Raw genomic sequence first — 230,686 nt, 5'->3', positions numbered from 1 at the left:
ACTGCCAGCAGCAAAAGCTCCTGATCTTGACGAAAAAGAACAAATCATTTGGGATGCTGTAGTAGCTTATTTCCCACCAGAGAAGAACAACATAATCGCTCCAGCAGATCTTCTTGCACTAGTTGAAGAGAATCCTGATGCAATAACAGTTCTTGATATCAGGTCAGCAGAGGACTATGCCAAGGGTCATATTGAAACATCCAAGAATATTCCTTTCAAGACTGTTGGTGCAAATACTGATCAAATACCAATGAACAGACCTGTTTACGTTACCTGCTATACAGGACAAACAGCTGGCATAACCATAGCTCCACTTAGGATCATGGGCTACAACGCAATCAGTCTTAACAGGGGTATGACAGGCTGGGATGGAGAAGCGCTACCTACAGTAACTGAGTAATAACTGACACAAACTATTACACAATAATCTATTAGTTGGACAGGAGGTGAAGTCTATGTCCAAGCCCAAGGTTTTTAATAATTGGATAACAAGCCTTGTGGTAGTGGCAGTACTGGGAGTGGCGGCATTGGGTGTATACCAGTTCGTAATAGCTCCAACACTGCCCGAAGAGCAGTATACTGAAGTAGGGGGCGGAGAGGACAAACCCTTTGAATTCCCGTCTATCGATAGTTCAAGCTGTGTGGCTTGCCATACAAGTGAGGCTGTCATTGCAGCATCAGACTGGGGCAAAGACAAGCCTGTTGCTGAAAACACCGGTGGCTGAGGCGCTGCTGGTCCACAGTTGGAAACTGTGCAAATGTTTTTGGTATCAGAGGAGTTCGTTGCGTCAACTCATGGAAGCCTGGGCTGCATTACCTGTCATGGTGGTGAAAATGTACCGGACAAAGCCGTTGCCCATACTGACATGAATCCTTATCCGTCAAGAGATTATGAATCGACTTGCAGCGCATGCCACTCAAATGTGACAGGAGATTTCGACACGGCTATTCACTTTAACCTAAATGGAATGGCTAATGGTTTGACGGAGTATGCTGGTGTGACTTCCTTATCTGAGTCACCCCATCACGAAGAGGTATTCGGCAATGACTGCTACAAATGTCATGCTACCTGTGGAGATTGCCACGTAAGCAGACCAAAGAATTTTTCCAACGGTCTTGTTGAACAGCATACTTTCCAAGGGACACCTTCAATGGAGAACAACTGCTACGCATGTCATAATGCAAGAAATGCAGGAGAGTTTATGGGACTGGTCGGCTTTGGCAGTGACGTCCACTTTGATGCAGGCATGACCTGTATGGATTGTCATCCAGTGAACAATTTCCATGGAACTGGTGAGGTTCCTTATGATATGTGGGAGGTTGACCTTCCACAGTGTATAGACTGTCACGCTGACAAGGACCCGGCAGTTGCAACTGACGTAGAGCACAAGGTCCATGGAGATGCGCTTTCATGCCAGGTATGTCATGCTCAGGCAAACAACAACTGCTTTGAATGCCATCTGGACGAGAAGGCAGACGGATCAGGACTTGCCAGCTCATCAGAAATGAAGATAATGTTTAGAGTAGGATATAATCCAGAGCCTACTGAGGAAAGGCCTTACAAGTACGTAGTACTTAGACACGTTCCTGGACAGGAATCTATGCTTGAGGTAGTAGGAGAGAATATGATGCCAAACTTTGACCAAAAGGTCAACTGGAATTACTCGCCTACCCACAATGTACAGAAGAGCACCTTCCAGAACGAAAGCTGCGATGCATGCCATACAAACACCAGGATATGGCTGAGCGAGAAGGACTTTAGAGAAACTGACAGCGAAGCTAATAAAGCGCTTATACCTGCATTGCCGCCATCATTGGAGCATTAAAAAAAGGGGGAGCCCAGCTCCCCTTTTTCTGCATTGATTTTTCACTAGGAGGTAGATGACAATCAAAAAGTTCATCAGATATCTTACAAGTCTTGGGCTTGCGATCAGTCTCTTTATACTGATTGCAGCTTATTCCATAATCGGGACCGTTCTACCTCAGGGGTTGCAAAGGGAATTCTACATAGAAAGCTATAACAGTTTTGGAAATCTTATACTTGCAATGCAGTTTGACAAGGTTTACAGCTCATGGATATTCAGGGTACTTCTGGGAGTATTCCTAATCAATCTGGTGGGTTGTACCTTAAAGATACTCCCATCTCAGCTATCAAGGCTTAAAGCGGAGTACTTTCCTATGCCAAAGGCAGAAGGAGACTCATACGGGCTTCAGCAAGGAGAAGATGAAGCTTTTAAGGAGCACCTTAAGAAACAAAGATATAGTATAACGGATACAGGTTCCGGCTTTAGAGCATCAAAAAGTAGGATCGGAAGTATTGGCTCTTCAGTAACTCACCTTGGTATAATCATAATCATCCTAGGAAGCTTTCTAGGTAATATGTTTGCTGAGGAAGGTTTTTTCAACTTAGTTCCAGGGGATATCAAACCCTTCCCGGAATATGGTTTCTCCTTAAGACTGGACGATTTCTATCTGGGCTTTAGAGAAAACAATACGGTGGAGCAGTATTACAGCGAGGTTTCAGTCCTAACTCCAGAGGGAGAGGAACAGAAGGAAAAGCTATGGGTCAATAAACCGTTAAAGGTTCAGTCTCTTAATTTTTACCAGACAAGCTATGGCTGGGCAAGCAGGCTTTATATCAAGAACTCAACAGGGGAGGTACTTGAAAGCAGACTGCTCAGGAGCGGGGAATCACATTTTTATCAGCCAAGTCATATTACAGTTTATCTCTACGGCTATTATCCAGACTTCACAATAACAAGCCAGGGAGAGCCCCTCACCATGTCAGAGAGGGAGAATGATCCTCACTATGCTGTCGTGCTTTACCAGTTCAACAATCACATAGGTTCCTACATACTTGAACCGGGACAGACGATAGATATGCAGGAATACACGATTTCCTTTAATGACTCTGTTCTCTACACGGGTCTTACTTATAGGAAGGATTTTGGGTACTTCTTTGTTTTGGCAGGAAGCCTTGCTATGCTTCTAGGATTGATACTTTCCTTCTATTTTTATCCAAGGTTTATCCTCGTTGAAAATGGAAAGGTCTCTCCAATAACAAGACAGAACAGCTGGGGCTTCAACTACCAGGTAAGAAGGATGCTCAAGCAGATAACGGGACGGGAGGTAAGCTGATATGGATATACTATTTTATGAAGAATTGTTCTTTACCTTGGGATTTATCGCATATACATTGTCTGCAGTAGGATTTTTTATATATGTGGCACTTAAAAAGGATTCCATAGGAAAGGCAGCTGTAATACTTGCAACAATTGGGTTTGTGATCCATACTCTGGCAATAATCCTAAGGATCATAGAGTCAGGCAGACTCCCATTTAGCAATCAGTTTGAATTTGCTACAAGCTTCACCTGGGGTATAGTAATGTGTTACCTCGTGCTTCATTATGCTTATAAGTTCACTGCCGTCGGAGCGTTTGTAATGCCTATAGCATTTCTGGTCATGGGCTATGCATCCATGCTTCCAAAGAACATAAAGCCCTTAATGCCTGCACTTCAAAGCGGCTGGCTGCCGCTTCACGTGGGAACGGCTGTAATAAGCTACGGAGCCTTTGCAGTAGCTGCAGGGCTGTCAACAATGTATCTGCTGAATCTTAGGAAAGGGACTACCTCCTCAGGGAAGGGGTCTCTTCCCGATGCTGAGGTATGTGACTACTTAAGCTACAGGGTAATAGCATTTGGATTCCTTATGTTGACACTGGTCATCATTACAGGTGCAATCTGGGCGAAGGCAGCCTGGTCAAGATATTGGGGATGGGATCCAAAGGAGACCTGGTCGCTGATAACATGGCTGATTTACTCTGTGTACCTTCACCTGAGATTCAACAGAGGGTGGAAGGGAAAGCCTGCGGCGCTGTTTTCAGTAATAGGATTTGTTTGCGTAATATTCACTTTTATTGGAGTCAATACTCTCTTGCCCGGGATACATAGCTATAGATGACAATTGGCAGTGAATAGTGAACAGCTAAAAAAGCAGTTGTTAGCAGTAAGTAGGTAGCTGTTTACGATTTGATGAGATCCCTCGACTATACTCGGGATGACAGTAAATGAGTCATCGGAATGGTCAGGGATCTTTGATATTTATTGTGATTTGTGAATTGAAACTTGTGAATTATAAATAATTGGGTAAAAATACCTTGAGGTGAGTTATCATGGACAATTTTACTAAGAAACGTTTTAAGAAACCAATGGAATTCATTGAAGGGATAACCAAGGGGGATCTTTCTCTTAGAAAAAGAGAGTTTGACCTTAACAAATCTAGGAGGACCATTAAGGAGCTTTCGGAAGACGGTAGGCTTCTAAAATCCAAGGTCGAGGAGCTGAAGGAGGCTCATGAAAGACTTTTACATCCGGATCCTGAGGAGAAAAAAGATTTCATTGACAGACAAAAAGGCAAGAAAAGGAAATAGATCAACCTTCGTTGGTCTTTTTTTACGAGGAGGCATCGACATGAGGGTGGAGAGGATAACTTTAAAGGACCTGGATGGCCGAACTGAAAGCCGCAAACAAGCTGTACTGATCGAAGGGCTGGGCATAGAAGGCGATCTCAAGGCAAATGGAGGCGATAGACAAATTTCGTTACTGCCTCGCTGGGTCAGGGAAAGGATCGAGCAGGGCAGAGTGGAAGGTCTTTGCATCTCCAGGTTCAGGGAGAATATTACCTGGTCAGGAGAGGGTGATCTAGTTAAGGGAGAAAGGTATAAAATAGGCGAAGTATTGCTGGAGATTTCAGAATTGAACAAAAAATGCTTCGATGAATGTTACAACATTGTCAAAAACACCCCCTGTCCGCTGGCATTTACTGTCAGTTATGCAATTATTTTAAGGGGTGGAATCATAAACTTAAATGATGAAATTCAGCCATTACAGCCGTGACAACGATTTCTCAATGATTCGAATAATAAGAATTAATTGATAATTTATTCTCAAATTATTGATTTATGGTTGCACATAATATAAAATCAATTAATATAGGCGTAGTGTTATTATTTTTTAAATAACCATATACTGGGGGTGAAGCGATGGCAATGGATGCTATTCAGATTGTTAAGGAAGCAGAGGAGAAAGCGAGGGAAATCCTCGAATCAACTACTGCAGCAGCTAAGAAAGCCGCTGAGGAAGCCGTTAAGAAGGCTGATGAGGAGTACCACAGAATAATAACTCAAGCGGAATCAGAGGCTGAGATGATTAAAAATAGAGCAATTGAAGAAGGAGAAGCCATAGCAAAACCGATTCTGGAAAAGGGCCAGTCAGAGGCTGAAGCATTAAGAGGCATGGACACCGTAAAGTTGGACAGAATCGTTGATATTATAATCGAGAGGATCGTGAAGACTGATGGCAATAGTTAAAATGAGCCAATTCAGCCTGTTTGCCTTCGACGATCACAAGGAGGAGCTTCTCAAGCACCTTCAAAGGTTCGAGTACGTCCATTTCAGTAATCTTGAGGAAGACAGAGACCTTACAAGCCTCGGGCTCAAGGGTGTCAGGACGCCTGAGGGTCTTACTGAGGTTGAAGAGCAGCTGACGAGGATAAACAGCTGTATTGAGACTCTGTCTAAGTATTTCGCCAAGGAAACCGGACTAAAGGCAATGAAAAAGGGTCAGGATACCTATACATTCGCCGAGTTGGAGGAGAAATCCCATCAAATCGACAGCAACAGTGTTTGCAGTCAGGTCAGGGATCTGTGGAAGGAACGTGAAGGCCATAAGCAGACTATAGATAAGCTCATGGTTCAAATAGGTGAGCTTAAGCCATGGAAGGGTCTGTCATCTCCACTTAAAGACCTGAGCTACATAAGGGAGACGGAGCTGTTCATTGGAACTGTCCCCAGGAAGCTTAAGGACAAGGTCATTACAGATCTTTCAGAGGCCGAGGGCGTATACTACGAGGTTGTGGATGAGGACAAGGAGAGCCTTTATTTACTTGTTATGTCCTACGGCCAGGAGGCTGAAAAAACTAAAGAATCACTTAGAAATTCAAGCTTTACAAAAGCGATCCTCCATGGAGAGGGAACTCCATCGGAAGAGATCAATATACTTGAAGGAAAGATCGCTTCACAGCAGGAACAAATTTCGGGAATAGACGAAAGGCTCAAGGAGCTAGCGCCGTCATTGGGTGAGCTCAAGTTAATGTATGATTATCTCAGTAATAAAAAACTGAGGCTTGCATCAACAGAGAACTTTGTAATGACAGAGAAGGTCAACGTGATCAAGGGCTTCATACCTACAGACAAAACAGGCGATTTTGAAGAAAGAATAAAGGAGGCTCTCGGCAGTATTTATTACCTTGAACTTGACGATGTGGACAAGGATGATCCAAACGTCCCTATACTCCTTAAAAATTCGGGCTTTGCGAGCACCTTTGAATCATTGACGAGCATGTATGCTCTTCCTCAATACAATGAGGTCGATCCAACTCCTCTGCTGGCACCATTCTATCTTATATTCTTTGGAATGATGGCTGCAGACATTGGATATGGAGTTATCATGCTGGCAGCGACCCTGTTTCTGTTGAAGAATTTCAACCTTAAAGAAAACACAAAGACTTTTTTGAAGTTCTTTTATTATTTGAGTTTCTCTGTAATTATATGGGGATTTATTTATGGTTCATTATTCGGAGGGATAATAAAGCTCCCTGCGCTTCTTGATCCTGCCAAAGACTACAATACGCTTTTGATCCTTTCCATAGCATTTGGATTGATCCATATCTATTTTGCGCTTGGAATAAAGGCTTACAAGCTGATAAAAAGCGGAAAGCCCATGGATGCATTATACGATGTAGGCTTTTGGTATATGGCACTCACTGGTTCGATAGTGTATCTGCTGAATATGGTGATGACCATGCCGCCAATAGTTAAGACTATAAGCCTGGCAGTTATGGTGCTGGGTATGCTTGGGATAGTTGCAACAGGCGGAAGAGAAGCAAAGGGCGTCGTGGGAAGAGTCGGTGGTGGAGTGTATGCCCTTTACGGGATATCAGGATATGTAGGCGATTTTGTTTCATATTCCAGACTTATGGCTCTGGGATTGGCCGGAGGCTTCATTGCCGGTGCCGTAAACATGATGGCCGGGATGGTAGCACAGTCTGGACCAATAGGCTTCGTATTCGCTATAATAATCTTCATCTTTGGGCAGACCTTCAACCTTGGGCTAAGCCTGCTAGGTGCGTATGTCCACACAATAAGACTTACCTTCGTCGAGTTCTTCGGAAAGTTCTACGAAGGCGGAGGTCAGAGCTTCAATACATTTAAAAGCAAACCAAAATATATAAACTTAAAATAGGTTAGGGGGAAATGTCAATGTCTTTTACTGAATTTATAGTATCACAAGGTGGAGTTATCTTTGGAGGCTTAGGAGTGGCCGTGGCTGTATTTCTATCAGGTATCGGATCTGCAATAGGTATCGGTATCGTAGGTCAAGCGGCATCAGGTCTTGTTATAGAAGAACCTGAGAAATTTGGTCGTTCATTGGTTCTTCAGCTGCTTCCGGGTACACAGGGACTTTACGGCTTTGTAATAGGACTATTGGTAATGGGTCAGCTTGATATTGGAATGAGTCTTGCAAACGGTATGTATCTTCTGGCTGCCTGTTTGCCAGTAGGGTTTGTAGGCTGGCTTTCTGCAATAGCTCAGGGCAAGACCGCAGCTGCAGGTATCTCGATCCTTGCCAAGAATGAAGAACATTCAACAAAGGGTATCATCTATGCGGTAATGGTTGAGACCTATGCACTTTTGGCATTCGTTATCTCCCTTATTCTTGTCAACGCCGTTAGTTTCTAGAAAAAGTAAGGATGTGAAGCCATGTCAAAGCTAGAGAGCCTAACCCAAAGGATAATGGAGGACGCCAAAGCTAAGGCTGACTCTATTCTTGCGGAGGCGGATAGAAAGAGCAATAGCCTTTTGAACACAAAGATCAAGGAAGCCCAGGACAAAAGCGAAAAGCTCCTTGAGAAAGCACATTCAGAGGCTGCCATGGCCAAGGACAGGGTAGTATCAAGCGCTGAGCTGAAGGTAAGGGATGAGAAGTTGTCGGCCAAGCAAGAGATACTGGATACAGTGTTCGGTATGGCAAAAAATAAGCTTGAGAAATTGGATGACTCCCATTATGGTGAGCTTCTTAAGAAAACACTGGAAAACATTAAAATAAAAGGCAAGGGTACCTTGGTAGTTCCGCCATCAAGAAGGAGTATTGCGGAGAAAGTATCAGGGGAGCTTGCAGTAATGATAGACGAAAATATGCTGCAGGGCTTTATGATAAAGGATGAAGATATAGTGTACAACTACACCTTTGAATCCTTGGTGGATGAAGCAAGAGAGCAGTTGGAGGGCGATATAGCCTTAGAACTCTTCAAAGAATTGGAGTGATTTCATGGATAGAATGGATTTTATCCAAGGGGTAACCCGAATAAGAGTCCTTGAAAACAAGCTCCTTGACCGGGCTGCTATCGAAAAGATGGTAGAAGCCAGGGATCTTGAAGAGGTATTCAGAACCCTTGGAGACACTGAATATGCAAATGCAGTTACTCAGGCAGGAAAACCCGAAGAGTATGAAATAATCCTGCATTCGGAGCTTGAAAGGGTCTACAGGCTAGTCAGAGAGATTTCGCCGGATCGCCTAGTGGTGGACCTGATGGGTCTTAAGTATGATTTTCACAACCTCAAAGTCATGATCAAGGAAAGACTGATGGGTAAGGACCTTTCAGCCCTCTATTCTCATGCAGGGACGATAGATTTCGAAAGGTTCAAAGCACAGTTCACCGCCGGTGAATACAGAGATATGGAGCCTGTGACCTATAAGGAGGCTGTCCTTTCTGTGATGAAGGACTTTGAGGAAAAGAAGGACCCCCAGCGAATAGATATACTTATGGACAGATATTACTTTGAGCACCTTCACAAAATGGCAAAGGATTCAGGCATAGGTCTGTTCCAGGACCACGTGAAGGATCTGATAGATTTTACAAATGTATCCTCTGCGATCCGCTTAAAAAAGCAGGAGAAGGAACTGAAGTTCTTTGAGGAAGTCCTCCTTGAAAATGGACATATTGAGAAGGATACAATGCTTTCTACAGTCAACGATTCAGTGGAGACGATGATAAACAGGTTCAGAAATTCCAGGATCCGTAAGGAGCTCGCACGAGGTCTCGAGGATTACTTGGAGACAGGCAGGCTTTCTTCCTTTGAGAAGCATATGGACAACTACCTGATGAACCTGAACAAGAGCTCCAAGTCGGTGACCTTCGGACCGGAGCCCCTTTTCTCGTATCTGGTGGCAAAGGAAATGGAAATCAAGATCCTGAGGATCATTATGGTGTCTAAGATCAACAATATTTCACCGGATGCCATAAGGGAAAGGCTGCGTGATTTGTATGTATAAGGTAGGAGTTGTTGGAGACAAGGATTCTGTACTGGCCTTCAAAGCCCTGGGAGTGGACGTAAACACAGTGACTGACAGGGAAGAGGCACGAAAGATAGTGGATACTATGGCGAGAAGCAATTACGGCGTCATATTCATCACTGAGCAGATTGCAAGCCTGATACCAGATACTATCGAGAGATATGACAAAGAGATAATCCCTGCGGTAATACTCATCCCCAGTAATCAAGGTTCGCTGAGCATTGGGATGAACCGTATAAACGAGAATGTCGAAAAAGCCGTAGGATCAAATATTTTATAGAAAGAGAGGGCTTATCTTGAAAGTAGGAAAGATTATTAAGGTATCTGGACCCTTGGTAGTTGCCGAGGGTATGGATGAAGCCAATGTATATGACGTAGTTCAAGTATCCGACAACAGGCTTGTCGGTGAAATAATAGAAATGAGAGGCGATAGAGCATCTATCCAGGTATACGAGGAAACAACTGGAATAGGGCCTGGAGACCCGGTTTACACCACTGGAGAGCCTTTAAGCGTCGAGCTTGGACCTGGCCTATTGGAGGCCATGTTCGACGGCATCCAAAGACCTCTTGAGGAATTCAGACAGCTTTCTGGCGATTTTCTTACAAGAGGAACAAAGGTCGACAACCTGAACAGAGAGAAGAAGTGGCACTTCGTTCCAACCGCCAAGGTTGGGGACAAGGTAGTTGGTGGAGACATAATAGGAACGGTACAGGAGACCCCGCTTATACTTCACAAAATAATGATTCCCATAGGAATGAGTGGAGAAATAACCTCCATCACCGAAGGCATGTTTACAATAATCGAGGATATTTGCGTACTTGACGGCATGCAAAAAATCCAGATGCTTCAGAAATGGCCTGTCAGAAAGGGGAGACCCTTCAAGAAAAAACTTAATCCCGACGTGCCTCTGTTGACTGGTCAAAGAGTAATAGATACCTTCTTCCCTGTTGCAAAGGGTGGAACTGCTGCAATTCCGGGGCCCTTCGGCTCAGGAAAGACGGTAGTACAGCATCAGCTGGCTAAATGGGCTGATACTGAGATCGTAGTCTATGTAGGCTGCGGTGAGCGTGGAAACGAGATGACAGACGTACTGATGGAGTTCCCGGAGATCATCGACCCTGCAACAGGTGAATCGCTGATGAAGAGGACCGTTCTTATAGCCAACACATCGAACATGCCGGTAGCTGCCCGTGAGGCATCCATATATACTGGGATCACTCTTGCAGAGTACTTCAGGGACATGGGCTATTCAGTCGCTATAATGGCTGACTCCACATCCAGATGGGCAGAGGCCCTCAGAGAGATGAGCGGCCGTCTGGAGGAGATGCCTGGTGACGAGGGGTACCCGGCTTACCTTGCATCAAGAGCAGCAGCATTCTATGAGAGAGCCGGAAAGGTAATCTGCAACGGAAGCGACGACAGAGAGGGAGCAATAACCGTAATCGGTGCCGTATCACCTCCAGGAGGAGACATATCGGAGCCTGTATCACAGGCTACCCTTAGAATAGTAAAGGTATTCTGGGGCCTTGACCATGCTCTGTCCTACAAGAGACACTTCCCGGCCATCAACTGGCTGAATTCATACACTCTTTACCAGACTAAGATGGACCACTGGATGGCAGCAAATATAGACCCTGAGTTTGCAAAGAACAGAGCAAAGGCAATGACGCTGCTCCAGGAGGAAGCATCACTTCAGGAAATAGTAAGACTTGTAGGCAGAGATTCACTGTCCTACGAAGATCAGCTCAAGCTTGAGGCTACTAAATCAATAAGAGAAGATTATTTACAGCAAAATGCATTCCACGAGATAGATACCTTCTGCTCACTGCAAAAACAGAACAAGATGCTTAAGCTTATACTGAAATTTTACGACCTTGGCATGAAGGCTCTTGAAAAGGGAGTATACCTTAAGAGTATTGAGAGAATGCCGGTAAGAGAAAAGATTGCCAGATCAAAATATATCGAAGAAACGCATCTCGAGCAGATAGATGACATCGCACAACAGCTTGAGGCTGATATGAATAAGCTTATTGAGGAAGGAGGTATTCTCGATGCGTAAGGAGTACAATACAGTTAGAGAAGTCGTTGGACCGCTGATGATAGTTGACGGAGTAGAGGGCGTCAAGTACGAAGAGCTAGTCGATATCGAGCTTGGCACCGGTGAAAAGAGAAGAGGAAGAGTTCTTGAAGTCAACGGAGACAGAGCAATGATCCAGCTGTTTGAAAGCTCAACCGGGATCAACCTCAATTCCACAAGAGTAAAGTTCCTTGGAAAGCCCCTTGAACTGGGAGTATCCGAGGATATGATAGGCAGGATTTTCGACGGTCTTGGAAGACCAAAGGACAACGGTCCGAAGATAATCCCCGAGAAAAAGGTAGACATAAATGGCGTTCCAATAAATCCTGTATCCAGAGACTACCCTGAGGAATTTATCCAGACGGGAATATCATGTATCGACGGGCTGAACACCCTTGTAAGAGGGCAGAAGCTCCCCATATTCTCAGGCTCAGGTCTTCCACACGGGGAGGTTGCTGCTCAGATAGCAAGACAGGCAAGAGTACTGGGATCAGGAGAAAAGTTTGCGGTAGTATTCGCAGCGATGGGTATAACCTTTGAGGAAGCCCAGTTCTTTATTGAAGACTTTACAAGGACAGGCGCGATCGACAGGGCGGTGTTGTTCATAAACCTTGCAAACGACCCGGCGATAGAGAGAATCGCAACTCCGCGGATGGCACTTACCTGCGCAGAGTATCTGGCATACGAGAAGGACATGCACGTTCTGGTAATACTTACAGATATGACCAACTACGCAGAAGCGCTTCGTGAGACCTCTGCAGCTAGAAAAGAGGTTCCTGGAAGAAGAGGCTATCCTGGATATCTTTACACTGACCTTTCGACGATTTACGAGAGAGCAGGAAGAATCAGGGGAAGAAAGGGCTCAATAACTCAGATCCCTATCCTTACGATGCCGGAGGACGACATTACTCACCCAATACCCGACCTAACAGGATATATTACTGAGGGACAGATCATACTTTCCCGTCAGCTATACAAGAGAGGCATCGAACCTCCAATAAACGTAGTTCCATCTCTTTCCCGTCTAAAGGACAAGGGTATTGGTAAAGGCAAGACCAGAGAAGACCATGCTGATACCATGAACCAGATATATGCAGCCTATACCTCGGGAATCGAGGCACGTGAGCTTGCAACTATCCTTGGAGAATCTGCGCTGTCTGATTCCGACAAGGCCTTCGCAAAATTTGCTGAAGCCTTTGACAACAGATATGTCAACCAAGGCTATGAGAACAACAGGACCATTGAGGATACCCTTGAGCTTGGCTGGGATCTGATGAAAATCATTCCAAGAGGAGAGCTGAAGAGAATTCGTACAGAGTACCTGGATAAGTACCTTCCTCTGGAAGAAAAAGGGGATGAGTAGATGGCGGTTTTAAACGTAAATCCTACTCGTATGGAGCTTACAAGGCTTAAGGCGAGGCTTAAGACCGCTACAAGAGGCCACAAGCTCCTAAAGGACAAGCAGGACGAGCTGATGAGACGATTCATTGAGCTTATCAAGCAGAACAAAAAGCTTAGAACACAGGTGGAGAAGGAGCTTAAGGAGGCATTCGACGAGTTTCTGCTTGCCAGTGCCGTAATGAGCCCTGAGCTTTTGGAGGAGGCGGTTGCCTTCCCCAAGGAAAACATCTCAGTAGATATAAAGAAGAAAAACGTAATGAGCGTTCATGTTCCTGTAATGAGCTTCATAAGAAAGCTCGAAGGAGACGAGGGCAGTATTTACCCATACGGTTTTGCAACCACCTCCTCAGAGCTGGACGACGCCATTAGAAAGCTCTACACCATAATGCCTATGCTTCTTGAGCTTGCAGAGGTTGAAAAGGCATGTCAATTGATGGCTGATGAGATAGAAAAGACCAGAAGAAGAGTAAATGCCCTTGAGTACAGGACGATTCCAGAGCTTCAGGAGACAATTAGATTCATCAGGATGAAGCTTGATGAAAATGAGCGAAGCACCATAACAAGGTTGATGAAGGTCAAGGACATGATCAATAAGTAAAGGCAATGGACAAAGAAAAGCGTTAAGCGTTAGGCGAAAGTAGGGGCGACCATTGGTCGCCAGAAGAAAGATCCTTCACTTGCGTTCAGGATGACAAAAGTGTTGTCATCCTGAGCGAAGTCGAGGGATCTCGGTTTTTGCTAACAACTACCTACTACCTACTAACAACTGTTTTTTGCTTTTAGCTTTTCAGTTATTCACTATTCACTATTCACTAATAAAAAATCCCCAGACTTAAGTCTGAGGATTTTTATTTATGGTGAGCGATATTGGACTCGAACCAACGACCTCCACGATGTCAACGTGGCGTTCTACCAGCTGAACTAACCGCTCATGTATTCCTATAGTAGCACATAAGGTCTTTTTTTTCAACAGGAATTTAAGTCGCACTAATGGTGAAATATCTGTGAAAGTGTTTACATCGTCCCTCATAAATATTAAACTTAGGGTAAGGTAAATAAAGGGGAGGCGATGTGGATGCTAAAGCTCTTGGAAGCTGCCGGTTTTTTCTTGTATCTTATCCTGTTGCTGTATATGGGTGCATACATATCCAGAAACAAGCTGGGGAACAAATCCCATACCGTGTTCGGGTATTTAGCATTTATTTTGGCCATGGCAGACTCTGTGTACTTTATCCCCAGACTTTACAGCCTCCTTACAGACGGCCTGGAGGAGAACCTCAGGATCCTTGGGTGGGGAAGAATAGGTCAAATGCTCATTATGACATTGTTTTTCCTGGTCCTTTCCGACCTTTCGAAGACAAGATTTTCAATAAAACGTAAGCTTCCAATGGACAAGCTGTTGTACGGTCTTATGATATTCAGGGCAGTTATCGGAGTGTTTCCGCAAAATGGATGGTTCCTGATGGAGCCTGACGGCACCTTTGCATTCCTTAGATATATACCTCTTGTAATATATGTACTGTTACTTGCAATGATCTTAATGGCACACAGCATGAAAAAGGGAGATGGCAATATAATAGTATTTTCGACATTAATGATCCTCCAGCTCCTGTTGGTCGAATATCCAATATGGGGAGCTGAGAAGCTTTGGATCACATATATGATGGCTGCGGGAAGAGGGCTTATCTTTATATCGATGATATTCATAGGCTATATGGAAGTAAGAAAGGAAAATGAATTGAGCAGATATTAGTGTCATAGATCATTAAGAACATAAGGAAGGATTGGTTTGATGAAGAAAGCTTCGATCATTTTAATGATCATATTCTTTATAGGTCTTCTCTCGCCGGCAGGTTATGCAATTGAGCCTGAGTACGAGGAGGATACGGAATTTGTAAACCTGACTGAAAGAGGGACAGTCCTTGATGCTGGTGAAGTAGAGCAGGTTGAAGGACAATTCTTTAGGGTCCAGTATGTGACCGTTAGGATAGATTCTGGCAATAGGAAAGGTGAGATAGTTGAGGTCGAGAACTCGCTTTCCGACCATCAATACTACGATATAATAGTGGAAAAGGGACAAAAGGTAGTCCTTATGCTTGAGGAGTATGAGGATGGGACATATAAAACATATATATCTGATTATTACAGAGCTAACTACCTTGGCTACCTACTGATTTTATTCGCTCTTCTGGTCATAGCAATAGCTAGAATGAAGGGAGTTAAAGCGCTCATATCCCTTGCAATTACAGTTGCAGCTGTACTATTTGTCATGCTGCCCCTGATGCTTAAGGGCTGGAACCCGATCCTTGTAAGCGTCATTACGGCAGTTGTAGTCACCATAATAACAATGGTCCTTGTAGCAGGTTTTAATCACAAGACAATATCAGCAATTTTAGGGACCTCCTTCGGCGTCATAATAGCAGGGGTAATAGCCTTCTATGTTGGGAATAAAGCCAGTCTATCCGGACTTTCGGCTGAAGAAGCCACAATGCTTATGTATATTCCCCAGGGGGTAGAGTTCAATTTCAGACAGCTGTTGTTTGCAGGCATTATTATGGGCTCTCTTGGTGCAGCAATGGACATAGGGATATCTATAGCATCAAGTATAGAGGAGATCCACAAGGCTAATCCAAGACTTTCAAGGGGAAGGCTATTCCGATCAGGCATGAATGTAGGTAAGGACGTTATGGGAACGATGGTAAACACACTGATCTTAGCATATACAGGAACCTCCATCCCAATGCTTCTGTTGTTCATGGCATATGAGACAGAGCTTAGCAAGGTCTTTAATCTTGACGTAATAGCAACAGAGGTTGTAAGATCCCTTTCGGGAAGTATAGGTCTTATACTGACGATCCCAATAACGGCTGTTTTTGCAAGCTACTACTCCAAGGAGCAGGGCAGAAAACGCATGATGGCTGCAAAGGCAGAAGTGGATACGATAATAGAAAATGAGGTGATTGAATGATTACAATAGCTTTGACAAATGAGGCAAAGGAACATATCCTGGAAAGCTGCAACGATAAACCATCAGTAATGGTTGGCATCATACAGCAAAGGTCCGGGTGATGCAATTACAATGAACTGTCAGTTCAGACAGGCGAACCTAATGAGAAAAGTGCATTTGACATCTACGAAATAGATGGGATCACAGTTTATCTACAGAAGCAAATGAGGATACCTAAGGATAGAGTCGAAATATATATGAAAAACCTGGTATTTAAAAAGCAGATTTTTGCTAAGGGAATAAAATATACAGGTCTGTAACATTTATCAAAGTCTGAGAGGAGTTGTGATATGAGAGTAACGGTTTCCATGGAAGCAGCAGAGCACATAAAGAAAAAATCAAGCGGAGAACCTGCTGTAAGAATAGCAGTCATACAGGTCAAGGGAGGGTGATGCTCCTCAAGCCAACTATCCGTTGAGATAGGACACCCTGGGGACACTAAGCGTTTTTATGAGTATGAGGATAATGGAGTCAAGGTATTCATACAGAAAGGACTCAGCACACCCGACGATCAGGTGGATGTAAACCTGAGCAAGGTGCTGTTTGCCAAGTCTCTTTCTGTAAGAGGTATAAGGTATTAACTAAATAATCGTTTATCGGGTGCCCTGAAGGGTAGTAATGTATTGTACAAAATAAGAATTAGGAGGTATCCGAGAATGATTGACAAGAGCCTAAAGGCAATATTAAGAGGAGACATCGGATCGAACAAGGTAAAGAAGCTTAGAAAGGAAGCAATGGTACCAGGGATAGTCTACAGAAAAGGAGAACCGACAAAGAGCTTTGCGGTTGATGAGCTTGAATTTACAAAGCTCTTCAGACAGGTTGGAACCTCAGCACTGTTTGAGCTTGATATGGAGGGTGAAAAGATCCCAACGATCGTAAAGTCCGTGCAAAGAGATCCGGTCAAGGGAAATGTTATCCATATAGATCTTCAGAAGCTCGATATGGAACAGAGGATAAAGCTCCACGTTCCAATAACACTCTTGAACAGAGACAATATTGCGCTGCAGCCATCTGTTCTTATGCAGATGATGGATGCCGTAGAGATAGAGTGCCTTCCGGGAGATATTCCCGAGTCGGTAGGGATAGACGTATCTGGAATGGACTTCGATACTCCGATATTAGTGAAGGATCTTGAGATAATGAAGGATGACAGGCTCATAGTCTTAACTGACCCAGAGCAGCTGATCTGTTCATTGAATCCGCCGTCAGTATCTGCTGAAACTGAGGCTGAAGAGGAGGCACCATCTCCGGAAGTGGCTCCTGAAGAATAGGAATAACCAGAAAAAATAAAGGCATGGGACAGACTGGAGAGTCTGTCCTTATTTTATAATCAAGGAGGATAGTTATGGGAAGGATCCTTTCAGCATACCTTACACCTCACCCACCGATAATAATACCCCAGATAGGTCAGGGAGAGGAGCAAAAGGCCATAAAAACCATAGAGGGCATGGAAGAGATAGGAAGAGATATCGCTAAGAGAAAGCCTCAGACGATACTCGTCATCACTCCCCATGGCCCTGTATTCTCAGATGCAAATGCAATATCAATGGAAAACAAACTAAGGGGTGATTTTGGTGCATTTGGTCACGGTCAGCTTTCTTACTCCTATGACACTGATCAAGAGCTGATCTATCAGATAGTTAAAAATTGCCTGACCAACAATATCTCTATAGCACAGATGACAAAGGAGATGTATAAAAGATATAAGCTGGACGGTAAGCTCGACCATGGGGCTCTGGTGCCTCTGCATTTTGTGGATAAATATTACTCCAGTTTTCAGATCGTCCACATAACCTATGGCATCTTATCCCCAAAGGAGCTATATCTCTTTGGAAGGCAAATTGAAAGTGCGATCCTTCAGCAGAAAAACGATGTGGTCATCATAGCCAGCGGTGACCTGTCCCATAAGCTCAAGGACGGCGGACCATACAGCTACAGCCCTGAGGGACCTGAATTCGACAGTCTTATAATAGAAATAATTAAAAAGGCAGATTTAGGAGCCGTTTCATCCTTCGACATTGAGCTTGCCCACAAAGCCGGTGAATGCGGGCTACGATCACTTATGATACTTGCCGGGATACTAAGTCCCTATGAACTCGAAACCGAGGTACTTTCCTATGAGGGGCCATACGGGGTAGGCTATGGAACAGCAAAGCTCATACCGGGAGAAAGGACAGGAACTGATTTTATTGATACCATTGAAAGGTCTCAGAAGAACAAGCAGACAGCAAGAAGACAGTCGGAGAGTCCTCATGCTGCCCTTGCAAGGAGGAGCCTGGAGCATTACGTTCTGTCAGGAGAATATCTTCCAGTTCCGGAGGATTTGGCAGAGGAGCTACTTGAGTCTGCGCGACCAGTATTCGTAACCATAAAGAAACACGGAAGCCTGAGAGGCTGCATAGGCTCCACCGCTTCATCCAGGGGAAGTCTTGCAAGCGAGATCATCCATTATGCGGTAGAGGCAGGAACCAGAGATCCCAGGTTTCCATCTGTAACCGAAGATGAGCTGGAGGAACTTGTTTATTCGGTGGACGTACTCTATCCTTCAGAGCCAATTCGTTCAACTGCAGAGTTAGACCCGGGAATCTATGGGGTAATAGTTGAGAAAGGACACAGGCGAGGTCTTCTTTTACCGATGCTTGAAGGAGTTGATACTCCTAATGACCAGGTGAGGATAGCACTTCAAAAAGCAGGGATATCTGAGGATGAGGAATACAAAATGGAACGCTTCAGGGTCGAGAGATACCAATAGGAGATGATTGCCTTGAAGGAAGCGATGTTCTACACCGTTGAAGGTGAAAATGTACGCTGCACTCTTTGTCCGCACTTTTGCAATCTGAGGGATGAGCAGGTAGGCAGATGCGGAGTAAGACAGAATATCGGGGGTAAGCTGTATTCGCTGAACTATGAGAGGGTAACGGCATATAACTATGACCCTATCGAAAAAAAACCACTATATCATTTCTACCCGGGAAATACCATATTTTCCTTCGGGAGCTATGGCTGCAACCTGGGGTGCGACTTCTGTCAGAACTGGCAGATAGTTACCGATCATAACAGCTTCGTAAAAGCAACCACCGACGATATTATTTCACTTGCAAAGGTGAAGGGGTCCATCGGGATCGCCTACACCTACAATGAGCCGACTGTATTCTATGAGTTCGTTTTGGATACTGCTAAGAGAGCGAAAGAGGAAGGGCTGCTAAATGTTCTTGTGACCAACGGCTATATGAACAGAGAGCCGCTGGAGCAGCTATTGCAGTATATAGACGCAATGAATATAGACCTGAAGTCGTTTACGAACGAGTTCTATCGGACTATCTGCAAAGGGACGTTAGAGCCTGTTCTTGAAACCATAATGCTAGCGGCAAAGAAAACCCATGTGGAAATAACTACTCTTGTAATAGACTCAAGGAACAGCTCCAGTAAGGAGATGGAGGAGCTGTCAGGATTTATTGCCTCGGTTGATCCGGGGATACCACTTCACCTTAGCAGATATTACCCGAACTACAGGATGAAGGATCCACCGACGTCCATCGATACTTTGACTGAGCTAAAAAAGGTGGCAGAAAAGAAACTGAGGCACGTCTACATTGGGAATGTGTTGGGAGCTGACAACGATACCTACTGTCCAAACTGCAGAAAACGATTGATTTCCAGATATTCAAAGACACAGATTGAAGGGATGGAGGAAGGGCATTGCAGTCAGTGCGGCTACAAGGTTCCAGGAAGATTTTAATTTTCGTGATTTTGAGTTTCTCCAAAAAAAGTTTACAAATGCTAAAATAATAGTTTATTTATATTAAAGGATGCGTTATAATTATACCGTTATTAATACTGAAAAATTAGGAGGCTGATCGTGGGAGATGAAAACACCCGTATTTGATGCATTGAAGAACCTGATGGAGGAAAACTCAGTATCCTTCCATATGCCCGGACACAAGGGAAAGAACACACTTATTAATTGGGGAGACTATATACCGTATATAGATACTACCGAGGTTGAGGGCATGGACAATTTGCTTGAACCCAGGGGCATAATCCAGGATTCCCAGGACTATGCAGCTGAGGTTTTTGGTTCAAAGGCTACCTATTATGCCGTAAATGGATCCACAGGAAGCATTTACATCGCTCTAGCTACAATAACTAAGCCGGGAGACAAGGTTCTCATTCAGAGGAATTGCCACAAGGCCGTTTATAACGCCCTTATACTAAACAGGATCCAGCCTGTATACATTTATCCAAACTACAACGAGAATCATAATGTCCTTACGGGTCTATACCCAGAGGATATCGATGAAGCTCTTGAAGCTGATCCTGAAATCAAGGCAGTGGTCATTACCTATCCAAACTACTACGGTGTTTGCTCAGACCTTAAGTCTATAGCTGATATAGTGCACAAGCACAACAAGGTTTTGATGGTGGATGAGGCTCATGGTCCTCATTTCACATTTAATGACAAGCTTCCCGTTCCGGCTCTTAAGGCGGGCGCAGATATAGTGATCCACAGTACCCACAAGACTCTGCCAAGCTTCACCCAGACATCCATGATCCATGTAGGTACTGACAGGATCGATTTGAACAAGCTGAGAGACAGATATCAGCTTTATACCACAACAAGCCCATCATATCTGTTTACTCTTTCAAATGAACTGGCAGTATCCTACATGGACAGCCAGGAAGGGAGAGAAAGACTTGAGTGGAGCATAAAGAAGGTTGACGAAGTAATCGAAAGACTCAATAAGATACCAAGGGTAGAGGTATTTACGGGAGATCCCGAGGATCCGACCATATATTCAAAGGACAACACCAAGATACTCATAACTATAGACGGTATAAGAGGCTCAATGGTAAAGAAAAAGCTAAGGACTGACTACAACATCAGACTGGAGATGGCTGACTTTTACTATGCTCTTATCCTGACCAGCCTTATGAATGACGACGATGATTACGAGAAGGTCATTGCGGCAATCGAAGACCTTGCTAAGAATGCTCCCTACGAGGAGATCAACTGGGTAAACGTCAAGATGCCTACTCCGAAGATAATAATGAGACCTGCGGATGCATATTATGGAAAGAAAGAACTGATCAAGCTCAAGGATGCAATTGGGAGAGTATCAGCGGCACCGATAATACCTTATCCACCGGGAATACCATTGATAGTTCCTGGAGAAGAGATTACACAAGAGATATACGAGCACGTTTTGTTCCTTATGGACAACGGAATTGAGATAGTAGGCCTTATGGGCAAGGAAAAGGACAACGTAGTAGTGGTTGAGTGAGGAGCTGCATAGGATGAGAGGATTATTCATAACTCTGGAAGGGCCCGACGGGTCCGGTAAATCAACGATGGCAGGCCTTATAGGCGAGTACCTTAAGGATCAGGGCGTTGACCATGTCATTACCCGAGAGCCTGGGGGCACAGCCATTGGAGAGAAAATCAGAGGGATAATAATAGACAGAGAAAATATTAACATGGGACCAGAGACAGAGGCACTTCTCTTTGCAGCATCAAGGGCCCAGCACGTCCATGAAAAAATGCTTCCCTCCGTAGAGGAAGGCAAGGTAGTAGTATGCGACAGATTCCTTCTTTCAAGTCTGGCATATCAGGGAGTTGGAAGAGGTCTGGGCATACAGGAGGTAAAATCAATAAACGAATTTGGATTGAGGGGGATGACCCCAGACCTGATTCTTTTCTTCCATGTCGATCCTGAGGTTACACTTCTAAGGAAAACAAAAGAAGGCGGGGATAGACTTGAGGAGGAGGGCGGGGCCTTCCACAGAGAGGTCTACGAGGGCTATATGACCCTCCTGAAGATGTATCCGGATAATGTAGTTATAATAGATGCGGAAAAATCAGTAGAAGAGGTATACGCCCAAACTATAGCAGCACTGGCAGAGGTGCTGAAGTCGAAGGAGGAAACGCTATGAAGCTTATAGTTGCAATCGTTCAGGATCAGGATGCTCCTGGAGTTATAGAGGAGCTGATGGAGAAGGAATTCAGGGTGACGAAGCTGGCATCCACAGGCGGCTTTCTGAAGGCAGGAAACACAACACTTCTAAGCGGTGTCGAGGACGACCAGGTAGATGAGGTCATCAAGGTGATCGAGGATAACTGCAGAACCAGAGAGATAACAACTTCACTTCTTACTGTTTCCATGCCTGGCGATACCTATATCCCCTACCCTCTTGAGGTCAAGGTGGGAGGAGCAACCGTATTTGTCCTTGACGTAGAGAAACATGTAAGGATATAGGGGGGCATTCGTATGAAGCTGATTGTAGCCATCATAGACGATGAGTTTTCAGGCAGGGTGGTTAAGGCGCTGATGGCTGAAAAAATACGAACCACAAAGCTTTCATCAACGGGAGGCTTTCTAAGCTCTGGGAATACAACTCTTCTTATAGGCGTTGAAGACGACAGGGTAGAGGAAATCACAGAACTGATAAACAAACAGTGCAAAAGTAAAAAGATAAAAAATGGCTCAGAAGAGGTTACAGTGGGAGTAAATCTGTTTGTAATGCCGGTTTCAGGATACGAAAGGATCTAACTATGGATTACACTAATATAACAGGCCATAAGATCGCAGTCGAGGGATTGAAGAGAGCTGTTAAAAATGGAAATATCAGCCACTTCTATATACTTGAAGGAGAGGAAGGCCTTGGAAAAATGACTATCGGAAGGGTTTTTGCTAAAACCCTTCTTTGCTTGCAAAAGGGAGAGGAGCCCTGCGGGGTATGTAGCAGCTGTCGCAGATTTGAAACAGGCTCTCACCCCGACTACCTGGAGATCAGGCCTGAGAAGGGCATGATACGGAAGGGGGAGGTCGAGGGAATAATTCACACGATGACTATGTCTCCCTTCGAGTCGGATAGAAAGGTCATATTGATGGATGAGGCTCACCTTATGAATAAGGAAGCTCAAAACGCGCTCCTTAAGACCCTTGAGGAGCCGCCAGCCTATGCTCATCTTATCCTTGTGACCTCAAGCCCGAAGGACCTGCTGCCTACTATAAGGTCAAGGGGTCAGAACATAAGATTTTATCCTTTGGACAGAGCTGCCGTCAAAAAGGTTCTGTTGGATGAATGCGGAGCAGACCAGTATAATGCTGATTTTCTTGCCGATTACTCCAAGGGTTCTATAGGAAGGGCAATTAGACTGCTTCGGGATGAGGAATTTTTTAGTGACAGAGAATGGGCGATAGCACTCATCGATTCGCTTCTTAAGGGAGAGAAGCAGAGGATATTCAGTTCTTCCGAGGAATTTGCAGAAAGGAAGGACCGCATACTCCAGATCCTTGACATTTATTTGCTGTGGTTCAGAGACCTGCTGCTATACAAAGCCTCTGCAGACAGCAGCCTTATCGTCAACAGGGACAGACTTAAATTGATATCAGAACAATCCACTCTGGATTTTGAAAGAATTAATGGTATAATAGAGAAGATACAGGACACCATATACAATATCCAGATGAATGTGAATTATCAATTGTCCATAGAGACGATGCTGCTTAAAATACAGGAGGAGTTTTAATGGTTCGAGTAGTTGGAGTAAGGTTTAAAAAGGCGGGTAAGATATATTATTTCGATCCCGATGTCATAGAGGTTGCACATAACGATTTCGTCATTGTTGAAACTGCAAGAGGAATCGAGTTCGGTCACGTGGTAATAGGACCAAGAGAGGTCCCTGAGGAAGAAATAGTCCTGCCGCTGAAGAAAGTACTAAGGCTTGCAACTGACGAGGATTTTGAGGTACATAGAAGCAATAAGGCCAAGGTGAAGGAAGCTATCGAGGCCTGTCAGAAGAAGGTTGAGGAACACGGTCTTGATATGAAGCTGGTTGATGTAGAGTACACCTTCGACAACAACAAGGTCATCTTCTACTTTACGGCAGACGGCAGAGTCGATTTCAGGGAACTGGTAAAGGACCTTGCAGCTATATTCAAGACCAGAATAGAATTGAGGCAAATTGGAGTTAGAGATGAAGCAAAAATGGTTGGTGGAGTTGGTCCATGTGGACAGGTTGTCTGCTGCGCCAAGTTCCTTGGTGAATTTGCGCCCGTATCAATCAAAATGGCCAAGGAGCAAAGCCTGTCACTGAATCCTACCAAGATATCAGGCCTTTGTGGTAGACTTATGTGCTGCCTGAAATATGAACAGGATACGTATGAAGAGCTTCTTAAGACAATGCCTGCTGTCGGCGCTATTGTAACGACGCCCCAGGGTAAAGGAGTAATAATAGACACTTATACCCTACTTCAGAGGGTAAAGGCCAAGGTAAAGCTAAAGGACGGTACAGAGGACATATTCCAGTTCCAGGCAGATGAGATAAAGGCGACAGGTAAGTTTGACCCTGCGTATCAAAGATACGGCGACAAGCACGACGACGAGCTTCTGGAGGATTTCAGGAGCCTGGAATAGGGACTATTTTTCTATTTGAATTTACTGTAAATCGTGTTAGAATATAGTCAGGCATAGTTTTTCTGGAGGAGGTGAAAAGAATGGCATATCATATTACTGATGATTGTATCGCTTGCGGAGCATGTCAACCAGAATGCCCAACTGAAGCTATATCAGCTGGCGATATCTACGTAATCGATCCAGATAAATGCATTGACTGTGGCGCATGTGCAAGTGTTTGTCCAGTGGACGCACCTCAGCCAGAGTAGTACTTATTTGAGACAATGTTAAAAAGACCCGAATCAGGGTCTTTTTTCATATATATTTCGGAGGAATGATACAGATGGAAAGATTGGACAAGGTACCGGGGACCCCATATGAAATAGTACAGGATAAAAAACTGTTTTCCTATGGCGTAGACGCCATACTCCTGTCATATTTTGCAAGGCCCAAGGGAATCGTAATGGACCTTGGAACCGGGACAGGAGTAATACCATTAAGGATTGCGGATGATCCCAAAATCAAAAAGATATATGGGGTGGAGCTTCAGGTAAATGTGGCAGAAATGGCTGAAAAAAGTGTATACTTAAATAAACTGGAGGATAGGATCCAGATATTGAACGAGGATATCAGGGAACTCCCGAGGAAATTCCCGAAGGCATCGATAGATACCATAATCACAAATCCTCCTTATATGAAGCCTGGTGCAGCTCTTGTCAATCCGGAGGAAAACCACGCTCTTTCAAGACATGAGCTGACCTGTACTCTCGAGGATATTATGAGAGTTTCCGGCTGGCTTTTAAAACCCCTTGGGAAGCTATACATGGTACACAGACCCAACAGACTTGTCGATGTGCTTTATGAGATGAGGTCCCATGGGATCGAACCAAAGCTGATGACCTGGGTATACCCAAAGCCGGGGAAGCCTGCAAACCTGTTCCTTGTAGAGGGAGTAAAGGGAGGCAGGATGGACTTTAAGTATGGGGAGCCCATAACGGTGTATGGAGAAGACGGCGAATACACTGACCAGATCTACACAATATACGGAAGAAGGTGATCGATATGGAACAGGGAATACTATATGTTTGTCCGACCCCTATCGGGAACCTTGACGATATTACCCTTAGAGTGCTTGAAGCCTTAAGGTCTGTGGATATTATTGCCGCTGAAGACACCAGGCACACATTGAAGCTGTTAAATCATTTTGATATAAAGAAGCAGATGACAAGCTACCACGAGCATAATATCCGCGAAAAGGGCCCCTTGATAGTAGACATGCTCCTGAATGGTAAATCAGTGGCTCTGGTTTCCGATGCAGGGATGCCAGGGATATCGGATCCGGGGGAGGATATCATAAAACTATGCATAGAGGTGGACATCCAGGTGGTCGGACTTCCAGGTCCATCAGCAGCTCTATTGGCTCTTGTTATCTCAGGGCTTACCACTGATAAATTCGCATTTGAAGGCTTTCTTCCTTCAAAATCGACAGATAGGAAAAAAGCCCTTGAAGGCCTTAAAATGGAGGAAAGAACCATAATATTCTATGAAAGCCCCCACAGGCTAAATGACAGCCTGGTGGATATGCTGGCAGTGCTTGGAAACAGAAGAGCATCTCTTTCAAGAGAGCTTACCAAAAAATTCGAGGAGACCATAAGGGGCACCCTGGAGGAGATTCTTTCGGTGGTAAGGGAGAGACAGCTTAAGGGAGAAATGGTGATCGTGATACAGGGTGCTGAAAAAGCTGAGCAGGAGGAGTTTGATATAGCCGGGATGCTTCTCCAGCTGCTTGAGGACGGCTATTCAAAGAAGGATGCAATAAGGCTTGTCTGTGAGAAGACTGGAGTTCCGAAGAACCAGGTGTATTCTGAAAGTTTGAAGCTTAAAAAATAATAAAGCACTCAGGATGACCTAAGTGCTTTACTATGCGATTATTTTTTTGTCAGCTCCTTAATACAGCCCGGGCATACGTTCTTGCCCTTGAAATCTTTGATCCCCTTAGCCTCTCCGCAGAAAATGCATGACGGAGAAAACTTTCTAAGGATGACCTTATCCTCGTCAACAAAGATCTCCAATGGATCCTTGACCTGGATATCCAGAGTTCTTCTAAGCTCTATGGGTATAACCACTCTACCCAATTCGTCGACCTTCCTAACAATACCTGTGGATTTCATCGAAGCCACCTCCCAATTAGGTTTGGTAAAAACCATGGAATTATGCTACCATAGATGTCAAAAAAAGTCAATACACTGTCAAGCGATAGCTTGCTAAAGCGAGGGTTGAAAATGGATTCTATCAACAAGGAATTAAGCAATTTACTTGAAAAAGTCAATAGTGAAATCCAAAAAAAACAAAAACTAGTCATGGGTGGTGACAAAAATAGACTGAAAAGCTTTATGGATTCTGAGATCGGAAAGATCAAGAGGATAGAAAAGCTCAGCAGTCCAGAGCTTCATGATATCCACTCCAGGGGCGGTATATCGGGAGTAGATGGATCCGTAAACAGAGCCGGCGGAAGCTATCCACACTTTATAGAGCTTTACCAGGGATTGGCAAAGTCTACAGTATTCAGAGAAAACCCTGTTTTTATGACGCAAGTATATACTCCTATCCTCAGCGAAGAAAGGGAAGACCCACTTACCGGTGAAATGGAGGTACGGGAGGAGCAGAGGAACATCCGACTTGCAACGATCGAGGTAGAGGCAGCCTTAAGAAGCGTAAAGGAACACAAGCCCTATGCACTTATGATGGATGGCGGGCTCATACGCTACAACATTTATGCAGGTGAGGCATGGTCAAGGCTTGTGGAGCTTTGTGAAGCCACGGGTACGATCCTGATGGGAGTCATAAAGGACATAAAGACCTCAGCAGTCGGCGAAAGGCTGAAGGAGCTTGATAGAAGGATAGAAGGCGTTCTCTACGACAGAGAGCTTCTTTTCGGGCTTTTTGAATACGGGGAGTTTATCCATATAAATGAGGACATAAATCGCAAGGAACCAAAGGGCTACAGCTCAGGATTTTTAAGGAGCTCACTGTACCCGATGGTCATTGGGATAGATATAATCGAAAGTCAGTCTCAAAAGCTTGAAGAAATGGCCAGGCTGGTGCTGACCCTTACCCCTGAGAACAGCAGAGGAGTGCCCTTGTGGCTTGACATCGTGGACAAGGAGGTAAAAATTTCCGACGATATGATGAGAGCATTGATGGAGCGCTACTTGGACAGGGGGATATATGAGAGGTACTTCGTGTCGGAGAGGGATAAGAGGAATTGACAATTGACAATGGACAATTACGAGCGTTAAGCGATAGGAGTTAAGGAAAGTGAATAGTTGTTAGTAGGTAGTTGTTAGCAAAACTCTAGAAAATAGGGGCTAGGGGTCAGGGGTTAGGCTACTGTCATTCCGACCGTAGTGGAGGGATCTAATACTGCAACTACTGTCATCCCGACCTTCTCCTAGCTGTCATCCCGACCGTAGTGGAGGGATCTCATCATTTAAGGAGAGTAGTCATGTACTGGATATACATTCTGGCTAATAAATACAACAATGTTCTTTACATAGGCGTTACAAATGACTTGCAAAGAAGAGTATTTGAACATAAAAATAAGCTCGTTGAGGGATTTACACAAAAATATAACGTCGATAGACTAGTTTATTATGAATCAACAGAAGATGTAGAAGCAGCGATACTTAGAGAAAAGCAACTGAAGAACTGGAGAAAGGAAAAGAAGCTAGTTCTTATTGAGCGTATGAATCCAAAATGGTTGGATTTGTCGGAGGATATTTATTGAGATCCCTCGACTGCGCTCGGGATGACAAAAGGGGCAGATCCCTCGCTATCATCCCGACCTTTTCCTAGCTGTCATCCCGACCGTAGTGGAGGGATCTAAGTTTTTCACTATTCACTATTCACTATTCACTATTCACTATTCACTGAAATAAGGGGAGGTCCAAACATTGAAAGTCGTAGGAATCACTACTCAGCAGGAATTTTATATCGGCTCAAAGGAGCGTAACTTCAGGATCAACGAATTTCTAATAATCCAGGACCCCTTCCAGGGCGACCTGATGGGAGAGGTCGTTGAGGCCAGAACCTTCAACAGATACATCCCTTTGAACATCTATGGGGATTTCGTCGACGCAGCCGTCCTTGAAAGCCTGAAAGCCTTAGGCTACGACGTGGATGAGGACACCATATATATAGCCAAGGTCCGGCTTCTCAATGAAGCACTCTATCCTGTGCAAACAGGCGCTGACGCCCGAATCCCAAGGTTCGAGGAAGTGCGTGATTTAATGCTTAAAACACCACCTGAAAAAGGTCTTGTTGTAGGCGTCATAAGAAATACTGACGATGTAGCTGTTGATATGGACGAAGAATTTTGTGACCTTCTATATACCTTTGAGGAAAAAGGGCTCCAGTCACAAAGAGAGCTGCCTTTTATCATGGATATCCGCTCTATGCACCACTACCCCCATATAGGAGTATTCGGAGGTTCAGGCTCAGGCAAGTCCTTTGGACTGAGGGTGCTTCTTGAGGAGATAATGCTTAAGGGTGTACCAACCCTAGTTCTCGATCCCCACTACGAGATGGATTTTTCTGAGCTCCCGGGCTATTTTACAGAAAGGTACCGTGATTTTGAGGAGTCTTTCCGCTGCTATCAGGTCGGTACTCATACTGGGGTAAAGTTCGAGGACCTTACTGCTGGAGACCTTAAGAATCTACTTGATGCAGCAAGCACGCTTACAGATGCCATGAATAACGTAGTTGACGTATTATTCGGGCGCAGGGAATCCTACACCAGCTTTTCTCAGAAGCTGCAAATGCTGTCAGAGGCTCAGGAGGAAGGTTCTCTTGAAAAGCTTGAAGCCAGGATCAGAGAGACTGATGGTGAGGAAAGGAAGGCATGGACTGAACGCAGAAACCTATTTAATACCTATGACAAATCCTGTCCTTATTCCTCAGTGCGAGGTGTTCTATGGAGACTGAGAAGGCTCCATAACGAGGGCATATTCTCAAAGGACAGCCGCGCCATTGAGGAGGGCCTCCAGGATGGAAAGCTTGTGGTGATCCAGGGAAGCACAAGGATCCTTCAGGTATACGGGACCTATCTTTTGAACAACCTTTATCATAAGAGAAGGGATTATAAGGATGCACTGTACAAAAAGCTTCCAACGGATTTCTTCCCTCCATTTATACTTGTTACCGATGAAGCCCACAACTTCGCACCTAAAGGCTATGAGTCCCCATCGAAATCCATAATCAAGGAGATCGCTCAGGAGGGAAGAAAGTATGGAGTTTTTCTGGTGCTTGCTACCCAGAGACCTACCCTGCTGGATGAAACGGTCACTGCCCAGCTAAATACAAAGCTTATATTCAGAACAGTAAGAGCCTCAGATATAGACACGATAAAAGAGGAGACGGACCTTACCCCGGAGGAGGCAAAGAGGCTTCCATATCTTAGGACCGGTGATGTATTCATCTCCTCGGCAATGCTCGGAAGGACTACCTTTGCAAGGATCAGGGCAGCATACAGCGCCAGTCCCCATACCCTTAACCCATTTGATGAGCTACTCCAAAGGACCAGGGAGGACGATGACAAATATCTAGATATGCTTATAAACAAGCTGCCTATAAGCGAAACTGACATGCTCAATGTTATCCTGGAGCTGGAAAGGGAAACCGGGATGACGATGACCCGTGACAGACTGGAAGAAAAGTTGAAGCTACTGGCAAAAAAGAACTATATCCGAAAAGAAGAGACATTTTTGGGGTATAGATATATAAAATCAGAGAAAAGCAAAGACGAGCTCTAATGCAGAAGGTTTTATCCGAATATCTGGAAGGCGGTAGATCTACCGCCTTTGTTGCAATAATTTTGATTTAACGATGTGTCGCAGGGAAGAAGGGGGACAATAGCCTTGGCAGAAAATGATTATTTCTACATAGAAGACGGAGAGATGGATGCATATCTGTTCCATGAGGGCACCTTTTACAAGGCCTATGAGTTCATGGGAGCACATCCATATAAAAAGGGCAGAAAAAAAGGACACCGCTTCACTGTTTGGGCTCCCAGAGCTAGAGAGGTCTTTCTTGTGGGAGACTTCAACCAGTGGAATAGTACTAGCCTTCCCATGAAAAGGATCGGGACAAGCGGCTTATGGCAGATCGTAATAACCATCGCCAATGAGTACGACAAATATAAATACAGGATAATCTCAGAGGACGGAGAGGTTCGCATGAAGGCAGACCCCTTCGGCTTTCACATGGATACAAGGCCTCTTACTGACTCAAAGATATATGACATAAAAGGCTATCAATGGAACGATAAGGACTGGATGAAAAAGAGGGGTAAAGGGCTTTATACAAGGCCGATATCCATATACGAGGTAAATCTTCTTTCCTGGAAGCAAAAAGAAGGAAATATCCAGTACTCATATGCTGAGCTTGCCAAGGAGCTCGTAAAGTATGTAAAGAAAATGGGTTATACCCATATCGAATTCATGCCTCTGTCGGAATACCCCTTAGATGCATCCTGGGGCTATCAGATTACCGGTTACTTTGCTCCAACCAGCCGGTTTGGGACTCCCAAGGATCTAATGTACCTGATCGACCAATGCCACCAGAACGACATAGGTGTTATCATGGACTGGGTGCCAGCCCACTTCTGTAAGGACGACTATGGCCTGGCAAGGTTTGACGGCACATATCTATTTGAGTCCCTGGACAAGATCAAGGCTGAGAATGAGCAGTGGGGTACCCTTAACTTTGACTATACAAAGCCTGAGGTATTTTCATTCCTTATTTCAAACGCGATGTATTGGCACGACTACTACCACATTGACGGCTTGAGGATGGATGCTGTAGCATATATGCTATACCTGGACTTCGGGGGAAAGGATATTAGGAACAGCCTGGGAGGCAGAGAGAACCTTGAGGCTATCCAGTTCATAAAACGACTTAATTCGGTTATTTTCAAGCACTACCCCGATACCATGATGATCGCGGAGGAGTCGACGGCCTGGCCAAAGGTAAGCCACCCCATTGACGAGGGAGGGCTGGGTTTCAACTTCAAATGGAATATGGGATGGATGAACGATATCCTTAAATACATGGAACTTGACCCTATCTATAGAAAGGATCACCATGGAGCGCTAACCTTCTCAATGATGTACGCATTCTCCGAAAACTTCATTCTCCCCTTCAGCCATGACGAGGTGGTCCATGGCAAAAAGTCTATGGTGGACAAGATGCCTGGAAGCTATGAGCAGAAGTTTACGAACCTTAGACTGCTCTATCAATATATGTTTGCCCACCCCGGGAAAAAACTGCTCTTTATGGGAAATGAGATCGCTCAATTCCTGGAGTGGAGAGAGTACGAATCCATAGAATGGCAGCTTCTTGACCTGGAGCCTCACAGACTGATGCAGAAATTCGTATCGGATCTCAATGAATTATATAGAGATGAAGCCACATTGTATGAGCTTGATACTACCTACGACGGCTTTCAGTGGATCGACCACTCCAACTCTCAGGAGAGCATAATATCCTTCGAGAGACTGGACAAAGCCGGAGAAAGACTTGTATGCATATTTAATTTTACACCGGTTCCAAGACCGGATTATCCAATAGGGGTTTTGGAGGAAGGAACCTACAGAACCGTTCTTACCAGCGACCACAAGAGGTATGGCGGTTCCACGGAGCGGGTAAAAAGATATAAAGCAAAACCCGAGGCCTTCCACGGCAGAGACCTTAGCATAAGGGTCGACCTGCCGCCATTGGCTGCTATATATCTTAAGCTTGACAGGAAGCCTCAAAGCGAACATAAGACAGGGGGGAACAAGCATGATTGAGAACAAGGTTGTGGCAATGCTGCTTGCAGGCGGGCAGGGCTCAAGGCTGAAGGCTCTCACCAGGAAAATTGCAAAACCGGCGGTTCCTTTTGGGGGGAAGTACAGGATTATCGACTTCGCTCTAAGCAACGCAACCAATTCAGGTATCGACAACATAGGAATATTGACTCAATATAAGCCATATTTATTGAATTCACACATAGGAATAGGATCATCCTGGGACTATGACAGAAATGTAGGAGGCTTAAGGGTATTGCCTCCATTTACCTCAGAGGATGGTGGAAGGTGGTACACGGGAACAGCCAATGCGGTATTCGAGAACATCGACTATATCGACGAGCAGGACCCAGAGTACGTATTGATCCTTTCAGGAGACCATATATACAAGATGAATTACAACGATCTTCTGGAGGAGCATCAGGCAAAGGGAGCAGATGTTACCATAGCCGTAATGGAGGTGCCATGGGACGAGGCATCGAGATTCGGGATCATTAATGTAGATACTGAAGGGAAGATAGTCGAGTTCGAGGAAAAACCTGAAAATCCGAAGAACAACCTGGCTTCGATGGGCATATATATGTTTAACTGGAAGGTCCTCAGAGATTATCTTGTAAAGGATGATGCAAATCCAGGCTCCGATAACGACTTTGGGAAGAACGTCCTCCCTCTTATGCTTTCGGATGGGATGAAGATGTACACCTGGGTATTCGAGGGCTACTGGAAGGACGTGGGAACTGTGAGAAGCTATTGGGAGGCTAATATGGACCTGTTGGATCCCCAAAACACCCTTAACCTTTACGACAAGGACTGGAGGATATATACAAGGTCCAGAAACCTGCCGCCACAGTATATAGCAAGAGGAGCGATCGTAAAGGACTCTCTTGTAAACGAGGGCTGTTACGTTAAGGGTGAAGTGGTAAGGAGCATTCTTTTCAGCGATGTTATCGTTGAAGAGGGTGCAGTTATCGAGGATTCAGTGGTCCTCTCAAACTGTGTCATTAAGGCGGGTGCCAAGGTAACTAAGGCAGTTATACTTGAGGGAGTTACCGTTAGCGAAGGCCAGGAGATAGGTCAGGATGGTGAAGATGCCATATACATGGTTTCAGATAAAAATATTTCTAAGGAATAGGAGGGGGAGAGAATGGATAAGTGCATTGGAATAATCAGCGGCGCAAATATTGAGAACAACTTTGGTACCCTGTGCATCCACAGGCCGGTATACATGCTCCCCTTTGGAGGACGATACAGACTCATAGATTTTGCAATCTCCAACATGGTCAACCACGGCATCAAAACCATTGCAGTCTATACTGGTGAAAAAATAAGATCTACCATGGACCACCTGGGAGATGGCAAGCCATGGGATCTTAACAGAAGATTCAGCGGTCTTATGCTGTTTCCCCCTATAACCCACGACTTTACTCTGAACAGGTACGGGGATGTACCTCAGTTTTACTCTACCATGGATTTCTATAAGCAGGCCAGGGAGAAATATATACTTTTAGTCCATCCAAATATTTTGGCAAAGGTCGACCTCACCTCTGCATTCAAATACTTCAGGGAGACTGACGCAGACATGACGCTGATCTACAAAAAACAACAGGACCCATGGGGACAGTACATCAACTCGGATAAGATGACGATCAATGACGATGGCTCCCTGGACAACATAGGGATCAACCTTGGCACAGAGGAGTCCTTCAACATGTTCCTTAAGATGGGCTTCATCAAGAAGGAAGTGTTCATGAAGCTGGTAATGGAATCCATAGAGAAGGGCAATGCAGACTATCTCCAGGATGCGGTCATAAAGGGCAAGGACAAGCTGAAGATAAATACCTTTGAATTCAGAGGGCACGTCGAGAATATAAGAAACCTGAAGAGCTTTTACGACGCCAACCTTAATCTGCTTAAGAAAAAGGTAGCACAGGAGCTGTTTTACGAAAGAGGAACTGTGTTCACAAAGACAAAGGACGAGCCGTCGACTCTTTATACCAAAACCTCTTACGTTCAAAATTCCCTGGTTGCAAATGGCTGCATCATCGAGGGACACGTGGAGAACTCAATAATTTTCAGAGGTGTCAAAATAGGTAAGGGAGCAGTAGTTAAGAATTCCGTAGTCATGCAGAAGGCGGAAATTGGAGAGAATGCCCTTGTAGTCAACTCGATCCTGGATAAGGATGCAATAATAGGCGAGGAAGTGCGTATCGCCGGCAGCTCTCTGATGCCCTATGTGGTTCAGAAGAAGCAGATATTGAGAAAGGACTGATGAGGCATGAGGATCCTTTATGCAGCCTCTGAGGTTGCTCCATATATAAAGACGGGAGGACTGGCTGATGTTGCCGGCTCCCTTCCCAAAGCCCTTGCAAAGGAGGGCCATGAGGTTTTAGTGGTGCTTCCCCTTTACTCAAGGATAAGCAACACCTATAGAGACAGGATGAAGCAGGAGGCATTCTTCTTCGTCGACCTGGATTGGAGACACCAATACGCCGGGATATTTTCATTGGAAGAGGATGGAGTAAAGACTTATTTTATCGACAATGAATTCTACTTTCATAGAAATACCATCTACGGTCAGGGAGACGACGGAGAAAGGTTTGTGTTTTTCTCAAGAGCAGTTGCGCAAATGATAAAGGCACTTGACCTTAAGGTAGATATAGTACACGCCAACGACTGGCACACAGGACTTTTGCCGCTTTATATCAAGGATTACGCAGAAGGCGATGAAGCTTATTCAAGGATCAAGACGGTTTTTACTATCCACAACCTAAAGTATCAGGGCGTATTCCCGCCTTCGATCCTTCAGCTGGCGGGGATATCCAATAAATATTTCCATGAGGATGGTTTGAAATTCTATGACGCCGTCAACTTTATGAAGGCAGGGATAGTTTATTGCGATTCTCTGGCGACAGTTTCAGAGTCCTACGCAGAGGAGATAAGATATGAATTCTACGGGGAGAAGCTGCAGGGCGTCATAAGAAAAAATGAATGGAAGCTGCGGGGGATAGTTAACGGGATAGACTACGATATTTATGATCCTGAAAAAGATCCGAAGCTGCCCTACCATTATTCTAAGGAAGATCTGAGGGGCAAGGCTCTTAATAAAGAGGCTCTCCAAAGGCTGTTCGATCTGCCTGAAAATAAGAATGTGCCTGTAATAGGTATGGTAACAAGGCTTGTCGCGATGAAGGGGCTGGACCTTGTAAGATATATTCTGGACGAGCTTCTTCAGGAGGAGGTCCAGGTCGTGGTTCTTGGAACCGGCGAGGAGGAATATGAGGACATGTTCAGGCATTTCCAATGGAGATATCCTGACAAGCTTTCAGTTCATATATATTTCAACGAGGGAGAATCGCACCTTGTATATGCGGGATCTGATATATTTATGATGCCTTCCCTTGCTGAGCCTTGCGGAATATCGCAGCTTATCGCCATGAGATACGGCTCCCTGCCCATCGTCAGGGAAACTGGGGGATTGAAGGATACAGTCAAGCCCTATAACAGATACACAGGTGAAGGTACAGGCTTTTCCTTTGCCAACTACAATGCACATGAGCTTCTGTATTCATTGAAAGAGGCAATCGGTGTTTACGACGACGAAGATACATGGAACAGCCTTGTTGTTCAGGCGATGGCAGAGAAGACGGACTGGGCAGTATCCTCTGAAAAATATTTGAAACTATATGAGGAGCTGCTGCGATAGAGGTGATAGTATGACAGAAAGTACAAGGACAATAGGTGAGAGGCTTCAGGAGATACTTTTCCAGCATGGAGCTATATCCATTGAGGAAGCAGCATCAGGTGAACTTTATAGGGCTCTTTCCTATTACGTGAGAGAGACCCTCGGCAAGCAGCTTTGGCTGACCGACAGTGAAATGGGAAGACACAGGATAATCGTTTATCTTTCCATGGAGCACCTGCCGGGACTTATGTTGCAGAAAAACCTTGATTACCTTGGGATATATGATGAAATAGAAATGACGCTGAAGGAGCATGGAAGGGAACTGGAGGAACTATTGACAGAGGACAGGGAGCTTGGCTTGGGTTCAAGCGACATGGGTCACCTTGCCAATGGACTTCTGGATACCTTTGCCAGCTGCGGCTACAGCGCGATCGGTTACGGCCTTCTCTATCGGGAGGGCTATTTTCGTCAGGGATTAAAGGAAGGCGAACAGACCGAGGAGCCGGACAACTGGTGGAGCAGAGGAAAAAACTGGCTCTATAAAAGCACCATAGCTCTTAAAACTATCATGGGAGGTTCCGTAGATATCTCCAAGGAGGGCGATGACCTCATCTTCACTCAAAGGGGAGGAGAAGAGCATACTATAAGATACTACGATCTTCCATACTCAGGCTGGGGAAATGACAGAGCCCTAAGACTCAGGCTCATGGAGGACGATATTCTGACAAAAAGGCTTATTCCGGTGAATTCTTTACCGGAGAAAAATAGGCAGAGATTCAAGCAGGAGTATCTCCTTGTGAGCGGAGCTATGCAGGATATAGTGCGTGAACACCTTGAAAAAGGTAACCCTATAGATCTTCTGGATGAACACTATTTGTTCCTGATGATGGACAGCCATTTGCTCCTTGCTATACCGGAGCTTCTGAGGATACTTTTAGATGATGTAAAGCTTTCCTGGGACGAAGCCTGGGACATCACCAGCAGGGCATTCTACTACACTCCAATAGCTTCAATAGAAGAAGCCATGAATAAGCTTGAGGGTGCAATGACTCGGGAGCTTCTTCCAAGGCTGTGGCTTATCCTGGAGGAGATCCATCACCGCTATCTTGCAAAGCTATCAGTTGCGATTCCACTTAAGGAGGAGAGCAGAAGAGCCTCAGGGATACTTTGGGACAATGAGATTAGGCTGATAAATATTGCGAAGGCCGGTGCATATCAGGGGCCGCCCCTTGGGCACCCGTTGGCCGTATCCCACAGAAGGTGGCTTCTTTCAGCCAACCCTAAATTAAGGGACCTTCTGCTGGAAAGCCTGGGAGACGGGTTCATATCAAACCCATGGGAGCTTAAGAAGCTAAGTGAGTTTAAGGAAGATCGGGCTTTTTTGGACTCTCTTGAGAGCGTGAAGAGAGAGAATAAGAAGAGACTAGCTAAGACCATATTCGATACCAAGGGTGTCCTTATAGATCCCTATGCACTTTTCGATGGACATATTCGAGATATAAACGATGACAACAGACAGCTGCTACAGGTTCTATGGGCGATCGACCAGTACCTGAGACTTAAGGATGAGCCAAATCTGGATGTGGTCCCAAGAGTGATATTTATTGGTGGAAGGGCAGCAAGCCACGATAGGACCTCCAAGCTTCTGATCAAGCTGATAAATCAGCTTTCTGACAAGATAAACAAGGATATCACCATTAAGGACAAACTTAAGCTGATATTTATTGAGGACCTGTCCCAAAGAAGAGGCGAGATACTCATTCCTGCTATTGAGATGGTACAATCACTTACCGTTCCATCAAAGGGAGGCCTTAACCTTGGAGGGCTTACCGCAATGGTAAACGGAGCATTAGCCTTAGGAAGCAGGGATGACACGAACATGCTCATTCAGAGCTATTCAGGGAAGGAATGCATAAGGATTTTTGGATCTACTAAAGAAGAAGCACAGCTGCACTACGATATCAGGGACTCTAAGCCTCAGGAGCAGTACTATAGAAACAAGGAACTGAAAAGAGCCTGTGAGGTGCTCCTTGGCAGGGAGAGCCTTGTTGATGGCAGCATATACAGGACTCTTAACGAAGGGCTTATCAAATACAACGATCACAGCCTTGTGCTCAGAGACTACGCTGAATATGCAAGGGGAATGAAGGAAGTATCCGGCTGGTATCTTGACAGGTACGAGTGGAGCAGAAGAATGCTTGACAGTATAGCTCTATTGGCCGACTTCTCATCGGATACAGTTGTGGACATCTATGCAAAGAAAATGTGGCAGGAGCTTTCCTAGGAGGTGGAGAAATTGGACGACAATAAGCATATGGCACTAGACAGGGTGTTTGGAGCAAGCTACACCAAGGAGAAGACCACCTTCAGAGTATTTTCTCCGTCGAGGACTGATATCAAGCTAAGGATCTACGAAGACCACTCCTCCCTTAGGAGGACCGAGCATACCATGAAAAAGGACCACGACGGTTCATTTTCTATCGCCATAAACGAAGACCTTAAAGGGAGATTCTACACCTATCTTGTCGAGGGAAGGCTTGAGGTAACTGATCCCTATAGTATAGCGGTATCTTGCAACTCTAGGAGATCGGCTATAATCGAACCTTCGGACACAGACCCAGAGGGCTGGAATGAGCATCTGCTGCCTGAACCTATTGAGCCTGTGGATAGCGTGCTTTATGAGGTACACGTAAAGGACTTCACCGCCCATAAAAGCTTCCTCTCAAAGCACCCGGGCACCTTCAAAGCCTTCACAGAGAGAGGCAGAACACTTAACGGTCAAACCTTGGGCATAGACCACCTTGTCGAACTAGGCGTCTCTCACGTTCACTTAATGCCCATCAATGACTTTTTGACAGTCAGAGAAGAGCCTAAGCTAAGGCTTAGGGACGACAACTACAATTGGGGCTATGATCCCGAGCATTATAATGCAGTGGAGGGCTCATATTCAACTGATCCTTTCGATCCCAGGGTAAGGATAAGAGAGCTCAAGGAGCTTATTATGGAGCTTCACAATGCAGGGCTTAGAGTCGTTCTTGATGTAGTGTACAATCATACCTACAGGTCGAAGGACTCAAATTTTCATGTTCTGGCTCCCGGACACTGGCACAGGATGAGATCTGACGGTACCTTCTCAGACGGAGCTGGATGCGGCAATGAGCTGGCATCTGAAAAACCACTTGTAAGGGATTTCATTATTAAAAGCCTTGAGTACTGGGTGAATGAGTTTAAGATTGACGGCTTCAGATTTGATCTGATGGCTCTTATTGATATAGATACAATAGAGCTTGCAGTGGAAAGACTTAGAAGGATAAGACCTGACATCCTTATATATGGAGAACCATGGACAGGGGGAATCACGACCCTGCCTTCAAATAAAACGACCTCAAGAGGCACTCAAAGCAGAAAAGGCTTTGCAATATTCAATGACAGCTTCAGGAACGCTATAAAGGGAGACAACGACGGCAGAAAGAACGGCTTTGCCCAGGGGAACCTGGATGAGCGGAGGGGTGTTGAGACAGGCATCGCAGGCTCTATCTTCTATGACGAGGGAAGGATAGGCTTTGCATCAAGGGCGAGGGAAACCATTAACTACGCAAACTCCCATGATAATCTCATACTCCAGGATAAGCTGTTAAAAACCCTGCCTGGAAAGACAAAAGATGAATATATCAAGTACAATAAGCTTGTTCATGCGATCTTATTTCTCTCACAGGGGATTCCATTTATTCACGCAGGAAATGAGTTTCTAAGAACCAAGGGAGGCCAACACAATACCTATAATGCTCCTCTTTCAATAAACGCAATCGACTGGACCCTTAAGGAGAAAAACCTTGGTTTCTATAACTACCTGAAGGAGCTTATAGCCTTCAGGAAGCTTAGACCTGAATTCAGGATCGATGATGGCGATGAAATAAGAGACAGGCTTCACTTCCTGGAGAACACCGGGAACTGCCATATGCTGTCATACACCATAAAAAGCAACGGTGGGTGCATCCTGGTGATCCACAATGCTGATCAGAGCGAATGCCTTCTGCCCCATGCAGTCATCAAAAGGCATATGGAATCCAAGAGTAAGAAACCTATTGAAGAAATCGAAATCAGATGTCTTTTTGATGAGGAAGGAATAGTCAGGGGAAATGTGGAATTCAAGCATCCTCACGGGATAAGTGTCCCCGGTATTACGACCTTAGTATATGAACTGAAGATAGAATAAAGGTGCCGCAAGCTGCGGCACCTTTTCTAATCTAATATATATACTTTTACATCTCTTCGGCCAAAGTTTCTTACATCTGTTGCCGAATTGAAAAACAGGTCTATTCTTTCGCCTTTAATGGCTCCTCCAACATCTTCTGCTATAGCAAATCCATAATCCATTGTTCCATCCAGGGACTCGATGTAAAGCTTTGTCCCCAACGGTATAACCCTTGGGTCGACGGCAACAGTTCCAGGTCTTGCCCTCGTTCCAGTGGCGGTTATGCCGTAATATCGGTCTCCTGGCCTCTTTCCTGTACTTGCATAGGAAAGGTCGTAGGCCGTTGCCTCCAGGATCATAGTATCCTTAAAGCGGGTTTCTCCACGTGATGTCATTACTACATTGTTGACACCTCTTTCAATAACCTGCGATACTGGTTCTTCCAATATGGTATCGCTGATTATGACGGATGATGTGAAGACACCATTGATGTAAATATCGTTGATATGTGATCTTCTCAAGCCGTCCTTGCCCTCCTGCAGGATATTGACCACTCCTCTGTCCAATCGTTCGTTGGAAATGATCTCCTTTTCAAAAGGTATGACTGCCTCTTCGACTCTAGGAACCTCCATGACTCTTAACAGTTCTATGGTGTCACCGTTTTTAACGGTAGAGTCAAGAGAAGGTTTCGTAAAGTCCTTCAGCCCAACAGCTATATCTGCGTCTGCAAGGACATCAGATACCTTTGAGCTCAGGGATCTAAACTTCATAGTTTCATCCCCGATGATGATTGTGTAATCCTTCGGATTTATGATTGTGATTTCAAGTTTTTCCTTGATCAAAGTATCCAGACTGGGCTCTACGACTGCGCCCCTTCTAAGCTTGATACCTTCCTCTTCAAGAAGCTCCTCAACTGTCGATGAATAGGAGATCTTACTGATGATCTCACCATCCACATTTAGGCTTACTTCATTTCCCTGGAAGAAGCTAACCCCTAATGATAATGTCATTGCTATAGCCAGAAGTAAGAGGACTTTAACCTTACCGACCATTTTGGTCCTGTTATTGTCCATAACTCTCCTCCTTGATTTTGTTACAAAACTTGTAACCCTTTTGTAACTATTTTTGACCGTCTCTGTATTGTAAACGAAAAATCTTGGCTTGTCAAATTTTTGGCCCCATAGGCGGAATATTCTGAACATATGATAGTGAATAGTGAACAGTGAATAGTGAATAGTTAAGAGCCAAGATTTGAGAAAATGGACAATAATAAATGAATAATGAACGATAATCTAAAAGCTAAGAACCAAGAGCTAAGATTCTTCACCGTCGCTCAGAATAACAGTTTTGTTGTCATCCTGAATGAAATGAAGGATTAATAACTATTCACTATTCACTGACAACTATTCACTGATAGCTCCCCTTGACATTCCTCCCCCCGTTGCGCTATAATACTTGTTAATCGTAAACTAAAGATATTGACGGGAAGAGTAAAGGACACATGCCTTTACAAGAGAGTCCGGGATGGTGAGATCCGGGCAATGGCGATCCTTGAATATGGCCCCTGAATCTCCTTGCTGAAATGTAAGCTTGGACGGTGACATCCGTTATTATGTAAGGTTTAAAACCTGCTGAGATCCATGCCGTGAGGCCTGAGATAATTAGAGTGGTACCGCGAAGTCGCCTTCGTCTCTATGAGACCGGAGGCTTTTTTATTTCCCCAGAAAGAGAGGATGATAGCTTTGAAAAATTTCTATTTAACGACCCCTATCTACTACCCTAGCGACAACCTGCACATAGGTCACACCTACACAACAGTTGCCGCAGACACGATCAAGCGCTACAAGAAGCTCCAGGGCTATGACGTATTCTTTACTACAGGCTCCGACGAGCACGGACAAAAGATCCAGGAAAAGGCAGCTCAAGCGGGTATGAGCCCACAAGCCTACGTAGACAAAATAGTAGCTGACATAAAGGTTCTTTGGAATATGCTTGAGATAGACTATGATTCCTTCATAAGAAGCACAGATCCAAAGCACGAGAAGGCCATAGCCGATATCTTCAAAAAGCTTTATGACAAAGGCGAGATATATAAGGATCAATACGAGGGAGCATACTGCACACCTTGTGAGTCCTTCTGGTCCGATTCACAGCTGATAGACGGCAATAAATGTCCTGACTGCGGCAGAGAGACGCATCTCGCCAAGGAGGAAGCATACTTCTTCAGACTTTCAAAGTATAGAGACAAGCTTCTCCAGCTTTACGAGGACAACCCTGAGTTCATCCAGCCTGAGAGCAGGAAGAACGAAATGATCAATAACTTCCTCAAGGATGGTCTTGATGACCTGAGCGTTTCAAGAAGCAGCTTCGATTGGGGAGTAAAGGTACCCTTCGATGAGAAGCACGTAGTATATGTATGGATAGATGCACTTTCCTGCTATCTTACATCCCTTGGGTACGGAACAGACGACGAGACCAACTTCAATAAATTCTGGCCGGCGGATGTTCACCTCGTAGGTAAGGAGATAGTAAGGTTCCACACAATTATATGGCCTGCTATATTGATGGCTCTTGACCTTCCACTTCCTAAAAAGGTATTCGGCCACGGCTGGATCCTATTCGAGGACGACAAGATGTCAAAATCAAAGGGCAATGTTATATATCCTGAGCCGATAATAGAGCTTTACGGAATAGATGCCTTCAAATACTTCCTGATGAGAGAATTCTCCTTTGGACAGGATGGCTCATTCTCAAGAGAGAAGTTCCTTCAAAGGCTTAACTCTGACCTTGCGAATGATCTGGGGAACCTGGTATCAAGGACAGTTTCGATGGTTGAAAAGTATAACGACGGCATCATGCCTTCACCAAAGGCTGTCGAGGATCTGGACCAAACCCTAATCATCCAAGCGACGGAAACAGCCGGCAAGGTCGAGGAATTGATGGACAAGCTTAATTTCTCCAATGCACTTGAGGAGATCTGGAAGCTTATAAGAAGAACTAATAAATACGTAGATGAAACTATGCCTTGGATACTAGCCAAGGACGGAAACACTGAAAGATTGGATACAGTTCTATACAACCTTTCCGAGAGCTTAAGGATAGTATCGATCCTCATCCAGCCGTTTATGGTAAGGACCTCAGACGAGATAAGAAGACAGCTTGGAATTGAAGGAGCAGTAAACTGGGAGGATGCAAAGACCTGGGGACTTCTAAAGGAAGGTACTAAGCTTGAAAAGGGCGGAATAATCTTCCCAAGGCTTGATATAAAGGTCGAGCTGGAAAGACTAAATGCAGCAAACAATAAATTGATAGAAAAAAGAACTGGTGCTAAGAAAGAGGCTAAGGTTGAAGAGAAAAAGCCCGAGGCTCCAATAGCTGAAGAGGCAGTTGAAGAGATAACCATCGACGACTTTGCCAAGGTCCAGCTTAAGGTCGCCAAGGTAATCGCATGCGAGGATCATCCAAAGGCTGACAAGCTTCTTGTCCTTACCCTGAAGGTAGGAGATGAGACTCGCACTGTAGTATCCGGGATAAAGCAATGGTACAAGGCAGAGGATCTCATAGGCAAGAAGGTAATAGTAGTCGCAAATCTTAAACCGGTAAAGCTTAGGGGAGTTGAGTCGAGAGGGATGATCATGGCTGCTGAGGATCCAGATGGAAATCTCACTCTGCTGTCAACCCTGGAGGATATAGCAGACGGTTCATCCATTTCATAAGGAGGCAATATGTTTATAGATAGTCACGCCCACCTGGACGACCCGAGATTTGACCAGGACAGGGAAAGTATAATTGAAAGCCTTAGAGAAGACGGCATCGATATGGTCATAAATATCGGCGCCGACAAGGAATCCAGCCTTTCGACCCTTGAATTGGCAAAGAAGTACGATCATATTTATGCGGTTGCTGGAGTCCATCCCCATTCTGCCAGTGAGCTTGAGGAAGATGGCCTTGATTGGCTCAGAGAGATTGCGAAAGAAGATAAGATAGTGGCGATCGGGGAGATCGGTCTGGATTTCTATTACGACAATTCGCCAAGGGACATACAGAGAAAATGGTTCAAGGCGCAGATCCAGTTAGCTAAGGAATTGGGCTTGCCTGTTGTCATCCACACAAGAGATGCTGCCAAGGAGACCTATGATATCCTAAAGGAGGCTGCGGCTGACGGGAAACTGAAGGTCCTTATGCATTGCTACTCTGGAAGCGCTGAGATGGCAATGGATTACGCAAAGCTTGGCTTCTATATCGCCTTAGGCGGAGCAGTTACCTTTAAGAATGCAAGGGTGCCTAGAGAGGTAGCCTCCGTGGTGCCTCTTGAAAATCTTATGATAGAAACTGACTGTCCATACATGACTCCGGAGCCCTTCAGGGGCAAAAGGAACGAGCCAAAGCTTGTGAGCCTGGTGGCTGAGAAGATAGCAGAGATCAAGGGCATAACGGTGGATGAGCTTGCAAAGGCAACTGCTGATAATACCAGAAGCTTTTTCAGGCTGCCCTAACAGGAAGGATAGATTTGATGATCAAGGAAGTAATAGTTGTAGAAGGCAGAGACGATATAACTGCAGTTAAAGCCGCTTTTGAGTGCGAAGTCATCGCAACCAACGGTTTTGGCTATGGGAAGTCATTAATAAGGACATTGAAGTCCCTCCAGGAAAGGAGAGGGCTTATTATCCTTACCGATCCGGACTTCGGCGGCGAGAGGATAAGAAAGGACCTTTCAAAGCATATCCCCAACTGCAAGCACGCCTTCCTTCCACAGGGGAAAGCCCTTAAGAAGGGTGACATTGGTGTTGAGAACGCAACACCTGACGATATCCGTGAAGCCATACGGAAAGCAAGGCCGAACAATGTTGAGAAGGTTGATACATTTGACTGGGAGGATATCCTCATGTTCAACCTTGCAGGTGGAAAGGGCTCAAGCAAGAGACGGGAGAAGCTTGGAGAGATACTTGGGATAGGCTACTGCAACGGGAAGCAGATACTAAAAAGGCTCAACCACCTTGGAGTTACCAGAGACGAATTTATTAGGGCAATGGAAAGGATAGATGAGGATGGAGAATAAAAGACTGTATTCCCCAAAACAAGTGAGAGAGGTTCTGGACCGACACGGCTTTACCTTTTCCAAAGGCCTTGGACAAAACTTTCTTATAGATGGCAACATCGTAAGAGGAATTGTAAGAGGTGCCGGTATTACAAAGGACGACTATGTTCTTGAGATAGGACCCGGTATGGGAACTCTCACGGAGGAGCTTGCCCTAAATGCAAAGAAGGTAGTTGCCATAGAGCTTGACAACAGGCTCAAGCCAATACTGGAAGAGACCCTCCATCCCTACGATAACGTCGAGGTGGTTTATGGGGATGTGCTTAAGCTCCCCTTAAAGGAAATAATTGATGAAAAGCTTGGAGGCGGCCCCGTCAAGGTGGTCGCCAACTTGCCCTACTATGTTACTACGCCAATAATTGGAAGACTTATCGAGGAGGAGCTTCCCTTTAAATCTATTAGCGTCATGGTGCAAAAAGAGGTCGCAGACCGTATGGTGGCAAAGCCGGACACAAAGGACTACGGCTCTCTGACTCTGTTTGTAAGCTTTTATACAAAGCCTGAAATTATACTGAAGGTTCCTAAGACGGTATTTATGCCTCAGCCTAAGATAGACAGCTCTGTAATAAGGCTTACCATAAAGGATGAGCTTCCGTATACCAACAGGGAAAGTTATTTTAAACTTGTACGAGCAGCATTTTCAAAAAGGAGAAAGACCCTTATCAACGCTCTTTCAACCTATGGACTTGAGGCAGATAAGGACGAGCTGAGAGCAGCCCTGGTCCGTGCCGGCATAGAAGAGACGGTTCGAGGTGAGGACCTTGCCCTTGAGGACTACATAAGGCTTGCGAGGGAACTGCCGAAGCTTTAGGAGTGAATAACTAATAGTGAATAGTGAATAGTTTTTTATTTATAGTTATTCACTGTTCACTATTCACTATTCACTTTTTTTACTCGTTTGCCATCTCTCTCCCCGGGGTATCATAAGCAGAGAGGTACTTGACACAAATACCCATAGGGGGTATAATGAAGTTGTAGATCATATAAAGGGGGATTAACAATGCACGAGGTAACAGTTTATACAAGCAGCACTTGCCCATATTGCACACTGGCTAAGAACCACCTTACTGAAAAGGGTGTTTCATATGTAGAGAAGAATGTATCGACCGATAAGGAAGCAAGAAAAGAGCTTATGGCTATGGGACATATGGGGGTTCCGGTAATAGTAATCGACGGTCAGGAAGTAGTAGGCTTCGACAAAGAAAAGATAGACAATCTACTAAAATCATAGCAAAAAAAAGAAAAGCTGAAGCGCGATCGCTTCAGCTTTCGTTGTGTCTAAGTAATTCTGTTATTAAGCGTTAAGAGTCTCCATAAGCTTGTTAAGGTCAAGACCGTGAACCATTGCTGCTTCCTCAAGACTCTCCATTTGGCTGGATGGACATCCAACGCAACCCATGCCGAATCTCAATAGAATCTCTATAGCTTCAGGCTTCTTTCTAATAAGCTCACCAATAAGCATATCCTTTTTGATTTCCATGCTAAATCCCTCCTTTTAATTCATAGCATTATAGTAGCATATAAATATTATAATTGCTACATGATTTTTTGCTTTTTTGAAAATACTTTAGTCAATTTTTTAACATAGGCTGGAAATGTTTAGCGGCTATCTAATCAGGATATAGATGAATACAGGAGGTGTGAGAATGAAAAAGAAAGGTTTGTTTTCACTCTTAGTCAAGATACTTGTGTCCGCTGTGGTACTTGGAATTGCAGCATGGCTTACGCCTGGATTCTCAATTTCCGGAGGCTTTGGTACGCTGTTCATTGCAGCTGTTGTCGTAGGTCTTCTAAGCTGGGGAGCCGTTGAATTCATTGGAGTAAAGGCATCTCCCTTTGGAGCCGGAGCTTCAGGCTTCCTTCTTACGGCAGTGATCCTATACCTTACCAGGTACATCGTAGATGGGTTTTCTATATCCATAATTGGTGCATTGTTAGGAGCGCTGGTGCTTGGGATAGTTGATCTGGTGATCCCGGGAAGCAGATTTAAATAACCTATTGACTAAGGGCAATGTATATTGTAGAATAATATAAGATACCGTACAGGGGTATATTTATCAGAGGAGGAATAGAATGAAAATCGATATAACCAATACTGCCAAAGAAGAACTTGTAAAGGTTCTGGCAAATAAAAAGAATGAAAACAAGCTATTGAGGATATATATCGCAGGCTATGGTTGAGGCGGCCCATCCTTTGGGTTGGCTCTGGATGAGCTAAAAGATGATGATATCCAAGTAGAGGAAGGCGAATTCAAGTTCGTTCTTGAGGACCTTCTAACTGAAAACTTCGGAAGCTTTACAGTCGACTTCAGCGACAACTGGCTTAGAAGAGGATTTTCAGTATATCCAGATGGAGTAGCTGCGTCAAGCTGCTAATAATGACCATGAGGACAGGCAAACTATGCCTGTCCTTTTTTTCAGCCACGAGAGACGGTTCTTTTTGCTTTTCAACCCCTAGCCCCTCACCCCTGGTAATTTTTTCTTTAACTAACAACTACCTACTACCTACTACCCTCTAAAATATTTTTGCTATTCACTGTTCACTATTCACTATTAACTATTCACTGTACTAACTCTTGCCAACTATTCCCTCTGTGCTATAATAAAAACAGGTTAAGTTCAAACTATGAAAAGAAGTGATGACTGTGGAATCGAGCCCTTTACCGGCGAGTTATAAAATAAAATACGGAGCCATGGTCAACACTCTGACCTTAGGCTCCCCCCAAAACTAAATATGGGAGGAGGGATAGAATGGATGAACAAAACATTCTTGAACTTATCGAAGACAAAAAATACCTCCAGTTGAAGAGGACACTGGAGGAAATGAACGAGGTCGACATAGCTGAGATACTGGATGACCTCGATCTTCACACCGCTCTCCTTATCTTTCGCATGCTTCCAAAAGACCTTGCAGTTGATGTTTTTGCGTATTTTTCCTTTGAGAAGCAGAGGGATATCATAAGCTCGATTACTGACAAGGAGCTCAACTATATTATTGAGGAGCTCTTCTTTGACGACATGATAGATATGCTGGAGGAAATGCCTGCTAATATCGTCAATAAGATCTTGTCACGAGCCACAAAGGAAGAGCGGGAACTTATAAACCAATTCCTTAAGTATCCCCCTGATTCAGCCGGAAGCATAATGACAATCGAATATGTCGAGCTTAAGAAGACCATGACGGTCGGAGAAGCTCTGGCACATATAAAGGAGACCGGCCTTATGAAGGAGACGGTCTATACTTGTTATGTCATTGACAGGAACAGAAAGCTTGAAGGGATAGTCTCCTTAAGAAACCTTGTCACTTCCGATGAAAGGATCCTTATTGAGGACCTGATGGAGGATGAAATCATTTATATTGAGACTCACGACGACCAGGAGGAAGCAGCGAATATTTTCATAAAATACGACTTGCTTGCTTTGCCGGTAGTTGATAGAGAAGGACGGCTTACGGGGATAATCACCGTAGACGACATCATGGATGTAATGAAGACAGAAGCAACAGAGGACTTCCAAAGGATGGCTGCAATTGCGCCCTCGGAAACTCCCTACCTGGAAACCAGGGTCGTAGAGCTTGCCAAACACAGGATAATATGGCTGCTTATACTGATGGTGTCGGCAACTATTTCAGGTGCGATCATAACAAACTATGAGAAAGTGTTAAGTTCTGTGGTCATACTAACATCTTTCCTGCCGATGCTGATGGATACCAGTGGAAATGCAGGAAGCCAATCTTCAACGCTTATAGTGCGTGGGCTTGCAACGGGTGAGATCGAGCTTAAGGACGCTCCAAAGATCCTATGGAAGGAATTCAGGATTGCCCTTACGGTTGGAATAACACTTGCGGTGTTTAATTTTGCAAGGCTTTTGTTTATAGAAAAAACCAGTTTTGCCGTATCTGCCTTAGTATCTGTTACACTAATTTTTGTAGTAGTCATAGCAAAGGTAATTGGAGGGATACTTCCAATAGCAGCTAAAAAGGTAAAGCTGGACCCGGCGATAATGGCGGGACCATTGATCACTACGATAGCAGATGCATTGAGCCTTATTGTATATTTTTCGTTAGCATCAGCAATATTCAAAATCTAAGAAGAAAACAAAAATCAAAGTATAAAAGAGGTGATGATTGTGGACTCAAGTCCGTTGCCTGCGAGTAATAAAACAAAAATTGGAGCCATGATCATCGCAGGGATCAGAAGCTCCTTCTAAAATATAACCAGAAGGAGGAATAGAATGGATGAACTAAACATTCTTGAACTTATTGAAGAAAAGAAATACCTCCAACTGAAAAGAATCCTGGAGGAGATGAACGAGGTCGACATAGCTGAGATACTTGACGATCTCGACCTTCACACCGCACTTCTAATATTCCGAATGCTGCCAAAGGACCTTGCAGTTGAGGTTTTCGCTCACTTTTCCATCGAGCAGCAAAGGGATCTGGTAAATGCCATGACCGACAAGGAGCTCAACTTCATACTGGACGAGCTGTTCTTCGACGACATGATCGACCTTTTAGAGGAGATGCCGGCAAACATAGTAAATAAGATCCTTATGCAATCCAGCAGCGAGGAGAGGAAGCTGATAAATCAATTCCTCAAGTACCCTCCTGATTCCGCCGGAAGCATAATGACAATAGAATACGTCGAGCTACGAAAAACCATGACTGTCAGGGAAGCGATGGCTCACATCAAGGAGACCGGCCTTACTAAGGAGACGGTCTATACGTGTTATGTGACGGACAAAAACAGAAAGCTTGAAGGGATAGTATCCCTAAGACTTCTTGTGGTATCCGACGAAAATACACTAATCGAGGATCTGATGGAAGATGAGGTCATCTTCGTGGAGACCCATGACGACCAGGAGACAGTTGCAGCAGTGTTTGTGAGGTACGGCTTCCTTGCAGTTCCTGTTGTTGATAAGGAACACAGGCTCACTGGCATTATCACCGTCGACGATATAATGGACGTCATGGAGCAGGAAGCAACAGAGGACTTCCAAAGAATGGCAGCGATGGCGCCGTCTGAGGAGCCTTACTTGACATCAAGTGTATTTGAGTTATCCAAGAAAAGAGTAGTCTGGCTATTGGCCCTTATGGTCACTGCGACTATTTCCGGCAGGATCATTGCAAGCTACGAGAAACTTTTAAGCTCAGCAGTCATACTTGCTGCATTTATGCCGATGCTTATGAATACCGGCGGAAGCTCCGGGTCCCAGGCTTCGACCCTTGTCATTCGTGGTCTGGCAACTGGAGAAATCGAGATGTCAGATGCATTAAGGGTAGTATGGAAGGAATTCCGCGTCAGTATACTGGTTGGATTAGTTTTAGCTATAGTAAACTTCGGGCGGCTTATGCTGTTCACAGAGGCTGATTTCAGAATATCGCTGACAGTATCACTGACTCTCGTAGTCACAGTCGTAATTGCCAAAATGGTAGGAAGTATCGCTCCGATCGCTGCCAAGAAATTGAAAATGGACCCTGCCATAATGGCAGCTCCCCTTATTACAACGGTCGTTGACGCAGTTGCACTGATGGTGTATTTTGGGATCGCTTCCATGCTTTTGAGCCTGTAGTTAAGCGATATGCGTTATGCGATAAGCGTTAGTAGTTGGTAGAAGGTTGAAAGTAGAAAGCTATTAACTCTTGGCTCTTAGCTCTAAACTTTATTTTTGGATTTATCCAAAAATAATCTATTAATTTTTCTTAAAATAAAATATTTGATGAGTAATTGACAATACAAGGGTATAATAGTATAATAATTCGTTTGCTTGACAAGACCCTGTTTTTGTGCTACAATCATACCATGATGAGTGTCCCTAACACACTCCTTCTGTCCCCAGAGTTTGGGAGAAAAAAATGGAAGGTGGTTCTCGGCAAGTATGAATAGTGTTGCTCAGATCAGGAAAGACTTAGAGGGATGCATAGGCATGAAAGTAATTCTTAGAGCCAACAGAGGTAGAAAGAAGACAACAGTGAAAGAGGGAGTACTTGAATCTGCTTATCCCAACCTTTTTGTAGTAAGGATTTGTAATCAGTACGACAGCACAAGGATGGTTTCCTACACCTACTCTGATGTACTTACATCTACCGTCGAGGTTACAATCTGCGACGAGACCGACAGACTAATCAAGATATCATAACTTTAACCTGCCCGATGGGCAGGTTTTGTTATGTAAAAATATATGGACAGAACACTAATTATGGTATAATTAGCCTTGTTGAATATAACAAGGCTTTATTAGGAGAGATTTATTTGAAAACAGAAATTTCAGCGTATGGAAAGGTAAACCTTGCCCTGGATGTGCTATACAAAAGAGAAGACGGATACCACGAAATAAAGACCATAATGCAGCAGATCGATCTGTCCGATAAGCTTATGATAAGCGAGAGAAGGGGAGGGGTATCTATAAGCTGTGACAATCGCTTAGTGCCTCTTGACAGAACTAACCTTGCATACAGGGCTTGGGAGGAGATATCAAAGCTTACTGGTACAAAGACAGGTCTGGAGATAAGGATAGAAAAGAGGATACCTGTTGCAGCTGGACTTGCAGGCGGCAGCACAAACGGCGCAGCTTTAATTAAGGCGCTCAATGAAATGTGGGACTTAGGCCTGACCGTACAGGAAATGATGGATATAGGTCTAAAGATAGGAGCTGATCTTCCGTTTTGCATAATGGGAGGCACTGCACTGGCTGAAGGAATCGGTGAAAGATTGACGCCCCTAAAGCCATTGGTGGGTGTGCCCATGCTTGTTGCAAACCCCGGGATCCAGATTTCTACACCCTATGCCTACAGCAGACTGAAGCTGACGGATAAAAGGATCGATATTGATATGATCACGACGTGCATTGAGAAGGGAGAGCTTAAATGTATCGCCAATAGCCTTTCCAATGTGATGGAGGATGTCATAATCACTGAAAATCCCGTCATAGGCCAGATCAAGGACTTTATGATATCCAATGGAGCGCTTGGAGCCCTTATGAGCGGCAGCGGGGCCAGTGTGTTCGGGATATTCGAAGACCACGAAAAGCTCCATTTTATCTACAAGAAAATGAAGGACCAGGTGCCCTTTGTATTCGAAACACGCACAATATAGGGATTGTCAATAATTAGTCAATATGATATATTGGGAAACATAAAACACTAAGGAGGAGAGAGGTATGGACATGGCAGCAAAAATCAAGGATCTGGCCGTCGAGCTTACCAGCATATTAAGCGTGGTTGGAACAACAGATGAAAACAATGTGTCAGACTTCGTATTCGAGAAATTCATGGAAATGGATTATTTCAAGAATAATCCCGAAAACGTAAAGTTCGTAAACACAATCGACGATCCCGTAGGAAGAAAGTCAGTCTTAGCAACGATCGAAGGCAAAAAGGGCAATGATAAGAAGACGCTTGTATTCATCGGCCACACCGATACAGTAGGAATTAGCGACTACGGCGACATGAAGGAGTATGCTACAAAGCCTCTTGAATTAAACGACATGCTGAGAAAGGTAACGCTTTCAGACGAAGCCAAAGTCGATCTTGAATCCGGAAACTACCTTTTCGGAAGAGGAATCTTCGACATGAAATTCGGTGTAGCAGCGCTTATGGTAATGATGGAGGAATTCTCAAAGAATGTAGACGAGCTTGAAGGGAACCTGATCTTCGCAGCAGTATGCGACGAGGAAGGCAACTCAGCAGGAATGCTTTCAGTGGTTCCTGAGCTGGTGAAGCTTAGAGAAGAAAAAGGCTATGACTACCTGGCAGTAGTAGACACAGACTACTCAGCACCAAAATACGTAGGAGACGAAACAAGATACATCTACGTAGGAACAGTAGGCAAGCTAATGCCAAGCTTTTATATAACAGGTAAAGAGACCCACGTAGGCGAGCCATACAAAGGACTTGACCCAAACCAGATAGCATCAGAGATAACAAGAGAGTTCAATCTCAATATGGAATACTGCGACATAGCTGACGGAGAAGTAGCACTTCCTCCAATAACCCTAAGACAACAAGACCTTAAGACAGAATACTCAGTACAGATCGCAAGAAACTCCCTGGTATACTTCAACTATGCGACCCACAACTCCACACCAGACCAGGTAATGGAAAAGATGATAAAGGGAGCAACAAAAGCGTTCCAGATAACAATAGACGACCTTAACGCACAATATAAAGCGTACACAGAAGCAAGCAGCTACCCATTCGAGCCACTTCCATGGAAGGCAAGAGTAATGTCCTACAACGAGCTCCTTGAAAAAGTAAAAGCAGAAAGAGGAGCAGAGGTAGATGAAAGAATTGAAGCTCTTTCAAAAGAGCTATTAAAAGACCCAACAGTAGACGACAGGATATTCGCAATGAAGACAGTAGAAATGGTACACAACATGTGGTCAGACAAAGACCCTGTAATAATAAGCTACTTCTCACCTCCATACTATCCACACATCTACGTAAAGGGAGAAAGCGAAAGAGAGAAAAAGCTAGTAGCAGCAGTAGATAAGGCAATAGCAAACGCAGGAGACGAATTCCATATAGTAAACAAGAAATTCTATCCATACATCTCAGACCTAAGCTATGCAGCAGCACCAAGAGAAGAAAAGGCAGTAGAATCCCTTAAAGAGAACATGCCGGGCTTTGGAGTCAAATACAGCCTGCCTCTTAAGGAAATGCAGGAATTGAATCTACCTGTAGTAAACATAGGGCCATTCGGCAAGGATGCCCACAAGTTCACAGAGAGAGTTGAGATGGGCTACTCCTTCGGAGTACTTCCACAAATACTCCTTGATACAGTATCGGAATTGATGAAGTAATATTTTGGCTGCGGGAAACCGCAGCCTTTTCCATATTGAAATATAGACGGGGCTGGGATATAATAGGTCCATAAAGGCGGAGATGGTTCCGCCGAATTTTAAGCATCAAGTGCCGAAAATCAAGCGCTCGTAGTTTTATGAACTGGAGGTCATTATGAAGGAACTTTTTTTTAAGGAAAACATGACTGAGATCCTGGATTATCTGGATGAGGGGATACATATAATCGATGCTGCGGGAAAGATAGTTTATTACAACAACTTTGCGAAAAGGATCGACGGAGTAGACCCGGCAAAGGCTGTAGGACAGCACCTTCTTGAGATATACCCATCCTTGGACGAGGAGACAAGCACCATGCTTACCGCCATAAGGACCGGTGTTCCCATACTTAAAAAGGAGCAAACCTTCCTTAACTACAAAGGAGAGAAGATAACCACCATAAATTCATCGATACCTATAAAAAGCAGAGGAAAGACCCTGGGGGCCATTGAGATATCTAAGGATATCACACAGGTAAGGGAGCTTTCTGAAAAGATCGTGGACCTCCAAAATCAGCTGTATTCCGGGAACAAGAAGTCTGACCAGGCACGGGAATCGGCCACATTCACATTCTACGACATAATCGGGGAAAGTGAGGAGATAAGGAGACTGAAGGCTCTTGCAAAGAGGGCTGCCGAGGGAGATGTTCCTGTACTTGTGTCGGGGGATACCGGTACAGGCAAGGAGCTTTTCGTCCATTCGATCCACAATGGCAGTAAAAGGAGACACAACCCCTTTATAACTCAAAACTGTGCAGCACTGCCGTCAAACCTTTTGGAAGGAATACTATTCGGTACCACTAAGGGCGGCTTTACAGGCGCTGAGGACAGGCCGGGGCTATTCGAGCTGGCAGACGGAGGGACCCTGTTCCTAGATGAGATAAACTCAATGCCGCTAGAGCTTCAGTCAAAGCTTCTCAGAGTGCTGCAGGACGGGAACGTAAGGCGCGTAGGAGGCACAAAGATTAAGAACGTTGATGTAAGGGTAATAGCTGCGACAAATGTTTCTCCAGAGGAGGCTATTGAGAAAAAGCAGCTTAGAAAAGACCTTTACTATCGTCTTAATGTTATAAGCTTTGAGATCCCTCCATTAAAGGATAGGAAGGACGATATCGAGGTCCTTGCAAACCACTTCATTGAGAAATTCAACATGAAGATGGGAAAGAGAACAAAAGGGATATCGAGAAGAGCCCTCAATCAATTCCTGGACTACCCATGGGAGGGGAACGTACGTGAGCTGGAGCACCTTATTGAGGGGATAATGAGCATCTACGATGTGGACGTTATAGATATTGAGCACCTGCCGCCAAAAGTTCGTAAGACTAAGGGCAAGAAGGAAAAGCGGAGGATAAACCTTGCTTTGAATCAGGTTTTGGAGGAAACTGAGAAATCACTGGTTCAGGAGGCAATGAGGCAGACTGAAGGAAACATCACTCATGCTGCAGATCTTCTCCAGATCCCAAGGCAAACCCTTCAATACAAGCTGCAGAAATACGGCATACAATAGCCTGAGATTTGTACATCTCAGGCTTTTTATTATATCAAACGCCGAATAATCGGCGGCGGAATACCTTTTCCCTGACGACGGGATCAAGGAATGGCCTTATAAGCCATTTTTTTAACAATCTTTTCCTTGGCATGATACTTGCATAATATATTATGTGCAAAGCAATTAAGCATCCAGCAAGGAAAAGCTTTTAAACCAAGAGGAGGAATATTATGAGAAAAGGAAATCCATACGGAACACACAGGGTAATCGAACCAAAGGGAGTACTGCCACAACCAGCACTTAAGATCGACAACGACATGGAGATCTACGACAATGAAATACTTATCGACGTTAAGACGCTTAACGTAGACTCAGCAAGCTTCACTCAAATCAAGGAGCAGGCAGGAGGAGACATAGAAGAGATCAAGAAAATAATGACAGGTATCGTTGCTGAAAGAGGAAAGCACCAAAACCCTGTAACAGGATCAGGCGGAATGCTTATTGGTATCGTAGAAAAGATCGGCCCTGCACTGGAAGGCAAAACTGACCTTAAGGTAGGCGACAAAATAGCTACTCTTGTATCACTTTCCCTTACGCCGCTTAGGATAGACGAGTTCCTTGAAGTCAGAAAGGATATCGACCAAGTGGACATCAAGGGCAAGGCAATACTATTTGAATCAGGGATATATGCAGTACTTCCTGACGATATGCCTGAGACGCTTGCACTTTCAGTTCTAGACGTAGCAGGAGCTCCGGCACAGACAGCAAAGCTTGTTAAGCCTGGCGATACTGTAGTAGTTCTTGGCGGTACAGGTAAATCAGGAATGCTTTGTCTATACGAAGCAAAGAAAAGAGCAGGAGTAACAGGTAAGGTAATATGCATCGGAAGCAGGGAGAAGACCATCGAAAGAGCGAAGGCAGCAAACCTTGCAGACGAATATATAGTAGCTGACGCGACAAATGCGATCGAGGTAATGGAGAAGGTAGCAGCTGTAACCAACGGACAAATGGCCGACATCGTAATAAACACAGTAAACATTCCAAACACAGAGATGAGCTCCATCCTTATGACAAAGGACGGCGGAACTGTATACTTCTTCTCAATGGCTACAAGCTTCACTAAGGCAGCTCTTGGAGCAGAGGGAGTAGGCAAGGACGTCAACATGATCGTAGGAAACGGATACACCAAGGGCCACGCAGCGATCACTCTTCAGCTTATGAGAGAATCAGAAACCTTGAGAAAGATTTTTACAGAATTATACGCTTAAATCAATTGACAGTTGACAATGGACAATTGACAATTATTACTTTCATCAGGGAGTGGTTCAATGTCGGAGAATATCATAAAAGAAAAATCTTTTAGATTTGCTATAGATACAATAAATATCTATAAGCATTTGGTTTGGAAGAATGAGTATATTCTTTCAAAACAATTATTGAGAGCAGGAACTAGTGTCGGAGCTAATATTCGTGAAGCGATGGATGGCCAAAGTAAAAAGGACTTTCTATCAAAAATGAATATTGCTCTAAAAGAAATAAAAGAAGTTGAATATTGGTTGGAATTGTTGATAGAAACAGATTATCTAAGTGAAAATGAACATAGTTGGTATCTTGATAATTGCAAGGAAATCTGCAGGATACTGAATGCGATCGTGAAATCAACTAAAAGATCGCTCGGTATTTAGTCTTTTAATTGTCAACTGTCAATTGTCAATTGTCAATTATGAGACTTCACTTTCAACTAGCAACTAACAGAAAAATGAACGGAGGAATAATAATGCGAAATTACAAAGATATCCCTTTGTGGAGCGACGTAGCCCAAGAGGACTGGAATGACTGGAAATGGCAGGTAAGAAATAGGATCACAGACGTTGAGACGCTTAAGAAAGTAATCAACCTTCAACCTGGCGAAGAAGAAGCAATAAACGAGGTACTTAAGAAGTTCAGAGTTGGTATAACTCCATACTATGCATCACTTATGGACGTGGACGATCCAAAGTGTCCAGTAAGAATGCAGGCTGTTCCAACTATCATGGAAACACACATAAGCTCATCTGACATGGAAGACCCATTACATGAAGATGCAGACTCACCGGTTGACGGACTTACTCACAGATATCCTGACAGAGTTCTTTTCCTTATCACTGACCAGTGCTCAATGTACTGCAGGCATTGTACAAGAAGAAGATTTGCAGGACAGCATGACATGGGTGCTCCAATAGAGAGGATCGACAAGTGCATCGAGTACATCAGAAATACTCCACAGGTAAGAGACGTCCTTCTTTCAGGCGGAGACTGTCTGCTTGTAAGCGACGACAGACTTGAGTACATCATAAAGAAATTGAGAGAGATCCCACACGTTGAGATCATTAGACTTGGATCAAGAACTCCGGTAGTTATGCCACAAAGAATAACTGACGACTTGGTAAATATGCTAAAGAAATACCATCCGATTTGGCTGAACACTCACTTCAACCATCCTAAGGAGATAACTGCAGAGTCAGTCGAAGCATGCAGAAAGCTTGCAGATGCAGGTATTCCACTTGGAAACCAGTCAGTACTTCTTAAAGGCGTAAACGACTGCCCACATATCATGAAACAACTGGTACACGGCCTTGTTAAGATCAGAGTAAGACCTTACTACATCTATCAATGCGACCTTTCAATGGGTATCGAGCACTTCAGAACTAAGGTATCAAAGGGAATCGAGATCATCGAGGCACTAAGAGGCCACACTTCAGGCTATGCAGTTCCTACATTCGTAGTTGACGCACCTGGAGGAGGAGGAAAGACTCCGGTTATGCCTCAGTACATCATTTCTCAGTCGCCTAATAAGATAGTTCTGAGAAACTATGAAGGTATAATCACTACCTACACTGAGCCAAACGCTCTTGAAGAAGAATGCCAGTGCGATGTTTGCCAAGGCAAGAAGAAGTCAACATCATCAGGAGTTGCAGCTCTTATGGAGGGTCCTGAAATAAAGAACCTTGAGCCAAGCTACCTTGAAAGACACGAAAGAAGCAAGAATTACAATAAATAGGGGAGACGACATGTCTTTACTACACCTTATCGGGGATGAGCACAAAATAATATCGATCGTTGGCATGAGGAAAAACTCCGGTAAGACCGTGACCCTTAACCAGCTTATATCAGAGGCCATGGAGGAGGGCATCCAAATAGGGATGACCTCCATCGGCCGTGACGGCGAATCCCTGGACCTTGTAACAGATACTGAAAAGCCAAGAATTTTTGCTGAGGAGAACACTATAGTTGCAACCACAACAGGCCTTCTGCCCTTAGGGGATGCCGGAATGGAGATACTGAAGGTAACAGACTTCAGAACGCCATTAGGTGACGTGATCATAGGGAGGGTCAAGTCACCGGGCTATATCCAGCTGGCAGGACCGCAAAGCCTTAGGGACATTAGGCAGGTGTGCGACGAGATGCTCGGTCTTGGTGCAAAGTTCGTGGTGATAGACGGAGCCCTTGACAGAAAATCATCTGCAGCACCCACTATTTCAGATGCGACAATACTTTCAACAGGAGCTGCCATATCCAGAGACATAAACAGGGTCATAGAGGAAACGCTTCACACAGTTAGCCTTCTTTCTCTTCCGCAGGTGGAAGAGGAGGACTGCTGCCTGCTGGAGGAACTTTTAGAAGCCAACAGGCCTGCAGTAGTAACAAGCTACGGCGAGGTTAGGGATATAAACCTTGAGACGGCACTTGGAGCAGGACACACCCTTGCCGAAAGCCTTGACGATGAGGCAAGATACCTTCTTATCCCAGGCTCTTTGGTGAGAGGTACATTGGATGACCTCACACGATCCACAAGAGCCTACAAGGATGTTGATATAGTCGTTGCAGACGGTACAAAGATATTCATACCCCCAAGGGAATATTTGAGATTCCAAAGGATCGGGGTAAGGATCAGGGTGCTTCATCCGATCAAGCTTATCGGTATCACCATAAATCCGTATTCGCCACAAGGATATTACTTCGAGCCCTATGAATTCTTAAAAAAGATGAGGGGCTACATCAAGGATATTCCGGTTTTAGACCTTATGCTGGGAGGTGAATAGTATGTTTATGGACCAGACGACAAGAGAGGCTCTGGATTTTCAATACATAATGAACAAGCTGGAGGTGCTTACCCCCTACGGCGTAATGTTCAAATCCAGGATGAAGCCCTACACCAGAGGCCAGGAGAAGCTTCTTGAGAATCAACTGAACATACTTGAAAGCCACATCCCATTCATAAGGGATAACCAACTAAGGCGAAAGTTCAACAACATACTTGGGCATATGAAGGACCTTAGGCTCTCCACCAAAAGAGCGATGGACGGCTTTATACTTACAGACGTCGAGCTGTTTGAAATAAAAAGCTTTCTTTTCCTTACAAGAGAGCTGGTAGAGCTTATGGAGGAAAACCGGATGCCCCAGTTTCCGGAGACCAGGATAGACCTTCTGCCAAGGCTGGAGAATCTTCTTGACCCGGAGGACACAAAGATATCCACCTTTTATATATACGATGCCTACTCAGAGGAATTGAGAGCCCTGAGAGAGCAGAAAAGGGATAAGGACAGGGAATTAAAGCTTATGAAGAAAAGGCTCAGGGAACAGGTTGGGGAGGACCTGAACCTTGACCTGAGACCAGACGGCTCGGTGGTCATAACGAAGGACAGGACCGAACTTCTGGAAACACTTAAAAGCTATCCCTACCTGACCTATGTATCAGAGACCTACCTGAATATTAGGTTTGTCATAAAGCCTACCGAGGAGATGACTCTTGCTGAAAGGGAGCTCCTTATCCTCAGGGATAGGGAGGAAAGAGAGGAAATGAAGATCAGAGAGAGTCTCTCCCATGAGGTTGGCAAGAGAAGAAGAGAGCTTTTCAGAAACATGTTGGCAATAGGAAAGCTCGATCTAATACTTGCAAAGGCAAGGCTTGCTGTGGATATGGATGCAGTTAAGCCAACAATAATCGACGATTTCAGGATAACCATAGAGAATGGTATCCACCCAAAGATAGCTGAGCTGTTGAAGTCTAAAAAACTCTCTTTTACTCCGGTGTCAGTCGACTTAAGAGAGGGGGTCGCCTGTATCACCGGGGCAAATATGGGAGGAAAGACAATAAGCCTTAAGATGACAGGGCTGCTTTGCGCCATGGCACACCATGGAATGTATGTGCCTGCAGAGAGTATGGAGCTTGGGCTTTCAAACTACATCAAATCCTCCATTGGGGATATGCAGTCTACAGACAGCGGGCTTTCAACCTTTGGCGGAGAGGTAAGGGTAGTGAGCGAAGCCATGGAAAGAGCCGACGAGGAAGGGCTTATCCTGATAGATGAGCTTGCAAGAGGCACCAACCCGGAGGAGGGCTATGCAATCTCAAAAGCCATAGTCAAATACCTAAAGGACAAACCAGCCATATCCCTTATAACCACCCACTACGACAACGTGGCGGATATGGAGGGAGTACAGCACCTTCAGGTAATCGGGCTTTCAGAGCTTAACCTTGATGACCTGACAGAAGAAATAAAGTACGGCGACGGCATGACCATTATTAACAAATACATGAACTACCGCTTAAGAGTCGTCGACAAATCCACCCCCATTCCAAAGGACGCAATAAACATCGCAAGGATAATGGGACTTAAGAAAGAAATAATAGACTTAGCCGAAAAAATAATTAGTGAACAGTGAACAGTGAATGGTGAACAGTGAATAGTGAATAGTGAACAATGAACAGTGAATAACGAAAAGATGTAGGAAAGAAAGATATTGTAGGGGTGACCTCTGGTCGCCAGGCGTCATTCTGAGCGACAGCGAAGAATCTTGCTACCAAATATAACTATTCACTATTAGTTCTTACTTATTCACTGGTTTCTTCCACTATTCACTATTACTTCTTAACTATTCACTGAATTTAACGAAGGGAGTTGATAATTTGTCTAAACTGAAGCTTGACCAAAGTAAAATCGATGCATCAAGAAGCTCAGCACGAAACATTGCTGAGGATATTCAAAAATTCATCGACGAGCATACAACAGTTGCAACAGAAAGAACAGTCGTAAGACTTCTCGGTGTAGACGGAGTCGATGAGATAGGCAAACCACTTCCAAATGTTGTTGTAGACAACATTAAGGAGGGTGGCGGACTTGAAAGAGGAGCAGCATGGTGGATTGGAAACGCAATGCTGAACCTTGAAGCAACGCCACAGGAGATCGCTGAAAAAATTGCAGCAGGAGAGGTTGACATAACAAGACTTCCTGCTAAGGACGAAGCATCAATAAAGGCAGCGATAAACGATATCGCAGTTAAGACAGTAGAAAGAATAAAGGGCAACAGGCAAAAGAGAGAAAATTACCTTAACACCATAGGTGAAGGCAAGAGACCTTATCTTTACGTAATCGTTGCTACGGGAAATATCTATGAGGACATCATCCAGGCAAAAGCTGCTGCAAAACAGGGCGCTGATATAATCGCAGTAATAAGGACGACAGGGCAGTCGCTTCTTGACTACGTTCCATACGGTCCGACAACAGAGGGCTTTGGTGGCACCTATGCAACCCAGGAGAACTTCAAGCTTATGAGAGCAGCACTTGATGAGGTAGGCGAAGAGGTAGGCCGTTACATCAGACTTACAAACTACTGTTCAGGTCTTTGCATGCCTGAGATCGCAGCAATGGGAGCTATTGAAAGACTAGACATGATGCTAAACGATGCTCTTTATGGAATACTTTTCAGAGACATCAACATGCAAAGAACTCTTGTAGACCAATTCTTCTCAAGAGTCATCAACGGATTTGCTGGGATAATAATAAACACAGGCGAGGACAACTACCTTACAACTGACGATGCAGTTGAGGCAGCACATACTGTACTTGCATCCCAGTTTATAAACGAGCAGTTCGCACTAAAGGCTGGACTTCCAGAGGAGCAAATGGGACTTGGACATGCCTTTGAAATGGAGCCAGGCATTGAGGACGGCTTCCTTCTTGAGCTTTCACAGGCACAGATGGCAAGGGAGATATTCCCCAAGGCACCACTTAAGTACATGCCTCCAACAAAGTTTATGACAGGAAATATCTTTAAGGGCCACGTACAAAACGCTATGTTCAACATGGTATCCATAATGACAAACCAGGGCATCCAGCTTCTTGGAATGCTTACAGAGGCGATCCATACACCTCACCTTCACGACAGATACCTTTCAATAGAAAACGCCAAGTACATCTTCAATAATGCAAGACACATCAGCGACGATATCGAGTGGAGAGAACCCAGCAAAGAGGGAGACCTTTCAGAGCTTGCAAGGATGATCGATGCTTCTGAAAGACCGATAATATACAGCGGTGGAGGGGTAATATCCTCCGGTGCATCGGAAGAGCTGTTGAGACTTTCTGAAAAAGGCGACATTCCTATTGCAAACAGCCTGATGGGCCTTGGCGGCTTTCCAAGAGATCACAGACTTTCACTGGGACTTGTGGGAATGCATGGATTTAAGGAGACAAATCTTGCAATGTGTCATGCAGATCTCATAATCGCAGTTGGAGCCAGGTTCAGCGACAGAGTAATTGGTAAGGCGGAGGCTTTTGGTCCTAAGGCGAAGGTCATACAACTGGATATAGACGGAGCAGAGATCGGCAAGAACAAAGCAGTGAATGGTTATGCCGTTGGAGATCTTAAGGAGATTTTGTCTGTTATCTCAGATAGTGTACAAAAAAAGGACCGTTCTCTTTGGTATAGTGATATACTAAAGTTAAAGGATGAGAAAGTTCCCTTTGACGGTGCATGGAGTGCAGTAAGTGCTCTTAGGCATGCTAACGAACACTTTAAAGATGCCATAGTTGTAACTGATGTTGGGCAGCACCAGATGTGGACAGCCCAGCACTGGAGCTTTCAAAGGCCGAGGACTTGGCTTTCATCAGGAGGTCTTGGAACGATGGGTTACGGGCTTGGAGCTGCAATAGGTGCCCAGGCTGCAAATCCTGACAAGGAAGTTGTACTGGTAACAGGCGACGGGAGCTTCAGGATGAATTGCAATGAGCTCGGGACTGTGTCCAAGTATAATCTTCCGGTAACGATACTCTTGTTCAACAACAACACTCTTGGTATGGTCAGACAATGGCAGGGAATGTTTTGCAATGACAATTTTTCAGAAACTGACCTGGGAGATGAAGTAGATTTTATGGCTTTAGGACAAGCCTATGGCATCCAGGGAAGGAGAGCAGTTGATCACGAGGAGCTTGAGAGAGCCCTACAATGGGCTAAGCAAGAGAGGAGACCTGTGATAATAGAATGCAAATTCTCCATGGACCAGTGGGTTTATCCTATCGTTCCAGCAGGTAAAGCAATAAATGAAATGATATATGAGGAAGGGAGATCGTAATATGACAAGCTGGGTATTTTATCAGGGCAATATAGTTCCTGAGGAAGAGGTTAGCATAAGCATAAGGTGTAAAGCCTTCAACTACGGTCTTGGATGCTTTGAGGGCATAAGAGCTTATTGGGACGAGGAAGGACAACAGCTGTATGGATTCAGACTCAAGGAACACTATGAGAGACTTCTGGAATCCTGCAAGGCACTTTACATGGATATCCCTTATACAGTCCAGGAGCTGTGTGATTTCACAGTGGAGCTTCTCAGGAAGAATAATTTTAAGACTACGACATACATAAGGCCAGTGGTTTACAAGGGTTCAAATAATCTTACACCTACTCTTAAGGATGACGACAACAGACTTGTCATTTACTGTCAGCCGTTGGGTAGCTATTCAGGAAAAACAGAGCTTCGAGTCGCAGTATCCAGCTGGAGAAGGATCACAGACAATATGATCCCTCCAAGAACCAAGGCGACAGGTGGTTATCTAAACTCAGCCCTGGCATCCGTCGAGGTCCTGCAAAATGGATTCGATGAGGCTATATTCCTGACTCAGGACGGAAAGGTGTGCGAGGGCCCTGGTGAGAATATTTTCCTTGTCAAGAAAGGCAAGCTTATAACTCCACCGCTTTCAGATGATATCCTGGAGGGGATAACAAGAGATACAGTAATGACTCTTGCCCGTGAGGAGCTGGGTATGGAGGTAGTCGAGAGAAGCGTATCAAGAACTGAGCTCTACAATGCTCAGGAGGTATTTTTCAGCGGAACGGCAATGGAGGTAACTTCAGTTATCGAAGTGGACAGAAGAAAGGTAGGTACAGGCAAAGAAGGAGAAGTCTGCAAGAAGCTCCGTGATATGTTCTTTGGTGTGGCTACCGGAAAAAATGAGAAATACAAAGGATATGGAACGGCGGTTTATTAGAGGCAGTGAACAGTGAATAGTGAATAGTGAATAGTGAATAGTGAAACAAGAATAGGGGTAAGCTAGAAGTGGAAAAAGCTTTAAACTTTAAGCTTTATGCTGTAAGCGTTAGGCGATAAGCAATAGTATAGGCAGACGACCCTGTCTGCCCGAGAAGCTAAGATTCTTCGCTAAAGCTCAGAATGACAACATTTCTGTCATCCTGAACGTAGTGAAGGATCTTTTCTTAGTTCTTAGCTTAGTTCATTAATTGTCAATTGTACATTGCTTTCCCTTTTTCCAACTTATCGAATACTTTCAATGTATAAATAATAATATTTATGGTATCATTAGGTATACGAAATAAATGCAAAAGGAGCAGAATAAATGAATCAGCTATTGATTACACTGGCAGCATTTGCACTCATCCCAATTTTGATCAAGAAAAGAATGAAGCTAAGCAACACAATATTTGTAGTAACCATAATAATATCCGTACTCTCAGGGATAGGTATTGATGGATTGGCCAAGACTGTGTTTAAAATATTCACTAATCCAAACTCTCTGGATACCATAATCACAGTAGCAATGGTCGGCATGCTAGGAAGCCTGATGAAGCATTTTGGAATACTTGACGGGATAGTAAATACCATGCTCAAGGTGATATCCAATAAGAAGATCGTTATGATGCTTATACCATCGATGATAGGCGTCCTGGTAGTACCAGGTGGAGCTGTCCTCTCTGCTCCATTTATTAACAGCCTAGGAGAGGAAATGAATATCGAGCCCCCCAAAAGAGCTGCCATAAATCTGATCTTCAGACATATCTCCATGTTTCTTCTGCCGTTCTCGACAGTCCTTTTATTTGTAAAGGCCTCTATTCCGGAGATAAACATCTACAAGGTCATAGCCTTCAGTCTGCCTTTTTTAGCAGGAGTTATGACGATTGCATACTATCTTTATCTGAGAGGCTCGGGAAATGGCAAGGAGATCAAAGGTAGTGACCGGGGCAGGAACATCGTCAAGCTTTTGATTTTAACTATTCCAATCTACATTTCAGTAGTCATTAATGTCATAACCGGGCTGCCGTTCTTTATTTCCATGCTGGGAAGCATTATTGCAGTATACTTTTTAGGAAACAAGAAGGATTTCGTGAGAACAGTTGTAAAGTCGTTCAATCTTCACACTGTACTTATGGTTTTATCCATATTGATACTAAAGGACGTTATTCTTCAGTTGGGTGATATGCTTTCTTTGGTTGAAGGTGCGCTATCAGGAATAGGAAGCGGGATAGGTGTAATGTTTGTGTTCACCATTGTATCCATCTTTTTTGGATATATAACTGGATATCCGACATCAGCTCTTGCTATTACTCTGCCGCTTCTGAGCATGATGGAAATGAGCATGAATTCTATACACATATATGTATACTTTTTATTGACTGCATCCTTTGCAGGCTACTTTTATTCACCACTGCATCTTTGCCAGGTTTTGACTCTTGGAGAAATGAAGGTCGGTACACTTGAGCTATATAAGGAGTACAAGGTTTTTGCTGCATTACAGCTGGCTGTTATATATGGATCTACACTTGTGATGATGGCAATTTTTGCGTAGGAGGTGTTATCTGTGTTAAAACCAAAGATATTTATTGCAAACCCTGTTCCTGAGGATGTCGAGGCTTTTCTAATGGAAAACTGCGAATGCGTGAAATGGGATTTCAGATACCCGAAGACTCTGGAAGGTATACTTGAGAACGTCAAGAACGTAGAGGGAGTGATCCAGGTCGGTATGAAGATCGACGACAGGATCCTCGACAATGCTCCAAAGCTTAAGGTAGTCAGCAACATTTCAGTCGGCTACAATAACTATGATATGGATGCAATGAGGAAAAGAGGGATCATTGGCACCAATACCCCTGGAGTTCTTGATAACACAGTTGCAGATCTGATACTAGGATTGATGCTGAACTCAGCAAGGAGGATCCCAGAGCTCGATAGATTCACGAAGTCGGGAGCATGGGTAAAGGCAGACAACTCCAACTTCTTTGGAAAGGATATCCACGGAAGCTCCCTTGGAATAATTGGGATGGGAAGGATAGGAGAGAAGGTAGCCAGAAGAGCTAAGCTGGGATTTGGAATGGAAGTAAGCTACTTCAACAGGAGCAGAAAGCTTGAGGCTGAAGAGGAGCTTGGTATAGTCCATAAACCCATGGAGGAGCTATTGAAGTCATCTGATTTTATCCTCCTTATGACTCCGTTGACTCCTGAAACGATGCATATGATCGGAGAAAAAGAGCTCAGGCTTATGAAACGATCAGCATTTTTGATAAATGCATCAAGAGGCCAGGTAGTTGATGAAAAAGCCCTTATCATGGCTCTTAAGGAGAATTGGATAGCAGGCGCAGGCCTCGATGTATTTGAAAAGGAACCGATCGAATCTGATAATCCGCTGCTAGGACTTCAAAATGCAGTAACAGTTCCCCATATAGGCTCTGCAACCACAAAGACAAGAGATGAGATGGCCTGGGCAGCTGCAAGGGCATTGGTGGATGAACTATATGGCAGAAATTCAGGCATGAGAGTGCCTGAACTGTTGTAGGAGGTGCAGACTATGAGAAAACCAAAGGCTGTTATAGCATATCCGGTACCGGAAGAGATAGTCGAGTTTGTCAGTGAGCATTGTGACTGCAAGGTGCTCGATTTTTCAAAGCCTGTTAACCTTGAGACTATAAAGGATGATATTCAAGATGTAGAGGGAATGGTCATCCTAGGTCTTAAGGTGGACGACCAGCTAATGGACCATGCTCCAAAGCTTAAAGTAGCAAGCAATATAACGGTTGGATACAATAACTGCGACATAGAGGCCATGAAGAGGAGAGAAGTGATCTGTACGCACTCGCCAGGAGTTCTTGACGAAACAGTTGCTGACTTTGTTATGGGATTATTAGTCTCTGCAGCGAGGAGACTACCTGAGCTTGATACCTTCACAAAAGAAGGAAGGTGGACGAAGGGAGATATGTCCGAGCTTTTCGGTAGAGACGTTCACCACAGCACACTGGGGATAATCGGAATGGGTAGGATCGGTGAAGCTGTAGCAAGAAGAGCCAGGCTGGGCTTTGAAATGGATGTGATCTACTACAACAGAAGCAGGAAGGAAGCAGTGGAGGAAAAGCTTGGGATAACATATAAGCCCATGGACGAGCTTTTAACACAGGCAGACTTTCTAGTTACACTTACACCTCTTACTCCTGAGACGACTCATTTGATCGGAGAAAGAGAGTTGGGACTTATGAAAGAAGGCTCATATATAATCAACGCGTCAAGGGGACCTGTAATTGATGAAGAGGCACTTATCAAAGCTCTTAAATCAGGGAAGCTGGCAGGTGCAGGTCTAGATGTGTTTGAGAAGGAGCCACTGCCAAAGGAAAGCCCTCTGCTTTCCATGAAGAATATAGTGATTACGCCGCATATTGCTGCAGGAACTCATCAGACGATGGCAAACCTTGCCTGGTCTGCCGCCAGATCTATGGTTGAGGTCCTCCAGACAGGGAAGAGCAAGAACATAGTACCGGAAATGAGAGAGTCAGTGAATTTAAAACAAAAATAACACCCCGAGAGGTGTTATTTTTTAGCATTTTTGTTGTCTTATTTTGCTGTAGCAGGCTTTTTGATAGTTATACCTGTGTAAGCGTAGATTACAGCTATAACTGGGTTTATAAGGTTAAGGAATGCGTAGGGAGCATATGCCAAAGGCGATACTAGAAGAACGCTTTGCATATAAGCACCGCAGGTATTCCATGGGATCAACGACGAGGTAAGTGTACCTGCATCCTCAAGAGTTCTGGAAAGCAGTCTTGGCTCAAGTCCTCTTTCGTCAAATGCATCCTTGTACATTCTGCCAGGAATAACTATTGCAAGGTACTGGTCCGCTGCAAGTATATTGATTGCTATACAGGTCAATATTGTTGCAAGAACAAGTGATCCAGTGTTTTTGGCCATTTTTAATATTGCACCTGCAAGTGCCTGGAGCATGCCGGTTCTCTCCATGATCCCGCCGAATACCATTGCAAGAAGGATCAATGATACGGTCCACATCATACTGTCAAGTCCGCCTCTGTTAAGAAGCTCGTCTACCATATCAACTCCACTTTCGATTTCAAAGCCGTAGTGTGCTGTGTTAAGAATATCGCCAAAGCTTGAACCCTGGAATATTGCTGCAAATATACCCCCAAGGATAGTACCAGACATAAGGCCGGGAATTGCCGGGACCTTCATGATTACCATACCGATGACTATTATTGGCGGCAGGAACAAAATTGGTGAAATGTTGAAGTTTGCAGCGATACCATCAAGTATGATCTGAATATTGGAAGTATCTAGTTGACTTCCTGCATACTTGGATCCGATTATTCCATAAAGAACAAGAGCGATCAATAGGCTTGGAACTGTCGTATAAAGCATGTACTTGATGTGCTCAAAAAGTGTAGATCCTGCCATTGCAGGTGCAAGGTTAGTCGTGTCTGACAACGGTGATATTTTATCACCGAAGTATGCTCCTGAAACAACTGCTCCTGCAACGATCTCTGCTGGCATTCCAAGTCCTAAGCCAACTCCCATAAGTGCAATACCTACGGTTCCTGCAGTTGTCCATGAGCTTCCTGTTGCCAATGATACGATACAGCAGATCAAGCATGTAGCGACCAGGAATATTCCAGGTGAAAGAATCTGAAGACCATAATAGATCATAGCAGGCACTGTACCGCAAAGTATCCATGTTCCTACTACAGTTCCTATGATCATTAGGATCAATATAGCCTGCATTGACATCTGGATAGTTTCGATAGCGCCTTTTTCCAGCTCAGCCCAGGAAAATCCAAGCATAAGGATCCCTACTGCAGAAGCAACTATAATTCCAATGATTAGAGGAATTTGCGCATCTACTCCCAGGTAGCTGATACCAATAAATAATGAGACCATAAGTACTAGGATGGGAATTAGTGCGTGACCTATTGTTGCTTTTTTCTTTTCTTTCATATGTACCCCCCTCTAATAAATTTAGTGCCTGAAAACGTATTCCAGGTAATAACAACTTTTTTGTTATGACTATAGATTACACTATTTTTATCAAACTTTCAACCATTATCTGAAAATTCTGGCACAGTAAAGCATTAGCACGGGCCATAAAAAAAGCCCTGCTTTGAACAGGGCTGATCGATGCTATTTGACGATCATTACGGTTGTTTTCGCATGTTGGATCACCTTATGGGATACGCTTCCAAGGATGGTTCTTGAAAACACGCCTAAACCTCTGCTCCCCATTACGATCAGGTCATATCCTCCGTTTTCTGCGAACCTTATGATCTCCTCTGCAACGTCGCCGGTAGTATGAACTGTATCCACATTACCGGTATAATCCTCGAACATTTTCTTGGACTGCTCAAGTAGCTGCTTACTTAAGTCTATGCCATCCCTGACTACGTCAAATTTATAATCCATGTCAAGATACCTGATACTGTCGATTACTGTGAGGATAGTTACGTCTGCATGAAAGGCTTCTGCAATTTCTCTCGCCTTCAACAAAGCCCTGGTGGACCACTCTGAGCCGTCGATTGGTACTAGTATTTTTTTCATGAACACACCCCCTGTATTTAATGTTCCTCTTATTGTTAGTATACCCTGTTTGTTTTTAAAATCATTATTTTCTGAATAATTTACGCTTAAAGTACTGTACCAGTCTGCAGCGATTTGCTATTATTATACTAAATAACAAAATAGGAGGGTTAGTATGAACTATAGAATAATGCATTCATGTATAAGAGTCAACGACCTTGAGGCTTCCGTCAATTTCTACAAGTCTGCTCTGGGATTGATAGAAACGGGTAGAAGGGAGTATCCTGAGGATTTCACCCTGGTATTTCTTGCAGATGAAAAAAGGGATGTTGAGATCGAGCTTACCTGGAACTACGGCAGAGAGGTGCCATACATTATCGGAGATGGCTTTAGCCATCTGGCCTTTTCAGTCGAAAACCTTGAGGAATCTCACAAAATGCACACTGAAATGGGTTTGGAGATTACGGAGCTTATGGGTCTTCCCGGAGATCCTCCAAGATATTATTTTATAACTGATCCAAATGGCTATGATATCGAAATAGTAAGAGAATAGTAATAAACAACCAGAAAAGTATGCATTGGAGGGAGGTGGAGCATGAAGGACTATATTGAGAGCTTAAAGGCTGAGGTGCTGTCCTTAAATGATTTTATGGCGAGAAATCCTGAAATTGGGGGAGAAGAGTACAAGTCCTCAGGTGCTATCGTCCGATTGTTGTCAAAGCATGGTATAAAGATAGAGTACCCATTTGCAGGTATGGACACTGCATTCAGGGGAGTCATAAACGAAGGCAAAGGCAGGAAGGCTGCTATTCTCACAGAATACGATGCCTTGCGGGGTATAGGACATGGCTGCGGGCATTGCGCCAGTGGATCCATAAGCGTGTTGGCTGCCTTGGTTTTAAATATGATCAAGGATCAGATACCTGCAGAGATCCATATAATTGGAACCCCCGATGAGGAAATGAGAGGCGGGAAGGTCACTATGGCCAATAATGGTGTTTTCGATGGTTACGACTTTGCCATTATGATGCACATGAGCAATAAAAATGCTCTATATTCAGGATTCCTTGCACTGGATGCATATGAATTCAGCTTTCACGGCAAGCCTGCCCATGCTGCCAGCATGCCCTGGGAAGGCAGGAACGCTCTGAATGCAGCCAGATTATTCATGGATGCAACTGATATGATGAGGCAGCATGTCAGAGATGATGTAAGGATACATGGATACATCAAAAATGGAGGAGATGCATCTAATACAGTCCCTCATCTTTCAGTTGTTGAGATGCTCGTCAGAGCGAAGGACAGAGAATATGTGGACGAGCTTAGCGAATGGGTTATGGACTGTGCGAAGGCAGCTTCTCTTGCCACAAGGACAAGCTACGTCGTTGAGCAGCTGGGTGAGAAGTTTGACGGCATGAAGAGGATCAAGGCAGGGGAAAGGATCCTTAATGAAATATATGAGGATATGAAGCTTCCTGTAATTGATTTAGGAGACCAAACAGGAGGGTCCTCAGACATTGGGAACGTCAGCAGTGTTTGTCCCGCTTTCCACCCTTATATCAGTATCGGAGAGGAGTTTAACGGGCACACTGTTGAATTTGCAAAGGCTATGACCGAAAACAGGACCCACAGGGCGATCCTGGATGGAGGAGAGATAATAGCAAGATTCGTGAAGGACATCTACAGCACTCCTGGAGCAATGGAGGAGCTGTGGAAGGAGTTTAAGGGAGAATAATTACAAGGAGGGGTAGTGTGAAAAAGGTAGATATGATTGTAAAGGCACCTCATTTTTATACAATGGCAGGCGATGGCGTCGGCTATGCTGAAGGGGTGGCAATGGCGGTTGACTCAGGAAGGATAGTTGCAATAGAGAAGGAGGATGACATACTTTCTCAATATACTGCCGAAGAGACGGTGGTTATGGATCATCATGCCATATTCCCCGGCTTCATCGATGCGCATATGCACACAGGCTATGCAATAATGAGGGGTCTTGCCCAGGACACCAACAACTGGATGATGTTCGGACTTCAGCCTTTTGATAATGCAGCAACGATATATGAAAGAAATCTTGGCAGCAAGCTTGCTATCATGGAAGCCATTAGAGCAGGTACTACGACCATAGGCGACTATGAAAGAAACATGGACGACGTATGCTCCTTCATCGATCAGATCGGTGCCAGGGGCAATATAACCTTTACAGTTCGCGAAGCAATTAGAAGGGTATACAAGCCCGGAGAGCTATACGAGTATGATGAGGACATGGGTAGAAAGAGCCTGGAGGAGAATCTGGAGCTTTACGATAAATGGCACAATAAGCGAGATGGAAGATTTAAGATCCTATTTGGGCCTCAAGGGCCTGATTTCGCAAGCAAGGATCTGCTCCTTAAGATCCAGAAGCTGGCCAAAGAGAGAAACACCAAGATACATCTTCACACTCAGCAAGGTGACAGAGAGACATATCAAATAGTTAAAAGATATGGGAAGAGGCCTATAGAGTGGCTTCAGGAGATCGGTTATCTGGATGAGACCCTGATTGCAGTGCACTTGACCGATGCCAGAGACGATGAGGCTGAGGTGGTTGCTAAGAGCGGGGCTTCAATGATCCTCTGTCCTGGATCGATAGGTATAATAGATGGGGTAGTGCCACCGTCAATGGCTTTCCAGGCTGCAGGAGGCAATGTTGCACTCGGGTCAGATCAGGCACCGGGAAACAATTGCCATAACATAATAAATGAGATGAAGCTGGTTGCCTTATTTAACAAGATCAAATATACAAACCCAGAGGTAATGCCTGCATGGAAAGCACTTAGAATGGCTACCATCGAAGGGGCAAGAGCTGTGGGACTTGGTGAGGAGATAGGATCTCTAGAGGTTGGCAAGAGAGCGGACTTTATTGCGATAGACCTTAGCAAGCCTTCCATGTATCCAGTTTATACCTACCCGATGAGAAATATCGTTCCTAACCTTGTTTACAGTGCTAGAGGAGATGAGGTTGCGTTATCAGTTGTTGACGGCAAGGTGATCTACAGAGATGGTAAACTGATCAATGTTGATCAGAAGGAAATAATGGATGAGATCGCTCAGTATCCGGATGGTATCGGAAAAAGAGCAGCCAAGGAATTCTTCGAAATAAAAGGCACCAACGCTCAATTCATGGAGGAGAACAAACTTTAATATAAACAGCCCCATACTCCCGAATTCTCAGGGGCTTGGGGCTGTTGTCTTGAACCTATTTAACTACAAAAACCGATGTATTCACATGTGTTACGACCTTGTGGGATACTCCGCCCAAGAGCGCTCTTGTAAACACTCCAAGACCTCTGCTTCCCATAACCACCAGGTCAAACTTGTTGTCCTCTGCCATTGCAATGATCTCGTTTGCTATGTCTCCCATTCTGTAGGTTGTTTTAACGCCGTGCGGGTAACCTTCAAGTAAAAGCGCTGCCTTGTGAAGCAGTTCCTGTCCGGCTTCAATGCTTGCATTGATCATATCCTGCTTAAAATCAACGCTTACAAAGCGTCCGCTGTCAATCACCGTTAGAAGTGTAAGCTCTGCTTTGTAAAATTCGCCCAGCTCCTTCGCTCTTTGGAGAGCCTTCATTGAATAATCAGACCCGTCTACTGGAACCAAGATTTTCATAATTTGCACCTCCCCAACTAAAAATCCATCGACAGCAAATGCCTGTTGTTAGTAAACATATACCCATAAAATGGCTTTCTAACGTGATTTAAAACAAAATTTTCACAAAACCGGGAAAGGGGTTCACTAAAACACGGTAAAGTTGTATGATAAAAATTAGGTAATCGTTTACCTATAATATCGTCGGGGTAATATATAAAACAAAATTACCAATGGGGGCTTTTGATATGACCACCATAAGAATGATTGCAAAACTTGCCGGAGTATCAAGTGCAACAGTATCAAAGGTGATCAATGGAAAGGATCAGAACATAAGCGAGGACACCCGACGAAGGATATTGGAAATAGTAGAAAGGGAAGGCTACATCCCAAATGGAATAGCCAAGAGTCTGCGAATAAAGAATACGAAGACGATAGGATTGATAGTGCCTGATGTTACGAATCTGTTTTTTGCTGAGGTCGCAAAGGGAATTGAGGATGCAGCTGCAAAACGAGGCTACTCTTTGATCCTCTGTAATACAGACAACAAGGACAGTAGGGAGAGAATGTATCTGAAGATCCTTCAGGAAAAAAAGGTGGATGGTCTCATAATAACAGCCTCCCACAGCAAGCTTGGAGATCAGTTGGACAGTGTATCAATACCAGTCGTATTGATCGACAGGGATGTCGACACCCCTAAGTCTGTAGGTAGGATAACAGTCGACAACATAAAAGGAGGGCGGATGGCTGCAGAAAAGCTCATCGATAGTGGCTGTAGGAGTATCGTTCACATTACAGCTGGTCTTGAAAACAAGCCATCTGCAGAAAGGTATAAGGGTTTCGTAGAAGCATTAAGGGATGCGGGTATCAAATTCAATAAGTCCGGACTTCATACTGGTTATTTTACCGTGGAAACAGGGTATGAAGGTATCGTAAGGCTGTCGAAAGTAATGGAGTTCGATGGAGTGTTCTGTGGGAACGATCACATTGCTATAGGAGCACTGCAAGCATTGAGAGAGCTTGGGAAAATGATCCCTGATGACGTATCTGTGGTGGGTTTTGACGACATAGCTCTTTCCAAGTACATCCATCCACCACTTACTACTATCAGACAACCTATATATAAGCTTGGTGAAAGTGCTGTCATGGTGCTTTTGGGAATGATCGAGGGAGGCACGACTGAGGAGTCAGTGGTGCTTCAGCCGGAGTTGATTGAAAGGATGAGTTGCAGATGAAGAGAGTTGTGTTGAAGAATCCCTGGATCATCCACAGCGATGGACACATATCTGAAGCTAAGTCTGTCGTTGTGGAGAATGGAAGGATCAAAGCTATCGATCCGGATCTGTGGACTGCGGATATTGAGGTGGACTGTACGGGGAAGTACGTTTCTCCTTCTTTTGCGAACCTGCATACTCATTCACCTATGAACATTTTCAAAGGCTTTGCAGAAGATGTTACAATAGACAGGTGGTTCAATGAACTGATTTGGCCTTATGAGAACAGATTGGTCCCAAGGGATGCTTATCACGGTTCAAGACTTGCGATTGCTGAGATGCAAAATAATGGAGTGACGGTTTTCGCCGATCACTATATGTTTGCAGAAGAAATAGCCAAGGCAGCGCTGGAGATGGATATGAGCCTTGACATAGCACCTACGCTATTTTCTCTCGACGGCAGTTTTAAGGAGGGACTGAAGAAGACCATTGAACTTTCTGAAGCCTATAAGGACGAGGAAAGGATAGTTGTAAGTCTAGGTCCCCATTCGCCCTATACCTGCTCCATGGAGGATCTGAGATCCGTTGCTGAGGTGCAGGTAAAAAGGGGATTCAAGGTCCATATACATGCTGCTGAGACTAAGGAACAGGTGATAAGATCAAGGATCGAGACAGGGAAAACACCCTTCGAATTTCTAAGCAAGTCTGGAGTACTTATGGGAAGGACTATTATCGCACACGGATTGTATGTAGAGGAGGGAGATCTTTTATTCCTCAACCAAAATACAACCTTTGCCATAAGTCCAAAAACATATTACAAGCTGAATATGGGTTTTGGCAACGTACCATTTCTAAAGGACAGGATCAGAATAGGGATAGGGACCGACGGAGCCGCCAGCAGCAACACACTGGATCCTCTCGAGCAGGCAAGGCTTCTTGCTCTTATGGGAAAATACCTTATGAAGGACAGTACGGCCTTTCACTTAAAGGAGATATGGGGATGTCTCATGGAGGGACACCGTGCGCTGGATTTTGAAACAGGCGAGATTAGGGAGGGATTCAGTGCTGACATGATCATTTGGGATCTTGATAAGCCTTCAACTGCAGTAGCCTCTGATCCGTTAGCCGCAATAATTTTCAGTGCAACCTCAGAAAATATAGAGACGGTAATATCAAAGGGAATATTCGTCAAAAAGGATGGCAGACTTATCCACGACGTATCCGGGGATATAAGCTACCTTAAAAACAGGATGGTGGAGCTGGGAGAATCCGAGGGTGGGGACACCAGCCTAAGATATTAAAAAATACAAGGAGTGATAAAATGACAACACCACACAACAGTGCAGTCAAGGGAGATATAGCTGAAACCATATTATTGCCGGGAGACCCGTTAAGAGCAAAGTTCATTGCTGAGAATTTTCTCGAGGATCCAGTACAGTTCAACACAGTAAGAAATATGCTCGGATATACAGGAACATATAAGGGAAAGAAGATATCTGTAATGGGAACAGGAATGGGAGTCCCATCAATAGGGATTTATTCCTATGAGCTGATCCATTTTTATGGAGTCAAGAATCTGATAAGGGTAGGTTCATGCGGAGCATTCCAGGAAAATCTCAAGCTTTATGACGTGATTATTGGAATGGGCGCAAGCACTAACTCTAACTATGCTCATCAGTATGGATTGCCTGGGACATACTCAGCGACAGCATCCTGGGAACTATTGCACAAGGCAGTAAAAGTAGCCGAGGATAAGGGGATACCGGTACATGTAGGGAATATCCTTACCAGTGATACATTTTATTCAGCGGATACAGAGTCGACTGCAAAATGGCAGAGTATGAATGTACTTGCAGCTGAGATGGAATCCTTTGCTCTTTACTGTAACGCGGCACACGCAGGGGTGAATGCACTTACAATATTAACTGTAAGCGACTCTATCGTGAACAAGGAGGAGACTACTCCCGATGAGAGGGAGAAGAGCTTCACCAAGATGATGGAGATCGCATTGGAGCTGGCTTGATGAAGGCCTGGGAAATGGCTTCCCAGCTTTATAGGAATGCAAAACCTGTCTTACTTGACGAGGATGAGCAAACCTGGGAGGTCATGAAAACCGTATCGGGTTTCTATGATCAGCTTGCAGGCCTGGACTGGAAGAGCAATGTTCCCGGCTCAGGAGCACCGGAGACTATAATGGTAGCTGCAGTTCAGGCGTTAGAGAACAGAGGCTATATAGTTGAGGACTCCGAAGAGCTGCTTAATGAAGGACTGAAGGCTTTTGACGACAAGGACTTCATAAGACTTCACCAGATATCCTCTCTTATGAGAAAGCGACTTCTTGAGGCTAAGAAGGACCCTGATTCACCCTATTGGAAATATAAATACTACGATAACTTCGAAGAATACGAGAAAGATATTCAGTTCCCTCGGCAAATCAAGCTAGAGTCAACAAATGACGACTTCAGAGATAAGATCAAGGCAGCATGGCTGTCTCAATTGATCGGTGCAGCCATGGGAACTCAGCTTGAGGGCTACACAAGAGAGAACCTTAAGGAAGCCTTTGGCGATTTCGATAATTACCTAAGAGAGCCTAACACCTATAATGACGACTTGACATTCCAACTGGCATTTCTTGAGGCGTTCAATGAAAAAGGGAACGTGTTGACCTCTGAGGATATAGCTCTTAAATGGATAGGGCTTGTACCTGTCGGCTGGTCAGCAGAAGAGTTTGCACTTAGAAACATCAAGCAGGGGATCTTCCCGCCTGAAAGCGGTAGATGGAACAATCCATTCAACGAGTGGATAGGGGCACAGATGAGAGGTGCTATATGCGGCATGGTTGCACCCGGAGATCCAAGATTAGCTGCCAGGCTTGCATGGATGGACGGGGAGGTGTCACATGCCAACAACGGCATACTTGGCGAGGTATTCAATGCAGTTATGGTATCTCTGGCATTTACCGAAAAGGACACCAGGAGGATTCTGCTTTCTGGCATTGAGTTGATCCCAAAGGACAGTGAGTATCGATCAGTGCTTGAATTTGCACTACGATCCTGCAGAAACAGCGAAAACTGGGAATCGGCAATGGCTGTATGCGAGGAAAAGTATATACGCTACAATTGGATACACTCCTACCCTAATGCCTGTGCAGAGGTAGTTGCGCTTTACTTTGGAGAGGGTGACTTCACAAAGACTCTGAAGATAATATCACAGGCGGGAGTCGACGTGGACTGCAACGCAGCCCAGATCATGCCAATAATCGGCATCCGGGAGGGAACCGCTGGAATACCTGAGAGGTATATTCACGAGGCCTTCCTTGATATAAAAACCTATATGCGTTCTCCAAGGCACTTGACCTTGGAGGAGCTTGTGGATGCAACGGTAAAAAATGCAGTCAGATAAAAAATAGGAGGGAAACTATGAAAAAAGCTTTGGCACTATTGTTGATCCTTACCATGGCCATTGGCCTTGCAGCCTGTGGAACGACCGCACCTGAGCAACCGGCTGGCGCAGGCGATGAGCCTTTGAGAGTTGCATTGCTCCTTAACGGGACACTGGGCGACAAATCCTTCTTCGATTCAGCGGACAGAGGGCTGCAAATGGCGAAGGAAAAGTATGGAGACAGATTTGAGTACGCCACAGTCGAAATGACAACAGATGAGACAAAATGGCTTCCTACGCTGTATGACTATGCAGATGACGGAACCTGGGATATCATAATCGTCGGAACTTGGCAGATGGCTGAGCCTTTGGCAGAGGTAGCTCCTCAGTATCCAGACCAAAAATTCTTTATTTTTGACCAGGATATGGATTACTCAGCTGGCGATTTTGGGAACATCTATTCAATAATGTATAAACAAAACGAGGGTTCATTCCTTGCTGGTGCAATTGCGGCAAGACTTAGTGAGACCAAGACCATTGGCTTCCTGGGCGGAGCTGAGAACCCGGTAATCAACGACTTCCTTCTTGGATATATCCAAGGAGCTAAGCATGTTGAAGAGAATATTAAGGTTGTAGTCTCCTTTGTTGGAAACTTCTACGACACACCAAAAGGCAAGGACCTTGCGCTTTCACAATATCAGCAAAACGGTGTAGATGTAGGATTTAACGTCGCTGGTTTGGCTGGGCTTGGTCAAATCGATGCAGCACAGGAGGTAGAGAAGTTTGCAATAGGAGTTGACTCTGACCAGGCACTTATCCTGGGAGAACCCGCAGCAAACTTTATTCCGACATCGATGCTTAAGAATGTTGACCAATCTATACTAAGAGCAATCGACCTTGAGCTTGAAGGCAAGGTCCCTTACGGACAGGCTGAAACTCTGGGTATAGCTGAGAACGGAGTAGGAATTGCAGACAATGAATACTATCAGAAGCTTGTACCTCAGGAGGTCAGGGATGAAGTAACCGAACTGTCCGAGAAGATCCTGAGCGGCGAGATCGTCGTAGACACCGCATTTGGCAAGACAAACGAAGAGATCCAGGCAATTAAGGACTCAGTAAAATAATACCTCTGGTGGGAGGAATAGCTCAGCTGTTCCTCCTTCCTTAAATTTACAGCCAAATTCAATAGTCTTAGGCTGCTTTTGAAAGGAAGAAGGCGGTGACAATATGACAGACATGATACTTGAGATGAAAAATATCGTTAAGATCTACTCCAATGGAGTAGTTGCCAACGATAATATAAGCCTCTCTCTCAAGAAGGGAGAGATCCATGCTCTTCTCGGTGAGAATGGAGCAGGAAAGAGTACCCTCATGAAGATCCTGTTTGGGATAGAGACTCCCGAATCAGGAGAGATCATCCTAAATGGGAAGCCAGTAGCCATCAGAAATCCTCTGGAGGCGATAAGATTAGGGATCGGTATGGTACACCAGCACTTTATGCTGGTGCCAAGCTTCACAATAGCAGAAAACATAATCCTGGGAGTTGAGCCCAAGAAGGGTCTTTTTACAGATATTGAAAAGGCTGAGGAGCTTTCAAGGAAGATCGCCGATGAGTATAACTTCGACCTGGACGTGGAAGAGAAGGTTGAGAATCTTCCTGTCGGAATTAAGCAAAAGGTCGAGATTTTGAAGGCGCTATACAGAGGAGCAGATATACTTATACTCGATGAACCTACTGCTGTTCTGACACCCCAGGAAACTGAGGAGCTTTTCGTCCAGTTGAGGAGACTTAAGGAAAAGGGACATACTATAATATTTATTTCTCATAAGCTTGATGAGATCAAAGAGATATGCGATCGCCTAACCATAATGAGAAATGGCAAAAACATGGGAACATATGAGACCTCAGACCTTACTACCAAGGAGATATCAAGGCTGATGGTAGGCAGGGATGTTGTAACGAAGTTTGACAAGGCGGCGTTGAACCTTAGGGAGACAGCTGTTAAAATAAGGAAACTTGAGGTATGGAACTCTGCAGGCACAAAGAAGGTGAACGGACTTGACTTTGATGTCAAGGAGGGCGAGATATTTGGCATTGCCGGAGTTGAGGGAAATGGACAAAGCGAGCTTGCGCAGGTTATGGCGGGCCTTATTGAGAACTACAAAGGTGAATACAGCCTCTTTGGAGCCTCTACAAAGGGTTTAAGTATAAAGGATCTGCGAGAAAAGGGCATGTCCTATATACCTGAGGATCGCATGACCTATGGAATTGCTGAGAATATGGACCTATTGAGCAATCTGTTTGCGAATCAGTACGATAAGGAAAAGTTTTCAGGAAGAGTATTCCTAAGGAAAAAGCCAATGGAGCAGGCTGCCAAGGATCTAATAAGCCATTTTCTAATAAAGGCAGGATCATTTAAAACCAAGGTAGGTATGCTTTCCGGAGGGAATATCCAGAAGGTAGTAGTGGCAAGGGAGTTTTCAGACGATCCAAAGGTAATAATCGCAAATCAACCTACAAGAGGTATCGACGTAGGCGCTGCAGAATTTATAAGGAAGAAGCTTCTCGAGCTTAGAGATAAAGGCTGTGCGGTAATATTGATATCTGCAGACCTTAATGAGGTCATGGAGCTGTCTGACAGGCTTGCAGTAATGTATAAGGGAGAATTCTCTGGAGTTTTCAAAAATGTGTCCGTTCTAACTGAAGAGGAGCTGGGAAGGTACATGCTGGGAATAGAGAAGGACGAAGGACTGGAGGGGATAGTATATGCTTAAAAGCTCGCAATTCAACACATACAGGACGGCACTATCCATAGCTATCGCCCTTATTTTGTCATTCCTGGTAATTTTCCTAGTCAGCGATCAGCCCGTAGAGGCAATAATGAGGATGATAACAGGACCTTTATCAAGCAAAAGGCTTTTTGCAAATGTCATTGAGCTTATGATACCCCTTATATTTACGGGAGTATCTGTAAGCATAATGTTCTCGGCAAATCAAATCAACCTGGGAGCTGAAGGAAGCTTCCACTTGGGAGGGCTCGTTGCGGCAGTGGTAGGTCTAATGGTACCAATGTCACAAGGAGTGCATCCAATAGCTGCAATTATCCTTGGAGGACTTACAGGGGCAGTGTTTGCAGCGATCCCTGCGGTCTTAAAGATATTTACCACGGCAAGTGAGCTTGTATCGTCGCTGATGCTTAACTATATAGCTCTTTTCCTCGGTAATTATGTACTTAGCTATTATCTGAGGGACACAACTGCGGGAGCTTTGACCTCGCACCTTTTACCTGAATCTGTAAAGCTTCAGAGCATAGTATCGGGCACTAATATCCATATAGGACTTTTTATAGCGCTCCTGACGGCAGTATTTGGATATCTTTTCCTGTTCAAATCCAAGCTTGGATATATGCTTAGGATCTCAGGAGAAAATGAAAAATTTGCAAAGTATTCCGGAATGAACATAGTTACAGTCATTCTTATATCTCAGCTTCTGGGAGGCTTCATTGCCGGAGTAGGTGGGAGCGTACAGCTTCTGGGGATGTACAGAAGATTCTCCTGGGCTGCACTATTAGGCTATGGCTGGGATGCTATCATCGTTACTACCCTATCCAAGAAGAACCCTTTGTTTGTTCCCCTGGCAGCATTCTTCCTTGCTTATATAAGGATAGGGGCAGATATAATGTCGCGCTCCACAGACGTATCACCTGAAATAGTAGCTATAACACAAGGCATCATAATAATCCTTATAGTAGCTGAGCAGTTCCTGTCCAAGTATAAACACAAGCTTGTGGCACGTGAGGCCAGGCTGCAAATGGAAACGGAAGGAGCTGAGTGATATGAGTATAGCTGAAATCCTGCTTTCACCCGACTTTCTTTTCGTTGTCCTAAGAGTTACGACGCCTATATTGTTTGCCACACTTGCAGTTACAATAGCAGCAAGATCAGGAGTTTTCAATATAGCCATTGAAGGTACAATGCTCATTGCCGCTTTAGTGGGCGTAATATTTTCGGCAAAGCTTCAAAATCCATGGCTGGGCTTGCTTGCAGCTCTTGTAGCCGGTGGAGCAATTGGCTTGCTTTTGGGAGTACTGGTATTAAGGCTGAAGACGGATGCCATTCTTGCAGGTGTTGCTATCAACTTGATGGCATCAGGGGGGACTATATTCCTTCTTTACCTTGTATCCGGGGACAGGGGAGTATCGTCATCTCTTAAGAGTTTAAGTCTTCCAAACATAGCAATACCAGTTATCGAGCAGATTCCGTTTATCGGAACAGTTCTTTCAAGACACAATATATTGACATACCTGGTATTTATAATGGTTGTAGTAGTGCACCTGATGCTTTATAAAACCCCATTGGGCCTAAAAATAAGGTCAGTTGGGGAGAATCCCCATGCAGCAGAGTCTGTAGGCATAAATGTCCACAGGATCCAATACATAGCCTTGGCTATGAGTGGGGTACTTGCAGCTTTCGGTGGAGCATTTCTATCCATGGGGTATTTGTCCTGGTTCACCAATGGTATGACTGCAGGCCGAGGCTATATAGGGCTAGCAGCCAATGCGATGGGCGGCAGCACTCCGATCGGTGGATTGGTAGTTTCCCTCATATTCGGAATTGCAGATGCGATGGCAAACGTGTTTCAGACTGGAGCCAGTTTGCCATATGAGCTGGTGCAGATGATACCGTATATAACGACTATAGCAGGCCTTGCAGTATACAGCCTTAACAGGAAGAAGAGGCAGGAAAGGATCATTAATAAATAGGAGGAAGATATGGAAAAGAGAAACATAATCATAGACTGCGACCCGGGACATGACGACGTAATGGCTCTATTGCTTGCACTTTCACATCAGGATGAGCTAAATATACTTGGAGTCACAACTGTGGCAGGTAATCAGACGCTTGAAAAGGTAACCTATAATTTAAGAAGACTGTACTCCTACCTGGGCATGAGGACTCCAGCTGCAAGCGGGGCTTCCAAGCCAATAATCAGAAAGCTCCAGCTTGGAGACGATGTCCATGGAGTAACCGGACTGGACGGCTGGGAGTTTCCGGAGCCTGATTTTCAGTTAGATTCGACGAACGCTGTGACCTTTTTGAGGGATAAAATAATGGCTGCTGAGGGCAAGGTCACACTTGTACCAGTGGGACCTCTGACCAATATAGGGCTGCTCTTGTCCGTATTCCCGGAGGTAAAGGATAAGATCCAGATGATTTCACTAATGGGAGGCTCTATTTATGCCGGAAATAGAACGCCTCATGCTGAATTCAACATATTTGTAGATCCTGAGGCTGCCAAGGTCGTATTCGATTCGGGGATCCCGATAGTAATGAGCGGTCTCGAGGTGACTCATGAGGCTGCAATAACCGATTCTGAAATACAGGAGCTAAGGGATTCCGACGGAAGAGTATCAAGAATGTGCGGTGAGCTTTTGTACTTCTATACCAGATATCACAGCAGGGAGGGCTATAGCTCATATCCTCTCCACGATGTTTGCAGCGTGATGTATCTGCTAAGACCTGAAATGTTCAAATGGAAGGATCTTCAAGTGGACATCGACGTCTCCGATGGTCCTCACAGGGGAAGAACTGCCGCTGACAACAGGGAGTGGATGCGCTACGAAAAACCAAACACACGGGTTCTTCTCCACATAGACAGGGAGGAATTCATCAAGGAATTGAAAAAGGCATTTGAGAAGCTTGACGCAGAGACCGCTTAAAGAGATGTATAGGAGGGTGGTATTATGACACACAGAATAAATGAGCTTCTTGAAAGCAAGAGGGAAGAGATAATAATCCTGGGACGAAGGTTGTTTGAAAATCCCGAGCTTGGCTACAAGGAGTATAAGACCAGAGAGCTTCTTCTTAGCTATATCAAAGACATAAAGCTTACTAGCTTTGAAGCCTATGCTATAACCGGATTTAAGGCTACCATAGGAGAGGGCAGGCCTCATATTGCACTTTTATTCGATATGGATGCTCTGCCTACCAAGGGTCATAAGCTTGCTTTGAATGAGGATCAGGCTGCTCATTCCTGTGGACACAATGCCCAGATGGCTCTTATGGCAGCTGCCTTCAAGGCAGTTTCTGAAAGCGGAATTTTAAAGGAAACCGGTGGAGCATTATCCCTAATAGCAGCCCCTGCAGAGGAGTTCGTAGACTTCGACTACAGAAGGAACCTCATAAAGGAGAGAAAGATAAAAACCTTTTCGGGGAAGCAGAACATGATAGCAGCAGGAGCCTTCGACGATGTCGATCTTATTATAGGAAGCCATGGCAATGGCCTTCCTGGAGCAGTCATAGAGACAGGAACCGCGTCAAATGGATTTATTGCAAAAACTGCTGTATTTAAAGGAGTATCTGCCCACAGCGGCGCTTATCCACACCTAGGAAGGAATGCCCTGAATGCCGCTATACTTGCCATCCAGGCAGTAGGGCTGCTTAGAGAGACCTTCCAGGATGACCACCACATAAGGTTCCATCCGGTGATCAAGGAAGGCGGAGACGCGGTAAATACAGTCCCTCATCGGGTAAAAGTAGAAACATATGTAAGAGGCAGCACAGTTGCAGCGATCAACGATGCAAACGACCGTATCAATAACGCATTCATTCATTCAGCAAAGGCTCTGGGCTGTGAGTGTGAGATAGAGGATATTCCCGGCTACCTTCCAAGTAATTATTTTGAAGGTGTAGACGTATATTTTCACAAGAGAGCTTTGGAGTATGTCAGAGTTGAAGACCTATTGACTGGAGGGAGGACCTTTGCATCTGATGATGTTGCGGATGTCTCAAATATTAAGCCAGTGCTCCATTTTGGTTTCAGCGGTTTTGGTGGAAGCTTTCATGGAGCGGATTTTCATATCCTTGACGAAGAAAAGGCTTACCTGGCTCCTGCTAAGCTTGTAGCAACAACGGTGGCAGACATGCTTATGGATAAGGTAAATCTGACTGCAGCTCTTAATGCATTCAAGCCGACTATGACAAAGGAAGCCTATGTAAAGAATTGGCTGAGTCTTAAGCTGGAGGTATAGAGATGTACGATATCCTTGTTGTAGGAAGCATCAATGCTGATCTGGTTTTTCAAACAAGCAGAAGACCTGAACCGGGGGAGACAGTCCTGGGAAGCAGCTTTATTACGGTTCCTGGAGGAAAAGGAGCCAATCAGGCGGTAGCTGCCGCAAGATTGGGAGCTAAGGTTGGATTTTTAGGCTGTGTGGGAGATGATGCCAATGGAAGGCTTATGCTGGAAAATCTTCAAAAACAGGGGGTAGATACTCAAGGTATTAAAATACTTGAGGGGATATCCACAGGAGTAGCGGGAATTATCCTTTCGGATGGAGAGAACAGCATTATTGTAATACCTGGAGCAAATCATCTGGTGACAAAAGAAATCATAGACGAACAAATTCAACTGATTTCAAACTCCGGGATGATCGTACTTCAGCTGGAGATACCAATTGAAACGGTTGAGTACGTACTGGAGATCTGCAGTAAACAAAATATACCGGTTATCCTAAACCCTGCTCCAGCCGCAGATATATCGATGGACTCTATTCTTAAGGCGACATATATTACGCCCAATGAAACTGAGCTCATGCATTTGTTTGGGAACAGGGATGCGGAGGATATCATTAAGGAGTATCCCAACAAGCTTATCCTGACTCGAGGGAAAAAAGGGGCATCATATCATAATGGTGAAAAGCTGATACATGTTGAAGGGCATCCCGTTAAGGTTGTAGATACCACAGGTGCCGGGGATACCTTTAACGGAGCCCTTGCAGCAGGCATTATTGAGGGAAAGGAACTTAAGGCCGCAGTGGAATTTGCCAACAAGGCAGCTGCCATAAGCGTAACAAAGCTCGGAGCTCAGGGCGGTATGCCGTGGAGGGAAGAACTGAATAATTCACAATTATCAAATCACAATTCACAATGAACAATGAAGGATCCTTCGCTAAAGTTCAGAATGATTAATTTTGGTCATCCTGAACGGTAGTGAAGGATCTTAGCTTCCCCTTGTAGTCTTCCACTTTCCACTAAACACTGTCCAACTCTCCAACTGTCCAACTAACGCTTATCGCCTAACGCTTGTCCCTTTCCCCTTTCCATTTTCTTTTTTCACTATTCACTGCCAGCTATTCACTATTCACTGGTTCTAATGCTGCCTTTCCCCAATATAGTACTTCTCCTCTTTAAGTAGTTTATCCATTTCTTCATGGAAAGCCCTTGAAACTTCCGGGTCGTGGATAAGAGAAAGATTAGCCTTGATACCTCCAGTGCATCCAATTATTCCTGCTTGTGCCAAAGCCATACCCGTAGATAGGTCGGAAGCTGCATTGCTGTCAGAGTTGTCTTTAAGCATCAACCCGATCCTATAGACCTTTTTACATAAACGACCGTTGTCCCGCATGACCTCCAGTGCTTTTATTCCGGACATTTCAATAGCGGAGGACCTGGATTTAACATCCTCCTCTGTTTCTCTGGGGAGCTTCATAGCGACACAGATATCCTGATATGCCTTTTGGTCCTCCTTGACCCCTCGAAGAAGCCTGAAGCTCATTTCGTCAAGCTCCTCAGCTAGCTCAAGGTATTGTCTGTCTTCCAGGCCATAGCACTTCATAAGCGAAAGCCTTGCAGTCATCCCGATAAGACCACATGCCATTGCTCCAGCCATTGCTGCTGCAGCACTTCCTCCCGCTGTTGCATCCTTCGAATCAAGTATTTTTTCAAGTGTATTTATGTAGCTCATATATATTCCCCCTTTTGCTAAGCCTCCTTAGCATAAATACCCCAAAATATCAATACCAAAATTGCCTTTTTTCATATTGAATATGGAGTAATAATATGGTAAATTGTATATATGTTGTATATGGTGCATCGACCACACACAATATATAGTTGTTGATGCTGGATATAGAGAACAAGCCAAGGGGGTAAATGCAATGTTGAAGGTGGAGAAGCGTAACGGCCAGATCGTGGAATTTCACGGAGAAAAAATCGAAATTGCCGTCAAGAAGGCTATGAATGAGACAGAAAAGGGTATTGATGAGGTTCTCGCCAGGGAAATAGCAGACAAGGCAATGGATGAATTTGCCAGTCTTGAAAAAGTAACTATTGAGCAGATCCAGGACTTTGTTGAAATCGAACTGATGAAGACAAGACCTGAGGTAGCCAGAAAATATATCATCTATCGTGAAGAAAGAGCAAGGCTGAGAGAGCAGGGCTGGAACATGACTGACCTGCAAAGAGATATTTACGAGAAGAAATATCGCTTTGACTCAGAGACCTTTGATGAATTCCTTGACAGGGTCAGCGGTGGCAATAACCCGATCAAAAAAGCCATCAAGGATAAGAAATTCATGCCTGCAGGCAGGATCCTTGCAGGCAGAGGACTTGACAAGCATGGAAGAAAAATCACTCTAAGCAATTGCTACGTTATGCCCAAGGTTGAAGACAATATTGAATCAATCTTTGACACAGCCAAGTATCTTGCAAGGACTTACTCCTACGGCGGAGGAGTTGGGTTGACGCTTTCAAAGCTCAGACCGAAGGGTTCCAAGGTAAACAACGCTGCCAGTACAACAACCGGGGCCGTAAGCTTTATGGACCTTTATTCAATGGTTACAGGACTAATAGGGATGAGAGGCAGAAGGGGAGCCCTGATGCTCAACCTTGATTGTATCCACCCGGATATCGAGGATTTTATAAACGTTAAGAATGACCTGAAAAAGGTAACCTATGCAAATATTTCGGTCAACGTAGACGACGAGTTTATGACAGCAGTAAAGGAAGACAGGGATTACACACTTTACTTTAAGGTCGAATCGACCGGTGAAGAGATCTCCAAAACCATAAGGGCAAGAGACCTGTTTAAAAAGCTTGCCTACAACAATTGGAACATGGCGGAGCCGGGGATCCTATACAAGAACAGGATAGACTCCTGGCATATGATGAGTCATGACGAAACCTTTGAGTTTGCTGGAGTAAATCCCTGTGCTGAAGAGACACTCCCTGCTTTTGGAAGCTGTAACCTCGCATCAATAAATCTAAGCGAATTTGTAAAGCATCCATTTACCAAATATGCCCGATTCGAGTTTGAGAAATTTGGAGAAATGGTGAGAAATGGAGTAATTTATTTAAACGAAGTCCTTGATGAGAATATGAATCTCCATCCGTTGGAGCAGCAGAGGGAAATGTCCAGAGAGCTTAGACAAATAGGTCTCGGTATCATGGGTCTTGCGGATATGTTCATAAAGATGGGAGTCAAGTATGGAAGCAGTGAGTCCATATCTCTTGTACATCAAGTAGGAAGAATAATGGTAAATGAAGCATTGAGACAATCGGCAATGATGGCTCAGGTCGACGGTCCTTTCCCAAGGTTCAACCTTGATGCAATATTAGCTTCTCCATTCGTCCAGGAGAATGCAGATGAGGACGTTATGGAGCTTATCAAGGAACACGGCCTGAGGAACAGCCAGCTCCTTACAATACCGCCGACAGGAAGCATTTCAACGCTTGTTGGCTGCAGCAACGGTGTAGAACCGATATTCCAGGTATCATATACGAGAAAGTCGGAGTCGCTTCATCTTGAAGATACCTACTACAAGGTATTCACACCGATAGTGAAGGAGTATATGGATACCAATGGCCTTTCCTATGAGGAGGAGCTTCCTGATTTCTTCATAACTACATCAAACCTCGAATACAAAGAGAGGATAGAAGTTCAGGCAACATGGCAGCAATATATCGATGCCAGCATATCATCTACTGTAAACGTGCCCAATGAATTCTCAGTTGAAGAGGTTGAGAACCTTTATATCTATGCATGGGAGAAGGGACTTAAGGGAATTACCATATACAGAGATGGGTGTGCAAGAAGCGGTATTCTTATAACTAATAAGAAAAAGTCAAACATTGACAAGATAGACGAACTGCAAGAACAGATCAGACAGCTTGCAGAGGAACAGCTGAAAATAGATCCTGAAACATGCCCTATGTGCGGTGGAAAGGTGAATCATTCCGGAGGTTGCGCAGAATGTCAGGACTGTGGATACAGCCCTTGTGCGGTATAGGATCACGGTAGCTATATACAAATTTTTCTAGTTTTCAAAAACCTTTAGAAATGGCACTGCTGCTAAAACGCAGTGCTGTTTTTTTATTTCCGGGATAATTGAGATACAATTTGCTGATTGTAATTCGCTGGGTTTTTTTGTATAATAAATTTCATATTAGAATTCTTTGAATTTTATGTCTATTCATTGAAGACTAATTACTACATAATATTAAAGGGGGATAATTATGTCAAAAAGGATTATCAGTTTACTTCTGGCCTTGACTATGGTACTTAGTCTGGCAGGCTGCAGAAGTGCAGAACCAGCACCTGCTCCAGCTCCGGCAGAGACACCTGCAGAAACTCCAGCTGAAGCTCCGGCAGAAGACTACAAGATCGGTATAATAACCGGTACGGTATCACAAGGTGAAGAAGAGTATCAGGCTGCTCAGAATATGGTCAAGAAATATGGCGATAAAATCGTAACAGCTACATATCCTGATAACTTCTCATCAGAGACAGAGACTACTATTGCTAACGTTGTTGCACTTTCATCAGATCCTGCCGTGAAAGCTATAGTATTCGTACAGGCAGTTCCAGGCGCATCAGCTGCAATTGACAAGGTAAGAGAAACAAGACCTGACATGCTGTTCGTAGCAGGGGTTGCAGCAGAAGACCCAGCGACTATATCAAGCAAAGCTGACGTAGTTATGCTTGTAGACGAGATTTCAATGGGATCATCAATACCTCAAAAAGCTTATGAAATGGGAGCTAAGACTTTCATCCACTATTCATTTGCTCGTCACCTCTCCTATGCTACAATAGCTGCAAGAAGAGAGCTTATGATAGAAAAATGCAAAGAGCTTGGTATCGAGTTTGTTGACGTAACTGCACCAGACCCAACAGGCGATGCAGGCGTATCAGGAGCTCAACAGTTCATTCTTGAAGACGTGCCAAGACAAGTTGCTCAGTACGGAAAGGACACAGCATTCTTCTCAACTAACTGTGCTATGCAAGAACCTTTGATAAGATCGATTCTTGAGCAAGGTGCTATATATCCGCAACAGTGCTGCCCAAGCCCATACCATGGCTATCCGGCTGCATTCAACGTTGATGTTGCAGGACATGAAGGCGACGTTCAATACATGCTTGATCAAATCGATGCTAAACTGACAGAAGCTGGCCAAGAAGGCAGAATGTCAACCTGGAGCGTTCCTATAAATATGCTTATGGTTGAGGCTGGAGTTGACTATGCAATCGAGTTTATCGAGGGAAGAACCAGCGGAACTAACGATGAAGCAGTACTTGGAACAATTATCAACAGAATCGCTGGCGGAGAAGGCTCTGCAACATTGTCCAAATACAATGAGGCTGGCGTAGAGCTTGAAAACTTCTACATGCTCCTTTGCGACTTCTATGATTTTGCAGCTAACTAAAATGTATTAGTATAGAATCCGCCGGCTTGATCGGTAAGCCGGCGGATTTTAATGCGTTAATTAGACAAAAAATAAGCAAAGGATAGGAGGGATGCAATTGGAAACCCGATATCTTCTGAATATGGAGAACATATCCAAGGAGTACTTTGGAAACAGGGTATTGAAGAGCGTTGATTTTAAGGTAAAACCAGGCGAAATACACGCCCTCATGGGAGAAAACGGTGCAGGTAAATCCACTCTGATGAATATTTTGTTTGGAATGCCGGTCATACATAGTACAGGTGGCTTTGAAGGAACCGTCGAAATAGATGGACAGCCTGCAGTTATTGATGCACCTCATAAAGCTATGGATTTTGGAATTGGGATGGTACACCAGGAATTTATGCTCATTCCAGGATTTACTGTAACCGAGAATATTAAGGTAGGCAGAGAGATAAGCAAACCTACTCTTTTGAGCAGATTTCTTGGAAGAAACCTTGAAACCCTTGATATGGACTCTATGAAAAGGGATGCGAAAAAAGCGTTGGGAGATATAGGCCTGAGTATCGAGGAGTATGTGAAGGTAGCAGGTCTGCCAATTGGCTATATGCAGTTTGTAGAGATAGCAAGAGAGATAGATAAGACAGGCATCAAACTCCTGGTATTCGATGAACCTACGGCAGTTCTAACTGAAAGTGAAGCTGAGAGATTGCTTGAGATCATGAGGACTATTGCCGGCAAGGGAATTGCAATAATATTTATAACTCATAGACTTGATGAAGTAATGGCAGTAGCAGACAGTCTTACGGTACTAAGAGACGGAGAATTTGTGGCTAGGAAGGATGTCAAGGACACTTCAGTAGTTGAGATCGCAGAGCTTATGATCGGTAGAAAGGTCGAAAAGCTGGTTGATGAACAGGAAGATCCCCGGACATTGTCTGACGATGATATTGCTATGTCGATCAAGGATTTCCATGTAGTGATGCCAGGTGAGATGGTAAAAGGTATAGATCTGGATATTAAAAAAGGTGAAATATTCGGCATTGGAGGCCTGGCAGGACAAGGTAAGGTAGGTATACCAAATGGCATAATGGGTTTGTATGAATCTGAAGGAACAGTGAAGGTATTCGGTGAGGAGCTGGATCTTAAAAAGCTCGGGAATGCATTGGAGCATGGAATTGCAAACGTTTCCGAGGATAGAAGAGGAGTAGGACTTCTCCTTGATGAATCGATAGAAAACAATATCGTATTTACAGCTATGCAAATTAAGGAGGACTTTATCAGAAAAATCGGCCCGATGAAGCTATACGACAGTAAAAAGGCGAAGGGTCATGCACTTGATATGATAAAGCTCCTTGACATAAGATGTACTGGACCAAAGCAGACAGCAGGGAGCCTTTCAGGAGGAAACCAGCAAAAAGTATGTTTGGCAAGGGCGCTTACGATAGATCCTGAAATCCTTATCGTTTCAGAACCTACAAGAGGAATCGATATCGGGGCTAAGAAGCTTGTATTGGAGTATCTTGTTAAGCTTAACCGGGAAAGGGGTCTTACAATAATAATGGTAAGTTCTGAACTTGTTGAGCTTAGGTCACTTTGTGACAGGATAGCAATAGTATCCGATGGAAAGCTGGCAAAGATACTCAAACCGGACGATCCTGATGCCGATTTCGGTCTTGCAATGGCAGGCTCAATGAAGGAGAGTGGTGGAAATGAGTGAAAGACTGAAGAGCATATATGACAATATAGGGCTGCCCAGGCTTATCATAGTCGGATTCTTCCTTACGATACTTGCTGCAGCAGCACCGCTTGGTCTGAATGTTTCCAGCCTAATGGGCGATGCCATAAGAAGATGGGCGATGTATGGAATACTGGTTCTCGCCATGGTACCTGCAGTACAGTCCGGGATCGGACTCAACTTTGGAATAAGCCTTGGTATAGTTGCAGGCCTTTTAGGTGCAACTCTTGCTATAGAGCTTGGCATAAGCAGTCCCTGGCTAAGCATATTATTTGCCATGCTGGTCGGTCTTGCAATAGGAAGTGTATTCGGTATCGGTTACGGAATGCTATTAAACAAGGTTAAGGGCTCTGAAATGACGGTTTCTACCTATGTAGGCTTTTCAGTCATAGCTTTTATGAATATGATCTGGCTGTCCCTTCCATATAAAAGCGGCGAGCTTATCTGGCCTCTTGGCGGGCAGGGAATGAGGACTACTATTAGCTTGGAGTCGAGCTTTGGTGGAGTATTCAATAATTTCCTGGCATTTACTATTGGAGATCCGGTGACAGGCTTATCCGTTCCTACAGGACTGATCCTTTTCTTTCTGTTAACATGCTTCCTTGTAGGAGTGTTTATGAAGAGCAAGCTTGGGATGGCAATGAGTGCAGCTGGTTCTAACCCTGCATTTACTAGATCCTCGGGGATAAACGTTGATAAGATGAGGATCCTTGGTACAGCTGTCTCTACAGCACTTGCATCAATTGGGATAATAACATATGCACAAAGCTACGGCTTTCTGCAGCTTTACAATGCACCGCTGATGATGGGCTTCCACTCGGTAGCTGCAGTTCTTATTGGAGGAGCTTCAATCAATAAAGCTAAAATATCTCACGTCATAATAGGAGCATTTCTTTTCCAGGGGATATTGGCAGTTGCTCTTCCGGTTGCTAATAAGGTCCTTCCGGAGGGTAACCTTTCTGACGTAATTAGAATAATCATTTCAAACGGTATCATCCTTTATGCCCTTTCAAAGACGAAGGGAGGAAGCAAATAATGAGCGAATCAAGACACAAGCTAATCAATAAGATTCTTGACAACAAGGTAGTTCTGCTATTCGTGATCCTCTGTATAGGTGCTATTTACGCCTCGGGAAATCCATTGACCTTTGTTTCGGCGGAGTTATTCACAAGGATCGGGCGTAACGGCTTCATGGTACTGGCATTGCTGATCCCCGTTCTTGCAGGCATGGGGTTAAACTTTGGTATCACTATAGGTGCGATAGCTGCTCAGATCGCGGTTTTCTGGGTAGTATACTGGGGATTCAAGGGAATTGAGGGCTTCCTTCTTGGAGTTCTTATGGCAACGCCGATAGCTATACTCTTTGGCTGGATGGTCGGAAGGCTGTTCAATAAAATGAAGGGTGCTGAAATGATTGCAGGTATGGTCCTTGGATACTTTGCGGACGGTATATATCAGCTGTTCTTCCTCTATGTAATAGGAGGCATAATCCCTGTCGACAGCCCAAGACTTATTATTCCCGGAGGAATTGGGGTTAAGAATACAATCGACCTGGCAGACAATATAAAGTATTCGCTGGATACAGTATCTATGCTTACTATAATCGAGATCCTATTCTTTATTACGATAGCTGTGCTTGTAATAAGAATGGCATACAACTTCATCAAGAAGACGGGGGTTTCCATAGTAAAAGATATTGTCCTGCTGGCGCTTGCCGGAGCAGTTTATGCAGCTACCTTTGTACCTCAAATGGAGGCATTCCTTGCAACTGACAGGTTGCTCCTCCTCCATGCGGTAATTATTGGACTTGCAGCCTGGACTGTGATCCAGCTTTGGAGAATAGTGAACAACAAGCTTATACTTAAAAAAGAGGATTTCAACATAAAACAGCCTATAGCTGCGATAATTGCAATGGCGATCGCTTTTGGACTGACTTATCTGAAGCCGGTAGAAGAGATCCTTATGTACGTATATATTCCGGTCACCACATACCTATGTATAGTCGCACTTTGCATATTCAACAATATGCTTCTCAAGACAAGACTAGGTCAGAACATGAGGACTGTAGGTCAAAGCAGGGTAGTTGCCAATGCGGCAGGTATAAATGTAGACAGGACCCGTATAATCGCCATGATACTATCAACAGTGCTGGCTTGCTGGGGACAGCTTATATATCTACAAAATATCGGTACCTTCTCTACCTATGGTGCGCATACTCAGGTGGCACAGTTCACCATTGCAGCACTGCTGGTAGGAGGTGCTTCAGTACAGAAGGCTACGAATAAGCAGGCTATAATCGGAGTAATATTATTCCATACACTGTTTATAGTTGCTCCACAAGCTGGAAAGCAGTTGTTCAACAACGCTCAGCTAGGGGAATACTTCAGGGTTTTCGTAGCATACGGTGTTATAGCCGTATCACTGGCAATGCATGCTTGGAAAACTACTATCAAGCCAGCGGTCAAGGACGGAAAACCAAAGGCAACAACTTCAAAGGCGTGATCAAAGGGGTGGCTTAAGCCACTCCTTTATTTAGGTGACGGAAGACAGGGCTACCATGGTGCTGTGATAGTGGAATGTGTGTATTTTTCAAGAACGGCTAGGCTTAGATGTTACCAGACAATTGCAAATATAATTTGAAAATTAGGTCCATAAGTGATAAAATTATACATGTCAAACGGACAACTTAATAAGAGTGTATTTGTAAAGTGGTTGAGTAGTTAGGGTTAATCCCGCTGTATAGGCAGGGGAACACATGCATGACAGCTTGTCAAATATACTCTATTTTTTTAACCTCATCGAAAGGATAGAGGAGAATTTTACAAGAAAGGAGCTACATAGTTGAAATCTTTTTATCTTAAGCGAATCATATCGATGCTTATCACGATCATCTTGATTACAACGCTTACATTCACAATGATGCACTCGATCCCGGGAGGCCCATTCACCAGAGAGAGACCTGTCCCAGATGAGATCCTGAGAGCTTTGAATGCTAAGTACAATCTGGATGACCCGCTTCCAGTTCAATACCTGAACTATATGAAGGGCCTTATAACCTTTGACCTTGGGCCTTCCTATTCCAAAATTGGAACAACTGTAAACGACCTTATAGAGTCGGGCTTCCCTGCATCGGCTAAAATTGGTCTTATGGCTACTGTAATAATAGTAGCATTAGGAATTCCCCTGGGGGTAATTTCCGCACTTAAGCAAAACAAGCCCATTGACTATGCCGTAATGATCATGGCGACCCTAGGCATAACTGTACCAAGCTTTGTCGTAGCTACAGTGATAATATATTTCTTCGCTGGTAAGCTCGGCTGGATCCCCAGCTTCGGCATAAATGATCCAAAGGGCTATATAGGTCCTGTAATTGCTCTTGCAGGCTATTCATTGTCGTTTGTAACGAGATTGACAAGGTCAAGCATGCTGGAGGTATTAAGGCAGGACTATATAAGGACTGCAAGGGCTAACGGCATAAAGGAGTTCTCGGTAATAATGAAGCATGCAATGAAAAATGCATTGATCCCTGTAGTCACTTACGTTGGTCCAATGATAGCGGCAATACTTACCGGTTCCTTCGTAATTGAGAAAATTTTTGCGATCCCTGGCATAGGCCGACATTTCGTCGAGAGCGTCAGCAACAGAGACTATACTACGATAATGGGGATAACAGTATTCTACGCCGTGTTCTACCTGATAATGGTATTTCTGGTTGACGTGGCTTATACGCTCATCGATCCTCGTATCAAGTTCAGGGAGGAAAAATAGGTATGTCAAAAGAAAAATTCGTATTTGTTGAGCAGACTGGAGAGGGAAGCGAGGCTGTTAGACCAAGCCTGACCTACTGGCAGGATGCCTGGAGGAGACTTAAAAAGAACAAGCTTTCAATGCTTGGAATATTGACCATAATACTGATACTACTGTTTGGATTTGTGGGACCAAGGTTTACGCCTTACTCCTATTCAGATCAGGTGAACGACTACAAAAACCTAGCCCCAAGGCTTGAGCTATATCAATTTGGAGATAAGTTCTTCCATGTCTCAAAGGACTACAATATGTTCCTTGTAGAATCCGATGGTACTCTTATTGAGAGACTTAAGCTGGATCCATTGAAGAGAGACATGATTAACAAGATATATGTTTATGAACTGGGAGATGAAGAGGTAAAGCTTGACTTTTCCTACAACCTTCTCCCGACTAAAATGGGCTATGATTACGACATGACCCTTGAGTATAATGGAGAGATCCAGCAATACCCGGCAGCTACCAAGTGGAACAAGCTTTTCCCGTTTGGAACTGACGGACTTGGCAGAGATCTTCTTACCAGAGTAATGTATGGAGCTCAGATATCACTTCTTGTAGCATTTATAGCAACTATCGCCAACCTTCTGATCGGAGTCGTATATGGAAGTATCTCAGGCTTCGAGGGCGGCAAGGTAGACAATATTATGATGAGGATCGTTGATATAATCAACTCCATACCACTGGTACTCTATGTAATCCTCCTTATGGTCTGGTTCAGAGGAGGCGGGTTATGGAACATCATCATAGCTCTGAGTTCAGTTTACTGGGTATCCATGGCGAGGCTGGTAAGAGGACAAATGCTTTCACTTAAGGAGCAGGAATTCGTTCTTGCAGCCAGGGTAATGGGCGTTTCCAAGAGGAAAATAATCTTCAGACACCTTATCCCAAATGCAATAGGACCAATCATTGTATCTATGGCGATGATGATCCCGTCAGCAGTGTTTACTGAATCCTTCCTAAGCTTTATCGGTCTTGGTGTTTCAGCACCAATGGCTTCTTGGGGTACTTTGGCCAATAACGCACTTGCAGGACTGACTACTTACCCGTATCAGCTGTTCTTCCCTGCAATGGCAATAGCTGTAACGATGTTGGCATTCAACTTCATAGGCGACGGACTTAGAGACGCTTTGGATCCAAGACTAAGGAAAGGATAGGGAAAAATGGACAACAGAGAATATATTTTAGAGATAAATAACTTAAAAACCTCGTTCTATACCCATGTCGGAGAGGTACAGGCAGTAAGAGGAATATCCTTTAAGATGAAAAAAGGGGATGTAATGGGGATAGTAGGCGAGTCAGGAAGCGGTAAGAGCGTCACAGCTCTTTCTGTTATGAAGCTGATCGACTCTCCTGGGAAAATAAAGGAAGGCAGCATAATATTCGACGGCAAGGACATAACTAACTACACCGAGAATCAAATGTCGAATATAAGAGGGAACGAAATAGCTATGATCTTCCAGGACCCAATGACCTCACTGAATCCTGTATTTAAGATCAAGGATCAAATGGTGGAGGTAATTGAGAGGCACCAGAAGCTGGGCAAACACAAAGCAACTGAAAGAGCTCTTGATATGCTGAGGCTTGTCGGGATCCCTGAACCTGAAAGAAGGATAAACTCATACCCTCACGAATTTTCCGGAGGAATGAGACAACGTGCCATGATAGCTACTGCACTGTCCTGCAGTCCAAAGCTGCTCATCGCTGATGAGCCGACCACTGCGCTTGACGTGACGATCCAGGCTCAGATACTTGATATCATGAGGGATATATCAGTCAAGACGGGAACTTCGATCATATTGATCACCCATGACCTTGGGGTCATAGCTGAAACCTGTAATGATCTTATAGTTATGTACGGTGGAATGCCGATGGAAATGGGAAGCGTGGAGGATATTTTTGCAAATCCACAGCATCCATACACTCAAGGACTTTTAAAATCTGTTCCGAGGATGGACAGAGAGCAAAAGGAAAGACTTAAGCCGATAGCAGGATCTCCTCCGGATCTTTTGAAGCCTCCTGCTGGATGCCCATTTTCAACCAGATGTCCTCATGTAATGCAGATTTGCAAGGAGCAACCTGCGCCAATGTTTAAGGTAGGCGAAGATCATACATCAGCATGCTGGCTACTCCACGAGGATGCCCCGGTAGTTGAAGGCTTTGGAAAGGGGGTTCTGTAGGATGGAACAAAACAGACCACTATTGGAAATCAAAAATCTTAAGAAATATTTCACTATAGAGACAGGAGGCTTTTTCAACAGAAGAAGCGCGAATCTGACAGCTGTTGACGACGTGTCATTTTATATCAAGAAAGGCGAGACCTTTGGACTTGTTGGAGAATCAGGCTGTGGAAAGTCGACTCTTGGAAGATCCATCGTCAGACTTTATCAGCCAACAGGCGGACAGATCATATATGATGGAGACGACATTACAAATATATCCCAACACGAGATGCTTAAGTACAGGAAGAGACTTCAGATGATATTTCAGGACCCTTACGCATCCTTAAACACAAGGCTTACTGTTTCAGAGATCATCGGAGAGGGTATAGAAACTCACAAGCTCTATACTGGTCAGGAGAAGCTGGATAAGATTTATGAACTTCTTACGACCGTAGGACTTAAAAAGGAGCATGCCAACAGGTATCCCCATGAGTTCTCAGGCGGACAAAGGCAGAGGATCGGTATTGCAAGAGCTCTTGCTGTAGAGCCGGATCTAGTGGTATGTGATGAGCCAATTTCGGCACTAGATGTGTCAATCCAGGCACAGGTAGTAAATATGCTTGAGGATCTACAGGACAACATGGGCCTTACCTATCTTTTCATCGCCCATGACCTGTCAATGGTCAAGCACATTTCCGACAGGATAGGTGTAATGTACCTTGGCAAGATGATGGAGATCACTGATAGCAATGAGCTTTACAGAAGGCCGCTGCATCCATATACTCAGGCTCTTCTATCCTCGATACCTATTCCTGATCCGAAGAAGAACAAGGAGCACAAGAGGATAATACTTCAGGGAGACGTAAAGAGCCCTATAGATCCTCCTGAAGGGTGCAGGTTTGCCAGCAGGTGCAGATATGCTATAGACATCTGTCGTGAGGTAACCCCTGAGCTTCGTGAGGTTGAGCCAGGCCACTTCGTAGCCTGCCATCTTGTTAAATAGACAAAATGTGGTATAATATACTAAAGTGAGCTTAGTGCAAAGCAATACAGAAATTCATGAGTTTAGTATTTAATCCGGAACGTCCGGTTTAAATAGCAGCATCAACATCAATAAGGAGGGGAAAAAATGAACAAAAGACTATTAGCGCTCGTACTGGTACTGACAATGGCTGTATCATTGTTGGCAGGATGTGCACAGCCGGCACCTGCACCAGAACCAGCACCAGAGCAACCTGCAGAGCAACCAGCAGAACCAGCAAAAGAAGCAGTTTTCAACTGGAATATAGGTGCAGATCCTAAGACTATCGACCCAGTTCTAAACGGAGCAAGTGATGGTGGAGACGTCATCAACCAAACTTTCGAGGGTCTGACAAGAGAAAAGAGCGGTACTGTATATCCTGGAATCGCTGAAAGCTGGGAAGTATCAGAAGACGGTCTTACTGTTACCTTCAAGCTGAGAGAGTCCAAGTGGTCTGATGGTTCACCACTTACAGCTCACGACTTCGTATACTCCTGGAAAAGAGGAATGGATCCAGCTACAGCTTCAGAGTATGCATGGATTTGGGAGTACACAAACATAGTTGGTGCTTTTGACGCAGTAAATGGAGCATCACTTGATGCAGTTGGAGTAAAAGCACTTGATGATCAAACTCTTGAAGTTAAGCTTATAACTCCTACAGATTATATCGTAAGCTTACTATCCTTCTACCACTTCCTGCCAACTAAGCAATCAGCAGTAGAAGCTGGAGCAGACGGCGCATGGGCAAAGGATCCTGCTGTAGCAGTATCAAATGGACCTTTCAAGTTGACAAGCTATAAGATAGGCGAAGGCTTGACACTTGTTAAGAACGAAAACTACTGGAACGCAGCAGAAGTTAAGATCGACAGGATCGAAGGTAAATTCATCGACGAGCAAGCAACAGCTTACCAAGCATATCAGGCAGGCGAGCTTCATCTGTTACCAGATGTTCCACCAGCAGAGATACCAACTCTAATGGCAGAGAGCTCAGAATTCTATGTATTCCCACTATTGGGAACTTACTACTATAACATCAATATGGATCTTCCGATGTTCCAGGACGTAAGAGTTAGAAAAGCTCTTAACCTTGCAATTGACAGAGAGCTTATAACTGAGACTATGGGATCAGGACAAATTCCTGCAGCAGGCTTTGTACCTCCAGGATTCCTAGATCACGAAGGAAATGACTTCTTCGAAAAATCAGGCACTTACGGAATCGCATCCGATGCTAGCAAGGTTGCTGAAGCTCAAGCGTTATTGGCTGAAGCTGGCTTCCCAGGCGGCGCAGGATTCCCAGAATTCACACTTATGTACAATACAGGCGCTGGTCATCAACAAGTTGCTGAGCTTGTACAAGAAATGTGGAAAACTAACCTTGGTATAAGTGTTAAGCTTGAAAACCAAGAGTGGGCAGTATTCCAAGATACTAGAAAAGAAGGAGACTATGAAGTTGCTAGAGGCGGATGGCTGACAGACTTCATGGATCCAATGGGACTTCTTGCAATATTTACAAGCGAGAATGCATACAACGATCCAAACTTTAAAAATTCAGAATATGACACACTTCTTTCAACAGCTGCTAAGACAAGAGGAGCTGAGCACTTTGAGGCTCTTTACGCAGCTCAAGAAATACTGATGTCAGAGCTTCCTATAATCCCAGTATATCACTATACTGATATAGTTCTTGCATCACCAAAGCTTCAAGGATGGGACAGATCAGTTCTTGGAACTCTAGACTTCTCAACAGCTTCTATAGTAGAATAATCTAAGCTAAATCAGACGCAGTCCTTCGGGGCTGCGTTTTGTTTTAAAGCAGTGGGGAAGGTTCCTGCTGCTTTTTTCTTTTCTTGGCATTAGTTGTTTGTTTCGTTCTTTTATGCTAAAATGTATCCTAACATGCTTTAATTGAAAGAAGGATATTGATGGACAGACAATACAAAAAATTAATGATAATATCTGTGTTCCTATGGTTAGCTACAAACTTCCACCATCCCGTAAATCCAACATATTTTACACAGTTGAATTTGCCAAGCCATGTATTTGGTACCTCGATGGCTGTTATGGTATCAGTAGTATTCCTGACTTCACCCATATGGGGAAGCTTGGGAGATAATTACGGCAGAAAGAAGACTCTTGTATACTCTACGCTTTTTTACGGATTGACTCAGATAACATACGGAATGTCCACTCAGCTTTGGCACATACTCCTGCTTCGTGCTATTGCAGGGTTGTTCAGCGGAGGGTTCATGGTAGGATTTCTTGCAGCTGTTGTGGATGTATCCAATGAATCCAACAGAGCTGAAAGGATAGCTGCCTTCTCAGCTGTGATGAGCGTTTCCATGTCTGCAGGCTTTCTTATAGGTGGAATCCTGGGTTATCTTCCGGTCAGGTATGTATTCTATATTCAGGGGATCACTATGATAGCAGTGAGTCTTGCGATACATTTAGCCCTGGGAGAGACCAATTCTCCTTCAGGTAAGAGCTCCAAGCCCGATTTTATCTGGAATATTTTAAAGGATAGAGAAAAATCAAAGGCAGTATTCACTCCATGGATCATGATTTTCCTTGGCGTGACTCTTTTCGTGTTTATCGCTTACTCCAGCAACACGAATGCATTCAACTATTATCTAAAGGAGCAGCTGGATTTCAAGCCAGTTGTGAACGGCATATGGAGGGCGGGAACAGGAATATTCGGCCTCATTGCAAATCTTACTATAAATGTTTGGATAGCAAGAAATTATAAGGGGAAGAATGCTCTGATAATTTTCTTGAGTTTAACTCTACTCGGTGCATTTATGATTTTTGCCAATAAAAGCATTGTTCCGTTTATGGCATGGAGTCTTTTCTATTTTACAATGCATACTGTTCTTTTTCCAATGCTCCAGAGCTTTGCAGTCAAGAGCACAGAGCATGGCGCAGGGTTTATGTCAGGCTTGTTCAGTGCATCCAGGTCTTTAGGCGAAATGCTGGGGGCCCTTATAGCGGGATTTGCATATGGAATAGGCAACAGAGTACCGTTCTTGCTGTCTATAATCGCAATGGCCATCGCACTGATCCTTGGGGTCATGCAGCTAACTCTAAGAACCGGAAAAGAAATAAATTGAAATTAGAAGACAAAACATTTAATATTAAGATATCGAGAACTGGAAGGGAATGATTTTAATGAAAGTAAAGAAAACTGTATCGATAGTGCTGGCAATAATAATGGTGGTAGCCATGATAGTTCCTGTGCTGTTAAATGCTTTCTATTAAACCAGGTATAAGCCTGGTTTTTTGTTTGTAAAAAAATAGATGGGTATAAAAGATATGAGCGTTTACAAGTTGGGAGGGATACTGATGAAGGATAAGTACAGATTGATGCCGGAGGAGCTGACCAGTCCATGCAACATTGAGCTTCTTGATTTTCAAACCACCGAGACTGTTGAGCCTTTGAAGGGGATAATCGGCCAGGATAGAGGTGTAGATGCCTTAAGCTTTGGTCTTAAGATGAGGAAGAGGGGCTATAATATCTATGTTGCTGGTTTGAGCGGAACAGGTCGCAGCAGCTTCACATATTCCATAGCTCAGGATTTTGCAAGAAAACAGCCCGTACCTCAGGACTGGGTATATGTTTACAACTTCAACAAAAAAGAATCTCCCAAGGCTTTGCCGTTTCCACATGGTAAGGGAAAGGATTTCAAAAAAGATCTGGAGGGCCTGGTAGAAGGCTTTAAGAAGACCATTCCGGAAGCTTTTTCCGGGATAGAGTATGAGAACAGAAAGAACAATCTGTTCAAGATAACCAACCAGAAGAAAAGTGAGGTCCTTAAGAAGCTCAACGAAAAGTCCCAGGAGTTTGGCTTCGTATATACTCCAAGCGACCAGGGTCTTATTTCAATACCTCTCAAGGAGGGAAAGCCAATCAATGAGCAGGAGTATAGCTCATTGTCTCTTGAAGAGCGTGAAAGCATGATGGAGAAGTATGAGGAGCTAAGGATCGCCACAGTTGAGGAGTTTAACGACCTGAGGCTGCTGGATGAAGAACTGGAGGATTACCTCACACAGCTTGATGAAAATATGGCAAAGGAGCTTATCCAGTACGACATAAAGAAGCTTTTGGACAGCTATGGAAGCATACCCTCAACTGCAATATACCTAAACGAGCTGGAAAAGGACATCATAGAGAATATCGAGAAATTTAAGGCCAAAGCAGCACCGAAGAATTTCTCTCTATTTGACATACCAATGCCTTCCGACGATAATTTCTTCATAAGATACAAGGTCAATCTTTTCGTGGACAACAGTCATCTGGAACATGCACCCATTATAAACGAATCAAATCCAGTGTACAACAACCTGATGGGAAGTATTGAATACAGGAGCCATATGGGGGTTCTGACTACAGACTTTATGCAGATAAAACCCGGCTCTCTCCATCAGGCAAATGGAGGATATATTGTATTCCAGATGAAAGAGATATTGAACAACCCCATATCCTGGGAAATGCTTAAAAGGTCCTTAAAGACCAATGAAATAAATATTGAGAACTATAATAGACTTATGGGCATGGCAATCACCTCGAGTCTTAAACCAGAGCCTATACCCCTCGATGTCAAGGTAATTATAATCGGGGATGACTACACCTACAGTATTCTATATGATTATGACGACGATTTTAGAAAGCTTTTTAAGGTAATGGCAGATTTTGATATTGAGATGGAGAAGAATCCGGAAAACATAAAAAGAATGGCAGAATTTATTTCAACTAACACAAAGGAAAGCGGCATTAAACCCTTTGACAAGACCGCTGTAGCAAGAGTGGTTGAGTTCAGCACAAGGCTGGCCGGACACCAGGGGAAGCTAAGCACTCAGTTCAATCAAATAATTGAGATACTGTACGAAGCAGATCTCTGGGCTGAACAGGATGGAAACAGCATCATCACAGAAAAGCATGTGAAGGAAGCGATCGATGGCAAGATAAAACGGTCCAACAAGTACGAGGAAAAACTGAATGAAATGTTCGTCGAGGGTACTCTTCTCATAGACATAGATGGAGAGGAGGTAGGCCAGATAAATGGATTGGCAGTTATGGGAACCGGGGAATACAGCTTCGGAAAGCCCAGCAGAATAACGGCGACCGTATATCGGGGCGAGAAGGGAGTAATCAACATTGAGCGGGAAGCAAGACAAAGTGGGAGGATCCATGACAAGGGCGTACTCATACTAAGCGGCTATCTTGGGCAAAGATACGCTCAGAAAAAGCCATTAGGTTTAACCATTGGTATCGGCTTCGAGCAAAGCTATTCAGTGGTAGATGGGGACAGCGCCTCAAGTACTGAGCTCTATGCTATACTTTCGTCCATCTCAGATGTCCCTATCAAGCAGTATCTTGCAGTAACAGGCTCAGTGAATCAGAAGGGCGAGATCCAGCCAATAGGCGGAGTAAATGAAAAAATCGAGGGATATTTCCAGGTCTGCAAGATCATGGGACTTACAGGTAAGCAGGGTGTCGTAATACCAAGAACAAACCTTAACAACCTGACCTTGAGGGAGGAAGTAGTTGAAGCAGTAAGGAATGGAGAATTCCACATATATGCGATCGATCATATAGAGCAGGGGATAGAGGTTTTGATGGATAAGACCGCAGAGGAAATAGACCTGCTTATTAATGGGAAGCTGGAAGCCATGTATTCCCAGGAGGAAGAAAAATGAGCGAAAAAAGGTTAATTATGGCTATTGAGCTAAAGTTGTTCATGGAGGAGGTCCTGAGGAGCTATGGTGTACCCGAGGATGAAGCTGAGATAATTGCAGACGTACTGATATCTGCAGACATCCAGGGTATAGATTCTCACGGGATCGGTCGTTTCAAGCCAATATATGTCGACCGTTTTGAGGAAGGTATACTTGAGCCTGTCACCAGACTGGAGGTAGTTAGTGACAATATGGCGACAGCCATCCTGGATGCCCATGACGGTTTTGGACATGTAGCAGGCAAGAGGGCTATGGAGCTTGCCATTGAAAAGGCAAAGATTTATGGAATATCCATCGTATCAGTAAAAAATTCCTCACACTACGGGATAGCAGGCTATTATGCTCAGATGGCTGCTGAAAAGGGTATGATAGGCATCACAGGAACCAATGCAAGGCCATCCATCGCTCCGACGTTCGGGGTTGAGAATATGCTTGGAACCAATCCGTTAACGCTGGCAATACCAAGCGATGAGGACTTTGACTTTGTTCTCGATTGTGCTACGTCGACTACCCAAAGAGGAAAGATAGAGAAGTATGCCAGAGAAAACAGGCCTCTTCCCAAGGGATGGGTGATCGACCATCAAGGAAACAGCGGAGAGGATCCTAAGCTGGTACTTGATCAACTTGTAAAAGGCTACGCAGCCTTGACTCCACTTGGTGGCGTTGGAGAAGACAATGGCGGGTATAAGGGCTATGGTTATGCGACCTTCATTGAGATACTATCGTCAGGGCTCCATCTGGGTCCGTTCATGCAATCACTTGTCGGCAAGGATGAAAGCGGTAAACCGGCTCCATATAGACTTGGTCATTTCTTCATTGCTATAAATGTAAGTCATTTCGTCGATGAAGAGAGCTTCAGAAAGCACACTGGCGATATACTGCGAGCACTCAGGGCATCTCAAAAAGCTCCCGGAGAGGACAGGATATATACAGCAGGGGAGAAGGAGCATATCTTCAGGCTCCAACGGGAAAAGACCGGTATCCCGATCGATAATGTCGTCTACGATCAAATAAGAGAGCTCAGGAGAAGATGCGGACTAAAATAAAAGCAACGGGGACTGGGACTGTCCCTGTTGCTTTTTAGTTTCTGATTTTTCTAAGACTGATAAACAACAAAAAAACAATGGTTATTCCACTCAAATCCTTTGACACACTAACGTGGTTGGGATAAAATAATCAAGTTAAAAAGTGTATAAAGAAGGAGGGGAATCAAAGTGGAAACCAAGTACATTTTTATCACGGGAGGAGTTGTGTCATCCCTTGGGAAAGGGATCACAGCCGCAAGCCTTGGAAGACTCTTGAAAAGCAGAGGACTGAAGGTCACGATCCAAAAGTTTGATCCTTACATCAACGTTGACCCAGGGACACTTAGCCCATACCAGCACGGAGAGGTATTTGTTACTGAGGACGGAGCAGAGACCGATCTTGACCTTGGTCATTACGAAAGGTTTACTGATGAAAATCTTGACTCTGACAGCAGCGTCACTACAGGAAGTGTCTATTGGGCAGTTCTGAACAGAGAGAGAAACGGTGACTACGACGGAAGGACAGTCCAGGTGATTCCCCATATCACAAACGAGATCAAGGAGAGGATAATAAAGGCATCGAAAAGCAAGGATGTCGATGTTATAATCTCTGAGATAGGAGGAACTGTAGGCGATATCGAATCACTGCCGTTTCTTGAGGCGATAAGACAGATTAAGCATGACGTTGGCAGGGAGAATGTTATGTACATCCATGTCACCCTGATACCGTATCTTTCTAAGGCAGGAGAATTGAAGACTAAACCTACCCAGCATAGTGTGAAGGAGCTTCGAAGTATAGGGATACAACCGGATGCATTGATATTAAGGACCGAAAAGCCATTGGACAGAGGAATCAAGGAGAAGGTAGCGCTATTTACAGACCTTGATCCAAGCTCAGTAATCGAGAATGGGGATGCTGCTTGCATTTACCAGGTACCGCTACTGCTGGAATCAGAGGGCCTTGCTGAAAATGTATTAAAGCACCTTGGTCTAAGCTGCACTGCACCTGATCTTTCTGATTGGAGATACCTGGTTGACAGGGCAACAAACCCAAGCAAATCAGTCAGGATAGCTCTTGTTGGAAAATACGTGGAGTTGAAGGATGCCTACCTTTCTGTTATTGAGGCATTAAGACATGCCGGCATCGAAAATGACGCCGAGATTAAGCTTGAATGGATACATTCAAGAGACGTCACAGACCAGAACTCGGCCAGACTGTTTGGTGAGGCTGACGGGATACTGGTACCTGGAGGCTTTGGGCAGAGAGGTATGGAAGGAAAGATTTCAGCTATAAGATACGCAAGGGAGAACAAGGTGCCCTATCTTGGACTATGCCTTGGTATGCAGCTTGCAAGCATAGAGTTTGCGAGGAATGTTGTAGGCCTGACTGGTGCCAACAGCACAGAACTTGAGCCAAATACTCCCTATCCGATAATCGATATACTTCCCGATAAAAGAGATATTACAAAGCTGGGAGGGACCCTGAGACTTGGTTCATATCCATGTATATTGAAGGAAGGCTCTAAGGCAAGGGAAGCTTATGGAGCAGAAATGATCCACGAAAGGCACAGACACAGATATGAGTTCAACAATCTTTACAGAAAGCAGCTTGAGGAAAAGGGATTCAGCTTCTCGGGTCTTTCGCCCGACGGGGATCTAGTTGAGATAGTTGAGATAAAGGACCATCCGTGGTTTGTCGCCTCCCAATTCCACCCGGAATTTAAGTCAAGGCCGACAAAAGCTCACCCGCTGTTCAGAGGATTTGTTAAGGCAGCGCTGGAGAATCAGTGAATATCGAACAGTGAATAGTGAATAGTAGGAGAGGTCATTGACCTCCCGAGAATAACAAGAAAAACGTTAAATTTGAAGTCACAATTAATGATAAGAAGATTGAGGGGTAACACTTTTGAGGACATTTCCTGGCCAAGCGGCCGTGAGCGGTCCGATAAAAGTATTACCCCTCTATTACTTAACATACTTCGCTTATCCTATTACTCTGTCCTTATCGCCTCAATCGCGGAAAGATTCATCGCTCTTCTTGCAGGGTAATACCCCGAAATTATCCCGATCAATGCCGAAAATCCCAAGGATGCAAATACCAACCATACTGGGATGATCGATATTTTGGATCCTCCTGCTGCACCGAAGAAACCACCGAACTGACTGCCAAAGCGGTTGATCAGATATGACAGAAGAAATGAGAACCCGATCCCGATAACTCCACCGATCACTCCTATCATAGCTGATTCAAACAGGAACAATCTTTTGATGTCATTGATGGAGGCACCAATTACCTTCATTATGCCGATTTCCTTAGTCCGCTCGTAAATACTCATTACCATTGTATTTGTAATGCCAATTGCAGCTACCAGAAGTGAAATCGCTCCGATTCCCCCAAGAACAAGCTGGATCATCCCAGCTGTTTCCTTCATGGCTTCCAACTGGTCATTAAGGCTGTATGCCTCATGCCCCATATCCTTTATTGCCTGCTGAACTTCCTGGACGTTCTTCATCTCGTCGACCTTCACATTGATCTGCTGATAATCAGTACTTGAATCCTGACCTGGCTTAGGCTTTACTCCCTCCGCCTTTTCTTTTTCCTTTATTAGCTTTTGGACCTCGGTTATGGGCATGAAAACCCCATAGCTGTACTCCCAATTGCCCTCTGCCAGGACCCCTGCAGTCTTTATCTTGTATTCCTTATAAACCACCTTATTCCCTGGATCCTCCCATCCGTAGCTTGGATTAAGAGTCATGGTCATACGATCCTTCATTAGATCTACCTTAGGCTCTCTCCAAACTCTTGCCTTGGGATCGTAGAAGTTCTGCTTCATTTGGCTTCCAAATACTACAGTAAGCTCATCGCTACTGGTAAGAAGTCTACCCTCAGCTATCTCAAATCCAAACTCAGCCATAGAATCAGGATCCACACCTCTGATGGGAACTCCTGCGATATATCTTCCATTTATGATCGTTCCATAAACCTCAAGTGTCGGACTTACTGCAATTACATGGGGAAGTGCCTTGAAGCTTATGACTGCCTTGTCATCCAGCTTAACTGGCTCACCGCCGCCGGAGGGCATTGATGGATCCTCCCACCTTTTGTACACGTTTATAGTAGTAAGGCTCCCCCACTGGGATATCTGATCTTCAAAGGACTTGCTTAGACCAAATCCCAGGCTGAGCATAACGATAATTGAAGTCGCACCGATTATTACGCCAAGGACTGTAAGAAAGGTCCTCAGCTTTCTTCTCCACAGGTTTTTAACACCCATTCGCACCAGATCGAAGCTATTCATCGATTTCCATTTCCTCTAAGGCTTTTTTTGCCTTCCTCTTTCTGTAGATGATCACTCCTGCAACTATAGCTGCCAAAGCAACCCCTCCAGGTATTAAGAAGGACTTTATACCTCCTGACTCTCCAGGCATGGGTTCCTCGATAGGAGGTTCGCCACCAGGATATTCAGGCATTGGCATCATATCCATGACATTCAGCGTAAAGGGCTTTCTTACCTCTTGCATTTGACCTGTGGAGTCCTCAAATGTGAAGACGATATCCCCTGAAAGCTCACCAGGATTTGATGGGATAACATACCCCTCAAAGTACTCGCTGCTTCCGCTGTTAAAATTTCCAACGTAATATTGACCGTTCTCTGTCTGGAAGTCGCCCTCCAGCTTGACCATCATGTTATAAAGAGTTACCTTTCCTGTATTATAGAATTCTAAAGATATTGGAGTTGATTGACCTACATAGCTCTCAGGGAAGTAGCCCACTTCACCGGTCTCAAGCCTTGATTGCTGAACTACAGGTATTCCTATAAATTCCTGAGCCTGGTAAGGATTGGCTGCAGTATCCTCGTATTCAAAGTTTGCAGTTATGGTGTAGGTCTTCGCCTTAGCATCTGGTATGGTAAACATGGTTATTGTCTTTTCGACTCTACCCTTAGGTGCAATACTGTCGATGTAAAAGGTGTTAGAGCTGTTTACTGGTGTAAATACTGAGCCTGAGTCGGTCTCAGTTTCAGCTGTAAGAAATATCTTTATGTTTCTAACAGCCCTTGAGCTGTTTGTATTATAAAATGACAAGTACATCTCAAAATTTTGGCCTGCCTCGACCATTGTGGGACTGAAGCTGTATTTATCGATTATAAGCTTCGGCGTAGACAGATTAGCATCCTCATCAGGAGCATTTACAAATACACCGATCATTTGTGATATCTGATCTCTCAATTCCGGAGACACTAAATCATCGGTATAATCAACAGTTATATTTATTGGGTAGTTGCTCGTCGCTGCATTTGGAGCAGTCAGAAACAAGAATTCAACCTTAACTGTCTCGCCAGGGGCTATTGCATCAATTTTCGTAGTACTTAGTGATTTAGGAACAAGTCCGTTCGATTCCTGGCTGTCGGCATTTACTACCACATTCTTAGCTATTGACTGACCCTGATTTCTTACTTCCATCGATACCTTGACCTCTTTGTTCTGACCCAAAGGTCCGGAGGGATAAGTGATGTTTTGGAGTAAAAGGTTCGCAGCCTGCTCAAGATTTGATCCTACCTGGATGCTGAACCCTTCAGTTTCAGGTCCCATTTTGTTACCCTTATCATCCTTGTAGCTGTACTCAAGCTCAAGCTCATAATTTCCTTGTTTAAGTCCCTTTGCAGCCTTAAGCTCGAAGTATATATAGTCCTTCTTACCTCTATTTATTGAAGCGAGAGTTTGAGTGCTAAGTCCAGCTCTCAATGAGAAAGTATCAACTGAAAGTCCTTTTATTGAGGCTTTTATGTCTCTTGCAGGTCCATCACCATCGTTCTCAAGCTGGAATCCCACAATGAAATCTCCTCCAGGTAAAACTATTGGAGGCATTAGATCGATTTTAGATACTGCCAACTCCGGTGTGGTCGGTGATGAGGTTACACGGACGTTGATGGTTTTAGAAAGAATGTATTTAATTGGGTCAGTAGATTCATCAATATTTTCAGTTGAAGGATCATCTACATAATTATTATAATACACAATTTCTAAAGGTAATTCGTAGGTGTCATCCTCAGCATCATCATCAATATCTATTGTAAATGAGACACTTTTTACATTATTAGAAGAAATGTTGTCTACAGGTTTACTTGAACCTCTGTCTACAACTACATTTCCTGTATTGTCCGAATAAAGTGTAGCTACAATATTAGTAGCGGTCTCTGTACCAACATTTTTAAGCTCAACTGTGATAGTATCTCTGTCGCCAGCTTCTGCTCTGACTGAGTTTGAACTGACAAGCATTAAATCAGGTCTTGCACTAGACATATCAGCAGCCCAAACCCCTGCCGGCAGCATCGTAAATATTATCGCAAATATCAATAACCTGCTTAATAATCGTTTCATCTATACTATTCCCTCCTCTGATGATTTATTGATGTCTATTCTCTCAATACTGCCGTCTCTTAGGTGTATGACTCTGTGAGCATACCCGGATATCTCGACATCGTGCGTTACTATTACAAGTGTCTGGCTGTATTCCTTTGCCATCCCTGTTATCAGGTCCATTACCTCGTAGGTGGTTTTTGTGTCCAGGTTACCAGTGGGCTCGTCTGCGAAGACGATCCTGGGATTGCTAACAAAGGCTCTTGCTATACTTACACGCTGCTGCTGACCGCCGCTCATTTCCGAGGGCTTGTGGTGCAGCCTGTTACCAAGACCTACGTTCTTAAGCATTTTTGTTGCAACCTTGTCCCTGCTTGATTTAGGAACTCCCTTGAAGGTGAGTACAAGGCTTACATTCTCCAATGCAGTGAGAGTCGGGATAAGGTTATAGGACTGGAACACAAAGCCTATGTTAAGCTGTCTGAACTTGGCCAGCTGCTTCTCATCCATCTTCTCAAGATGCATTTCATTGATTATTATTTCTCCTCTTGTGGGCTTCTCAAGACCGGCCATCATATTTAGCAAGGTACTTTTACCGGAGCCTGAGGTTCCGATCAAGCAAATAAATTCCTTTTTGCCAATATCAAGGTCAATATTGTCCAGAGCGATGATCTTCTCATCACCCATTTTATATATTTTTCTGAGATTCCTCAGTTGAATAAGATCATCCAGCTTGACCACCTCTTTCTTTATACAAATAAAGTCTAACATATGGAGAGAAAATAGTAGTTACAAAACGATTAAATTTGAACATATTACGTAGAAGAGCCGGCAATCGCCGACTCTTTTGTCTGTCCTATTTGTTGAGTATCTTATCTACCCTTGGCGCTCTTAGTCTATGTGCCTGTGGCATATTTGATCCAAGAAGCGGGAGCAGATAATACTTAAATGCTTCCGTAACTCCATTTCCGGCCTCATTGATAAACTCATCCGGCATGGAACGTGTATTTCTTGCAACCTCTGAAAGCTGTGTTAGCCTGTAATCCACGGAGTATAGTCCTGTCCTATGGATAGTGACAGATCCATCAACATTATGCCATAGGGCGTATTGGGCAGCCTTCTCACCAACCTCCCTTGCCTCCTGTTGGTCTACATCAGACACACATCCAATGAAAGACCTTTGAAGGTAGCCGAAGGTATCGCTTCTGACCCTCTTTATTCCAAGCTTTTCCTTGATCTGGTCCGACAATAGATCCCCTAAAGCACCGGTTCCTGAAAGCTGAACATTTCCGTGGCTGTCCACCTCGATATCCTTGGTCAGGCTTGCGATTATTGGAGTCCCGCCTTCGTCAGAAACTCCCTCTGAAACTGCTATTACACATCTTCCGTACTTACCGTAAACCTCCTTGACGTCATTGATAAAGCTATCTATATTGAAGGGTCGCTCAGGCAGATATATCAGGTGCGGACCGTCATCAGGATACTTTTGTGCCATTGAGGCTGCAGCAGTCAAAAATCCTGCATTTCTTCCCATAACTACTCCGATATATACTCCTGAAAGAGCCTTTACGTCCAGGTTTACTCCAATAAAAGCCTGAGCAACGAATTTTGCTGCCGAGCCATACCCAGGGCAGTGGTCGTTGACCCTCAGGTCGTTGTCTATGGTCTTTGGAATATGGATAGCCCTTAGCTCATAACCTGACTGCATCGCCTTTTCATTGACGATCCTTACCGTATCTGCTGAATCATTTCCTCCTATGTAAAAGAAGTAGCGGATATTGTGGGCTTCCAGAACCTTGAATATTTTGTTGCAGTATTCATCATCAGGCTTATCTCTGGTTGAGAGCAGAGCTGAGGATGGAGTACCTGCAACCTTCTCAAGATTATTGGTAGTCTCCTGGGTCAAGTCCAGGAATTCTTCGTTGATTATACCTCTGACGCCATTCAAAGCACCGTATATCTTTTGTACCTGTGGAAACTTCCTTGCTTCAAGGACTACGCCTACCATCGACTGATTGATGACTGCTGTTGGTCCTCCTCCCTGAGCTACTAGAACATTCCCTTCGAGCTTCATGATTTATCCCCCTTTATAGGTTGTTCCTATTATAAACACTGAGTTCTATTGATATCATGATATCAGATTCCAGGCTTCGATTCAACAAGCTGTGATAGGGATAACGATTTCTAATGTGGAATAAAAACAAGGACTATGTTATAATTGAGACAAACATTAACAGGGAGGTATTTTGATGGAAAAATCTATGATCAGAATTAGAATGAGTGCACACGATGCCCACTACGGTGGTAATCTTGTTGATGGAGCTAGGATGCTTGGTTTGTTTGGAGACGTTGCTACTGAACTTCTCATAAGATTGGATGGAGATGAAGGTCTATTTGTTGCATACGACAAGGTCGAGTTCAAGGCACCTGTTTTTGCAGGTGATTATATCGAGGCAGTAGGCGAGATTGTAAGCGTTGGGAACACATCAAGGAAGATGAAGTTCGAAGCTAGAAAGGTTATAGTGCCCAGACCTGATATCAACGAGTCAGCATGCGACGTATTGGAAGAGCCTATCGTTGTATGCATAGCTGAAGGGACCTGCGTAGTGACGAAGGATAAGAAGAGGAAGTAAATAATTGACAATTGACAATTGACAATTGACAATGGACAATTAAATTCACAATTCACAGATCACAATTCACTGCGACCATCGGTCGCCCTTTCCAACTAACCAACTTTTAAGAAGGAGCTGATATAATGGAAAAATTGATCATAACTGCTGCCATTTGCGGAGCAGAGGTTACAAAGGAAAATAACCCCAATGTCCCATATACTATAGAGGAAATTGGCAGAGAAGCAGAGGCTGCATATAAAGCAGGAGCGAGCATAATCCACCTTCATGTAAGAGAGGACGACGGCACTCCAACTCAAAACAAGGAAAGATTCAAGCTTGCAATGGATGAGATCAGAAGAAGGTGTCCTGATGTCATAATCCAGCCTTCCACAGGGGGAGCAGTAGGTATGACTGACGAGGAAAGACTTCAGCCAACCGAGCTTTATCCAGAAATGGCTACTCTTGACTGTGGAACCCTTAATTTTGGCGGCGACGAGATATTTGTAAACACCGAGACAACCATAAAGAACTTTGGAAGGATCATGATAGAAAGAGATATAAAGCCCGAGGTAGAGGTATTTGACAAAGGTATGATCGACTATGCCATCAGATTTCAGAAGCAAGGCTTCATTAAGGCTCCTATGCACTTCGACTTCGTTCTTGGGGTTCAGATGTCAGCTACCGCAAGGGATCTGGCATTTATGGTAGACAGCATACCGCAGGGCTCGACCTGGACAGCAGCAGGCATAGGCAGAAGCCAATTCCAGATAGCTGCCATGGCAATAGTTATGGGGGGCAATGTAAGAGTCGGATTTGAAGACAACACTTATATTGAGAAGGGCGTACTTGCAAAATCCAATGGCGAAATGGTAGAAAAGGTAGTAAGACTTGCCAAAGAGCTTGGCAGAGAAATAGCAACTCCGGCAGAAGCAAGGGAAATACTTGGACTGAAACCACTAAAAGCTTAATAAATCTTAGATTATATGATATAATTGGTACCAACAACGGTACCAATTTTCTTTTCTCTATTTAATTTCCCATAAGGATGTGAAAAAATTGAAATTTGACCCCTATTATCAAAGATACTCATCTAAGAGGAATCTAGTTTTTGGTCACAAGGGTATGGTTTCCACTACCCACCCTATCGCCTCACAGGCTGGAATTTCAGTCATGAAGTCAGGAGGTAACGCCTTTGACGGTGCTATCGCTGCAGCTGCAGCACTGACCGTAGTAGAACCGACAAGCAATGGTATAGGAGGAGATGCCTTTGCTATTCTTTCCAAGGATGGAGAGATCCTTGGGATAAACGGAAGCGGGAGATCTCCTCAAAAACTGACGATTCAATGGTTGAGGGATAACGGATTTGACAAGATACCAAAATATGGACCTTTAGCCGTGACCGTTCCCGGTGCAGTTTCAGTATGGGCTGAAATAAACCGAAAGTTTGGAAAACTGCCTCTCGAAGAGGTTTTAAAACCTGCAATAGAAATTGCAAGAGAAGGTCATGTGGTACACACGACCGTTGCAAGATATTGGAAGCAGGCAAAGGAAAGATATTCTGAATTATTGGATAAGCATTACATAAAGCCATGGTTTGACCACTTTACCACGGAGGGTCGCACACCTTATCCTGGGGAGCTCTGGAAATCTGAGGAGCAGGCAAGGACCCTTGAACTGATAGCCTCATCAGGTGGGGAGTCATTTTACAGTGGTGAGCTAGCAGCAAGGATCTCGGAGTTTGTTAAAGCCTCAGGTGGTCTCATGGAAAAAGAAGATCTGGCAGATCATCATCCGGAATGGGTAAAGCCCATAACTACTTCATTCAGAGGCTACGATGTTTGGGAGATACCTCCCAATGGCCAGGGCATAACAGCTCTTATGGCACTAGGAATACTTGATAGACTGGAAAAGGGACATATAGAGGATCCTGAAACGATCCACAGAGCAATCGAGGCCATGAAGCTGGGCTTTGAGGATGGCAACAGGATAGTTGGAGATCAGGATTTCATGGATGACTATTGGAGATGTGTCCTTGAGCCTGAATACCTTTCTAAGAGAGCTGAGCTGATAACCGACAGAGCAAGACTGCCCCTTGATGCTCAGCCTAAGCGTGGAGGTACTGTATACCTGGCAGCAGCAGATGGCGAGGGGAATATGATATCTTATATACAAAGCAACTATTGGGGCTTCGGTTCAGGGCTTGTCGTACCGGGAACAGGGATTTCTCTCCACAACAGAGGGTATGATTTCGTGTGTGAGGAGGGACACCCCAACTCATTGCTGCCCGGAAAACGACCATATCATACCATCATCCCAGGCTTCCTTTCAAAGGATGGTAAGCCAATTGGTCCATTTGGAGTAATGGGAGCATATATGCAGCCACAGGGGCATCTTCAGGTGGTTCTAAATACCGTTGAATTTGGGCTTAATCCACAGGACGCCCTTGATTCACCAAGGTGGCAGTGGGTCGGCGGCAACAACATCCAGGTAGAGAAAAGCTTCCCGACTGAGCTGGCCGAAGCTCTTGCAAGAAAGGGTCATGACGTATCCGTAAACCTTGACACCGGAAGTTTTGGGAGAGGTCAGATAATCTGGAGAGATGAAAACGGAGTACTGTGCGGAGGAACGGAAAGCAGAGCGGATGGATATATAGCGGTGTGGTGATGCAAATTTCAACCCTAGAGTTGAAATTTGAGTGAATAAGTTTGAGTGAATAGTGAATAACGAAAAGCATGGAAAGAGATCAAGCAGCATAATTGAGATAAGATTTAATAAATCTTTAGAAGGAATTTTTACTCTAACCTCTTAGGTTTTATCACTAAGAGCCAAGCTCTTCACTGTTAACTATTCACTATTCACCATTCACTATTCACTATTCACTGTTAACTATTCACTATTCACTGAAAAAAGGGGGTTTAAGTGATGGATAGAAACTTAGCGGTAAATCTTGCTAGAGTAACTGAGGCTGCAGCTCTCGCCAGTGCAAGGATGCTGGGAAGAGGCGATAAGAACATGGCTGACCAGCTGGCCGTCGATGCCATGAGAAGAATGTTCGACACAATAGACATAGACGGAGAAGTGGTTATTGGCGAAGGCGAGATGGACGAGGCTCCAATGCTCTATATCGGGGAGCATATTGGAACACCCAGAGAAGGCAACCCTAAGGTGGATATAGCAGTAGACCCCCTGGATGGAACTCTTGCAGTTGCCCATGGACTGGCTAATGCAATAGCGGTAGTTGCTGTAGCTCCCAGAGGGTGTCTTCTGAATGCACCTGATATGTACATGGAAAAGCTTGCTGTAGGCCCTAAAGCAAAGGGAGCAATAGATATCAAGGCGACTGTAAGAACCAATATCGAAAACGTTGCAAAGGCACTTGAAAAGGATCCTTCTGACATAACGGTTATAATACTCGACAGAGAACGTCACAGGAAGATGATAAATGAGATTAGGGAGACAGGTGCCAGATTGAAGTTCATATATGACGGAGACGTTCTTGGAGCCATATCTACCTGCTTTGATGAGGCCGGGGTAGATATACTTATGGGAAGCGGAGGTGCACCTGAGGGTGTTCTTGCAGCAGCTGCCTTGAAGTGCCTGGGCGGAGAATTCCAGGGGATCCTGCTGCCTGAAGACGACGTTCAGAGAGAACGATGCAGAAGAATGGGTGTGGAGCTGGATAAGGTATACTTAACTGACGACCTGGTCAAGGGAGATGAGATTGCATTCTCCGCTACCGGAGTAAGCTATGGCGAGCTTCTTGAGGGCGTAAAGTATCTGGACAACAATAAAGCGACTACAGAGACCCTGATTCTTAGAGCAGAAACAGGGACGGTAAGGTTTATGAAGGCGGTCCACCAACTGGACAAAAAGCCTGAATACGCCAAGTAATAAAGAGAGGTGATATATTGAGCCAGGAATTATTGGAAAAGAAAAACTTAAGTCAGCTAAGAGAAATCGCTAAGGCTTATGGTATTGAAAAGGCTTATAAATACAAAAAAGAGGAGCTTCTTGAGCTCATAGTAAGAACTCTGTCGTCTGAGCCTGTAAGTGAAGAGCCAAAAACATCTATAGAGTATTCAGAAGAGGAGCAAGAAGAGCCTGTGATACAGGTTCCGGAGATCGACACAGACGATCTTTCCGACAAGGCATCTGAGGAAATGGAGCAGCTTGAGGATATCAACATAGCAGAGGGTATCCTAGAAATGCATCAGGATGGCTACGGCTTTCTAAGAAGGGACAACTACCTGTCTGGTGAGGATGATATCTACATTTCTCCATCCCAGATCAGGAGATTCCACCTGCAGACAGGTGATAAAATAACGGGAATAACAAGACCTCCGAAGGCAGGGGAAAAGTTCAACGCACTCCTTTACGTGAAGGCTGTAAACGACATGCCTCCGGCAACCGCAATCAATAGGCCTGATTTCGACAGTCTTACGCCGATCTATCCCACAGAAAGGCTTATACTGGAAACCGGATCAAAGGAATATGCCACGAGGATGATCGATCTTGTTGCACCGATTGGAAAAGGGCAGAGGGGTATGATAGTCGCACCTCCTAAGGCGGGCAAGACTACGCTTCTTAAGATGATTGCCAATGGCATAGCCCAAAACCATCCTGAGGTCGAGATGATAATCCTTTTGATCGATGAGAGGCCTGAGGAAGTCACCGACATGAAGAGATCCGTCAAGGGAGATGTTGTTTACTCAACATTCGACGAATTGCCAAAGAACCACACCAAGGTTGCGGAAATAGTTCTGGAAAGAGCGAAGCGACTGGTTGAGCATGGAAAGGACGTAGTTATACTCTTAGACAGCATAACGAGACTTGCCAGAGCATATAACCTTACTATTCCTCCCACAGGGAGGACATTGTCCGGAGGCTTGGATCCCGGTGCTCTCCATAAGCCGAAGAGATTCTTCGGAGCTGCTAGAAATCTGGAGGAGGGCGGAAGCCTTACTATCCTTGCCACTGCATTAGTCGAAACCGGCAGCAGGATGGATGATGTTATTTTCGAGGAGTTTAAGGGTACAGGTAATATGGAGATACACCTGGACAGGAAGCTGTCTGAGAAGAGGATATTCCCTGCGATAGACATCTATAAGTCAGGAACAAGGAGAGAGGAACTTATAATGACCCAGAAGGAGCTTGAGACAGTTTGGGCGATGAGAAAAGCTCTTGGAAGCGGCAGCACGCAGGAGGTAACCGAGCTATTGATAGCTAAGCTTCTAGAAACTAAAACCAATGAAGATTTTATAACTGAAATGAGAAATAAAATTTGGATATAGTTGAATATTTTTAGTTGCTGTGCTATAATCTAATGGTTATATCGAGGAGTAGCTGCAAAAATAGATACTCGTATTGAAGAGAGGTGAATGTAATGAAGACAGGAATCCATCCAGCATATAAAGAAGTAACTGTAACCTGTGCATGTGGAAACACATTCACAACGGGCTCCACTAAGGATGAGCTTAGAGTGGAAGTATGTTCAGAGTGCCATCCATTCTTTACCGGCAAGCAAAAGTTTGTTGAGCGTGGCGGGCGTGTAGAGAAATTCAAGAAGAAATATTCAATCGATTAATTTCTTCAACAACGGGTTAGTTGCATCCGCACTAACCTTTATTTTTTATGAGGAAGTGTATTTATGGCAAAGCTCAAAACTGCACGTGTAAGTGCTAAACATAAAACAACTATCGGCGGACAGGCACTTATTGAGGGAGTTATGATGAAAGGACCTGACAAGGTCGCCATAGCAGTTAGGAAGCCTGATAATGATATTGAGCTTAAGGTAGAACCAGTAAGATCGCTTGCAAAGAAAAGCAAGCTTTTTACTCTGCCATTTATCAGAGGGATGATCGGGCTTATTGACGCCCTTAAGATAGGAACTGGGGCATTGCTTTATTCCGCGGAGTTCTTCGAGGATGAACCTCCTAAGGATAAGTACGGAAACCCAAAGAAAACATTGATGGAGAGGATATTCAAGGAAAAGGCTCAAGAGGTTGAAATGACGCTTGCAGTCATCATATCCCTTGCCTTGACTATCGGAATATTCATGGTACTTCCAAATCTTATCACAAACCTTCTAAGCAGCCGGATCAACAGTACCATAGGACTGAATCTGGTAGAGGGAGTTATGAGGATAGCAATATTCCTTATATATGTGGTGTGGGTATCAAAGCTTGACGAGATCAAGAGAGTATTCCAATACCACGGAGCCGAGCACAAGAGCATCCACTGCTATGAGAATGAAATGCCTTTGACTGTAGAAAATGTAAGACGATTCCCGATCCTGCATGCTAGGTGTGGGACAAGCTTTTTATTTATGGTAATGATAGTAAGCATACTGGTGCTTTCATTTTTCGGCTGGCCAAATCCAGTGATGCGAGTAGTTACAAGGATATTGATGTTCCCTGTTATCGCAGGGATATCCTATGAAATAAATAGAGTGATCGGCAGAAGTGATTCAAGACTTTGTTACGCACTGAGCTATCCTGGGCTTATGATCCAGAAGCTGGCTACTGTTAAAGAGCCGGATGACTCCCAGATAGAGGTGGCAATAAAATCCCTTCTTGCAGTAATACCTGAAAATAAGGAGGCAGACTTGTGGTGATACAAGAGCTGCTAAAATGGGGTTGCGAAGCCCTAAATGGAATAGAATATTCTAATCCCCAGCAGGAAACAAGACTTATCCTGTCCCAATTGCTGGGAGTGGATAGGTCTTATCTTTATGCTCATGGAGATCAGGAGGTCACAGAGGCTGAAAAGACTAAATTCGTCCAGATCATTGAGAGGCGGAAATCAGGAGAGCCTATTCAGTACATTTTAGGAACACAGGAATTTATGGGTATTGATTTTAGGGTAGGCAAGGGAGTTCTGATCCCAAGGGGAGATACCGAGCTTTTGGTTGACCAAATCATTAAATTTATCGACGAGGAGTTTGCAGGCAGAATCTACAGGATGCTGGATATTGGAGTGGGTAGCGGTGCCATATCACTTTCAACAGCATATCACAGACCTGAAGGAGAGATAATTGGAGTCGATATCTCAAGGGAAGCCCTTCTGATCGCAGAAGAAAATAGAAGAAACCTAAGACTTGATAATGTCAGGTTCATTGAAAGCGATCTGTTTTCATCTATTGGAGAGGAATACCATAGTGGTTTTAATATCATTGCCTCGAATCCACCTTATATACCCGAGGGAGATTCAGAAGCCCTCCAAAAAGAGGTAAGGATACACGAACCTGCTATTGCTCTTTTTGGAGGAGAAGACGGTCTCGATTACTACAGGAAGATAACCTCCCAGGCGAGGAAGTACCTTGCAAGTGGAGGATTGCTGATATACGAGATCGGCGCCGGACAAGGGCCTGACGTCGCTGAGATAATGAAGGAAAATGGATTTAAAACTGTGACTGTTGCAAAGGACCTTGAAAACAGGGACAGGATAGTCGCAGGAAGATTATAAAGGAGGGGTAATATGGGAGCCCTTATAGACTTATTCATATCATTCTTTAAGATAGGAGCCTTCAGCTTTGGCGGAGGCTACGCCATGCTTCCTATGATACAAGAGGAAGTAATAACGGTCCACAACTGGATAACTATGGCAGAGTACATAGATATATTGGCAATCGCAGAGATGACCCCCGGACCTATAGCAATCAATTCAGCAACCTTTCTTGGCTACAAAGTTGCAGGAGTTGTCGGATCCGCATTGGCGACCCTGGGAGTCGTTCTCCCTTCATTTATTGTAATGAGCCTTATATTTCATTTCATTTTCAAATTTAAAAGCTCACCCTATGTTGATTGGATATTAAAGGGGATAAGATCCGTAGTTCTTGGTCTTATAGCGGTTGCAGCCTTCAGTGTTGCAGTTTCGACATTTGTAGATATACCATCAGTTTTGATTGCCGCATTACTGTTTTATTTGGTAGCTTTTAGAAATTTCAACCCCATATACGCCATTGTACTTGCTGGTGGTATGGGCGTGGTATTGTTTTAGGAGGGTTTGGGCATGCTTTTAAGCTTATTTTTGACATTTTTCAAGATCGGAGCCTTTACCTTCGGTGGAGGCTATGCAATGATTCCAATAATCCAGAGAGAGATAGTGGAAAAGAAAAAACTGATCAAGGACGAGGAATTCCTCGATGCAATAGCTCTTGCGCAAGCCTCGCCAGGTCCGGTAGCCGTAAATACAAGCATATACGTTGGTTACAGGATAAACGGATTTTTGGGTGCTCTAGCCTGCACAATGGGAACAGTTCTACCTTCATTTATCACTATACTTGTCGTGGCTATCTATTTTTACAGATTCAGGTCATTGCCAGTAATAGACAAAATCTTTGCTGGAATAAGGCCTGCAATCGTCGCATTGATTCTGGCGGCAGTATATAAGATGTGGACAAAGACCAAAAGGACTTGGGCGATACTTGGTGCATCCCTTGCAGCTGTGGTCGCAGTAATGTTCCTCGGTATAAGTCCAATTTGGGTGGTAACCTCAGGTGCGGTGGTATCTGTAGTTTATCACAGGTTCTTCGCAGCTCCACAAAAGGAGAGAGAGCATTAGCTTCTTGTAAAATGCATCTTCATCTAATATAATAGTAATGTGGTAGGATATGCGAAAAAGTAACATATAGAGGAGAGGTAAAAGCAGTGTTGGACAAATTAGCATTTATTGAAGATAAATACAGGGAGTTGACCGAAAAAGCCATGGACCCAAACCTGATCAACGAAGACAGGGAGGAATGGCAAAGGGTAATGAAGGAGCAGTCTGACCTTGAACCCATAGTTTCAAAATACAGGGAGTACACCAAGGCAAAGTCAGAGCTTGAGGACTCCAAGGAGATGCTTTATGACAAAGCGCTCGATGAGGACATGAGGGACATGGTAAAGGAAGAGGTCAAGGCACTTGAAGAGAACCTACAGACCTATGAAGAGGAGCTGAAGCTGCTCTTGCTTCCAAAGGATCCCAACGACCATAAGAATGTAATCGTCGAGATCAGAGGAGGAGCAGGCGGAGACGAAGCAGCTCTTTTCGCAGGAGTTCTGTTCAGAATGTATGTAAGATACGCTGAAAGGAACAACTGGAAGGTCGAAATTATGAACACAAATGAGATAGGTATAGGCGGTTATAAGGAAGTTATCTTTATGATCAAGGGTAAAGGAGCTTACAGCAAGCTAAAATATGAGTCCGGTGTCCACAGGGTACAAAGAGTCCCTGAGACTGAAGCCAGCGGCAGGATCCATACTTCCACTTCAACCGTAGCTGTGCTTCCGGAGGCTGAGGATGTTGACGTTGAGATAAATCCGCAGGATATAAGGGTCGACGTGTTCCGTTCCTCGGGGAATGGAGGTCAGTCAGTAAACACAACCGACTCAGCAGTAAGGATCACTCATAACCCTACTGGGATAGTCGTTTCCTGCCAGGATGAAAAAAGTCAGCTGAAGAATAAGGAAAAGGCGCTTAAGATTCTTAAGACCAAGCTTTACGACATGAAGATCCAGGAGCAAAATGCAGAGATGGCACAGCTAAAGAAAGGCCAGGTAGGAACAGGGGACAGATCTGAAAGAATAAGAACGTACAACTTCCCGCAGGGAAGGGTCACAGACCACAGGATAAATCTTACCCTGTACAAGTTGAATAGCTTCGTGGACGGAGATCTCGAGGAGATGATCGATTCACTGACTACTACGGATCAGGCGGAAAGACTGCAACAGATCAGCTAAAGAGGGGATGACCCTCTTTTTTTGTGAAAAGGATGATATGGATATGGAAACTAAAGTAATAAGAATAAGCAGCTCAGAGCCAGAGGAAGAACTCATAAAAGCTGCCGCAGCTCTAATAAGAGACGGTGAGCTTGTAGCATTCCCAACTGAGACAGTCTACGGATTAGGCGCAGATGGGCTTAATGAGGAAGCAGTCAAAAAAATATTTCAGGCAAAGGGCAGACCTCAGGATAATCCTTTGATACTACACGTTGATTCGGTAGATATGCTGGAGCAGCTGGTAATGGATATTCCTCCTGCAGCAAGAATCTGTATGGAGAAATTCTGGCCCGGACCGTTAACGATTTTATTCAGACGACGAGAGGTCGTACCTGATATAATAACTGCAGGACTCGAGACTGTAGCTATCAGGATGCCAAGCCACCCCGTAGCGCTGAGATTAATAAGCATAAGTGGAGCACCTATCGCTGCACCCTCGGCAAACAGTTCAGGCAAGCCAAGCCCAACAAGGGCTGAACACGTCCTTGAGGATATGGAAGGAAAGATACCTTTGATCATCGACGGAGGCGAAACAGGCGTTGGCCTCGAATCAACTGTACTCGATCTGACAGGAGAGAAGCCAATGATCCTGAGACCAGGTGGGATAACGCTGGAGGATGTGAGGAAGCTTCTTCCAAACGCGATCGTGGACCCGGCCTTGGGTTCTTCAGATAAGGATATGATCCCAAAATCACCTGGTCAAAAATACAGGCACTATGCACCAAAGGCCCAGATGAGCCTGGTCTCGGGGGAGAGCAGCAGAGTCATCGATGAGATAAATCGAATAACTTTAGAGGCCGAGCTCAAGGGTATGAAGGTAGGCATCATGTGCTGCACCGAAAATATGGGAAGCTACTCTGCTCATAGGATCGCTGATATGGGTTCCCTTCTTGACAAGGAGGCGATTGCCCACAATTTATTCCATATTATTAGAGACCTGGACAGATCAATGGTTGATCTTATAGTTTGCGAAGCTGTTGGCGAGGATGAAATTGGTCTTGCTATCATGAATAGACTCTTGAAGGCGGCTGGAGGAAGGCTTGTAAAGGTTTAGGAGGTCCCTATGAAAGTATTGTTCGTATGCACCGGTAACACTTGCAGAAGCCCAATGGCAGAGGCATTGCTAAGAACGAAGGCGGAGGCTCTCGGTCTACCTATCGAAGTAAGATCTGCAGGAATATTTGCCTTTGATGGAGACAGGGCTAGCAGAGGAGCCATTGAAGCAATGAAGAGTATAAAAAGCCTTGGAAGTCACAGGGCAAGCACGCTTGATCTGGAGCTGATGAGGTGGGCAGATTTGGTCCTTGTAATGACTCAATCCCAGTTATTCAGGATATTAGAGATCTACCCGGAATCGAATGATAAGGTATATCTTCTTAAATCCTTCGCTCTGGACCAGGATATCGACATAGAGGATCCTTATGGAGGGCCCGTTTCATTATATAAAAAAGTAAGAGATGAATTGAACGAAGCAATAGATTCAGTTATATACAAAATCAAGGGATGAGGAGGAATAGAAGTGAGGATAGGCATAGGAAGTGACCACGGAGGCTTTGATCTTAAGGAAGAACTAAAGAAGTTTATGGAAGAGAGAGAAATCGAGGTAGTCGACTACGGGACATATTCCAAGGATTCAGTAGATTACCCTGATTATGGAAAGCTTGTAGCTGAGGCTGTGGCAGCAGGCGAGGTCGACAGAGCCGTAGTTATTTGTGGAACAGGAATAGGGATCTCCATATCTGCAAATAAGGTTAAGGGTATCAGGTGCGCACTTTGCGGAGACACCTATTCTGCCAGGATGAGCAGAGAGCACAATAATGCAAATATGCTGGCATTGGGAGGAAGAGTCCTTGGAATCGGCCTAGCAACTGAGATTCTAATAGCATGGCTCGATGGTAAGTTCCAGGGTGGAAGACATCAGCTTCGAGTAGATAAAATTGGTGAAATTGAAGCCTGATTTGTGGTATAATATCTAGGATAAAATTTTGAGGGGAGCGATATGATGTCTAAGGTAGTCGTAATGGATCACCCATTGATCAAGCATAAAATCACAATGATAAGAGATAAAAATACTGGCTCGAAGGATTTCAGGGAGCTTGTAACGGAGATATCTACTCTAATGGCCTATGAAGTCACAAGGGATTTTCCACTGACAGACGTTGAAATAGAAACTCCAATAACAAAGATGATGTCACCAGTGATAGCTGGAAAGAAGGTAGGCTTGGTTCCTATTCTTAGAGCCGGATTGGGAATGGTTGATGGAATGCTGAATCTCATACCAGCTGCCAAGGTCGGACATATCGGACTTTATAGAGACCCTGAAACGCTTAAGCCTGTGGAATATTACTGCAAGCTTCCCATGGATATCAACGAAAGAGATCTGATACTTCTCGATCCAATGCTAGCTACCGGAGGATCAGCCATAGCTGCGATAGAGTTCCTTAAGAAAAGCGGAGCACAAAGCATAAAGCTCGTGTGCCTTATTGCAGCACCGGAGGGTATCAAGGCCGTCCAGGATGCAGCACCGGATGTTGATATCTACCTGGGAGCGATAGATGAGAAATTAAATGACCATGCCTATATAGTACCAGGTCTTGGTGATGCAGGAGACAGATTGTTTGGCACAAAATAGAAACAAGGGCAGTTTCAGCTGCCTTTTTGTGCTTTTTGAATGCATATAGTATAGTCAAAAGTTTGACATAGCCCAATTTCTTGGATAGAATCTAATATAATAGTATACAGGGAGAATTCAGCACAATGGAAATACTAACCAAGCCTTTTTTGGTATCGGCATTGATCTCACTTGCCGTTACTCCTATAATTATACATTTAGCTCCAAAAATCGGAGCTATGGACATCCCTAAGGATGAGAGGAGAGTCCATTCCAAGCCTATGCCGTTGATCGGCGGCGTGGCAATGTACCTTGCCGTAATGATTTCTATGCTGTTGTTCCTTCCAGGCTCGAGAGAGCTCTATGGAATAATGGCGGGTGGAACCATTATTTTTATTGCTGGTCTAAAGGACGATATGAAGGGCATGAGTCCCATGGAGAAGCTAATATTTCAGATAGCTGCAGCAGTTGCAGCTATATGGGGCGGAGTCCAGATAGATTTCGTGACCAATCCTTTGTCATGGGGAGGTACAGTTATTCCCTTAAGCTGGATCGGAGTACCCGTAACGTTGTTCTGGATAGTAGGAATAACGAACACTCTAAACCTTATTGACGGACTGGATGGCCTGGCAGGTGGAGTTGCTTTTATTTCAGCATTATCCTTCACTGCTGTTGCCATTAAGCTGGGAGTACCTCAAATTGGTGTTCTGGCAGTTATGGTAGCTGGTGCCTGTATAGGTTTTTTGCCATACAATTTCAACCCTGCAAAAATATTTATGGGGGACACCGGAGCTTTATTTTTAGGATTTATGCTCGCCGTAATCTCAATAGAGGGAGTTATGAAGAGCGTTGCTACGATAGCCATGCTTGTGCCCATAATAATCTTGGGGGTGCCCATATTCGACACAACCTTTGCCATATTCAGAAGAATTTTAAGTGGTCGCTCGATAATGTCTGCAGACAAAAACCACCTGCACCACAGGCTTCTTAAGAGAGGCTTTTCACAAAAGAAAACGGTTTTGATACTTTATGGGATATCAGGTATATTTGGGGTTTTTTCTGTGCTTGTATCCAGGGTAAACAGCAGACAGGCATTTTACATGTCAGCGATCCTCTTTGTGGTGACAATCATTTATGCCATTAAATTCGGGCTTTTTACTACGGCCAAAGACAGCAAGGAGGACGAGGAATGAAGGTAATGACAGTATTTGGAACAAGACCTGAAGGAGTCAAGATGGCTCCAATAATAAAGGAACTGGAAAAGAGAGAGGGCATCGAGCAGATAGTCTGTATAACAGCTCAGCATAGAGAGATGCTTGACCAGGTAACCGAGCTTTTCGGAATTGAACCACATTATGACCTTAATATATTCAGGCCGGGTCAAACCCTGACTGACATAACTGTAAACTCCCTGAAGGGGCTTGAGGATGTAATAAGAAAGGAAAACCCTGACGTTCTTCTGGTTCAGGGTGATACAACTACAGTATTTGCCGGAGCTCTCGCTGCCTTCTATCAGAAGATAAGGATAGGGCATGTTGAAGCAGGATTGAGAAGCGGAAACCTATATTCTCCATACCCTGAGGAAGCAAACCGAAAGCTTGTGGGAGTTCTTACAGACTTTCACTTCGCACCAACTGAGGCAAACAGAGATAACCTTCTTCGAGAAGGTTATCCTGATGACAAAATATATATAACCGGAAACACTGTGATCGATGCTCTGAAATATTCCGTGAAAGAGGAGTATTCTTTTAAAGACGACAGACTCAACAGTCTAGATTTTAAAAACAAGAAGGTCATACTTCTTACAAGTCACAGAAGAGAGAATCTTGGGGAGCCAATGGAAAACGTATTTAAGGCCGTAAGAGACGCGATAAAAATGGTCCCTGAAGCTGTAGTAGTTTTCCCTGTCCATCTTAATCCAAAGGTAAGGGAAATTGCAAACAGGATACTTGGAGACAACCCGGCCGTATATTTAACTGAGCCAATGGATTATGAACCATTCACCAACCTTATGGCAAGATGCTACATGGCTGTTACAGACTCCGGAGGTCTTCAGGAGGAAGCACCGGCGCTGGGAAAGCCAGTGCTTGTAATTAGAGAAGAAACTGAAAGACCTGAAGGGATTGATGCCGGGACGGCAAGACTTGTCGGGACATCCTACGAAAATGTGCAAACAAACCTTCTCCAGCTGTTAACTGACGCAGAAGCCTATTCTCAAATGGCTCATGCCGTCAATCCTTATGGAGATGGAAATGCCTCAAAAAGAATCGTTGATATTTTAACAGATACTTTTGGGGGTAGAATATAAGATAGTTGGTAATAGCAAATAATATAGATAATTTAAGGGAGGTAGCAAAGATGAAGCAGGCAGTAATAGTAAGTGCAGTAAGAACACCAGTGGGAAGCTACGGTGGAGCATTCAAGGACGTAAGCGCAGTAGCGCTTGGAACGACAGCAGTAAAGGCAGCCATGGAAAGAATAAACCTGGACCCTAAAATGGTAGACGAAGTCATCTACGGAAACGTCCTCCAGGCAGGCCTGGGACAAAACGTAGCAAGACAAGTAGCAATACACGCAGGTATCCCCGACTATGTAACCTCATACACAATAAACAAGGTATGCGGCTCAGGACTAAAGACAGTAGCCCTTGCAGCACAGGCAATAAAAGCAGGAGACGCAGAGATAATAGTAGCAGGCGGAACAGAAAACATGAGCCAGGCACCATATCTACTACCCAACAATAGATGGGGACAAAGAATGGGCAACGGCCAGGTAATAGACTACATGGTAGCAGACGGCCTAACAGACATATTCAACAACTACCACATGGGGATAACAGCAGAAAACATAGTAGAAAAATACGGCTTAACAAGAGAAGAACAAGACACACTTTCATACAACTCACAAATAAGAGCAGAAAAAGCAATAAAAGAAGGCCGCTTCAAGGAAGAGATAGTACCAGTAATAATCCCCCAAAGAAAGGGAGACCCAGTAATAGTAGACACAGACGAATATCCAAAATTCGGCACAACAATGGAGACCCTCGGCAAGCTAAAGCCAGCGTTCAAAAAAGACGGAACAGTAACGGCAGGGAACGCATCAGGTATAAACGACGGAGCAGCAGCCATAATAGTAATGAGCAAAGAAAAAGCACAAGAGCTGGGCCTGAAGATACTTGCAGAAATAACAAGCTACGCATCAGGCGGAGTAGACCCTGCAATAATGGGAACAGGCCCAATACCGGCAAGCACAAAAGCCCTTGAAAAAGCAGGGATAAAAATAGAAGACATAGACCTTGTAGAAGCAAACGAAGCCTTCGCAGCACAAGCGCTCTCAGTAGCAAAAGACCTAAACTTCGACATGGAAAAAGTAAACGTAAACGGGGGAGCCATAGCAATAGGCCACCCAATAGGAGCAAGTGGAGCAAGGATCCTAGTGACCCTCCTTCACGAAATGGAAAAGAGAGACGCCAAAAACGGCCTTGCAACCCTATGCATCGGAGGCGGACAAGGAATAGCGATGGTAGTGAAAAGATAGTCAATAAGTAAAAGTGAATAGTGAATAACGAAAAACGAAAAACTATTCACTGTTCACTATTCACTGTTCACTTGACAACCAACCAACCAACTAGTATCAACATTTGAAAGCGAGGGAAAGAAAAAATGCACAAACAAATAACAATGGAGCAGGCAGTCGACATGGTAAAAGACGGCATGACCATAATGGTCGGCGGCTTTCTAGGCTGCGGCAATCCCCATAGGATAATAGACAAGCTTGTAGAAAAAGGAGTAAAAGATCTTACACTGATCTGCAACGACACCTCCTTCCCGGAATTCGGAGTAGGTAAAATGGTAGTAAACAAACAATTCAAAAAGATAATAGCATCCCATGTAGGAACAAACCCAGAAACAGGAAGACAAATGAACGAAAAAGAAACAGAAGTCATCCTCGTACCCCAAGGCACCCTTGCAGAGCAGGTAAGAGCAGGAGGAGCAGGGCTAGGAGGAATACTCACCCCAACAGGAGTAGGCACAGTAGTAGAAGAAGGCAAACAAAAGATAGAATTAGACGGAATAGAATACCTTCTAGAAAGACCACTAAAAGCGGACATAGCAATAATAGCAGCTCAAACAGCAGACAAATTCGGCAACCTCGAATACTTCGGTGCAACAAGAAACTTCAACCACCTCATGGCCTCAGCAGCAGAGATAGTAATAGCAGAAGTAGAAGAAATAGTAGAGGTAGGAGAACTAGATCCAAACCACGTAGTCACCCCAGGCATATTCGTAACACACCTTGTAAACGGAGGTGCAAACTAATGGATAAAAACATGATAAAAGAATTCATAGCAAAAAGAGTAGCAAAGATGCTAAAAGACGGAGACGTAGTAAACTTAGGGATAGGCATGCCGACCCTAGTAGCAAACTACCTTCCTGAAGGAGCCAACATATTCCTCCAGTCAGAAAACGGGTTCATAGGAGTAGGTCCGGCACCAGAGCAAGGCAAAGAAAACACGAACATAGTAAATGCAGGAGGCCAATGCGTAACCATCCTTCCCGGAGGAGTATTCTTCGACTCAGCCACCTCATTTGGAATAATAAGAGGAGGCCATGTAGACATGACAGTCCTTGGAGCCCTCCAGGTAGACGAGAAAGGAAACCTAGCCAACTGGATGATCCCAGGTAAAATGGTCCCAGGCATGGGAGGAGCAATGGACCTTGTAACAGGAGCAAAGAAAGTAACTATAGCAATGGAGCACACCGCAAAGGGAGCCCACAAGATACTCAAAGAGTGCACTCTTCCTCTAACGGCAGCACATCAGGTAGACTATATAGTAACAGAGATGGGCTTTATGGAGGTTACAAAGGAAGGCATAGTCCTAAGAGAGATCAATCCGGAATTCACAGTAGAAGAGGTACAGGCAGCCACAGAGGCGACCCTTATCATCCCGGAAGATATGAAGCAGATGGAAGTGTAGTATAGCATAAACTAAGCATCCCTGAAATACGGGGTGCTTTTTTGTTAATGCAAAAACTATTTAATAATGTTATAATGATAAAGTTAGAACTATGTCGACAGATACTTGGTATTGACTTATACGGCCCAGAGCCTTAATTTAACGTATATGATTTAGGGGGAGATATTTTGGATAGGATCATGGTTGAGAAGAGCCCTCCATTAAGAGGAAATGTGAGGATAAGCGGTGCAAAAAACGCTGCGCTTCCCATACTTGCCGCATCACTGTTAGGTACAGAAGATATAATACTTGAGGACGTTCCAAAGCTCAAGGACGTTGAAATAATGTGCGAGGTATTGACTTCGCTTGGAAGCAAGGTGGATTACTTAGGAGATGGTGTAATAAGGATAAACTCAGCCGGTATAAACAATTATGAGACCAGCTATGAGCTTATGAGCAAAATGAGGGCCTCATTCCTTGTAATGGGTCCATTGCTGACAAGAATGGGTAAAACCAAGAATTCAATGCCCGGCGGCTGTGCAATAGGCACAAGACCCATAGACCTACATCTTAAAGGCTTTAAGGCACTGGGTGCAACTATCGATATAGATCATGGGAATATTGGAGCTTATACAGAAAAGCTGATAGGAGATAAGATATACCTGGATTTCCCATCAGTAGGAGCAACCGAAAACATTATGATGGCTGCAACCATGGCAGATGGAGAGACGATAATCGACAACGCCGCAATGGAACCTGAAATAGTCGACCTTTCAAACTTCCTTAACAAGCTTGGTGCTGATATAAAGGGAGCGGGAACCTCAACCATCAGAATAAAAGGCGTGAAGAAACTGGGTGGTGCAAGACATTCCATTATCCCTGACAGGATAGAAGCCGGCACCTTTATGGTAGCTGCTGCTATAACAGGCGGTGACGTCGTCATTGAAAACGTTATTAACAGCCATGTGAAGCCAATCATAGCAAAGCTTAAGGAAGCAGGATGCACTGTTGAGGAAGGTATCGACAGCATAAGAGTCATAGGTAATAATGAACTTAAAGCAATAGACATAAAAACACTTCCATATCCTGGTTTCCCTACAGACATGCAGGCTCAATTCATGGCTTTGATGACTATTCTAAAAGGAACCAGCGTAGTAATAGAAACTGTATTTGAAAACAGGTTCATGCATGTGGACGAGCTAAAGAAAATGGGAGCAGATATTAAAATAGATGACAGGTCAGCCATAATAAATGGAATTAAACAGCTTAAAGGTGCAGTCGTAAAGACATCAGACCTTCGAGCCGGAGCAGCACTTGTTCTCGCCGGTCTTGTAGCAGACGGTATCACTGAGATAGAAAATGTCTATCACATTGACAGAGGGTACGACGGGATAGAAGCAAAATTCACTGGCCTTGGTGCCGTCATTTACAGAAAGAACGGCTAAATAGGATAGAATAAGCATTTTGATGATTTGGTCTTGATAATGACAAAAAGATTAAGTATAGTAATTGTTAGGACCTTTATTTTACATACTTGAAGAAAAAATCCGGCAAAGGAGGATATGCATGAGCGCTTTGAGAGCAGACGTAGGTATAGATCTTGGTACAGCCAGCGTACTGGTATACATCAAGGGAAAGGGCATCGTTTTGAAGGAGCCATCCGTCGTTGCAATAGACCAATATACAAATAAATTTCTCGCAGTGGGAGAGGAAGCTAGAAAGATGCTGGGAAGAACTCCTGGTAACATTGTCGCGGTAAGACCCTTAAAGGATGGCGTAATCTCTGACTACAGCATCACTGAAAGGATGCTGAAATACTTCATTCAGAAAGCCCTCGGAAGGATGTGGCTCAAGCCTCGAATTATAATATGCGTTCCCAGCGGGATAACTGAAGTAGAAAAGAGAGCTGTAATGGAAGCAAGCAACGAAGCAGGCGCCAGCAAAACCTACCTTATAGAAGAGCCTATTGCAGCAGCTATTGGTGCCGGACTTGATATAACCTTGCCAAACGGGAATATGATAGTAGATATTGGTGGGGGAACCTCAGACGTTGCTGTTATATCACTTGGAGGAATAGTTGTAAGCAAATCCATAAAAACTGCCGGAGATGAATGCGACGAAGCTATAATTAGATATATCAGGAAGAAATACAATATGATGATAGGTGAAAGATCTGCTGAATCATTAAAGGTCGAAATCGGTTGTGCGTATCCATTTGAGGAAGAAAAGTTTATGGAGATAAAGGGAAGAAATCTTCTTACAGGTTTGCCGATAACTGTAACTGTTTCATCAAACGATATGCTGGAGGCACTTGCTGAGCCGGTCAACGAGATCCTTGAAGCTGTACATGAGGTCCTTGAAAAAACCCCACCTGAGCTGTCTTCAGATATAAGCAATGTTGGGATCTATCTTACAGGCGGCGGTGCCATGCTCAATGGTCTCGATAAGCTCATAGAAGAGAAGACTGGTATTCCCACACGGCTTGCTGACAATGCTGTTGAATGTGTAGCAATAGGAACTGGAAAATCCCTTGACTCACTTGCATATCTTGAAAAAAGCATGAAAGACAGCGAGAGATCAAAATTCAATAGATAAATAGAATGTTTGAACAATGACCGCACTGGTGTTTACTATAGGACCTGTGCGGTTTTTTGATTAATTTAGCTGGAAGAGGAGATAAGATGGAAATTACTAATAACAAACAATGCTGAGTCATTGAAGAGAAGAAATCCTCCAGTCTGGAGGAAAAGCTGAAAGAAAAAATAAGACAAAAAGAAACTCCTTATAGTGATGAAAGGATTAGACATATTACTATTGGGGATATTGATACTGCTTCCGGGAGGGTACCGATTCTTTCCAACGAGATATATCCTTTCGATAAACACTGGGAACTATTGATGCGACTTGGTATTGGAAGAGATGACTATACAGTACCAGTTGGAGTTTATGCAATCGGAAAACCGGATAAAAGATCCCCGGTCTTGATTTCAGGCAACTACAAGCTTACCCTTGATAAGCTCAGGGGAAGTTTATCAGGAGTTGATACCTGGCTTTTGGTTTTAGACACAAAGGGCGTGAATGTCTGGTGTGCAGCCGGCAAAGGAACCTTTTCCACTGAAGAGTTGATTTTTAGGATCAAGAAACACAAGATAAGCAGTTTGGTTGACCACAAAACTGTTATTCTTCCACAGCTCTCAGCGCCTGGAGTAAGCGCATGGCAGGTTACGAAATACACTGGATTTAAAGTTGAGTTTGGGCCAGTTCGTTCAGAGGATATTATAAACTATATTGAAAATGGGAATGTTGCCTCTGATGCCATGAGAAAAGTAGATTTTGGTCTTTATGATAGAATGGAAGTAGCACTTGTTGAGGCAGTTTCAGCTATAAGGTATTTGGTACCAATATTTATTCTATTTGTGTTAACCAGATTGATACAAGGTAATATGAGCATATTGGGAGTCCTCTTGAGCTCCATTAAAAGTGCAGCTTCCTATTTAATAGCAATCCTAATTGGAACGCTAGTGTTTCCGGCTGCTCTGCCTAAACTTCCTTTCACGATGTTCTCGGCAAAAGCTGCGATACTTGGCCTTATTTGGTCATTTATCCTGGTTGCATTTCCTGAGCAATTTGGTTTCTCAAGAGATATGTTTACTGCGGCTTCAAATATTCTGTTATCTACATCTGTGATATGTTATTTGGGCTTAAATTTCACCGGAAGTACGACCTTTACATCTTTATCTGGAGTGAAGAAGGAAACTATGAGAGCTTTACCCGTGATAGGCTCCGCTTTTATTTTGGGATTAGCTATGATTATAGTAAGTGCATTGATAGTAAGGATCTGAGGTGTAAAAATGGGATATATCAAGGATATAGCTAAAATTAAATTGGACCGGCAAAAATGTACGGGTTGCGGTATGTGTAAAATCGTGTGCCCACAGGATGTTTTCGATATAAATGATTTGAAAGCAGACTTAGCAAGGAGAAACAACTGCATAGAGTGCGGTGCTTGTGATATCAATTGCCCGGTAAATGCTATAGACGTAGAGGCGGGGGTAGGATGTGCAAATGCATTGATCAATACCTGGATATCTGAGAGCAAGATATTCGCTTTCATCCGAAAATCCATGAGAGATGAAGATAAAAGCTCGAACTGCTGCTAGTAGACCAGGAACAATAAGGCTCCTTTAGAGGATATTTCTCTTAAGGAGCCTTTGGTTTTTATTTAGAAAGCTTGAAAGGACTTACTACTTGGTAGTTGGAATTTCTACCATCGATAGAAAGCTCGAAGTAAGAATAGCCAGATAGCTCATATGGAGTTGAAGCCTTTGTGCCTGTCAGCTCAATATATCTTACTCCATCCCGAAGTTGAGAAATATTTTTAGAACCTGATTGGACCACAAACACATTTCTTCCAGACTCCGATACCTCAACCAATAGTTTGTGAAGAAGAGAAGCCTCCATTGTATCGCTAAAGCTTGTAACTGACCTGTTAATAACAAGTATTAGATTTCTTTCTCCACTATTAAATTCCTTCATAAGCCTTGTCCATTGACTGCTGTCCTGCGCTCTGATACCCTCCGAACTTGCCTGGAGTGTTATGACTGTAAGCTCCCCCTCCTTATGGATCCCATACACAGCTCCTCCTGACAATACTCTATTGTGAGATATTGATGACTTGAAGCCTTGGCTCATATTCCCCAGCTGCACTCCGACATTCGCACCGTTAAGTCTTTGTATAAGGCCAGTAAGTCTTGAAGAGGATACGATCTTTGAGAACAAAGTGTTTCCTACGATGGATGGCTCTGAATAAACCGCTAATCTGTATCCTCCCTGGATTGTTTTCTCAAGTGGATCCTGTACCTTGGTACTTATTATTTCAACAGAGTCATCAAATGGAGTTGGCGTATGCACAGTAAGTGCATCGATCAAAATTCTGCCTACAGTAAGCTTCTGTTCATTGACCTCTGCAACATATACTCTCTGAAGGCTGACAGGGTAAGTCACTCCATCAGGAACAGAGGCCTCCAGTTGCTTCCAGCCTTTATGATCTATTGCCTTAGAAAAATCGATCACATGACTTTTGCCTGCCGAATCCAGAAGAGTTCCCCTTAACCAGGTCCCGGAGGAATCTCCATTTACTATTAGGCCTATCCTGACGGGAGACCCCGGAAGAGCAATTCCCTTTGCAGTATTTAAAAAGTCCACATAAGCTGCTCGTGTTCCCTCACCTTTTGAAAAATCGTAAATAAGCTCGATGCTGGATTTTCCATCTACAGCATCTGTTGAGGGTACAGCTGAGCCAAGCACAGCAGCGGGGTAACCAGAAAATCTGTAATTAATACCTTCTTCAAAGGATGCTACTTCCATAGATTGCGACCCTACTGATACTTTTATTGTCTTGACAGCATCACCAGATTTCAGTATTAATGATCCTGCACCTACATTTCTTGCAGCATAAAATACGCCATCCTTAAACTCGCCTATATTCCCTTTTACAGATACTGATACATTGGAATAGGACAATTCACCTGAATAACCTGATTTATCTATCCCTATCAGTTTCCCAAGATTCCTGGACCCGCCGGCAGCGACGTTAAAACTATCGACGGTGGTTGATATCTCGACTACGCTGGACAGTACTCTAATTTCTCCTTCGCCAGTGACACCCTGATAGGTAGCTGTAAGCTTTGCTATACCCGAACTTTCGGCGAAAAAAGAGCCATTATTTACCCTTCCAACATCTCCTGAGACCCTCCATCTTATATCTGAGGGGTTTGTCGCTATCAGGTTATGATATTGATCATAAATCTTTACGGTCAGGGCACTCGATTCTCCAATGAAAACACTCGATTTTACAGAAGAGATTTCTAGCCTGTCAGCCTTTCCTACTGGAGCTGAACTGAATACACCAACTCCATTTACGACAAGTCTCTGTGTTCCTTCGCTCGGCTTATTCACTACAGTGGCCTTAGCTTCCCCACTGGGCTTAACGACCATTGTGGTGGAGCCTCCGCCGTCAAGGTTTACTCCATTCCAGGCTCCCATATCCTTTAGGATCGCTCCGAACATTTCCTGAGAGACGCCTTTGAAGGAGCTGTCACGCCCATCGATAGTCACAAGTATGATCTCTTCGCTATCCTTACTTATCCCGATGCCGGTTCTTGGATGATTTCCTGATACGACAACATCAGTATTAGTAGCTTGTCCATCCTTTAGAATTATACCGCCTGCACCGATTGCAAACTGGAGATTTCTCAAATCGGGTGTAATACTTATATCCAGCTGCACTCTGTCCCCTGGTTGGAAGTCATTTACCCATGAGCTCCTAGATGCTATAACGAAAGCATTTTCATCTGCAGGGATATCAAATGCTGCTCCACCTGTCCTTTTATCTACAACAATATCATTTACCACTAGAAACTCTGTCAAATCCTGGTGGAATCTATTGCCGATGGACTTCGTACCCCAGTTGGAGTTAAACATCATTATAGTATCAAAGTTCGTTGAAACCTTATTTATGGTAGTAACAGGCAATTGGTAACCGGATCGCCAGTTGGTAAGAGTGATTTTAGTTGTAAAGTAGTCAACAAATGCTTCATCATCCTCAAGATAGAATACAGGGAGATGATTTGGAGAGGAAAGGATCCTTCCATTATCAACAAGAGCACCTAGAGAGTTAGGGATAGGTTGGAAATTATAAAAGTCGCCATTTATTCCGGCAATCGCATTTTTTTTCTCAACCATTCCGCCTATGCTGTCTCTTGACGATAGTCCGGATGGATTAAACAAGCTGCCAACGCTGGTATACTTGTCGGTCAGATCTACCCTCAATACGTTGATATTCCACCACCCACTGGCCGTGAATCTTTGATAGTTTTCGTGAACAACTCCCGGTGATACTGGAGTCTTATTTACCGTCTCGTATATCTTCTCAGGTAGTTGGATATTTGCAGCCTCAGATAAGGAGGCAGGACTTAGCCATATAATTGCGGCTATCAGCATAATCAAGACCGTTGTTTTTCTTATTTTCATATCGTTCCCCTTTCTTATGTCCGTAGTTATGACCATTATATAATGAAGGGTGGTCAAAGGGGTTACAATAACATTACGAATGTATTACAAGCGCACAGCACTCCCTTGCAATGAATTAAAGCGATAAAATCGGGTAAAAAATTGTTAAGAAATTCCAATGATCTCTATTGTCTAATTTAGGAAGGGACCCAATATGATTGTTGATGCGGTAATTTTAGCTGCCGGACTGTCCTCAAGGACATATCCGGAAAATAAGCTTATGCTGAGAATCGGCGGAAAAGCATTGATTGAAATGACAATAGAAAGTCTTGAAGATATGTGCGATAACATTTTTATTGTCACTGGCCCCAAAGCAGAGGATTTCACAAGCCTCCTAAGATTGTTTGATAAAGTGGAGATCGTAAACAATCCTGATTATAAGAAAGGGATGTTCTCATCCATCAGGGCTGGCTTGAGATCTGCAAAAGGCGAAAAGATATTTATTATTCCAGGAGACTGTCCTGTGATAGACAAGAGCACCCCAAAGCTTATGCTTTCATTGTCGGAAAGCATTGTGATTCCAACATTCAATGGGCAAAAGGGGCACCCGGTGTTTATCGATCGAGGCGAAGCAGACAGGATATTACTTGATACGGTCCACCATTCACTCAGAGAGTATATCTCTGAGCGACCTTTCACTGAGATCCCTGTGAGAGATCCAGGTATACTGTGGGATATCGATACTATTTTAGAATATGAGCAAATAAAAGGTTTCCTAAGTAAAGGAGGCAGGTGGTAATGTGATTGGCTTTAAGGAATCTTTAAAAAGACAGGATTTTAATGATAAAATAACCGGCAAGGCATTATTCACATCTGATTTAAGACCAGATGAACTCTATTACTGTAAGGTATACAGATCGGAAAAGCAAAGAGCCAAAATCCTGAGTATCTCTTATCCAGACCTTCAGGATGAGATATTTATCGTTGACTATCATGACATTCCAGGCACAAATAGGGTGCCTATAGTCTATAACGATCAGCCTTTTCTGGCAGAAGGCGAGGTAAACTACATAGGAGAGCCGATATTGCTGATCGTTGGAAGGGATAAGAACAATATTCAGGATACATTTGAGAAAATCATAGTTGAGTATGAAGATATTGAACCGGTTGATACAATTGAGGAAGCGCACGCCGATCCAGATAAGTACCATTTTGCAGATGGTCTAAACTCCATATCGTACTCCTACACCAAGGGAGATCCAGACAAGTACTTTGAACCTCCTTTTCGAATATTTGAGGATACACTTTCTACAGGCTACCAGGAGCATGCTTACCTGGAAACACAGGCTTTTCAAGCATGCTACAGGGATGGTGCTATAGAGTTAAGAGGCTCTATGCAGTGCCCATACTATGTAGTGGAGGCCCTCAAAGTCTCTCTGGGCTTAAGTGAAGAGAAAATAAGGGTCATTCAACAGCCAACAGGAGGAGGCTTTGGCGGTAAGGAGGATTACCCTTCTATTCCTGCGGTACTAAGTGCCTTGGCAGCCATGAAATCAGGCAAACCCGTACAGCTTATATACGACAGAAAGGAAGATATAGTAGCAAGCACGAAAAGACATCCATCGATCATAACCATAAGAAGCAGCCTTGATGATAATAACAAGATCAGAGCAATGGATATCAAGGTTAAGCTGGATGGAGGTGCCTATGCCGGGCTTTCGAGCGTTGTGCTTCAACGGACTATCTTCTCTGCAACAGGAGCATATAATATCGAGAATCTGAGGGTCCATGGGGCAGCTTATGCCACAAACAAAGTAGTAAGCAGTGCATTCAGAGGCTTTGGAGGTCCTCAGGCAATGTTTGCTATTGAGATGCATATGGAGAACATTGCCCTGAAGCTGGGGATCGATCCTTACGATTTTAAAATAGAACATTTGCTTAATGATGGGGATTTATCTGCCACACAAGGGAAGTATCCAAGCAAGATAAAGCTGCATGAGCTGGCAGAAGAGATAAATGAAATGTCAGGCTATAAAGAAAAACGGAGTGTTGATAAAACTATTGGCAGGTACTCTAAGGGAATTGGATTTTCAATATTTTTCCATGGTTGCGGATTCACCGGAGCAGGCGAAGCTGAGCTTCTGAAGCCAAAGGTCAGGTTAAAAAAGAACAAATCTGGTGAGGTTGAAATATTTGTATCAAGCACTGAAATTGGTCAGGGGGTTTTGACCACTTTGAGAAGGATAGTGTCTGAAGAGCTTGGGATCCCGTTTGAAATGGTTAAAAATTCATACCCGGACACCAAACACTGCCCGGATTCAGGGCCAACTGTTGCATCAAGGACAATACTTATAGTTGGGAAGATGCTTCAGGATTGCGCAAAGGATATGAAGGCGCGCTGGGGAGAAGAGGAGTTTGAAATATTAAGAGCCTATGAGTATCCTAAGGAGCTTTCCTGGGACAACGACAGATTCATTGGGAATGCATACCCCGAAAGTTCTTGGGGTGCAAATGTTGTTGAGCTTCAGGTGGATAAAATAACAAATGAGGTGGAGATAGAGAATGTATGGGCAGTATACGACATAGGTACGCCAATTGATCCAAGAATAGTTCAGGGACAAATCGAGGGCGGAATAGCTCAAGGACTTGGATTCTCACTAATGGAGAACTTTGAGGTAGTAAATGGGGAGCCTATGCAAAAATCATTTACAACATATATCATACCCTCCTCCAGGGATTTTCCTAGGCCGCATATAATACTGATCGATAATCCAAGAGTGAACGGACCATTTGGTGCAAGCGGCCTTGGGGAGGTACCGTTAGTTGGCGTTGCTCCTGCTGTTGCAAGTGCACTTCAGAACGCAATAAAAAAATCTATCGACAGGGTTCCTGTGAATCCGGAGTATTTAAAGGAGCTGATGAGAGATGAAAATTGATTTTATATTGAATGGAGAAGTGATATCTGTCGACGTTGATCCAACAAGGAGACTACTAGACATACTAAGGGATGACCTGATGCTCACAGGAACAAAGGAAGGTTGCGGCGAGGGCGAATGCGGATCCTGTTCAGTACTGGTAAATGGAGAACTGGTAAACTCCTGCCTTGTGTCTGCAATGACTATAATCGGCAAAGACGTACTTACAATAGAGGGCTTCAGCACTCAAAGGAGGTTCGAGGCGATCAAGGTCGGCTTTGAAAATGCAGGAAGCGTCCAGTGTGGCTTCTGTACTCCCGGAATGGTACTGGCAGCTGAAGCTTTATTAAGAAGGAATCCGCATCCATCCTTAGAAGAGGCACTCGAAGCCATCGAGGGAAATTTATGCAGGTGTACAGGCTATAGCATGATAGCAGACGGGATACTTGAGGCATCCAAGGCAGGTGAAGGGCTATGGTGAAGACATACATTCCAGACAGCCTTAGAGAAGCTTTATGTGTAAGGAAAGAGACCTCAGCTATACCTTATGCTGGAGGGACCGACCTTATGGTAAAGAATAAGTCCTGGGGAGGTGCTCTTCCAAAGTATTCAAGAGATATACTATATATCGGAGATTTGGATGAGCTTAAGGAAATAATTATCGTCCAGGGTAAAATAACCATTGGAGCTGCTACAAAGCTTTCTTCAATCATCAACAGCTCATGGATACCGGACTACATAAGACAGCCCTTAAGAAGTATCGGTTCTCCGGCCATCAGAAACCTGGGATCAATAGGAGGCAATATCTGCAATGCTTCTCCAGCGGGGGACATCCTCCCTTGCTTATATGCCCTCGATGCTGGATTAGAGCTCTCTTCGATTGATGGGAAAAGGGTAATACCTATTTCTGAATTTATAATAGGTCCTGGTAAAACTATTCTAAAGGAGGATGAGCTATTAACGAAAATAATAATTCCAGTAAATAGCTTCACGAATTGGAGGTTTGAAAAGACTGGTTCAAGAAAAGCCAATGCAATAGCCAAGCTATCAGTGTTCATTGCTTCAAGGCTCCGAGATGGATCAATAGAGGACATAAGAATAGCCTTCGGAGCACTCGGGCCAATAGTTGTAAGATCATATGAAACTGAAAAAAGGCTTATTGGAGTAGACCTATCAAAGGATTCTGGACTTCTGGATGAGGTTATTGAGATGTACAGCATTGCAATAAGTCCAATATCAGATATTAGATCAACAAGAAATTATAGACGATCGACAGCAGTAGGATTATTAAAAGAGATGCTTCAAAAGGAGCTGATCCTATGAAAAATAAATTTTTTTCAGTATTATTTTGGGGAGCGATGTGGGGCATTGGTGAAGCTACTATAGGAAACCTGATTCACCTGGGATCGATTGCATTACCGGGACTTCCAGGATTTGTAATGTTTCCTGTCGCCTTCTATTTCATGCGCAAAGTATATCTTGAGACGAAGGAACCTAAGGCAGTATTTTACGCATCTGCAATAGCTGCAGCAATAAAACTTATCGATTTTCTGGTCCCAGGCTACATGGCTATCAGGATAATAAATCCTGCGCTGTCGATCCTCCTTGAAGGTCTTGCAGTTGCATTGGTTTTTGCTTACTGTGAACGGAATGAAAGAGTATTTGGGTTTCTCGAAGGATTTTCTGCCGGAATTTCATGGAGATGTCTCTGGCTTATGTACATGTTTATAATATCATTGTTTGAGCTCCCTGCAGCACTTATAACAGACGGGATCATAGTAAGCCTTAGATTTCTAATGGTAGAAAGTTTTGTGAATGCCATCCTGATATTTTTCACTGTGAGGGCAATAAAGCCAAAGGAAATTAGCTATAGACCTCCGGTATTACCGTATGCTGCTTTAGCAGTAGCTGTAATGCTGAATGTGTTTATTTAACGAGGGTGAGCCTATGGTTAAGGTTAAAATAGTTTCAGGAGACTACAACAGCGGAAAAACCAATAGACTGATTGAGATATACAAAAGCCAAGAAAAGGGTACAGCTGGAGGATTTGCCTGTATAAAGGATTTTTCAGAAACAGCGGAGTTTATAGGATACTCTCTTAAATGGCTATCATCAGGAGTGACTTTTCCACTTGCAGTTCTTAAGGAATACTCCCAAAGGCTCAGTGGGAAATACCTTGAGGTTGATAGATTCCTGTTTTCTGAAGATGCCTTCCATAAAGCATCAGTGATGCTAAATAGCTTGCTGCTAAATCCGGATATCAGGACTGTTTTCATTGATGAGATAGGTGTATTAGAGATTAATGGCCAGGGTTATTCAGATATTTTTACAAAAGCTTTGCAATCAGATAAAAATATTTATGCGGTCATCAATAAAAAAAATATTGAGAAAATTGCCAGAGCCTACAATGTCAAAAAATACGAAATAATTTAATAGAAGGTCTCTTAAATCTGAAGCTTTAGGGCTTCAGATTTGATTTGTGAAAAGTTTAGCCTTAATTTAAGTGGGTAAACAAACTCCGCAGAGGTGTTTTTTATGATCGATGTCTACACTTTTGGGGAATTCGACATCAAGGTAGACGGAAAATCAGTTTTATCAGCCATAGGTAGTCAGTACAGAGTACTTAAGCTTTTTAAATATCTACTTACCTTACAAGGAAAGAAACTTTTACCTGAAAATATCATAGATGATTTATGGCAAGATATTGACTACAAGGATCCAGTCAAAGCCCTAAGAACACAAATATCAAGAGTAAGAAGTCTATTCAATCTGGAAGGTTATGTTTCTGTACCCTTTTTTACTATAAATTTTATAGATGGTTATTACATATTTGAGTTGGAAGGTGACTGTAATGTAGACTTTATCTGTCTTCTGAAATGCCTTGAAAATAACCATTTGTTAAATGGAGAAAACCTCGAAGCTTGCAAAAGGGTCATGGAGATATACAAGGGAGTGTATCTTCGTGAGCTGGGAGACGAAGGCTGGATAGTCCCTATAAGAAGCAAATATGAAAGACTATATGTTGGCAGCGTTTCAAGGTATCTGCAGTACCTTAAAGATGAAAGCAGGTATGTTGACATACTGGCAACCAGTGAAGTTGCAATGGGATACAAGCCTTATGAGGAATTTTTCCACATCGCTTTTATGGAAGCTCTTACAAAACTGGGTCAATGGGAGTATGCTCTGGAGCATTACAGCTATTGTACAGGTAAGATTTACAGGGAGTTGGGGGAATCACCCAGCAACAATATGAAGGACGTCTACAGGAGAATAAAATGCAATCATACGGGGGAAAGCCTGGTAGATTGTGACTGCCTTGATTTTGAGTCAGAAAAAGCCCAGGATGAAGGAATGATGCTTTGTGAGAAAAGTGATTTCCTGTCATTATGTTCTTTTGAAGCAAGACTCAAAGAGAGAGCTCATAACAATGCTTACTTGGGAGTTCTCACAATAAGAAAGAGCGGTCTTCAAAACAATCACAACGAGGACATAAGATCAGGTATGCAATCGCTTCAAAGCTTCATGAAAAAAGATCTTAGGAAAGGCGACGTACTATCTCAATGGAATGAAAGGCAGTTACTGGTGCTTTTCCACAGTCTTTCAGAGAGTGATATAGACACAGTTTTAGGAAGGATAAGGAATTCCTTCGACAAAGCAGTAAATGGAAATTATCTAGATTTAAACATTAAGTTAAAAAAAATATAGCAGTTGAAATTTCTAGAAAATCCCTTGGATAAAAGCTTCCAAGGGATTTTCTGTATTTTGGATCATTGTGTAATCGATAAGTAACCCATTTGAATCCAGCATGTAGCACCTTCAGGTATATATTGTATGGAAGTAGAAATTACAAAGAGGTTACAAAATGCTTCCACGGGGGGGTGGTTGTATGATGAGATCCAAGTATTTAATAATAAGACTGATCCTTGGCATTTCTATGGTGCTTCCACAGGTATCAACAGTACATGGAGAAGAGATCGAGGTAAATCCGATAATTATCGATGATCAAGCCCTACTGCCAATAGAGCCAGAGTTGCTACCGGAACCAGAGCAGCCTCCGGAGTCTGAGCTGCCACCTGAGCTCGAGCCGATACCCGAGCCCGAGTATATTGTTCCTGAGCCTGTAATTATATATAGAAATCTCGGATTATATGCAGAAGCAGAACCACTTGAAGAATATTGGACTAATGGGGATATATTGAGATACGAAGTCCGTCTGTCAAATGATGGAACTGAGACATTAAGTAGCGTTGAAGTGCAGGATGATCTGGGCTTAAGCGATAATATAGGTTCACTGCAGCCAGGTGAGAGTATTACTCTGGATGGAGCATATAAAATTGATGACTACAATAGAGATGAGATCATTGGGAACTCAATAGATATAAGTGCTGACTTTGAGGGTGAACATATAAGCCTAAATATTGATTTTAGCGTAGATGTAAAAATACCTAAGGGCTCGATAACGATCATAAATAATTCTGTTGAGCTTGTAGGAAGCAATGAAGAATTTGACTTTATTATAGATGGGCCAATGGGATCAAGCTACTCAATGTCACTTATGCCTGGAGAGTCAGGAACTTTAGAGGGCCTTTTTATTGGAGATTATAGGATATTCACCATTGCGCCTATGTACTATAAGGCAAGTAGTGGGAGTGATTTGGTTGAGCTTACTTTGGAGGATCTTGACGGGAAAGTCCAGATTGAATGCAGTAAATTAACCGAAGCATGGTTTTCAAGTTCGAGAACAGGTGTTGTCAGTGGCAATATTATATCCTCAAATGATGTAGAAACTGAAGTCGATAGCTATTCTTATTTTAACAACAGGTCAGACAGCGCATATATTGAGCTTGAACCAACCATATTAATACCTGAGCCAATAATGGTCATACCAGAAATTATTGTCCCTGTTGAATCTCTGCCTATAGTCGAGGAACCGATAGCATTGGAACCGATAATTGAAGAAACAATAATTGGATCTGAGGCTGTTTCTGTTGATCCAGAAGAATCTTGCTTCAGCCCAGCTACAACTAAGACAGATCCTCCTGAGGAGTTAGAGATTCTTGATGCTCCGATTGAAACGGAGGTATCGTTATGAAAGCTGACTCTTCAGGAAATACCATAAAGCTTTTGTCCGCCATTCTGTTTTGGCTATTTATGATTGTGATAGGTATCCTTATCCTGATGGTTGTACAATCCAGATTTACTGGAGAAGAGCCGTCACTGCTTGGGCATAGACTATATATTGTAGAAAGTGGAAGTATGGAACCTACAATAATGATGAGCTCAGCGATTATCATAAAGGAGATCCCTGTAGATGAAATAAGGATTGGGGACGTGATCACGTATGCATCTGATGATAGCTCTCCAAGGGTGACCCATAGGGTCGTTCGTATAGTAGGTGAAAGGAAGGCATTTATTACTAAGGGTGATCAGAATAATGCTGAGGATATGAGTCCTGTGAGACCTGAAATGGTTATTGGAAGGGTTTTGTTCTCTATACCGATACTTGGCTATATTCTCAAGTTTTTGTCAAGCATACCTGGAATAGTATTCATGGTATCTATGGCAGCAATTGCAATCGTCGCTCCGAAACTAATTCGGAAAGAGCCTAAAAAGGCATAGAGAAGGAGGAAACATATGAAAAAAAATATTGGGATAATAGCATTGTTAATCTTCTCTGTTGCACTTATTGCCGGAAAATCACAAGCTTGGTTTTCATCTGCTGCTGAAAGCTCACAGGATCTTACAATGACTTCTATTGAGCTTAACCTAATCCAGAATGAACTTGAGGAGCTTCGAGTTGAAAACATCGGGAAGGGGCTGGCTTACGTAAGAGTAAGGCTTGTTCCTCAATGGAGCGACAGAAATCTTTCAATATCGAATGTCGAAGTGAATGTAGAATCTGAAGATTGGGAATTTACAGCTGATGGATACTATTATTTCAGGTATTATCTTACAGAAGGCCAAAAAACAAGCGACTTGATTGAAAGTATAGAGATTTCAAATATGGGTCCAGAGTATGAGGGAGCGTTCCTAATGATAAAAGCAACTGCAGAGGGTGTTCTTGTATCGAATGAAAGCTGGAAGGACGTCTGGGGAATGGAGGAACTACCATTTGAACCGGATCGGTCGTGGACCCAATGATAAACCAAATTAATATCGGATCGGATTAAAAATCATAAGGGCAAGTAATGAATCTGGTAACAAGGGGATGTAATTGAGAAGGGGGAAGAACGGTGAAAAAGCGTACATTGATGATCGGCTCAGTGATTCTGCTTGTAGTCCTACTTATTGGTGGCGGCACATTTGCATGGTTCACCTATACAACTAAACCAATAGTAAATAATTTTCAGGCAGGTACATTGAAATATAAAGTAATTGAATGCTTTGATGAAAGTAAGGCAAAAAATGTAAACCCAGGTGACTGCTTCGACAAGTGGGTTTGGTTCTGGAATACTGGTACAAAGAAAATTTATGTAAGAGTAAAACTAACCCCAGAGTTTGAAGGGGGACTCCCTGTAGCTGGAGTTGTAGATTATCAGGTTCCATCGATTTGGAAATTCAAAGATGGATATTACTATTATCCATACCCGATCCTTCCAGGATTTGGTATCAAGATGCTTGATAAGGTATGCTTCAGCGGACCTAACATGACCAATATCTATCAGGGTAAGCTATTTACTTTAACAGTAATGTCTGAGGCAATTCAAACTACAAACGGTGCACCAGATGCATTGTGGGGCTTCGATCCAGCTACACTTCTTAGCAAGGCTGTGGGAGAGATCGACCTAAGCACAGATGTTATGCCAACAGCTCCTGAAGGATTGGAATTAATTGAAATTGGTGAGTAATAATTAGCCCTTGTGATTTAATTAAACCGATTATTGAGAAAAATCAAGCTGCTTAGAGATAAGGTAAACTTATCACTAAGCAGCTTAGTATTGGATCAATTCAATTAATTACTACTTATCGTTGATTTTTACAAATTCACGAGTTTGAAGGTACCACAACAGCTCAGCTTTCGTTTCGCCAAGTTCCTCATCAGGGAACTTGAAGCAAGCTGCCGTTCCCTTTTTGAAACGCAGGAAGGTTCCCGAAATCTCCTGGCTCCACAACGAAAGGTATGGCTGCTGTCCAACAACTATTGCAGCCTCACCAGGTTCTATTTCTTTAAGAAGACCTCTAAGTCTGCTTACTCCACTTCCGGTACCAAGAAATTCCAGATAAGTCGGTTCCTCCAGTTCCAATTCCAATGAAAGCATTTCAGCCGTTTCCTTAGCTCTTAGAGTAGGGCTTGAAAAAATCCTTATATCATCGTAGGTCTCTATCATAGTCCTAAATCCCGAAACACTTTTTTTCAACAGATTTTTACCTCTTGTGGAAAGAGATCTCAAGTCATCCTCTTCTACAGACTCCTTATCCTCTGCAATTCCATGTCTATAAAGTATTAAATACTTGCTCATAGCTAAATCCCCCTTAAGTATTTTTGTTCTTATCTGCAATATTACCCAATTTCGAAAGAAAAATCCTGAGTTTCTAAGTTACACTATAAATAGTTCATCAAAAACCCTGAAATCTCTTTGAATTTCATTAAAAGCTCTATCCCAGAATTCGTTCTGCGATAGAGAAAACCCTGATTTTTCGAGAATCTCTTCGATTGATCCCGAGCATGAATTCCTCAGTAAGCTATTATATCTCTCAATAAAACTCTCGGGGTCATTTTTATAAAATCCATACAATCCCTTTGAGAGCAGAAGCCCAAAAGAATAAGGAAAGTTATAGTAATGAAAATCAGGTATATAATAATGTACCTTAGGGATCCACATATAAGGATGGAGGCAACTCCTGTCAATGGATTCTCCATAAGCTTCAATTTGGGACTCAACCATTAACTCGCATATTTCTTCGGATGAAAGTTCACGATCCTTTCTCAGCTCCATAAATTTATCCTCGAATAGAAATCGACTATACATTTCAACTATTTTATGTACATTATCAATCGTGCCTGAGTCTATTAAGACAGCTCGGTCTTTATCCACTACAGATTTACTAAGACTCTCCTGAAATATGATTTCACTAAATATTGATGCAGTCTCGCAGAGTGGTGTTGGTGGGTCTCTGAAGATAAATGGATAATCATCAAGAAGCCGTGAGTGGTAAGCATGTCCAAGCTCGTGAGCCATTACCCTGATATCTGATATCGTTCCTCCAAAGTTAAGATGGATCCTGTTCTCAGAAATCAGTGCAACATCTGCACAAAGTGCCCCTCCTGCTTTTCCTTTTCTAGGCAAAAAGTCTACCCACTGACTGTGGATTGCTTTTTCATAAAAGCAACCCATTTTATTATCAAACTGTTTAAATGAGTCAATCAGTAACTTGGAAGACTCTTCTGGGGAGAATAAAGACCCTTTATTAGTAAGAGGTGCAGAAAGCTCATACCAGGGAAGCCCATTATTATAACCAAGAATAGTTGACCTTTTCTTTATGTGAGCCTGAAACATTGGCAGGTACTCTCTCGTCTTTTCAATCATTACATCGAGGGTGTTGCGGCTCATCTTGTTTATCCCAAGCATCCATTCCAGGATAGAGTCGTGACCTCTAAGCTTAGTTGTAACAATACCTTCACCTTTAATTGAATTGATACATGCAGCCATAGGTTTTTCTAAAGACATGCAAAGCCTTATTTCATCCTCGTATGCTTTCCTTCTTATTCTTTTATCTTCATTCGAAGATAATGAACGAAGCACAGTCAGAGTATGTGATTCTACTTCACCAAATACATCACTTGTTATAGTTGCTGATGCTTCCAAATTATCCCTCAACCTCTGCCATGCTTTGCTGCCAGTAGTTTGAAGTTGAATTATAATAGCTTCAGTCTCTACGGAAGCATACAAACTGTTAGATCTTAATATTTCAGCTATATAACCTTTGTACTTCAAGAGTTCTTTATGATTTTCAATATAATCAGGTAAATTATCAATACTGGCGATCATTTTTCTTATTTTGGCATTTATTATTCCTAACTTTGCAGAAAGGTTGTTAGACATAGAATGTATATTGTTTCCGCTAAGGTCCTCACTATTAGATAGAATTTTTAAATTAACATAGGTAGAAATTCGATTAAAATAAAGTGACGCTCTCTCAAATTCCTCTAATATATCGTTTATACTTGAGCTTTCAAAGCTCTGAGCTGCTGACAACCTTAAGCTGGCTGAGTGAATGAGTTGCTCACACCTATGAATATCACTAAATAAGTTAGGGTCTTCATACGATAAGTATATATTTGAAAGATTCCATTCCAACTTGTCCTCTCTATGTTGAATCACAATTTTCACCTCCCAAATCCATTTTACCAGCTTAGTAATAGCACTTACAATTTATTTAAGCAATGTGATGCTGTCCTAAACACAATTTTCAAATAATTCTTGACATCCTTTTCTATTGTAACATATTATGTAAGTAATGAAGTAAATAATTCACAAATAAACACAAAATGAAGGAAAAACAACATTAGGGAGGGGAATATGGATTTTTTGGTATTGATAAAAAATAATTATTCCAACTTTACAAAATCTCAAAAGTCTATAGCTGAATACCTAATCAATGATCTGGAGGAAGCGGTATTTCTGACGGCTATGCAGATAGGAAAAAAACTCGGGGTTAGTGAAACATCTGTCATAAGGTTTGCCCATACTCTTGGGTATGAAAATTTTAGCACTATGAGTGAAGCATTAAAAAGCAGTTTTATTAATAGGTACATGAGAGAGAAAATTGAGATTACCAATGGTGAGAATTACACTGAGAATATTGGAGACTATCTGGAGAAGTATGTTCTTGGAGAAGTAGAGGAATATAAACTGATTAGTTTTACAGAGTTTAAGGCAATCGCTGACCTAATAATGAATGCCAGCAAGGTTTTGATCATTGGATATATGGATTCCTTTGGTATATCTTCAGAGCTCTTACATATGTTGGATATGAGGAGAGAAAAAGTCTATTTTTATAGATTGCTATTCGACGAGAGGAACATTTTATACGATATGGATGAAAACTCTCTATTAATTACAGTGTCATTAAGCCCGCACTACAGATACACATATGTCCATACTAAGACTGCAATAGATGGAGGCTGCAAAGTAGTCACTGTTACAGACAGCATAATAAACCCCTACAATGACATCGCCGACCATTCATTGGTATTTGAGCTGGAAAAGGATCCCAAGGATGGATTGAAGGATACTTCAAGCATTGCAAAGTTTATTTATTACCTTGGTAGATACCTAAATGAAAACTATGAGGGTAAAATAGAAGGCTATCGTAATAGTCCTGAGTGGAGATCAGAACAGTTTCTTGACTAGGTTTTTCGATCAATAAAGATCATGTTTAATAAAGGAAGGTGAAAGTAGTGAGCAGGTATTTGAAGAAAAGGGTATTGACCGGAATACTATGTATATTCGTTGCCCTTTGTATCAACTTTATTATAATTCATGCTGCCCCAGGTGATCCCATAAGGATACTTGTCGGTCAGGATAATCCAAACCCACAAATAATAGCAGATTTAACTGCGAAGTATGGGTTGGATCAACCAAAAATCGTACAATTTGGCAAGTATGTTCTCAACCTGTTTAAAGGTGATATGGGCGTCTCAATATATACTAATGAACCAATAACAGATATGATCTCTCAGAGAATGCTGCCAACCGCCTTGTTAGCCTTTACTTCAGCTATTATGGCAGCTTTGCTGGGAACTGCGCTTGGTATATTTTGCGCAAGGCGTGTTGGTAGTAAGATCGATGCAACGATGGGAAGTATAAGCTATCTCTTCGATGCGACCCCAAGCTTTTGGCTGGGACTGATGATGATCCTGGTTTTCGCATCTACACTCAGAGTGCTGCCTACATCAGGGATGATAGATGTACGTATGGACTACAAAGGCTTTGCAAAGATGCTTGATGTAGCAAAACATATGATATTACCTGTTTCAACAATGACTTTGACCTTGATACCATACTACTTCAGGATCGCCAGAGCATCGATCCTCCAGGTAATGAATGAGGATTTTGTAACTACACTGCGTGCAACTGGAATGCCAGAGAAGAAAATATTCAGGAAATACATATTTAGAAATGCAATTTTACCTACCATTACTGTTTTTGGGATTCAGATGGCTTACCTTGTGACTGGATCAGCAATTGTCGAGATAGTGTTTTCCTGGCCAGGTATGGGAAGCTTTGTAATGACAGCTATAACAAGAAGGGACTACCCATTACTGATGGGTATATACCTTGTGCTAAGCATCAGCGTAGCTATTATGATGATAGTAGTTGATGTTGTATATTCGTTGCTTGATCCTAGAATCAGGCACGAAAGCTAAGGGGAGGACAATATGATTCTAAAGAATTTTACAGCTGCAGTTAAAGACAACTCACAACTTAAGGTCGGAATGACTATGCTGGCTCTCCTTATAATTGTAGCAATTCTTGCACCTTTTTTGGCTCCTTATGATCCTTATGCCCTATCAGATGATATGGTTGTAGGGCCAGGCTTAAAGTACCTTTTAGGCACAGACGGCTTAGGAAGGGATATCCTGTCGATGATACTTTACGGGACCCGAACCTCCCTTATAGTCGGCTTTACGGCAGCAATGATAGCGGGTGTTATAGGTACTCTGCTGGGAGGAATATCCGGATACTTTGGAGGTAAAGTTGATGGAGTAGTTGGTGAGATGATAAACGTATTTATGATGATGCCAACATTCTTTTTGATACTAATAATAGTAGCTCTTTTTGGCTCAGGACTATTCAACGTCATGATAGTCATCGGCTTGACCACCTGGGTAGGAAATGCCAAGCTGATGAGAGCTCAGGCAATGAGCCTTAGGGAGCGAACCTTTGTGAAAGCTGCAGAAGCTATTGGAGAAAGTAAAATAAAGATATTATTTAAGCATATAATACCAAATGGGCTTTTTCCAATAATCGCAAACACCACAATGGGAGTTGCAGGAGCAATTCTTACTGAATCAAGTCTTGCATTTTTGGGATTAGGCGATCCAAACGTAATAAGCTGGGGTCAGATCGTTCAAAATGGTAAGAGTTACCTTGTAAACGGATGGTGGATGTGTGTGTTTTCAGGTTTGGTCATAATATTTACAGTTGTAACATTCTATCTTATAGGTGATGGCTTGAATCGAGTTCTTAGCCCTAAGCTAAGAAAGCTCGGGAAAGGAGGTCGAAACTAATGGCTCTACTTTCTATAAAAAATCTTTCAGTAACATACAACTCTGACGGGAAAAAAGTGAAGGCAGTCGACAGTTTCAGTCTTGATGTTGAACAGGGAGAATCATGGGGGATAGTAGGAGAATCCGGATCAGGAAAAACTAGCTTGATTATGGCAATATTGAGACTGCTCCCAAAAGATTCTTCAGACGTTTCAGGTCAAGTATATCTTGAAGGCCGGGAGCTTCTGAGTATGGATGAAAGGGATTTGGCTGCTCTAAGATGGCAGGAGATGTCACTTGTATTTCAAAAGTCAATGAATGCACTTAGTCCAGTTCATAGGATCGGGGAATTTATGAGTGATATTTATAGGAATCATAAGCTGAAGTCTTCGAAGAACGAAGCCAAAGATAGAATAGAGGAGCTGTTGGCGCTAGTGAACTTGCCCAAACAGGTTTACAGCATGTACCCTCATGAGCTGTCCGGAGGCATGATGCAAAGAGTAAGTATTGCGTTGAGTCTTATGTTTAATCCAAAACTGATTATTCTTGATGAAGCAACGACAGCCTTGGACGTTGTAACACAGACTCAGGTATTGGAAGAGATTATGGAGCTTGAAAAAAAATTAGGTTTAACCAGGATAATGATAACCCATGATATATCTGTTGTTGCCTCCACTTGTAAGAATGTCGCTGTGCTATATGCAGGAAGATTACTGGAGGCTGGCCCTGTCGAGGAAGTACTTGCTAACCCTATGCATTCTTATACTAAGGGCTTGATCAGCAGCTTCCCTACCTTTGGCGACGATCATGAGCCTCTTAACAGCATAGGTGGTTTTCTGCCTGATCTTTCTAACCCTCCTAAGGGCTGTGTTTTCTACCCAAGGTGTAAGAATGGAAAGGAAATATGTATGCAGCAAGTCCCAATTTTAAGGAGATTAGGAGATAATAGGTATACTGCATGCCACTTCCAGGGAGGTGACAAGATTGACACAAAATAAAGACTTTGCACTCTCTATGGTAGGCGTTAAAAAACATTACAAAAGTAAGAAAAAGTACATAAACCATAATGGAAAAGAAGTCAAGGGTGCTTTGGTAAAGTCCGTAGACGGTGTTAGTATCAATCTAGATCACGGAGAGATTTTAGGGATCATAGGTGAGTCTGGCTGCGGGAAGAGTACCTTAGGCAAGCTAATAGTCCGTATGGAGACTCCCACTGACGGTAAGATCAGTATTAATGGAATAGATTCTGAGTCATTACTGAATAGAGACCGTCTGAGCTTCAGAAAGACTATACAAATGATTTTTCAAAACCCCTTCGATGCATTTGACCCAAGATATACGATCGGCAAGATCCTTTTAGACACTCTTAAGCTGCATAAAATTGGGAGAGATCTCACTGAAAGAAAAATCATGGTATCTCAAAGCCTCGAGGCAGTAGGGCTAAACCCTGCAGATAAATTTTTGAATAGGTTTCCTCATGAATTATCAGGAGGACAGCTGCAGAGGATAGCAATATTGAGGTCAATGCTTTTATCTCCATCAGTCATCGTAGCTGATGAACCAGTCTCAATGCTGGACGTATCAATAAGGGCTGAGGTTATTAATATGCTCTATACTGCGGCAAAGGTTAATCATGCAGCGCTTGTATTCATCAGTCATGATATTCAGACCACAAGATATATTTCAGATAGAATAGTGGTTATGTACCTTGGGAAAGTTGTGGAGATGGGAAATACAACCGAAATTTGCACAGATCCAAAACATCCGTATACAAAAGCACTTATCTCAAACTGTGCCAGTGTGGATCCAAGAGAAAAGAGGACTCCTATTAAGCTTCCAGGGGAGCCTCCAACTCCGATTGCAATACCTCCTGGGTGTTCCTTTGCTCCAAGGTGCCCAATGGCGTCCCAGGAATGCAGAGATAATGATCAAATTTTAAGAGAAATACGTGAAGGTAGATTCGTAAGATGTATGAAGAGCTGACTAAGGCTTTAAAAAATTAACATAAAACTATGGGAGGGTTAATTAAGATGAAGAGAACAAGACTGATTGCAATGGTCCTGACATTTGTAATGGTAATAGCAACAATGTCAGGGTGTACGAAAACTGTGCAGCCTGCAGAAAACCCAGCACCTAACGAAAGTCCGGATGGTGTAAAAAGAGGCGGAACAATGGTTATTGCACAAAGTGCTGAACCAATTACTCTAAATCCGGATGGGAAACCTGACGACAACGACATCTTGCTTGAACAAAACGTATTCAATAGACTTTTGAAGACTAACAACGATCAGGAGGTTATCCTCGATCTAGCAACAGGTTATGAGGTCAGCGAGGATGGACTTGAATACACATTTATACTTCCAGAGAATGTTAAGTTCCACGATGGTCAGCCAATGACATCAGCGGATGTTGTATTTACATTTAATGAAATACTAAAGCAGGGCACCTTTGCTTCAGCTATGCTACAGGGTATTGAGCAAATAACTGCACCTGATGATTTTTCTGTGGTATTTAAACTGAAGGCAATCGATGCAAGCTTCCTGGGCACCTTAGCATTTAATGGAACCAGTATCCTCCCCAAACATATATATGAAGGTATGGACTGGATGGGTGCAGACTCTATGGCAGCTCCTATAGGGACAGGGCCATTTAAATATTCCAGCTGGGATAAAGGGATAAAGATGGAGCTTGTTAGAAATGATGAGTACTACCTTGGACCAGATGTACCTTATTTGGACAAAATTGTTATTACATTTATAAGCGATGCTAATACAGCAATGCAATCCTTCTATAATGGGGAACTTGATGTACTCGGTATAATTCCCCCTTCGACTGAGTATGACAAGCTTCTCAATACACCAACAATAACAGCTGATAAGGTAATATATCCATCCAGATTCTATATAGCCTTCAATCTTGCTGAAGAACCCTATGATGATATAAATCTTAGAATGGCAATAGCACATGCAACTGATGCAGATGATATGATCAACAAAGCACTTAAGAACATAGGCATGAAGGCTACAGAATATATGTCCCCGGTTTTCTCATGGGCATCAAATTATGAGGAAAATGCAAGAGTTCCCGAGTTTAATCTTGACAAGGCTATGGCGTATATGGAAAAGACAGGTTTAACTAAGGATGCAAACGGCAATTACCTAAGTATAACCGTTGATACTTATAATTATGAACCATTTCCAGACCTGGCTCAGGTAATGAAGGATCAACTTAAGAAAATCGGGATCGATGTTACCATTAACATGCTTGAATACGCTGCCTGGGATGAAAAGGTATCAGTAAACAAAGACTATACTATAGCATTGACTGGAGGTTACCAAGGTCCGGAAGCTAGTAATCTAGCCGATAGAATAGTTACCGGAGGATATCTGAACTTCTTGAATTATTCTAATCCTGAAATTGATAGATTGATGGCTGAAGGAGCCTCCCTTCCAACCTTCGAGTTAAGAGCTCCAAAGTATAGAGAAGCTCAGGCTATACTTGCGAAGGACGTTCCAATGGTACTAATATCTGAGTGGTTGGGATATATCCCTTATATGTCATATGTGAAGGGTCATCCAGCTTCAGCTGATGCTGTAGATAAAACTGCATTTGGAGAGATGACTTACGTTTGGTTGGATAAATAGACTAATAAAAGCTGCAGATGGATCCGTAATCCATCTGTAGCTTTCAAATACAAAGCAGAGAGGACTTGACTCATGAATATCGAAGCAATTCTGTCCGTAGTGCCAGACTATGATTATTTTTATACGGTTGATGAACTGGATGCATATATGCTTAAAATCGCTGAAAACCATCCTGAAAAGGTTACTGTTACTGAAATTGGCAAATCAAGGAAAGGGCATCCCATACTAGTATTGAAAATTGGAAATGGAGCTAAGAATGCACTTTGTTTTGCCTGTCCACACCCAAATGAACCAATTGGCGCAATGACAATAGTGACCTTGATCGATCTTTTCATCGATAATGACGAGCTATTAAAAGAGACAAGGCACACTTGGTACTTGATAGCATGCATAGATCCAGATGGTACCAGACTAAATGAAGGCTGGTTTAAGGGACCATTTACACTTACAAATTATGCAAGAAACTTTTACAGACCACCTGGCTTTGAACAGGTGGAATGGACATTTCCCTTCAATTACAAGGGTATGTATTTTAACGAGCCCATTCCTGAAACTAAGGCACTTATGAGGATTATGGAGGATATAAAACCTAATTTTATGTTCTCGCTTCATAACGCAGCATTTGGAGGTGCATATTGGTATTTGAATAAAAACATCCCTGACCTTTGCTCTGAACTTGAGTTTTCAGCTGTTAGGCAGAACATACCTCTACAACTTGGCGAGCCTGAGGCTGCATATATCGAGAAATTTTCTAAGGCTGTTCACAGTATGTTAAGTATGACTGCGTATTACGATTATATGGAAAAGTATACAGGTTCGATCCCTGAATCCGAAATGCTTTGTGGAACTAGCAGCTCAGATTTTGTAAATACTGTTAGTGATTGCACTACACTTATGGCAGAACTGCCGTACTTCAGTGACTCAAGAAGCGAAGATCTATCAATGACGGATGTGGTAAGACGTGACTCTATAAAAATGAACCTAGAGTTGGCTACTAAGCATTATGAATTCTTGAAGAGTATCTGGTCAGGCATAAGTAATTATTTCAGCGAGGGAAATCCATTTTATTCTTTCGTTGAAACTTGTATACAGGGCTCAGATACTAATAATGAAGCCAGAATAAAACAACTGGAGGAAGAAGAGTTCAATAGATTTGCAACCGTATCTGAACATTTTCACAACGTATACGGTTCGAGAATATTTGAGTGTTTAAACCTGGGTATGATGGTTAGAGCTTGCGATTATGAAATTAATAAAAGTGAAATTGCAAATACTGATCTAACCGGATATAGAGAAAAATTAATGATTGAATTTAATGAGCAGTGCACATGGCTTGAAAAAAGCATCTCGTATGAAGTATTGCCGATAAGAAAATTGGTGTCAGTGCAGATTGAAAGTGCATTAACTACTGTAAAATATATTTAGCTGGGAGATACACATGGAAGCAAAATCAAAACTAAACCAAACAATTGATATGACAACCGGACACCCGATCCCCTTGATAACCAGGTATGCAATTCCAATATTATTAGGGAACATTTTTCAACAGCTATATACTGTAGTTGACGGTATGGTAGTTGGTAAGCACGTTGGGGATGAAGCTATGGCAGCTGTAGGTGTTGGATTTCCAATAACCTATATGATTATATCCCTATTTATTGGCCTCGGGGTAGGAGCCTCAGTTGTGGTAAGTCAATTTTTTGGTGAGAAGAATCATTCGGGAGTGGGCAAGACGATAACTACCATGAATTCATTTCTGTTACTTGCATCTATCCCAATAACATTATTTGGAATACTTACAGCTGAACCGTTGCTAAAGCTCTTAAACGTTCAGGATGAGATATTAGGGTTGGCGAAGCTATATATGACGATTTATTATGTCGGACTTCTTCCACAGTTTGGTTATAATGTAAATAGCAGTATTTTTTATGGCATAGGCGATAGTAGAACACCCCTGAAGATGTTGGCAGCCTCAAGTATACTTCATGTATTCTTAGCATACATATTCGTAGCTGTTCTTCCATGGGGGGTAGCCGGGGTAGCCTGGTCAACTGTTATATCTCAATTTTTTAGCTGGGCACTGAGTATCATAGCAATAAAAACTAAGCATCCGGAATATGAATTCAAGCTTATGAGAATCAATATCGACAAAAATTGTTTTAAAGAAACCATAAGGATCGGGATACCGACGGGATTTCAAAATATCCTTTTCTCAATAGGCATGATGGTCATGCAGCCCCTAATTAACTCACACGGTGTTGAGTACATTGCAGGCTATAATGCAGCTGTAAGAGTAGATGGATTCGTTTTTATGCCTGTAACTGCTCTTACTAATGCCATAACTACTTATGTGGGACAAAATATAGGCGCAGGTGACATTGAACGGGTCAAGAGCGGTATCAAGTCGTCCCTGCATATAATCCTGGGATTATGTATAATACTTTGTATAATTGTTCTACCATTTAGGTATCAGCTATTATACCTTTTTACAGATAGCGAAGTCGTAGCGGCAAGAGGTAACGCTTACCTTTTAAGGGTGATCCCATTTTACTTTATATCCACCCTTCAGTATTTGTTCATTGGCGTATTACGGGGGGCGGGGGAGTCGTTGGTACCCACGGTTGCTACATTAGTAAGCCTATGGGCAGCCAGGGTCCCTTCAGCCTTTCTACTTGATAAGTATTTAGGAGGAGACAATATGCACTGGTGCTACGTCATAGGTTGGCTGTTTGGTCTACTTATACTTATTCCTTATTATTACTCAGGCAGATGGAAGCGAAGGGCACAAAAAATTGTAAGATCAAAGGCTGTATAGTCTGGGAGGACATGGGATGATATCAGATAAAGTAAGTATAATCAAAAAAGAAGTAGATACTGGTAAAATGATGAATACCATAAGAGAACTTACCTCCTACCATAGGATACAGGGTTCACAGGGCTATAGAGATGCTGCGGAATTTTGCTGCGATCTTCTTAACGGGTATGGGATTTATGCAGAAATACTTAGATATAAAGCTGATTATGACCTGAAATTCCTTACCATGAACAGCTTCAAGGAATGGAACTGCAGAGAGGGATATTGTGAGTTAGTATTCCCTGAAAGAAGAATGCTGGCAGATTACAGTGAGAGAGTACTAAGTATCTTTCAAAAGAGCTTCCCCTGTGACCATAGAGAAAATCCAGTCGAGATTGTATTATTAGACTGCAATGCCTCAGAGATCGATGATAGCTTTGATCTCAAAGGGAGAATAGCTTTTGTTAGAGGAAACTTTAACGATTATTACCATAAGGTAGTGGAAGAGCAGGGAGCAATCGGAATTATAACTGATTTTGCAGGGGAAATAGAGGGGATCAGGTCAAGAGAAGAGTCTAACGGAATATTAAAGTACCACACCTTCTGGTGGAGCAGTGAACAAATAGAAAATAAACCATTTGGGTTTGTCATAGATCATGGAACTGGAGACACATTGGAAAGTATATGTGTCAAGTTAAGAAAAGATCATATTGAAAATGGCTCATTGCCAATGTATCCGGCCATAAGCTGTTATATTGATTCTGATTTTAAAAGTGGAGCATTTGAGAATGTTTCTGCTGAGATAAAGGGGATAATAGATGAAGAAATACTTTTGATAGCTCATCTATGCCATCCCAGGACGAGTGCAAACGATAATGCAAGCGGTGTTGCAGCTGCTATTGAGTCGCTTAGAGCAATTGATTCGCTAATCAAATCAGGCAAGCTTGGAGCTCCTCTAAGGACCATAAGAATTCTTCTTGTCCCTGAATATACTGGTACATACGCATTCTTGGACAATCATAGATCGGAATTATCAAAAATTAAGGCAGGGTTGAATCTTGACATGGTAGGAGGAAACCAGAGCCTTGGCTATGGCCCTTTGACCTTAAGCGGACTTCCAGGAAGTAAGCCGTCATTTGTAATGAACATAGCAGAGCTGATTTTTAATGAGACGGTAAATGACTCTGATGGATTTGCAGGCTCGGGAAAGGTTCCTTCAATAAACAACCATGTTTCAGGCTTTACTACTGGAAGTGATAATTTCATTTTGTCAGATCCGACAATCAGTATACCGACTCCGATGCTTGGTCAATGGCCGGATAAGTTTTATCATACTAGCAGTGATACTATCGATGTAATAAGTGAAGAGATGATGGTGATTTCTGCTTCAACAGCTGCTTCTTATGCATATGTACTTGCCAACTTAGATGAAACAGATATCATTGAGGCATTTGGAGGCATTTATACAAGAATGAGCTCGGAACTTGCAGAGCTTGCATTGAAGATAAGCTCTGGCAGAGCAACTGATGTTGAAATAGCTTCTGGATTTAATTATCTGATGAAAAGGAGTATTGGTGCAGCTGAAGATGTGATTAGATTTGTTGGTCAATCAAGTGACGCTTCAAAACTTATAAGAGATGCAATTATATCCATGAAAAAACTTGGTGAAATGTATTGGAAGTCTCAGATGGAGCTAACTGGCTTAAGAAAAAATATGGATATGGCAGCAAATCGAACCGTAGACGAAAGAATTCCTAAGAGGTCATATATCGGACCGATCAACAACCTTATGGACTCAATTAAAGACCACGAGGATCAAAGACCAGAACTAAAGGAAAGGCTTGTTAAGCTGCGAACTAGATTTGCAGACTCTTACTATACTGAGCTGATGCTTCAGTATCATATAGATGGAACAAATACTGTGTCAGACATAATTGATCGAGTACTACTGGATTGCAATTCAACAGATGCAGATGCTCTATTTGGATATCTAGGTATACTGGAAGAAGTAGGCTTGATAACTATGTCGCAAGACATATCATGAAAGTAAGCGTTAGAAAGGAACGATAAATATGGGAAAAAAGGTTGTAAGAACACTCCACCCAATGCATTGCGGAGGTGGTTGTCTGCTTAATCTTCACATGAGCGACGGCAGAGTAGGAAGCATAACCTCTGCTGGAGATATACCAAGAGCAGGTTGCAGAGAGCTGGACGAGTCACTTGGACCAATCCAAAGGAGAGCTTGTCTTCTAGGACTATCGGAGAAAAAGAGAATAAATGCACCGGATAGGCTTAAACATCCTCTTATCCAAATGGGAGAAAGAGGAGATCCCAAGGGCTTTAAGAAAATTTCATGGGATGAAGCTCTGAATATTATTACAGGTTGGTATAAAGAAGCTTTTGACCGCAAAGATGAATTAGGTTACCTCCCGATCTGGGATGAAGGCGGGATATCTAAATATGTCGGTCCTTATCTAGCTAGGTTTGGAAACCCATCCTCAGGGAACCTTCGAGCTGCGACCTTTGCTGCATTAGGTGATTATGCGACATTAAGAGGCAATCCTGTTATGGATATATTCAATTCAAAATTTATACTGATATGGGGAAATGATACTCAGGCAACAGTACCTTACCTTTCCTTTGCCATGATGAAGGCTAAAGAGCAAGGCATTCCAATATCAGTTGTAGACGTCAGGGCGACTGAAACTGTTTCAACATTTGCGACCGGAGTGGATGAAGTACCTGCCCATATATGTGTAAGACCAGGTACTGATGGAGCTATGTTGGCTGCCATGGCTAACGTTATTTACAGAAGAAATCTGCATAATGAGGATTTTATAAAGAATTATTGCTTTGGATTTTATCCTGGAGATGAGGTTGAGAGCAAATCTCCAAAGCTACATCCAGTAAGCGGTGAATCTTATTATGGAAAGATATTTAAGGTCCCTGAAGGGCAATCATTCGTAGAATACCTTGATCAGCTCGAGCTTGAAAAGGGCGGATACTCAGGAGTTCTTAGTTGGGCTGCAATGCTTACAGGAACAACTGAGAAGATCATCGAAGCTTTGGCAATAAAATACTCGACGACCAAACCTTCATTCATATGCTCAAGGCTTACAGGACCTCAAAGAACCCACAATGGAATGTATTTTTCATGGCTTCTTATAGCACTAAGTGCTATGACTGGAAATACTATCAAAAGAGGCGGAGGCTTTGGGGAAATCAGAGCTGATGATGGCTACGCAGTGGAAATGGAAGCCCCTGAAACTGAGGAGGGGTTATTTGATCCTGTCCTATTCTCATCGTTTAAAATAAATGAGTTTCTTCTGACAGGATCCGACGGAAGGAGTCTGTCAGAGCTTCGAAGTGATATAAAATCTATGAATGGGATCGACATAGGAGAGAACAAGGGACTTCAGGTAGACATGTACATAAGAGGTGCTATTGGAGGTAACGTATTCAATCAGTATCAAAATATAAATAGGAAAAGGGTAGCTTGGGAAAGGCTGAAGCATGTCGTATCTTATGAACGCTTCATGTCTACGACTGCAGCATGGTCAGACATTGTACTCCCAGTGGTTACTGATTTCGAAAGAGAGAAGTTTTTGACTCAAACTGTCGGGGACGTATATATTGCTACTGGACAAGTAGCGGGAATGTACGAGGCTAAGCCGGATGAGTGGATCAACGAGCAGCTTGCAGTAAGACTTGGGATACATATTCCTACACCCAGCAGTACTGATGAGGAAAGAATGAAGGAGCTTTGGGACAAAGCCACTGTGCCTGAGGATTACAAAAAAATCAATCCCAACATAACCTTGCCTGCCTTCGATGAACTTAAGGAAGCAGGGAATTTTCAGCTGCCAGTGCCAAAGGAAGAAACATACATTCAGCTTGCTAATATAAATCCAGGTGAATTTGATACTGATACTGGCAGAATAAACTTTTTCTCCCCATATTATTATGAAAGAAACAGAACCGTACTCAAATCAAGCAGGGTTCAATACGTACGCCCTGAAGAAGGGTATGAGGAAATACTGGAAAATGGAGGGAAGCTGGGATTAAAAGGCGTAAAATACCCTATCCAGTTTATTACTCCACACGTATCTCACAGAGCACTGTCAACCTATGGGAATTCAGCACTGATATCGGAGCAAAGACCACATGTGGTTGAAATACATCCACTTGATGCTAAACCAAGAGGGATAGAAAATGACGATAACGTCTATGTTTTTAATGATGCAGGCTGTATTAGGATCAGAGCCAAGGTTACCAATAGAATACTCCCCGGAGTCATCTCTATTGGACAGGGAATGACCTATAGGCCTAGCTTGCATGAAACATTTGAAGCATGGTTTGATTCAGACGGGGATGGTATCCCCGAAAAACATATAGTGCCTGTGGACGTTGGGGGTTGTACGAATTCCATAACTACAGAGCGAAATTCAGGAGTATTGGATCCCTTCCTTTGCGGACTCGGCTTGAATGCAGGTGGAGCACTCTGTGAAATAAGCAAAATAAAACCTATTTAGATAGACTGGGGGCAGGTGATAATATGGAACAATGGGGGTTCTACTTTGACCAAACCAGATGTACAAATTGTTTGGCTTGCGTGATTGCCTGTAAGATTTGGAATGAGGACAAAAGGGGAGACGCACACCTAACGCCTGAGCTTACGTGGCTAGATACAGAGCTTTACAGTGAACCAAATGAATATGAAAACTTAATCGGAAGCGATGGTGAAATCAATTTTGGTGAATACAGTAAGTTTCATATGAAAGAAAATTGGCGGAGAGTATACTCAACTGAACTGGGTGAAATTCCTCCAAACGTAGACATTCTAAATCTAAGCGTGTCTTGTAACCATTGCAGCGAGCCTGGATGTGTCGAGGCATGTCCAATGGGAAGAATAATAAAGGAAGAAGAGTTTGGTATAGTAATGATCGATGATTCCAAACATTGTATATCCTGCGAGAGATGTAAAGACATTTGTGAATGGGATTCACCACAATTTTACAAGCAGATTGATAAAAGCAAGCTGCCAAGTCATTATGCACCTAAAATGACTAAATGTAATTTATGTATAGATAGGATCAAAGATGGATTAAAGCCTGCGTGCGTAGCAGCTTGTCCAATGAGAGCCTTAGAAGCAGGGCCAATAGAAGAATTAAAGACTGTCCACCCTGATTGGGATGATTCAGTAGACAACCTTCCTGAAAAAGTAAAGGAAGGAAAGCCTTCGATGGTTCCTAATATTATCTTCAAACGTAAAAAAGCGAGGTTGTGGAAATGAATAACATAGTATCGAAACTTCCGACCAAACCATATATTTCCAAGGGAATATATGAACAACTCAAAGCTTCAATAATTAATGAAAACATTGAAACAATAAGCTATTTGCTGGAATCAAGTTTGGACATTGATTCAGTTGACATCACAGGAGAAACTCCATTGCTTTTTGCTATAAGGAACAATAAGTTAAATTCTACAATTTATTTGATTAATATAGGTGCTAAAGTTGATAAGAGAGATAATAATGCTGTAACGCCACTAATGGAGCTTTGCAGATCAAATATATCCTATGATATTTTAAAACAAGTCATCTCTTCATCAAAGTCTATCAACTCAAAGAACAACCTGGGAGATACGGCTCTTCACTTGGCTTCTTATAATGGCTATATTGAGACTGTCAAGCTGTTGGTACAGCATGGTGCTGACGTGAATAGCGAGAATCGCAAAGGAGAGCTGCCGATCCATAAGGCTGCTATTTATGGCTGGACCGAAGTCGCTATGTATCTGACAGAAAGTGGCTCGAACGTAGAAAAAGCAGATATTTATGGGAATAATATCAAGCATCTGGCTTACTTCTACGGCTTCAGTGACTTTATTGAATTTGTTGAAAGAATTCTTCCTGATAACGATATAAAGAACAAAGAAGGTAAGACGCCGTCCCAATGTATCAACCAAAGACTAAGCTACAATTTGAAGGAAGACCGAGAGAAAATAATCAAGCTTGCTAAAGAATACGTTCTGAATTATAAAGAGGTAAGGAAAAACTGATATTTTAGTAAATAAACTAGTTTTGGAGGATTTTGATGGCAACTAAGGATGGTTACTTAGATTTTAGTAGAAAAGATTTCAAATACAGACATACCGAGGAACGTATCTGTGATTATGACGAGCTGATCATGATTCAGAATGAGGATGAATTAAAACGACAAGCAGCAAGATGTATGGGCTGTGATATTCCGTTCTGCTTTGCATTGGGATGTCCGCTCCATAATCGTATACCCGAAATAAACGATCATGTTTTGAGAGGTAATTATAAGTCAGCTTACGAGATTCTTAAGTATGCAAATCCTTTCCCTGAATTTACTGGAAGGATATGCCCTGCACTTTGCGAGTATTCATGCTCGTTGTCTATGACGATGGCTCCTGTGACTATTAAGCAGCTGGAGCTCCAAACTATAGAGAAAGCTTTTGAATATGGCTTTGTTTATCCTGAAGTGCTAGAGGGGATTGGATTGTCAGTAGGCATAATCGGTTCAGGACCATCAGGACTTGCTGCAGCTAGTGAGCTCGTTAGTCAAGGCTGGGATGTTACGGTATATGAAAAGAGAGAAAAAGCAGGAGGATTACTAAGATACGGCATACCAAACTATAAGCTGCCTAAGGATCTGATCGATAGGAGACTTGCAGTTATGCAGCAAGCAGGAGTCGAGGTTATTACAGGTGTGAGTGTTGGAAAAGATATTTCTATGGATGAGATCAGACAAAGGCATGATGCGGTCCTTCTATCCATTGGAGCAGGGAAACCCAGAGATTTGAACATACCAGGCAGAGAAATAAACGGTATCCATTTTGCTCTGGAATTCTTAAGTCAAGAAAATCATATTAATAAAAATACCGAGATAAACGCAAAGGGCAAGGATGTTTTAGTAATTGGAGGAGGCGATACCGGCTCTGACTGCATTGGAACTGCAAGACGACAAGGTGCAAAAAACATACTGCAGATAGAAATAATGCCTCAGCCCTATACATGGAATGAAAAATATAATCCTGAATGGCCAAATTATCCAAGATATAACCGGATCTCCAGCTCACATGAGGAAGGTTGTACTAGAGACTTTTGCGTCAATACCAAATCCTTTGTCTCTGAGAACGGAGAACTTAAAGGTGCTATGTGTGTCAGGGTCGAATGGGAGAAGAAAGAAGACGGTTCAATGGTAATGAAAGAGCTGGAAGGCAGCGAATTCTTCGTTGAAGCTGAGTTGATACTCATAGCTATGGGCTTTCTGCATCTGGAGCATATACAAATGCTTGACGAGCTTGGAGTCGAATATGACAAGCGAGGAAATTTAACTGCTGAATCTCAAAGCATGTTAAAAGCAAACAACATAATTGTTTGCGGAGATGCATTGACAGGAGCATCGCTTGTAGTAAGGTCTATGAGAAGTGGACTTGAATCTGCACGGGAAATAAATAAGACATTTAGGAGATAGCATGTTTTTAGATAAAATACTTTTAAAATTAGTGGAGAACGGGAACTATAATGATTCAGAGAAAAGGCTTAAAATAGGTTACTTTGCAGGTTGGATTGGAGTGATCGTGAATCTTGCCTTAGCTTCCATGAAGGTGGCAATAGGAATATTTATGTCGTCTATTAGCGTAGTTGTTGATGGAGTAAATAACTTTGCAGATTCCGGATCCTCAGTAATAACTCTTATTGGGTTTAAGCTATCGAGTGCACCTGCTGATAGAGAACATCCATATGGTCATGGGAGGATCGAATATGTAGCTGCTATGCTGGTTTCTTTTATCGTTATATTAGTAGGAATCCAATTCACAAAATCTTCAATTGAGAAAATTTTGAATCCACAGCCGGTAACCTTTGAAATCATGACATTTGCAGCTATAATAATGTCCATATTGGTTAAAATTTGGCTTAGCAGATTCAACAAAAAGCTTGGAGAGATGATAGGATCATCAAGTCTTAAAGCCTCTGCTGCTGATGCACTTGGTGACGTTTTGATAACAACTGTAGTTGCAGTCTCGATCGTTGCCGGACAGTTCACATCCCTGCCAGTCGATGGGGTAATGGGAGTTCTCGTCTCAATATTTATAATCTATGCAGGCTATAACCTGGTTAAGGAGACAGTTAATCCCTTGATTGGAGAAGCAGCACCAACTGAGCTGCTAGAGTCGATCTATGGAATAGTACTTAGTTATGACCATATATTGGGAGCACATGACCTAGTAGTACACAGCTATGGAGCAGGAAAAAATATGGCTACGATCGATGTTGAAATACCATGCAACATAGATATTGTAACGATTCATGACATAATCGACGAAATGGAAAAGGAGATAGATAGCAAGTATAACATCGCTACTGTGATTCATATGGATCCGGTTGGATTTGAGACTGATGAAAACAATCTTATTAGAAATAAGATCATCAAGCTATTTAAAAGCAAAAGATGTTTTAGGTCAATCCATGATTTTAGAGTTACAGATGATCCGGGAAATAGATCAGTTGAAATGCATGTAGTCTTGGATGGGGATAAGCTGAGTAAAGAAAATAGCAAGGAATACTATAAAAATGACATGGAAAAATTAGTTAAGGAAAGTTTCGGTTTCAAGGATTGTAGTATTACCATTGATGTTGAGTATTCATGAAAATCCACAGTTGATTGTATCTGTGGATTTTTGGTTAAAGAGGAGTCCAAAAAAATAAAAACGCAGTGATCATGAAGATCACTGCATTCATTATTGGTCGGGGTGAGAGGATTTGAACCCCCGGCCCCATGGTCCCAAACCACGTGCGCTACCAAACTGCGCTACACCCCGACGTTTTGTGTCAACTATTTAATTATAAGCTGAGTCTTGAAAAAATGCAAGAGCTTTTTACAAATGAATTTTCATTATATCAATAAAAATCTATACAATTTTTATTGACTACTTAAACTAGTTATGATAGCATATCATTCAGTGAAAATTAAATATCTTGATTACCTTATCAAGAGAGGTGGAGGGATAGGCCCGATGAAACCCGGCAACCTGGTAATGCAGGTGCTAATTCCTACAGAATGAAGATTCTGAAAGATGAGGTGTAGTGAAAACTTACACCGTTCCTTTTGGAAGGGTTTTTTTATTATCTAAGAAAGAGGAGGAAACAAATGAAGAAGTGGTTATTTACATCAGAGTCCGTTACTGAAGGTCATCCAGACAAGATCTGCGATCAGATTTCTGATTCGATACTTGATGCGATCATCGAGCAAGACCCTGAAGCAAGGGTTGCATGTGAAACAATGGTCACCACAGGTATGATAATGGTAGCTGGAGAGATTACGACAAAATGCTATGTGGACATACCTAAGATAGCTAGAAAAACAGTTGAGGAAATAGGCTATGTAAGAGCTAAGTATGGCTTTGACTCAGATACTTGTGCAGTTTTGACATCAATAAATGAGCAGTCACCTGACATAGCCCTGGGAGTTGACAAAGCTCTTGAGCAAAAGGAGCTTTCGGAGGACGAGCTTGATAAGATAGGAGCAGGTGACCAAGGCATGATGTTTGGTTTTGCCTGCAATGAAACAGAGGAACTTATGCCGTTGCCAATTTCCCTGGCTCACAAGCTGGCAAGAAGACTTTCTGAGATAAGGAAAAATGGAACACTTGATTATCTCAGACCTGATGGTAAAACCCAGGTAACAGTAGAATACCACGACAACAAACCGGCAAGGATAGAGAATGTTGTTGTTTCAACACAGCACAGTCCCGTCATCGATCTTTTACAGCTTAAAGAGGATATCATCGAAGAGGTGATCAAGGCAATTATACCTGCCCATATGATAGACGAGGACACCAAGTTCTACGTAAATCCTACAGGCCGATTTGTGATCGGTGGACCAATGGGAGACGCTGGTCTTACTGGAAGAAAGATCATAGTCGACACATACGGCGGCTATGGCAGACACGGCGGAGGGGCTTTCTCAGGAAAGGACCCCACGAAGGTAGACAGGTCAGCGGCTTATGCTGCAAGATATGTTGCAAAGAATATAGTTGCAGCCGGACTTGCAGACAAGTGCGAGGTAGGACTTGCCTATGCAATAGGTGTAGCTCATCCTCTTTCAGTAAATGTTGAGACCTTTGAAACAGGGAAAATCAGCGATGAGGAGATAAGAAAGCTCGTCGAGAAAAACTTTGATTTGAGGCCGGCAGCTATAATCAGAGATCTTGATCTGAGAAAGCCGATTTACAGAAAGATTGCAGCCTATGGTCACTTTGGAAGAACTGATGTGGATTTGACCTGGGAGAGAACAGATAAGGCCGAAGCCCTTAAAAAAGCTATAAAGTAGTATGAAATGCCTGTATCTGGCTGATTTAGAATGCCTGATGCAGGCATTTTTATGTTATAATCTTCCTATAGCAAGGAGGTGGGAATTTGGAAATCCAGGGAATAGTTGAGGATATAATATTCAGGAATGAATCAAACGGATACACTGTTGGAAAGCTTTATACTTCTGATGGAAGTGTTACCATAGTAGGTATAGCACCTTTTCTGCATAAGGATGAAGCAGTTTTGCTTGAAGGAGAGTGGGGATACCACAGCCGCTTTGGAGAGCAATTCTTATTTGATTCATTAAAGTCCATCATGCCCACCACAACCAAGGGAATAGAAAACTATCTTAGCTCCGGACTAATACCTCACATAGGTCCAAAGACCGCTAAAAAAATTGTCGAACACTTTGGGCCTGAGGCTCTTGACATAATCCAATATAATCCTCAGAGACTTCTTGAGATAGAAGGGATTGGGGAGAAGAAGCTAAGAAGGATAATGGAATCCTATGACGATCAAAGGGAGATGCGGGATGTGATGGTAGCACTCCAGAACTATAGCTTAAGCATAAATCAAAGCATGAAGATATATAAGCAGTACGGTAAGGATGCTGTGAATGTTGTTAGGGAGAATCCCTACAGACTGGCTGAGGATATATCTGGTATGGGCTTTAAGACGGCTGATGAGATCGCATCAAGGCTTGGTATGGACAAAAGCTCACCCTACAGACTGGAGGCAGGCTTGAAATTCGTTATGATGAGTGCGGCAGGAGAGGGACACTGCTATCTTCCAAGGGAAGAGCTAATGAAAAAGACCATGCAGCTGCTCCAGGTGGGAGAAGAAGGCCTTGAAGGCGCATTGACCGCCCTGCTATTAAGGCAGAGCTTCCATAACTCCCAATCGGGAGATGAATCGAGGATATACTACATGCCATATCATACGGCTGAAAACAATGTTGCCAAGGCACTGGCTGAGCTTAGTCTTGCCCAGAGGGAGGATATTTCGGAAGACACCGATACATGGATCGAACAGCTTGAGAAAAAGCAAGGCTTCCCATTCGGAGATAAACAGAAGCTTGCTATAAAAGGCGCGATCGAAAATGGTACGATCGTCATTACCGGCGGACCTGGTACTGGGAAGACCACGATAATTACTGCAATAATTGACCTCCTGGAAAGAGAAAGAAAACGAGTTGTCCTGGCAGCTCCTACCGGTCGTGCTGCAAAAAGAATGACAGAGGCTACAGGGATGGAGGCAAAAACTCTCCATAGGCTTCTTGAGATAAGCTATATGAACGAGAACCTGCAGTTCAGCAAGAATGAAGAAAGTCCTATTGATGCCGATGCAATTATTGTAGATGAGATGTCTATGGTTGATATACTTCTTATGAATAATCTTGTCAAGGCTATAAAGCCTGGAACCAGGCTGATAATGGTTGGGGACGTGGATCAGCTGCCGTCAGTGGGAGCCGGAAACGTACTGAGGGATATAATAGATTCCGGCGTAGTTCGGGTAGTAAGGCTTGACGAGATATTTCGCCAGGAATCAGAAAGTATGATAATAGTGAATGCACACTTGATAAACAAAGGAGAACCACCACGCCTTAATGAGAAGGGCAGAGATTTCTTTTATATCCACAAACCAACCGGTCAGGAGATAAGGGAAGAGATCGAGGAGCTTACTACTACAAGGCTGCCCTCCTTTTACGGTTATGATCCAATTAAGGATATCCAGGTACTGACTCCAATGAGAAAGGGAGATGCAGGGGTTGCTGCATTGAATAAGTCACTTCAGCAGGCATTGAATCCACCTTCGAAAAACAAGGCAGAAAAGCTTATTGGAGATGAAATATATAGAGTCGGCGATAAGGTCATGCAGATAAGAAATAATTATCAGGCGATGTGGACCGTAGATGTAGAGGGAAGACCCTACGAAGAAGGAGAAGGGGTATTCAATGGCGATTTTGGATTCATCAAGTCAATAGATGAGGAAGAGGGTGTAGTTACGGTACTGTTTGATGATGACCGTGAAGTACAGTTCGAGATGAGGCAGATGGATGACCTTAAGCTTGCTTATGCCACTACTATCCACAAATCTCAGGGAAGTGAGTTTCCAGCGGTGATAATCCCCATTTTTAGCGGACCTCCGATGCTTCTAACCAGAAACCTCCTCTACACGGCTGTTACAAGAGCCAGAGATCTTGTCGTCCTTGTAGGAGATAAAAAATACATGTATATGATGATACGCAATAATCAAATCGCAAAGAGGTATTCCTCGCTGAATACAAAACTAAGAGACTACTTCCACTTCATAATAAGTGACTGAGAGGAGCGAAGAAAATGCTGCTGAAGCTTCTTTTTCCTACCGAAAACTTTTGTTATTTCTGTAAAGATGAAACACCATATCTTGAGGGAAGGCTTTGCAGAGACTGTCGAGAGAATTATGAGCCCATGCATAGAGGATTTTCACTAAGAGATGACTCGATAGAAAAAGTTTACGCATCCGTTTTCTATAACAGCTTCGCAAGGGAGATAGTGCACCAGTTCAAGTTCAACGATAAAAGCTATATGTATGAACCGATTGGCCACATGATGTATTTGACGATTATTGAAGAGTCACTGACAGAATTTGACCTGATCATTCCAGTACCTATACACTGGAGAAAAGAAGCAATAAGAGGATATAACCAGTCCCAGCTCCTCGCAGAAGAGCTTTCAAGACGAACTGGCATACCGATAGATAAGAAAAGTCTAATTAAGTCCGCTTGGACCAGGGAACAGAACAGGCTTACCAAATATCAAAGGGAGGAAAATTTGAAAGGCTCCTTTGCCACAAGGAATGGAGCCAGTATGTTTGGTAAAAGGATACTTCTGATCGATGATATTTACACAACGGGAAATACCCTAAAGGCTTGTGCAAGTCAGTTAAAGAAGGCTGGAGCAATGGAAGTAACCGGTCTGGTCTTTGCAACCATGAACGGTTAGGTGTCCAAGTCCTTATACAATGCACTTCTATCCGGATTGACCTTAAGTCCATTTTTTCTCATATCCTCAAGTGTAGCATTTATCTCGCCGCCAAGAACTATAACGACGCTGCTGTAATATATCCAAATAAGAAGGACGATGACTCCTCCAAGGCTTCCATAAGTAATGGCATATTTTCCGAAGTTTGCTACATAGTATGAAAGCAGAAGAGAAAGTGATACCCAGGCAACTGTTGTAAATACTGCTCCTGGAAGGACCTCTCTCATAGGGATCCTTAGGTTTTTACCTATATTTGGACTAAACTTATAAAGCAAGGCAAAGATAAGGATCATATACCCAAGGGGTATTATGTATCTAAGGTAATTCCAAAGAGTAGTGAAGGAGTCCCCATAGCCAAATCTATCAAACAAAGTCCTTGCAAGCACCGGACCTAATATAAGTGATATCATAACTATTGTTATCATTAGCAGAAGGGCTAATGTAAACAGAACGGATAGTCCTCGCAGCTTTAGGAAGTGTCTGTTTTCAGCATAATCATAAGCTAGATTGATTGCCTTGATGATAGCTTTGACCCCGGAGGATGCAGTCCAGATTCCAAGGAAAGCTGCTACAGATAAGAGCTCCTGGCTGCTGGATCTGGACAAGTCATTCAGAAATCCTTCAATTATTGCTACAATATCAAGAGGCAGGAAATGTATCAAATCTAGGATTGCTCTTTCACGCACAAGTGAAGTATAGCTAAGTAGATTGAGCAGAACGATCAGGAAAGGGAAAATCGACAAGATCAAAAAATAAGTCAAAGAGGCTCCTGACCATAAGACATTGTGACTAGCAAATCTATATAGTAGCTGGTCGATGAAGACCACTAAAATTTTATTTTTAATCTTTTCTAAGAATTTTTTCATTCAAATCACCTAATTACCTAATACCTCTAAGTTGCTATCCTAAAACTATATTACCACATACATTTGGAAGGAGCTGAAAAATAATGAAGATAAAGCTTATCAGAAATGCTACTATCTTAGTTGAATATGCAGGGAATAGGTTTCTAATAGATCCTGTGCTTGGAGACAAGGGATCCTTCAGGGCTTTTGGGGACTCCTTGAGAAAGGATATTAAAAACCCAATCGTTGATCTGCCCATACCAGTCCAGGAGATCATAAACGTCGATGCGGTCGTGATAACACACATGCATCTTGACCATTTCGATCCTGCTGCGAATGAGCTTCTTCCCAAGGATAAAAAGGTATTTGTAGAGAATGTGGATGCTGTGAAAGAACTAGAGAACTCAGGCTTTACTGACATCGAGTTACTAAGCCTGGATTCTAAATTTCATGAGATCGAACTAACGAGAACGCCAGGTCAGCATGGCAGGGGCGACGCCCTTCAGGTAATCGGAGATGTCTGTGGAGTGGTATTCTCTCATCCTGATGAGAAGACCTTATATATCGCTGGGGACACAGTCTGGTATGGGGGAGTTGATGAGATTATCAAAAATCATCAACCTGATGTTATTGTAGTTAACGGCGGAGGGAATATCCTTATGGGTGAGATGCTCGTAATGGGTAAAGAGGACATACTCAAGGTCCATAAGGCAAAGCCTGATGCAAAGATCGTTTCAGTCCATATGGAGGCAATGAACCATTGGACATTATCCCGTGATGCGTTAAAAAGCTTCGCTGTGGAAAATGGATTTTCAGACTCACTGTTCGTCCCGGAGGATGGGGAGGAGTTATATTTTTGAATTGACAATTGACAATGGACAATTACAAGAAGCAAGATCCTTCACTGTCGTTCAGGATGACAGTGAAGGATCTTGCTTCTTGTATTTTGCTTTCTAATATTTTCAATCGTGCATTGTGAACTGTGAAATGTGAATTATCTAAGGTATCTCTCAAACCACTCGGTGATCTCCTTCAGTCTTCTCACTCTGTGCTTAGGCTTTCCTGATCTGGAGAGATCGTGGTTCTCTCCCCTAAACAGCACAAGTCTTGAAACTACACCGTGATACTTAAGAGCCGTATACATTTGGATGCCCTCAACCAGCCAGCACCTATAGTCCTCTTCCGAGTGAATGAATAATGTTGGCGTCTGAACCTGGTCTGCATATTTCAAGGGTGAGTGCTCCCAAAGCTTTCTGTGGTTGCTCCAGGGAGTTGCTGTATTCTGGTCATCTGTGAAATAGTATCCAATATCCGAGGTGCCGAAAAAAGAGGTCCAGTTTGCTATGCTCCTTTGAGAAACAGCAGCCTTGAATCTATTGGTATGACCGATTATCCAGTTGGTCATAAAGCCTCCGTAGGATCCTCCCGTAACACCAACCTTGAACCTGTCGATAGCTGGATATGAGTCCAACACCTTATCGGTAAAGACCATCAGATCATCATAGTCAACAGTGCCATATTTTCCCCTGATATCTGCAAACTTGTCTCCCTTTCCATCACTGCCTCTTGGATTCATAAAGAAGACGAAGAAGCCTTTGTTTGCCCAGTATTGCATCTCATGGAAATATACTGTACCGTATACTGTCTTAGGACCACCGTGGATATTGAGTATTGCCGGATATTTTTCTTTTTGATCATACCCTGCTGGCTTCATGACCCAGCCTGTAAGCTCAACGTCGTCATTGTAGAAAAGCATTGCCTCAGGTAGTGACAGGGTCTTGTCCTTAAGAACGTCTATATTGAAGCTGGTGAGTTGGTCTTCATCCCTGTTTTTCACTGAGTACAGCTCCTGAAGCTTAAGCTGCCTAAGTGCAATGATAAAAACCGAGTCGCCGTTGACGTCAAAATCATCTACGGAGCCTTCCTCTGTAGTCATTCTTTCAAGAATGCCATCAAGTCCGATCCGATAAAGATTGGATGAGTGACCCAAAGTGCTTATAAAGTAAAGATAGTCATCATCTACCTTAAAGGATCTCCCATCCCCATATCTGCAATCTGAGCCCACTGAGTTGTATGTATCATGTTTAAGGTCGTTAAGCTTGACATAGCTCAGGCCCTCATCCTCAGTAAGATAAACCTTGGGATTCTCGTTTATTCCGTAGTTTTTCTTTGTTTTGCCTACAAAGACGATCATATCCTTTAAGTAGCCTGCAAAATCATAGAGAAAATCATCGATTGGCGATATCTTCTCGAGCCTCAAGGTAGTCATATCAAGCTGATACAAATCGTTGCTAAGACTCATTTTATCTATAAAGGATGTTGTTATCAGAAGAGCCTTTTCAAGGGAGGTATGGATCTGGAGGCTATCAACATTGGTAAACTCATCAGTTAGGGGGATGATCTCATCCTTAATGCTGTCGAACAGGAAGAGCCTGGTTCGTCTCTTGTTGGTAAAGCCCTCACCGTTGCTCCAGAAGGGGATCTCGTCGAGGACTTCGTAGTCATTTTCTTCCTTTAGCTCTGCAACTTTTTTCTCCAGCTCCTCATTAGTGATTCCACATGTATCGCCCATCCTCTTATCGAAGGATGCGAGAAGAAGGTACCTGCCATCCCCTAGTGCTTCTATCCTGCTTACGTCCATAGGAAGCTCAAACTCTCTGGAAATCTCCATCGAGCCAAGTTCCAGACGGTAAAAGCATGTTAGTGGCTGCTTTGCATCTTTTCTGTCCTTAACATCCTTATCCCGGGATGAAGGAAACAGCAGAGAATCATCTTCTAACCATATACAAGTTTTTTCTTCATTTGTATCAGTAAGTTGTTTGACAGTCCCATCTCTGTCATGGAGGTATAGATTCGAAAGATATTTATTGTTTTCATGATCCATAGTGTGTACTGTAAAGGCTATTTTTGAACCGTCAGGTGAAGCATTTAGGCCTGACAGTAACTTAAACTCTGTAAAATCCATCATTTCCAATCTATTCATTTTATCCCTCCGGTACTATTTGTTCGATTTGTATTGCTTCATGTGTATCACCTTATCACGCTTTGGCTTGTCCCATTCAAGGAAATGGGCTCGTGCGAGTCTTCCGATCGGCGTTTGGACAAAATCCTCACCCCAGCTTCTCTGGTCTACGATCCCCATGAAATTAAGAAGACGAACAAAATGAGCTGCAGGGCCTTCCTCAGCATCGGAAAGTTCCCAAAGATCGTACATTGACGATGTTACGGGCAGGGTTATTCTTAGATATGCTTTTTTGATCCGTCTGGCATCGGTAAGACTTACATCCAGCACTTCCCTTATAAATCCGCTTTTCCAAAAACATTTCAAGTGCATGGTAAGCTTGTCCTCTCGGGAGAGACCTAGATACTCATCAGCTCTTGAGGTTGCTGTCAGTTTGCCTTCCTTGGCCTTTAAGAGCTTCAACCCTACACCCATTTTTTTGAATAAGTCCAGGATCTCCATTCCAGCAGCACCCCTTCGTGAGGGAAACATAGGGTATTTACCCTCAAATAACTGGGATAGTCTGTTGAAGTCCTTCCTTTTGATAGTTCCTCTGGTCTTTGTCAGTTCAACTGGAGTTTCATATATAAATAGCAGGAACCTGTCAAAGTCATTCAGGTAGGCGTTAGTAGGCTTGTAATCGATTTCTCTGAGTCTAATGGATAACAAAGGGTCTCCCTGGGAAAGTCTGTTTTGTCTCAGGATTTCTTTAACATACCGAAATCTTTCCTGGCTAAGTGACTGCAGCTCGACCAGGGATTTCCTATAAGTCTTGTCGTTCTTTGCAAGGAATCCCAGATACTCCCTAAGCGTTGAGAAGTAACTGTTTAGCATCAGAGGTGTCGTTATGAATTTTTCACTTATCATATCCTGAAGCATTTCCTTAAGATCTACTTTATTAAGATCCTTAAGGCTTGTACCATCATCGGCCAGCTCATATTCGTATAGCTCGATAAGATTGGAAAGATGTCTTTCTATGCCCTCCTGGGAGCTCTTTAAGGAAAGGTATTCCTCAAATTCATCCATTTCATCATAGAGGGGTAGTATGTCGCCTTCATCAGGCTCATAGTTCTCATATACTGTTTGATAATATGACTCGTACAGGAAGAGAGAATTGCCCTTTAAAAAGCTTTTCATATCACCCCTGGTTGTGTCTATATCGTTATAGCGCCTTATAATCTCCCTCAATAGATAGGGAAGCACCGACCTTGGAATAAAGCTTACCTCACCCAGCATCCTCACAGAGCTTAATACCTTTCCAACCCTTGCTAAAAGGTAATCCCCCTTCTTAAGTAATACGGATACTCTTGGCTCCAGCAGCCTATACTCCACGTGATTGAGTACGTCAAAGGCGACTGCATAGGGCTCGTCAAAGTCTGTGACCTCGAGAATGGTGACATAGCTTTCAGCCTTTCCCAGGAGGATTTCTCTTTGGATCGGCGAAATGCTTCTATCTATTTCAATAAGCCTGTGGACGAAACCTTTGCCCGATTGATCTCTGTAATCACAGCAAAGCCAAAGATTGAATGGGATATGAGATCCCTCCATGTCTAGAAATTCATATTCCTCCAGGCTTTCCTGAAACAGTTTGCTAGCTCTGCCATCCTTGTTGATGTAGTCTATAAGTTTCTCAGTAGCCAGATTTTCCAGCTCCTGTAATTTATCATGATCCATTTCATTTCTCCTTGCTTTTGTCTTTGGATATATTATACAACAAGGGTGAATCCATTACAATTAAGGCGAAAGTAAGCCTTAAACCAAAACAGATGTTGAAAAATGGAAATAAGTAGTATAATAGTAGAGTGAAAAGAGAGGAGGAGTCTAATGAAATTTAAAGATTATGAGTATATCAGACCCGATTTGGATCAGATGGAAAAAAGCTTTGCAGAGCTTTTAGAGAAGTTCAGGAACGCAAAAAGTTCCTCTGAGCAAAGTTTGGTGATAGATGAGGTAACTACTCTCAGGAATTACTTTGAAACCATGGGTACTCTAGCCAGTATAAGGCATTCGATCAATACTGAAGACAAGTTCTATGAAACAGAGCAGGACTTTATGGATGAGAATGGACCGAGGTATGAGAAGGTTGTTACAGATTACTACAAGGAGCTGATCAAGTCTCCCTATAGAGCTGAGCTGGAAAAAGAGTGGGGAGAGCAGTTTTTTAAATTGGCAGAGCTCCAAATAAAGACCTTCAGCGAGGAAATAATGGAGGAATTGGTAAAGGAAAACAAGCTTTCCACAGAATACGACAAGCTTATAGCCTCAGCCAAGCTTGATTTCATGGGAGAGATAAGAAACCTTAGCCAGATGAGGCCATTTATGGAGTCGAAGGACAGAGAAGTCAGAAGGTCTGCCGCTAGGAAGGTAATGAGTTTCTTCGAGGAGAACGAGAAGGAATTCGACAGGCTATACGACGAGCTTGTCAAGATAAGGGACTCGATGGCAAAGAAGCTGGGATACCCAAACTACGTTCCCATGGGTTATGCCAGACTTTCAAGGACGGATTATGATGCAGAAATGGTGGCAAACTATAGAAAACAAGTCTATGAGAGCTTGGTTCCACTATCAGAGGAACTGAAGGAAAGACAAAGAAAAAGAATTGGTGTAGAAAGGCTTACCTATTACGATGAGCCCCTTGAATACGTCACTGGTAATGCAAATCCTAAGGGCGATCCTGCCTGGATTATTGAGAACGGCAAAAAGATGTATCATGAAATGTCTCCGGAGACTGGACATTTTATTGATTTTATGACCGAGAGAGAGCTGATGGATCTTGAAGCAAAGAAGGGAAAGAGAAGCGGAGGATATTGTACCGTGATCCCTGATTACAAGTCGCCCTTTATCTTCTCAAACTTCAACGGAACCAGCGGTGATATAGACGTTTTGACGCATGAGGCGGGACACGCTTTCCAAACCTTCATGAGCATGGACCATAAGCTGCCTGAGTATAAGTTTCCTACCCTGGAGGCTTGTGAGATCCATTCAATGAGCATGGAGTTTCTTGCATGGCCCTGGATGGACAGCTTCTTCAAGGAAGAGGTCGAAAAATATAAATTCAGCCATTTGGCCGGTGCTTTGACATTTATACCTTATGGAGTGGCTGTTGATGAGTTCCAACACTTTGTGTATGAAAATCCAAGTGCTTCCCCAGATGAGAGGAAGTCTGCATGGAGAGCAATCGAGAAAAAATATCTGCCTTCCAAGGATTATGAAGAAAATGATCTACTGAACCGAGGAGGATATTGGTTCAGACAAGGACATATTTTCTCCTCTCCATTCTACTACATCGACTATACACTCGCCCAGGTCTGTGCATTCCAATTCTGGGTAAGGAGCAGAGAGGACAGGGAAAAGGCTTGGGAGGATTACCTAAGGCTATGCAAGGCTGGAGGAAGCATGTCTTTCCTGAAGCTTGTGGATCTGGCGGAGCTTGATAATCCATTTGTTGATGGAACTATTAAAAGAGTTGTAGGACCAATCAAGGCATATCTTGATTCTGTAGACGACTCAACGTTTTAGCTAACCTGAAAAGGATATTTTGAATATAACTTAGGTGTAAATCGAGGGGCAATACTTTTTTCGGACCGCTCACGGCCGCTTGGCCAGGAAATGTTCTTAAAAGTTTTGCCCCTCAATCTCCATTACGTAATGATAATGCCTTGTGTGATATGGCTCATGATAATAATAAAAATGGGTGGACGTTCCAGTCCACCCTCAAATCGTGTTAATTTACTCCTTATACTCCGTATTATACCCCGGATTACCCTCTGGTCTTAACTGATTAGGATAGCTGATATCGGACCTGATATCCAAAGCTACCTTTTTAAGCTCCTTGTATACTTCGTATGGTCTGTCGATCCCATAGAGCCTTTTACCTGTTCTTACTGATCTTTTGCCGGTATGTATATAGTCCTCATTGATTCGTATGGTGCCTACACCGAGATTATTCTCAATGGGGTTGACGTTAACTTCAATTGCAGCTATTGCATCAAAATCAATGGACTTATAGTCGATTCCCCAGAATCCTCCCCTTATTATGACCCGCTTGTCAGTGTAGCAGAAGATAGTATTCTTATAACTCGCAAGCAATGCTATCATACCACCGACTCCTATCCATAATGGAGCCATGTGGATAAGCATAAAGGGTACCATGAAAAACATCATACCAGTTCCACTGGCCATCACAATGAAGAAGAAGTCGAAGACACCCCAAAGCAATCCAAAAATCAGCATTGGTACACCCTTAAGAAGATGGATTGTCCTGTGAGGCTTGTCAGCCCAAAGAATACGTTCCCCTTGATTCAATACATCGTAGAACTCTCTTTCATACATTCCTATTCCCCCCCTATATATTATGTCTTCTACATTGAGTATAGATTCTTTAAAAGTCTTTGGAGGTGATAATTGAATATTATATCCTCCTCGCTTATGATGCTTTTTTCATACCAGATAGGCGTTATAAGAAAAACCTGCCCAGCCAGAATCAGGTTATTAGAGCTTACGATTGCCATATAATCCATAACAGCGATAGATGAAAGATCATTGTATATCTCCTCCAGGACATGGAGGATTTTTGCCGTGTCTGTTTTCTGACCTTCGTTGTCGTACAATATATTGCTGTCGCCTCTCACCAGCTCCTGAAGCTTTTCGATTTCGGTCAGCATTCCCCTTAGGCCATCTAGCTCCACGGTTTTTTTTCCAACTATGATGTTATAGGTGTCCTGCTTTGCTTCCGCAATAAAAGAATCAACTTTAGAATAAAATTTCCTCTCGCTGTCGGGAGTTGCAACCAGGTAGTTCACAAGAACTCCCATAACTATTCCGATGAAGGTGTCGAGGACTCTGTTTGTTGCATATTCGATCATTCCTATGTCTCTGTTGAGATATACAGCGGAAAATACTATTGCTGAAAGTGAAATAGACTTCTTCCACCCTAAAATATTCAGTATCTGAATTAACAGTATGATGCCCAAACCAAGAAAGACATTGCTGTATGGTAAGTATTCGGCAATAATCACTGCAACCGCAGCCCCCATTATTGTTCCAAGTATTCTGTTTTTCCCCATGACGAAGGATTCAGAAACTGAGGTCTGCATTGTGCTGATAGCTCCTATGGCAACAAAAAGGGGACTTCTTAGTCCGACTAATCCTGCGACAGTGACTCCCAGCGTTACAGCCAGTCCGGTTTTTATGGTTCTCATACCAATTTTGATTTTATTTGATTCCATGGGAGCATTCCTTTCAAACTATATTACCATTATACTCTAACCTATTTACACTTATTTATCAAGGTGGGAATCCACATACAGAAGCTCATAAAGTAGTGTTTTCCACAAGTTTGCCCACACTATCCACAGGCATATATCAACTTATCCACAAGATAACGATAAAATTATACACAGGAATAAAATCGCGTTAGGCGACAAAAAAGTTCCTTCACTGTCGTTCAGGATGACATATATGAGTCATTCTGAGCTCTAGCGTAGAATCTTAGCTCTTGGTTCTTAGCTGTTAACTGTCGAGACAATGGTCGCCCCTACTATTCACTATTCACTACTACTTATTCACTATCCTTTTATCTTCCTGTTAATCCTAAATCTCCGTGGGTATAATATGACAAACAGTATAAGTTTTACTAGACTTATATGAAAGGAGCTGGGTTTATGAAAATGAATTATACTGGAAAAAACATGGAGGTAACTGATGCTCTACGAGATGTAACTGAAAAGAAGCTTGGGAAGCTGGAGAAATATTTCCAGACTGACATCGCAGGCAATGTAACTTTCAGTACAGAAAAAAATCGAAAGATCATAGAGGTTACCATAAACCTTCCCGGCACAATCCTAAGAGCTGAAGAGTCAAGCGACGATATGTACGCATCTATCGACAAGACAGTGGACGTGCTTGAAAGACAGATCAGAAAACACAAGACCAAGCTGCAGAAGAGATACCAAAACAACGACACCATAAGATTTGACAACGTACCATCACTTTCTGCAGAAGAAGAGGAGGACAAGCCAAGACTAGTAAGAAGAAAGAGATTCGGACTAAAACCAATGTCGCCGGATGAAGCAATTCTTCAGATGGAACTCTTGAGACACAACTTCTTCGTATTCATGGATTCAGAGACTGAGGATGTATCAGTTGTCTACAAGAGGAAGGATGGAAACTACGGACTCATCGAGCCGGAAGTATTCTAACAACGAGAGCTTAAGCAGGGTTACCCACCCTGCTTTTTTATTGGCATCATTGTGGATAAGTGGTATAATTAAATGATGTTATTTTGAAGGGGATGATTTACATGGGATTGTTTGACAAAGTCTTTGGCACCTATAGCGAAAGGGAGCTGAAGAAGCTGGATGGGACAGTGCAAAAGGTTCTGTCCTTGGAAGAAACAATAGCCTCGCTTACTGACGATCAGCTAAAGAATAAGACTATTGAATTCAAAAATAGATATGCAGAAGGAGAACTGCTTGACGATCTTCTACCTGAAGCCTTTGCAGTTGTAAGAGAAGCGTCCTGGAGAGTACTGGGGATGAAGCACTTTCCAGTACAGATCTATGGAGGTCTAATATTACACCAGGGTCGTATAGCAGAGATGAAGACTGGTGAAGGTAAGACTCTTGTAGCGACGCTTCCTGCATACCTTAATGGATTGACGGGTTTGGGAGTTCACATCGTTACAGTGAACGACTATCTGGCGAAGCGTGACAGGCAGTGGATGGGAAAAATCTATGAGTTTCTAGGACTGACCGTCGGTTGTATAGTACATGGTCTGAACAGTCAGGAGAGGAAAGAGCAATACTCATCTGACATAACCTATGGTACCAATAATGAGTTTGGATTTGACTACCTTAGAGACAACATGGTCATCCACAAGATTGAGATGGTACAAAGAAAGTTATATTATGCAATAGTGGACGAGGTTGACTCGATCCTTGTAGATGAGGCCAGAACTCCCCTTATCATATCAGGACAGGGTGACAAATCAACCAAGCTTTATGAGCTTGCAGACGGATTTGCCAAGACTCTCTCTTACAGATATCTTGATCCTGACGAGGCAAAATCAGATCCCTTCAACAGGGAGATCAGGGAGGAAACCGTAGACTACCTTATCGATGAAAAAGCCAGAAGCATATCCCTGACTGAAAAGGGGACAGAAAAAGCTGAAAGATTCTTTGGTCTTGAGAACATGGCAGACCTTGAAAACATGGAGATCGCCCACCACATCAATCAGGCCATCAAGGCCCGGGCGATAATGAAAAGGGACATTGATTACGTAGTCAAGGACGGCGAGGTAATAATAGTTGATGAATTCACCGGAAGGCTTATGCTCGGAAGGCGTTACAGTGACGGACTCCACCAGGCAATAGAGGCTAAGGAAGGTCTTGATGTAAGAAGCGAGTCAAAGACCTTGGCAACGATAACCTTCCAGAACTACTTCAGGATGTATGACAAGCTATCTGGTATGACAGGTACTGCCAAGACAGAGGAGGAAGAGTTCAGGGAAATATACACAATGGACGTAGTTGAGATACCTACCAACAAGCCGGTTGTTAGACTGGATAACCCAGACAGCGTGTATAGGAATGAGGATGGAAAGTTTAGAGCCGTTGTCAGGGAAATCAAGGAAAAACACGCTATAGGTCAGCCGGTTCTTGTAGGTACGATAACGATCGAAAGATCAGAGATGCTGTCAAAGCTTCTTAAAAGGGAAGGCATCAAACACGAAGTCCTCAATGCCAAGCAGCACGAGCGTGAGGCAGAGATAGTAGCTCAGGCCGGAAGGTTTGGGGCAGTGACCATAGCAACCAATATGGCAGGTCGTGGTACTGATATAGTCCTTGGAGGTAACCCGGAGTATATGGCCAAGGAGGAAATGAAAAGGAAGAACCTCCCTGACGAGATCCTTGCAATGGTAGACAGCTTCTTCGATACTGAGGACGAAGTGATCCTTGCAGCCAGACTCCAGTACAGCCAGCTCGTTGAGAAGTACAAAGCCCAGACCGCTGAGGAACACAAAAAAGTAGTCCAGGCGGGCGGACTTCATATAATCGGGACTGAAAGACATGAGTCAAGACGTATCGACAATCAGCTGAGAGGTCGTTCGGGACGTCAGGGAGACCCGGGAAGCTCAAGATTTTATATCTCGCTTGAAGACGATCTGATGAGACTGTTTGCCGGCGAGAGAATGAAAGCAATTATCGACGGCATAAATATGCCGGAGGATGAACCCCTTGAACACAGCCTTTTGACTAAAACCATCGAGGGAGCTCAAAAGAAGGTAGAGAGCAACAACTTTGCAATCCGTAAACACGTTCTCCAGTATGACGACGTAATGAACAAGCAAAGAGAGATAATATACGGAGAGAGAAGAAAGGTTCTTGAGGGTGAGGACCTGAGCGAGCATATTGCTGAGATGATGAGAAATATCGTTGAATCAAATGTAGAGATGTACACGAGACAAGCTAAGTTCGCTGAAGAGTGGGACTTCGAGGGTCTTGAGATGTACGTGGCGAAAATCTTTGGAATGAAGAAGGATGCCTTCTACGGTCTTGATAAGGATACATTGACAAAGGAGGGTCTTGTTGAGCACATACTTGATAAGGCACAGAGTATTTACAAGCAGAAGGAAGGCGAGTTTGGAGCAGAGCAATTCAGAGAGATCGAGAGAGTGGTACTTCTAAGAGTAGTAGACAGCAAGTGGATGGATCACATCGATGCAATGGATCAGCTGAGACAGGGTATCAACCTTAGAGCCTACGGGCAGCAGGATCCAGTAAGAGCTTATCAGGTTGAGGGCTTTGATATGTTTGACGAGATGACCAGAAGCATTTGGGAGGACACTGTAGGCTTCCTGTTCCATGTGGCTAAAACCGAGAATGTCCAAAGACAGAGAGTAGCCACCCCAGTTATGACAAATGCTGGTGGCCAGGCTGAGAAGAAGCCTGTTGTGAACAAGGAAAAGAAGGTAGGAAGAAATGATCCCTGTCCGTGCGGCAGCGGAAAGAAATACAAGAAGTGCCATGGTGATCCAAACAGGCAAAACTGATTGAGAGGATGATTTAAGGATGGAAAGCATATATTTAGACCGGGAGCGCCTTGGAGAGATCAAGGAGATGGTCAAAGAGCTGGGTGTTTCACTTTGACCTTCCAGGGTTGAAGGAAAGGTTAAAGAAGCTTCAGGAGGACAGCTACAGGGAAGACTTTTGGAGTGACGTCAAGTCTGCACAAAACACAATGCAGGAGATCAAAGCAATAAACAATGAGATCGATGGCTATGAAAGTCTGATAGCAGAGATTGAGGATACTGAGACGCTTATAGAGCTTATACTCGAGGATGAAGACTTTGCTGATTACAGAGAGGTTGAGAAGAGCCTAAGAGAGCTTGAGAAAAAAGCTGACGAGTTCAAGATATCAACTCTACTGAGTGGCGAATTCGATTCCAACAGTGCCATACTGTCAATACACGCAGGAGCTGGAGGCCTGGAGGCACAGGATTGGGCTGAGATGCTCCTCAGGATGTACAGAAGATGGGCTGACAGAAAGGAGTACAAGGTGGAAACCCTTGATCTTCTTTCTGATACAGAAGGCGGGATAAAGTCAGTTACGCTTTTGATCGAAGGTTTTAACGCCTATGGATATCTGAAGGCTGAGAAGGGAGTCCACAGGCTTGTAAGGATATCGCCTTTCGACGCCTCAGGCAAGAGGCATACCTCATTTGCCAGCATAGACGTTTATCCTCAGATAGACGACACTGTAGAGATCGACATAAATGAAAAAGATCTAAAAATTGATACCTACAGATCCTCAGGAGCTGGCGGACAGCACGTAAACACGACTGATTCAGCAATCAGGATAACCCATTTACCTACAGGTATAGTAGTTACCTGCCAGTCTGAGAGGTCACAGCATTCCAACAGAGCTACAGCAATGAACATGCTTAAAGCAAAGCTGATACAGCTTAAGGAAGAGGAGAACAAGGAGAGGATAGAGGATCTCCAGGGTTCCTACTCACAAATAGCGTGGGGCTCTCAGATAAGGTCATATGTGTTCCACCCTTACAGTATGGTTAAGGACCACAGAACCAGCGCAGAGGTTGGAGATGTGTATAGGGTAATGGATGGGGATCTGGATTACTTCATCAATGAATACCTTAAATATAGATCAATGATGTAAAAAATCTTTAAAAAGCGCATTATACTTGGGAAGTTAATAGAGGCTAAGTCGTTTTATCGGACCACTCACGGCCGCTTGGCCAGGAAATGTCCTCTAAACGATTAGTCTCCAATCACCATAGCTTCTTTGTAGTTTAAAGTTTAACATGGACCATTTGTAGGGGCGGACGACCCTGTCCGCCCTATATATATAGCTCTTCTTATGAAGAGCTTTTCGTACATATAGGGAAGGATGATCAAATATGGATATTACAGTTAGATTGGCCAAGGAGCTGGGATTAAAGACGGCTCACGTGAAAAATGTGATCGATATGCTGGATGAAGGCAACACCATCCCTTTTATTGCCAGGTACAGGAAAGAGCAAACCGGTGAGATGACGGATGTTACCTTGAGGGAGCTATTTACCAGACTTAATTACCTAAGAAGTCTTGAGGCTAGGAAAGAAGAAGTTACAAGACTCATCTCCGAACAGGATAAACTGACTGACGAGCTTAAGGATGAGATAGACAAAGCAGAGACCCTTCAAAGGCTTGAGGACCTTTACAGGCCCTTCAGACCAAAGAGAAGGACAAGAGCATCAATGGCTAAGGAAAAGGGCTTGGAGCCTCTTGCTGCGGAGCTTATGAAGCCTGTGAAAAGTGAAGCAGAATTCAGTGTATTTGTAAAATCATTTATTGACCCTGAAAAGGGAGTAGAAACTTCGGAAGATGCTCTTCAAGGTGCTATTGATATAATCGCTGAAGATATTGCTGATGATCCTGATTTCAGGGCTGTGGTCAAGAATATATACTGGAAAAATGCAATGCTAGTCGTAGATGCAGTGGACAAGGAGTCTCCATCGGTATATGAGATGTACTACAGCTACAGCGAGCCTGTTTCCAAGGTGCCAAATCATCGCGTACTTGCCATTAACAGAGGAGAAAAGGAAAAGCTCCTCAAGGTCAGTGTGACCTTCGATGAAACACTGGCTACGGAAAAAATAAAGGCGAAGACGGTAAAAGGGCTTACACACACGGCAAGCTACGTGGAATCTGCCATAGATGACGGCTGCAAAAGGCTATTGTTCCCCTCTGTTGAACGGGAGATAAGAAACGATCTTACTGAGAGAGCTGAGGAGGAGGCCATTAAGGTATTTGCATTGAACCTTGAGCCGCTTTTGATGCAGCCACCGATCAAGGGTAAGGTGGTTCTTGCAATAGATCCAGGCTTCAGGACTGGGTGTAAGGTCGCTGTAGTCGACGAGACAGGTAAGCTCCTTGACAATACTACAGTTTATCCAACAGAGCCTCAGAATAAGGTCGAGGAAACGAAGAAGATACTTAAAAAGCTGATTGAGAAACACAATGTAGGAATAATATCCATTGGAAATGGGACAGCATCAAGAGAGACTGAGGCTGTTGTAGCATCCCTTATACCTGAGCTCGATAGAAGGATCCCATATGCGATTGTAAACGAGGCAGGAGCATCAGTATACTCGGCCTCTGAGGTTGGACAGAAGGATTTTCCAAACCATGATGTAACGGTAAGAGGTGCCGCATCTATCGGAAGACGTCTTCAGGATCCATTGGCTGAGCTTGTAAAGATAGACCCTAAGCATATAGGAGTTGGGCAGTACCAGCATGACTTGAACCAAACAAAGCTGGATGAGGCACTAACAGGAGTTGTAGAGGATTCTGTAAACAGGGTTGGAGTCGATCTTAATACTGCAAGTCCCTCGCTTCTGAAATATGTGTCTGGGGTTTCCACCAAGGTTGCCAATGGTATAGTTTCCCACAGAGAGGAAAAGGGAAGCTTTAAATCACGGCAGGAACTGCTGAAGGTAAAGGGATTAGGGGACAAGACCTTTAAGCAATGCGCCGGGTTTCTTAGGATACCCGAGGGAACTGAACCACTGGACAACACAGGAGTCCACCCCGAATCCTATGAGGTTGCGAGAAAGCTTGTAAAAATTGGGTATAAGGACAAAGAATTGCCTAGGCTGGCTGAGGAGCTAAATGTAGGTCTGCCTACTCTGACCGATATTGTAATGGAGCTTGAAAAGCCTGGAAGAGATCCAAGAGATGAAATGCCAAAGCCAATCCTGAGGGAGGATATCCTCAAGCTGGAGGACCTGTCAAAGGATATGGTTCTCAATGGTACGGTCAGGAATGTTGTCGACTTTGGAGCATTTGTGGATATTGGGGTAAAGCAGGATGGACTGGTCCACGTCTCACAGCTTTCCAACAGGTTTATAAAGCATCCAAAGGAAGTTGTCAAGGTAGGAGACATAGTAAAAGTAAAAATCATAGATGTAGACAAGGACAAGGGAAGGATATCCCTAAGTATGAAGGACATATAATTTTCTTAGGAGGGTGATCTAATGAAGCTTGGAGTTATAGTTAATCCCATCGCAGGAATGGGCGGAAGAGTTGGACTAAAGGGCACTGATGGTCCTGAAGTCCTCAGGCTTGCGAGAGAGATGGGAGCAGTTCCTGAGTCTCCAAAAAAGGCAATGAAGGCTCTGACCCAGCTTAAGGAGCTTGATGGTCTCGAAATATTTACATTCCCGGGAGAAATGGGAGAAAGAGAACTCCTTGAGCTTGGATGGAAGCCTATGGTCCTTGGAAAGCACAAGGAAGATACCGGGCCTGAGGATACTGTTGAGGCAGCGATGAGTATGCTTGATCAGGGAGTTGATCTTATAATATTTGCCGGGGGAGATGGAACTGCAAGAAATGTATATTCAGCAATAGGCGATAAAATTCCTGTAATAGGGATCCCTGCTGGAGTTAAGATCCACTCAGGGGTTTTTGCCAATCATCCAGGGAGTGCCGGCGAGATAGCATACACATATTTGACAAATATGGATATAGGCACCAAGGATGCCGAGGTAATGGATATAGATGAAGACGCATTCAGGGATGGAGTTGTTTCTGCAAGACTCTATGGCTATATGAAGATCCCAAATATGCCGGATCTTACTCAGACCCAGAAGTCCAGCGGTTTTGCAGACGAATCTGAGGCAATCGCCGGAATCGCCGAAAAGGTGATCGAGGAGATGGAGGATGGGATCTATTATATAATGGGTTCTGGAACTACCATAAGACCGATCATGGAGGAATTGGGAATCCCAAATACACTTCTTGGAATCGACATAATAAAGAATAAGGAACTTGTGGCCTCTGACGTTCATGAAAAACAGATCCTGGATATTATTGGAGATAGTAAGGCGAAGATAATAGTTACTGTGATAGGTGGACAAGGCTATGTCTTTGGTCGAGGAAATCAGCAGATAAGTGCCGAGGTAATCAAGAGAGTAGGCAAGAAGAACATCATTGTCGTGGCTCCGAGAAGCAAGATGGTATCGCTTGATGGTAGACCCCTTCTTGCAGATACTGGAGATGAAGATATCAACAGGAGTCTGGACGGCTATATTACTGTGATAATGGACTATTATACAGAAAGCCTCCAGCCGATAAAGGGACTATAATAAATTTTTCACAATATTTATCATTACCACTATTGACAAAATAGACGTACTTCTATATTATAATAGTAGATATATCTTCAGGGCGAGGTGCAAGTCCTCACCGGCGGTAAAGCCCGCGAACCGAAAGGTTGATCTGGTGTGATTCCAGGGCCGACAGTTAAAGTCTGGATGAAAGAAGATGGTATAATCTGTTTTATATGCCCCGAAGATTGCTTCGGGGTTTTTTTGATTCCCTGAGGTAATAAAAATTTTGGAGGGATCATTATGTACACACTAAGCAGAGATCAATGGACCACAAGGACCATGGTCAAGGTATCGATAATGGCAGTAATTGCCTTTATCCTAATGTTTTTCGAGTTTCCACTTTTGTGGATCGCACCACCGTTTATAAAAATCGACATATCGGACCTGCCAGCCCTGTTGGGTGCATTTGCAATGGGACCAATGGTCGGAGTCATTATCCAGCTTTTGAAAAATGTTCTTAACGTAGTTCTTGAAGGATCTACTACAGGTGGAGTAGGAGAGTTTGCAAACTTTGTTGTAGGAAGTGCTTTTGCATACACAGCCGGAGCTATCTATTTCAAGAAAAAGACGTTTGGGAGAGCAGTTGCAGGACTTCTAATAGGAACAGTCGTTATGACGGTAGTTATTACTGTAGCTAACTACTATTTCATTTTCCCGTTCTATGCTAAATTGTTTGGGATGCCAATACAGACACTGGTAGACATGGGAGCAGGAGTAAGCAGTAAGATAACAGATCTTTGGACATTGATGCTGTACTCTATCGTACCATTTAATTTACTGAAGGGCGTATTGCTATCAGCTATCACAATACTGCTTTATAAGAAGGTATCCCCAATTCTCCATAGATAATTCCCATTTATATGTGTGATAGAGAGTCCTGCGAAGACTTGTAAAGCAAGCCTTCGAGGGACTCTTTCATTTTACGGCATACTCTACTTGAGAAAATAGGAGATATTTGGTATAATTAAAAGTTGACAATAGAGGGGAATTTAACCAGGAAGGTAAACATGATAATTGAACTGAAAAACATAGAGAAAACTGAATTATTTGGACGAAAACTAGGAAGCCTGCTTCAAAGGGGAGATGTTATTTGCCTGAATGGAGATCTTGGCGCCGGTAAGACTACTCTGAGCAAAGCTATTGGCATGGGTCTGGAAGTGGAAGACTATATAACCAGCCCAACCTTTGCGATTATGAACCAATACAAGGGAAAACTGCCTATGTACCACTTTGATGTATACAGGCTTGATGGCTGGCATCAGCTTGAGGACATTGGAGCAGAGGACTATTTTTATGGAGATGGAGTCTGCCTGATCGAATGGGCTGAGACTATTGAGGAGTACCTTTCAAAGGAAAGACTTGAGATATCCATGTCCTTTGGTGTCGTCGAAGGGGCCAGGATCCTTGAACTGAAAGCCTTTGGGGAGAGATTTGAACGATTGATGGAGGAATTGAAATATGAAAGTTCTTGGAATTGATACCTCAACATTGATGACTACCTGCGCTGTTATGGAGGATGAGAACCTGCTTGGAGAATTCTCCCTTAGCCTTGATATGAGCCATTCAGAAGCACTCGTCCCTATGATACGGCAGCTGATGGATAACTTAAGATTAAGGATCAGCGACATTGATCTGTTTGCAGTTGCATCAGGACCAGGCTCATTTACAGGCCTTAGAATTGGACTTGCCACCGCAAAGTCCTTTGCCCATGTAACAGGGAAACCATTGGTTGGAGTTTCTTCTCTTGAGACGCTGTCTATGGCTCTTCCCTATCAACCCGTTGTAGCAGCGATGATGGACGCCAGGAGAGACCGTGTTTTTGCTGGAGTATATAGTATGGAGGAATACCCGGAGGAGCTTCTGTCCCCGGATGCGATCCCTGTGGATGAGCTTATTGGATACCTGAGAGGTCTTGATAGACATATTATACTGATTGGTGATGGAGCAGTCGTATACAAAGATCAATTCAGGTCTGCACTTGGTGAAAAGGCAGTTTTTGCCCCAGGCCACCTTAATCTAAGCAGCGGCTCCGCCGTTTGCAGATTGGGATCAAGGAAATACAGGGAAGGACATACTGAAGATCTGTTTATTATGGCTCCTGATTATCTTAGAGATTCTCAGGCACAAAGAACCCTGAAGGACAAGAGGTAGAATATGGAAATTATAATCAGAGAGATGACAACTGCAGATATTGAGCAGGTATTGGAGATAGAAAAAGAATCCTTCACAACTCCCTGGTCTGAGGAAGCCTTTAAGACTGAGATAGAGGAAAATGTCCTTGCTGTTTATATAGTAGCGGAGTATGAGGGCAATGTAGCCGGCTACGGTGGCTTCTGGAGGATACTCGATGAGGCACACATAACCAATATTGCTGTCAAAGCCTCAATGAGAGGCAAGGGAATTGGGGATGCTGTGCTTATGGGAATGATCGACTACTGCAGGATGAATCGGGTGCCGAATATGACCCTTGAGGTCAGAGTTTCAAACGACCCTGCAATCGAATTATACAAAAAGCATGGTTTCAAGGAAGCTGGCATAAGACCTGGGTACTACACCGACAACCATGAGGACGCACTGATAATGTGGCGAAAGAATTAAATGGGGTGAAAAAATGCTTACATTGGCTATAGAGACTTCCTGTGACGAGACATCCTGTGGAGTCGTCAGGGATGGCAGAGAGGTGCTTTCAAATATAATATCCTCACAGATAGAGATCCATAGAGTCTATGGAGGAGTTGTACCGGAAATAGCTTCAAGAAAACATATAGAAAATATAAACCTCATAATACAAGAGGCCCTGGATGAGGCGAAGGTTGGCTTTGATGAGATCGACTTCATAAGCGTAACACAAGGTCCCGGACTTGTGGGAGCCTTATTGGTAGGACTTGCATCAGCAAAGGCTATAGCTTATGGGCTTGATATACCTCTAGTTGGTGTAAACCATATTGAAGGACATATTTGTGCAAACTTTATACAACATAAGGATCTTGAGCCCCCATTTACCTGTCTTATCGTATCTGGAGGTCACACCTATCTTATTGACGTGGAAGATTATGCAAAGTATAAGCTATACGGAAGAACAAGAGACGACGCTGCCGGTGAAGCCTTCGACAAGGTCGCAAGAGCAATGGGACTGCCTTATCCGGGTGGTCCGGTAATAGATAAACTGGCTGCTGATGGTGATGGAGATAGTATTTCATTCCCAAGGGTATTCCTTGAAGAAAAAAGCTATGACTTCAGCTTCAGCGGACTTAAGACAGCTGTTTTAAACCATTTGAACCAGCTAAGGCAAAGAGGAGAGGAACCTTACATAAAGGACATTGCCGCAAGCTTCCAGGAGGCCGTTCTGGAGGTTCTTGTTGAGAAGACCTTCAGGCTTGCAAAAGAAACTGGTCGAGACAAAATCGTTATCGCCGGTGGTGTTGCTGCAAATAGAGGTCTTAGAAATACGATGGAGGAGAGAGGCAAACTGGAAGGGATAAAAATATACTACCCGTCACCGGTTCTATGCACTGACAACGCAGCTATGATTGGCTCAGCTGGGTATTTTAATTTTATCAAGGGTGTAAGATCCCCTCTGGACCTTAAGGTCGATCCAAACCTGGGATTTCTGGAATAGAAAACCATCCCCTTTTCCTTGTGGAAACCGTGGGGATGGTTTTAGTTTTAGCATGTGGATAATGTGGGAAAGCCAGGGAAAATAACTTAAATACCGATTAGAACAGGGGATAACCCTGTGGATACTGTGGATTAATCATTCATTTCCACCCATGTCTCATAAACTGAATCCAGTATTTTCTTAAGTTCCTCCCGTTCCTTTGATAGCTTAAGAACCATATTATGGTCCTCATAGGTATCAGGGCTGGAAAGCTTATGATCTATTACGACCAACTCCTCCTCAAGGGCGGCTATTTTTGATTCCAGCTCCTTAAGCTCCTTTTTCCTGTCTCTTTCCCTATGCAGCTGTTCTTTTTCTTTTTTCTTATCCAGCTTTATCTGAGTTTTAGTCCTGGTGTCCTCTTCCTCATCGTCTTCTGACATGAGCTCTTTTTTCTTCTCCAGGTAGTAATCATAATTTCCCAAAAACTCAAACATCCCATTCTCGGTTAACTCCAGGATCTTATTTGTAACCTGATTAAGAAAGTACCTGTCATGTGAAATGACCAGGACAGTTCCCTCATAGCCCTTCAGAGCATCCTCCAGTATTTCCTTCGAGTCTATGTCAAGGTGATTAGTGGGCTCATCCATGAGCAAAAGGTTAGCACCCGAAAGCATAAGCTTTAGAAGCGCAACTCTTGCTTTCTCTCCTCCGCTTAGTTCAGCTATCTCCTTGAAGATATCATCGCCAATAAACAGAAAGTGGCTCAAATAAGTCCTTATCTCATAGTGATCCAGCTTTGGATAGGCATCCCAAATCTCATCGACTATGGTTTTGTCAGGACTAAGACCAGACATCTCCTGATCGAAGTAACCGGGCTTGACGTTATGACCAAAGCGTATCGATCCCTCGTCTGAATTGAGCTGTCCCAGAAGGATCTTAAAAAGAGTAGTCTTGCCAATACCATTAGGTCCAATGAGGCCTGCTTTATCTCCTCTATAGATCGTCAGATCGATGCCCCTTAATAGCTCCAATTCTCCAAAGCTTTTCTTTATCCCCTCGGCCATCAGTACATCATTTCCTGATTTGATATCCGGGTCAAATCTGAAACTAGCCTTTTTGGATTCCTGGTGCTTTGGGAGAAGTCTGATCCTATCAAGCATCTTTTGTCTGCTTCTGGCTTGTCGGATGTATCTCTCCCCGCCATAACGGATATATCTTTGGATGATCTCCTCCTGCCTTGTTATTTCCTTCTGCTGGTCTTCATATTGCTTCTTCATGATCTCAAGGTCCTTCTTCCTTTGTATTATGAACCTTGAGTAATTTGAATTATACTGATGCAGCTCCCTGTTTTCCATAAAAAATATCCTGTTTGCAACATTATCCAGGAAATATCTATCATGGGATATGATCAGACTTGCACCTCTGTATTCCTTAAGATATCTTTCAAGCCATGCTATTGCATCGATGTCTAAATGATTGGTGGGCTCATCCATCAAAAGGATATCTGGCTTCTGAAGCAGCAGCTTTGCCAGTGAAAGCCTGGACTTCTGACCACCGCTTAATACGGATACCTCCTTACTGAACTCATCATCCTGAAATCCGAGTCCTTTGAGAACTCCTCGTGTTTCTGAACGAAATGCATAACCATTAAGATCAGTAAAAGCCTCAAGCAAATGGCCATAATCCGACATCAATCGTGACAAGTCATTTGGATCCATTTCACTCTTTGAAGCTATCTCATTTTCCATACCTCTGAGACGTTTTTCCATTACAATAAGGTCTTCAAAAACAGTCAGACATTCATCAAAGAGTGTGAGGTCACTTTCGATTTTTGTCTGTTGCTCAAGATATCCCATTTTTAACTCTCTCTGAAGTATTACCTGGCCTGCGTCTTGAGCCAGCTTTCCAGATATTATCTGAAACAGAGTGGTTTTTCCTGTTCCATTTAAACCAACGACTCCAATTTTATCTCCCTGCTCGACCATAAATGATATGTTCTCAATAATGGGATCGACAACATAGGATTTTGAAATATTTTGAACTGTCAATACAGGCATATCTATCCCTCCATAAGTCATATGACCATTTTACCAGAAGTTTCTTGCATAATGAAGGATAATAATATGGAGAAATGCAAGAAAAAATGGATTTTATGAAATGTGAATAAATTGACATGCATTTTTCATAATGATATAATAACTTAACAAATGAAAATGGGTGGTGAATTGACTTTGAACAAAGAAAATCAAGTATCGATTACGGTTATAAGGAGACTGCCTAAGTACCACAGATATCTAACTGAGCTTATTGACAAGGGCATCAGCAGAATATCGTCACAGGAATTAAGTGTACTGACTGGATTTACCGCTTCTCAAATAAGACAGGACTTAAATAATTTTGGTGGATTTGGGCAGCAAGGATATGGTTATAACGTTGAGGACCTTCACAAGGAACTTGGAAAGATTCTTGGTCTGGACACGAAGTACAATGCGGTTGTTGTAGGGGCAGGAAATCTTGGTCAGGCAATAGCAAACTATAAGGGATTTGAGGATGCAGGATTCAAAGTTTTATCATTGTTTGACAGAAATCCAAAGGTAATTGGTCTTAGAATAAGAGATATCGAGATAAGAGACATGGATCATATCGAACGGTTTATTGAGGAGAATAATGTTGAAATTGGGATCATCACAACTCCGAAAGAAAGTGCACAGGCGATAGCAGATATCTATATCAAGTCCGGGATCAAAGGGATCTGGAACTTTGCACCGACTGACCTGATAGTCCCAAGTAATGTTGTAGTGGAGAATGTAAGGCTTAATGAGAGCTTATTTATCCTTTCATACTTCCTGAAAGCACTTGAGGAGAAGTAGACTTAAACGAGACTATGACTTAAGTAGCAACTTCATTTAATGAGGTTGCTATTAATTTTGCCCTATGATATAATTTTGTCGAGATTAATAGTATTTGTGGGGATTGCCCACAGCTAAATTAAAGGGGGTTAATTTATGTCAAAGGAAATTCTTAATCCGTTGGAGAATGCGCAGAAGCAAGTAAAAGACGCTTGCGAAGCCCTAGGATTAGAGCCAGCAGTATATGAGCTTCTTAAAGAGCCCAAAAGAGTTATAGAGCTTTCGATCCCTGTAAAAATGGATGATGGTTCCGTTAAGGTTTTCAAAGGCTTCAGATCGATGCACTCAGACGCAGTTGGACCAGGCAAAGGTGGAATACGTTTTCATCCCGGAGTACACGCTGACGAAGTAAAGGCTCTATCTATCTGGATGACCTTTAAGTGCTGCGTAACCGGTATCCCTTACGGCGGAGGAAAGGGTGGGATCATTGTTGATCCATCAACCTTGTCACAGGGCGAATTGGAAAGACTTTCAAGAGGATACATACAAGGCCTCTACAAATACCTTGGCGAAAAAATAGACATCCCTGCACCAGACGTAAATACAAACGGTCAGATAATGGCTTGGATGGTAGACGAGTATTGCAAGCTTACCGGCTCAATGAACACTGGCGTTATAACAGGCAAACCTGTTGAGTGGGGCGGATCACTTGGAAGAAACGAGGCAACAGGATTTGGTGTTGCAGTAGTAACAAGAGAAGCAGCTAAGAAGCTTGGAATAGATATAAAGCATGCAACTGTTGCTATACAGGGCTTTGGAAACGTTGGAAGCTTTACAGTGAAGAACGTTGAGAAGCTAGGAGCTAAGATTGTCGCACTGGGAGAGTGGGCAAGAGAAGTTGGAACCTACGCTATCTACAATGCTGACGGACTTGACTATGCTGACATGGCAGCTTGGGTAAAAGAGCACAAGAACCTTGTAAACTATCCAAAGGCTAAGATGATCTCACTTGACGAATTCTGGGCACTTGATGTCGACATAATGATTCCTGCAGCTCTGGAGAATGCAATCACAGTTGAAAACGCGGGCAAGATAAAGGCTAAGATAGTTGCAGAGGCTGCAAATGGACCTATAACTCCAGAAGCTGACGAAATACTAGAGAAAAACGGGATTCTTGTAACACCAGACATCCTTACCAATGCAGGCGGAGTAACTGTTTCCTACTTTGAGTGGGTACAAAACCTATATGGATACTACTGGAGCGAGAAGGAAGTTGAAGAAAAAGAAGAGATCGCAATGGTCAACGCTTTCAATGACCTTTGGAAGATCAAGGAAGAGTACAATGTATCAATGAGAAAATCAGCTTACATGCACTCAGTTAAGAAGGTTGCAACTGCAATGAAGCTTAGAGGATGGTATTAATTACCAGCTCAGTAGATTAGCAGACAACAGATAAGAACTAAGAACTAAGATTCTCTGTAGCTGCCGGAAATATCTAATTCTCGGCGTTGCAGAGAATCTTTTTTTCTTACCTCTTAAAACTTACCTCTTACATGTCTTTTAACGACCAACTACCTACTACCGCTTATCGCCTACCGCTTATCGCCTACCGCTTATAATTTCCAACTCTTCCAACTTTCCAACTTTTTATAGTATAATATCCTTATCAACCAACTAAGGAGACAACATATGAACTATACATTGGAACAATCGGGCAGCACGCTCATCATTAAAAATCTGGAACACTTTAACATAACCCATATATTTGAATGCGGTCAATGCTTCAGGTGGTACCTGGAGGAGGACAGCAGCTATACTGCTATCGCAAGCGGCAGAGTGGCAAACTTTCTTCAGAATGGTACAACTTTGTACGTAGATGGGGTAAATGAAAAAGACTGGATAGGTTTTTGGCACAACTACTTCGACCTTGACAGAGACTACGGGAAGATAAAGGAGGAGCTGTCGCTGGATCCAATACTCAAAGAGGCAATAACCTTCGGCTATGGGATGAGGTTGTTGAATCAGGATCCCTACGAAACAATAATTTCCTTCATAATCTCAGCAAATAATCAGATACCCAGAATAAAGAAAGCAGTCGAAGCTATCGCGAGTGATTTGGGGAATCATATATGCACCTATAGAGGAAGGGATCATTACAGCTTCCCAGAACCGAGAGCTCTCGCTGAAAAGACTGAGGAGTACATCAGAGAAGCCTACAGGGTCGGCTTCAGAGCCGACAGGCTTAGAGAGGTAAGCAGAAGGATTGCAGATGGAGAATTTGACACCACCTGCATCTTTGACATCGAGCACAAGGATGCCAAGGAGCTTCTGACTACTTTGCCTGGAGTTGGACCCAAGGTAAGCGACTGTATACTTTTATTCGCCTTTGATAAGGGAGAGGCCTTTCCTGTAGATGTCTGGGTAAAGAGGGTCATGGAATATTTCTATTTCAAGCGTCCTGCAACCAAGAAAGAACTGGAGGATTCAGGAGAGAAGCTATTTGGGAGTCTGGCAGGCTATGCACAGCAGTATCTTTTCTACTATGCAAGGGAGCTAGGCATAGGAAAGTGATATTGTCACCCAATCGTAACCAGTCTTTTGGGAACAGTTGATATAATCTAATTGAATAGAAGGAGGGAGCAATATGACTAAGTGTTTTCGAGCTTTGAAGATTCTTATGCTGATGCTCCTTTTTTTGTTTTTTGCAGGCTTTGTTCTTGATGGTACTAAGGATCATGATATAGGCAGATTGACCGGAGGGGAGGATCAGTACCTGGTCGTACTTAAAGGAAGACGGTGGCAGGAATATGGTAATGAGGTAATAATTTATTCACTGGAGGGTGGAAGGAAGGAACTCCTAAGATGGAACGCTTCAGATCTTAAGCCCTGGAAGCTTATGACGGGAGACGTCGACGGTGATGGAATTGATGAAATAGCCCTTGGCGTATATAAGGAATCACCATTGCATCCAGTGATGGCAAAGCGTCCTTTCATCTACAGCTTCAACGGTGAAGAAGTATCGCCCTTCTGGAGAGGATCGAGGCTGTCCAGACCATTTGATGATTTCGTTTTGTATGACCTTGATGGAGATGGCGTATCTGAGATAGTATCATCCGAATACCTTGAGGATGGAAACATGATCTTAAACAGCTACAAGTGGAAAGGCTTCGGTTTTGAGGGCTTCCTTCAATCCGATGAGTTACAAACAATAAAAAGATTATCTGCGAAGAAAAGTGGGTTATCCTTAACTGGATCAATTAATAATAAAAATCTCGTAGCATTGATTCGAATAAGTGAAGGTAAACTGGAATGGAGGGATTACTGATGACGTATAAGAAGAAACTAAGAATGATGACGGTGTTTCTTGTATTTTCAATTTTTATGGCAGGCTGCGGTTTAAGTTCTGAAAACAACGAACCGCCAGAAATTGTTCCTGGTCCAGCTGAGGATCAAGTGGAAGCTCCTGTTATAGAGGATGAACCGATCGAGCTTGTAGTATCCAAGGATCTTTCCAACATAGTAAACCTGGACAAGTTTTCGGGTCTGGGTGAGGAGCAAAGGAGAATGCTTGCAGAAAACGGATTTTTTGTAAATCCTTCCAAGGAGGAGCAGCTGTTCTTCATCTATGAACACAATGAATATGAAGAGATACCATCGTTTATCACCACTGATTCAGTGCTTCAGGTGTATCATATTTTCTATGACTATACCCTAAGGACCCTCGAGGATAAGCATCTTATCCAGATAAACAAGGAAATTACAAATAGGATGCTGGAGGAGTCGATCAGGCTATATGACGAACTAAGGGATACTGATCTGAAAAACATACAGGGAAATAACATTGCTTTCTTTGGAGTTGCTCAAAGGCTGTTAAAACAGGATCTTCCTCAGGGCATACCTTCAACAGTATTAAGCATGATAGATGCTGAATACGAAAAGATAATATCCAAAGCAGGCTTTCAGGAATCATCTATATTCCCCTTTGAACTGGATTACAGTCAATACCAGGTCAGAGGACACTACACAAGAAGCGATGACCTGGGCAATTATTTCCTGTCAATGATGTGGTATGGTCAGGCTCCAATGCCTCTATATAAAGATAAGGACACGAGATATCTAGAACTGACGAAGCAGGCAATACTGATGGCAAAAATTGCTGACGACAACCCGGACATTATAGGATCATGGGAGAAGATTTATACGCCTACTTCCTTTTTTGTAGGTAATTCTGATGATTTGGGAATTAAGGATTACATAAGGATAGCAAACATGGTCTATGGACAAGGCTTTATGGCTGAAGAAATCTCTGATGGCTCCAAACTCGATACTTTTTATTCTGAAGTTGAAAAGTTACCTGAGCCCAGGATTAAAGCTAGGTACGCCGGAATTGATTATCCTGTCGGCAAGCAATTCAGGTTCATGGGACAAAGGTATGTAATGGATGCTCAGATGATCCAGGAGCTGGTTTATCCCGTTTTAAGACCTATACCATCAGGACTGGACGTAATGGCTGTACTTGGCTCGGATAGAGCACGGGAGCTCCAGCTTCAAAATCCCATAAATCAGGGTTGGGCTGAGTACCCCAAGGAGATGGAGAGGCTTAGAGAGGAGTTTGCAAAATACGAGGAGAAGGACTGGAAAAACAACATGTATACAGGGTGGATGTGGGTACTGAAAGCACTCATAGAGGCTCCCAAGGAGGAATATCCCTACTTCATGAAGAACGATGCCTGGCTTGACAAAAGCTTGAATACAGCACTGGGCTCATGGTCAGAGCTAAAGCATGACACCGTTCTTTACGGCAAGCAGTCCGGGGCTGAGATGGGAGGCGATGAATACGTCGAAGGCATTGGCTACATCGAGCCAAGCCTGGAAGTTTATAAAAGACTATCCTGGCTAACTGAATACTCACGAGAGTCCCTTAAGACGTGGGGGATCCCAGTGGATGAGATCGACATCAAAATGGAGAGATTTCAATGGCTCCTTGATTTTCTGGTATCTGCAACTGAGAAGCAGTTGGCTGGAGAGCCTCTAACCCAGGAGGAGTATGACAGGATCAAGTTATATGGAGGTATACTTGAAGACCTGACCAGTTCTTTCGCAGGTGACGGAATGAGATGGTTTGAGATCACCTCAGAAACAGACAAGAATATGGCAGTTATAGCTGACTATCATACAGTTGGACGTGATGGGGTGATGCATGCAGGAGTTGGACCGGCATATGAGATATATGTAGCAGTGCCGATAAAAGGCCAGGTTTATCTCACAAGGGGAGCAGTATTCAGCTTCCATGAATTCATGCATCCAACGAGACTTACTGACGAAGACTGGCAGGCTATGCTTAAGGATGGTACAAATCCACCTATGCCTGATTGGACAAAAAGCTTCATAAAACCTGTCGACAGTAATTGAGAACAGTGAATTTAAAACAATTCACTTTTCAATGTTTCTTATTCACTGATTTCTCTAGCACATCGAAGCATTTTACTGTATCATTGTATTAATAAACTATTAAGAATGGACAGGTGATAGAATGCTTGGTGCGGTTGCTAACAGCCTCGGTATACTCCTTGGGGCGCTAATTGGGTTGGTTTTGAAGAAGGGGATCAAGGAATCCTACACAAATACAATAATGGATGGTATTTCCCTTGCAGTAATAGTATTAGGTCTTATGAGTGCATTGGAAATGCAGAACGTGATATTGGTTCTTGCAAGTCTTGTTGCTGGAACGATAATCGGAGAATGGCTCAATATAGATTCCGGCCTTGAAAATCTAGGGAAAAACCTGGAAAGCAAATTTGGTCAAAAGGACTCCACGTTTTCAAAGGGCTTTGTTACAGCATCCTTGATGTATTGTATTGGCGCAATGGCGATACTTGGAGCTGTTGAATCCGGATTGACTGGAAACCATGAGACGCTATTCGCAAAATCAGTTTTAGACTTCATAGTCTCGATAATACTGGCATCAACCATGGGGATCGGAGTTGCCTTCGCTGCGATACCAGTGCTTCTTTACGAGGGAGGTATAGCTCTTTTGGCAGGAGGGGTAAAAGATTTCATGACACCTGAGGTAATAACCGAAATGTCTGCAGTTGGCGGTATCCTTATAATGGCGATAGGAGTAAATGCACTGGGTCTTAAAAAGATCAAGCTCGCCAACATGTTGCCTGCAGTTTTCATTCCAATTATTTACTATTTAATAGTCGGTTTCTTCTAAAAGCCGAGATAAATGCAGAAAAAAAGAGAATAATACAGAAAATAGCAAATATACTGAGATATTTTCAAAGATTAAAGCTAATCAGGTATTTTTAGTAAAAAAATATACTTGATTAGCTTTTTATTTTCGAGTATTATTATAGGTAGGTGTTAGCACTCGGTTTAAGTGAGTGCTAACAATAAAAAGATTTTAATGAGGAGGAATATTGATGAATCTTAGACCTTTAGGAGACAGAATCATAATCAAAACGGTTGAGGCAGAGGAAAAAACCAAGAGTGGTATTGTACTTCCCTCAACAGCAAAGGAACAGCCTTTGATGGCTGAGATAGTAGCAATTGGAGACGAGATCCTTAACGATGAGAAGAAGAAGGAGCAGGTTAAGGTTGGGGATAAGGTTATATTCTCCAAATATGCTGGAACTGAGGTTAAGGTAGACGGAGTAGAGCTGACTATCCTTAAATTGATGGATATCTTGGCGGTAGTTGAGTAAACCAATTCACAATTAAGAATTCACAAATCACAATTAAAAGGAAATAGTAAATGAATAGTGAACAATGAACAATAAAATTGATCATGTCATTCCGAGCACTGTCGAAAGATTTCGAATTCGATTGGAAGGGTATACATTGTCAATTGTCCATTGTCAATTGTCAATTATCATTAAAAAGGAGAGTGTATTCATATGGCTAGAGAGATCAAATTTGGCGAAGATGCGCGCCGTTCAATGGAAAAAGGAATCAATAAGCTTGCAGATACAGTAAAGGTTACCCTGGGACCTAAAGGAAGAAACGTAGTTCTCGAGAAGAAATTCGGATCACCGCTAATTACAAATGATGGTGTTACAATTGCAAGAGAGATAGAGCTTGAGGATAAATATGAAAATATGGGAGCTCAGCTGGTAAAAGAGGTAGCTACTAAGACTAATGACGTAGCAGGGGACGGAACTACTACTGCAACTCTTCTAGCTCAGGCAATCATCAGAGAAGGACTGAAGAACGTGGCAGCTGGAGCTAATCCGATGGTGCTTCAAAAGGGTATCAAGAAGGCAGTAAATGAGGCTGTTGAAGGAATAAAAGCTGCATCAGTTCCTGTAGCATCCAAGGAAGCTGTAGCTCAGGTAGCATCTATCTCAGCCGGAGATGAAGAGATAGGACACCTTATCGCAGCTGCTATGGAGAAGGTAGGAAACGACGGAGTAATTACTGTTGAGGAATCCAAGTCAATGGGCACTACACTAGACGTTGTTGAAGGGATGCAATTTGACAGGGGATATGTTTCAGCTTACATGGTAACTGACACTGAGAAAATGGTAGCTGAGTATGAAAATCCATTTATTCTTATAACAGATAAAAAGATTTCAAATATCCAGGAAATACTCCCTGTGCTGGAGCAGATAGTTCAGATGAGCAAACCTCTTGTAATAATTGCTGAGGACATCGAAGGCGAAGCTATGGCAACTCTTGTAGTCAATAAGCTCAGAGGTACCTTCAACTGTGTTGCAGTAAAGGCTCCAGGCTTCGGCGACAGGAGAAAAGAGATGCTTCAGGATATAGCCATCCTTACAGGTGGTAAAGTAATAAGCGAGGAGCTTGGCTACGAGCTTAAGGAAGCCAAGATAGATATGCTCGGAAGGGCTGCAAAGGTTAAGATAGACAAAGAGACAACTGTTATCGTAAATGGAGAGGGCAGTGAGGAAGCTATTCAAAACAGGATAAAGCAAATCAGAGCTCAGCTTGAAATAACTGAATCAGAGTTCGATTCTGAAAAGCTCCAGGAGAGACTTGCGAAGCTCTCAGGCGGAGTTGCAGTCATCCAGGTAGGAGCAGCAACTGAAACTGAGCTTAAGGAAAGAAAGCTGAGAATTGAGGATGCCTTGGCAGCAACCAGAGCAGCCGTTGAAGAGGGCATAGTTCCTGGAGGCGGAACAGTCCTCATTAACACTATTCCAAGAGTAGCAAAGCTGCTTGATGAAGTAACAGGAGACGAAAAAACTGGAGTCAGCATAATACTGAGAGCACTGGAGGAGCCAGTTAGACAAATCGCAGCAAATGCAGGACTAGAGGGCTCTATCATAGTTGAAAAGGTCAGAGCTGCGGAACCAGGAATTGGTTTCGATGCTATGGCTGAAGAGTATGTCAATATGGTTGAGAAAGGAATAGTAGATCCGACTAAGGTAACTCGCTCTGCACTTCAAAATGCAGCGAGCGTTGCGGCAATGGTTCTTACGACTGAAAGCGCTGTCGTTGAGATCGAGAAGGAAGACCCAATGGCTGCCATGGGTGGTATGGGCGGCATGGGCGGAATGATGTAATAGCCATAGAAATTAGCTTTATATTGAGGAGATCCGAAGACTTTGTCTATTGGATCTCCTCGATTGATTTTTATTAAATAATTATTTTTTCGTAATTGCTTGATAAAAATATGATTAACTTTTTTCTTGCATGGATCAGTTTAAAGAAGTAAAATTAAGAAATAGAATATTCATAGACTGAGGTGTTTCAAATGAAATCTCAAGCAACCGTTTACATACTTCTTTCCCATAGCGGATCCATGTTTTCGAAAGCGATAAATATATATACCAGACATCCCTTTACACACGTCTCAATTGCATTAGACAAGGACCTTAAGGAACTGTATAGTTTTGGCAGGCTAAGACCCCATAATCCAGTATTAGCTGGGTTTGTCAGAGAGGATATAGATAATGGTACATTTAAAAGGTTCCCAAATACAGTGTGCGCCCTGTATTCACTGAATGTCAGTCAGGAGCAGTATGACTCTCTTGTGAAGCAGCTGAATAAATTCAAAGGAGAGAGCAACCGATATGGATATAACTTCTTAGGGCTTCTGAGTGCTATGTTCAATTATCCGCTCAGTAGGCAATATAATTATTTCTGTTCTCAGTTCGTATCAGAGGTCTTAATAAACAGCGGTGTCAGTATAACTCAAAAAGACCCGGGCTTGACCTCGCCAATGGATATAATGGGGAACAGAGAGTTGGAGTTCATATATTCAGGTTATCTAAAGGATTATGCCAATGGAAGTTACAGAGTAGCCCTGTGATCTAAGATCACAGGTTTTTTTATTGACACAAACATATCTAAGGGTAATAGGATATAGTTCATATCTCAAGTTATTTCACATGAACCGTTATGAAATGATGTGTAATTTTTAGGATTTTAATATATTTTATTTCGTGCTGGTAAATATTTTGACAAAATAGAAACAAAATTCACCAAATACATTGACAAATTATGGACAATGATATACCATAATCACATAGATAGATATTTATTGATTGATTCAAGGGGTGTGAGGAAAAAATGGATCGAAGAGTTGAAGTACTCAAGGCATTATCCGACAGGAACAGGCTTTTGATTCTTGACATGCTATCCTGCGGGGAAATGTGTGCATGTGACATTATGGAGGGTTTAGAGCTTACACAACCTACTATTTCTCACCATATGAAGATCCTTGTAAGAGCGGGTCTCGTAAAGTGTAAAAAACAGGGGAAATGGATGTGCTACTCCGTCAATAAGCCGGTTGTAGATGATTTGTTCGAATACATAAACTACATTACAGGACCAAAGAAAGACTGCATTTGCAACCGGAAACCAAAGGCAAGTAATCAGTAAACTTAAATAGTGCATTATTGACCCAGGTCCACTTGCAAATAGCAAATGGACCTGTTATCTTTGGCTTTGATGCTCTTGAAGAAGATATCTGGCATAAGCCAGTTTTTTTACAATGATTATTATGTGAAAATTCCGACATAATGGGTATAAGGGTAGAACAGGAATATTTAGTGAGGAGGAGGGAATATGAGATCAAAAATTTTTGTTCTTGCCGTAATTTTTTCTCTAGTTCTAGCAGGATGTGCCAAACCGGAATCAGTCATACCAGCGGCTGAATGGGAGGATGACCATCCCGACGTTTATGAAACCTACATGAGAAACTCAGAGATGGAAGCTACTACTTTTGGAGGTTCAGTGCCCATAGACTACCTTGAGAAATATCCTGAGCTAAAGACATTTTATGAGGGATACGGCTTCAGCATAGAATATTTAAGGGCAAGAGGGCATGTTTACGCACTGGAGGATGTAATACATACAGAGAGACCTAAGGCCGCTGCCAGCTGCTTTGCGTGCAAGTCACCGGATTATTTGATGCTCCTTGAAGAGGAAGGTGTGAAGGCCAACAAGATGACCTTTGATGAGGTCACTCCTATGATGCAAAATACAATAAGCTGTTATGACTGCCATAAGAATACTCCAGGAGTTATCAATATTTCGAGAGGTCACTTCCTGACCGGAGTTGCTCAGCTTGAAAAAGAGTACAAGCCCACTGAGCAGGTTTGTGCACAATGTCATGTAGAATACTATCAGGATCCGGAGACTAAGGAAATAGTATTGCCTTGGCAAAACGGGGTTGATACTGATGATATGCTGGCCTACTTCGACAGCATAGGATACTCTGACTGGACACACCCTTCAACAGGAACGCAAATGCTTAAGGTGCAGCACCCTGAATTTGAGACATATCAATCAGGCCTTCATGCAAAATTCAACCTGACCTGCGTAGATTGCCATATGCCTGAGACTGAAGGCACCAAGCTTGAGAGCTTCAGATCCCATCACTGGACCAGCCCGTTGAAGACAATAGAGAGCTCATGTCTGGGATGCCACCAGGATGAAACAGCACCTTCACTGACTGCAAAAATTGAAGGTGTCCAAAAGCAGGTTGAGGATAAGATGAACGAGGGTACAGTGGTTCTCCTTGAGCTAATTGAAATGCTTAAAGCTCAAACCAGTTCACAAACAGTATCAGATCAAATCCTTGAGGATGCCAGGAATAAGCATAGGGTCGCTCAGTTCAAATGGGATTTTGTTTTCGTGGAGAATAGTGAGGGTTTCCATAATAAAGAACTGGCTCTTCAAAATCTACAGGAAGCTATAGACACTGCAAAGGAAGGAATAGCCTTGCTTAAGTAATCGTAATATAGTTTTAGGACACAAATGATTTATAAGGACTCGAAAGGGTCCTTTTTCTTTACAAACATTCCTTGACATAAAACTCAAGGTTTGTTACATTATTAAGAAAATATCGTTGGACAGGAAATAAAAGGGGGAGTATGATTTGGAATTCGTAGGTGAGGGTTTGACCTTTGACGACGTTCTTATCCTACCCGGCAAATCTGAGGTTTTGCCGAGGAACGTGAACGTTGGAACACAACTGACAAAGAGAATAAAGCTAAATATTCCGTTGATGAGTGCAGGCATGGATACAGTAACTGAATCCAGGATGGCAATAGCTATGGCCAGAGAGGGCGGAATAGGAATAATACACAAAAACATGTCCATTGAAAAACAGGCGCTAGAGGTAGACAGAGTCAAAAGAAGCGAGCATGGTATAATCACTGACCCGTTCTTTCTTTCAAGGGACCACATCGTAGCAGATGCTCTAGAGCTTATGGAGAGATACAGAATATCCGGAGTTCCTATTGTAGATGAATCCAATACACTTGTAGGAATACTTACAAATCGTGATATAAGATTCGAAAAGGACATCACAAGGAAGATCGACGAGGTCATGACTAAGGAGAATCTTAAGACAGCACCAATAGATATAAGCATGGACGATGCTCTTGAGATCATGAAACAATACAAAATCGAGAAGCTTCCTTTGGTCGACGACGATTTCAAGCTGAGCGGTCTGATAACCATAAAGGATATTGAAAAGTCAATAGAGTTCCCTAACTCAGCAAGAGACGCAAAGGGAAGACTTTTAGCCGGGGCAGCTGTTGGAGTGACCAATGACATGATGGATAGAGTAGCAGCGCTTGTAAAAAGCCAGGTAGACGTAATAACCGTCGATACTGCTCATGGACATTCTAAAGGAGTTTTGGATGCCGTTTCAAAGATAAAATCCAATTATCCTGATTTACAGGTCATAGCAGGCAACGTTGCTACGGCAGAAGCAACTATTGACCTTATCAAGGCTGGCGCTGACTGCATCAAGGTAGGCATAGGTCCTGGCTCCATCTGTACCACAAGAGTCGTAACTGGTATTGGAGTACCACAGATAACTGCAGTAATGAACTGCTCAAAGGCTGCAGCAGAGTATGATGTTCCTGTCATAGCTGACGGAGGCATCAAGTACTCAGGTGATATTACCAAGGCTATAGCTGCTGGGGCTAATGTTGTAATGGCGGGATCATTGTTTGCAGGCACTGAGGAGAGCCCTGGTGAAGAGGTACTTTACGAAGGCAGAAGATATAAGGAATATAGAGGAATGGGCTCAATGGGAGCAATGGACTCAGGAAGCAAGGACAGATACTTCCAGGAGGATACTAAAAAGTATGTCCCAGAAGGAGTGGAAGGAAGAGTACATTACAAGGGCAAGCTTGGTGATGTAGTTTATCAGCTTATCGGTGGGCTTAAATCAGGAATGGGATATGTGGGAGCAAAGGACATATTTGAACTTCAGGATAAAGCCAGGATGATCAAGATCACTGCTGCATCACTTGTTGAAAACCATCCTCACGATATAATGATCACCAAGGAATCACCCAATTACCAAAGAGGTTAGAATAAAATTGACAATTGACGATTGACAATTGACAATCAGAAACTCACGCCAGAGTACCAACTTTTAAGATTCGATACAAATAAGAGCCAAGGGGTAAAACCTTTTGGTTCTTTTTTTAATTTCAGATCATAGCATCTCTAGCTTATTTGAGAATTACCCATGTCCTGGTTAAATCTTAAATTTTTTTATTGTCAATTGTCAATCGTCAATTATCAATTGACACTAAGCTCAACCTCCAACTTTTAGCCAAGCCTTTAACCAGCTTTTCACATATGTACTTTAGTAAATATCTGGTGTAAGATAGAATTATAAAAATGAGGAATCAAGGTGATCATAAATGAGGATCGGTCTGGATGTAGGGTCAACAACACTCAAGTGTGTGGTGCTGGATTCGGATGAGAAACTTGTCTTTCACTCATATGAAAGACACTATTCCCAGATAAGAGGAAAAACAGTAAAACTATTGGAGGAAATAAAAAATAGATTTCCTGACCTGAAAGAGGCTTATCTCTCGATATCCGGCTCTGCAGGTATGGGTCTTGCCCAAAAATTCAATATACCCTTTGTACAAGAGGTTTATGCCACGAGACTTTCTGTCATGAAGCTGATAGAAGGAGCTGACGTAGTTATCGAGCTGGGTGGAGAGGATGCAAAGATCCTTTTCCTTTCCAATGGCATGGAAGTCAGGATGAATGGGTCCTGTGCAGGAGGCACGGGAGCCTTCATCGACCAGATGGCTACCCTAATGGGAGTCAGTCTGACAGATATGAACCAGCTTGCAAGGGAATACGATAAGACCTACACTATTGCATCACGGTGTGGGGTTTTTGCTAAGTCGGACATCCAACCCCTCCTGAACCAGGGAGCAAGCAAAAGCGACATGGCAGCAAGCATTTTTCATGCAGTAGTCAATCAAACAATTGGAGGGCTTGCGCAAGGCAGGCCGATAAAGGGAAAAGTAGTGTACCTGGGCGGTCCCCTTACTTTTTTCTCTCAGCTTAGGGAGAGCTTCAACCATACACTGGGAGTTAATGGGATATGTCCGGAAAACTCCTTGTATTATGTGGCAATAGGTGCTGCGTACAGCTATGAGGAAAGGAAGCTGGATCTGGACATGCTTATAGATGACCTGCTCAATAAAGGCGATGAAGGAAGCTTCAATGGCCTTGGAAGGCTGTTCGATAATGAAGAAGATTACCTGATATTTAAAGCTCGTCATGACAGGGAACAGGTTACCTTTTCGGATCCTGACACATACATAGGGAATGCATACCTGGGTATAGATGCAGGCTCTACAACAGTAAAGGCAGTAATAATGTCGGAGGACGATACTATCCTTCGATCGATATACACCTCGAACCAAGGGAATCCAGTACCGCTTATAAAGGATTTTCTAGTGGAGTTCTACGAGAGATACCCAAGGATCAAAATTGCTTCCTCCGCAGTAACGGGCTATGGAGAGGATCTGATGCGAAATGCCTTCAAGCTTGATTTTGGCGTTGTAGAAACAATAGCTCATTATACTGCTGCAAAGAAATACAAGCCGGATGTTGATTTTATAATAGACATAGGAGGCCAGGATATAAAGTGCTTTAAGATAAGAGACGGAGTTATCGACAGCATATTTCTAAATGAGGCATGCTCCTCCGGCTGTGGGTCATTCCTCCAGACCTTTGCGGAAGCTCTGGGCTATGATATAAACGATTTTGCAAAGTTAGGTATATATTCCCGTAATCCTGTAGACCTCGGCTCCAGATGCACCGTTTTTATGAACTCATCTGTAAAGCAGGCACAAAAGGACGGAGCAACCATAGCAGATATTTCAGCAGGTCTTTCCATAAGCGTTATCAAGAACGCTTTGTACAAGGTAATAAGAGCATCCTCGGCAAGGGATCTTGGAGAAAATATTGTGGTGCAGGGTGGCACCTTCCATAACGATTCTGTTCTTAAGGCTTTTGAGGATGAACTTGACCATCAGGTAATAAGGCCGAATATAGCAGGGCTAATGGGGGCCTACGGAGCGGCTCTTTACTCGAGGGAAAGAAGAAATGGTGAGGACACAAGCCTTTTAAGCAGAGAGATACTTGAGGGCTTCGACCACAAGGTTAAGGTAGTACTCTGTGGATTATGCGAGAATAACTGCAGACTTACAGTTAACTCCTTTGGAGATGATCGAAAGTTCATAGGTGGTAATAGATGCGAGAGGCCTATAAGACAGAAGACTCCTGAGGAAAGGTTCAATATATATGAGTACAAGCTGGAACTTTTGAAGAACTATATCCCGATTAAAGGGAGAAGAGGCAGGATAGGCTTGCCAATAGTTCTTAATATGTTCGAGCTTCTGCCCTTCTGGCATACGGTGTTTACCCTGCTTGACTTTGAGGTAGTTCCATCGCCATTCTCTACCAGAGATATGTTTATAAAAGGGCAGCACACTATCCCCTCGGATACAGTGTGTTTTCCTGCCAAGGTAGTACATGGCCACATCGAGCATCTGTTGGATCAGGGAGTTGATGCTATATTTTATCCTTGCCTTACTTACAATTTTGATGAAAAATCCGGGGACAATCATTTTAACTGTCCTGTAGTAGCCTACTACCCTGAGGTTATTGCAGCCAATGTTGAAAGGGTAGCTAGTACGAGATTTTTCTATGAGTATCTCGGACTAAACAATAAGAAGATACTTTCGAAGAGATTACATGATATCCTAAAGGAATGGCATAAGGATATAAAGCCCAACGAGGTGAGACTTGCTGTCGACAGAGGTATCATCGAATACAAGGAATACATGAAAAGACTGAGACAGAAAGGTGAGGAGTATTTAAAACTTGCAGAAGAAAGAAATAAGCTGGCGATCGTTCTGGCAGGCAGACCATACCATGTCGATCCGGAAGTGAATCACGGCATAGCAAAGATGATATCGGAATTTGATACTGTAGTGCTATCTGAGGATTCAATAAGTCATCTTGGAGGAAAGATACCAACCGACATACTAAATCAATGGACATATCATGCAAGGCTTTATCAAACTGCTGAGCTTGTTTCAAGAAGACCCAACATGGAGCTGGTGCAGCTTGTTTCCTTCGGATGCGGTCTGGACGCCATCACCTCTGATGAGGTCAAGGCAATTCTTGAGGATAATGGAAAGATATACACCCAACTGAAAATAGATGAGATAACGAACCTTGGAGCTGTAAAGATTCGTATCAGAAGTCTTTTAGCGGCTATTGAACAAAGGTCTTAAGGGGGCTTTTTGCGATATGAGTACTAGAGTAAAGAGAGTAGAGTTTACTAAGGATATGAGGGATTATACAATCCTTTGTCCTGACATGCTGCCGGTTCACTTCGCATTGCTTGAGAAAGTGTTCAAGAATTTCGGCTACAACTTAAAGGTGCTGAAGAATCAAGGACGGTCAGTAGTGGATTCAGGCCTTCGAAACGTCCATAATGACACGTGCTACCCAGCCTTGCTGGTAATTGGGCAGCTGATAGATGCCCTGGAATCAGGAGAGTATGACATCAATAAGGTAGCCCTTATGATAACTCAAACAGGAGGGGGCTGCAGGGCATCCAACTACATACATCTTTTAAGAAAGGCTTTGATCAAGTCCGGATATGGTCACGTCCCTGTAATATCACTAAATGCAGGCGGTATGGAGAAAAACAGTGGCTTCAGGCTTTCTATTCCAATGCTTAGGCAATCGGCAGCGATAATTGTATACGGAGACATCCTCATGCTTCTAAAGAACCAGGTCAAGCCCTATGAGATCAACAAAGGGGAAGCTGATGCACTAGTAGATAGATGGGTAGACGAGTTGGCTCGACAGTTGGAAGTAATGAGAGGTATCCAGCTTGCAGAGCTGAAAAGCAATCTAAGGGATATAGCTACAAGCTTTGACAAAATACAAAGGGAGAATATTGATAAAACAAAGGTAGGTATAGTGGGTGAGATCTACGTAAAATACTCCAGCCTTGGAAATAACAACCTTGAGGATTTTCTGATGTCAGAGGGCTGTGAGGTAATGGTTCCGGGACTTCTTGGATTCCTTATGTATTGCATGGAAAATGGCGTAATTGATTACCAACTTTATGGAGGATCCTTCATCAAGAGCTTATTTCTAAGCAAAGTGAATGAGTACCTTGGAAAGATGGAGGAATTGATAATAGATGCTGTCAAAACCTACAGCAGCTTTATTGCACCCTCTCCATTTATGCACATGAAGGAGCTTGTGAAGGATATAATCGGCCTTGGATGTAAAATGGGAGAGGGATGGTTTCTGCCTGCTGAGATGGTGGAGCTTATAAAGAATGGATATGGAAATATAGTAGTAGCACAGCCGTTCGGATGCCTGCCGAACCATATAGTGGGCAAGGGAGTGGTTTCAAATATCAAGGGAAAATACCCTGAGGCAAACATTGTGCCCATAGATTATGATCCCGGAGCTACTAGAGTTAACCAGGAAAACAGGATCAAGCTTATGCTGGCAGTAGCCAGAGAAAAAGTACTTCCTGAGCTGCCGAAAGAAGAGGAGGAGCTGCAGCTTGGCTTCCAAAATTGGGTTCTAATGTTATAATGGCTCAATTCTGTTGTTTTAGATTGTGAAAAGTGCTACAATGACAGAAGGAGGTGTTGAGTATGTGGACGAGAAGAGATTTGAAAGCAGAGGCCAAAGAGTTTCTCAAGAGAAACTACTGGAAGGCTTTTGCAGTCTGTCTTATAGTAAGCCTGCTCACAGGAGGTAGCGGGAGGTCAACCCGTGAAGCTAACTATATGTCACCGGATTTTGGTAAATACAACTACGAAATCAATTTTGGACCTGGGAATGAGTTTGGAACTATGATAGAAGGTATTGGCCTGGACAACCCATTCCAGGTTGCAGTGGGTGCATCTGTCTTTGCATTGTTCATGCTGTTATCCATAACATTGGCAATAATTATTGGAAATGCACTCCAGGTAGGAGAAAAGAGATTCTTCATCAGGAGCTTCACAGAGGAAGCCTCTGTTGGAACGCTTTTCACAACTCTCAGAAAGGGAGAATGGATACCTATAACTATTAAAATGTTCCTTATGGATCTCTTTATATTACTTTGGGGACTGCTATTGATAATCCCTGGGGTCGTAAAATACTACCAATTCAGAATGATACCCTATATATTGGCAGAGGATCCTGAGTTGTCTTTCACAGAAGCTAAGGAACTAAGCACAATGATGACAAATGGGCAAAAGGGGGAAATATTTATACTTGACCTCTCCTTCATCGGATGGTATCTTCTTGGAAGCCTGTTCTTTGGAATAGGAGGTATATTTGTAAAGCCATACCATGAAGCAACAGTGGCAAAGCTTTACCAGCAGTATAGAAACGGTCTGGAGCTTCCATTAGGGGAGCAGTTCGGACTACACCAGGAGAATATTGATCAATCGTACTAAATACATAAGTAATGACCTGTGCAGGCGTACAGGTCATTACTTATTGAACCATTTTACTTATATCGTCCTTTGTTTTTTGATCAACGATTCCGCTGGAGGTTACAGATGGAGAGGTTAAAAGCTTGTTAATAACATCTGTGAAATAGCTTTCCGGAAAATCGGTCGCCAATGCCTTCAGCTCCTGTATATGACCAGAGGTAATTTTACCGGTCGACGGATCGACGCTAAATCCGTTCTTGTTTCTATACAGCAGTGAATCCATATAAGATGAATAAAGTGCTAGAACCTTATCAAGCCGCAATGAATAGCTGTAGGATAATCTGAACTTTTCGATTTCAAGAAGTCTTTGGGCAAGCTCAGCCTTTTCAAGCTGGAGTCTTCCCTCCACAACATGTGGTTGAATAGATTCCTTTGACATGATCTTCAGATATCCCCTGAACTCGTTTGAGATATTTTCTCCGAAGTGATCAGCGATACCACTGTAGTCTACCTTGTACTCATATCTGCCGTCCTCAATCTGAAGAATATATCCAAGCCCAAGGTTTTTTAATAGAAGATCCTTAAGCTCAGTCTGATTTGATAGAACTCCTTTTCTACCAATTATATCTGGATTGTTTATATCCTCCAGCCTTAAAGAATTAGCAGCAAGAACAGCTTCGATCGAGGATCCTTTGGAAAATCTATTTATTAAAGCTGCGATATCCAGGCTTCTATATGGTGCATTGATCTCCAGATTATCAATATGGGAAGACAACAACTCTACTATCTCGTCTCTGGACTTTTCCTTTGCGGACCCTTCCAGTTCAGAAATAAAGTCATCACTCCCAGGAACAGGTTGACCAACTACTGTAAAGCTTCTCGCAACAACCGGAGAATCACTGTTTATTGCCGACCTTTGAAGCGTTGTCCAATCAGGTTGAAGTACTCTTCCACCATCTTTACCATCCCAGTTATACCAAAGTAAAATTCTTTCAGCCTCCTTTGAGTCACTCAGCTTTGTCTCTGGATCGATGGTATAAATGCTGAAGTCAAGGATGCCATCTCCATTCATATCCTCAATGCTGTTGTTGGCAGAAACGCTGACCAAATTTATCTTTTTTGGATTTAGTATACTTTTTAGCTTTCCATCCTCGAGAATGAATCCGTAGGTAATACTGGCCTGAGATCCCACTTGATTGCTTAAGAGAATACCTTGCTGAGTATCTGACAAAAGGCCAGTTCTCAAAATTTGATTTGTGTTGTCATAGTTCATTGGAACCCTATCTATCAAATAGTGTTCAAGCTCGTTGAAGCCATACACCTCAAGCATTCCCTGATCATTTACATCCTCAGGGTCTCTTTCGATGAAAAGCACAAGCTCTGGTATACCATCACCAGTCAGATCACCTATTGAGTAATGGCCTTTCTCCAGATTAACTCTGGAATTTATGGTAGATATATGATTTTCTATTTGGCTTCTCAGATAATCTGATTCAAGAGCTTCCTCAATCACAGGTGCAGCAGCCATCTCCATTGGAGCCTGATCCTCTGCGGCTGTCATCACCTTCATCTCTTTTTGAGAAGAACCACAGCCTGATAAAGCTAAAGCTGATGCAAGAATCGAAATCATCAGAGCCGGATAAAATTTTCTCATCGCCGGGACTCCTTTCATATGTAAATTATACATGAATATTTGGCAGAGTGTGTGACAATCAGGTTACAAGAATGGCTGGAGCCTTGTTAAAAACTTAACTTGAAGTAATTTTTACCTGTACTTATACAAGTAAGATCCTTTAAATAATATCATTGAAAGTTTAATGAGAAGCGGGTATAATATACTTGAATATATGAACAAGTATTCATATAAGGAGGTCATAGTATGGAAAACAGAAAGCTTGAATCTACAACCTGCGACTGCAATGTCATACACCAGGATAAGGTAGATATGGTGATCAATAAAATGCCAAGTGACAGGCTTGCATATAAAGCAGCCGGTTTTTTTAAGATAATTGGAGACAAGACAAGAATGAAGATCCTTTTGGCACTTTTTGAATCGGAGCTTTGTGTTTGCGACATAGCTGTCCTTCTTGATATGAATCAGTCTGCTATTTCTCACCAGCTGAGGGTACTGAAGCAGGCTGAACTTGTAAAGTACAGAAAGGATGGCAGAGTGGTTTACTACTCTTTGGACGACGATCACGTCAAAAATATCCTCGACCAAGGACTTGTCCATATATCACATGATCATCACAAGGAGGAGGCGGAGAAATGATAATCAAGGAGTTTTACCTTGAGGGTATGGATTGAGCAAGTTGTGCTTCTAGGATAGAAGCTAAGATAAATTCCTTGGAGGGAGTTAATGAAGCTGCTCTTAATTTCTTTAACAAGACGCTTAAGGTAACTATAGAGGACAAGGAGATGGTAGGAACCGTATCAGAAAAAGCAGTTGAGATAGTTAACTTTTTCGAACCACACGTAAAGGTATTGGATAAGGATCAAATAGACGAAAAAATAGAGCATGACCACGGATATGATCACGGGGGCTCTTACGATTCAAAGAATATGAGATACGTGGCAATAGGAGCTGTTCTATTTGTTTCTGGATTAATATTTCCTATAGCAGGGATACCGCGTCTGCTTTTATTTCTAACGGCTTATGCTTTGGCAGGAGGAGAGGTCATTCTAAGAGCTTTGAGGAATATAACCAAAGGTCAGGTATTTGACGAGAACTTTCTTATGGCTGTCGCTACCATAGGTGCTTTCGCCATTGGAGAATACCCTGAGGGAGTTGCCGTAATGCTGTTTTATCAGGTAGGCGAGTATTTTCAAGACATAGCTGTAAACAAGTCGAGAAGATCCATTGCGTCTCTTATGGACATCAGGCCTGATTACGCAAATCTTGTTGAGGGAGATGGAAGCAGAAAAGTAGCACCTCAGGACATCTCAATAGGTCAGGACATACTTATAAAGCCAGGAGAAAGAGTTCCTCTTGACGGCATTATCATCAGTGGATCTTCATCAATGGATACAGCAGCACTTACCGGAGAATCCCTTCCGAGAGATGTTACAGTGGGCGACTCAGTGCTTGGAGGCTTTGTAAACAGACAAGGTCTTTTGAAGGTCAGAGTATCAAAGCTATACGGAGAATCAACGGTTTCAAGGATACTTCAGTTGGTTGAGGATGCCGGAGCGAGAAAAGCTCCGACAGAAAGCTTTATAACAAGGTTTGCAAGGGTATACACACCAGCAGTTGTTTTTTCGGCACTTTTCTTGGCTGTACTGCCTCCTATGCTAATAGCTGGAGCGAGCTTTTCCGACTGGATCTACAGGGCGCTTATATTCCTGGTAGTATCCTGCCCATGTGCTCTCGTGATCTCAATCCCACTGGGTTTTTTTGGAGGAATTGGAGGAGCATCCAGAAACGGGATACTAGTCAAGGGAGGAAACTACCTGGAGGCTCTCAACTATATGGATACTATAGTTTTCGATAAGACGGGTACTTTGACAGAGGGTAGATTCAAGGTATCAGGAATATATACTGAAGGCAGGCTCTCAAAGGAAGAACTGCTAAAGCTGGCTGCAATCGCTGAGGCTCATTCTTCTCACCCGATAGCCCAGTCAATTTTGGAGACATATGGTAAGCCGGTAGAGAATGGAAATAATTCAAGTCATAAGGAGCATGCAGGATTGGGAATCGAGACAACTGTTGATGGCAGAATAGTTCTCATTGGCAATGATTCACTTTTTAATGAAAGAGGGATCCTAAATAGAAATGGCAATACTGTTGGTACTATTGTCAATATAGCTGTGGATGGTATTTATGAGGGGCATATTTCAGTTGAAGACAATGTCAAATCTAATGCAGGCAAGGCAATATCCCAACTGAGAACAATGGGGATAAAAAAAGTAATAATGCTTACTGGCGACAACAAGAGTACCGCAGAGAGAGTTGCAGCCGACCTTGGTATAGACAAGGTGTACTATGAGCTTCTTCCACAGGACAAGGTAGGTATAGTTGAAGAATTGATGGTCAATGGTGCCAAGGGGAAAAAGCTTGCCTTTGTAGGTGATGGAATAAATGATGCGCCTGTTCTGGCAAGGGCGGATATTGGCATTGCAATGGGTGCAATGGGCTCAGATGCGGCAATTGAGGCTGCCGATGTGGTCCTTATGACAGATGATCTCGAGAAGCTTCCCCAAGCCTTGAGAATAGCCAGAAAAACCAGATCTATCGTCTGGCAGAACATCGCTTTTGCACTTGGAGTCAAGGGAATAGTTCTTCTACTTGGAGCGGGAGGTCTTGCAACAATGTGGGAAGCCGTATTTGCAGACGTTGGCGTAGCAGTTATAGCTGTACTCAACTCGATGAGAGCGATGAATTAGAAACAGTGAATAGTGAATAGTGAACAGTGAATAGTAAACAGATCCATGAGTAAGAAAATGCCAAAATGATTAAAATTGCCTATACTTGTGTTATTTTACTGATTGGACTTTTATCTTAAACTATTCACTATTAACTTTTACTTATTCACTTTCTTCTCTTGACACTTTCTTAACACTTAATTATACTGGTATTAACATCGAAATAATTCGATTTAACATCGCTTTTCAGGAGGAATAAAATGACGATTTTTAGTTGGCTAAACTCTCAGCTTCTTAAAATGGAGTGGCTGTACAACCTGGTCCAACGTCTTGTCGAGAACGTACTTGGTCTTGATATGACGACAAGATTCGGAAACAGCCTCCACTTCTTTATATATGACACGATAAAGATTTTCCTGTTGCTTTCATTTCTTATATTTGGAATTTCATATATCCAAAGCTTCTTTCCCCCAGAGAGGACGAGGAAGATAATAGGAAGGTTCAATGGGATAACTGCGAACATACTGGCTGCTCTGCTGGGTACAGTCACACCTTTTTGTTCGTGCTCATCGATCCCGTTATTTATCGGGTTTACAAGCGCAGGACTTCCAATAGGAGTAACCTTCTCCTTCCTGATATCATCGCCATTGGTCGATCTGGCATCAGTGCTTCTTCTTGCCAGTATATTCAACTGGCGTATAGCAATAACATATGTCGTGGTAGGAGTTATCCTCGCAGTTATAAGCGGTACAATAATAAGTAAGGCAAAGCTTGAGAAATATGTTGAATCCTATGTATTCAATAATCCATTGCTTGACCTGGATCAGGAAGAACTGACTACCGGACAAAGACTTCAGTTTGCAAAAATCCAGGTACAGGATATAATCAAAAAGGTTTGGATCTATATTCTTGCTGGAGTGGGTATAGGAGCTATTATCCATAACTATATCCCGGAAAGTGTAATCACTGCAGTCCTTGGCCAGGACAAATGGTATTCAGTACTAGTCGCAACTTTGGTTGGGATACCAATGTACGCTGATATATTTGGCACTCTTCCCATCGCGGAGGCACTTGTTACAAAGGGAGTCGGAATTGGGACAGTGATGTCCTTTATGATGGCTGTAACAGCTTTGTCCCTACCTTCAATGATCATGCTTTCAAAGGTCGTCAAACCAAAGCTCTTGGGAATTTTTGTAGGAATAGTATCAGTGGGTATACTTATTATAGGCTTAGTATTTAATGGCTTCAGTCATTTATTGATATAATCAAGGGAGGTATGGAAAATGGAACTTAAGATTCTTGGAACAGGCTGCAAAAAATGCGACGAGCTCACAAAAAATACTGAGGCAGCAGTCAAGGAAAACGGTATTGATGCAACGATTGTGAAGGAAACTGACTTCAGAAAGATCATGGGATATGGAGTTATGTCCACCCCGGCTTTAGTTGTAAATGAAAAGGTCGTTTCTGCTGGCAAGGTTCTTAAAACGTCTGAAATTAAGGATTTGTTAAAGAATTATGTTTAATTCAAAATCAAGTTGACATATCCTTTTAATATTGCTACACTCAGAATGTGAAGAAAATATGGCTCATATAGTTCCCAAAATATGGTTGGGATGTATCTAGGACGTGACCGAGAATCATGTCACTATGAGCGAAAGTGTACCTAGGGTTCCGTGGGATTTTCCCAGCTGGTCCGAGCGGTACAGGTGCTCACCACACTACACCGGAGGGATAAAAGCCCAGGCGGGTAGGTTTCGCTAGACCTACCCACCTGGGCTATATTTTTTTCCAAAATAAAATTTGGAGGAGGATCAATCAGTGGAGAGTTTCTTTAGATTGAAGGAGCACAAAACAACAGTAAAGACGGAAATTCTTGCAGGAATCACAACATTCATGACTATGGCATACATTCTGGCAGTTAACCCAGGTATGCTTTCAGCAACAGGAATGGATGCAGGCGGAGTGTTTACAGCAACGGTAGTTTCTTCAATGATAGCAACCCTTATAATGGCTCTTTATGCTAAATACCCATTTGCACTTGCACCCGGGATGGGCTTGAACGCATTCTTTGCATTCACAGTAGTTCTCGGACCTTTGGGTAAAAGCTGGCAGTTTGCACTAACAGCAGTACTTATAGAAGGTATAATTTTCATTCTTTTATCCTTAGTCAAAGCACGAGAGGCGATCTTCGACTCTATACCCACAAATCTCAAGCATGCAGTTTCAGTTGGTATAGGTCTTTTTATTGCAATAATAGGACTTAGCGGAGCTGGGATCGTAGTTCCTGGAAATGGAACGGTCCTTGCACTTGGGGATCTTACATCAGGCTCAGTTGCAGTTGCACTTTTCGGCATAATAATTACCGGCTATCTGCTTGCTAAAAACGTAAGCGGAGCTATCCTTATAGGTATAATCGCTTCAACTTTAATAGGCATCCCATTGGGAGTTACAATGATCCCTGAAGGTTTTAGCATTCTCAGTCTTCCGCCGTCACTGTCTAACGTAGCATTCAAGTTTGTTGGAATGGAAGAGATATTATCCATGGAGATGTTGGTAGTAGTATTCACATTCCTTTTCGTTGACATTTTCGATACAGTAGGGACCCTGGCTGGAGTCTCCTCTAAGGCAGGCTTCCTCGATAAGGATGGAAAGCTTCCAAGAGTAGGAAAGGCGCTTATGGCTGATGCTATCGGAACCGTAGCAGGAGCGTGCTTGGGAACAAGTACAGTTACAACATATGTAGAAAGTGCTGCCGGAGTAGCCGGAGGTGGAAGGACAGGACTTACATCCCTTGCTACATCGGCAATGTTTGCCCTGGCACTTTTCTTTGCTCCCTTATTCACAATGATCCCAGCAGCAGCAACAGGACCTGCACTGATAATCGTTGGTTTGTTTATGATGAGCCCGATCAAGAAGATCAATTTCGATGACTTCACCGATGCTATACCTGCTTTCCTGACTATCGTAATGATGCCATTTGCATATAGTATTGCTGACGGGATCGTGTTTGGTATGGTATCCTATGTTATACTTAAACTTTTAACTGGAAGGACTAAAGAAATATCTAAGGTAATGTGGCTTTTAGCAGTGCTGTTCGTACTAAAATTCGTATTGATGTAGAAGGAGGAAATCATGGAACTAGTCTATACCGGCAAAACAAAAAATGTCTACAAACTTGAGGATGGAAACTATCTTCTCAAATTCAAAGACGACGTAACAGGAGAAAACGGGGTTTTCGATCCCGGTGCCAACACAGTTGGACTTAGCATTGAAGGAGCAGGGAAGGCCGGACTGAGACTGACTACATTCTTCTTTGAAAAGATAAATGAAAAAGGGATCCCAACCCATTTCGTATCAGCAGATATTGAAAACAATACTATGACAGTTCTTCCGGCGGCCCTTTTTGGACAGGGAGTAGAGGTTATCTGCAGATACAGAGCAGTAGGAAGCTTCCTTAAAAGATACGGAAAATACGTCTCTGAAGGCCAGGAGCTGGACGCATACGTGGAGGTGACTCTTAAGGACGACGACAGAAATGATCCTCTTATAACAGATGATGGTCTGGCAATGCTTGGCATAATGACATTGGAGGAATATAGAACTCTTACCGAACTGACTAAGAAGATCGGCGCAGTTGTAAAGGAAGAGCTGGCGAAGAAGGATCTTGAGCTTTACGATATCAAGTTTGAGTTTGGACGAGTCGGAGAGGATAATCACATAGCTCTTATCGATGAGATCTCCGGAGGGAACATGAGAGCTTTTAAGGGCTCAGAATATATCGAGCCGCTGAAATTGGAGCAGTTGATGTTAAACGAATAGAGAAATGCTCATATAAGTCTCCCAATAGGGGGGAGACGTCTCTACTAAATGACCGTAAATCATTTGTCTATGAGCGAAAGTGTGCCTAGGGTTCCGGGAGTAAAGCCTCTGCTGGTCCAAGCGGCACAGATACATTGGTTGTATTACACCGAAGGGAGAAAAGCCCAGGCGGGTAGGTTTCGCTTTTAAGCCTACCCGTCTGGGCTTTTAATTTTAAAGGAGGATAAAATGGAACATCAAAGAATCATAATCGAGAAAAAACCCCAGCACAATATCGAAGGAAAAAGGCTTCTTAAGGAAGCTGAGGGATATTTGGGACTAAAGGGAATAGAACAACTTTCGGTTTCAACTATATATGACCTGGTGTATGCAACTAACGATCAGGCAGAGGAGATAAAATCAAAGGTATTGTTCGATCCTGCAATGGACAAAACTCCTGCATCGAAGGTTGAACTGGAGGAAGGGGAGCTTGCCTTCAGAGTTGAATATCATAAGGGTCAGTATGACCAAAGGCAGCATTCGACAGAAGCAATCGTAAGGAACTACTTGGGCTTTGATGAAATTAGGGTCAAGACCTCAAGGCTTGTAAAGATAAAGGGCCTGGATGAAGAAGGCATCAACAAACTAAAATCATATTTTATCAATCCTATCGAGGCAAAGGAAATTCCTTTGGACCAGTTCTATTGGCAAGAGGAAAAGGAGAATGAATCGACTATCCCTGTTGTAGAGGGATTCATATCCTCTGATGTGGAGCATCTTAAAAAGCTTAGGATAGAGCTGGGCTTTGCGATGGATATAGATGATCTTACACATTGCAGAGACTACTTCAAGAGCAAGGACAGAAACCCAACCATAGCAGAGCTTAAGATGCTTGATACCTACTGGTCTGATCACTGCAGGCACACAACCTTCATGACTGAGCTTACTGAGGTGAAGATTGATGCAGGTATATATCAGGAGCTTTTCCAAGGAGCTCTGGACAGCTATATGGAGTCCCGACAATTCGCCCATGGAAACACCAAGGTCATGTCCCTAATGGACCTGGCAACAATAAACATGAGAGAGATAACTAAGAAGGGGCTTCTTGATGATAAGGAGGTTTCTGATGAGATAAACGCAGCAAGCATAGAAATCGATGTAGACGTAGATGGAAAAACTGAAAGATGGCTGTTGATGTTTAAAAATGAGACTCATAACCATCCAACTGAGATCGAGCCATTTGGCGGTGCATCTACATGCCTCGGAGGAGGGATCAGAGACCCGCTTTCAGGGAGAAGCTATGTCTACCAGGCCATGAGGGTCACCGGTGCGGCTGACCCAAGAAGAGCTATTGAGGAGACCAGAAAGGGAAAGCTTCCACAGAGGAAGATTACAAGAACGGCTATGGACGGCTACAGCTCCTACGGATATCAGATCGGCGGGACCTCCGGTTTTATACACGAGGTATACGACGATGGTTTCATGGCAAAGAGAATGGAGCTTGGAGCATTGGTTTCAGCTGCTCCGAAGGATTGGGTGCAGAGAGGAAAGCCGGAGCCTACTGATCTGGTACTTCTTATCGGTGGAGAAACTGGCAGGGATGGTCTTGGTGCGGCAGTAGGCTCATCTGTGGAGCAAAAGAGCGATGCATTGGCCACAGCAGGTGCAGAGGTTCAGAAGGGCAACCCACCTCTCGAGAGAAAGATCGTAAGACTTTTCAGAAATCCTGAGGCTACTAGACTAATAAAAAAATGCAATGACTTTGGTGCTGGAGGAGTAGCTGTAGCAGTTGGCGAGCTTGCAGATGGCTTATATATAGATCTGGACAAGGTGCCAGTCAAGTACCCGGGTATGGATGGAGGAGAAATAGCGCTTTCAGAGTCTCAGGAGAGAATGGCAGTTGTAATAGCTGAAAAGGATCTTGAAAGCTTCAGGAATCTTTGCATGGAGGAGGATCTTGATTTAGCCGTCATCGCTAAGGTAACTGATGAAAATAGAGTCCAAATGGTGTGGAAGGGAAGCACCATAATCGACATAGACAGAGAGTTCATTGAAACCAGCGGAATCAGGAAAAAGAGCAGAGTACACATTGTAGAGCCGGAGGGATCGCCATATCTTACAAAGCTTCCGGAATGGATAAAGGGAGAAAGCTCGAAAGAGGATTTCCTCGCCAACATGTCTCAGCTGAATACCTGCTCCCAAAAGGGACTGGTTGAAAGATTTGACAATACTATAGGATCAGGAAGCGTGTTCTTGCAGCTTGGAGGGAAACACCAGCTTACACCTCAGGAGGGTATGGCCGCAAAGCTGCCTGTATTGAGTGGAAATACAAAGTCATGCTCGATAATGACCTATGGCTATGATCCTGAAATGGCTAAATGGAGCACTTTTCATGGGGGATATTATGCAGTCGTCGAATCACTTGCAAGACTTGCTGCCATGGGAGGAGACATCACTAAATCAAGACTGTCCTTCCAGGAGTTTTATGAAAGGCTTGGAGATGACCCTGTCAAATGGGCGAAGCCATTCTCATCCCTTCTCGGCGCATTCACCGTCCAAAAGGCCCTGGATATACCCTCCATTGGAGGAAAGGACAGTATGAGCGGAAGCTTTGAGGATATAAACGTTCCACCGTCATTATTCAGTTTCGCCGTAGTTGCTGATAAGGTCAATAACCTTGTTTCCAGAGAATTCAAGAAGACAGGGTCGCCTGTTGCACTGGTTGAGCTTAAGAGAGACAAGGATATGCTCATAGACCTTGAACAGCTCAAGACTGAGTATGGGAAAGTAAAGGAGCTTGCGGACTCAGGTTTGATACTATCCTCATCCACAATAAAAGTCGGAGGAGTGGCAAGAGCTGCAGCAGAGATGACCCTTGGCAACAGGATCGGTTTCAGCTTTGACAAAAGAGGCAAGGGAATCTACATGCCACTAATCGGAGATCTATTGCTGGAACTGGATGAAGCTGCTGTTGAGAAAGCAGATGAATGGGGCTGGAAGCTGGTTGGACATACTCAAGCCAAAGAGGTTATAGAAATAGATGGAGAAGAGATACCACTTTTAGAGCTGCAGCACAGATTTACATCAGTGCTCGATGAGGTATTTCCGGTCAAGGACAATGGGGAACCATTCCTTCAGGAACTTGTATATACTAAAGGTGAAAGAAAGACTTCAAGTATAAAAATAACCAGACCAAAGGTACTGATCCCGTTATTTACAGGTACTCACGGTGAATATGATATGGAAGCAGCATTTAAGGCTGCTGGGGCTGATGTAGAGACATTCGTATTCAAGAGCCTTGACAGAAAACATATCGAGGAATCGATCAGTATTTTGTCAGAAAGAATAGAGAAATGCCAGATACTGGGGCTTGCACATGGATTCCTTTTAGGAAATGAGCCTGAAGCAGCTGGTAAGCTAATAGATATGCTTTTCAGGAATAAAAGGCTTCAGGAAGCTATAGAAAGACATCTATCGGCCAAAGACAGACTGATACTAGGAATAGGTACAGGCTTTAACAGCCTAATGAAGCTGGGTCTTATAGAGGAAGGTAAAATATCTGAAAGGAATGCCGGCTCAACTGTAGTCTCCTATAACAGAATGGGTGAGTTTGTTTCAAAGCTGGTGGACGTAAAGGTTGTGAGCAATCTTTCACCTTGGTTCAACGAGATGGCTGTGGGAGAAATATTTACAGCACCTGTGGCAACCAAAGAGGGAAGAGTGCTTCTCGGCAAGAATGGGCAGGCTATGATAGGCAAAGGCCAGGTAGCTACTCAGTTTGTGATGGGAGAAAGACCTACGGGGGATGGAGAGTTCAATCCTGTGGGAGCGCAGTTGGCTATCGAGTCCATGACAAGCCCTGACGGAAGAGTGCTGGGTACAGTGGCGTCGATCGACAGAAAGGGTAAAGATATCTACAAGAACGTACAAATAAGAGGCGAGGAGAGAATATTCGTCTCCGGAGTCAGATATTTCGAATAGGAGGGTGCAGGATGAAGGTAAGCGTAGTAATGGGGAGCGCATCTGATAAGCCGATAGGCGATAAGGTAATAAAGGTATTAGAGGAATTTGGAGTGGATAATGAGCTTAGAGTAATATCCGCTCACAGAACACCTTATGTTGCAAAGGAATTTGCTGAAAGTGCAGAGGAAAAAGGAACTGAGGTTATAGTGGCAATTGCTGGCAAGGCTGCACATCTTGCAGGAGTGCTGGCAGGTATATCACCACTTCCTGTAATAGGAGTACCGGCAAAGTCATCAACCATGGACGGCCTTGATTCCTTGCTGTCAGTGGTTCAGATGCCCAAGGGAGTACCTGTGGCAACAGTTGCGATCGATGGTGGAGAGAATGCCGGGCTTCTGGCAGTACAGATCCTTTCTGTCAAGTATCCTGAGCTGAGAGAGAAGTTCAAGGCTTATAAGGTAAGGATGGCCGAGGAAACCATTAAGGCTGATGAAGAGTTAAACCAAAAATAGGGAGGAATACCATTGAGTGGTATAGTTGGAATATTCAGTGCTGAAAAAAATCACGTATCGCCAGTCATATATTACGGACTGTATGCACTGCAGCACAGAGGGCAGGTCAGCACCGGTATGGCGGTAAACAATAACGGCTTCATCGACTATATAAAGGACCTTGGCCTTATCCATGAGGTCGTATCAAAGGAATCTCTGGAGAGATTCAGGGGAAACATCGCAATAGGCCATGTGAGATATGCAGCTCAGTTCGAAGCTAAGAACAAGGTAAATGCGCAGCCTTTAGTAGTGGGCTACAGAAGAGGAGCTCTTGCCATAGCAATGGATGGCAGTATAGTAAACTTCAGAGGCCTGAGAGATGAAATGGAGGACTCAGGCTCCATATTCCAGACAGACCTTGACACAGAGGTAATAGCTGCATTGATTGCAAAATATCACAAGGACGACTTGAACGAAGCCATGATCAAAGCACTGAAAGAGGTCAGAGGATCCTACGCGATCGTTGCAATGACCAGTGACAGGATGGTCGCGGCAAGGGATCCTCATGGAATAAAGCCACTATCCATAGGCAAGCTAGATGGAGATTATCTGATAGCCTCAGAATCATGCGCATTTGATGCTGTTGGTGCGGATTTTGTAAGAGATGTGGAACCAGGTGAGATAATAGTCATCGACAAGGACGGCCTTAGAAGTATCCACTTGGATCAGGCAAAGAGAAGTCTTTGCATATTCGAACTTGTATATCTTGCGAGACCGGACAGCATAATGGATGAAAAGAGTGTTTATATGGCAAGGTTTGAGGTCGGAAAAAGGCTTTACAAAGAATTCTCTGAAACCGACGCGGATATAGTCATCGGAGCGCCTGACTCAGGAATCGTTGCCGCAATAGGCTATGCCGAAGCATCGGGCATACCCTATGCTGAGGGCATGATAAAGAACAGATATGTTGGCAGGACCTTTATAGAGCCTACCCAGGAGATAAGGGAGCAGGGGGTAAGGATAAAGCTTAACCCGTTGAAGGAGAATATCCGAGGGAAAAGACTCGTTTTGGTGGACGATTCAATTGTAAGAGGAACCACTATGAAGAGGACAGTTGAGATGCTTAAGAACGCAGGAGCCAAGGAAGTCCATGTGAGGATAGCGTCCCCACCGGTAATGCACAGCTGTCACCTGGGAGTTGATACTCCTTCAGAAGAAAACCTTATTTCCAGCAGAATGGGTATAAATGAAGTGGCTGAAGAAATCGGAGCGGACTCACTGTATTTTATAAGCCTTGAAGGTCTTGTGGCGGCAACAGGTGGAGACAATGGATTCTGCAAGGGGTGCTTCAGCGGAAGCTATCCGGTGGATAAAGAATAACAGGAGGAAATAGAAATGTCTTTGACGTATAAGGATTCAGGCGTTGACAAGGAAGCAGGATACCGTGAGGTCCAGCTCATAAAAAGCTTTATCAAGAAAACACATATACCCGGAGTACTCTCAGAGCTGGGAGGCTTCTCCGGGCTGTTTCAGCTGGATATGACTGGAATGACTGAACCGGTTCTGGTATCCGGTACAGATGGCGTAGGCACTAAACTGAAGCTGGCATTTTTAACTGACAGGCATGATACGATAGGAGAGGACTGCGTCGCTATGTGCGCTAACGATATCCTTTGTCAAGGAGCAAAGCCTCTGTTTTTCCTGGACTACATAGCCACAGGGAAGCTTGTGCCCGAAAAGATGGCAAGCATAGTAGAGGGTGTAGCCAATGGCTGCGTAAAGGCAGGGTGTGCTCTGATAGGGGGAGAAACTGCTGAAATGCCAGGCTTTTATAACGATGGCGAGTATGATGTTGCAGGATTTGTAGTTGGGGTAGTTGATAAATCAAAAATAATAACAGGTGAAAGCATTGAGGAGGGAGATTTAATAATCGGACTTCCATCCAGCGGACTTCATAGCAATGGGTTCTCACTGGTAAGAAAGCTGGTTCTTGAAAAGCTAGGACTTGACTTGGATCAGTTTCATCCAGAGCTTGGCAAAACACTGGGCGAGGAGCTTCTTACGCCTACTAGGATATACAGGGATCCTGTATATGAAATAGTTGAAAAATACAAAGTCAAGGGAATGTCGCACATCACTGGAGGCGGCTTTT

At 43.3% G+C, this 230,686-nt stretch carries 202 protein-coding genes, 2 tRNA genes, 4 riboswitches and 1 other annotated feature (2 of these 209 cut by a window edge); of the genes, 181 read left to right on the top strand and 23 right to left on the bottom strand.

Annotation, left to right across the window (positions count from 1 at the left end; genetic code table 11):
- From AC4PHB_RS09145 to AC4PHB_RS09070, 16 genes are all read left to right on the top strand, one after another.
- Window positions 1–400: the end of a rhodanese-like domain-containing protein gene (locus AC4PHB_RS09145; protein WP_492136129.1), read on the top strand. The gene continues 551 nt to the left of window position 1, outside the view; 400 of the gene's 951 nt are visible here — the last part of the coding sequence; its start codon lies off the left edge, out of view; its stop codon occupies window positions 398–400.
- Between the two features lie 55 nt (window positions 401–455).
- Complete coding sequence (locus AC4PHB_RS09140) at window positions 456–725, top strand: hypothetical protein (RefSeq protein ID WP_333687097.1); 270 nt, start codon at window positions 456–458, stop codon at window positions 723–725.
- A gap of 33 nt (window positions 726–758) precedes the next feature.
- Window positions 759–1,826: a hypothetical protein gene (locus AC4PHB_RS09135; protein WP_492136128.1), complete on the top strand. Its 1,068-nt coding sequence runs from the start codon at window positions 759–761 to the stop codon at window positions 1,824–1,826.
- 55 nt (window positions 1,827–1,881) lie between these two features.
- The gene (locus AC4PHB_RS09130; RefSeq protein WP_492136127.1) at window positions 1,882–3,138 is read left to right on the top strand and encodes a cytochrome c biogenesis ResB family protein; all 1,257 of its coding nucleotides are present in this window, start codon (window positions 1,882–1,884) and stop codon (window positions 3,136–3,138) included.
- Between the two features lies 1 nt (window position 3,139).
- Window positions 3,140–3,961 carry a c-type cytochrome biogenesis protein CcsB gene (ccsB, locus tag AC4PHB_RS09125; protein ID WP_492136126.1) on the top strand — a complete coding sequence of 274 codons (822 nt, stop codon included), beginning with the start codon at window positions 3,140–3,142 and terminating at the stop codon, window positions 3,959–3,961.
- A gap of 211 nt (window positions 3,962–4,172) precedes the next feature.
- Window positions 4,173–4,430: a hypothetical protein gene (locus tag AC4PHB_RS09120; RefSeq protein WP_492136125.1), complete on the top strand. Its 258-nt coding sequence runs from the start codon at window positions 4,173–4,175 to the stop codon at window positions 4,428–4,430.
- Window positions 4,399–4,896 (top strand): MOSC domain-containing protein, encoded by a 498-nt coding sequence (locus AC4PHB_RS09115; RefSeq protein ID WP_492136124.1) that lies wholly within the window; start codon window positions 4,399–4,401, stop codon window positions 4,894–4,896. The genes AC4PHB_RS09120 and AC4PHB_RS09115 overlap by 32 nt, the downstream gene beginning before the upstream one ends.
- Window positions 4,897–5,042: 146 nt before the next feature.
- Window positions 5,043–5,369 (top strand): hypothetical protein, encoded by a 327-nt coding sequence (locus AC4PHB_RS09110; protein WP_492136123.1) that lies wholly within the window; start codon window positions 5,043–5,045, stop codon window positions 5,367–5,369.
- Entirely contained in the window at window positions 5,356–7,302 is a 1,947-nt protein-coding gene (locus AC4PHB_RS09105; protein WP_492136122.1) for a V-type ATP synthase subunit I, read from the top strand. The genes AC4PHB_RS09110 and AC4PHB_RS09105 overlap by 14 nt, the downstream gene beginning before the upstream one ends.
- A 17-nt stretch (window positions 7,303–7,319) precedes the next feature.
- Window positions 7,320–7,799, top strand: coding sequence for a V-type ATP synthase subunit K (locus tag AC4PHB_RS09100; RefSeq protein WP_492136121.1), 480 nt, complete (start codon window positions 7,320–7,322; stop codon window positions 7,797–7,799).
- Between the two features lie 21 nt (window positions 7,800–7,820).
- Window positions 7,821–8,384, top strand: a complete 564-nt coding sequence (locus AC4PHB_RS09095) for a V-type ATP synthase subunit E (RefSeq protein ID WP_492136120.1) — start codon at window positions 7,821–7,823, stop codon at window positions 8,382–8,384.
- Window positions 8,385–8,388: 4 nt separating this feature from the next.
- Window positions 8,389–9,393 carry a V-type ATP synthase subunit C gene (locus AC4PHB_RS09090; protein ID WP_492136119.1) on the top strand — a complete coding sequence of 335 codons (1,005 nt, stop codon included), beginning with the start codon at window positions 8,389–8,391 and terminating at the stop codon, window positions 9,391–9,393.
- The gene (locus AC4PHB_RS09085) at window positions 9,386–9,694 is read left to right on the top strand and encodes a V-type ATP synthase subunit F (protein ID WP_492136118.1); all 309 of its coding nucleotides are present in this window, start codon (window positions 9,386–9,388) and stop codon (window positions 9,692–9,694) included. The genes AC4PHB_RS09090 and AC4PHB_RS09085 overlap by 8 nt, the downstream gene beginning before the upstream one ends.
- Before the next feature lie 16 nt (window positions 9,695–9,710).
- Window positions 9,711–11,474 carry a V-type ATP synthase subunit A gene (locus AC4PHB_RS09080; protein ID WP_492136117.1) on the top strand — a complete coding sequence of 588 codons (1,764 nt, stop codon included), beginning with the start codon at window positions 9,711–9,713 and terminating at the stop codon, window positions 11,472–11,474.
- The gene (locus AC4PHB_RS09075) at window positions 11,467–12,855 is read left to right on the top strand and encodes a V-type ATP synthase subunit B (protein WP_492136116.1); all 1,389 of its coding nucleotides are present in this window, start codon (window positions 11,467–11,469) and stop codon (window positions 12,853–12,855) included. The genes AC4PHB_RS09080 and AC4PHB_RS09075 overlap by 8 nt, the downstream gene beginning before the upstream one ends.
- Window positions 12,856–13,491: a V-type ATP synthase subunit D gene (locus AC4PHB_RS09070; protein WP_492136115.1), complete on the top strand. Its 636-nt coding sequence runs from the start codon at window positions 12,856–12,858 to the stop codon at window positions 13,489–13,491.
- 257 nt (window positions 13,492–13,748) lie between these two features.
- On the opposite strand, the gene AC4PHB_RS09065 is transcribed toward AC4PHB_RS09070, so the two are convergent.
- A tRNA-Val gene (locus AC4PHB_RS09065) sits at window positions 13,749–13,824 on the bottom strand.
- 144 nt (window positions 13,825–13,968) lie between these two features.
- On the opposite strand from AC4PHB_RS09065, the gene AC4PHB_RS09060 reads away from it, so the two are divergent.
- The 16 genes from AC4PHB_RS09060 (at window position 13,969) to rsmI (ending at window position 26,190) form a co-directional block, all read left to right on the top strand.
- Window positions 13,969–14,646 (top strand): hypothetical protein, encoded by a 678-nt coding sequence (locus AC4PHB_RS09060; protein ID WP_492136114.1) that lies wholly within the window; start codon window positions 13,969–13,971, stop codon window positions 14,644–14,646.
- Between the two features lie 39 nt (window positions 14,647–14,685).
- A complete protein-coding gene (locus AC4PHB_RS09055) occupies window positions 14,686–15,861 on the top strand; it encodes a YibE/F family protein (RefSeq protein ID WP_492137762.1) in 1,176 nt (391 codons plus the stop codon).
- A gap of 116 nt (window positions 15,862–15,977) precedes the next feature.
- On the top strand, window positions 15,978–16,160 hold the full coding sequence (locus tag AC4PHB_RS09050) for a hypothetical protein (protein WP_492137761.1): 183 nt from the start codon (window positions 15,978–15,980) through the stop codon (window positions 16,158–16,160).
- A gap of 159 nt (window positions 16,161–16,319) precedes the next feature.
- Window positions 16,320–16,481 (top strand): hypothetical protein, encoded by a 162-nt coding sequence (locus AC4PHB_RS09045; protein WP_492137760.1) that lies wholly within the window; start codon window positions 16,320–16,322, stop codon window positions 16,479–16,481.
- Between the two features lie 75 nt (window positions 16,482–16,556).
- On the top strand, window positions 16,557–17,174 hold the full coding sequence (locus tag AC4PHB_RS09040) for a 50S ribosomal protein L25 (protein WP_492136113.1): 618 nt from the start codon (window positions 16,557–16,559) through the stop codon (window positions 17,172–17,174).
- A 74-nt stretch (window positions 17,175–17,248) separates the two neighbouring features.
- Window positions 17,249–18,655: an AmmeMemoRadiSam system protein A gene (gene amrA, locus AC4PHB_RS09035; RefSeq protein ID WP_492136112.1), complete on the top strand. Its 1,407-nt coding sequence runs from the start codon at window positions 17,249–17,251 to the stop codon at window positions 18,653–18,655.
- 12 nt (window positions 18,656–18,667) lie between these two features.
- A complete protein-coding gene (amrS, locus tag AC4PHB_RS09030) occupies window positions 18,668–19,642 on the top strand; it encodes an AmmeMemoRadiSam system radical SAM enzyme (RefSeq protein ID WP_492136111.1) in 975 nt (324 codons plus the stop codon).
- A gap of 127 nt (window positions 19,643–19,769) precedes the next feature.
- Window positions 19,770–21,185 carry an aminotransferase class I/II-fold pyridoxal phosphate-dependent enzyme gene (locus tag AC4PHB_RS09025; RefSeq protein WP_492136110.1) on the top strand — a complete coding sequence of 472 codons (1,416 nt, stop codon included), beginning with the start codon at window positions 19,770–19,772 and terminating at the stop codon, window positions 21,183–21,185.
- Window positions 21,186–21,198: 13 nt separating this feature from the next.
- On the top strand, window positions 21,199–21,834 hold the full coding sequence (gene tmk / locus AC4PHB_RS09020) for a dTMP kinase (RefSeq protein WP_492136109.1): 636 nt from the start codon (window positions 21,199–21,201) through the stop codon (window positions 21,832–21,834).
- Window positions 21,831–22,157, top strand: a complete 327-nt coding sequence (gene darA, locus AC4PHB_RS09015) for a cyclic di-AMP receptor DarA (RefSeq protein WP_333687936.1) — start codon at window positions 21,831–21,833, stop codon at window positions 22,155–22,157. The genes tmk and darA overlap by 4 nt, the downstream gene beginning before the upstream one ends.
- Before the next feature lie 12 nt (window positions 22,158–22,169).
- Entirely contained in the window at window positions 22,170–22,451 is a 282-nt protein-coding gene (locus AC4PHB_RS09010) for a cyclic-di-AMP receptor (RefSeq protein ID WP_492136108.1), read from the top strand.
- A gap of 2 nt (window positions 22,452–22,453) precedes the next feature.
- Window positions 22,454–23,434: a DNA polymerase III subunit delta' gene (holB, locus tag AC4PHB_RS09005; protein ID WP_492136107.1), complete on the top strand. Its 981-nt coding sequence runs from the start codon at window positions 22,454–22,456 to the stop codon at window positions 23,432–23,434.
- Window positions 23,434–24,321, top strand: coding sequence for a PSP1 domain-containing protein (locus tag AC4PHB_RS09000; protein WP_492136106.1), 888 nt, complete (start codon window positions 23,434–23,436; stop codon window positions 24,319–24,321). The genes holB and AC4PHB_RS09000 overlap by 1 nt, the downstream gene beginning before the upstream one ends.
- Before the next feature lie 80 nt (window positions 24,322–24,401).
- Entirely contained in the window at window positions 24,402–24,569 is a 168-nt protein-coding gene (gene fdxA, locus AC4PHB_RS08995; RefSeq protein ID WP_128425143.1) for a 4Fe-4S ferredoxin, read from the top strand.
- Window positions 24,570–24,643: 74 nt separating this feature from the next.
- Window positions 24,644–25,357, top strand: a complete 714-nt coding sequence (locus AC4PHB_RS08990) for a tRNA1(Val) (adenine(37)-N6)-methyltransferase (RefSeq protein WP_492136105.1) — start codon at window positions 24,644–24,646, stop codon at window positions 25,355–25,357.
- A gap of 5 nt (window positions 25,358–25,362) precedes the next feature.
- Window positions 25,363–26,190 carry a 16S rRNA (cytidine(1402)-2'-O)-methyltransferase gene (gene rsmI / locus AC4PHB_RS08985; protein ID WP_492136104.1) on the top strand — a complete coding sequence of 276 codons (828 nt, stop codon included), beginning with the start codon at window positions 25,363–25,365 and terminating at the stop codon, window positions 26,188–26,190.
- A 38-nt stretch (window positions 26,191–26,228) separates the two neighbouring features.
- Here rsmI and AC4PHB_RS08980 read toward each other — a convergent pair whose 3' ends face one another.
- Window positions 26,229–26,471 carry an AbrB/MazE/SpoVT family DNA-binding domain-containing protein gene (locus tag AC4PHB_RS08980; protein ID WP_128425146.1) on the bottom strand — a complete coding sequence of 81 codons (243 nt, stop codon included), beginning with the start codon at window positions 26,469–26,471 and terminating at the stop codon, window positions 26,229–26,231.
- Between the two features lie 111 nt (window positions 26,472–26,582).
- On the opposite strand from AC4PHB_RS08980, the gene AC4PHB_RS08975 reads away from it, so the two are divergent.
- The 9 genes from AC4PHB_RS08975 (at window position 26,583) to pulA (ending at window position 40,042) form a co-directional block, all read left to right on the top strand.
- A complete protein-coding gene (locus tag AC4PHB_RS08975) occupies window positions 26,583–27,569 on the top strand; it encodes a DNA double-strand break repair nuclease NurA (RefSeq protein ID WP_492136103.1) in 987 nt (328 codons plus the stop codon).
- A gap of 236 nt (window positions 27,570–27,805) precedes the next feature.
- Complete coding sequence (locus AC4PHB_RS08970) at window positions 27,806–28,087, top strand: GIY-YIG nuclease family protein (protein WP_492136102.1); 282 nt, start codon at window positions 27,806–27,808, stop codon at window positions 28,085–28,087.
- Between the two features lie 166 nt (window positions 28,088–28,253).
- The gene (locus AC4PHB_RS08965; protein ID WP_492136101.1) at window positions 28,254–30,110 is read left to right on the top strand and encodes an ATP-binding protein; all 1,857 of its coding nucleotides are present in this window, start codon (window positions 28,254–28,256) and stop codon (window positions 30,108–30,110) included.
- 105 nt (window positions 30,111–30,215) lie between these two features.
- Entirely contained in the window at window positions 30,216–32,147 is a 1,932-nt protein-coding gene (gene glgB, locus AC4PHB_RS08960; protein WP_492136100.1) for a 1,4-alpha-glucan branching protein GlgB, read from the top strand.
- Window positions 32,140–33,276 (top strand): glucose-1-phosphate adenylyltransferase, encoded by a 1,137-nt coding sequence (locus AC4PHB_RS08955; protein ID WP_492136099.1) that lies wholly within the window; start codon window positions 32,140–32,142, stop codon window positions 33,274–33,276. Before glgB ends, AC4PHB_RS08955 begins: the two co-directional genes overlap by 8 nt.
- 12 nt (window positions 33,277–33,288) lie before the next feature.
- Complete coding sequence (gene glgD / locus AC4PHB_RS08950) at window positions 33,289–34,413, top strand: glucose-1-phosphate adenylyltransferase subunit GlgD (RefSeq protein ID WP_492136098.1); 1,125 nt, start codon at window positions 33,289–33,291, stop codon at window positions 34,411–34,413.
- A gap of 6 nt (window positions 34,414–34,419) precedes the next feature.
- Window positions 34,420–35,847 (top strand): glycogen synthase GlgA, encoded by a 1,428-nt coding sequence (gene glgA / locus AC4PHB_RS08945; RefSeq protein ID WP_492136097.1) that lies wholly within the window; start codon window positions 34,420–34,422, stop codon window positions 35,845–35,847.
- 10 nt (window positions 35,848–35,857) lie between these two features.
- Window positions 35,858–38,110: a glycogen/starch/alpha-glucan phosphorylase gene (locus AC4PHB_RS08940; RefSeq protein ID WP_492136096.1), complete on the top strand. Its 2,253-nt coding sequence runs from the start codon at window positions 35,858–35,860 to the stop codon at window positions 38,108–38,110.
- A gap of 12 nt (window positions 38,111–38,122) precedes the next feature.
- Window positions 38,123–40,042, top strand: coding sequence for a type I pullulanase (gene pulA, locus AC4PHB_RS08935; protein WP_492136095.1), 1,920 nt, complete (start codon window positions 38,123–38,125; stop codon window positions 40,040–40,042).
- A gap of 26 nt (window positions 40,043–40,068) precedes the next feature.
- On the opposite strand, the gene AC4PHB_RS08930 is transcribed toward pulA, so the two are convergent.
- Complete coding sequence (locus AC4PHB_RS08930; RefSeq protein ID WP_492136094.1) at window positions 40,069–41,094, bottom strand: resuscitation-promoting factor; 1,026 nt, start codon at window positions 41,092–41,094, stop codon at window positions 40,069–40,071.
- A gap of 396 nt (window positions 41,095–41,490) precedes the next feature.
- Window positions 41,491–41,718, top strand: a binding site (T-box leader).
- Between the two features lie 36 nt (window positions 41,719–41,754).
- On the opposite strand from AC4PHB_RS08930, the gene metG reads away from it, so the two are divergent.
- The 5 genes from metG (at window position 41,755) to AC4PHB_RS08905 (ending at window position 46,350) form a co-directional block, all read left to right on the top strand.
- Window positions 41,755–43,737: a methionine--tRNA ligase gene (gene metG / locus AC4PHB_RS08925; protein ID WP_492136093.1), complete on the top strand. Its 1,983-nt coding sequence runs from the start codon at window positions 41,755–41,757 to the stop codon at window positions 43,735–43,737.
- A 9-nt stretch (window positions 43,738–43,746) separates the two neighbouring features.
- A complete protein-coding gene (locus tag AC4PHB_RS08920; protein ID WP_492136092.1) occupies window positions 43,747–44,517 on the top strand; it encodes a TatD family hydrolase in 771 nt (256 codons plus the stop codon).
- A 17-nt stretch (window positions 44,518–44,534) separates the two neighbouring features.
- The gene (gene rnmV, locus AC4PHB_RS08915; protein ID WP_492136091.1) at window positions 44,535–45,080 is read left to right on the top strand and encodes a ribonuclease M5; all 546 of its coding nucleotides are present in this window, start codon (window positions 44,535–44,537) and stop codon (window positions 45,078–45,080) included.
- Window positions 45,070–45,930, top strand: a complete 861-nt coding sequence (gene rsmA / locus AC4PHB_RS08910; protein ID WP_492136090.1) for a 16S rRNA (adenine(1518)-N(6)/adenine(1519)-N(6))-dimethyltransferase RsmA — start codon at window positions 45,070–45,072, stop codon at window positions 45,928–45,930. Before rnmV ends, rsmA begins: the two co-directional genes overlap by 11 nt.
- Before the next feature lie 189 nt (window positions 45,931–46,119).
- Complete coding sequence (locus AC4PHB_RS08905; protein WP_320404746.1) at window positions 46,120–46,350, top strand: glutaredoxin family protein; 231 nt, start codon at window positions 46,120–46,122, stop codon at window positions 46,348–46,350.
- A gap of 63 nt (window positions 46,351–46,413) precedes the next feature.
- On the opposite strand, the gene AC4PHB_RS08900 is transcribed toward AC4PHB_RS08905, so the two are convergent.
- Window positions 46,414–46,599 carry a DUF1858 domain-containing protein gene (locus AC4PHB_RS08900; protein ID WP_320404745.1) on the bottom strand — a complete coding sequence of 62 codons (186 nt, stop codon included), beginning with the start codon at window positions 46,597–46,599 and terminating at the stop codon, window positions 46,414–46,416.
- Window positions 46,600–46,765: 166 nt separating this feature from the next.
- Between AC4PHB_RS08900 and AC4PHB_RS08895 the strand changes: the two genes are divergently transcribed.
- From AC4PHB_RS08895 to AC4PHB_RS08810, 18 genes are all read left to right on the top strand, one after another.
- Window positions 46,766–47,113, top strand: coding sequence for a phage holin family protein (locus AC4PHB_RS08895; RefSeq protein WP_492136089.1), 348 nt, complete (start codon window positions 46,766–46,768; stop codon window positions 47,111–47,113).
- 79 nt (window positions 47,114–47,192) lie between these two features.
- A complete protein-coding gene (locus AC4PHB_RS08890) occupies window positions 47,193–47,495 on the top strand; it encodes an iron-sulfur cluster biosynthesis family protein (protein WP_407057845.1) in 303 nt (100 codons plus the stop codon).
- A 375-nt stretch (window positions 47,496–47,870) separates the two neighbouring features.
- Window positions 47,871–49,208 (top strand): magnesium transporter, encoded by a 1,338-nt coding sequence (gene mgtE / locus AC4PHB_RS08885; protein WP_492136088.1) that lies wholly within the window; start codon window positions 47,871–47,873, stop codon window positions 49,206–49,208.
- Window positions 49,209–49,352: 144 nt separating this feature from the next.
- Window positions 49,353–50,690 (top strand): magnesium transporter, encoded by a 1,338-nt coding sequence (gene mgtE / locus AC4PHB_RS08880; RefSeq protein ID WP_492136087.1) that lies wholly within the window; start codon window positions 49,353–49,355, stop codon window positions 50,688–50,690.
- Window positions 50,691–51,044: 354 nt separating this feature from the next.
- Window positions 51,045–51,257: a Veg family protein gene (locus AC4PHB_RS08875; RefSeq protein WP_492136086.1), complete on the top strand. Its 213-nt coding sequence runs from the start codon at window positions 51,045–51,047 to the stop codon at window positions 51,255–51,257.
- Between the two features lie 113 nt (window positions 51,258–51,370).
- A complete protein-coding gene (gene ispE, locus AC4PHB_RS08870; protein ID WP_492136085.1) occupies window positions 51,371–52,213 on the top strand; it encodes a 4-(cytidine 5'-diphospho)-2-C-methyl-D-erythritol kinase in 843 nt (280 codons plus the stop codon).
- A 64-nt stretch (window positions 52,214–52,277) separates the two neighbouring features.
- Window positions 52,278–53,918: a M20/M25/M40 family metallo-hydrolase gene (locus AC4PHB_RS08865; protein ID WP_492136084.1), complete on the top strand. Its 1,641-nt coding sequence runs from the start codon at window positions 52,278–52,280 to the stop codon at window positions 53,916–53,918.
- A 154-nt stretch (window positions 53,919–54,072) separates the two neighbouring features.
- A complete protein-coding gene (locus AC4PHB_RS08860; RefSeq protein WP_492136083.1) occupies window positions 54,073–55,461 on the top strand; it encodes a sigma-54 interaction domain-containing protein in 1,389 nt (462 codons plus the stop codon).
- A gap of 212 nt (window positions 55,462–55,673) precedes the next feature.
- On the top strand, window positions 55,674–56,711 hold the full coding sequence (gene kdd / locus AC4PHB_RS08855; RefSeq protein ID WP_492136082.1) for an L-erythro-3,5-diaminohexanoate dehydrogenase: 1,038 nt from the start codon (window positions 55,674–55,676) through the stop codon (window positions 56,709–56,711).
- 60 nt (window positions 56,712–56,771) lie between these two features.
- Window positions 56,772–57,128 carry a four helix bundle protein gene (locus tag AC4PHB_RS08850; RefSeq protein WP_492136081.1) on the top strand — a complete coding sequence of 119 codons (357 nt, stop codon included), beginning with the start codon at window positions 56,772–56,774 and terminating at the stop codon, window positions 57,126–57,128.
- Between the two features lie 92 nt (window positions 57,129–57,220).
- Window positions 57,221–58,483, top strand: coding sequence for a lysine 2,3-aminomutase (gene kamA, locus AC4PHB_RS08845; RefSeq protein WP_492136080.1), 1,263 nt, complete (start codon window positions 57,221–57,223; stop codon window positions 58,481–58,483).
- Window positions 58,484–58,493: 10 nt separating this feature from the next.
- Entirely contained in the window at window positions 58,494–59,525 is a 1,032-nt protein-coding gene (gene kamB / locus AC4PHB_RS08840; protein WP_492136079.1) for a lysine 5,6-aminomutase reactivase subunit KamB, read from the top strand.
- Between the two features lies 1 nt (window position 59,526).
- Window positions 59,527–61,149 (top strand): lysine 5,6-aminomutase reactivase ATPase KamC, encoded by a 1,623-nt coding sequence (kamC, locus tag AC4PHB_RS08835; RefSeq protein WP_492136078.1) that lies wholly within the window; start codon window positions 59,527–59,529, stop codon window positions 61,147–61,149.
- 244 nt (window positions 61,150–61,393) lie between these two features.
- Window positions 61,394–63,838, top strand: coding sequence for a lysine 5,6-aminomutase subunit alpha (gene kamD, locus AC4PHB_RS08830; protein WP_492136077.1), 2,445 nt, complete (start codon window positions 61,394–61,396; stop codon window positions 63,836–63,838).
- 1 nt (window position 63,839) lies between these two features.
- Window positions 63,840–64,751 carry a branched-chain amino acid transaminase gene (locus AC4PHB_RS08825; RefSeq protein ID WP_492136076.1) on the top strand — a complete coding sequence of 304 codons (912 nt, stop codon included), beginning with the start codon at window positions 63,840–63,842 and terminating at the stop codon, window positions 64,749–64,751.
- A gap of 366 nt (window positions 64,752–65,117) precedes the next feature.
- A complete protein-coding gene (locus AC4PHB_RS08820) occupies window positions 65,118–66,344 on the top strand; it encodes a DUF401 family protein (RefSeq protein WP_492136075.1) in 1,227 nt (408 codons plus the stop codon).
- A gap of 12 nt (window positions 66,345–66,356) precedes the next feature.
- Entirely contained in the window at window positions 66,357–67,328 is a 972-nt protein-coding gene (locus tag AC4PHB_RS08815; RefSeq protein ID WP_492136074.1) for a 2-hydroxyacid dehydrogenase, read from the top strand.
- A gap of 12 nt (window positions 67,329–67,340) precedes the next feature.
- Window positions 67,341–68,336 carry a 2-hydroxyacid dehydrogenase gene (locus AC4PHB_RS08810; protein WP_492136073.1) on the top strand — a complete coding sequence of 332 codons (996 nt, stop codon included), beginning with the start codon at window positions 67,341–67,343 and terminating at the stop codon, window positions 68,334–68,336.
- A gap of 38 nt (window positions 68,337–68,374) precedes the next feature.
- On the opposite strand, the gene nhaC is transcribed toward AC4PHB_RS08810, so the two are convergent.
- Together nhaC and AC4PHB_RS08800 are read right to left on the bottom strand one after the other, a co-directional pair.
- On the bottom strand, window positions 68,375–69,763 hold the full coding sequence (gene nhaC / locus AC4PHB_RS08805) for a Na+/H+ antiporter NhaC (protein WP_492136072.1): 1,389 nt from the start codon (window positions 69,761–69,763) through the stop codon (window positions 68,375–68,377).
- Between the two features lie 183 nt (window positions 69,764–69,946).
- On the bottom strand, window positions 69,947–70,360 hold the full coding sequence (locus tag AC4PHB_RS08800) for a universal stress protein (RefSeq protein ID WP_492136071.1): 414 nt from the start codon (window positions 70,358–70,360) through the stop codon (window positions 69,947–69,949).
- A 154-nt stretch (window positions 70,361–70,514) separates the two neighbouring features.
- On the opposite strand from AC4PHB_RS08800, the gene AC4PHB_RS08795 reads away from it, so the two are divergent.
- The 3 genes from AC4PHB_RS08795 to AC4PHB_RS08785 are packed head-to-tail and all read left to right on the top strand — an operon-like array spanning window position 70,515 to window position 73,516.
- A complete protein-coding gene (locus AC4PHB_RS08795) occupies window positions 70,515–70,892 on the top strand; it encodes a VOC family protein (protein ID WP_492136070.1) in 378 nt (125 codons plus the stop codon).
- 42 nt (window positions 70,893–70,934) lie between these two features.
- Window positions 70,935–72,074: an amidohydrolase gene (locus AC4PHB_RS08790; RefSeq protein ID WP_492136069.1), complete on the top strand. Its 1,140-nt coding sequence runs from the start codon at window positions 70,935–70,937 to the stop codon at window positions 72,072–72,074.
- A gap of 17 nt (window positions 72,075–72,091) precedes the next feature.
- A complete protein-coding gene (locus AC4PHB_RS08785) occupies window positions 72,092–73,516 on the top strand; it encodes an amidohydrolase family protein (RefSeq protein WP_492136068.1) in 1,425 nt (474 codons plus the stop codon).
- A gap of 55 nt (window positions 73,517–73,571) precedes the next feature.
- On the opposite strand, the gene AC4PHB_RS08780 is transcribed toward AC4PHB_RS08785, so the two are convergent.
- On the bottom strand, window positions 73,572–73,982 hold the full coding sequence (locus tag AC4PHB_RS08780; protein WP_492136067.1) for a universal stress protein: 411 nt from the start codon (window positions 73,980–73,982) through the stop codon (window positions 73,572–73,574).
- A gap of 227 nt (window positions 73,983–74,209) precedes the next feature.
- Between AC4PHB_RS08780 and AC4PHB_RS08775 the strand changes: the two genes are divergently transcribed.
- The 11 genes from AC4PHB_RS08775 (at window position 74,210) to rbsK (ending at window position 86,489) form a co-directional block, all read left to right on the top strand.
- Window positions 74,210–75,196, top strand: a complete 987-nt coding sequence (locus tag AC4PHB_RS08775) for a LacI family DNA-binding transcriptional regulator (RefSeq protein ID WP_492136066.1) — start codon at window positions 74,210–74,212, stop codon at window positions 75,194–75,196.
- Window positions 75,193–76,476, top strand: a complete 1,284-nt coding sequence (locus AC4PHB_RS08770; protein WP_492136065.1) for an amidohydrolase family protein — start codon at window positions 75,193–75,195, stop codon at window positions 76,474–76,476. The genes AC4PHB_RS08775 and AC4PHB_RS08770 overlap by 4 nt, the downstream gene beginning before the upstream one ends.
- 20 nt (window positions 76,477–76,496) lie before the next feature.
- Entirely contained in the window at window positions 76,497–77,198 is a 702-nt protein-coding gene (gene deoD / locus AC4PHB_RS08765; protein WP_492136064.1) for a purine-nucleoside phosphorylase, read from the top strand.
- Window positions 77,198–78,577 (top strand): ADP-ribosylglycohydrolase family protein, encoded by a 1,380-nt coding sequence (locus AC4PHB_RS08760; RefSeq protein WP_492136063.1) that lies wholly within the window; start codon window positions 77,198–77,200, stop codon window positions 78,575–78,577. The genes deoD and AC4PHB_RS08760 overlap by 1 nt, the downstream gene beginning before the upstream one ends.
- 17 nt (window positions 78,578–78,594) lie before the next feature.
- Window positions 78,595–79,680, top strand: coding sequence for a BMP family lipoprotein (locus AC4PHB_RS08755; protein ID WP_492136062.1), 1,086 nt, complete (start codon window positions 78,595–78,597; stop codon window positions 79,678–79,680).
- A 103-nt stretch (window positions 79,681–79,783) separates the two neighbouring features.
- Window positions 79,784–81,331 (top strand): ABC transporter ATP-binding protein, encoded by a 1,548-nt coding sequence (locus AC4PHB_RS08750; RefSeq protein WP_492136061.1) that lies wholly within the window; start codon window positions 79,784–79,786, stop codon window positions 81,329–81,331.
- The gene (locus tag AC4PHB_RS08745) at window positions 81,324–82,391 is read left to right on the top strand and encodes an ABC transporter permease (protein ID WP_492136060.1); all 1,068 of its coding nucleotides are present in this window, start codon (window positions 81,324–81,326) and stop codon (window positions 82,389–82,391) included. The genes AC4PHB_RS08750 and AC4PHB_RS08745 overlap by 8 nt, the downstream gene beginning before the upstream one ends.
- 1 nt (window position 82,392) lies before the next feature.
- Window positions 82,393–83,319, top strand: a complete 927-nt coding sequence (locus tag AC4PHB_RS08740; RefSeq protein ID WP_492136059.1) for an ABC transporter permease — start codon at window positions 82,393–82,395, stop codon at window positions 83,317–83,319.
- 9 nt (window positions 83,320–83,328) lie between these two features.
- Window positions 83,329–84,276, top strand: coding sequence for a nucleoside hydrolase (locus AC4PHB_RS08735; RefSeq protein ID WP_492136058.1), 948 nt, complete (start codon window positions 83,329–83,331; stop codon window positions 84,274–84,276).
- A 24-nt stretch (window positions 84,277–84,300) separates the two neighbouring features.
- Entirely contained in the window at window positions 84,301–85,587 is a 1,287-nt protein-coding gene (locus AC4PHB_RS08730; protein ID WP_492136057.1) for an amidohydrolase, read from the top strand.
- A 2-nt stretch (window positions 85,588–85,589) separates the two neighbouring features.
- Window positions 85,590–86,489, top strand: coding sequence for a ribokinase (rbsK, locus tag AC4PHB_RS08725; protein ID WP_492136056.1), 900 nt, complete (start codon window positions 85,590–85,592; stop codon window positions 86,487–86,489).
- Between the two features lie 219 nt (window positions 86,490–86,708).
- Here the strand turns inward: rbsK and AC4PHB_RS08720 are convergent, their stop codons facing one another.
- The gene (locus tag AC4PHB_RS08720; RefSeq protein WP_492136055.1) at window positions 86,709–87,302 is read right to left on the bottom strand and encodes a cyclodeaminase/cyclohydrolase family protein; all 594 of its coding nucleotides are present in this window, start codon (window positions 87,300–87,302) and stop codon (window positions 86,709–86,711) included.
- 193 nt (window positions 87,303–87,495) lie between these two features.
- Between AC4PHB_RS08720 and AC4PHB_RS08715 the strand changes: the two genes are divergently transcribed.
- From AC4PHB_RS08715 to pyrG, 14 genes are all read left to right on the top strand, one after another.
- Window positions 87,496–89,625, top strand: a complete 2,130-nt coding sequence (locus AC4PHB_RS08715; RefSeq protein ID WP_492136054.1) for an adenosylcobalamin-dependent ribonucleoside-diphosphate reductase — start codon at window positions 87,496–87,498, stop codon at window positions 89,623–89,625.
- A gap of 226 nt (window positions 89,626–89,851) precedes the next feature.
- On the top strand, window positions 89,852–91,039 hold the full coding sequence (locus AC4PHB_RS08710) for a DUF3798 domain-containing protein (protein WP_492136053.1): 1,188 nt from the start codon (window positions 89,852–89,854) through the stop codon (window positions 91,037–91,039).
- Window positions 91,040–91,136: 97 nt separating this feature from the next.
- Window positions 91,137–92,738, top strand: a complete 1,602-nt coding sequence (locus AC4PHB_RS08705; protein WP_492136052.1) for a sugar ABC transporter ATP-binding protein — start codon at window positions 91,137–91,139, stop codon at window positions 92,736–92,738.
- Window positions 92,731–93,792, top strand: coding sequence for an ABC transporter permease subunit (locus AC4PHB_RS08700; protein ID WP_492136051.1), 1,062 nt, complete (start codon window positions 92,731–92,733; stop codon window positions 93,790–93,792). Before AC4PHB_RS08705 ends, AC4PHB_RS08700 begins: the two co-directional genes overlap by 8 nt.
- Complete coding sequence (locus tag AC4PHB_RS08695) at window positions 93,792–95,258, top strand: ABC transporter permease subunit (RefSeq protein ID WP_492136050.1); 1,467 nt, start codon at window positions 93,792–93,794, stop codon at window positions 95,256–95,258. Before AC4PHB_RS08700 ends, AC4PHB_RS08695 begins: the two co-directional genes overlap by 1 nt.
- A 339-nt stretch (window positions 95,259–95,597) precedes the next feature.
- Complete coding sequence (locus tag AC4PHB_RS08690; RefSeq protein ID WP_333688226.1) at window positions 95,598–96,524, top strand: ABC transporter permease; 927 nt, start codon at window positions 95,598–95,600, stop codon at window positions 96,522–96,524.
- Between the two features lie 2 nt (window positions 96,525–96,526).
- Complete coding sequence (locus tag AC4PHB_RS08685; protein ID WP_333688228.1) at window positions 96,527–97,714, top strand: ABC transporter permease; 1,188 nt, start codon at window positions 96,527–96,529, stop codon at window positions 97,712–97,714.
- Window positions 97,715–97,720: 6 nt separating this feature from the next.
- Entirely contained in the window at window positions 97,721–98,737 is a 1,017-nt protein-coding gene (locus tag AC4PHB_RS08680) for an ABC transporter ATP-binding protein (RefSeq protein ID WP_492136049.1), read from the top strand.
- Between the two features lies 1 nt (window position 98,738).
- Window positions 98,739–99,722, top strand: coding sequence for an ABC transporter ATP-binding protein (locus AC4PHB_RS08675; RefSeq protein ID WP_333686800.1), 984 nt, complete (start codon window positions 98,739–98,741; stop codon window positions 99,720–99,722).
- Window positions 99,723–99,848: 126 nt separating this feature from the next.
- Window positions 99,849–101,504: a peptide ABC transporter substrate-binding protein gene (locus AC4PHB_RS08670; protein WP_492136048.1), complete on the top strand. Its 1,656-nt coding sequence runs from the start codon at window positions 99,849–99,851 to the stop codon at window positions 101,502–101,504.
- Between the two features lie 158 nt (window positions 101,505–101,662).
- On the top strand, window positions 101,663–102,844 hold the full coding sequence (locus AC4PHB_RS08665) for an MFS transporter (protein WP_333686802.1): 1,182 nt from the start codon (window positions 101,663–101,665) through the stop codon (window positions 102,842–102,844).
- A gap of 232 nt (window positions 102,845–103,076) precedes the next feature.
- Window positions 103,077–105,431 (top strand): Lon protease family protein, encoded by a 2,355-nt coding sequence (locus AC4PHB_RS08660; RefSeq protein ID WP_492136047.1) that lies wholly within the window; start codon window positions 103,077–103,079, stop codon window positions 105,429–105,431.
- On the top strand, window positions 105,428–106,516 hold the full coding sequence (locus tag AC4PHB_RS08655; RefSeq protein WP_492136046.1) for an Ldh family oxidoreductase: 1,089 nt from the start codon (window positions 105,428–105,430) through the stop codon (window positions 106,514–106,516). The genes AC4PHB_RS08660 and AC4PHB_RS08655 overlap by 4 nt, the downstream gene beginning before the upstream one ends.
- A 168-nt stretch (window positions 106,517–106,684) precedes the next feature.
- The gene (gene pyrG / locus AC4PHB_RS08650; RefSeq protein ID WP_492136045.1) at window positions 106,685–108,286 is read left to right on the top strand and encodes a CTP synthase; all 1,602 of its coding nucleotides are present in this window, start codon (window positions 106,685–106,687) and stop codon (window positions 108,284–108,286) included.
- A gap of 200 nt (window positions 108,287–108,486) precedes the next feature.
- Here the strand turns inward: pyrG and AC4PHB_RS08645 are convergent, their stop codons facing one another.
- The 4 genes from AC4PHB_RS08645 to AC4PHB_RS08630 form a co-directional block, all read right to left on the bottom strand.
- Window positions 108,487–109,770 (bottom strand): ABC transporter permease, encoded by a 1,284-nt coding sequence (locus AC4PHB_RS08645; protein WP_492136044.1) that lies wholly within the window; start codon window positions 109,768–109,770, stop codon window positions 108,487–108,489.
- 16 nt (window positions 109,771–109,786) lie between these two features.
- Window positions 109,787–111,877, bottom strand: coding sequence for a COG1361 S-layer family protein (locus AC4PHB_RS08640; protein WP_492136043.1), 2,091 nt, complete (start codon window positions 111,875–111,877; stop codon window positions 109,787–109,789).
- Complete coding sequence (locus AC4PHB_RS08635; RefSeq protein WP_492136042.1) at window positions 111,878–112,627, bottom strand: ABC transporter ATP-binding protein; 750 nt, start codon at window positions 112,625–112,627, stop codon at window positions 111,878–111,880.
- An 85-nt stretch (window positions 112,628–112,712) separates the two neighbouring features.
- Window positions 112,713–113,930, bottom strand: a complete 1,218-nt coding sequence (locus tag AC4PHB_RS08630) for a 6-phosphofructokinase (protein ID WP_492136041.1) — start codon at window positions 113,928–113,930, stop codon at window positions 112,713–112,715.
- Between the two features lie 175 nt (window positions 113,931–114,105).
- Here AC4PHB_RS08630 and kal point away from each other — a divergent pair, with 175 nt between their 5' ends.
- The 24 genes from kal (at window position 114,106) to hgcB (ending at window position 135,960) form a co-directional block, all read left to right on the top strand.
- Window positions 114,106–114,489, top strand: coding sequence for a 3-aminobutyryl-CoA ammonia lyase (gene kal, locus AC4PHB_RS08625; RefSeq protein ID WP_333686814.1), 384 nt, complete (start codon window positions 114,106–114,108; stop codon window positions 114,487–114,489).
- Between the two features lie 125 nt (window positions 114,490–114,614).
- The gene (gene kce / locus AC4PHB_RS08620; RefSeq protein ID WP_333686815.1) at window positions 114,615–115,439 is read left to right on the top strand and encodes a 3-keto-5-aminohexanoate cleavage enzyme; all 825 of its coding nucleotides are present in this window, start codon (window positions 114,615–114,617) and stop codon (window positions 115,437–115,439) included.
- A gap of 79 nt (window positions 115,440–115,518) precedes the next feature.
- Entirely contained in the window at window positions 115,519–117,135 is a 1,617-nt protein-coding gene (locus AC4PHB_RS08615) for a gamma-glutamyltransferase family protein (protein ID WP_492136040.1), read from the top strand.
- A gap of 258 nt (window positions 117,136–117,393) precedes the next feature.
- Complete coding sequence (gene glpX, locus AC4PHB_RS08610) at window positions 117,394–118,362, top strand: class II fructose-bisphosphatase (RefSeq protein ID WP_492136039.1); 969 nt, start codon at window positions 117,394–117,396, stop codon at window positions 118,360–118,362.
- A 17-nt stretch (window positions 118,363–118,379) separates the two neighbouring features.
- Window positions 118,380–119,762 (top strand): transcription termination factor Rho, encoded by a 1,383-nt coding sequence (rho, locus tag AC4PHB_RS08605; protein WP_492136038.1) that lies wholly within the window; start codon window positions 118,380–118,382, stop codon window positions 119,760–119,762.
- Window positions 119,763–119,854: 92 nt separating this feature from the next.
- A complete protein-coding gene (gene rpmE / locus AC4PHB_RS08600) occupies window positions 119,855–120,055 on the top strand; it encodes a 50S ribosomal protein L31 (protein ID WP_492136037.1) in 201 nt (66 codons plus the stop codon).
- Between the two features lie 63 nt (window positions 120,056–120,118).
- Window positions 120,119–121,084: a DUF1385 domain-containing protein gene (locus AC4PHB_RS08595; RefSeq protein WP_492136036.1), complete on the top strand. Its 966-nt coding sequence runs from the start codon at window positions 120,119–120,121 to the stop codon at window positions 121,082–121,084.
- Entirely contained in the window at window positions 121,078–121,935 is an 858-nt protein-coding gene (gene prmC, locus AC4PHB_RS08590; RefSeq protein ID WP_492136035.1) for a peptide chain release factor N(5)-glutamine methyltransferase, read from the top strand. Before AC4PHB_RS08595 ends, prmC begins: the two co-directional genes overlap by 7 nt.
- Window positions 121,936–121,947: 12 nt before the next feature.
- Complete coding sequence (locus tag AC4PHB_RS08585) at window positions 121,948–122,469, top strand: chromate transporter (protein ID WP_492136034.1); 522 nt, start codon at window positions 121,948–121,950, stop codon at window positions 122,467–122,469.
- A gap of 12 nt (window positions 122,470–122,481) precedes the next feature.
- Window positions 122,482–123,033, top strand: coding sequence for a chromate transporter (locus AC4PHB_RS08580; RefSeq protein WP_492136033.1), 552 nt, complete (start codon window positions 122,482–122,484; stop codon window positions 123,031–123,033).
- Between the two features lie 86 nt (window positions 123,034–123,119).
- Window positions 123,120–124,193, top strand: a complete 1,074-nt coding sequence (prfA, locus tag AC4PHB_RS08575; protein WP_492136032.1) for a peptide chain release factor 1 — start codon at window positions 123,120–123,122, stop codon at window positions 124,191–124,193.
- A gap of 43 nt (window positions 124,194–124,236) precedes the next feature.
- Window positions 124,237–125,286, top strand: a complete 1,050-nt coding sequence (locus AC4PHB_RS08570) for an L-threonylcarbamoyladenylate synthase (RefSeq protein WP_492136031.1) — start codon at window positions 124,237–124,239, stop codon at window positions 125,284–125,286.
- Window positions 125,287–125,295: 9 nt separating this feature from the next.
- Window positions 125,296–125,739 (top strand): low molecular weight protein arginine phosphatase, encoded by a 444-nt coding sequence (locus AC4PHB_RS08565; RefSeq protein WP_492136030.1) that lies wholly within the window; start codon window positions 125,296–125,298, stop codon window positions 125,737–125,739.
- Window positions 125,740–125,751: 12 nt separating this feature from the next.
- Entirely contained in the window at window positions 125,752–126,189 is a 438-nt protein-coding gene (gene rpiB, locus AC4PHB_RS08560; RefSeq protein ID WP_492136029.1) for a ribose 5-phosphate isomerase B, read from the top strand.
- 45 nt (window positions 126,190–126,234) lie between these two features.
- A complete protein-coding gene (gene upp, locus AC4PHB_RS08555) occupies window positions 126,235–126,864 on the top strand; it encodes a uracil phosphoribosyltransferase (protein WP_492136028.1) in 630 nt (209 codons plus the stop codon).
- A 125-nt stretch (window positions 126,865–126,989) separates the two neighbouring features.
- Window positions 126,990–128,036, top strand: a complete 1,047-nt coding sequence (locus AC4PHB_RS08550) for a glycosyltransferase family 4 protein (protein ID WP_492136027.1) — start codon at window positions 126,990–126,992, stop codon at window positions 128,034–128,036.
- On the top strand, window positions 128,033–129,151 hold the full coding sequence (wecB, locus tag AC4PHB_RS08545; RefSeq protein WP_492136026.1) for a non-hydrolyzing UDP-N-acetylglucosamine 2-epimerase: 1,119 nt from the start codon (window positions 128,033–128,035) through the stop codon (window positions 129,149–129,151). Before AC4PHB_RS08550 ends, wecB begins: the two co-directional genes overlap by 4 nt.
- A gap of 50 nt (window positions 129,152–129,201) precedes the next feature.
- Complete coding sequence (locus AC4PHB_RS08540) at window positions 129,202–130,380, top strand: acetyl-CoA C-acetyltransferase (RefSeq protein WP_492136025.1); 1,179 nt, start codon at window positions 129,202–129,204, stop codon at window positions 130,378–130,380.
- 125 nt (window positions 130,381–130,505) lie between these two features.
- A complete protein-coding gene (atoD, locus tag AC4PHB_RS08535; RefSeq protein WP_492136024.1) occupies window positions 130,506–131,162 on the top strand; it encodes an acetate CoA-transferase subunit alpha in 657 nt (218 codons plus the stop codon).
- A complete protein-coding gene (locus AC4PHB_RS08530; RefSeq protein ID WP_492136023.1) occupies window positions 131,162–131,821 on the top strand; it encodes a 3-oxoacid CoA-transferase subunit B in 660 nt (219 codons plus the stop codon). Before atoD ends, AC4PHB_RS08530 begins: the two co-directional genes overlap by 1 nt.
- 167 nt (window positions 131,822–131,988) lie before the next feature.
- On the top strand, window positions 131,989–133,245 hold the full coding sequence (gene murA / locus AC4PHB_RS08525) for a UDP-N-acetylglucosamine 1-carboxyvinyltransferase (RefSeq protein WP_492136022.1): 1,257 nt from the start codon (window positions 131,989–131,991) through the stop codon (window positions 133,243–133,245).
- Window positions 133,246–133,366: 121 nt separating this feature from the next.
- Entirely contained in the window at window positions 133,367–134,395 is a 1,029-nt protein-coding gene (locus tag AC4PHB_RS08520; RefSeq protein ID WP_492136021.1) for a rod shape-determining protein, read from the top strand.
- A gap of 86 nt (window positions 134,396–134,481) precedes the next feature.
- Window positions 134,482–135,642, top strand: a complete 1,161-nt coding sequence (gene hgcA, locus AC4PHB_RS08515) for a mercury methylation corrinoid protein HgcA (protein ID WP_492136020.1) — start codon at window positions 134,482–134,484, stop codon at window positions 135,640–135,642.
- Between the two features lie 9 nt (window positions 135,643–135,651).
- Window positions 135,652–135,960 carry a mercury methylation ferredoxin HgcB gene (gene hgcB / locus AC4PHB_RS08510; RefSeq protein WP_492136019.1) on the top strand — a complete coding sequence of 103 codons (309 nt, stop codon included), beginning with the start codon at window positions 135,652–135,654 and terminating at the stop codon, window positions 135,958–135,960.
- A gap of 58 nt (window positions 135,961–136,018) precedes the next feature.
- Here hgcB and AC4PHB_RS08505 read toward each other — a convergent pair whose 3' ends face one another.
- Complete coding sequence (locus AC4PHB_RS08505; protein ID WP_492136018.1) at window positions 136,019–138,832, bottom strand: phosphodiester glycosidase family protein; 2,814 nt, start codon at window positions 138,830–138,832, stop codon at window positions 136,019–136,021.
- Window positions 138,833–139,025: 193 nt separating this feature from the next.
- On the opposite strand from AC4PHB_RS08505, the gene AC4PHB_RS08500 reads away from it, so the two are divergent.
- From AC4PHB_RS08500 to AC4PHB_RS08450, 11 genes are all read left to right on the top strand, one after another.
- Window positions 139,026–139,610 carry a nucleotidyltransferase family protein gene (locus AC4PHB_RS08500; RefSeq protein ID WP_492136017.1) on the top strand — a complete coding sequence of 195 codons (585 nt, stop codon included), beginning with the start codon at window positions 139,026–139,028 and terminating at the stop codon, window positions 139,608–139,610.
- Between the two features lies 1 nt (window position 139,611).
- Window positions 139,612–141,747 (top strand): xanthine dehydrogenase family protein molybdopterin-binding subunit, encoded by a 2,136-nt coding sequence (locus tag AC4PHB_RS08495; protein ID WP_492136016.1) that lies wholly within the window; start codon window positions 139,612–139,614, stop codon window positions 141,745–141,747.
- The gene (locus AC4PHB_RS08490) at window positions 141,737–142,207 is read left to right on the top strand and encodes a (2Fe-2S)-binding protein (protein ID WP_492136015.1); all 471 of its coding nucleotides are present in this window, start codon (window positions 141,737–141,739) and stop codon (window positions 142,205–142,207) included. Before AC4PHB_RS08495 ends, AC4PHB_RS08490 begins: the two co-directional genes overlap by 11 nt.
- On the top strand, window positions 142,201–143,049 hold the full coding sequence (locus AC4PHB_RS08485) for an FAD binding domain-containing protein (protein WP_492136014.1): 849 nt from the start codon (window positions 142,201–142,203) through the stop codon (window positions 143,047–143,049). Before AC4PHB_RS08490 ends, AC4PHB_RS08485 begins: the two co-directional genes overlap by 7 nt.
- Window positions 143,046–143,660 (top strand): hypothetical protein, encoded by a 615-nt coding sequence (locus tag AC4PHB_RS08480; protein WP_492136013.1) that lies wholly within the window; start codon window positions 143,046–143,048, stop codon window positions 143,658–143,660. The genes AC4PHB_RS08485 and AC4PHB_RS08480 overlap by 4 nt, the downstream gene beginning before the upstream one ends.
- Window positions 143,661–143,673: 13 nt before the next feature.
- Entirely contained in the window at window positions 143,674–144,159 is a 486-nt protein-coding gene (locus AC4PHB_RS08475) for a nucleoside-triphosphatase (protein ID WP_492136012.1), read from the top strand.
- Between the two features lie 102 nt (window positions 144,160–144,261).
- Complete coding sequence (locus AC4PHB_RS08470; protein ID WP_492136011.1) at window positions 144,262–145,431, top strand: AfsR/SARP family transcriptional regulator; 1,170 nt, start codon at window positions 144,262–144,264, stop codon at window positions 145,429–145,431.
- A 181-nt stretch (window positions 145,432–145,612) separates the two neighbouring features.
- Window positions 145,613–146,818 (top strand): hypothetical protein, encoded by a 1,206-nt coding sequence (locus tag AC4PHB_RS08465; protein ID WP_492136010.1) that lies wholly within the window; start codon window positions 145,613–145,615, stop codon window positions 146,816–146,818.
- Window positions 146,815–147,345, top strand: coding sequence for a signal peptidase I (locus AC4PHB_RS08460; RefSeq protein WP_492136009.1), 531 nt, complete (start codon window positions 146,815–146,817; stop codon window positions 147,343–147,345). The genes AC4PHB_RS08465 and AC4PHB_RS08460 overlap by 4 nt, the downstream gene beginning before the upstream one ends.
- A 15-nt stretch (window positions 147,346–147,360) precedes the next feature.
- On the top strand, window positions 147,361–147,867 hold the full coding sequence (locus AC4PHB_RS08455; protein WP_492136008.1) for a hypothetical protein: 507 nt from the start codon (window positions 147,361–147,363) through the stop codon (window positions 147,865–147,867).
- A 92-nt stretch (window positions 147,868–147,959) separates the two neighbouring features.
- Complete coding sequence (locus tag AC4PHB_RS08450; RefSeq protein WP_492136007.1) at window positions 147,960–148,574, top strand: TasA family protein; 615 nt, start codon at window positions 147,960–147,962, stop codon at window positions 148,572–148,574.
- 111 nt (window positions 148,575–148,685) lie between these two features.
- Here the strand turns inward: AC4PHB_RS08450 and AC4PHB_RS08445 are convergent, their stop codons facing one another.
- Both AC4PHB_RS08445 and AC4PHB_RS08440 read right to left on the bottom strand, forming a co-directional pair.
- On the bottom strand, window positions 148,686–149,186 hold the full coding sequence (locus tag AC4PHB_RS08445; protein WP_492136006.1) for a SixA phosphatase family protein: 501 nt from the start codon (window positions 149,184–149,186) through the stop codon (window positions 148,686–148,688).
- Window positions 149,187–149,264: 78 nt separating this feature from the next.
- Entirely contained in the window at window positions 149,265–151,025 is a 1,761-nt protein-coding gene (locus tag AC4PHB_RS08440; RefSeq protein WP_492136005.1) for a M3 family metallopeptidase, read from the bottom strand.
- 222 nt (window positions 151,026–151,247) lie between these two features.
- On the opposite strand from AC4PHB_RS08440, the gene AC4PHB_RS08435 reads away from it, so the two are divergent.
- The 14 genes from AC4PHB_RS08435 to AC4PHB_RS08370 all read left to right on the top strand — a co-directional run bounded on the left by AC4PHB_RS08435 (window position 151,248) and on the right by AC4PHB_RS08370 (window position 169,057).
- Window positions 151,248–152,081, top strand: coding sequence for a MurR/RpiR family transcriptional regulator (locus AC4PHB_RS08435; protein WP_492136004.1), 834 nt, complete (start codon window positions 151,248–151,250; stop codon window positions 152,079–152,081).
- Window positions 152,082–152,128: 47 nt separating this feature from the next.
- Window positions 152,129–153,097 carry an ABC transporter permease gene (locus AC4PHB_RS08430; RefSeq protein ID WP_492136003.1) on the top strand — a complete coding sequence of 323 codons (969 nt, stop codon included), beginning with the start codon at window positions 152,129–152,131 and terminating at the stop codon, window positions 153,095–153,097.
- Window positions 153,098–153,109: 12 nt separating this feature from the next.
- The gene (locus AC4PHB_RS08425) at window positions 153,110–153,961 is read left to right on the top strand and encodes an ABC transporter permease (protein ID WP_492136002.1); all 852 of its coding nucleotides are present in this window, start codon (window positions 153,110–153,112) and stop codon (window positions 153,959–153,961) included.
- Complete coding sequence (locus AC4PHB_RS08420; protein WP_492136001.1) at window positions 153,961–154,938, top strand: ABC transporter ATP-binding protein; 978 nt, start codon at window positions 153,961–153,963, stop codon at window positions 154,936–154,938. The genes AC4PHB_RS08425 and AC4PHB_RS08420 overlap by 1 nt, the downstream gene beginning before the upstream one ends.
- A complete protein-coding gene (locus AC4PHB_RS08415; protein ID WP_492136000.1) occupies window positions 154,925–155,923 on the top strand; it encodes an oligopeptide/dipeptide ABC transporter ATP-binding protein in 999 nt (332 codons plus the stop codon). The genes AC4PHB_RS08420 and AC4PHB_RS08415 overlap by 14 nt, the downstream gene beginning before the upstream one ends.
- Before the next feature lie 47 nt (window positions 155,924–155,970).
- On the top strand, window positions 155,971–157,584 hold the full coding sequence (locus tag AC4PHB_RS08410; protein WP_492135999.1) for an ABC transporter substrate-binding protein: 1,614 nt from the start codon (window positions 155,971–155,973) through the stop codon (window positions 157,582–157,584).
- 72 nt (window positions 157,585–157,656) lie between these two features.
- The gene (locus AC4PHB_RS08405) at window positions 157,657–159,009 is read left to right on the top strand and encodes a M14 family zinc carboxypeptidase (RefSeq protein ID WP_492135998.1); all 1,353 of its coding nucleotides are present in this window, start codon (window positions 157,657–157,659) and stop codon (window positions 159,007–159,009) included.
- Between the two features lie 13 nt (window positions 159,010–159,022).
- Window positions 159,023–160,399 (top strand): MATE family efflux transporter, encoded by a 1,377-nt coding sequence (locus AC4PHB_RS08400; protein WP_492135997.1) that lies wholly within the window; start codon window positions 159,023–159,025, stop codon window positions 160,397–160,399.
- Between the two features lie 16 nt (window positions 160,400–160,415).
- A complete protein-coding gene (locus AC4PHB_RS08395; RefSeq protein WP_492135996.1) occupies window positions 160,416–162,422 on the top strand; it encodes a DUF4910 domain-containing protein in 2,007 nt (668 codons plus the stop codon).
- A 28-nt stretch (window positions 162,423–162,450) separates the two neighbouring features.
- On the top strand, window positions 162,451–164,910 hold the full coding sequence (locus AC4PHB_RS08390) for a molybdopterin-containing oxidoreductase family protein (protein ID WP_492135995.1): 2,460 nt from the start codon (window positions 162,451–162,453) through the stop codon (window positions 164,908–164,910).
- A gap of 242 nt (window positions 164,911–165,152) precedes the next feature.
- Window positions 165,153–165,671 carry a 4Fe-4S dicluster domain-containing protein gene (locus AC4PHB_RS08385; protein ID WP_492135994.1) on the top strand — a complete coding sequence of 173 codons (519 nt, stop codon included), beginning with the start codon at window positions 165,153–165,155 and terminating at the stop codon, window positions 165,669–165,671.
- Window positions 165,668–166,438: an ankyrin repeat domain-containing protein gene (locus tag AC4PHB_RS08380; RefSeq protein WP_492135993.1), complete on the top strand. Its 771-nt coding sequence runs from the start codon at window positions 165,668–165,670 to the stop codon at window positions 166,436–166,438. The genes AC4PHB_RS08385 and AC4PHB_RS08380 overlap by 4 nt, the downstream gene beginning before the upstream one ends.
- Before the next feature lie 35 nt (window positions 166,439–166,473).
- Window positions 166,474–167,880 carry a glutamate synthase subunit beta gene (locus AC4PHB_RS08375; protein WP_492135992.1) on the top strand — a complete coding sequence of 469 codons (1,407 nt, stop codon included), beginning with the start codon at window positions 166,474–166,476 and terminating at the stop codon, window positions 167,878–167,880.
- Between the two features lies 1 nt (window position 167,881).
- Window positions 167,882–169,057 carry a cation diffusion facilitator family transporter gene (locus AC4PHB_RS08370; protein WP_492135991.1) on the top strand — a complete coding sequence of 392 codons (1,176 nt, stop codon included), beginning with the start codon at window positions 167,882–167,884 and terminating at the stop codon, window positions 169,055–169,057.
- A 94-nt stretch (window positions 169,058–169,151) separates the two neighbouring features.
- Here AC4PHB_RS08370 and AC4PHB_RS08365 read toward each other — a convergent pair.
- Window positions 169,152–169,228, bottom strand: a tRNA-Pro gene (locus tag AC4PHB_RS08365).
- 163 nt (window positions 169,229–169,391) lie between these two features.
- A riboswitch (SAM riboswitch) is annotated at window positions 169,392–169,490 on the top strand.
- 67 nt (window positions 169,491–169,557) lie between these two features.
- On the opposite strand from AC4PHB_RS08365, the gene metK reads away from it, so the two are divergent.
- The 3 genes from metK to AC4PHB_RS08350 all read left to right on the top strand — a co-directional run bounded on the left by metK (window position 169,558) and on the right by AC4PHB_RS08350 (window position 173,704).
- Entirely contained in the window at window positions 169,558–170,739 is a 1,182-nt protein-coding gene (metK, locus tag AC4PHB_RS08360; protein ID WP_492135990.1) for a methionine adenosyltransferase, read from the top strand.
- Window positions 170,740–170,825: 86 nt separating this feature from the next.
- Window positions 170,826–173,045: an SF1B family DNA helicase RecD2 gene (gene recD2 / locus AC4PHB_RS08355; RefSeq protein WP_492135989.1), complete on the top strand. Its 2,220-nt coding sequence runs from the start codon at window positions 170,826–170,828 to the stop codon at window positions 173,043–173,045.
- A gap of 14 nt (window positions 173,046–173,059) precedes the next feature.
- The gene (locus tag AC4PHB_RS08350; RefSeq protein WP_492135988.1) at window positions 173,060–173,704 is read left to right on the top strand and encodes a ComF family protein; all 645 of its coding nucleotides are present in this window, start codon (window positions 173,060–173,062) and stop codon (window positions 173,702–173,704) included.
- On the opposite strand, the gene AC4PHB_RS08345 is transcribed toward AC4PHB_RS08350, so the two are convergent.
- Entirely contained in the window at window positions 173,701–174,504 is an 804-nt protein-coding gene (locus tag AC4PHB_RS08345) for a YihY/virulence factor BrkB family protein (protein ID WP_492135987.1), read from the bottom strand. The genes AC4PHB_RS08350 and AC4PHB_RS08345 overlap by 4 nt on opposite strands.
- Window positions 174,505–174,692: 188 nt before the next feature.
- Between AC4PHB_RS08345 and AC4PHB_RS08340 the strand changes: the two genes are divergently transcribed.
- Window positions 174,693–175,448, top strand: coding sequence for an MBL fold metallo-hydrolase (locus AC4PHB_RS08340; protein ID WP_492135986.1), 756 nt, complete (start codon window positions 174,693–174,695; stop codon window positions 175,446–175,448).
- Between the two features lie 134 nt (window positions 175,449–175,582).
- Here the strand turns inward: AC4PHB_RS08340 and AC4PHB_RS08335 are convergent, their stop codons facing one another.
- Both AC4PHB_RS08335 and AC4PHB_RS08330 read right to left on the bottom strand, forming a co-directional pair.
- Window positions 175,583–177,571, bottom strand: coding sequence for an alpha/beta hydrolase family protein (locus tag AC4PHB_RS08335; RefSeq protein WP_492135985.1), 1,989 nt, complete (start codon window positions 177,569–177,571; stop codon window positions 175,583–175,585).
- A 15-nt stretch (window positions 177,572–177,586) separates the two neighbouring features.
- Entirely contained in the window at window positions 177,587–179,263 is a 1,677-nt protein-coding gene (locus tag AC4PHB_RS08330) for a hypothetical protein (RefSeq protein ID WP_492135984.1), read from the bottom strand.
- Window positions 179,264–179,413: 150 nt separating this feature from the next.
- Here AC4PHB_RS08330 and AC4PHB_RS08325 point away from each other — a divergent pair, with 150 nt between their 5' ends.
- Window positions 179,414–181,108 carry a M3 family oligoendopeptidase gene (locus AC4PHB_RS08325; RefSeq protein WP_492135983.1) on the top strand — a complete coding sequence of 565 codons (1,695 nt, stop codon included), beginning with the start codon at window positions 179,414–179,416 and terminating at the stop codon, window positions 181,106–181,108.
- Between the two features lie 210 nt (window positions 181,109–181,318).
- Here the strand turns inward: AC4PHB_RS08325 and AC4PHB_RS08320 are convergent, their stop codons facing one another.
- Both AC4PHB_RS08320 and AC4PHB_RS08315 read right to left on the bottom strand, forming a co-directional pair.
- Window positions 181,319–181,921, bottom strand: coding sequence for a PH domain-containing protein (locus tag AC4PHB_RS08320; protein WP_492135982.1), 603 nt, complete (start codon window positions 181,919–181,921; stop codon window positions 181,319–181,321).
- Window positions 181,922–181,950: 29 nt separating this feature from the next.
- Entirely contained in the window at window positions 181,951–182,817 is an 867-nt protein-coding gene (locus AC4PHB_RS08315) for an FUSC family protein (RefSeq protein WP_492135981.1), read from the bottom strand.
- Between the two features lie 435 nt (window positions 182,818–183,252).
- Here AC4PHB_RS08315 and hpf point away from each other — a divergent pair, with 435 nt between their 5' ends.
- The 10 genes from hpf to tsaD all read left to right on the top strand — a co-directional run bounded on the left by hpf (window position 183,253) and on the right by tsaD (window position 194,880).
- Window positions 183,253–183,789, top strand: a complete 537-nt coding sequence (hpf, locus tag AC4PHB_RS08310; RefSeq protein ID WP_333687905.1) for a ribosome hibernation-promoting factor, HPF/YfiA family — start codon at window positions 183,253–183,255, stop codon at window positions 183,787–183,789.
- Window positions 183,790–183,890: 101 nt separating this feature from the next.
- On the top strand, window positions 183,891–186,641 hold the full coding sequence (gene secA, locus AC4PHB_RS08305) for a preprotein translocase subunit SecA (RefSeq protein WP_492137759.1): 2,751 nt from the start codon (window positions 183,891–183,893) through the stop codon (window positions 186,639–186,641).
- A gap of 19 nt (window positions 186,642–186,660) precedes the next feature.
- Window positions 186,661–187,768 (top strand): peptide chain release factor 2 gene (gene prfB, locus AC4PHB_RS08300; RefSeq protein WP_492135980.1). Its coding sequence is split into 2 segments (ribosomal slippage): window positions 186,661–186,735 and window positions 186,737–187,768, totalling 1,107 coding nucleotides; the frame shifts between segments, so codons are not numbered across the junction.
- Between the two features lie 241 nt (window positions 187,769–188,009).
- Entirely contained in the window at window positions 188,010–190,106 is a 2,097-nt protein-coding gene (locus tag AC4PHB_RS08295; protein ID WP_492135979.1) for a Tex family protein, read from the top strand.
- Between the two features lie 21 nt (window positions 190,107–190,127).
- On the top strand, window positions 190,128–191,237 hold the full coding sequence (locus AC4PHB_RS08290; protein WP_492135978.1) for an ATP-NAD kinase family protein: 1,110 nt from the start codon (window positions 190,128–190,130) through the stop codon (window positions 191,235–191,237).
- A gap of 69 nt (window positions 191,238–191,306) precedes the next feature.
- Window positions 191,307–191,421: riboswitch (FMN riboswitch) on the top strand.
- 80 nt (window positions 191,422–191,501) lie between these two features.
- On the top strand, window positions 191,502–192,110 hold the full coding sequence (locus AC4PHB_RS08285; RefSeq protein WP_492135977.1) for an ECF transporter S component: 609 nt from the start codon (window positions 191,502–191,504) through the stop codon (window positions 192,108–192,110).
- Between the two features lie 158 nt (window positions 192,111–192,268).
- On the top strand, window positions 192,269–192,739 hold the full coding sequence (gene tsaE, locus AC4PHB_RS08280) for a tRNA (adenosine(37)-N6)-threonylcarbamoyltransferase complex ATPase subunit type 1 TsaE (RefSeq protein WP_492135976.1): 471 nt from the start codon (window positions 192,269–192,271) through the stop codon (window positions 192,737–192,739).
- A complete protein-coding gene (gene tsaB / locus AC4PHB_RS08275; protein ID WP_492135975.1) occupies window positions 192,720–193,412 on the top strand; it encodes a tRNA (adenosine(37)-N6)-threonylcarbamoyltransferase complex dimerization subunit type 1 TsaB in 693 nt (230 codons plus the stop codon). Before tsaE ends, tsaB begins: the two co-directional genes overlap by 20 nt.
- Window positions 193,413–193,415: 3 nt before the next feature.
- Window positions 193,416–193,859: a ribosomal protein S18-alanine N-acetyltransferase gene (gene rimI, locus AC4PHB_RS08270; RefSeq protein WP_492135974.1), complete on the top strand. Its 444-nt coding sequence runs from the start codon at window positions 193,416–193,418 to the stop codon at window positions 193,857–193,859.
- A 13-nt stretch (window positions 193,860–193,872) separates the two neighbouring features.
- Window positions 193,873–194,880 (top strand): tRNA (adenosine(37)-N6)-threonylcarbamoyltransferase complex transferase subunit TsaD, encoded by a 1,008-nt coding sequence (gene tsaD, locus AC4PHB_RS08265; RefSeq protein ID WP_492135973.1) that lies wholly within the window; start codon window positions 193,873–193,875, stop codon window positions 194,878–194,880.
- A gap of 131 nt (window positions 194,881–195,011) precedes the next feature.
- On the opposite strand, the gene AC4PHB_RS08260 is transcribed toward tsaD, so the two are convergent.
- Window positions 195,012–196,919: an ABC-F family ATP-binding cassette domain-containing protein gene (locus AC4PHB_RS08260; RefSeq protein WP_492135972.1), complete on the bottom strand. Its 1,908-nt coding sequence runs from the start codon at window positions 196,917–196,919 to the stop codon at window positions 195,012–195,014.
- Window positions 196,920–197,075: 156 nt separating this feature from the next.
- Here AC4PHB_RS08260 and AC4PHB_RS08255 point away from each other — a divergent pair, with 156 nt between their 5' ends.
- The 15 genes from AC4PHB_RS08255 (at window position 197,076) to AC4PHB_RS08185 (ending at window position 215,941) form a co-directional block, all read left to right on the top strand.
- Entirely contained in the window at window positions 197,076–197,732 is a 657-nt protein-coding gene (locus AC4PHB_RS08255) for a redox-sensing transcriptional repressor Rex (protein WP_492137758.1), read from the top strand.
- A 135-nt stretch (window positions 197,733–197,867) separates the two neighbouring features.
- Window positions 197,868–199,133, top strand: coding sequence for a Glu/Leu/Phe/Val family dehydrogenase (locus AC4PHB_RS08250; RefSeq protein ID WP_492135971.1), 1,266 nt, complete (start codon window positions 197,868–197,870; stop codon window positions 199,131–199,133).
- Window positions 199,134–199,400: 267 nt separating this feature from the next.
- On the top strand, window positions 199,401–200,282 hold the full coding sequence (locus tag AC4PHB_RS08245) for a DNA-3-methyladenine glycosylase family protein (RefSeq protein ID WP_492135970.1): 882 nt from the start codon (window positions 199,401–199,403) through the stop codon (window positions 200,280–200,282).
- A gap of 73 nt (window positions 200,283–200,355) precedes the next feature.
- Window positions 200,356–201,036, top strand: a complete 681-nt coding sequence (locus AC4PHB_RS08240) for a hypothetical protein (RefSeq protein ID WP_492135969.1) — start codon at window positions 200,356–200,358, stop codon at window positions 201,034–201,036.
- Entirely contained in the window at window positions 201,036–203,123 is a 2,088-nt protein-coding gene (locus AC4PHB_RS08235; RefSeq protein WP_492135968.1) for a DUF3160 domain-containing protein, read from the top strand. The genes AC4PHB_RS08240 and AC4PHB_RS08235 overlap by 1 nt, the downstream gene beginning before the upstream one ends.
- A gap of 121 nt (window positions 203,124–203,244) precedes the next feature.
- Window positions 203,245–203,928: a DUF554 domain-containing protein gene (locus tag AC4PHB_RS08230; RefSeq protein ID WP_492135967.1), complete on the top strand. Its 684-nt coding sequence runs from the start codon at window positions 203,245–203,247 to the stop codon at window positions 203,926–203,928.
- Between the two features lie 208 nt (window positions 203,929–204,136).
- Window positions 204,137–204,418, top strand: coding sequence for a co-chaperone GroES (locus AC4PHB_RS08225; RefSeq protein ID WP_492135966.1), 282 nt, complete (start codon window positions 204,137–204,139; stop codon window positions 204,416–204,418).
- A gap of 192 nt (window positions 204,419–204,610) precedes the next feature.
- Window positions 204,611–206,239: a chaperonin GroEL gene (gene groL, locus AC4PHB_RS08220; RefSeq protein WP_492135965.1), complete on the top strand. Its 1,629-nt coding sequence runs from the start codon at window positions 204,611–204,613 to the stop codon at window positions 206,237–206,239.
- Between the two features lie 191 nt (window positions 206,240–206,430).
- Entirely contained in the window at window positions 206,431–206,988 is a 558-nt protein-coding gene (locus AC4PHB_RS08215) for a hypothetical protein (RefSeq protein ID WP_492135964.1), read from the top strand.
- A gap of 260 nt (window positions 206,989–207,248) precedes the next feature.
- Window positions 207,249–207,560 (top strand): ArsR/SmtB family transcription factor, encoded by a 312-nt coding sequence (locus tag AC4PHB_RS08210; RefSeq protein WP_492135963.1) that lies wholly within the window; start codon window positions 207,249–207,251, stop codon window positions 207,558–207,560.
- Window positions 207,561–207,746: 186 nt separating this feature from the next.
- Complete coding sequence (locus tag AC4PHB_RS08205; protein WP_492135962.1) at window positions 207,747–208,916, top strand: ammonia-forming cytochrome c nitrite reductase subunit c552; 1,170 nt, start codon at window positions 207,747–207,749, stop codon at window positions 208,914–208,916.
- Between the two features lie 145 nt (window positions 208,917–209,061).
- Window positions 209,062–210,513 (top strand): IMP dehydrogenase, encoded by a 1,452-nt coding sequence (guaB, locus tag AC4PHB_RS08200; RefSeq protein ID WP_492135961.1) that lies wholly within the window; start codon window positions 209,062–209,064, stop codon window positions 210,511–210,513.
- 337 nt (window positions 210,514–210,850) lie between these two features.
- The gene (locus AC4PHB_RS08195) at window positions 210,851–213,757 is read left to right on the top strand and encodes an acyl-CoA dehydratase activase (protein WP_492135960.1); all 2,907 of its coding nucleotides are present in this window, start codon (window positions 210,851–210,853) and stop codon (window positions 213,755–213,757) included.
- Window positions 213,758–213,773: 16 nt separating this feature from the next.
- Window positions 213,774–215,087, top strand: coding sequence for a hypothetical protein (locus tag AC4PHB_RS08190; protein WP_492135959.1), 1,314 nt, complete (start codon window positions 213,774–213,776; stop codon window positions 215,085–215,087).
- Window positions 215,088–215,149: 62 nt separating this feature from the next.
- Window positions 215,150–215,941 carry a DUF975 family protein gene (locus AC4PHB_RS08185; protein ID WP_492135958.1) on the top strand — a complete coding sequence of 264 codons (792 nt, stop codon included), beginning with the start codon at window positions 215,150–215,152 and terminating at the stop codon, window positions 215,939–215,941.
- Window positions 215,942–215,981: 40 nt separating this feature from the next.
- Here the strand turns inward: AC4PHB_RS08185 and AC4PHB_RS08180 are convergent, their stop codons facing one another.
- Window positions 215,982–217,574, bottom strand: coding sequence for a hypothetical protein (locus AC4PHB_RS08180; RefSeq protein WP_492135957.1), 1,593 nt, complete (start codon window positions 217,572–217,574; stop codon window positions 215,982–215,984).
- A gap of 225 nt (window positions 217,575–217,799) precedes the next feature.
- On the opposite strand from AC4PHB_RS08180, the gene AC4PHB_RS08175 reads away from it, so the two are divergent.
- From AC4PHB_RS08175 to purM, 10 genes are all read left to right on the top strand, one after another.
- Window positions 217,800–218,192, top strand: a complete 393-nt coding sequence (locus AC4PHB_RS08175) for an ArsR/SmtB family transcription factor (protein ID WP_492135956.1) — start codon at window positions 217,800–217,802, stop codon at window positions 218,190–218,192.
- A 290-nt stretch (window positions 218,193–218,482) separates the two neighbouring features.
- A complete protein-coding gene (locus AC4PHB_RS08170; RefSeq protein ID WP_492137757.1) occupies window positions 218,483–220,303 on the top strand; it encodes a heavy metal translocating P-type ATPase in 1,821 nt (606 codons plus the stop codon).
- A gap of 239 nt (window positions 220,304–220,542) precedes the next feature.
- Window positions 220,543–221,547 carry a permease gene (locus AC4PHB_RS08165; RefSeq protein WP_492135955.1) on the top strand — a complete coding sequence of 335 codons (1,005 nt, stop codon included), beginning with the start codon at window positions 220,543–220,545 and terminating at the stop codon, window positions 221,545–221,547.
- An 18-nt stretch (window positions 221,548–221,565) separates the two neighbouring features.
- On the top strand, window positions 221,566–221,805 hold the full coding sequence (locus tag AC4PHB_RS08160) for a thioredoxin family protein (RefSeq protein ID WP_492135954.1): 240 nt from the start codon (window positions 221,566–221,568) through the stop codon (window positions 221,803–221,805).
- Window positions 221,806–221,848: 43 nt separating this feature from the next.
- A riboswitch (purine riboswitch) is annotated at window positions 221,849–221,950 on the top strand.
- A 150-nt stretch (window positions 221,951–222,100) separates the two neighbouring features.
- Complete coding sequence (locus AC4PHB_RS08155) at window positions 222,101–223,402, top strand: NCS2 family permease (RefSeq protein ID WP_492135953.1); 1,302 nt, start codon at window positions 222,101–222,103, stop codon at window positions 223,400–223,402.
- A 12-nt stretch (window positions 223,403–223,414) separates the two neighbouring features.
- The gene (locus AC4PHB_RS08150) at window positions 223,415–224,101 is read left to right on the top strand and encodes a phosphoribosylaminoimidazolesuccinocarboxamide synthase (RefSeq protein ID WP_492135952.1); all 687 of its coding nucleotides are present in this window, start codon (window positions 223,415–223,417) and stop codon (window positions 224,099–224,101) included.
- A riboswitch (purine riboswitch) is annotated at window positions 224,090–224,191 on the top strand. (Overlaps the previous gene by 12 nt.)
- A 138-nt stretch (window positions 224,192–224,329) precedes the next feature.
- The gene (locus tag AC4PHB_RS08145) at window positions 224,330–228,061 is read left to right on the top strand and encodes a phosphoribosylformylglycinamidine synthase (RefSeq protein ID WP_492135951.1); all 3,732 of its coding nucleotides are present in this window, start codon (window positions 224,330–224,332) and stop codon (window positions 228,059–228,061) included.
- An 11-nt stretch (window positions 228,062–228,072) separates the two neighbouring features.
- Window positions 228,073–228,555, top strand: coding sequence for a 5-(carboxyamino)imidazole ribonucleotide mutase (purE, locus tag AC4PHB_RS08140; RefSeq protein WP_492135950.1), 483 nt, complete (start codon window positions 228,073–228,075; stop codon window positions 228,553–228,555).
- A gap of 12 nt (window positions 228,556–228,567) precedes the next feature.
- On the top strand, window positions 228,568–229,914 hold the full coding sequence (gene purF / locus AC4PHB_RS08135; RefSeq protein ID WP_492135949.1) for an amidophosphoribosyltransferase: 1,347 nt from the start codon (window positions 228,568–228,570) through the stop codon (window positions 229,912–229,914).
- Between the two features lie 15 nt (window positions 229,915–229,929).
- Window positions 229,930–230,686 carry the 5' portion of a phosphoribosylformylglycinamidine cyclo-ligase gene (gene purM, locus AC4PHB_RS08130; protein WP_492135948.1) on the top strand. It continues 284 nt past the right edge of the window, so only the first 757 of its 1,041 coding nucleotides appear in the window; its start codon is at window positions 229,930–229,932; its stop codon lies beyond the right edge, outside the window.

The sequence above is a fragment of the Gudongella sp. QWL-04 genome (assembly GCF_058683975.1).
This window is presented reverse-complemented; position numbering and strand designations above follow the sequence as displayed.

Coding starts and splice junctions, on each gene's coding strand:
- AC4PHB_RS09140 (WP_333687097.1), top strand. CDS start 456: ATGTCCAAGCCCAAGGTTTTTAATAATTGGATAACAAGCCTTGTGGTA.
- AC4PHB_RS09135 (WP_492136128.1), top strand. CDS start 759: ATGTTTTTGGTATCAGAGGAGTTCGTTGCGTCAACTCATGGAAGCCTG.
- AC4PHB_RS09130 (WP_492136127.1), top strand. CDS start 1,882: ATGACAATCAAAAAGTTCATCAGATATCTTACAAGTCTTGGGCTTGCG.
- ccsB (WP_492136126.1), top strand. CDS start 3,140: ATGGATATACTATTTTATGAAGAATTGTTCTTTACCTTGGGATTTATC.
- AC4PHB_RS09120 (WP_492136125.1), top strand. CDS start 4,173: ATGGACAATTTTACTAAGAAACGTTTTAAGAAACCAATGGAATTCATT.
- AC4PHB_RS09110 (WP_492136123.1), top strand. CDS start 5,043: ATGGCAATGGATGCTATTCAGATTGTTAAGGAAGCAGAGGAGAAAGCG.
- AC4PHB_RS09105 (WP_492136122.1), top strand. CDS start 5,356: ATGGCAATAGTTAAAATGAGCCAATTCAGCCTGTTTGCCTTCGACGAT.
- AC4PHB_RS09100 (WP_492136121.1), top strand. CDS start 7,320: ATGTCTTTTACTGAATTTATAGTATCACAAGGTGGAGTTATCTTTGGA.
- AC4PHB_RS09095 (WP_492136120.1), top strand. CDS start 7,821: ATGTCAAAGCTAGAGAGCCTAACCCAAAGGATAATGGAGGACGCCAAA.
- AC4PHB_RS09090 (WP_492136119.1), top strand. CDS start 8,389: ATGGATAGAATGGATTTTATCCAAGGGGTAACCCGAATAAGAGTCCTT.
- AC4PHB_RS09085 (WP_492136118.1), top strand. CDS start 9,386: ATGTATAAGGTAGGAGTTGTTGGAGACAAGGATTCTGTACTGGCCTTC.
- AC4PHB_RS09075 (WP_492136116.1), top strand. CDS start 11,467: ATGCGTAAGGAGTACAATACAGTTAGAGAAGTCGTTGGACCGCTGATG.
- AC4PHB_RS09070 (WP_492136115.1), top strand. CDS start 12,856: ATGGCGGTTTTAAACGTAAATCCTACTCGTATGGAGCTTACAAGGCTT.
- AC4PHB_RS09060 (WP_492136114.1), top strand. CDS start 13,969: ATGCTAAAGCTCTTGGAAGCTGCCGGTTTTTTCTTGTATCTTATCCTG.
- AC4PHB_RS09055 (WP_492137762.1), top strand. CDS start 14,686: ATGAAGAAAGCTTCGATCATTTTAATGATCATATTCTTTATAGGTCTT.
- AC4PHB_RS09040 (WP_492136113.1), top strand. CDS start 16,557: ATGATTGACAAGAGCCTAAAGGCAATATTAAGAGGAGACATCGGATCG.
- amrA (WP_492136112.1), top strand. CDS start 17,249: ATGGGAAGGATCCTTTCAGCATACCTTACACCTCACCCACCGATAATA.
- AC4PHB_RS09025 (WP_492136110.1), top strand. CDS start 19,770: ATGAAAACACCCGTATTTGATGCATTGAAGAACCTGATGGAGGAAAAC.
- tmk (WP_492136109.1), top strand. CDS start 21,199: ATGAGAGGATTATTCATAACTCTGGAAGGGCCCGACGGGTCCGGTAAA.
- darA (WP_333687936.1), top strand. CDS start 21,831: ATGAAGCTTATAGTTGCAATCGTTCAGGATCAGGATGCTCCTGGAGTT.
- AC4PHB_RS09010 (WP_492136108.1), top strand. CDS start 22,170: ATGAAGCTGATTGTAGCCATCATAGACGATGAGTTTTCAGGCAGGGTG.
- holB (WP_492136107.1), top strand. CDS start 22,454: ATGGATTACACTAATATAACAGGCCATAAGATCGCAGTCGAGGGATTG.
- AC4PHB_RS09000 (WP_492136106.1), top strand. CDS start 23,434: ATGGTTCGAGTAGTTGGAGTAAGGTTTAAAAAGGCGGGTAAGATATAT.
- fdxA (WP_128425143.1), top strand. CDS start 24,402: ATGGCATATCATATTACTGATGATTGTATCGCTTGCGGAGCATGTCAA.
- AC4PHB_RS08990 (WP_492136105.1), top strand. CDS start 24,644: ATGGAAAGATTGGACAAGGTACCGGGGACCCCATATGAAATAGTACAG.
- rsmI (WP_492136104.1), top strand. CDS start 25,363: ATGGAACAGGGAATACTATATGTTTGTCCGACCCCTATCGGGAACCTT.
- AC4PHB_RS08980 (WP_128425146.1), bottom strand. CDS start 26,471: ATGAAATCCACAGGTATTGTTAGGAAGGTCGACGAATTGGGTAGAGTG.
- AC4PHB_RS08975 (WP_492136103.1), top strand. CDS start 26,583: ATGGATTCTATCAACAAGGAATTAAGCAATTTACTTGAAAAAGTCAAT.
- AC4PHB_RS08970 (WP_492136102.1), top strand. CDS start 27,806: ATGTACTGGATATACATTCTGGCTAATAAATACAACAATGTTCTTTAC.
- AC4PHB_RS08955 (WP_492136099.1), top strand. CDS start 32,140: ATGATTGAGAACAAGGTTGTGGCAATGCTGCTTGCAGGCGGGCAGGGC.
- glgD (WP_492136098.1), top strand. CDS start 33,289: ATGGATAAGTGCATTGGAATAATCAGCGGCGCAAATATTGAGAACAAC.
- glgA (WP_492136097.1), top strand. CDS start 34,420: ATGAGGATCCTTTATGCAGCCTCTGAGGTTGCTCCATATATAAAGACG.
- AC4PHB_RS08940 (WP_492136096.1), top strand. CDS start 35,858: ATGACAGAAAGTACAAGGACAATAGGTGAGAGGCTTCAGGAGATACTT.
- AC4PHB_RS08930 (WP_492136094.1), bottom strand. CDS start 41,094: ATGGACAATAACAGGACCAAAATGGTCGGTAAGGTTAAAGTCCTCTTA.
- metG (WP_492136093.1), top strand. CDS start 41,755: ATGATAGCTTTGAAAAATTTCTATTTAACGACCCCTATCTACTACCCT.
- AC4PHB_RS08920 (WP_492136092.1), top strand. CDS start 43,747: ATGTTTATAGATAGTCACGCCCACCTGGACGACCCGAGATTTGACCAG.
- rnmV (WP_492136091.1), top strand. CDS start 44,535: ATGATCAAGGAAGTAATAGTTGTAGAAGGCAGAGACGATATAACTGCA.
- rsmA (WP_492136090.1), top strand. CDS start 45,070: ATGGAGAATAAAAGACTGTATTCCCCAAAACAAGTGAGAGAGGTTCTG.
- AC4PHB_RS08905 (WP_320404746.1), top strand. CDS start 46,120: ATGCACGAGGTAACAGTTTATACAAGCAGCACTTGCCCATATTGCACA.
- AC4PHB_RS08900 (WP_320404745.1), bottom strand. CDS start 46,599: ATGGAAATCAAAAAGGATATGCTTATTGGTGAGCTTATTAGAAAGAAG.
- AC4PHB_RS08895 (WP_492136089.1), top strand. CDS start 46,766: ATGAAAAAGAAAGGTTTGTTTTCACTCTTAGTCAAGATACTTGTGTCC.
- mgtE (WP_492136088.1), top strand. CDS start 47,871: ATGGATGAACAAAACATTCTTGAACTTATCGAAGACAAAAAATACCTC.
- mgtE (WP_492136087.1), top strand. CDS start 49,353: ATGGATGAACTAAACATTCTTGAACTTATTGAAGAAAAGAAATACCTC.
- AC4PHB_RS08875 (WP_492136086.1), top strand. CDS start 51,045: ATGAAAGTAATTCTTAGAGCCAACAGAGGTAGAAAGAAGACAACAGTG.
- AC4PHB_RS08865 (WP_492136084.1), top strand. CDS start 52,278: ATGGACATGGCAGCAAAAATCAAGGATCTGGCCGTCGAGCTTACCAGC.
- AC4PHB_RS08860 (WP_492136083.1), top strand. CDS start 54,073: ATGAAGGAACTTTTTTTTAAGGAAAACATGACTGAGATCCTGGATTAT.
- kdd (WP_492136082.1), top strand. CDS start 55,674: ATGAGAAAAGGAAATCCATACGGAACACACAGGGTAATCGAACCAAAG.
- AC4PHB_RS08850 (WP_492136081.1), top strand. CDS start 56,772: ATGTCGGAGAATATCATAAAAGAAAAATCTTTTAGATTTGCTATAGAT.
- kamA (WP_492136080.1), top strand. CDS start 57,221: ATGCGAAATTACAAAGATATCCCTTTGTGGAGCGACGTAGCCCAAGAG.
- kamB (WP_492136079.1), top strand. CDS start 58,494: ATGTCTTTACTACACCTTATCGGGGATGAGCACAAAATAATATCGATC.
- kamC (WP_492136078.1), top strand. CDS start 59,527: ATGTTTATGGACCAGACGACAAGAGAGGCTCTGGATTTTCAATACATA.
- AC4PHB_RS08825 (WP_492136076.1), top strand. CDS start 63,840: ATGACAAGCTGGGTATTTTATCAGGGCAATATAGTTCCTGAGGAAGAG.
- AC4PHB_RS08820 (WP_492136075.1), top strand. CDS start 65,118: ATGAATCAGCTATTGATTACACTGGCAGCATTTGCACTCATCCCAATT.
- AC4PHB_RS08810 (WP_492136073.1), top strand. CDS start 67,341: ATGAGAAAACCAAAGGCTGTTATAGCATATCCGGTACCGGAAGAGATA.
- nhaC (WP_492136072.1), bottom strand. CDS start 69,763: ATGAAAGAAAAGAAAAAAGCAACAATAGGTCACGCACTAATTCCCATC.
- AC4PHB_RS08800 (WP_492136071.1), bottom strand. CDS start 70,360: ATGAAAAAAATACTAGTACCAATCGACGGCTCAGAGTGGTCCACCAGG.
- AC4PHB_RS08795 (WP_492136070.1), top strand. CDS start 70,515: ATGAACTATAGAATAATGCATTCATGTATAAGAGTCAACGACCTTGAG.
- AC4PHB_RS08790 (WP_492136069.1), top strand. CDS start 70,935: ATGAAGGACTATATTGAGAGCTTAAAGGCTGAGGTGCTGTCCTTAAAT.
- AC4PHB_RS08780 (WP_492136067.1), bottom strand. CDS start 73,982: ATGAAAATCTTGGTTCCAGTAGACGGGTCTGATTATTCAATGAAGGCT.
- AC4PHB_RS08775 (WP_492136066.1), top strand. CDS start 74,210: ATGACCACCATAAGAATGATTGCAAAACTTGCCGGAGTATCAAGTGCA.
- AC4PHB_RS08770 (WP_492136065.1), top strand. CDS start 75,193: ATGAAGAGAGTTGTGTTGAAGAATCCCTGGATCATCCACAGCGATGGA.
- deoD (WP_492136064.1), top strand. CDS start 76,497: ATGACAACACCACACAACAGTGCAGTCAAGGGAGATATAGCTGAAACC.
- AC4PHB_RS08760 (WP_492136063.1), top strand. CDS start 77,198: ATGAAGGCCTGGGAAATGGCTTCCCAGCTTTATAGGAATGCAAAACCT.
- AC4PHB_RS08755 (WP_492136062.1), top strand. CDS start 78,595: ATGAAAAAAGCTTTGGCACTATTGTTGATCCTTACCATGGCCATTGGC.
- AC4PHB_RS08750 (WP_492136061.1), top strand. CDS start 79,784: ATGACAGACATGATACTTGAGATGAAAAATATCGTTAAGATCTACTCC.
- AC4PHB_RS08745 (WP_492136060.1), top strand. CDS start 81,324: ATGCTTAAAAGCTCGCAATTCAACACATACAGGACGGCACTATCCATA.
- AC4PHB_RS08740 (WP_492136059.1), top strand. CDS start 82,393: ATGAGTATAGCTGAAATCCTGCTTTCACCCGACTTTCTTTTCGTTGTC.
- AC4PHB_RS08735 (WP_492136058.1), top strand. CDS start 83,329: ATGGAAAAGAGAAACATAATCATAGACTGCGACCCGGGACATGACGAC.
- AC4PHB_RS08730 (WP_492136057.1), top strand. CDS start 84,301: ATGACACACAGAATAAATGAGCTTCTTGAAAGCAAGAGGGAAGAGATA.
- rbsK (WP_492136056.1), top strand. CDS start 85,590: ATGTACGATATCCTTGTTGTAGGAAGCATCAATGCTGATCTGGTTTTT.
- AC4PHB_RS08720 (WP_492136055.1), bottom strand. CDS start 87,302: ATGAGCTACATAAATACACTTGAAAAAATACTTGATTCGAAGGATGCA.
- AC4PHB_RS08715 (WP_492136054.1), top strand. CDS start 87,496: ATGTTGAAGGTGGAGAAGCGTAACGGCCAGATCGTGGAATTTCACGGA.
- AC4PHB_RS08710 (WP_492136053.1), top strand. CDS start 89,852: ATGTCAAAAAGGATTATCAGTTTACTTCTGGCCTTGACTATGGTACTT.
- AC4PHB_RS08700 (WP_492136051.1), top strand. CDS start 92,731: ATGAGTGAAAGACTGAAGAGCATATATGACAATATAGGGCTGCCCAGG.
- AC4PHB_RS08695 (WP_492136050.1), top strand. CDS start 93,792: ATGAGCGAATCAAGACACAAGCTAATCAATAAGATTCTTGACAACAAG.
- AC4PHB_RS08685 (WP_333688228.1), top strand. CDS start 96,527: ATGTCAAAAGAAAAATTCGTATTTGTTGAGCAGACTGGAGAGGGAAGC.
- AC4PHB_RS08680 (WP_492136049.1), top strand. CDS start 97,721: ATGGACAACAGAGAATATATTTTAGAGATAAATAACTTAAAAACCTCG.
- AC4PHB_RS08675 (WP_333686800.1), top strand. CDS start 98,739: ATGGAACAAAACAGACCACTATTGGAAATCAAAAATCTTAAGAAATAT.
- AC4PHB_RS08670 (WP_492136048.1), top strand. CDS start 99,849: ATGAACAAAAGACTATTAGCGCTCGTACTGGTACTGACAATGGCTGTA.
- AC4PHB_RS08665 (WP_333686802.1), top strand. CDS start 101,663: ATGGACAGACAATACAAAAAATTAATGATAATATCTGTGTTCCTATGG.
- AC4PHB_RS08660 (WP_492136047.1), top strand. CDS start 103,077: ATGAAGGATAAGTACAGATTGATGCCGGAGGAGCTGACCAGTCCATGC.
- AC4PHB_RS08655 (WP_492136046.1), top strand. CDS start 105,428: ATGAGCGAAAAAAGGTTAATTATGGCTATTGAGCTAAAGTTGTTCATG.
- AC4PHB_RS08645 (WP_492136044.1), bottom strand. CDS start 109,770: ATGGGTGTTAAAAACCTGTGGAGAAGAAAGCTGAGGACCTTTCTTACA.
- AC4PHB_RS08640 (WP_492136043.1), bottom strand. CDS start 111,877: ATGAAACGATTATTAAGCAGGTTATTGATATTTGCGATAATATTTACG.
- AC4PHB_RS08635 (WP_492136042.1), bottom strand. CDS start 112,627: ATGTTAGACTTTATTTGTATAAAGAAAGAGGTGGTCAAGCTGGATGAT.
- AC4PHB_RS08630 (WP_492136041.1), bottom strand. CDS start 113,930: ATGAAGCTCGAAGGGAATGTTCTAGTAGCTCAGGGAGGAGGACCAACA.
- kal (WP_333686814.1), top strand. CDS start 114,106: ATGGAAAAATCTATGATCAGAATTAGAATGAGTGCACACGATGCCCAC.
- kce (WP_333686815.1), top strand. CDS start 114,615: ATGGAAAAATTGATCATAACTGCTGCCATTTGCGGAGCAGAGGTTACA.
- glpX (WP_492136039.1), top strand. CDS start 117,394: ATGGATAGAAACTTAGCGGTAAATCTTGCTAGAGTAACTGAGGCTGCA.
- rpmE (WP_492136037.1), top strand. CDS start 119,855: ATGAAGACAGGAATCCATCCAGCATATAAAGAAGTAACTGTAACCTGT.
- AC4PHB_RS08595 (WP_492136036.1), top strand. CDS start 120,119: ATGGCAAAGCTCAAAACTGCACGTGTAAGTGCTAAACATAAAACAACT.
- AC4PHB_RS08585 (WP_492136034.1), top strand. CDS start 121,948: ATGGGAGCCCTTATAGACTTATTCATATCATTCTTTAAGATAGGAGCC.
- AC4PHB_RS08580 (WP_492136033.1), top strand. CDS start 122,482: ATGCTTTTAAGCTTATTTTTGACATTTTTCAAGATCGGAGCCTTTACC.
- AC4PHB_RS08570 (WP_492136031.1), top strand. CDS start 124,237: ATGGAAACTAAAGTAATAAGAATAAGCAGCTCAGAGCCAGAGGAAGAA.
- AC4PHB_RS08565 (WP_492136030.1), top strand. CDS start 125,296: ATGAAAGTATTGTTCGTATGCACCGGTAACACTTGCAGAAGCCCAATG.
- upp (WP_492136028.1), top strand. CDS start 126,235: ATGTCTAAGGTAGTCGTAATGGATCACCCATTGATCAAGCATAAAATC.
- AC4PHB_RS08550 (WP_492136027.1), top strand. CDS start 126,990: ATGGAAATACTAACCAAGCCTTTTTTGGTATCGGCATTGATCTCACTT.
- wecB (WP_492136026.1), top strand. CDS start 128,033: ATGAAGGTAATGACAGTATTTGGAACAAGACCTGAAGGAGTCAAGATG.
- AC4PHB_RS08540 (WP_492136025.1), top strand. CDS start 129,202: ATGAAGCAGGCAGTAATAGTAAGTGCAGTAAGAACACCAGTGGGAAGC.
- atoD (WP_492136024.1), top strand. CDS start 130,506: ATGCACAAACAAATAACAATGGAGCAGGCAGTCGACATGGTAAAAGAC.
- AC4PHB_RS08530 (WP_492136023.1), top strand. CDS start 131,162: ATGGATAAAAACATGATAAAAGAATTCATAGCAAAAAGAGTAGCAAAG.
- AC4PHB_RS08520 (WP_492136021.1), top strand. CDS start 133,367: ATGAGCGCTTTGAGAGCAGACGTAGGTATAGATCTTGGTACAGCCAGC.
- hgcB (WP_492136019.1), top strand. CDS start 135,652: ATGGGATATATCAAGGATATAGCTAAAATTAAATTGGACCGGCAAAAA.
- AC4PHB_RS08505 (WP_492136018.1), bottom strand. CDS start 138,832: ATGAAAATAAGAAAAACAACGGTCTTGATTATGCTGATAGCCGCAATT.
- AC4PHB_RS08500 (WP_492136017.1), top strand. CDS start 139,026: ATGATTGTTGATGCGGTAATTTTAGCTGCCGGACTGTCCTCAAGGACA.
- AC4PHB_RS08490 (WP_492136015.1), top strand. CDS start 141,737: ATGAAAATTGATTTTATATTGAATGGAGAAGTGATATCTGTCGACGTT.
- AC4PHB_RS08485 (WP_492136014.1), top strand. CDS start 142,201: ATGGTGAAGACATACATTCCAGACAGCCTTAGAGAAGCTTTATGTGTA.
- AC4PHB_RS08480 (WP_492136013.1), top strand. CDS start 143,046: ATGAAAAATAAATTTTTTTCAGTATTATTTTGGGGAGCGATGTGGGGC.
- AC4PHB_RS08475 (WP_492136012.1), top strand. CDS start 143,674: ATGGTTAAGGTTAAAATAGTTTCAGGAGACTACAACAGCGGAAAAACC.
- AC4PHB_RS08470 (WP_492136011.1), top strand. CDS start 144,262: ATGATCGATGTCTACACTTTTGGGGAATTCGACATCAAGGTAGACGGA.
- AC4PHB_RS08465 (WP_492136010.1), top strand. CDS start 145,613: ATGATGAGATCCAAGTATTTAATAATAAGACTGATCCTTGGCATTTCT.
- AC4PHB_RS08460 (WP_492136009.1), top strand. CDS start 146,815: ATGAAAGCTGACTCTTCAGGAAATACCATAAAGCTTTTGTCCGCCATT.
- AC4PHB_RS08455 (WP_492136008.1), top strand. CDS start 147,361: ATGAAAAAAAATATTGGGATAATAGCATTGTTAATCTTCTCTGTTGCA.
- AC4PHB_RS08445 (WP_492136006.1), bottom strand. CDS start 149,186: ATGAGCAAGTATTTAATACTTTATAGACATGGAATTGCAGAGGATAAG.
- AC4PHB_RS08435 (WP_492136004.1), top strand. CDS start 151,248: ATGGATTTTTTGGTATTGATAAAAAATAATTATTCCAACTTTACAAAA.
- AC4PHB_RS08425 (WP_492136002.1), top strand. CDS start 153,110: ATGATTCTAAAGAATTTTACAGCTGCAGTTAAAGACAACTCACAACTT.
- AC4PHB_RS08420 (WP_492136001.1), top strand. CDS start 153,961: ATGGCTCTACTTTCTATAAAAAATCTTTCAGTAACATACAACTCTGAC.
- AC4PHB_RS08410 (WP_492135999.1), top strand. CDS start 155,971: ATGAAGAGAACAAGACTGATTGCAATGGTCCTGACATTTGTAATGGTA.
- AC4PHB_RS08405 (WP_492135998.1), top strand. CDS start 157,657: ATGAATATCGAAGCAATTCTGTCCGTAGTGCCAGACTATGATTATTTT.
- AC4PHB_RS08400 (WP_492135997.1), top strand. CDS start 159,023: ATGGAAGCAAAATCAAAACTAAACCAAACAATTGATATGACAACCGGA.
- AC4PHB_RS08395 (WP_492135996.1), top strand. CDS start 160,416: ATGATATCAGATAAAGTAAGTATAATCAAAAAAGAAGTAGATACTGGT.
- AC4PHB_RS08390 (WP_492135995.1), top strand. CDS start 162,451: ATGGGAAAAAAGGTTGTAAGAACACTCCACCCAATGCATTGCGGAGGT.
- AC4PHB_RS08385 (WP_492135994.1), top strand. CDS start 165,153: ATGAAAGAAAATTGGCGGAGAGTATACTCAACTGAACTGGGTGAAATT.
- AC4PHB_RS08380 (WP_492135993.1), top strand. CDS start 165,668: ATGAATAACATAGTATCGAAACTTCCGACCAAACCATATATTTCCAAG.
- AC4PHB_RS08375 (WP_492135992.1), top strand. CDS start 166,474: ATGGCAACTAAGGATGGTTACTTAGATTTTAGTAGAAAAGATTTCAAA.
- AC4PHB_RS08370 (WP_492135991.1), top strand. CDS start 167,882: ATGTTTTTAGATAAAATACTTTTAAAATTAGTGGAGAACGGGAACTAT.
- metK (WP_492135990.1), top strand. CDS start 169,558: ATGAAGAAGTGGTTATTTACATCAGAGTCCGTTACTGAAGGTCATCCA.
- AC4PHB_RS08350 (WP_492135988.1), top strand. CDS start 173,060: ATGCTGCTGAAGCTTCTTTTTCCTACCGAAAACTTTTGTTATTTCTGT.
- AC4PHB_RS08340 (WP_492135986.1), top strand. CDS start 174,693: ATGAAGATAAAGCTTATCAGAAATGCTACTATCTTAGTTGAATATGCA.
- AC4PHB_RS08335 (WP_492135985.1), bottom strand. CDS start 177,571: ATGAATAGATTGGAAATGATGGATTTTACAGAGTTTAAGTTACTGTCA.
- AC4PHB_RS08330 (WP_492135984.1), bottom strand. CDS start 179,263: ATGGATCATGATAAATTACAGGAGCTGGAAAATCTGGCTACTGAGAAA.
- AC4PHB_RS08325 (WP_492135983.1), top strand. CDS start 179,414: ATGAAATTTAAAGATTATGAGTATATCAGACCCGATTTGGATCAGATG.
- AC4PHB_RS08320 (WP_492135982.1), bottom strand. CDS start 181,921: ATGTATGAAAGAGAGTTCTACGATGTATTGAATCAAGGGGAACGTATT.
- AC4PHB_RS08315 (WP_492135981.1), bottom strand. CDS start 182,817: ATGGAATCAAATAAAATCAAAATTGGTATGAGAACCATAAAAACCGGA.
- hpf (WP_333687905.1), top strand. CDS start 183,253: ATGAAAATGAATTATACTGGAAAAAACATGGAGGTAACTGATGCTCTA.
- secA (WP_492137759.1), top strand. CDS start 183,891: ATGGGATTGTTTGACAAAGTCTTTGGCACCTATAGCGAAAGGGAGCTG.
- AC4PHB_RS08295 (WP_492135979.1), top strand. CDS start 188,010: ATGGATATTACAGTTAGATTGGCCAAGGAGCTGGGATTAAAGACGGCT.
- AC4PHB_RS08290 (WP_492135978.1), top strand. CDS start 190,128: ATGAAGCTTGGAGTTATAGTTAATCCCATCGCAGGAATGGGCGGAAGA.
- AC4PHB_RS08285 (WP_492135977.1), top strand. CDS start 191,502: ATGTACACACTAAGCAGAGATCAATGGACCACAAGGACCATGGTCAAG.
- tsaE (WP_492135976.1), top strand. CDS start 192,269: ATGATAATTGAACTGAAAAACATAGAGAAAACTGAATTATTTGGACGA.
- tsaB (WP_492135975.1), top strand. CDS start 192,720: ATGAAAGTTCTTGGAATTGATACCTCAACATTGATGACTACCTGCGCT.
- rimI (WP_492135974.1), top strand. CDS start 193,416: ATGGAAATTATAATCAGAGAGATGACAACTGCAGATATTGAGCAGGTA.
- tsaD (WP_492135973.1), top strand. CDS start 193,873: ATGCTTACATTGGCTATAGAGACTTCCTGTGACGAGACATCCTGTGGA.
- AC4PHB_RS08260 (WP_492135972.1), bottom strand. CDS start 196,919: ATGCCTGTATTGACAGTTCAAAATATTTCAAAATCCTATGTTGTCGAT.
- AC4PHB_RS08255 (WP_492137758.1), top strand. CDS start 197,076: ATGGGTGGTGAATTGACTTTGAACAAAGAAAATCAAGTATCGATTACG.
- AC4PHB_RS08250 (WP_492135971.1), top strand. CDS start 197,868: ATGTCAAAGGAAATTCTTAATCCGTTGGAGAATGCGCAGAAGCAAGTA.
- AC4PHB_RS08245 (WP_492135970.1), top strand. CDS start 199,401: ATGAACTATACATTGGAACAATCGGGCAGCACGCTCATCATTAAAAAT.
- AC4PHB_RS08240 (WP_492135969.1), top strand. CDS start 200,356: ATGACTAAGTGTTTTCGAGCTTTGAAGATTCTTATGCTGATGCTCCTT.
- AC4PHB_RS08235 (WP_492135968.1), top strand. CDS start 201,036: ATGACGTATAAGAAGAAACTAAGAATGATGACGGTGTTTCTTGTATTT.
- AC4PHB_RS08230 (WP_492135967.1), top strand. CDS start 203,245: ATGCTTGGTGCGGTTGCTAACAGCCTCGGTATACTCCTTGGGGCGCTA.
- AC4PHB_RS08225 (WP_492135966.1), top strand. CDS start 204,137: ATGAATCTTAGACCTTTAGGAGACAGAATCATAATCAAAACGGTTGAG.
- groL (WP_492135965.1), top strand. CDS start 204,611: ATGGCTAGAGAGATCAAATTTGGCGAAGATGCGCGCCGTTCAATGGAA.
- AC4PHB_RS08215 (WP_492135964.1), top strand. CDS start 206,431: ATGAAATCTCAAGCAACCGTTTACATACTTCTTTCCCATAGCGGATCC.
- AC4PHB_RS08210 (WP_492135963.1), top strand. CDS start 207,249: ATGGATCGAAGAGTTGAAGTACTCAAGGCATTATCCGACAGGAACAGG.
- AC4PHB_RS08205 (WP_492135962.1), top strand. CDS start 207,747: ATGAGATCAAAAATTTTTGTTCTTGCCGTAATTTTTTCTCTAGTTCTA.
- AC4PHB_RS08195 (WP_492135960.1), top strand. CDS start 210,851: ATGAGGATCGGTCTGGATGTAGGGTCAACAACACTCAAGTGTGTGGTG.
- AC4PHB_RS08190 (WP_492135959.1), top strand. CDS start 213,774: ATGAGTACTAGAGTAAAGAGAGTAGAGTTTACTAAGGATATGAGGGAT.
- AC4PHB_RS08185 (WP_492135958.1), top strand. CDS start 215,150: ATGTGGACGAGAAGAGATTTGAAAGCAGAGGCCAAAGAGTTTCTCAAG.
- AC4PHB_RS08180 (WP_492135957.1), bottom strand. CDS start 217,574: ATGAGAAAATTTTATCCGGCTCTGATGATTTCGATTCTTGCATCAGCT.
- AC4PHB_RS08175 (WP_492135956.1), top strand. CDS start 217,800: ATGGAAAACAGAAAGCTTGAATCTACAACCTGCGACTGCAATGTCATA.
- AC4PHB_RS08170 (WP_492137757.1), top strand. CDS start 218,483: ATGAGATACGTGGCAATAGGAGCTGTTCTATTTGTTTCTGGATTAATA.
- AC4PHB_RS08165 (WP_492135955.1), top strand. CDS start 220,543: ATGACGATTTTTAGTTGGCTAAACTCTCAGCTTCTTAAAATGGAGTGG.
- AC4PHB_RS08160 (WP_492135954.1), top strand. CDS start 221,566: ATGGAACTTAAGATTCTTGGAACAGGCTGCAAAAAATGCGACGAGCTC.
- AC4PHB_RS08150 (WP_492135952.1), top strand. CDS start 223,415: ATGGAACTAGTCTATACCGGCAAAACAAAAAATGTCTACAAACTTGAG.
- AC4PHB_RS08145 (WP_492135951.1), top strand. CDS start 224,330: ATGGAACATCAAAGAATCATAATCGAGAAAAAACCCCAGCACAATATC.
- purE (WP_492135950.1), top strand. CDS start 228,073: ATGAAGGTAAGCGTAGTAATGGGGAGCGCATCTGATAAGCCGATAGGC.